Raw genomic sequence first — 230,686 nt, forward strand, 5'->3', positions numbered from 1 at the left:
GCAGATCGCCTTTATCACGGCCAGGAATCTGAGCTGGCGCATCGCTGAAGGAAGTAATCGGGACGAAATCGCCGATCTGGCCACCAATTTCAACCAGATGCTCCGGCGGCTCGAGCAGGCCTTCCGGCAGCAGAAACAATTCGTATCGCACGCGTCGCACGAACTGCGTACGCCCCTGTCGGCCATGAAAACCGAAATCCAGGTAGGCCTTGAACAACCCCATTCCCTTGAGGAACACCGGCAGATTCTGGCTAACTTACAAAACGATACCGAACGGCTCATCGACTTGTCAAACGGACTGCTTCAACTGGCGCGGCTAACCGATAATACAGTCGAGGCATTGGCGTTCGAGCCGCTCCATCTGGAAGAAGTCCTGCTGGACGCCCGGCAGGAAGTAAAGCAGTCCAATGCATCATGTCGGATTACGTTTGACTATGCGCAATTGCCGGAAGACAACAGCAGCACCCTGGTTCAGGGGAACGCAACATTGCTGAAAAACGCCGTTGTCAACCTGCTGTCCAACGCCTGCAAATACAGCCCCGACCGGCAGGCTGAATTGCTGCTGGGCTTTGATGCCACCCATTGCATCGTTACAGTCAGAGACAAGGGTATTGGCATTGCCGCAGAGGACCTGCCCCACATCTTCGAGCTATTTTACCGCGCCCAGCACACACCGGTCCAGTCCGGAGGTTTCGGCGCTGGCCTCTCAGTGACCCATCGGATCGTCGAACTGCACAAGGGTACGATCGACGTCAAAAGTACCCTGCACCAGGGCTCTGAGTTCACCATCCGCCTGCCCCGGAGCTGATTTTTAAGTCTGGCCGCCACTTTCTTAAAAGCGCTCTAAGTTTCCATTAAGCTACCCTTAAGATTCATATGTTATATTGATAGTGTTAAAGTTATGTTTCACACTTAAATAATTATAGATATGAGTTACAGTCAAGCAAAAACAGCCACGATCTGGCTATCCATATTATCCTTATTCTTATTAGGCAGCAGCCTTTACTACTGGAACAGAAGTGGTAACCTGAACCGCCTGAACCATAAAACCGAGCTTAAGGCCGATTCGCTGCTTTCGGTCAAACTGGACCTGGAGCGCAATATCAGGCAAATCAGCGATGAACTAAACGGCCAGCTTAGCGAAGTCAAAACCCTGAACCTCAAACTGGAGTACCGGGTGGAGTCGACGCAGAATAAGCTTCAGGCAAAAAACAACCTGCTCAACAAACTTCGTCAGCGGAACGCCACGACGGTTTCTCAACTGAACAAACAGGTTGCCGACTTGACCGGCATGCGCAACAACCTGCAGGGTGAGTTAACGCAGGTCAAATCACGGTATCAGCAATCACTGACCGACAACACCAGTCTGAAAGACAATTCGGCCACGCTGGCCGAGCAGAACAAGACGCTCAGCCGTGAACTGACGGAACTGAAAACGTTGATTACAGCCGACAACTTCCGGGTCGATGTTCGGAAGCCGAACCACAAGCTGACGGCCAAAGCCAGAAAAGCCGACGAAGTACACGTGACCTGTATGCTTCCGTCTGTACTGCAACAGAACGGTGGTCAAACCCTGTATATGAGCATTACCGACATGAAGAATAACCCGATGGACGGTTTGGCGCGAACCAAAACGATCAAAACAAAGGAAACATCGTTCCAGATTCCGGTGCACGCAACGCAGCAGGTTGACATGGCCGAAACCCCACAGAAAGTTTCCCTAAACTATGAACCCTTGCATCGGGTAGCGTCGGGTACGTACAAAGTCAGCCTGTACACCGATACGGCTTATCTGGGTTCGACCGAGTTTAGCCTTCGCTAACCGGCGTTCGGTTGCACTACGATGCTGACCCGCAGGCAGATGCCTGGCTATAAGTAAATTCTAAGATCTGCTTAAGCTGCCCCTAAGCAAACCAGGCGACTTTTCGGACATCCCCAGAACCCCGCCCGTTGGAATCGCCACGGGGTCCTGGATGGCTGAAATAGCTGTGCTCACCTAAACCCACCAACAACCATGACCACTACAATCCGCCCCTTAACGATTTTTGATTACGATCGGCTTAAAATAGCCATGATGGAATCATACAGCACCATCGGCAGTCCCTACTGGCGTAAAGAACGGTTGCTGCGGCTGCTTCAGCTTTTTCCGGAAGGCCAGCTTTGCGCCGATATTGGCGGGCAGGTAGTTGGCTGCGCTCTGTCGATTATCGTCAACAGCGAGCAGGTGTACCGGCCGCATACGTACGAAGCGGTAACCGACAAGTATACCTTTAACACACACGACCCGGCCGGCGACGTCCTGTACGGCATCGAGGTTTTCGTCGACCCTGCGTACCGGGGCATCGGGCTGGGGCGACGCCTTTACAACGCCCGAAAAGACTGCTGCAAACGCCTGAACCTGCGCTCAATGGTAGCCGGTGGCCGGATTCCCAACTACCATTTGTACGCCGACCAGATGACTCCGCAGGAATACGTCGATCAGGTTACCCGGAACGCCCTATATGACCCAACCCTTAGCTTTCAGCTGGCCAATGGCTTTCGCGTGGAGCGCATCCTGCCACATTACCTGAAAGGCGACCATGAATCGTGCGAGTTTGCTACTCTGCTTACCTGGGAAGCGCAGTCCGAAGATCCAGTCCTTCCGTTTACCAAAACCAGCTTACCACTATGAAGACGTCAATCATTCATAAAATTCTTGTTCCCATCGATTACAGCGAGGCTTCGACCAACGCCCTCCGCCTGGCTATAGCCATGTGTCAGCGGCATAAGGCCCAACTTCGGCTGCTGCACATCATCAACTCCTCCCGCTATTCCGTCAATTCCATCGCCTTTGGTGCGGATTCGTGGGTATCCATTCCGCTGGAAGAAGCCGTTGACGCCGACGTCCGGCAACTGCGCCAATGGGCCGAAGAAAAGCTGCACGATCAATCCATCCAGTATTCGGTGGAATGCCGGGCCGGCGCAACTACCGATTGCCTGGTCGAAGCCGCCGAAGAGTTCGGCACCGACCTCATTGTGATGCACGCCCAAACGACGTCCGGGTTTCTTCAATACGTACTTGGTTCAACTACGTACCATGTCATCAAACAGGCTCCGTGTCCGGTACTAACTGTACCCGAACACGCCCAGATCAACGCGTTTCACGAGATTCTGTTTCCTGTGCGACCCGTTCCCGGTGCGATAACTAAATATAATTTAGCCCGGACAATCGCTCAGCGAAACCGCGCTCATTTAACGGTGTTGGGGTTATTTAATCAGGAAAGCTCCGAGATAATCAAAAGGCTCGGAACGGTCGTCTTATCCCTCAATAAGCTACTCGCAAAGGACGCCATTGATGCGCAGGTGCTGTTGTCGCAATCGGATTCGGCGGTTAAAACCGTTCTGGAACAGGCTGAAGAACGCCAGGCCGACTTGATTATCATCACTGCCGACAACGCGACTAGTGAGCACAGGCTGTTCAGGGGGCCTTTCTTTAAACAGTTAATCAACCGGGCACCGGTACCGGTCTTATCGATCAAACCCCGCTTACCGGTGACGAAAGCCAATGCTCAGGACAAGCCGCTCCCCATTCTACCTACGTTCAGGCAGTTTTTACCTGCTCTGCCTGGTTAATCTAACCATTGCCTTTATGAATACCCTGCATGAATTTTTAAATGTTGAATTAATCAAGCTTAAAGCCTATACCCTGACGGTGGCTGATGTTTGTTCAGCCCTGCTTATCATACTTATCGCGTGGACGTTTCTGTACGTACTGAAACGGTTCGTCCTGCGTGTTTTTTTTGCGCGACGCCAGGTAACGGTTGGTCACCAGTACGCCATCACCCAACTAATCAAATACATTATATACCCGGTTACCATCCTGCTCTCCTTACAGGCCCTGGGTATCCAGTTATCGGTCCTCCTGGCGGGGGCCGCTGCGTTGCTGGTCGGCATTGGGCTGGGGTTACAGCAAACGTTCAAGGACCTGCTTTCGGGCATAGTATTGCTGGTTGAGGGTACCGTTCGGGTCGGCGATATGGTGGTGATCAACGACACGATCGTTTTGGTGAAAGACATCGGTCTGCGCACTTCGACGGTCGAAACCCGCGACGACATTGTGAAGATCGTGCCAAATTCAAAACTGGTTGAAGATACGGTCATTAACTGGTCGCACAACAACCGCCCGACCCGGTTTCATGTCGATGTGGGTGTTGCTTACGGCAGTGACATAACGCTGGTTAAAAACCTGCTGCTTAAAGCGGCCGGCGAACATCCAAAAATTCTGCAGACTCCTGAAATGACCGTTCAGTTTCGGGAGTTTGGCTCTTCCTCGCTGGATTTCAAACTCTTTTTTTACAGTTACGAATTCCAGCGCATTGAGATGGTGAAAAGCGACCTTCGCTTTCGAATTGACGGTCTATTCCGCCAACATGGTATCTCCATTCCCTTCCCCCAGCAGGAAGTCTGGTTTCGGAACGAACTCGCTACTGCCCTTCCGAAAAGCCATGAGAATGTGTAACTAATGCGGGCGTGAGCGGACTGGTTAAACGCATGGCCTCGGACCAATTTTGTCAGCAGGTACTGCTTTACACAAACCGCCGACACGCTTCCTACAACATGCTGACCTTATGAATACAAGCAAAAAGAAAGCCATAAAAACAACAGGCTATCGGTCATATGCACTCCTGGCCGGTCTGTCGCTTATCGTCATGGCCATAGCTGCCGGTTATGCTTACGGTTATGTGTACGGTTCCCTGGTTGTCCAGGACAGTCCGGAAGCAACCCTGGATAATATCAGGTCATCCTTACGTATGTTTATTGGCGGCATTATCGGCTGGGTCGCCATTTTCGTTCTCGATATCCTGGCTGCCTGGGGGTTATACCGGTTTCTCAAAGAAGTCAATCCGCGTCTTTCACTCGCCACGGCCGTGGTTCGGATTGTTTATGCTTTCGTGTTAGGAGCAGCCATCTTACACCTCTTTACGGTGGTGGACCTGGCGGAAAACACCCCGTCGGCGGCTCCGCTAATGAATGAATTGAAGGCGTTTGAATCCATATGGTCGAAGGGGTTAATTATTTTCGGAGTCCATCTGTTCGGGTTGGGCGTCCTGACCATACAAGCCAGGCACATTCCCACCATTTTTGGCGGTTTGCTGATCTTTGCCGGCCTATGCTATTCCGGAATTCATCTGGCCAGGGAGGTAGCAACTTCCTACCAGGATCAACTTGTGAAGATCGAGATGGTCCTTAGCCTGCCAATGGCCCTGGCGGAAGTTGGCTTTGCTTTCTGGCTGATCCTTAAAGGCGGGAAAAGGGATGTAGTAACCTCAGCACACAGCTAGTATGAAAATCATGAAAAGAATAGTCCTGGTTATGGCCATTCTCATCCTGGTCATGGTTGTGGCGGTGGCAGGTATCATCCTCATCGACAGAAGCCAAACGGCTTACCTGGATGTCGACAGTAACCCGGAGTTTGCCCCGAACGCCTATCTGATCAGGCATGTCAATGTTGTGCCCATGACGTCGGATACCGTGCTTATGGATCAAATGGTGCTTATTCGGGAGGGAGTGATTGCCGGGATAGCCGATACGATCACGGAGGCCAAAGCGGAGGTGATCGATGCCAACGGGGGGTACTTATCGCCGGGCCTCATTGATATGCATGTGCATGTGTGGGACAAATACGAACTGGGTTTGTACCTGGCCAATGGAATAACGACGGTGCGAAACCTGTGGGGGCACCCGATGCACCTCCGGATGAAGGAAGCCATTAACCAGGAAGCGGTGATTGGACCCCTGTTTTACACCTCCGGCCCCAAGCTCACCGGTCCGGAGTATATCGGCGATGATAACCGCCAACTGTTCACACCCGAAGAAGCGGGCTCCAAAGTCGTTGAATACAAAGAACGAGGCTATGATTTTATCAAAACCTACAACGGACTGACCCGTGAACTTTTCGATGCGATCATTGCCAAAGCCAACGCGCTGGATGTTGACATTGTCGCCCACCCCAGCGCCAACGTACCGTATCGCTACCATTTCAGACCCGAAATCGTTACCATTGAGCACACCGAAGATATCGTACAGCAACCGCTGGAATACCAGCTGGACACGGCTAAATTAAGTGAGGTGGTCGATTGGTACGCGGCTCACCCTACTACCGCCCACTGCCCGACCCTGGTGGTGTATCACAATATTTACCGACTTCTGACCGAAGCCGACATACTAAACGCCGAAGAACTTAATTACATGAACCCCCTGATTCGGGCAGTGGACAGCAAAGCCCAGTATGATCGCTGGATCGGAACAAAAGCCAATGACTCAACCCTCGTGGGCAGAATAAAAAATCAACACGATTTTCATTTGTATTCGATTAAAAAGCTCCATGAGCGCGGAGTACCGATCGTGGCCGGCACCGATGCAGGCATTAGTATAACACCGGCGGGCTACTCCCTGCACCAGGAACTGAATTTCTATACCCAGGCCGGCATGAGCAACTACGAGGCCTTGCAAACCGCGACGATTAACCCGTCCAGAACCCACGATTTCCTGACTAACCAGGGAAGTATCGAAGTAGGGAAAGTGGCCAATCTGATCCTGACAGAGAATAATCCTCTGGAGGATCTGGACGTGCTTAAAAACCCTGAACTTATCCTGGTCAGGGGGCGTCGGATCAAAAGGGAAACGCTCGATACTTTTAAGCAAAAGGCCCGGAACCGGAATAACCTCCTGGTTTCAGCGCTGAGGTATGCCGAGAACCTGGTAATCGAAAAATAAGTCTACCGTAAAGGAAACGATATGAAACAAAAACGAAGCGTGATCCGAATAATGTTGCTTGTCGGGACCGTCATTTCTCTGTTTTTCGTGCCGTGGCCCCTGGTGAAAGCATGGTTAACCCCCTTGCCCGACACCGTGCAGGAACAGGTAAACGAAGCCATCGGGTACGGCTTCGACGGGGTGATTGTGTACGTAAACCAGACCGGAAAAGCACCGGCCTTGTACGCGGCCGGCTGGAAAAACAGAGAAAACAAAATACCGGCCGATCCGCATTCCCTGTTCAAGATTGCCAGTGTCGGCAAGTTATACGATGCGGTGGCGATCACCAAACTGGTACATGCCAACCGCTTGTCGCTGGATAAAACCCTCGCCGATTACTTTCCGGAGCTGGTGGGTAGAATTGACAATGCCGACCGCATCACCCTGCGGATGATGGTGAAGCATCGGAGTGGAATTCCTAACCTGACGGATACCCCCAACTATTGGACTAATCCACCGAAAAGCAGTAAAGAAGCCCTGGAACGGGTACTGGATTTACCGGCCACCTTTGAACCGGATGCCAACTACCAATATTCCAACACCAACTATTTGCTGATCTCCGAACTCATACAGAAAGTAACGGGTCGTCATAAGTTTCACTACATCAGGGAGGAAATACTAACCCCGCTCGGACTAAAAAATACCTTCGGTTCCATTCATGACGTGAATATGGACGACGTAATGAGTGGGTATTACGCAGGCATAAAGGAGGATATCAAGGCGGCTGATTATGGCTCCATGCTCGCTACAGCGGAAGACGTAGGAATATTTCTGCGGGCCTTAAATGACGGGTCCGTGTTTAAGCCGGGAGAGCAGGAAATCTATTCGTCCATCTACGTATATGAGCACACGGGGCTGGTGGCGGGCTATCAGACCATCGCCAAATACCACAAAGACATCGACACCGTAGTGATTCAATTTGTGAATACAACCGATTTTGATGGATACACCTGGAACCTGGGCGAAATTGCCTATAGTCGCATTGTAAAAATTGTGCGAAGCGAAAGAGAGGCATAATAATGGATAAACACAGTGCGAATTGAACTCCATTGCCTAACCATTCACTACGTATCGGAACAGACGTTGGAAATCCCCGTCTACGCTACCCCAAACGCCGTTGCCTAGTGAAAGCTTTAACCTTTATCCTTACTTGCAGCTTGGGACCGGATAGGCAATGATATCCACAACGGCATCGATCAAGTTTTTTACCAATCACCAGGAAAATACCCTGCTGTCGAAAATTGAAGGCATTTTCCGGTACCGAAACATTTACTTCTTTGACGCATTGGTTGGGTATTTCTATGCGTCGGGCTACTTCCGGGTAAGGCCATATACGCAGAACTCGAGCAGTTTGTATACCGATTAGGCAACATGACCCTGATGCAGGCCGGCCAGAACCGGAATTTGGGTAATGCTCCCTACGCACAGAAGCGACAAACATTTGCCCTCAGTGAGTTTGCCATCACCCGAAAAGTTGCTGAAACCTATGAAGACTGGGGCATAGCCCAGATTATCGCCCGCCAGCGTCAGATGGCCCAGACCACCACCGGGATTTGGCGGGTGGGGCAGTTGAGTTGAGGGGGTAAAACTATTACAGGATTAATGTTGATAAGGTGGGTGTGCCATAAAAGCATAGCTTATTACTGAATTGCGGAACAAATACCATTAGAAAACGTATTTGAGGTAGGGATACTAATATCAATTTTTAATAACTTTATCCGGTTGTGATAAGACAATCCCGACAGGGTAGGAGTATACATGTAAACTCTGGAAATTATAGCTAAGAAAAACGGACTAAGCGTAGAGATGGTCCAACCACGGCTAAAGCCTCCAAACCTGTTAATATAGAATCAATACCAATTAAAGGAGACACTGGGAAGGTCCGCATGGCAGGTGAACAGGATGTGGTTATAGAGATTCAGGCCAGGAACCCTACTACGGGCCATTACATCAAGCGAAACCTGCAAACCGGCCGTATTGAGGTTAAAACTGATGGCAAACCCTTTAAGGGGGTGCCGATGAATAGAATAGTATTGGCCCCGGCCAATTCGGCTATTGACCCTGAAACCGCCCAGCGTGGTGAAGAAGCGGTCATCGAATATCTTAATAAAAAGGCCCGGCAAAAGTGACCACCCCTGCTACCTACGAACAGAACGTATTCATCAATTGTCCCTTTGACGAAAAGTATAAACCCCTTTTTCAGGCTATTGTCTTCACTGTTCAGGTGTGCCGCTTTATTCCCCGGTGCGCCCTGGAGACGATGGATGCCAGCCATATCAGGCTTGAAAAGATTATGGCAATCATTGAAGAGTGCAAATACGGCATCCACGATATTTCGGTGAAGGCTGCTCGCCACAATATGCCGCTTGAACTAGGCATATTTGTTGGTTGCCGGCAGTACGGTAAAGCCCACCACCGACTAAAACAGTATATGGTTTTAGAGGGCAAAAAGCATAGTTCCAAAGTATATCTATCGGATCTGAGTGGGCAGGATTACATGGCTTACAACAACAAAGTACCTGAGGTTATCGGCTGTGTACGAAACTGGTTAGCCGACAAAGTGTCTGAGACCGTATTTATTCCACATGCTCCTTTCCTGTGTACAGAATACGAGGCATTCAGGCGAGATTTGCCGGGGCTCTGTGCAATCCGGAAGTGGTCGGCAGAATCACTTTCGTTTAAAGAGCTCTTATCACTGTCTACACCCTGGATAAACGCAAGAACTGAACTTAGCCGCATTGACCCCAGCCAGGACTAACGTAAGGGATATACTGTTCAGGCAACGTAAGCAGGTTCTCTGCCCATTAACAAAAAAACCGATTTCGGTTGGAAATCGGTTTTCTGAGGTAACGTAAGTGCTTCAGCAGAGGGAGAGGGATTCGAACCCCCGGACCTGTTACAGTCAACAGTTTTCAAGACTGCCGCGATCGACCACTCCGCCATCCCTCTAGGGTCATTTATTGTGCTGCAAAGGTAGTATAAATTTTGACATTTGTCAACCTGCTCCTGTCAACTTTCCGGGCAAAAAAACGTACTTTTGCGGCAGAAACGCCGAAAATCCCTGATTCTCAACCGCGTCGGCCCGTGCCGTCCGACGCACAGGGATTGGCCGACTGTCCTGATTTTTTAGCTTCAATCCTCTCATACATGTCCGTGGAAGTAACCGAACACGCGCCCACTGAGCCGATCCCAACCGTCGAAACCGCCCGCAAGCTTGGCCTGCTACCCGAAGAATACGACCGCATCTGCGAAATCCTGGGCCGCAAACCCAATTTCACCGAGCTGAGTATCTTCGCGGTGATGTGGTCGGAGCATTGCTCGTATAAAAACTCCATTATCTGGCTGAAAACCCTCCCCCGCGACTCCGAGCGCATGTTGGCCAAGGCGGGTGAAGAAAACGCCGGCCTGGTCGATATCGGCGATGGCCTGGCGTGCAGCTTTAAAATTGAATCCCATAATCACCCCTCGGCCATTGAACCCTACCAGGGAGCGGCTACGGGGGTAGGCGGTATCAACCGCGATATCTTTACGATGGGGGCCCGGCCCATTGCCCAGCTTAACTCGCTCCGCTTCGGCAACCTGGAGCTGCCCAAGACGCGTCGCCTGCTGAAAGGCGTCGTTAAAGGCATCGGCGATTACGGCAATGCGTTCGGTATTCCAACCGTCGGCGGAGAGGTGTACTTTGATGATTCCTATAACGTGAACCCGCTGGTCAACGCCTTCTCGGCCGGTATTGTGGAGGTGGGCAAGGTCGCCAAAGCCACGTCGTACGGGGTCGGCAATCCGGTGTTTATTGTCGGCTCGGCCACGGGTAAAGACGGTATCCACGGCGCTACGTTTGCGTCGGAAGACATCAGTGACAAATCCACCGAAAAGCTTCCGGCGGTGCAGGTGGGCGACCCGTTCATGGAGAAGCTGCTGCTGGAGGCCACGCTGGAGGTCATTGCCACCGGCTACGTCATCGGTATTCAGGATATGGGCGCGGCCGGTATCATCTGCTCTACCTCCGAGATGAGCGCCAAAGGTGAACACGGCATGGACATCGACCTCGACCGCGTACCCACGCGCCAGCCGAACATGGAGCCGTTTGAGATTCTCTTGTCGGAGTCGCAGGAGCGGATGCTGATCGTGGTTGAGAAAGGCAACGAAGCTGCCGTGAAAGCCATTTTCGATAAGTGGGACCTCAACTGCGAGCAGATCGGCACCGTTACGGATACCGGTCGTCTGCATTTCCACCGCTACGGCAAACGAGTCGCCGACGTACCCGCCGATGACCTGGTGCTGGGCGGGGGCGCTCCGCAGTACAAGCGCGAGTACCGCGAACCAGCCTACTACAAAGAGTTTCAGAAGTTTCAGGTTTCAGAGGTTTCAGATGTTAGTGGGGAGGAGGTTAGTAAAGTTGCGCGGCATCTGCTGACGCACCCGAACATCTGCTCGCGTAAGTGGGTGTATGAGCAGTACGACTCCATGGTCGGTACCGCCAACCGCTCCACCAACGCCCCCTCCGATGCCGCCGTGGTGCAGGTAAAAAACACCGATAAATCCATTGTGATTACCGTGGATTGCAACAGCCGCTACGTCAACGCCGATCCCGAACAGGGCTGCGCCATTGCCGTGGCCGAAGCCGCCCGCAACATTGTCTGCTCGGGCGGAGAGCCGCTGGCTATAACCAACTGCCTCAACTTCGGAAACCCCTACGTGCCGGAAGTCTACTGGCAATTTGTGGGGGCCATCAAAGGCATGAAGAAATCCTGCGAGAAATTCAGGACGCCCGTTACCGGCGGCAACGTCAGCTTCTATAACCAAAGCTCCGACGAAGGACCGGTATTCCCCACGCCAACTATCGGTATGCTGGGGCTGATGGAGTCGTCGGACAACCGCATGACGCTGAATTTTCGGCAGGTGGGCGATGTGATTTACCTCGTCGGCCAGTCGAAAGACGACCTGGCCTCATCGGAGTACCTGTACTCATACCGGGGCATCAAAGGCTCACCGGCCCCGGCGTTCGATCTGGACGAGGAGTATGCCTTGCAGGCAGCCGTAAAGCAGCTCATCACCGACAAACACATTGCCTCTGCCCACGACGTATCCGACGGTGGTTTATTTATCGCCCTGGCTGAGTCGGCAATGGCCGGTAACCTGGGCTTCTCGGTTACGACTGATAAATCGTTTCGGACCGATGCCTTCCTCTTTGGCGAGAGCCAGAGCCGGGTAGCGGTATCGGTATCGGCCGACAAGCAGGCTGGTTTTGAAGCTGCCCTGCAACAGTCGGGTGTCGCCTTCAGCCGGTTAGGAGAGGTAACGGAAAGCAATTTCGTCATCGACGGACAAACGCTGCTCACCGTCAGCGAAGCCAAAGATTTGTACGACAACGCCCTCGGCAACCTGCTGGAAAAATAGAGGGATTTGGGATTTATGATTGGGGATTTGGGATTTGCTAACGCGGTTCAGATTTGCTGACGCCGGAGGCAAATCCCAAATCATAAATCCCCAATCCCAAATCCCTCTATTTTCCCCAAGCCGGCACGGGGGTATTTTCGTTGAAGAGTTCGTCGACGTAATACGTCCGGCGGCCCGTAAGGTTGCAGGGGGTGTTGCCGATGGGGTACAGGCAGGGCGAATACACCCCCATGTATTCACCGTTCATCAGGCTGGCATAATCGCTACTCGGAAGGAGGGCAGTTTTGTGCCCCCGCCCCAGTATACAATGGCCCAGGTGGTGAAAAATCAGGGCTTCCTGGTTTTGCGAATACGCTCTGGTCCAGCAGGGCCATTCCCTGACCAGCGTAATCCGGGGTGTTTTGTTGGAGGCTATCTGCGAAACGCCACAAATATCCTGGCCCGACGTTTCGCCGAACTCGACGATCAGATCGTCTATCTTCAGCGTTTTACCCCGTTTGGCCGCTTCGTCGCGAAACGCCTGCACATATGGTTCTACTTCGGCCGGAACCTGGTACACGGGGTTATGGGGCGGTTCATCGGGCTTGCAGTCGAGCAGGAGCAGTCCCAGGAGGCAAAGTGATGTCAGACGCATAGGGTCAACGGCTTAGGTACCTAAAGCTACAAAGTGGAGGAGACATATCAAAGGGAGTAAAACCAATGCGCTACTTCATCCAACTATCCTATAAAGGCACGGAATTCAGCGGCTGGCAGAACCAGCCGAACGGCATCAGCATTCAGGAGTCGCTCGAAAAAGCCCTGAGTTCTATTCTGCGGAGAGAATTAAAAATCGTCGGCAGCGGCCGGACCGATGCGGGCGTCCATGCCGAACAGCAGTTTGCCCATTTTGAGGTAGACGAGCCGCTGACCGTCACCGCCCAGCTCGTGTACGCCCTCAACTGTATCCTGCCTGCCGGTATTGCTGTGCAGGCCATGTTTCCGGTGGCCGATGATAGGCATGCCCGGTACTCCGCCGAGTACCGGTATTACCAGTACCGCATCAGCCGCCACAAAAATCCGTTTTTGCAGAAGCTGATTTACGTCTTTCGGCCGGAGCTGGACGTGGCCCGGATGAACGAAGCCGCCGGGCTGCTGCTGCAACACACCAACTTTCAGAGTTTCAGTAAAGTGCGCACCAGCGTCAACCATTTTCACTGCACTATCACCCGCGCCGAATGGCTCCGGGAGGGCGACCAACTGGTGTTTCACGTCAAAGCCAACCGCTTTTTGTACGGCATGGTGCGGACGCTGGTCGGGACGTTGCTGGAAGTAGGGCAGGGGCGGATGACCGTCGACCATTTTGAGCAGATTATCCTGGCCAAAGACCGTACCGTGGCCGGGCGCTCCGTGCCACCCGATGGCTTATTCCTGGTAGAGGTGGGCTACCCAGCCGAAGTCCTGCAAAATCGGGTTATCTTTGATTGACGGAGATCGTTAGATATTGGACGTTAGACATTAGATTCAAATTAGCGCAATGGAATTGTCTAATGTCCAATGTCTAGCGTCTAAAATCTTGAAAAATCCATGACCATAGGCATTGTCATACTAGCCGCCGGGGCCTCTACCCGCCTGGGGTCGCCCAAGCAACTCATCGAGTGGCAGGGGCAGACGCTCGTCCGGCGCATTACTGAAGTAGCCCTGGCAACGCAGCACCGGCCGGTTGTGGTTGTGCTGGGGGCCAACAAAACTTCCATAGCTGCTGAACTGGAAGGCCTGCCCGTTACCCTGATTGAGAACTCGCACTGGGAGCAGGGGCTGTCGTCGTCCGTTAAGATGGGACTAGCCGGCGTGTATATGACCAAAAAAGAGTTTGACGCCGTGCTGTTCCTGCTGGTCGATCAGCCCAAAGTCGACCAGGCGCTGGTGGAGCATATCATTGCTACGTACCAGGAGAACGACAAAGGTATTGTGTCCTGCCGCTACGCCGGTAAACCGGGTGTGCCCGCCCTGTTCGACCGCAAATACGTGGAAGAACTGCTCAGCCTCGACGGCGATAAGGGGGCCAAATGGGTCATGATGCAGCACCGCGACGACTGCCTCGAAATACCCTTCGAAGACGGGGCCATCGACCTCGACACCCGCCAGGATGTCGATAAATTCCTTTCCTGAATCGTCGGACGTTTACACCGCTACGGGCGCTTTGATAGCCGGCCATGGATTGTAGTTCTCCAGGGTGAAGTCCTCGTACACGAAGTCGAAAATGGATTTTACATTCGGGTTGAGCCGCATGGTTGGCAGGGGCCGGAGTTCGCGGGAGAGCTGGAGTTCGACCTGCTCCAGGTGGTTCAGGTACAGGTGCGTGTCGCCCCCCGTCCAGATAAATTCGTGCGCTTCATAGCCGCACTCCTGCGCCACCATCATCGTCAGCAAGGCATAGGACGCAATATTGAACGGTACCCCCAGAAACACATCGGCGCTGCGCTGGTACAACTGGCAGGATAGCTTACCGTCAGCCACGTAGAACTGGAAAAGGGCATGACATGGTGGTAAAGCCATATTGGGTACGTCGGCGGGGTTCCAGGCCGAGACCAGTATCCGGCGTGAGTCCGGTCGGTTTTTCAACTGATTCAGGACATCCTGCAACTGATCGATGATGCGGCCGTCGGGAGCCTGCCAGCTTCGCCACTGGCGACCGTATACCGGACCCAGGTCGCCGTTGGCGTCGGCCCACTCGTCCCATATGCTGACACCGTTGTCCTTCAGGTATTTAATATTGGTATCCCCTTTGATAAACCACAGCAGCTCGTGAATGATCGATTTGGTATGCACCTTTTTGGTGGTCACCAGCGGAAAACCGTCCTGGAGGTTAAAGCGCATCTGGTAGCCGAAGACGCTGATGGTACCGGTGCCGGTGCGGTCGGTTTTGCGGGTGCCGGTAGTCAGAATATGGCGGAGCAGGTCGTGGTATTGCTGCATTAGTAGTCTATAGTCAGTAGTCGTTAGGGGAGCCCTCAGCAAAGGCGTGGGTAAAAATAAGAAAAGCCCACCTGGCTTTTGCGGGTGGGCTCGATAAAATTTGGTGCCGGTTGACTACTCGATTGTAAATGAGTAATCAATGTGCGCGGTGGGGCGGAGCTGGGCCGTGGCGGAGCAGTATTTGTCCATGGACAGATCAATGGCCCGGCGGACCTTTTCGGGGTCGAGGTTGCCCTTCAGAAAATAATGCAGGTGGATTTTACGAAAAGGGGCGGGCGTTGCGTTCTTTTCCCGGAGGCCTTCCACCGAAATCCGGAAGTCTTCGATCACCTGTCGTTGTTTTTGCAGCACCAGCACGACATCAATGGCGCTGCAGCCGGCCAGCCCCATCAGCAGCATTTCCATGGGGCGGGCACCCGCGTTGTGGCCGCCAATATCGGTCGAACCGTCAATGTCGAGCTTTACTCCGGCTACGCCGGTAGCTTCAAAATGGAAGGCATCATCAACGCGAACCAGTTCCACTTTCATGGTGTTCATGAGCGGAGCCGACTCAACTGTTTGGGAATCAAGCATGGTCTATTTTGTAATTGTAGTTAAATAGGTTTACATTCACCGTTTAAAACCGGATTCGTATGTCTGAGAAATTTTCCGACAGCCTGTTCGATATAAAAAATGACCGACGGCTGAGTGTTTATCTGTACCGGACCGGATTCGGATTCTGGCTGCTGTACATTGTATCCGGTGCCAAGTTTATGCACTCGTTTACCGCCTACCGTACTGATTTTGGCATCTTCTCCTTCTTTCTGATGGTCATGGGCCTGTCAGCAGCGATGGTATATGACTACCACCACCATCCGGCCGAGTTTGAGCAGAAAAAAAAGTGGCTGATCGTCAGCTACATGGTACTGGCTGGCCTTATTTACTTTTTTATTCTCCGCACCCAACCGTTGTCTCTTGAACAATTTATCGGGGCCAATCCGTTCTGAAACCTCCCGGCAAATTCTGACTTGAAGGTCGGTTATAACTAGCTTATCAGGCAAGGTGCTGATTACAAGCGCCTAACCTGTCCCGAAAATCCAAATCTTATTTCAGTACTTTCGTAATCTCGTTCAGCCGTTCCAGCTTCTCCTGAAAATCGCCTTTTAATTTGTTACGGATGGCGGTCAGGTTATCCAGGGTCTCCTGTAGGCTATCGGGCAGCATTTCTTCCAGCACTTCGCGGAACCGCTTGGCAAAGGTGGGCGACTTGCCGTTGGTCGAGATCGCTATCTTCAGATCTCCCTTCTTTACAACAGAACTCAGGTAAAAATCGCACAGGTCCGGCGTATCGGCTACGTTCACCAGAATCTTCAGGCTCTTGCAGTCCTGCTGCACCTGTCGGTTTACGGCCTTATCGTTGGTTCCGACAATTACCAGGTCTTTATCGGTCAAATGGTTGGGCTGGTAGATTTCCCGGAGCAGGGTAAGACCGGGGTACCGATGGGTCAACTCCTCAATTTCTGTCCGGATCTCGGGCGCGACCAGGGTAATGCGGGCGGCAGGGCTGTTACCGAGCAGAGCCGTGACTTTCTCCAGCCCAACGTATCCACCGCCAACAACCAGGGTGTGAAGATTCTCTATTTTGACAAAAATGGGGAAAAGCGTGTTCATAGCAGCTCCTGACAGACTGACAAAAGTAGGGATTATTGGCCTAAAAGACGAAAGGCCACCTCCGGAGAGGTAGCCTTTGCTGTTGATGAAGATTGTTTATCAGTAGCCGGCCGGCTTAGAAACGCAGACCAACGTTGAAACCAAACATCCGGCGCTTCAGGTCAGAACCCCGGTCGAAGATACGGGCCAGACCATGGTTATAGAAAGCATCCAGCGTAATGGGACCCAGGTTGATACCGGCACCCAGCAAACCGTTCAGTTGTGTACGGTTTACATCGTCCCAGCCTAAAGCGGCATTCCCTTTACCCTGGCCAATCAGGGCTGATAATTCGGCACCGGCCTGCAAACGCAGCCCGGCCAGACTGCCTACCCGAACACCCACCCAGGCCGGAATAGCCAGGAATTGCTGATCCAGATTGGCACGTACTTCAGAAGAACTTACCGTACCGGCCCGATATACCTGCGAGGTAGTTGTCCGGAATTCAGCACCTAACTGACCAAAGATCGTACCACCGGTGCGGCCGTACAAACCAATCTGGTAACCATACTTAGCTTCGTAGGTCAGGTTAGCACCAGAGCCAACAAAGTTTGACCGGTTGATACCAGCGTACACACCAAACCGGCCCGGATTATCCAGTGCACGCGTCGCATACGGATCGGCCGACGTAGCTGTCGTGGTAGTCGTTGTGCTATAGGTACTATTGTTCATCGAGCCGGCATCTGTTCCGGTTGAATACGTCCCCGTGTTGGTGTTCGTCGGTGATGTCGAATACGTGCCGGTCTGATTCTGATAGGTTCCCGTGCCGGAAGGCGTGGTCGAATACGTACCAGTACCCGTGCTTGAGTTTGTGTTCATGTTCGTACCCGACTGATTCTGATAGGTTCCTGTACCAGAATTATACGTACCCGTATTTGTGTTCGGATTTGACTGGTTCTGGTATGTACCGGTAGTCGTGTTCGTCGTAGTCGTAGAACTGTTTGTAGTCTGCGCATTCGCGAAGCCGGTGCCCACCAGGCACAAGGCTAAAAAGGTACTTTGAACTTTCATTTTCATAACGTTTTCAGTTGGACAATAAATAATGCGTAAACGAGTTACACACCAATAACTCTACTTTTTTCATTTTGTTTGGTGTTGCTTCATTTGTTTGTAGTAATTGATTAATCCGTTGGTCGAACTATCGTGACTGGTAACAGGCTCATCGGTTTGCAGTTCCGGCAGGATCTGGTTGGCCAGTTGTTTTCCTAATTCAACGCCCCACTGGTCAAAACTAAAGATGTTCCAGATTACGCCCTGCGTAAAGATCTTGTGTTCGTACAGGGCAATCAGGCTGCCCAGCGTTCGGGGGGTTATCCGGTTTACCAGAATGGAGTTGGTGGGCCGATTGCCCGAAAAAACCTTGAAGGGCGTCAGAAAACGAATTTCTTCCTCGCTTTTTCCTGCTTTGCGCAGTTCAGCCTGGGCTTCTTCGTAGGTCTTGCCGTTCATCAGCGCTTCGGTCTGCGCAAAGAAGTTGGACAGCAGCAACTGGTGGTGATTACCGATAGGCCGCTGGCTGTTGGCAGGAGCGATAAAGTCGCAGGGGATCAGCTTGGTACCCTGGTGGATGAGCTGGTAAAAAGCATGCTGTCCGTTGGTGCCCGGTTCACCCCAGACGATAGGTCCCGTTTGATAGATAACGGGTTCGCCGTTGCGGTCTGTCGATTTGCCGTTGCTCTCCATATCGCCCTGCTGGAAGTAGGCGGCAAAGCGGTGCAGGTACTGGTCGTAGGGCAGAATAGCCTGGGTTTCGGCACCAAAGAAGTTGTTGTACCAGATGCCCAGCACCGCCAGAATCACCGGTAGGTTCTGCTCCAGCGGGGTGTTCCGGAAATGCTGATCCATGTCGTGCCCGCCGGCCAGCAACTCTTCAAAATTCTCGAAGCCAATATAGCAGGCAATTGACAGCCCGATAGCCGACCAGAGCGAATACCGGCCACCGACCCAGTCCCAGAACCCAAACATATTGGCCGGGTCAATGCCGAACGTCTCTACGGCCGCCCGGTTTGTCGAAATAGCCACGAAATGCTTCGCCACGGCCGATTCGTCGCCGGCCTGGTCCAGAAACCACTGCCTGGCCGTATGAGCGTTGGCCATTGTTTCCTGGGTGGTAAAGGTCTTGGAGGCAATCATGAACAGCGTAGTCTCGGGATTTATCCGCTGCAGCGTTTCGTAGATGTGTACGCCGTCGACATTGGAGACATAATGCACCCGAAGGTTGGGCTTGCCGTAAGGTTTTAGCGCTTCGGTCACCATGACCGGTCCCAAATCCGACCCGCCGATCCCGATATTGACCAGATCGGTGATCGATTTGCCTGTATACCCTTTCCAGTCGCCCGAACCGATGCGGTTGCAGAAGGTTTTCATTTGATCCAGTACTGCGTTTACATCCGGCATTACGTCCTTGCCATCAACTACAATAGGGGTATTGGACCGGTTGCGGAGAGCTATGTGCAGCACCGCCCGGTCTTCGGTGGCGTTGATGCGGTTGCCGCAAAACATATTGTCGATGGCTTCGGGTAATTTAGCCTGCCCGGCGAGTTGGCAGAGGAGCGACAGCGTCTCGGCGGTGATGCGGTTTTTGGAAAAGTCGACCAGCATATCGTTAAACCGAATAGAGAACCGGCTGAAGCGCTCGGGATCATCGGCGAACAGGTCGCGCATGTGCCGGTCTTTGATGGTGTCGGCATGTTGGCGGAGCTGTTCATAGGCGGGGAGGTCGGTAAATCGGAGGTTCGATAGCATGAGGGTAACGGGTTGGTTATAAACAGAGATGGTTCAGTTTGCCGGGCTCGGGTATAAACACGTTGAAATCGACAAAACCCTGAATACCGTTGACATAGCCGTTTTTGTTATGCTGCCAGAAAACGAGTTTTTCAGTATCGTACCGGCTTAGTTGGGTGTTGGAGTAGTCGGCAATCCAGAGCGGATACTTGTCGAAATTTCCGGCAATATAGCGTTTGTAAAAATTTGCGTTGACGTAAATAATGGGCCGGAGGCCGTAATGCGCTTCCACCTGCGTGAGCCAGATGCGTAATCCATCGATCAGTTCTTCCGCCGGCACACCCCGGTCGATCTCAAAATCCAGTACCGGAGCCAGGTCACCCGGCTGTAGTTTTACCTGGCGGATAAAGTTGTCGGCCTGTTTCTTGGGGTCGCGCCGGGGGTGGTAAAAATGGTAGGCGCCCCGCAGCAGGCCGGCGGCTTTAGCCTCGCGCCAGTTACGGGCAAACTGGCGATCGATGTGAGTGGCGCCTTCCGTGGCTTTCATGAAGGCGAACTGAAGCCGGACCCCACCCGCCTGCATCTGACTGACCCGTTTCCAATCAATTTTCCGGTTGTGGTGCGATACATCAATGCCGTGAATACCGTATTTCAGCGGCAACCGGATACCATAGGGTTTAATGTACTGCCACTGCTTATCGTCGCGTCGGCAGCCCCGCCAGACCAGCACCAGCAGGAGCAGCCCCACCCCGAGCCAGATCCAGATTTTATAACGTTGGTAGTATGTACGAAGTAATGCAGATTGATTCATTCAGGCAAGCCGGCCGGACAACGTTTGTCGATTTGTGGATGCCGGTGCCCCAAAATTAGTAAAGCAAAAGAAAACCCTCGTTTAATGCGAGGGTTTTCTAGGGTATCCTTTAAGAACGGGACGCGGCCTAGTCGCTGCCTTCCAGTTTCACCAGTTTGTTATACAGACCCAGGATCAGCAGCGGAGCAGCCCATTGGCCAACCAGCAGACCCTCGGTGCGTTTGCCCTGGGTAAACAGGGTGGCGGCTGTTGCCAGCGTACCCAGTGCCGACCACAGGAAGATGTCGGACGGAAACTTCGCGGTGATGTGTTCAATAGCTTCCGCAACTTTGCCCTCGTCATGCGTAGGGTTCATGTTTTTAACTGCCATAACGTCGATTGTTTTGGTTTTGCATGACTTAACCGTTGAAAAGGGTTTAAGGTTTAACGTTGCTTCGCCGGTTTAACTTCAAACGTTAAACCTCAAACCTCAAACGACTATTTATTCGGCTGCGGAGTGGTGCGCAGGTACGGTTTGATCACGTTGACGCCTTTCGGAAACTTCTGAATAGCATCTTCGGTGCTTACGGCCGGTACCACAATGCAATCGTCGCCTTCCTGCCAGTCGGCCGGGGTGGCTACCTGATAGTTGGCGGTTAGTTGCAGGGAGTCGATCACGCGCAGAATTTCGTAAAAATTGCGGCCGGTCGAGGCCGGATATGTTAGTGTGAGCTTAATTTTTTTGTCCGGCCCGATGATAAATACTGAGCGAACGGTCGCTTTTTCGCTGGCGTTCGGGTGAATCATATCGTACAATTCCGCCACGTTGCGGTCTTGGTCGGCAATGAGCGGGAAGTTAACGGTTGTCTGCTGCGTCTCGTTAATGTCTTTGACCCACTCGGTATGTGAATCGAGTGGATCGACACTCACCGCTATAACCTTAACGCCCCGCTTTTCGAATTCATCTTTCAATTGGGCCGTCCGGCCCAGCTCGGTGGTACAAACCGGCGTAAAATCGGCCGGGTGCGAAAAGATCATGCCCCACGAGTTGCCCAGCCACTCGTGAAAATGAATGGTACCCTCCGTGGTATCGGCCGTAAAATCCGGCGCAATGTCTCCTAAGCGTAACGACATGGTGTTTGGTTGTTTATAAATGGTTAAATCAATTTTTCCTCCACGGCCATCCGCACCAGTTCGGCCGCGTTGCGCACCTGTAGCCGGCGCATCATATTAGCGCGGTGGTTATCAACTGTCCGGACGCTGAGTTGCAGGCGCTCGGCAATTTCACGGCTGCTCATGCCGTCGACCAGGTACTGGAGGATCTCTTTCTCTTTCTTGGAGAGCTTCGATCGCCGGTTACGGTCGGCCCGGTCGCCTTTTTTCAACTGCTGCATGTAGCCGTTGAGAATAATGTTGGCTACCGGCGAGCTGAAATACTTTTCGCCGGCGGCAATAGTGCGGATGGCCTTCACCATTTCCTCGCTTGACGAATCTTTCAGAATGTACCCAAATGCCCCGGCCTCCACTGAACGAAGGATATAATCTTCGTTGTTGTGCATCGACAAAATCAGGACCCGCGTGTTTTTGTACAGGCGGCTGATAACCTGGGTTGTCTGAATGCCGGACATACCGGGCAGGGAAATGTCCATCAGGACCAGGTCGGGTCTGACGGTTTTCAGCTTTTCAAGGGCTTCTTCGCCGTCATTGGCCTCTTCTATTATTTCCAGTCCTTCTGTTTGCCCTAACAGAAGGCGTATACCATCCCGAACAATGGAGTGGTCATCTACGAGCATCAGCTTGATCATACTCATGGTGTGATTGAGGTGAGTGGTTGGGTAAACTTACCTGAACTTTAGTGCCTTTGCCCGGCACGGACACGATTTTAAACTTACCATCCAGTATTTTAACCCGTTCATTCATGTTATGAATGCCCTGTCCGTGGGGTTGTCGGAGCCGCTGGGGTCTAAAGCCGTGCCCGTTGTCACTGATAATCAAATGCAGGTAATTATCTTTTGCAAATAACTCGATAACGATGCGGGTCGGTTTTGCGTGCCGGACCGCATTGCTGAGCGCTTCCTGCGTTACACGGTACAGCATAATCTCCAGGTTTTTTTCGAGCCGTACGGTACTGAAGTTTGTGCAAAAGGCCACTTCAATAGCCGGATTAGCGTCGTGCGTATCCGCCAGCATCTTTAACGCCGGAACAATACCGAAATCGCTGAGAACACTCGGCATCAGGTTGTTGGAGATATGCCGCGCTTCCTGGATCGTCTGGGTAATCAGATTTTTCAGGGTATTGATGTTGTTGACCGGGATGGACTGGCTGTGCAGACTGGCTTCAAGGCCTTCCACCTGCAGTTTGATCGCGGTCAGCATCTGGCCGAGGCCATCGTGCAACTCCCGCGACAACCGTTTCCGTTCTTCTTCCTGACCGGCAATCAGGTAGGACGTTCGGCTTTTTTGTTCGTCAATCTGCTGCTGGTATTGCTGTTTGGTCGCTTCAAACAATTTTTGCCGGGTATCTTTCAGGGATTTGTTCAGGCTCAGCAATTTCCTGTTGGCGGCTGCGGTATTTGTTTCCGCTTCAATAAGCTGCTGAAGGGTCTGGTACAGTTGCTGAACAGCCGGCCGGAAAATAAAGGCTCCAATGCCGGCCAGCACCATCATCGTGAGCATAAAAATATAAAATTCGAAATGCTGAAGGTTCTCCAGTTTATTTCGCAATTCATGGGTGTATTGCTGCACGATGCCGTCCATTTCCTGAAGAAAGGGTTTTTCGTTGGCCAGCAGGATTTCAACATGCCTGAGCGCTTCAGGTGAACTGCCCTCGTTGGGCTCCGTGCGTTTCAGCAAGGCCCGGGTGCTGCTCTGAAAGGCTTCAAAATTCGGACGGATCAGTTCGTACAGCCGCTGTACGGTATCACTGTTCGGCACATAGATGTTGCGGTCCTGGATTTTACCTTCCCGCCCCTCCAGGTGGCAACGCTCAAAAAGGACAAAAATGCTGCGTAGCTCAGACAGGTTAGCTTTGTATTCGTCTTTTTTAGCCGGATCGGTCAGTTGGAGCGCTTTATTAACAATTTGCTGGCTCTGGTGACGCTGCAGCGAAGAATACCGGATAATCCACAGTTCGTCCTGGGCACCACCGATCCGCCACTGTGTCAGCACCTGACCAATAGTGAGGAGAATAGCCAGGACAACCAACGTAGAAATATACAGGCGTTGGAACCGAAAGGGAATGTCCTGGCTATTTTTTTTGTTATCGTTTAGGTTGTCTGTCACAATGATTCGACAAGCTGAGCCTGCTACAGTTCAGTAAAATTAACAATTTTTATAAATTTACGTACTTTTACCCTAAGCGAACGAAACAACCATGAAGCGTTTACTCCTTATAGCCGTTTTGTTAGGATTTATCACAACGGGTTTTCGCCCGAATTCTCCGGTCTCTGTAGTGGCGGCCGATCCGGTAAAGTTGTCGTGGGAAATGCTGCGCGACGTAACATTTAAGAAAAAATGGTATCCTGAAGAATCGGTGTATATGCTGTATCCGACGTTTGGTCCGGGTATACAGAAGCTGAATGGGAAGCCGGTGGAACTGACCGGGTACGTGCTGCCGGTCGATCTGGAGTCGAATTTATACGTATTGTCGGCTTTTCCGTATAGCGCCTGCTTTTTCTGCGGTGGGGCCGGTCCGGAATCGGTGGTGGCGCTGAAGTTCAAAAAAAGCGGCCGCAAATTTAAAACCGATGAGCGGCATACGTTCCGTGGCACGCTGAAACTGAACGCCGATAACATCTACGAGCTGAATTATATCTTGGCTGATGCTGAGGTGGCTGAGTAAGCCAGCGCCGAAGATGTAAAAGTTTTTTGGAGCCAGGCTTGTCAAAAATCAACATTTTTACAATCTTTGCACCCGGTTTTGGTTCATTGGTTAAATGGTTTACGAGTTAACCAGTCAGCTAATAAACTATTTAACCAAAAGGGGGTATAGCTCAGTTGGCTAGAGCGCTACAATGGCATTGTAGAGGCCGTCGGTTCGAATCCGACTATCTCCACTCACGAAAGTGGGCTGTCACCAGGCAACTCACTTTTTTTATTTAAATTCTCCGCTTTTATATAGTATTACGCGTATATTGGTCATTTATTTGACACCTCTTAGTACTCGTAATGCATACCGTTTACATCATTTTTAGTCCATCCACAGACCAGTATTATATTGGTCAGGCCCGCGACATGAAAATTGCCATCTGGCAGCACAACGCCAAAGCCAATAAGGTTACCGCCGAGGGTAAACCCTGGGAAGTTCGGTTCACCAAATCCTTTGACACCCGCAACGAAGCGCTAAGCCTGGAAATGCGGCTGAAGGCCAAGAACCGAGAACAACTGGAAGAAATAATTAAAACCAGCTGAATAGACAGCCGCCCCACCCGGCGGCTTTTTTGTTTTTAAATTATGGAACAGCTACTGGAGGTATTTGATGCGGGTAACCAGCCCCTGGGCTACACAAAACCTAAGGCACAAATCGAACAGGATGGCGACTGGCACCGGACCGCGCAGGTATTTGTGGTCAGCGGGCATAACGAACTGCTGGTCAGCCTGCGCCATCCAACAAAAAAAGTGCTGCCTAACTATTGGGATGTATGCGTTGGCGGTCATACTGATCCCGGCGAGATGTATGAGGAAGCCGCGCTACGCGAAACGCAGGAGGAACTCGGCGTTAGGCCCGGAGCCGGTGAACTCCAGTTTGTGGGATATTTCAGGGTAGAAGTGACGGAGAACCAGCTTCTCGACCGCGAACATGCGGCTGTTTACGTCTGGAAAACCTCTTGTGGGCTTAACGATTTTACCATGCAGCCCGACGAAATAGCAGAACTCCGCTATATGTCGATTGAAACGGTTAAACGCGATTTGGCGCGCGACCAGCCTTCTCTGGCGTATACACCGCCCCGGCCAACGTATTATGAAATGCTCTGCAGGGTAGAGAAATTGTTGTCTTAGCAGGCCGGGACGTCAGAACGGCCGGACTGCCTTCACAAACCGACCTTTAAAATAATTGCTGAACAGGTTATCTTCCCGCACACCCCGCGACGAAGACGCATGGATAAACCGGATTTCCAGCTTTCCCTTTACCTCCGTTACAATGCCGGCATGCGATACATAGCCGGCTTTGCTGTGTTCGGGGACAAAGAAAAGCAGATCGCCCGGCCGGATCTGATTGACGTCTACTTCGTACCCAACCTCCGACTGTTGCCACGAGATCCGGGGCATTTCTAAGCCTACCGTCGTAAAGACGCTGCAAAGCAAGCCGGAGCAGTCGATACCATCGCGGGTGTTGCCTCCACTGCGGTACGGCGTGCCGGTGTAGGTGCGGGCTATCCGAATGATTTCGCCGGCATATTGCCGCTGGTAGGTCTGGGTGTCGACCGTTTTATATTTTGAGCGGCCAGCAGTAGTTGGCCGGCCGGTAGTCGTAGAGGTAGTTGGGGTAGTGCGGAAGATTTCGCAGGAGGTCAGCAACAAACTGAATAGAAGCAGGAAAAGTGATACGGGACGGCAGGAGCTTGTGACGAAAAAAACAGTCATATACAGTTGAGTTTGGGTTACGGCACGGGCTACAGCCGTTACCAACGGCTGTAGCCCGAATGCAACCTATCAAATTTTCATGGTTAAGGCAATGCGTTTGCGCTGCAAATCAACCTCAAGCACCTTTACTTTTACTTTCTGGTGTACGCTCACCACCTGACGCGGGTCCGATACGTATTGGTGCGACAACTGCGAGACATGCACCAGGCCATCCTGCTTCACCCCAATGTCCACAAAAGCCCCGAAGGCGGTGATATTGGTCACCACGCCCGGCAGCATCATACCCTCGTGCAGGTCGTCGATGCTACGGACGCGCTCGTCGTACTCGAAGACCGATAGCTGCTCACGCGGATCGCGGCCGGGTTTTTCAAGTTCGGCCAGAATGTCGCGCAGGGTAGGTAAGCCTACCGTATCGGTAACGTACTTTTCGGGCTTAATCTGTTTGCGCAGCTCCGGTTTTTTTATCAGGTCGATTACCGTACTGCCGGCGTCTTTGGCCATCCTTTCGACTATGCCATAGCTTTCAGGGTGAACGGCGCTGTTATCCAGCGGATTTCTGGCCCCGTCGATGCGCAGAAAACCAGCCGACTGCTCAAAGGCTTTCGGACCAAGACGGGGCACTTTCTTCAACTGCTCCCGCGAGATAAACGCCCCATTAGCGGCCCGATACTCCACAATGTTTTTGGCCAGTTGCGGGCCCAGGCCCGATACATACTGCAGCAAGTGGGCACTGGCCGTATTGAGCGATACGCCCACCTGGTTTACGCAGCTTTCGACCACCCCATCTAAACTGTGTTTAAGGGCATTCTGATCTACATCATGCTGGTACTGCCCAACGCCGATGGATTTTGGGTCGATCTTGACCAGTTCGGCCAGCGGGTCCATCAGCCGGCGACCGATAGAAACGGCCCCGCGCACGGTTACATCCTGCTTCGGGAATTCCTGCCGGGCTACGTCGGAGGCCGAATAAACGGATGCGCCCTGCTCACTAACCATAAACACCGGAATGGTCGTGCCAAAATTTAGACTTTTTATAAAATCTTCGGTTTCGCGCCCGGCCGTGCCGTTGCCGATGGCAATCGCTTCAATCTTGTGCTGCTGCACCAGTTTTTTTACCGTTTCGGTTGCCTGCTGCTTCTGCCCTTCCGACATAAACAGGTGAATGACGGTATCGGCCAGCAGATTGCCCTGAGCGTCGAGGCAGACTACCTTGCAGCCGGTGCGGTAACCGGGGTCGATAGCCAACACGCGCTTCTGACCCATCGGTGGCGACAACAGCAACTGGCGCAGGTTATCGGCAAAGATCCGGATCGCTTCCTGATCGGCTTTCTCTTTCGACAAATTATCAAATTCCGTTTCGATAGACGGCTTCATCAGCCGTTTGTAGCTGTCGCGAATCGCCAGCGCCATCTGTTCTTTGCAGCCGGAGGCTCCGCGCAGAAACTGCCGCTCCAGCCGCTCAATGGCCGCTTCTTCGTCGGGGCTGATGCCGACAGACAGAAAGCCTTCGGTCTCTCCGCGCCGGATGGCCAGCAGCCGGTGGGAGGGAACCCGGCGCAGCGGCTCGGCAAAATCGTAATAATCCTTGAATTTGATGCCTTCCGTTTCCTTCCCTTTTTTGACCACCGACCGGATGATGGCTTCCCGCTCGAACAGCAGCCGGATGCGCTGCCGGGCGTCGGCGTCTTCGTTAATGCGCTCGGCAATAATGTCGCGGGCACCCTGTAGTGCATCGGCAACGGAGGGAACCTGCTCGTTCAGATAACGTTCGGCGGCTCGCTCCGGACTGGCTTCACGCTGGAGGTAGATTAGGTTGGCGAGAGGTTCCAGTCCGCGTTCGATAGCGATGGTGGCGCGGGTTTTGCGCTTCGGTTTGTAGGGCAGATACAGGTCTTCGAGGTCGGTCATGGAGCCGGCAGCCTCGATTTTCTGACGCAGTTCCGGGCTTAGTTTGCCCTGCTCATCAATGGATTTCAGGATAGCCTCCCGGCGTTTGTCGAGTTCCTGTAGTTTCTGGTAGGTGTCTTTAATGGCCGCAATCTGCACCTCATCGAGGTGGGCGCGGTCCGCCGATGCGGTAGCTTCTTTCCGATAGCGGGCAATAAAGGGAACGGTAGCCCCGCCGTCGAGCAGGGCAATGGTGTTGGCGACCTGCCGGCTGTTGAGGCCGAGCGCAGTCGCTACGCGTTGTTCAATGGGTTGAATCATGCAATCGGTTCATGGATTGAAACCGCAAAAAAAGACGCCAGCGGTATCGGTCACAAGCAGGAAGGCAGATTTATATTGAGGTGGTCCACCCGGCCCTAACCTGTCCGGCTGACTTACAGGGGTATAGCTTCTTCCCGGTTTGTTGGCTGGGGGCTATACCGGGCAATGATATTGAGCGCCGGTCCGGTTATAAGCGTGGTGATCAGCGCCATAAGTACCATCATGGCAAAGAGCGTAGGCGATATGATACCGAGGTCGTAGCCAATGTTGAGGACCACTAACTCCATAAAGCCACGGGCATTCATCAGCACACCGAGCTGGAGGGAAAATGGCCAGCCATAGCGGGAGTACCGGGCTGCCAGGGCACAGCCGCCCAGTTTGCCGGCTATTGCCACCAGAATAATCAGCGCCGTAACGAGCCAAAGCTGCGGAGTATCCAGCAGGTTGATCTTTGTTTTCAGACCGGTCAGCACAAAGAAGAGTGGCAGCAGGATAAGCCGGCTTATATCGTTGATCCGTTCGGCAATATTGGTCCGGAGGTGCGTATTCGGAGGCATAATGACGCCTGCCACAAAGGCACCGAAAAGGGCGTGAACCCCAATGATTTCGGTGGCGTAGCAGGAAAGCAGCAGCAGCAAAAACGTAACGACCAGGGAAACGCTTTGGGGGCTATGATCGTCGGCATACTGCCTAAACACCCACCGCAACAGGGGGCGACCACCCAGAAACATAGCCAGCAAATACAGCACCAGCAGGAGTAAGGAAACCAGCAGCCCTGCCAGGGCTTTGGCTTTCGCAATGGCGACTACCGCCCCCAGGACACACCAGGCTGTGAGATCATTGAAAGCGGCACAGAGGAGAGCCAGGCTACCGATAACCGTGCGGGTGAGTTGCCGCTCGTGCAGGATTTTGGCCAGTACCGGGAAGGCCGTTATGCTCATGGCCGTTCCCATAAACAAGGCAAAGGTAGTGGCGGTGGTACCGGAAGGGGCATAGGTGCCATAGAGAGGATACGCCAGCAGCATACCGAAGCCGAAGGGAACAAGTATGCTCGCGTAGCTGATGACCAGGGCCGGATAAGCCATTTTTCGGATCTGGTTTACATCCAGCTCCAGGCCGATGATAAACATAAACAGAATGAGTCCGATCTGGCTGAGCGACTGCAGGCCAGGCAGCGAAGAGGCCGGGAACAGAAATCGGGAAATGCCCGGTGCTACCAGGCCCAGCACCGACGGCCCCAGCAGGATACCGGCAATGATTTCGCCAATGACAAGTGGCTGCCGGATTTTTTTAAGGAGAAGACCGACCAGTTGGGCCAGAGCCATAATAACGGCAATCTGGAGAAACAACTTCGCCGAAGGATTCTCCAGATTGTTCAGTAGTTCATTGAACACCATAGTCAGGGAGCAGCTTTTGCGCACGAAAAGATACCGGAAAAGCGCGAAAAAGCAGGCCACCTGCCTGCTTTTTTCCTTTTATCCGTTTCTCAGCACTGCTCACCCCCAACTCCCAAACTTCCCGGTCTGGTAGTCCCGGTAGGCTTCCCGGATTTCGGCTTCGGTATTCATCACAAATGGCCCCTGAGCCACCACCGGCTCATTGAACGGCCGCGCATGACCCAGTAGCAACACACTATCAATCGGAGATTCGATAAACAGCGCTTCGCCATCATTGTTGAACTCGACCAACTGCCGGGCTTTGGCCGACTGACCGTTGACGCTCAGTTCGCCCCGGATGACATAAAAAAATACGTTATGCTCATCGGGCGGCTGCACTGTAAGCGTGCTTTCGGGTGTGAAGTAGATCGTGCTCAGGAAGACGTCTGTTTTAGTATCAAACGCTCCTTTTTGCCCGTTCCACTCGCCGGCAACGAGGTTAATGGTAACCCGGCCTTCATCTTCAGAGAGGCTGGGGATATCTTTCTGCTGTAAACCCAGGTAATAGGGTTCGGTCATTTTAAGCCGGGCTGGCAGGTTCAGCCAGAGTTGCAGGATTTCCAGCGGACCGCCGTTCTTTTTGAACTCCGACGACGATACTTCGGCATGAATCAGGCCCCGGCCGGCGGTCATGTACTGCGCTCCGCCCGCATTGATCACACTTTCGTGGCCGCCGGAGTCTTTGTGCATGATGTCGCCTTCCAGTATAAACGTCATCGTCTCCATTCCCCGGTGTGGGTGCGGACCAAAGGGCAGGCCGTTGTTGTTGGGCTTATAGATCTGCGGCCCGTGATGGTTCAGGAACAGAAACGGGTCGATCTGGCGCAGCGAACGGGAAGGCAGAGGTGAGTAAGTAATCAGGTCGGCAATGGGGGCGTATTCCGCATCGTGAATGCGTTTGATGGTTCTCATTTGTGCAGGTTTGACTGGTTTCTCTACAATGCAACTGAAGACCACCGGTGATTGTTGCCATCGCTGACACGAAGCTATCTGTTTCCGGTAAGCCGCACGCCCTGGGGCGTTTGGGACCGAGATACGGCAAGCTGCTCCAGTTCTGTAAGCATAGCCTCTTGCTGGCCCGCCATCGCCTTGATTTCTTGTTGAAAGCGAGCTGCGTTTTGCCGGAAGCGGATGGCACCCAGAATCTGCCCAACGGCCTGCCTGATTTGCAAAGCGGTAGCGGTTCGGTTCAGCTTGATACCACAGCCATGATGCACCACCAAAGCGGCATTGTCGTTCTGGTCGCGTCCCATCGGCATACAGACCAAAGGAACCCCATTGGCGAGCGCCCGCATGAGGGTTCCGTGGCCCGCGTGGGTAATTACCAGGTCTGCTACCGGAAAAACCTGCTCGTGCGGAGCTGATTTGACGACCACAACATGGTCAGGAGCATCGAACGTTTCGTGCGCTAAAGCCAGGCCAAGGGTCACCAGTCCTCGTACATCCAGTCCCCGTAAGGCATCAATCGCCCGCTGAATGGCACTCCGCTGGTTCTGGAATGTGGTGGAGAACGATACGACAACTAACGGACGGGGATCATCCTGCGGCCAGGGATTAGACCATGGCTCTGTCCAGTCGGGTCCCGTGAGCATCGGTCCGGTATACCGGACATTGGCCGGACCCGGCTCAAGCGGAACATCAAAACTCCGCAAGGTTTGAATCAGGCGTAAATCGGCCTGGTGCATCATATCCGATACGTTCTCCAGCTTTTCCAGTGCATAGTGGGTCCGGACTTCGTTGATTAATGGACGATATTTGTTCAGCACCCGCTGAAAAACGGCCCCCAAAAACTGGTCCCTGGTAGTTCCCAGCCATCCTTTACCCGGTAGTAAGCCCATACCACCCGGTGGTCGGTTCGTTCCCGGCAGGTATTCGGGCATGTGAAACACCAGTACACCGGGAATTTGTGCCGCCTGAGCCGCAATGAGTGCCGGAACCAGCAGAAGGTCTACCAGCACCAGGTTTGTCGGATACTGCCGGATGGCTTCTGCCGTTTGGCGAACTACTGTTTTCGCCGGTCCCAGAATAACGTTTTCGAAAACCGGGTTGGTAAAGGGCGAGGTATTCCAGTCTTTAATGATGTCCTCTTTCCGGTCGGTGCGGGTGAAATGGTCTTGAAACGAAGTGAACGCAAAGCCATTAGCCAGCACAGTCGTTTTCAGGCAGGGCTCGGTGAGAACCCGGATATGATGGCCGCGCTGGGATAACTGCTGAGCCAGACCAAACATGGGCGGAACATTGCCACCACCGTCAATGGTAACCATCAGGATGTTCAGGGGCGCTTTCATGGAGCAGGCGTTTACGGGTGTGAGTTTGGAATAATACCATCAACCAGCAGGCGAAATACCTGAAGCGTTTGCGAATAGCTCCTCTGTAAATCCTTGCGGAGGAGTTTCCACAGGTATATCTCCGTGGCGGCAATTAGCGCTGCCAGTTTTATCTCGTACTCATCTGAACCCGGTGCGGGCAGATAGGGGCCAAACACACGGGCGCACCACTCCCGGTGATAGGCCCGCCCCCGATCCAGAAGTTTTTTGGCACCGGATAGCTCATTCTCCAGGGCAATGGTCCGGATTACGGCATCGCCCATTTCCTCATACTCAGCGAGCAGGAGGTCCAGGGCTTCCGCAATATTGCCGATATTGGCCTGGTTGCGTTTTTTCTCAATGTTACTGGCATCTTTCTGTAAACAAGCATCAAATAAGCCGTCACGGGATCCGAATTTTCTGAGTATAGTCCGGACGGTGACGCCGGCCCGTTCGGCTACTTTTTCCAGGGTGATCTGGTTTAAGGGCAGTTCCATCCATAAGGCCACCGTCGCATTCATTATCTTTTGCTCGGTTTGGGTTGCCGCTTCGGCTCGGGTAACCATTGAATATGCCCGCAACTCCTTTTTCATGTCACTAAGATAGACATTAATATTTTAATGTCAATATAAATGACATTAAATTTCGTACATGGTGTTTGCTTGTTTTTGCTTTTACCGCTGGCGGCCAGCAAAGGCCTACGGGTAGGGGAAACAAATGGTTTATAGAGACTCCAGATGGGTTCTCGTCAATTCGCTGGTCGCATCGCCGGTATTCAGCGTGGCTGCCGGTTCAAAAAGCATTACAGAAACTTCGGTTTCGGCGACCGGTCGGTGTTCGACACCTTTGGGCACAATCAGGAATTCGTTCTTCTTAAGCTCGACTACGCTGTCGCGAAATTCCATTCTAAACTGCCCCTGTACCACAAAAAACAGTTCGTCTTCCTGGTCATGTTTGTGCCAGACAAACTCGCCCTGAAACTTGACCAGCTTTACGTGCTGGCCGTTGAGTTCACCCACAATCCTGGGGTTCCAATGGTCTCCGAATAAAGAAAGTTTCTCCTGAATATCGACTTTGTTCATGCGCTATACTGCTTTTATTGTTTCGTGACTACCGGCGGCAAACATATGCATATACGCCCCGTTTATCTAGATGAGTGTGCAGCCAGGACTTCCCGTACCGTTGTCCATCGGATGTTTGGGTAGCGCTCATTGTCGAGCGGTTCCAGTTTGGGGCGTCCGGTAAACATATTGTGCAGGTACTGCATGCCCTGCCAGGGCGGAAAAACCTCTTTTCTGGCCGGAAATAAGGTGCGTGTTATTTTGATCAGGGCACTCAGCGTTCCCAGTCCCCCAGCCCGAAACAGCCGAAAATGGTTGCCGGTTGCCGTACTGGAAACTTCTTTTAGCTCCCGGATGCTGACCACGTCACCGGCAATGCGCAGGAACCGTGGCGTGGTGGAGTCGAGAGCCGCCATAGCCGTAAACGTGGCGGTATTATCAATAGTGGTAAAGTCCAGCGGCTGATCGGCGTCACCCCAGTAAATAACCCGTTTGGGCCCAAAAAGAACAACCGGGGCCTGTCCGGTCAGTAAATCCGTAAACATGCCGTTGAGAATGGAAGTGGCGGCAATGGGAGCCTGGTCGAGCCGTTCGGAAAACTCCCGGCGGAAGTCGAGGTTGCGGTTCGTTCCGTAGGCAAGTTTTGTAAAATCGATGCAGTAGTCGGATGGAATAAAGCGGGGAACACCAGCGTCTACGGCCGCCCGGAGTAGTCTGGTCTGCACATCCACAATCACCTCCCGAAGGCCCGACAGGACGGAAACAACGCAGGACCCGCCGGCGCAGGCTTCTGTCAGGGCGCTTAACCGGTTGAAATCTACTTCAACAACAGATACCCCCAGTTTGTGCATAGCCGTGACCGTCGGGCCGGAGCTACCCGGACGAACCAGGGCTTTTACCGTGGCGCCCTGTTGAAGAAGGCTTCGGGCAATGCGCCCGCCGAGGTCACCGGTGGCACCCGCCAGAATAATTGGGTTACTTTCGGTTTTATGGCTTGCTGAAGGAACGTTTGTGTGCTCGTTTGTCATGGAAGTTTTCGAATTTTCCGGAGGCAGGTATGGGCGCTACCCTTGTGTCTGTGTCAACCGTAGGTGAAAGAAGTTTGTTATTGCCTCTGTTTCCAGATTTTTACCAGTATTACCTGCTTAAGATCACTTAACCGGGTTAAGCCCATTTACGATAACCTCCACAGATGGATTGCCATTAACCGGAGCCTATTTTACACCCGATGGGGAACCCAAAGGCGTAATCGCTTTCATCCATAGCCTGGGCGCAAACCTGGCTGCCAAAGATTTTTATGAAAAAGCCCCTTCCACGTTGGAAGGGGCTTTTAATTTTTATAGCAGCAGGCTACAAACGGCCCACTGTAAACTGCCTACTGAAGACTGATTACCGCGCAACCTCAATACTCACCCGGCGACCTTTGATAGTGTTGCCTTCCATTGCATCCAGCACGCGGTTGACATGTTCGCGGGGTACGTCGACGTAGGTGAACTTGTCGTAAATATCGATGTGACCAATGCTGCCGCCCGGAATGTCGGCTTCGCCGGCGATGGCCCCTACAATGTCGCCTGGCCGGACGTAGTCCCGACGGCCGATGCTCACAAACAGGCGGGTCATGTTGGCGTCGCGCTCACGGGGAGCCCGATCCCCCCGCGGCCCACTGTCACGGTCGCCGAAGCGTGGGCCGTCATTACGGCTACCCCGACGATCATCACGGTCGCCGAACCGGCCGGTTCCCCGGCGGTCGCCAAAACGCGATCCATCATTGCGGCTACCCCGGCGGTCGTCGAAGCGCTCTCCCCGACGGTCGTTCCGGCGGTCCTCTTCCAGACCCAGCGACATATCAGAGAATTCGTTCTTTTCAATACCCATGCTGCGCTTTACCAGGGCAGCTACAATCTGCTCGGTGGTAAAGCCGGCATGATGCAGGGTGGTCAGCATGTCTTCGTACAGGTTCAGGTCTTCGCTGCCTGCGATCATCTCGCGCAGCTGCTCGATAAACCGGGCTTTGCGCAGCCCTACAATGTCTTCAAACGACGGAATAACGCCTTTTTCGACCTTAACCTTCGTATAGTTCTGGATCTCGCGGAAGCGGTACTTTTCGTCGCGGCTCACGAGCGAGAACGCCCGGCCCGACTTACCGGCCCGGCCAGTCCGGCCAATTCGGTGTACATAATATTCTTCGTCGAGCGGAATATCAAAGTTGATCACTGCATCTACATCTTCTACGTCGATACCGCGGGCCGCTACGTCGGTGGCCACCAGAATACTGGTGACACCAGAGCGGAACTTCGACATCACGTTGTTGCGCTGCGCCTGCCGCAGATCGCCATGTAGCCCCTCGGCCTGGTAGCCGCGCAGTTGCAGATCTTCAACAATCTCGTCTACTTTCTTTTTGGTGTTACAGAACACCAGCAGCAGTTTCAGGTCGTACATGTCGATCAGACGCGACATGACTTCAACTTTCGCTTTCGGCTTCACCTCAAAATAAACCTGCTCAATGTTCTGGTTGGTCAGCTCTTTCTTAACCACCTTCACCAGCACCGGGTCGTTCTGGAACCGCTGCGTGATGGTCATGATCGGCTTCGACATGGTAGCCGAGAACAGAATCGTCTGCCGCTCGTCGGGCATATCTTCCAGAATGCTTTCGATGTCTTCGCGGAAGCCCATATCCAGCATTTCGTCGGCCTCGTCCAGAATCATCATCTTCACGTGATCCAGTTTCAGCGTGTTTCGTTCCATATGGTCCATTACGCGGCCGGGCGTACCGATTACGATATGGACACCACTTTTGAGCGCCCGGATCTGGCGTTCGATGGAGTCACCGCCGTAGATTGATTCTACTTTGATGCCCCGCTTGTATTTGGCGAGTTTCTTTACTTCATCGGCTACCTGCAGCGCCAGTTCACGCGTGGGGCAGAGGACCAGGACCTGCACGCGCTTGTCGGTCGGGTCGATCAGTTCCAGGGCCGGAATACCAAAGGCGGCTGTTTTACCCGTACCCGTCTGTGCCTGACCAATCACATCGCGACCTTCCAGAATAGGCGGAATGGCTTCGGCCTGGATGGGAGAGGGGCTCACAAAGCCCATATCGGTAACCGCCCGCAGAATATCTTCCGAGATGTTCAGATCGGCAAAGGTCAATTGGTTAGAAACCGGCGCGGTCGCTGCTTGTGTGGTGTCAGTCGGTTGCTCCTGACCTTCCATGAGTGTTACTTCAGAATTCATAAAAATGAAATATATGGTTGAATAACCAAGCGAAGACGATGACTGTTGAAGAAACTGCTTAAAATGAGCACATTTCGGAAGAGCACACTAACCCCTGACTCGCGCCCGCACCCCGGCGGGAAACATGACAAACAGATGAAATTCGATTAGCCCTCGCAAAGCCCCAGAAAGGACGCCCCACACAGATACCGTCGGTACATCCGTGCTGGCTCTGGCAGACTAGTTACAGAAGTGAAAAGAGAAGAAACTCTTTATCCAGAGACGAAACGGATGTCGCTTGAAAACTGACGCAAAAGTAGATAAAAGAAATTAGACTGCCAAATAGATTTGCAAACAAATTGTACTTTCCTGAGTAGCGTCCCTTTTTTTCGGATGTTTTCCTTATTTTCGGTTAAACAATACCAGTAAGTACCTCCCGAAGCGCCTGCGCTTTCAGCTGGCATTCCTGGTATTCCTGTTCCGGATCGGCATCGTAGGTAATGGCGCTGCCTACCGAAAAGGAAGCATAACGGCTGCCGGCATTATACAACAAGCTCCGAATAACCACGTTGAAGTCGAAATCGCCTTCGGGGCTGATATACCCGACTGCGCCTGAATACAAACCCCGGCGGCTGGCTTCGTACTGATCGATCAGCTCCATCGCCCGGATTTTTGGCGCACCGGTCATGCTGCCCATCGGAAAGGCATGGCGGATGGCATCGGCAAAGGTAAGGTCGGGGTGCAGCCTGGCCGATACCGTCGAAATCATCTGATGCACCTGCCGGAACGTATAAATACCGAACAGTTCGTCGACGCGGACGGTACCGGTGCGGGCACTGCGGGCGAGGTCGTTGCGGACCAGATCGACAATCATCAGGTTTTCGGCCTGTTCCTTTTCGTTGTGGCGTAAGGCCTGACGAAGCTGCTCATCGACTTCGGTCGACTTCCCGCGCCGGATGGTGCCTTTGATGGGTTGTGAGACAAGCAGGTCGCCCGTTTTGCGGAGGAACCGTTCCGGCGAAGCGCACAGCAGGTACTTGTCGTGCAGCTTCATAAACACCGAAAACGGCATGGGTGAGCGCTCGTTCAGGGCCAGGTAGATAGCAGTCGGGTCGAGATGGACGGCTTCGGCAAAGAACTCCTGGCAGTAGTTTAGCTCGTACACATCACCGGCTACGATATGCTCCTGAATCTGCTTTACCGTTGCCAGATACGTTTCCGGGGCTACCCGGTTGCGGATGGTAACCGGCTTGGGTGGCCGGCCGGCGGCCGGTATAGGAAACTGGCTGATCTGCTGATACAACTGGTCGGCGTCATCGCCGTAGATGTATACGCCGGCTTCGGTAAAATCCAGCAGGTATTGGGGCTCATAAAAGAAAATCGGCGGAAAGCCTACAGTATCATGGTGGCGGCTGCTTACTGCTTCAAGCTGATTTTTGAGATCGTAACTCAAATAGCCAATCAGCCAGCCGGGCTGCTCCCGGTGAGCCTGATACAGCGTCTGTAAATCGTCAAAGCCAGAGAATTGAATAATGCGCCGGGCCCCCATGGCCAGCCGGTTGGGGAATGGTCCGTGGGGGTAGCCGATGCCATTATTGTTAAACAGGGTAATGGTATCAACGTGCTCGGCAGACCAGGCGAGTGCCTGCCGCCACCAGGTCTTACTTGCCTTGAACAGATACTGTTGTGCGTTGAGGTCATTCATTTTTTACTAAACACTATACCAAATCTGGTAACAGCCTATTACTGTCTGGTTTTCATAACGTAGCCAGAACCCCTTCTGTTAGCAACTGCGGAGTTCTTGAAAAAAATAAACGATCTTCCGGACATTAGGGCTGGTCGCGCTATTCATGGGTGGTGGTTTACTTGTCAAACATTTTAATCAAACCCGACAAAGCTTACGAGGCTACCGACCGGCAGCTTTCAATTACCACGACAACTGGTTACCGGGAAAACTGGCAAATTGTGAAAATCAATGCCACCAGTATGGAACTGAAGAGCTTAGACGGCCGCGGCACGGTAGTGTGGTACAACTGCAAAGAACCTGGCTGGCCTGACCTGGTTCTGCGCTCTATGCGAGGCTGCCGATAATTGTATTTTTACTTTCAGGCCCCAGCCTGTCTTCTGAAACAAGTTAGCCTTACGGCACTGCCGAAAAGCAGCAGTGCCGTAAGGCTACATAATTAGAGGTCTGCTATCGGTTAGTCCTCAATAAGCCGCACATCTACGGCAATGTCTTTTCCTTCGGCGTTTTTGTCGATCCGGAACTCTACCTGATCGTCAATCTGTAGTTCATTAAAATCAATATCCAGCAGACTGGTGTGGTGAAAGAACAGGTTATTGGGCGGGAAATTGATAAAGCCATATCCTGTTTTCAGGCTGCGGATGGTGCTGGTCTTCCGCTCGTTCGGATCGTAGATAATATTGCTGTCGTAGGGAAGGCCGTTGCCCAGACTATTACCGGGCTCATAGTCATAGCCATTTGCATTTACCGGACTCGGTACGAGTACGCGGGTCTGCTGCTTTACAAACAGGTTCTGAATGAGCGCATCGTTTTTGCGGAGCCGACTTTCAATGACATCGTGCATCGGTACCGGATACGACACTTCTTCGAGCAGATCCTGCGAAGTGCGTGTAACTACTTTCTCGCCTTCGTCGTTGTAGTATTCAAAGTCCCAGCTCAGGACCATCACCCGGGTACCGAGGGTGTTTAATTTACGAACAAGCGGCACATAATCGCCGTCGGAGGTAATCAGCACCAGGACACTGAATTTTTTGTAGAGTGCCAGTTCGTAGGCTTCCAGAGCCATCCAGACATCAATACCTTTCTCCTGCCGGTAGCCCTGGTAGGTTTTCACCGGTAAATAGTGGGTCACTACGCCTTCCGACATTAGAATATCATCAAACAGCCGATCATAAAAAAGCTGGTTTCCGCGCTGATTGGCTTCGTGGGCGCTCAGGCGGCCCCGGAAATAGTGAGCGTCGACAATCTGACACAGCCGGACATCCATATTTTCTTCGGTGGCTACCTGCTGCCGGATAAATTCGTGTAGCCCCGATATACTGATGCGGCTGCGACGTTCATGCGAGTAGTTATAATAGTTGCTTACGTGTAAAAAGTAGTTTCCGTCATAAAAAACTCCGATACGAGTTAATCCTGTTTGGTTAGGCATCATTTAAAGCAATTAAAGTAATGTATTTTGTAAGTAACGTTATTTCGCAGTTGGCTTATATAAGCGGCATTTTTATTAACAAGGGAGCTTCTGACAATTAGTCCTGGACTTATCAGGGACAGTTTTAACGCGTAGCAGCCATAAAAAGCGGCCTCAAAATTAGCACTATTTTCCCGGTATATAAAAGCTGAACGGTATCTTTGCTGTTCTCACCGAATAACCACGCTGACATGCGAAAAGTTTTGTTTATTGACCGCGACGGTACGTTAATTATTGAACCCCAACCCGATCAGCAGGTCGATTCTCTTGAAAAGCTGGACTACATCCCCAACGTATTTTCGTCTCTGCGCAAAATTGCCGAAGAAACCGAATATGAGCTCGTTATGGTCACCAATCAGGACGGCCTCGGTACCGAATTTTTTCCTGAGCACACCTTTTGGCCGGCGCACGAGAAAATGATGAAAGCCTTCGCCGGAGAGAATATTCATTTTTCCGCCGTTCATATCGACCGCCACTTTCCGCACGAAAATTCGCTTACCCGTAAGCCGGGCATCGGCATGCTGACTCAATACTTCGACGGTCGCTACGACCTGGCCGGCAGCTACGTAATCGGCGACCGCCTGACGGATGTGCAACTGGCCATTAACCTGGGGGCCAGGGCCATTTTGTTCCTGCCACCGAATGGGCTCGCCACCGTTCAGACTGCTGATGTATCAGGCATGACCGATGCCATGCGCGATGCTATTGTACTTACCACCGGTAACTGGGACGACATTTATGCGTTTCTCCGCCTGCCTGCCCGGACGGCCACCGTGGAGCGTAACACCAAAGAAACCCAGATCAAAATTGACCTGAATCTCGACGGCCGCGGGCATTCGGACATCCAAACCGGTCTCGGTTTTTTCGATCACATGCTCGATCAGGTAGCCCGGCATTCGGGGGCCGATCTGACCATCCGCGTCAATGGTGATCTGCATATCGACGAACACCACACCATTGAAGATACCGCCCTTGCTTTGGGCGAGGCTTACCGGCGGGCATTGGGCGACAAACGCGGTATCAGCCGGTACGGTTTTCTGCTGCCGATGGACGAAGCGCTGGCGCAGGTAGCCCTTGATTTTTCCGGCCGGCCGTGGCTGGTGTGGGATGCGGTGTTCAGGCGCGAGAAAATTGGCGAAATGCCAACCGAAATGTTTTACCATTTCTTTAAATCATTCGCTGATACTGCCCTCTGCAACCTGAACATCAAAGTCGAAGGCGACAACGAACACCACAAAATTGAAGCTATTTTCAAAGCCTTCGCCAAAGCCATTAAAATGGCTGTCCGGCGCGACATCAACGAGCTCGACACCCTGCCGAGCACGAAAGGAGTTTTGTAGCGTTTAAAGTTTCAAGTTTCACGTCTCATGTTTCATGTTGATAGTACACCCAAAACTTGGAACTGCCGGGCGGCCCCACTGAAACATGAAACCTGAAACCTGAAACTTGAAACTTCAGACTTGAATGCCTTATTTTGCAGGCTGAAACACAAACTGAAACTGACATGGATTTTTCAACCATAGGTACACTGCTTTTTTACGTCGTATTATTGGCGTCTGCGTTTGTTGCCGGCCGCTGGCTGGAGCGTAAGGAACGGAACTATTAATTTTAGTGGATAGTCGATAGTGGTTAGTAGCGTCCGTTAGCACCAACCACTATCGACTATCCACTAATGACTAACCCTTATGTACTCGATTCTTGCGAGATGGTTTTTTAAACTGGCGGGCTGGCGGCTCACGGGCTGGAAGCCCAGTCTGGCCCAGGCTCCCAAAGGTATTTGGGTTGTAGTTCCGCATACGTCCAACCTGGATTTTCCGGTTGGCTTGGGGGCGCGGGCGGCAACCCGGATCTGGATTCGCTATCTCGCTAAAAAAGAATTATTTACCTGGTATGCCGGCTGGCTCTTCAGGGCCCTGGGCGGTATGCCTGTAGACCGGAGCCGGGCTACCAATCTGGTAGATGCCATGGCCGACATTCTGAAGAGCCATGAGCAGCTTCATATCTGCATTGCGCCCGAAGGTACCCGAAGCGATGTGGCCAAACTAAAGACCGGATTTTACTACATCGCCCTGAAATCCGGCGCTCCGCTGATCCTGACCGGTTTTGATTATCCCCGCAAACAAGTGGTGCTGAGTGCCCCCTTCTACGTGACCGGCGACTACCAGCGGGATATGACCTACGTGTACGAATTCTTCAGCCAGATTCAGGGTAAACACAAAAGCTGGCTGCGGCAGTACGAAGAGACAGGGCAGGTTGGGTGATGGGTTTAACAGTTCACTGGTTCATTCGTTCGTTAATCAGGTACCAGCCAACTAAGCAACCAATTAACTAATCAACCAAATACCGAACCATAAGCGAGCCGGCCCGATCGGAGGCTCCGGGCGTTCCCATTTTCCGGCGCAGGGCTTCGTAATCGGCTAATTGGCCGGCGCGTTTATGACCTCCCTGGGTTAACTGACGCAGTTCACTGCTTAGTTCTTCAGGATTCAGATTGTCCTGAATCAATTCTTTCACCACTTCCTTCTCCATAATCAAGTTTACCAGCGAAATGTACGGAACCGCAATAAGACGTCTGGCAATCTGGTACGATAGCCAGGTGGTTTGGTAGCAGACGACCTGCGGCACGTTGAACAGAGCCGTTTCGAGGGTGGCGGTGCCGGAGGTAACCAGCGCAGCTTCGGCTATATGGAGCAGATCGTAGGCGGCATCGGTCACTACCTTTACCTGTGGATAGCGGCTTATCGCTTCGGCGTATAGGGTGTCCGGTAAATTGCTCACCCGGCCGATCACAAACTGGTGTTGCGGGAATTGCGGCACGGTCGTCAGCATCACCGACAGCATAGCGCTGACTTCCTGTTGCCGGCTGCCGGGGAGCAGCGCAATGATGGGCTTACTGCCTACCCCGTGCTCCTGACGAAAAGCCGGGTTCGGCTGAAACGCTGCGATGGCATCGAGCAGGGGGTTCCCGACATAGTCAACTTTATAGTCGTAGTTTCCGAAGAAATCGACCTCAAATGGAAAGATCACGAAGAGCCGGTCGACAGTTGCTTTGATTTTCAGCGCCCGGCGCTGGTTCCAGGCCCAGACTTTAGGCGAGATATAGTAAAATACCCGGATGCCCTGCTGCTTGGCGAAGCGGGCCATGCGGAGATTAAAGCCCGCGTAATCGATTAGGATCAGCACATCGGGCCGGTGGGTCAGCAGGTCTCGTTCACATTCGCGGAGGTACCGGCGGATGGTGCGCAGGTTTTGCAGCACCTCCCAGAAGCCCATAAACGCCATATCGCGGTAGTGGCGGACCAGCGTGGCACCGGCCTCTTCCATCTGTTCACCACCATAAGCCCGGCAGTAAGCTTCCGGATCATGCCGGCGAATGGCCCGGATCAGGTTGGCTCCGTGCAGATCGCCCGAGCGCTCACCGGCAATCAGGTAGTATTTCATGTAATCATTCCCCGTAATAATCCACGAAGTTCTTGGGGGTCTCGTAAAGGCGTATCTGGTGGAGACGGGCTTCGGTGACCGGTTCGAGGGCACGGTCAAGGATTTTCCAGATTTCCATCACGAAGATTTCGCAACTGGCCATTTTGCCGCGCATGAAGTCAACATCGAGGTTGAGGTTCTTATGATCTACCTTCTCGATAATTTCCTTCTTGATTATATCGCCCAGTACTTTCAGGTCAATGACAAAGCCGGTATCGGGGTCGGGTTCGCCTTTAACGGTAACGATCAGTTCAAAATTATGCCCGTGCCAATTCACATTGGCGCAGGGTCCGAATACCTCTTTATTTTTTTCGTCGGACCAGGCCGGGTTATAAAGCCGGTGGGCCGCGTTGAAATGTTCAGTTCTGCTAATGTATACCATATCAGGTAAGGCCGGGCTGATGCCGGCCAGCCAATTCAATCAGGTTACAAAATTACGGCTCGTTTCGTTCTCAAAAAAATACAGCCTGAAAACGAATGGGATATGCCGTTCGTTGGCATCAATTTGAGAGGATAACTGGATTAATTTTTATAATATTGAAAAAGTTATATTCTTTCCTAAAATCGGCAACAAAAGGCAATGCATAAAAAATTTACCTTTACAACCAATTTTGGTATTTGGCTTACCTTTCTATTACAGAATCTGCCATAAACACGTTTACAGATTACGTCTATGATTATTGTTACGGGGGCTGCGGGCTTTATTGGAAGCTGTTTGATTAGCAAATTGAATCAGGAAAATTTCAATTTCATAATTGCCGTCGACGATTTTTCGTCTCCCGAAAAAGAACGTAATCTGACTGGTAAACGCATTCAGGAGCGGGTACACCGGGAGGAGTTTTTTGCCTGGCTGGACCAGAACTACCAGGAGGTTGAGTTTCTCTTTCACATTGGTGCCCGTACCGATACCACCGAGTTCGACTGGCAGGTGTTTGAACACCTGAACCTGAATTACTCCAAAACCATCTGGCAGAAGTGTATCGATTATCAGATCCCGCTGGTGTATGCCTCATCGGCGGCTACCTACGGCCTGGGCGAACTGGGCTACGATGACAACGAATCCCTGATTCCGCAACTCAAACCGCTGAACCCCTACGGCGAATCAAAGAACGAGTTCGACATCTGGGCGCTGGAGCAGGAGCGCAAGCCTTTTTTCTGGGCCGGCCTTAAGTTTTTCAACGTATACGGACCCAATGAATACCACAAAGAGCGCATGGCATCCGTTATTTTCCACGCCTATAACCAGATTTGCCAGACGGGAGAGATGCGGCTCTTCCGCTCACACCACCCCGATTTCCGCGATGGCGAGCAGATGCGCGACTTCGTATACGTGAAAGATGTGGTAGATGTTTGCTCGTTTCTGATGCACCACCGGCGCAACTCCGGTATTTACAACCTCGGCAGCGGCAAAGCCCGGACTTTCCTGGACCTGGCCAACAACACCTTCCGGGCTATGGGCCGCGAATCACAAATCAATTTTGTAGATACGCCTGCCGATATACGCGACAAGTATCAATACTATACCCAGGCCAATATGGGCAAGCTGCGCTCCATTGGCTACACTAAACATTTCTGTACGCTGGAAGAAGGTATTACCGACTATGTGCAGAATTACCTGCTGCCGGGGAAAACATTGTAAGCCACTACGGAGTATCTTTTCTGATTTCGTCCACCTGAATCCAGAAAAGCTGCTGACCGCCCATCATGGGTTTAGGCAGGTCTTTTGATGTAGAAATTGTTCCGCTAAAAATAACCTTGGTTCCCTCTTTCTGCAAGGCGGCAGGCAAGGTATTTTTTACGATACACGTATACTGGGTATCGTAGCTGTTTGCGGGAGAATACAGAATCGTATACCGATTCAGGTCAATCCAATAACCAACGATTCCTTTCTGATTACTGATGTATCTGACTGTACTATCGGTGTTCATTTTATGTTTTGATTCTTTTTGCCATGATGTACACCTGAAAAAAAGGCTAAACAGCATGGCCAAAACAGGAAGGCAGGCATATGGGCTGACCACAATTCAGGTTACTTTTGTACTGTTCATAGAACGACTTTGCAACGCATTCTGGTATATCATTCGCTTTGCCCCTGAGAGCGCAGAAAGCCCTCCGGGGCAAAGCGAGCCACGTTAAAACGTCATGGTGTTAAGCGAACGGGCATTGTCTGTACCCGTCCAGGCAATAACGGGCGTAGCATTGAATCCGCCTACTGTAGGGCCAAAAAACGAATTGTCGCCGAAGGTCTGCTTACCGAAAAAGTTGATACCGTTAGTGCTGAAAAGCACATTCAGGCGTCGCTGGCTATCTGTGCCGGTCCAGCCGAGCACAATGCGCCCGTTAATGTTCTCAATGCTGGGTGCCGTAAAGCTGTTTTCTCCTAAGGTAACCTTATTGAAGAAGTTGGTACCGTTAAACGTCATTACATTCAGGCGTCGCTGCGTGTCGGTGCCGGTCCAGGTCAACAGCAGATTACTGCCTAAGGTACACAATTCAGGGCCATCAACAGACGTATCGCCCAGGGTGATTTTATTGGTCCAGGCAGTGCCGTTTGTCGATTGAATGATGTTGAGCCGGCGTTGGGCATCTGTACCCGTCCAGGCGATTACAAGTCGGTTGTTAAATACGCCCAGGGCCGGCCTGAAAAAGGTAGTCTCTCCTAAAGTGACCTTGTTACTCCATGTAATACCATCTCCGGAAGACATAACATTGATCTGGTTATTGCTGACGCCCCGCCAGGCAATAACCAGGCGGTTTTTGAATACGCATATGGATGGGCCGGAGAGCGAAGTTTCGCCCAGAATGACTTTGCTATGCCACACCCGCAGGTTGCTGGTGGCCATGACATTCAGATTGCGTTGCTGATTTGTGCCGGTCCAGCTAATGAAGCCCTGATTGTTGAACGAGCAGAAGCCGGGGGTGGCTACCGACGTGTCAGACAACGTGGCTTTAGCGGTTCGGGCACCGTAAATGGAAGAAATCCCGGCAATATCGTCGCTGTGCAGATTCTGTTTGGGCCCTCCGTAAAAGGCAAACATGATCGCACCGGTTACCGCAGAATGGTCGAGACCCAGTGAGTGCCCTATCTCGTGGATGGCCACCGTCAGGAAGTCGGTGCCGCCGGCCGGGGGCGGGATCGCCGTGGTCCATGTTTCGGCATCATCGAAGTGTAAATCACCGGCTAAACTGCCACCACCCGGAGGAGGATAAAATGCGTGGGCAAGTACATTGCCCGGTCCGTCGAATGGAAAGCCGTCGCCGTGGTTTCCTGTTGCGAAAGAAATGATGATATCCCCATTGGCGCCTGTTTCTGTAAAGGTGAGATTGCAGACATTGCTCCACCGGAAGAAAGCTTCGCGGATATTGGCTATAATAACCCCCTGGGTCAGGTCGCCGGTAAAATTTTGGAAGCTATACGTAACGTTTACTTTAGACCAGCGATTGCCGCTGGCTACAAATTCAGCGAGTTGCGGAGACGATTCTACGCTGAACAGGCGGTCGGGGTTATCGGGCGTTCCGCAGCGCGGCATCTGTATCAGATTCAGGGTATCGGGGTCTACCCGACCGGTCGGGGGCAGGCCATAAAAGGCCTGAAATTTCTTTAACGCATTCTCGGTGATTTCGTCAAACTGACCATCGTTGGCGGTTTCGAGTCCGATGGCACGCATGGCACCCAGGGAATCTTCCGCTGGATTATCTACCTGCAAATAGCCAAATGCTTTCAGATAGTTCTGTAGCGTAGTTACGGCAGAACCCTGCGTGCCGATTGTGAGACCTTCAGGCAGCGTAAACGACTGTTTTTTTTTCTTTGCCATGATGGATGCGTGATTAATTATTTTTGGTGAGCGTGTTTTATATGACTGAATAAAAGTCTAAAATTGATTTGTCGAATAATAGAGGGAATATACGGTTTCCGTCAGCGTATTTCTCCGTCATTTTAGTCGATCGTTAAGAACAAATCAGTGAATGTATTATGACCCTAACCCGAAGAGATTTTCTCCACAAAAGCAGCGCCGGCGCCCTCGGTCTGGCCCTGTTTCCCGGCCTGGTCCGGAAGGTAGCCCCCAGCGATCGTCTGCGCATTGCCCACATTGGTGTCGGCGGTATGGGTAACAACCACATGAGATGGTTTGCTGCCCTGCCCGATGTCGACATTGTGGCGCTGTGCGACGTAGACGATGACCACCTGAACAGCACGCAGGCAAAGCTGAAAGAACTGCGTCCAGACTCCAACGCGGCCCTGTACAAAGATTTTCGGCGCGTGCTGGACCGCAAGGATATTGACGCCATCACCTGTGCCACGCCCGACCACTGGCACGCGCAGGTGGCCATTCTGGCGTTTCAGGCCGGTAAGGATGTGTACGGCGAAAAGCCGCTGTCGTTTAATGTGCGGGAGGGGCAGCAGATGCTGAAAGCGCTGAACCGGCACAATCGGGTATTTCAATTGGGTACGCAGATTCACGCCGGCGATAATTACCACCGCGTCGTAGAACTTATCCGCGCTGGTACCATCGGTACAGTGCATACCGTTCGGCTCTGGAAAACCGGCCTGCCGCCCGAGCTGGGTCCGGCACAGTACCAGACCCCTCCGCCTACACTCGACTGGGATATGTGGCTTGGCCCGGCACCGCAGTCGCTCTACACTCCGCAGCGCTGCCATTTTACGTACCGCTATTTCCTGGATTATTCCGGTGGTGTATTCCAGGATTTCTGGAGTCATATTGCCGATATAGTCTGGTGGTCTATCGAGCCGAAGAACCTGAAGAGCGTCAGCGCCAGGGGAGAAGCCGGCGACGGTATTGCCGACGCTCCAAAGCGAATTGACATTGATTACGAATTTGAGAACCTGAAGCTGTACTGGACCTCCGAACCGCCCAATGTGCCGGGTGCGGCCAAACGTGGCATCGGTGCTTACTTTGAGGGCGACAAAGGAACGCTGCTCTGCGACTATGGCAGCCGGGAAATCACCATCAACGGGGAAACCGTTACCGACCTTGCCGAAGTGCCCAAAACGATACCCCGCTCACCGGGCCATCAGCAGAATTTTGTAGATGCTGTTAAGAGCCGGACACAGCCTGAATCGAACCTGGAGTATGCCCGCCGGATGACCATGCCTATGCACCTGGGTCTGATCTCGTACCGGCTCGGCCGCAAACTGGACTGGAACAGCAAAAAGGAAAAGTTTAAAAAAGACCAGGAGGCTAATGCCTATCTGGGTCGGGAATACCGGCCGAAATGGGATTTGGTGTAATTATTAGTCGATAGTCGAGTCGATAGTCGTTAGTCGCCAGTAAATTTCTCCAACAACCTATCGACTGATGACTAACGACTAACGACTATCGACTCTACTCCCACACCACTTCAATCACTTCCTTCTTCAAATCCACCGTTGTGAATTTCTCGTCACCGGAGCGTTTCAGGGTAATTTTGCCGTTGACCGGCTTAAGGGTTTCCTGACTGATAACGCAGATGGCGTCTTTTTTGCGATAAACCGATATGACCGACTCTGTGTGCTGAACCGGCAGCGTAAACGTTTTGCCCTGGGCTTTTACGGTGCGGGCAGTCTCCGGCAGCGGCTGACCTTTGGCCAGGGACAGCGCCCGTGACGCCTGTGGTACGCCATAGCCCACAAAGTTGTTGCCGTAGGGGTAGAGGTGCGATGACTTCTGGATAATATCGATCAGTTGCCGGTTGGTGAGCCTAGGGTTGGCCTGCATCAGGCAGGCCGCAAAGCCGGTAATGACCGGAGCCGACAATGACGTACCATACAGCGAAAAGCAAGAGACATTGGGCTTCAGGTACGGCAGAAATTCCGGGCCGATGCTGCTGTAGCCGATGCGGTTCCAGAGCCGGGCATTGGTAGCTCCTACGGCCAGTACGCCTTCGGCATCGGCGGGGGTAGAGATGATGCGCCAGGTTTTATCGTCGCCCTCGTTACCGGCCGAGACGATTATGAGAATGCCTTTTTTATCGGCGGCCATCTGTGCGGCCCGGCTAATCAGGCTTGTCTGGCCGTCCATCTGCTTTGGCTCGTAATTTTCTTTGGGGTCGCTGAAGCCTTTGGCGTAGCCCAGCGAGGTGTTGATAAGCCGTACACCGAGGCTGTCCATCCATTCCATAGCCGCTATCCAGTTGTCTTCTTCTCCCCGGTACTCGCGGTTGCCCTGATCGGTGCGGGCCAGGTAAAAGGTGGCATCGGTTGCCAGGCCATACTGCACGTTTTCATTGGGGTCATGACCGGCAATGGCCGCCAGCACCTCGGTGCCGTGAAAGTCCGACATTGTTTCCAGTGTCCGGAACAGCTTATTCTGGGTCCGCTGCGGGTTCACGTAATCGCGCACCACCCGCACGCCGTTCCGCTCGAAAATATGCCTGAGGGCCGAGGCCGAATCGGCTCCGAAAAAACCGGCATCGATCACGCCGATCTGCACCAGCCTACCTGTCAGGCCTGCGCGGCTAAACTCCGGAGCCTGGATCTGCGTCATCACCGGGGCCAGCATCGGCCGGGCAAGGTCAAAGCGGGTACTCTGGATGACTATATTCCGGTCGATAGGAATAATTTCTTTCACAAACGGCAGTCCGCCGACTTGCTTCTGCTGCTCCGGGCTCAGCGCGGCCGAAACGGCATTCAGCCAGCGCGACTGGCAAATCGGAGCAACGCCGGCCTGCTGCAACTGGTGAAGATAGGTTGTCGACAGGGGCAGATCCGTATCATCAACGGGCAGTCCCTGAACGGCCCGGCGTTCGAGCGTGGTGGGGGAGAGGGATGGTCTTTGTGACGGATCTTTGTCTTTCAGCACAATCCAGTATTTCGGCTGGGCCTGAGCCAGCAGGGAAAGGAGGCAGAGCGCCAGAAGGTGAAGGATTCTCATTCGCAGTTGGTGCAGTTTTGGCCGGGGTTAAGAAACCGGTTGATAAAATTACAATTTTTTGCGGAATCCTTTCAATAAGGTCACCGGCCAGTCAAAAGGTTTTTGCCAAATACCACTTGCTTTGCCTTTCTTTGCACCCGGATTTTCTGTCTACGTAACTTGTTTTTCTATGCGCTATCTGCCCATTGATAACCAACTTTTTGTGCAGAACCGCCGGCGACTGGCCCAGCAACTGAAGCCAACGTCGATGGTGGTTCTGCACGCCAATGACATTATGCCCACCAATGCCGACGGCACCATGGGCTTTCGGCAAAATAATGATCTGTTTTACCTCTCCGGCATCGATCAGGAAGAAACGATGCTGGTGCTGTTTCCCGACCATCCCGACGAAAAATTCCGGGAGGCTCTGTTCCTTCGAGAAACCAGCGAACTGATCGAAATCTGGGAGGGCCACAAACTCACCAAAGCTGAAGCGGAGCAGGTGTCGGGCATTTCGCAGAAGCAGATCTATTGGACCCACGAGTTCGACTTTATTTTCACCCAGATGGTGTTTGAAGCCGGGCAGGTGTACCTGAACACCAACGAGCACACCCGCGCTACGGTAGAGGTAGAAACCCGCGATGCCCGCTTCATCCGGCAGTTTAAGGAACGCTACCCGCTGCACCGGCTCGAACGGCTGGCTCCGCTGATGCACTACCTGCGGGCTACCAAACTTCCCCAGGAGGTCGAGCTTATCGGCACCGCTATTGCCATTACCGACAAGATGTTCCGGCGGCTGCTATCCTTCATCAAACCGGGGGTATGGGAATATGAGATTGAAGCGGAGATGTACCACGAATTTATCCGCAACCGCTCGAAAGGGCCGGCCTACACGCCCATCATTGCCTCAGGAGCCAGCGCCTGTGTGCTGCACTACATCGAAAACAGTAAGCAATGCAAAGACGGCGATATGCTGCTGCTGGACATCGGGGCGGAATACGCTAACTACAATGCCGATATGACCCGGAGTGTACCGGTCAACGGCCGGTTTACGGAGCGGCAGCGGGCGGTATACGATGCCGTGCTGCGGGTGATGAAAGCAGCCCGCCAGATGCTGGTGCCCGGCAACCTCTGGGACGAATACCACAAAGAGGTCGGCAAGATCATGGAGTCGGAGCTGATTGGGCTGGGGTTGCTCGATAAAGATGAAGTGGCAAAGCAGGACCCCGATGCGCCACTCTACAAAAAATACTTTATGCACGGCACCTCGCACTTTCTGGGACTCGACGTACACGATGTGGGCAATAAATACCGGAAGTTTGAGCCGGGCATGGTCTTTACCTGCGAACCGGGTATCTATATACGGGAAGAGGGACTTGGTATCCGGCTGGAGAATAACATCCTGATCACCGAATCGGGCAATATTGACCTGATGGAGCAGATTCCGGTGGAAGCGGAGGAAATTGAGGAGCTGATGAACAGCCGGTAGAACAAAAATCAGCGGGCGAAGCAGGCCTCACCCGCTGATGGCTGCAGGTCAGGACTCGGCCTGTTGCGGCTGGGCCACTTCTGGCCGAGCCACTTCTGGCCGAGCCTGTTCTTCGTGCTTTTTTTGGTTCTCGACCTCCATGGCGAGATTCAAACCGCTGTAGATGCGTTTAATGGCTTTTTCGATGCGTTGCCAGCCTTCTTCCGATTTCAGGTTGATGTCCATAATCTGATCGCGCTGTTCGCTGGCCAGCACCAGCAGGGTAATGGCCGAAATCATCAGCGTAGCAATGGCTACCGGGTCATATTCCGGGTACGGTGCCAGTTTATTAACCAGCTTCCGGTACGATTCTTCCCGGAAAGCGGCTAGTCGCTGGGCTAACTCACTGTCGGCATGGGCCATTTCCCAGCGGATGAGTTCCTGCGAGGGTTTCCGGGTTTTAAACTCCCGCATCAACTGGATTACGTAATCCGACCAGACTTTGCCCCGTACGTCCGGGCTCAGGTTATCGGGTACCGATTCCATGAATTTTTCGTTGAACATCGACAGGAAGAAGCCGCGCTGCACATAGGCTTCCAGCAGTCCTTCCCAGCCACCAAAGTACCGATAAATCAGGACTTTGTTGACACCGGCGCGTTCGGCTACGGCATTGATGCCGGCTTTTTGGGTACCTCGCTCGGCCATTACTTCGCCCATGGCCCGCAGAATACGCTCCATGGTCAGGTTTCGATTTCTACGCTTAATTGGTCTCATATCTTTTTTAAGACAGGTTAGGTGTAAAGGAGATTTGTAACACAGAAGGCAGGGTCGAGCGCATTTCTGCTCACAGGATAACCTTTCTCCTGTGATGCAAATAATGGAAAAATCTATCATGTTACCAAAGGGTAACTTTACGGCCGGACCGGAAAAATCTCTGCCTGTTGTTTTAATTGGTCAATGGCCTCGGAGATCTGCGTTGCGGTAACCACCACCGGCAGCCAGAACGGTTGGTAGGGATTGTGGTGCCAGTCGGGGGTAGCTTCCTGGGCAAGTTGAACCTGGAGTAGAAATTCATTGGCGCTGGCCGAGAGGCATTCAAAAGCCAGACAGGGTTCGTTAAAGGCGAGTCGGGGAGCCATACGGCCGGTATTGCGAAGATGCAGGAGCCAGTCGATAAGTGAGTTAATTTCCCAGGTAAACAGCAGCGGGGCAATTTTGGCCGTCTGGTTTTTGTGCCAGCCGGCCCGAAACCCAATTAACAGCAGATTGCGTTCGGTACGCTGTGACGTACCGGCCGGGTACTCATAATCAAGTACATTCAACTCAAAGAAACTTCGCGAACCCGCCAGACGCATATTGGTAAAGACAATGATGACATATAGAGTCCGACAAATGTATTAGTTTGGCTGACATTTGGTTGCGCTCTACGCATTATTCAAACTTCATAGCCTACTCATAGGTTTTGAAATGAAATGATTTTCTAGAGCAGTATCAGGCCGAAGGGCTATCTTTGCGGCCAATTAATCAACAACACCTCAACCAAACAAAGAACTTATGGCGAAAGTGCTTATCATCGGGGCCGGGGGAGTCGGCAGTGTCGTGGCGCATAAGTGCGCGATGAACAGCGACGTTTTTACAGACATTATGCTGGCCAGCCGGACCAAAGCCAAGTGTGATAAAATTGCGGCTGACATTCAGGCGATGCATGGTGTCAGTATTCGAACGGCGCAGGTGGATGCCGACGTGGTGGCCGAGATGGTGATGCTCATCAAGCAGTTCGGGCCGGAGCTGGTCATCAACGTGGCCCTGCCGTACCAGGATCTGCCCATTATGGATGCCTGCCTCGAAACCGGCGTTCACTACCTGGATACGGCCAATTACGAACCCAAAGATGTAGCCAAATTTGAGTATAGCTGGCAGTGGGCCTATAAAGAGCGGTTTGAAAAAGCCGGTATTATGGCCCTGCTTGGCTGCGGCTTCGACCCCGGTGCCACCCAGGTATTTACGGCCTATGCCGCCAAACATCATTTCGATGAGATGCACTACCTGGATATCATCGACTGCAATGCCGGCAACCACGGCAAAGCCTTTGCTACCAACTTCAACCCCGAAATCAACATCCGGGAAATTACCCAGCCCGGTCGGTACTGGGAGAATGGCGAATGGGTAGAGATCCCACCGATGTCAATCCATAAACCTATTGATTACCCGGAAATTGGCCCCAAGGAGTCGTATGTGCTGTACCACGAAGAACTGGAGTCGCTGGTGAAGAACTTCCCGACCCTGAAGCGGGCACGGTTCTGGATGACCTTCGGGCAGGAGTACCTGACCCACCTGCGAGTGCTGGAGAACGTGGGCATGACCCGCATCGACCCCGTTAAGTTCAACGGCATGGACATTGTCCCGCTGGAGTTCCTGAAAGCCGTTTTGCCGGCCCCCGACACGCTGGGCGAAAACTACACCGGCCAGACCTCCATCGGCTGCCAGATCAAAGGGATCAAAGACGGTCAGGACCAGACCTATTACATCTGGAACAACTGCGACCATGCCGAAACCTACAAAGAAGTACGTGGCCAGGCGGTGAGCTACACCACCGGCGTACCGGCCATGATCGGTGCCATGCTGATGCTGCAAGGCATCTGGATGAAACCCGGCGTGTGGAACTGCGAAGAAATGGACCCCGACCCCTTCATCGAGCAGATGAACCGGCAGGGGCTACCCGTGCAGGAGCAGGTAAACATACCGCTACCGCACGAATACTGATAAACAATGAGTCATCCCGGATTTTGGGATGACTCAGGTTTGTTGATCGTTTTAAGGTTTAACGTTGCTTCGCCTGCTTAACGTCTTTGGTCTTGATTAATGTCAACTATCAGTCCTACTTCCCCATCCACCGTTTAAAGTCGCCGGCGCGTTCACGGCTGACGATGACTTCTTCGTCGGAAGCGGGTTTAACGGTGATTTTCAATTTATTGTTGAAATACGGGTGTATTTGTTGTACGGAATGAATGTCGAGAATGAACTGCCGGTTGGCGCGGAAAAACTGCGCCGGGTCGAGCATTTTCTCCAGCTCGTCGAGGGTATAATCGACCGGAAATTTCTGGTTGCTGCGGGTTTTGAACAGGCTAACGCCTTCTTCAGAGTAGAAGTACGCAATGTCTGATACCTCAACCGGTACCCACTGCTGCACGTGTTTGACCAGAAAGCGCTTGCGGTATTCGGTCGGCTGCACCTGCTGGCGGAGTTGCTGCACCAGCGCGTCAATGGCCATCCGGTCCAGGCTGGGCTCGGCGGGTTCGGCCGGACCGCTGTCGGGCTGGCTTTGCAGCCGGCGATGTTTGGCCAGGCTGGCCTCCAGTTCGTTGCGCTTGATCGGCTTGAGCAGGTAATCGATGCTGTTGACCTTAAACGCCCGCAGGGCATACTCATCGTACGAGGTGGTGAAGATAACCGGTGATTCTACGGTAGTTTGTTCAAATATCTCGAAGCTTTGTCCGTCTGCCAGTTCAATATCCATCAGGATCAAATCGGGTGTGGGGTTGGCCTGTAACCACGCTACCGACGCCCGGACGCTGGCCGCCGTTCCCACGATCTGAATACTGTCGTCCACCTCCTGCAAGAGCTTACTCAGTTTCCGGACGGCCAGTTCTTCATCTTCTATCAGCAATACATTCATGACAACACATACACTTAAATGTTGCTACAATATCGCAACGGCAGGGGTATTGGCCAAAGGGTTATGCCGGTGAATTGACAAAAAACGGGTCTGAACCGGCAGATTGGCCGTTGAACCGGTAAAAACTGCCCCAAAATCTACGACACGGAAGTCCTGAACGAACTACACCCTGCTACTCGGCAAACACCTTTTTCTGACGAAATCCATTTCAGGATTTTAGCCGCCCAGCCGGCCAATGCGAAAGCTGCTTCGAGAAATAGTTATTTAAGTAGCTGATAATCAGTAGGTATATTGTTTGGCATGGGGATTGGCGTTTGGTGAGCGAAATCAACTTCCAAAATAAACCAAAGCAATCCCATGCATAACATCGACCGCACGTTGCAGGAATTTGGAACCCCCGGCCACGAGATGGAGGGCGGTTACCAACAGGAGAACTACGGGCAACAGGAATTAGGACAGGAGAGGGGCCACGAGTTTGGTCAGGAATTTGCGTTTGGGCAGGATACCAGTCAGGAAACCCAGCAGGAGCAACAGGAACTGGAGATGGCTTAATCGGTAGCAACCTGTGAGTCCTGGGCTGGCGGGTACTCATCCGACTGTTCCGCTATCGGATGAGCGGAGTGTCGTGCGTGCTAATCAGGGGCAGCGTTACCGAAAAATAATTGCCGGCCTCTTCTATCGTCGGATTGGGCTGCGACAACAGCCGGTATTTCGACGCGATGTTCGACAGCCCGACCTTATTGGATTCAACGCGAACAGCCCGACGCTGTAGATTGTTACGCACCACCAGTCGTCCGTCATTCGTAGATTCGATCGAGATGTGCAACGGCTGTTCCGTTAGAATAACGTTGTGCTTCACGGCATTTTCGATCAGCATCTGCAATGTCAGCGGAGGCAGCAGGGTATCCTGGTGCTCGTCGGGCACGGCTACGTTCAGGGCCAGGCCGGTACCGTAGCGGGTTTTCAGCAGATGAAAGTAGGAATGAATAAAGGCTAGTTCGGTCCGCAGGGTAGTCAGTTCGCGGTCGTTGGTTTGGAGGAGGTAGCGGTATACCGTACTCATTTCTTCGACAAAGGCTTCGGCACGTTTGGGGTTTTCGGCAATCAGGGCTGAGAGGGTATTCAGGCTGTTGAAGAGAAAATGCGGATTTACCTGGCTTTTCAGGGTGTCGAAGCGGGCCTGCCACTGTGTTTTCAGGAGGTGTTCTTTTTCTTCGTACGTATGCCGCCATTGCTGAAACAGATAAATACCCTCATAAATGGCGATATACACGCAGCAATAAAAAATCTGAATACCGGCCGAATAGGTATAATCGAGTAAATCTGGCCAGAACGGTTTGTCCCGCAGCAGGGTGTGCAGGCTGTGCCGGAGAAAAACGCAGACATTGACCATAACCGGAAAGAGCAGCAGCAGGATTAGCAGCCTGGTCTGGGTGCGCTGCAAACCCGGAAACCGTTTTTGAACGGTCCTGACCAGCCAGCGGCCTATCTGCCAGCAGGAAAACCCGGCCACCAGGGCTATGGTATTGAACCCGATTATTTCCGGTAAGGGCCACTCAAAATAGATATTGATCCTGAAAAAAATCGTCCCAAACAGAAAAAGGACCACCGGTCCGATTAGCCGAAGTTTTACATCTGTTGACATGTTCATACCTGCCGCCTGACTGCCATTCCCTAAAAATACTACATAGTACCGGATTTTTGCAATAAGGGTAGCTGAACGGTAAACGATTGTCCATCGTCCATAATAGTCGGCTGGGGCAGTTGGAGCAGCCGGAAACGGGTGGTGATATTGGTTAACCCTGCCTGAAGGTTGTTTGCCCTCAGGGTTTTACGCTGAATATTGTTGCCTACGACAAGGTGCCCCTCGGGGGTAACACAGATCGAAAGAAGCAGGGGCTGATCGGCCAGAATACTATTGTGCCGGATCGCGTTCTCCACCAGAATATGGAGGGTAAGGGGAGGGAGCCGGGCCTCCAGGTGACAAGCGTTTACATCGATCAGAACGTCGATGCCATTGCCGTAGCGGGTTTTCAGCAGCGAGAAGTAAGCCTGGATAAAGGCTAGTTCGGTCCGCAGGGGAATCAGGTCACAGGCATGCGATTGCAGCATGTACCGGTATACCGTCGATAGTTCGTCCAGGAAGTTCCCGGCCCTGACCTTGTCTTCGGCGATCAGCACCGACAGGGAGTTGAAACTGTTGAACAGAAAGTGTGGGTTGATATGGGTTTTGAGGCAGTCGAACTGAGTCTGCAGACTTACATTTTTGAGTGCTTCATCGGCCCGGATACGTGCTCCATAGCTGTGCAGGTAACGCATGGCGATCATCACAGACAGGATAATTATTGCCGTGGCGATCAGGCTGGTTGCCGCGTATACGCCCCAGTTGTGTTGGTATACCGGGAGGCACAGCAGATTTAGCAGCCATACCGAGACCGGTATTCCAGCGTAGCGTAGCCATGCGTTGTGTACTGTTTTCAAGGTAGTCAATAACTGCGTTTTCTGAACCAGATAGCTAGTTGGAGCCGTGAGCCGGGAAGAGCCGGCGCGGCAAAGCGCTGGTTGTTACTAGTCCTGTTGCTACTGCCGGGCTGTGATTTCCGGTGTAAAGATGGTTGAGCCATGGCTGCCGGCAAGTGGTATTGAAGGTAAAGCCGCAACTTCGTTTGGTGAAGTGTAAAAACCGCCCGTTGAACGTCGGAGCATGCCGACGGTCTTTTTACCGGGATTTTTATTGAATTAAGACAAAATCACGTTATTTACCGGGAGCATTTTAATACACAATGAAACAACTACTGCTTACGGCTTCGTTGCTGCTCATGCTGTTGCCGGTACGGGCACAAAGTACCGCCACCGGGAAGGATGAAAAGACAAAAGAGACAAACCCCGCACCGGTTGAGAGCGCCGAAGCCTTTCGGGTCCGGAACATGATGCTGCTTTCCGGCGACAATAACCTCATGCCAACCGTAGATACCCGCTACGAGGGATTACAGGGAACGCCTTATTTTATCCCGAATTGGTCGAAAGGGCAGGTTGACCTAACTAACGGAAAGCAGTACACCAATGTGCCGCTTAAGTTTGACGCGTACCGGCAGAGCCTGATTATGCTTCGGGAGAAAATGCGGGATTCTATCATCGTGAGCCCAAACCAGATCCGGGCTTTTACCATCATGGATGCCGACGGCAACGGCTACCTCTTCAAACGATACACGGGTCTCACCGGTGACAAACAACTTAGCGAAGGCTATTTTATGGTGCTCTACGAGGGCAAAAATGCCATGCTGAAGCGGATTAACAAGCTCTTTAAAAAAGCTGATTTCAAAGGAGGCTACTCGGCCGATATCCGCTACGACTCCTACGCCGACGATGTATCTTTCTACCTGCTCCGGCCCGACAAGAGTCTGGTGAAGCTTAAAAAAAGCAAAAAAGCCATTGTGGATGCGTTCAGCGACAAAAAAGCTGAGATCACCCGCTTTATTGATGAGAAGAAGCTCGATTTCAGATCGGAGTACGATCTGGCCCAGGTTGTGCAGTATTACGATAGCCTGTAAACTATCCTGGGTACGTCCATCCGTACGTTTTCGTACCTTTGCCCCGAAATTGACGAAAACCATTGATGGATTATACAAAGATACCTTCTCCCTGCTTTGTGCTGGAGGAAGCCAAACTACGCCGAAACCTGGAACTCATCAGCGCCGTGCAGGACCAGGCCGGTGTGCAGATCATCCTGGCACTGAAGGCATTTTCGATGTTCAGCGTATTTCCGCTGGTCAACGAATACCTGTCGGGTGCTACGGCCAGCTCGCTCAACGAAATCAAACTGGTTAACGACTACATGAAGGTCAAAGCTCATACTTACATCCCGGCCTACCGGGACGATGAGTTTGACGAAGTACTCCGGCGCAGCAGCCACATTACATTCAACTCCTTTCGCCAGTGGGAGCGGTTCAGCAGCCGGGTGAAAGCGTATAATGAGCAAAGCGCGGACGTCGCCGGGCAGAAGGCTGGTGAGGCTGTTCACCCCACGCGTATCTCCTGCGGTATCCGCGTCAATCCACAGTATTCTGAAGTGGCTACGGATATGTATAATCCATGTGTGCCGGGGTCGCGGCTGGGCGTGACGCGGGATCAGTTGCCCGACCAACTGCCGGAGGGGCTGGAGGGTATTCATTTTCACACCCTCTGCGAGAATGACTCGTATACGCTGGAGCGGACACTCGAGGCTCTGGAAACGCATTTCGGCGATCTGCTGCACCAGGTAAAATGGGTAAACATGGGGGGCGGCCACCTGATGACCCGGCAAGGGTATAATACCGACCACCTGATTGGCCTGCTGAAAGCCTTCCGGGAAAAGTATAATGTCGAGGTGATTCTGGAACCCGGCTCGGCTATCGCCTGGCAAACGGGCGTGCTGGTGTCTACGGTGCTGGATGTACTCGACAGTCAGGGTATCCAGGTAGTTATTCTCGACACCTCGTTTGCCGCTCACATGCCCGATACCCTCGAAATGCCCTACAAGCCCCGTGTTCTGAATGCTTACCAGGAGCCGGTGGCCGACAAGCATACCTACCGGCTGGGGGGAATGACCTGCCTGGCCGGCGACTTCATGGGCGACTACTCCTTTGATGAGCCGCTCCAGGTGGGTGATCTGGTCGTTTTTGACGACATGATCCACTACACAATGGTGAAAACAACCACGTTTAACGGTGTTAACCTGCCGTCGATCGGCATCTGGCAGGCCGACGATACGTTCCGGCTGGTGCGCAGCTATGGCTACGACAGTTATAAAGACCGCTTGAGCTAATTCAACAAACTATGCACTCTATCCTCCCGTTACCCGTACAACCCGTAAAGCCCGGAACCAGTACCGGGCAGCACTTCTGGCATTCGACCGAGCGGACGCTGGATTCGTACTCGCCCGTTGATGGTCAGCTGATTGCCCGCGTGTACCTCTCCACCCGCGCCGATTACGACAAGGTAGTGGACACGGCGCAGGAAGCCTTTCATCAGTGGCGGCTGCTACCCGCGCCGAAGCGGGGCGACATTATCCGCCAGATGGGCGATCAGTTCCGGCAGTACAAGCGCGAGCTGGGTACGCTGGTCAGCTACGAAATGGGTAAGTCGCTGCAGGAAGGCCTCGGCGAAGTGCAGGAAATGATCGACATCTGCGATTTTGCGCTGGGATTATCCCGGCAGCTTTACGGCCTTACCATGCACTCCGAGCGGCCGGGTCACCGCATGTACGAGCAGTGGCATCCGCTGGGCGTGGTGGGCGTCATTTCCGCTTTTAACTTCCCGGTGGCGGTATGGTCCTGGAACGCCATGATCGCCTGGGTCTGCGGCAACGTCTGCGTCTGGAAACCCTCCGAAAAAACACCCCTGACGGCCCTGGCCTGTCAACAGATCATTTCTGAGGTTTTGCGCAACAACGACGTGCCGGAAGGCGTCTCGTGCCTGGTAACGGGCGCGCGCGATGTGGGCGAATGGCTGAGCCGTGACCCCCGCGTAGCGCTGGTGTCGGCCACCGGGTCGACGCGCATGGGCCGGGCCGTAGCCGCCAACGTGGCCGAGCGGCTGGGGCGTTCGCTGCTCGAACTGGGCGGCAACAACGCCATCATTGTGACCGAACATGCCGATCTGGACCTGGCCATTCCGGCCATAGTTTTCGGGGCTGTGGGCACGGCCGGGCAGCGCTGCACTACCACCCGCCGGCTGATTGTGCAGGAGAATATATACGAAGACGTGAAAAACCGGCTGGCAAAGGCCTACGCCCAGATCCGGATTGGCAACCCGCTGGAAGAGTCAATTCACGTGGGGCCGCTGATCGATAAGCAGGCGGTAGCGGGATATAAGGCCGCAGTAGACGAAATCCGGCGGATGGGCGGTACTTTTGTGGTAGAGCCGGGCGTACTGTCCGGCGATGCGTATACGTCCGGCTGTTATGTGAAGCCCTGCGTGGTGGAGGGCGATAATGCCTGGGACATTGTACAAAGGGAAACGTTCGCGCCCATTCTGTACGTGATGAAATACAGCACCCTCGACGAAGCCATTGCCATCCAGAACGGCGTGCCGCAGGGTTTGTCTTCGGCCATATTCACCCTCAACCTTCGCGAAGCTGAGCATTTTCTGTCGGTCGCCGGTTCCGACTGCGGCATTGCCAATGTCAATATCGGAACCTCCGGTGCCGAGATCGGGGGCGCTTTCGGGGGCGAGAAAGAAACCGGCGGAGGCCGCGAATCCGGCTCCGACGCCTGGCGGGCCTACATGCGCCGACAGACCAACACCATCAACTACGGCACCCAGCTACCGCTGGCGCAGGGGATTACGTTTGACCTATAAATGCATGGAGCAGTGGGCAATAGGGCATGGGGTAAAAAGGTACGCGGTATCCTTTTACCCCATGCCCTACTGCCCACTGCTCAGGACAGCCATACCTTAATGGTCCCCTCCGCCACCTCATTGGGGGCCAGTACAATGAGGCCCTCCTGGTTGTTAAAAGCATTGACATTGCCCGTCAGCGGTTCTATGGCAATGCGGTTGCGTGCGGGGGGCGTAAACACCACCAGGTAATTGAATTTGCCGGGACCGGTCTCCTGCCAGACGTGCAGACTGGCCTTATGCCGCGCCGACGACAATACCGTTTCCACCGAACCCGCAGCCGGGTCTACAACGAACACATTATCCAGTTCCCGGTCATGCAGCCGGATCGCCGGGATTGTGACTCCACCGGTAGAGCCGGACAGGTTAAAGGGTTCGATACCGTCGGGAAGCATGTTCTCGTCCAGGCTCACTGCCGTTTGAGAGGGGATGTGAATGGTCAGGTCATCAACGGGTTCATCGTTGAAGGTGAAATACGGGTGCCAGCCGAACGCCACCGGGCACGACCGGCTTAAGCTGAGGTTCTGTACCTGGTAACGTACATAGAAGACGGAGGGTGAGCCGGGGGCACTTTCGAGCGTATATGTAACCCGTAGTTCAAACGGAAATGGGTAGCCGGTATACAGGTCTTCGGCCGGGCCATGATGCAGGTAGCGTAACGTCAGCGAAGCGGCATGGCCGGTAACCTGCTGGTCGAACAGTTCAAAAGGCTTGCCGGCCACAAAGCCGTGGATGGCATTGTCCCGGCTGGCTTCATTCATCGGGAGCGTATAGGATTCCCCCTCAAAGAAATAGATGCCGTGCCGGATGCGGCTGGGGAACGGAAAGAGCAGGGCGCTGGCATACGTTTCATCGGCGACCAGCGCCTGTTCAGAAGCCGGCGCATCAATCAGGCTGATCAGCTCCTTCTCTTTGCGCAGCACCAGGCCGCGCACCATAGCGCCATGAGCCGGAACAATTACGGCATATTCACCGGTCTGGGTGTTGTGTAGTACATACTCGACCATCAGGCCGAACTGGCGGTGGAAAATTTCGAAAGGCATAGTTTTCTAGTAGGCAGTTGGCCGTGTGCAGTTGGCAGATAATGTTGTCAGTGTTAAACAACTGCTCAGCGGTAGAGGATGTTTGGGGGATAGCTGCCGTTGGGTAAAATTGCCTTCTATTACCACTTGCGAAAAAGATAGGGATTAAATAACCATTCTTTGTATTTTACGGCTTTCCTTACGTTTTTGCTATCCATGTCTATATTTACGACTGCTCAATCGGTTAGCCTGATTCGTGATAATCGCAAAAACGGTCCTTACGGTTCCGTGGGTGGGTACCTTCTGAAGACAATTGAACCAGAGGCCGAACTGTCGTTTGTATCCGCGTATTTTACCATTTACGCCTATCACCACCTCAAAAACCAGCTTGATCAGATCAGCCATCTGCGGTTTCTATTTGGGGAACCCAACTTTGTCATTGACCGGGATAAAGAACCAAAAATTTTTCGGATTGAGTCAGACGCACTCGGCATACAAAATAAGCTCAATCAGAAAGCCATTGCCCGCGATTGCTACAACTGGATTCAGGCTAAGGTTAGCATCCGCTCCATGGTGAAGCCCAACTTCCTGCACGGGAAGATGTACCATATTCAGAATTCGCGGGGTATCCCATACGCTATTTCGGGCAGTTCCAATTTCACGGCCAGTGGGCTGGGATTTGGTAACCGTCCGAATATTGAATTGAATATGGTGGTGGATGGAGACCGCGACAAACGAGACCTCAAAGCGTGGTTTGATGAGCTGTGGAATGACAACACAGGTTTGGTAGAGGATGTTAAAGACCAGGTGCTGAAATACCTTCAGCAACTTTATCAGGATACCCCACCGGAGTTCGTGTACCTAAAAACGCTCTACCACGTTTTTGAAAACTACCTGAATGAACAGGACAAAGGGGGGCTGTTGAACGAACGGACGGGCTTCTTTCAAACTGGAATCTGGAGTAAGCTGTATTCTTTTCAGCAGGATGGGGTAAAAGGTGTCATTAACAAAATTCTGCGGCATGGCGGCTGTGTGCTGGCCGATAGCGTCGGTCTGGGTAAAACGTTTGAAGCGTTGGCCGTTATTAAATACTTTGAATTGCTGAATGACCGGGTATTGGTGCTGTGCCCCAAAAAGCTCAGCGAAAACTGGACAATTTACCAGGCTCACAAAAATTCGGAGCTTAACCCGCTGGCAAAAGACCGTTTTGGGTACACTGTGCTGTATCATACCGACCTGGGCCGTAAAGGGGGCGTGTCCGGAGCGGATGGGATAGACTTGAATAATTTCAACTGGGGCGCTTACGACCTCGTTGTCATTGATGAGTCGCATAACTTCCGCAACAATACCGTCGGTAAATACGACGAGCAGGGCAATCTGGTCAAAAGTCGCTACCAGCGGCTGATGGAGGACATTATTAACTCAGGAGTGAAAACGAAGGTGCTACTGCTATCGGCGACACCCGTAAACAACACGCTGAAAGACCTGCGCAACCAGATTTACTTCCTGACGGGCGGCAGTGATACCGCGCTGGCAGAATCGACCGGGGTGAAAAACATCAGCAGTACCGTGGCGGCTGCGCAGAAGCAGTTCAATGATTGGGCCGACCCGAAGAAAAACCCCAACCGGACGGTACAAAACCTGCTCGAAAAACTGGATAGCGGCTTTTTTAAACTACTCGATGAACTGACTATTGCCCGCTCGCGCCGGCATATCGAAAAGTTTTACGACATGAACAGCATCGGGAAGTTTCCGGAGCGCCGGAAGCCGATTCCGGTGTATCCAGACATCGACGTGAACAACCGGTTCCGGTCATACGATGCCATCAACCGCGAAATTTCGGGTTATAAGCTGAGTCTGTTTAATCCCTCGGCGTATTTACTGGAGAAGTACAAAGAGCAGTACGGCGAACGGATTGAAACGCAGAAAACAGCCAACTTCTCGCAGGAGGTACGCGAACACTTCCTCATCGGCATGATGAAGGTAGGTTTCCTGAAACGGCTGGAAAGTTCTGTTCAATCGTTTGGCTTATCAATGGGCCGGACAATTGATAAAATAGAGAAGCTGGAAAACAAGATAAAAACCTACCTGGATAATCCGGTCCGGACGGTGCTGGATACGGACGAACTGGTCATAGCTGAGGAAGACGACGATATGGCGGCTGTGGAGGAAGCGTATCTGGTCGGGGGCAAAAAGAAGTTTGAACTGGCGCACCTTGATTTAAACAAATGGCTGAAAGACCTGCGCGAAGACAAAGACAAACTGATTTCGCTATACGATTCGGCCGCAGCCATTACACCCGCACGGGATGCGAAGTTGCAGGCACTTAAAAAACTTATTAGCGGAAAAGTAGCCAATCCTATCAACCCCAACAACCGCAAAGTCATTGTCTTTACAGCATTTGCCGATACGGCCTCTTACCTCTATGACTGCCTGCACGAATGGGCCAAAAACGAGTTGGGTATTGAATCGGCGCTGGTCTCCGGCGGCAACGGCAGTAACCGAAGCACGTTTCAGCCGAAAGGATTTAAAAACCAGACGGATTTTAACGCCATTCTGACCAACTTTTCGCCCCGCGCCAAAAAGCGGGAGTTGTTGAAATCCATGCCGCAGGAGGGCGAAATTGATTTACTGATTGCTACCGACTGTATCTCGGAAGGACAAAACCTGCAGGATTGCGACTACCTGATTAACTACGACATCCACTGGAACCCGGTGCGTATTATTCAGCGCTTCGGCCGTATAGACCGGCTCGGCAGCCGGAACGAAACCATTCAGCTTGTCAATTTCTGGCCAACCCGCGACCTCGACCAGTACATTAACCTGCAAACCCGCGTAGAGGCCCGCATGGCGCTGGTCGATATTACTGCCACGGGCGAAGATAACCTGCTGAACAACGACCAGATTGAAGACCTGGTGACGCAGGATTTGAAATTCCGCGACAAACAACTTAAGCGCCTGCAGGAAGAAGTACTCGACCTCGAAGATATGAATGAAGGGGGTGTATCGCTGACCGACTTCACGCTGGATGACTTCCGGATTGAACTCATGCGGTTTATTGAATCGCGCAAGAAGGAACTCGAACGGGCCTCACTTGGGCTGTATGCTATAGTGCCAGCTCCCGCCGGTAAATACGCGTACATGACCGATTACGGCCAGTTGAAAATTGGGGAAAACGAACTCATCAGACCAGGGGCCATTTACTGTTTGCGGCAGCGGGAGCCGGATGCTGGGCAAAAAGCTGGTGGTACATCTGATAACGAACGCGTAAACCCCCTGCACCCGTATTACCTCTGCTACGTTTACGATGACGGTCAGGTAAAGTATAGCTACGTCAGCGCCAAACAAGTGCTGGAAGTGTTCCGGCTGCTGTGCCAGGGGCGGAAAGAGGCTTATGAAGAGCTTTGCGAAATTTTTGACCGAGAGACTGATAATGGCGGTGACATGAGAGCCTACTCGGCTTTGTTGAAGAGTGCTATGGAGTCCGCTGCCAGACAATATCAGAAGAAAATAGCCGTAGCTGCCAAAACGGGTGGACGCGGTTTTATAATTCCGGAAGCCTCGGAACAGTTGGGCACGGATACCGATTCGCCAATCACTGCTGATACATTTGAATTGATTACCTGGTTGATTATCAAATAACAAATTGCATGCCTGCTAACCTTCCCGCCATTGAACAAGCTTTAACCAGCTTTGTTGCTAAACCACTACGCTCAGGTGCCACCGACCTGCTGAATTCTCTGGGATATAATAGTCAGCGAACTATTACGCTTAACGACCCTACCGCTCAGGGATTTATTGACCAGTTTGAATTAACACCCGAAGAGTTTGACTCTAAAAAAGCACTAGCCGACCAGTGGGAGCGATTCGAGTTTTTGTTTCAACTTACCGAACATGAAGTTCGGCGGACATTGTCATTGTTTAACCAGATTGACCGGGGGAACAAGGACAGTTTCTTTTTTCACGCAGTAAAGTTAAAACCACGTGAGAAGGCTTATACCCGTACCGAACTGGCGGAGATAACCCGGCAGCTAAATCGGCCGTTTGGGATACCAACCGTAGTATTTATTCACTACAACGAGAACCTGACTGTTGGAGTTATTGCCCGGCGCACCAACAAACGTAAGGCTGACCGGGATGTGCTTCAGAAAGTTTCGCTGATTAAGGATATTCGCCTGCTGCGTCCTCACCCGGCGCATATCCGTATTCTGGGGCAGTTGTCGCTCGATAACCTGCCGGCCTGGAATTTTGACGATGTGCTGAAATGCTGGCAGAACACGCTGAGTATTCGCGAACTAAACAATCGCTTCTATAAAGAGCTGTCGACCTGGTATAATATTGCTGTCTCCACCATAAAACTTCCTGTTAAAGCTTCTTACCACGCCAGCGATGCCGAAAACGTGCAGCACTTTACGGTCCGGCTTATCTGTCGCACCCTGTTTTGCTGGTTCCTGAAAGAAAAAGGGCTGATTGACCGCCGGTTGCTTGAACTCTACGACCTGCGTGATGTGCCTGCTGACCTGCTGCCGGGTACACAATCGGCTGATTTTGCTAACCAGAATTCGTACTATCGGGGTATCCTGCAAAATATCTTTTTTGCCTGTCTGAACCAGCCAATGGGTGCAGGCCGCGCTGGTCACTACCTAGGCAAGCGCTATCTTCCTGCCAATTTCGACTTTAGCCTGTTCAATCGGGTACCTTACCTGAATGGGGGGCTTTTTGACAAACTGGAAGAAGATAACGCCAACGATAGAATTGACGACGGGCCACTGCAAGTTCCGAACAAATTGTTTTATGCTAAAGAACTGACCTTTGGAACCGGGCGCAGGGAAACCCTTACGCAGGGCCTTAACCGAATCCTGAGCAGCTATAAATTTACCGTCACCGAAAATACCGCGCTGGAGGAAGAGGTGGCCCTGGACCCCGAACTGCTCGGTATGGTTTTTGAAAACCTGCTGGCTGAAACCGACCCGGACGAAAACATATCGAAAACTGCCCGTAAGGCGTCCGGCTCGTTTTATACACCCCGTCGCGTTATCGACTACATGGTTAATGAGTCGCTGGTACTTTACCTCAACACCTTCGCCGAACGCAATGGCCGCGCTTCTGTTTCAATCCAACAGGCTGTTAAAGACCTGATTTATCATGACCTGGTACCGAATGACCCGGCTTTTGCGGAACTCGTCATCGATGCTTTCGATGACTTGAAGATTCTTGACCCGGCTTGTGGCTCCGGTGCTTTCCCGATGGGAATGCTCAACCGGATTGTCTACCTGCTCCGGCTGGTAGACCCCGGCAACCGGCTCTGGATTGCTAAGCAACTAATGCGCCTGCCCACTGAAATCCGCGACCAGGCCCGGCGCGATTTTGAACGGCATGATTTCAATTATGCCCGTAAGTTAGGTCTCATCCGTAATGCTATTTACGGGCTGGATATTTTGCCGATGGCTTCGGTAATTACCAAGCTCCGGTTCTTTATCAGTTTGCTTATTGAGCAAGATGTAGATTTGACGGCTGTAGCCAATAACTACAATATATCGGCGCTACCCAATCTGGAAACCAAAATCATCTGTGCCAACTCGCTGAAAGATATTAGTCCGTCGGTATTCACTGAAGACCTGATTAATAAACTCGAAGCCGCCAGGGAGCAGTATTACGACCGTAACCGTACAGCCGCCGAAAAAAGCCAGATTGCCGACCAACTGGCCGAATACCTCGACGCGCTTTATCCGTACGAACTGTTTGGGTTCGCCATCCGTAAACAGAAGATAGATGATGCACCCACCAAGCGAATCGCCAACCGCCAACTGCTGCGGGAGTGGTTTCAGCATGGTAACCTCACGGCACCGTTTTTTAATCTGCCGGCCTTTTTTCCGGAACTGCGTGGGCACGGATTTGATATTGTCATTGGTAACCCACCTTACGGAGGTACACCTATCACCGATGATGTAAAAACAAACCTGGGTCTCGGCTCCAAAGACCCTTACGGTGCATTTATCAGCCGGTTTTTGGGCGATGGCGTTCGGGCTACACCGCTGCGCGATGGGGGTGTGCTGGCCTTCATCGTATCGGATACCTTTATGACGATTAAGACTCACCTGCCCCTCCGAAAGCAGATGATAAACCACTACCTGCACAAAATGGTGCGTGTACATTCGGACACCTTCCAGGCTACCGTCAACACGGCTATTGTGTTTGCCCAGAAGCACGACCGGAAAGACCCGCGCCAAACACCTGCTCCGTTGCGCCAGCACACCACCGGGCCTGCTTTGCAAACGCATGTACCGGGTCAGCAACTAGCGCTCGATGGCCGCGCCCAGGCTGTGCAGACGAGTTTAATACCTATGGGTTACGAACAAAATACGGCAACGCCCATCCACGAAGTGCTGATGGCTGACTTGACCAATGTGTCTATACACGACAGCTACGAACGCTTTCTGGAATTGCTGCACCAAACGGCGGCTGATGCTACTGGGGCATTGCCCAGGCCAACTGCCGAATATGCTATTTACCAATACCCGCAACACTTGATTACCACCAATAGTAATTTGCCGTTTTTTGTAGCCTCGTCAAAGTTGTTTGGGTTGATGAATGATTCCAATATATCTAGTTACAGCAAACATGACTTCCCAAAGCAGTGCGTAAGGCTTAAATTAAACGGCATAGAATTGACGCTATTTAGATTAGGAGATGATTATATTGGTCACGGTATTAGTAAACGATGGAAAGAAATTGGGTTGACGAAAATTATTTCTGGGGTAAAAACAGGTAATAATGATAAATATGTTTTTCAACTGCCTGAGGCTCGGGGGAATTATAAAGCATTGCCTTTTAAAAATCTCCTTGAAGTGGATACTATAACCCTTAATACTGATGAAGTACTGAATGGTGTAGTACCTCAGAACTATAGTGGAAGGTTTATAGTGCCATTGGACAAAGGAGGGGAATCAGACTCAGAAGGTGGTTGGATGCCTAGTTATTATGTTCCAACTTCTTATTTTTTGGATTGGTCAGAAAAAGCCGTTTCAGGGATGAATTCTGAACCCCATGCTGATATGACCAATGTAGAGTTTAGATTCAAAAGAGGTGTTACATTTTCAAGAACTGGTATTTATGCTCCTACTTTTCGTCTAAGTTCTGGTGGAATTTTGGAGTCAAAAGGCTGTGGTATTTTTACTGATACTTATGAAGCAGAAGTGCTATTAGGAGTTTTAAATTCTAAACTACTAAAATACATTATTAAGTCCTACGTAATGCATACGGTTGAAAGCAGCGTAGGATCTCTTCCAATTACTCCAATAGTAAAATTAAGTGATAAAATACAAAGTTCCCTAAAGATTCTTGTTAAGCAAATCATCACAAAGCAGAAAGAGAATCTTCGCTACGATTATGCCAGTCAAGAGCAGGTAGAAATAGATAAGTTGGTGTATGAAGCCTATGGGTTGAATCAGGAAGATATTGACGAGGTAGAGACCTGGTATAAGCGCCGATACCCTAAGCTGTCCGAAGCTCAGGGACGTAATCGAGATACTAGCAGAAATGGCTTTAATCAGACTGGGTCTAACTAGCCGCTGAAACAGACGTATAATGGCACTACCCGTCAACATTGAGAATCTGGTTAACGGTGAGTCAGTTGAGTGGGAGCGCTTAGAGTTTAAAGCAGGCTGGAATCCGGAGGAGATTGTACATACGCTTTGCGCGTTTGCCAACGACATCAATAATTGGGGTGGAGGGTACATCATCATTGGGGTTGAAGAACAGGACGGCCGTCCTGTGTTGCCCCCGGTGGGCCTGCAACCTGACCAACTTGATGCTATTCAGAAAAAGATTGTCGAACTGAGCCATCAGCTTCAGCCCGGCTACCTGCCGGTCGTACAACCGTATGTGCTGATGCGAAAGCACATTCTGGTTATCTGGGTTCCCGCCGGTGATTTGCGGCCCTATTCGGCCCCGTCTACGCAGGGTGGTAAAGCGCAACGTCATTATTACATCCGGTCAGGTACTAAAAGTATCATAGCCAAAGGCCCCCATGAGCAGCGGCTCCTCGACCTGACCGCCCGAATTCCATTCGACGACCGCATAAATCATCAGGCCGCCGTCAATGATTTACAACTAGGTCTGATTCGTGATTACCTGCAGGAAGTAAAAAGTGATTTGTTTGCCGAAAGCGACCAGGCTCCTCTGCCCGTGTTGGGCCAGCAGATGCAAATTGCACGGGGGCCTGATGAATTTATACGGCCGCTTAATGTTGGCTTGCTTTTTTTCAACCCGGAACCGCATACGTTTTTCGGTCGGGCCTGGATTGAAGTGGTGATTCACCAGGATGATACCGGTCGGAACTTTACCGAAAAGACTTTCAAAGGACCGCTGCACAAACAACTCCGCGACTGCCTGGCGTACCTGCAAGCCGTGGTGGTGCAGGAGCGTACCACAAAAGTAAGCGGTCAGGCCGAAGCTCTACGTTATGTAAACTTTCCGTATGATGCCATTGAGGAAGCCGTGGCAAACGCCGTATACCACAAGTCGTACGAGGAAGCCAAGCCAGTCGAGATTCAGGTCTTTCCTGATTCAGTTCAGATTTTGAGCTTTCCCGGCCCTGTAGCTCCTGTCGATAATGCAATGCTTCAACAGAAGCGTATTGTCGCCCGTGACTACCGCAACCGGCGCATTGGCGATTTTCTGAAAGAACTGCGATTGGCCGAAGGACGTGGCACCGGTATTCCGCTCATTCGCCGACGGATGCGGGAAAACGGCTCACCAGAACCCACGTTCGAGACCGACCCGGACCGCACGTATTTTCTGTCCGTGCTACCCCTACATCCCGCTTGGCTGTCTGGGAGTAATCAAGATAGTAACCAAGTCGGTAATCAAGTTAGTAACCAAGGGGATTCGTCTATTGGGCCGGTAACCGGTAGTAATTACTGGGAACTGCTCAACCGGTTTGTCCACGATTTTACGGAAGGTGGCAAACCGCTCGACTTAACTAAACCGGACAAATACCGGCCTTTGGTTGAGTTTCTGGAGCCGGATTTTGCGGCCGTTCTGCGCGCTTGTACGTCGCCAAAAAGCCGGAAAGTTATTCTGGAAGATACGCTGAAACGCACAAATCAGGTCAAGAACTATAACCGGTATATGAAGCCGTTGCTGAGTGCAAAGCTATTGGCTCGTACCGTTCCAGACCGGCCAAACAGTTCTCAACAGAAGTACTTCACCACCGATCGAGGGCACTTCGTGTTGAAGTTGCTGGAAAAAACAGCGAGCTAACCATGGCATATTGGCTAATCAAATCGCCGTTTCGGACCCGCACGTGGGCACGGGTGGTAGCCGCCGGCCGGTTCCACCTGTACGGCATACGCAATGCTCAGGCCCGGCAGTACATTAGCCAGATGCAGACGGGCGATCAGGCCGTCTTTTATTTTCAACAGAAGGTTTGGGGTATCATGCGTGTTGCGTTAGACCCCAAAGCAGACCCAACCAGTGACAATAGCTCATGGCTGGCCGTTGATTTTGAACCAATTCAAACACTAGAGCCACCGGTAGAGTATCAGACTATTAAAAGCTTTGTCGCGTTTGCAGATAGTCCGTTGGTCAAACAGCCTCGCTTGAGCGTAGTACCTTTGAATAAAGAGCAGTGGCGGAGTATCAGCGCCGGCAGTGGTTTGTCATGATACACAGACAACAGAAATCACAGAAATGAGCTAAGCGTACAAAACAGCATATTTTAAAACGACTTAGCTCTTTTTTTCCTTAATTTATCACAAATAGAACTTAACGCTATTAAGTCTGTTGCCGTCAATGCTGCCAATCCACAATCCATCACAGAACAGGCTACCGAAGCTGTTCGGTCGGCTTGTGAAGAATCGCTGCTAAAGGGCCTAACCGTAACGGTTGTCGAAGACGATACCATAGTTGATATTCGTTTGGATGGCAGCAGACGAGCGGGAAAACAACTAGCTCCTCTTCAGAAGCCTGCTCAACGTTCTATCCGCATCCGTTGAAAACACTCACCGTATTTGCCGGACCAAACGGCTCGGGCAAGACAACAATTACCAATCGTTTTCTGGAAGAGTCGTCCGTCGAACTAGGCCATTATCTCAATCCGGACGACATTGAGCAACAACTCACCTTTCATGGTCTGGCTTATATAGGCATTTATGAAATCCACCCTTCACAGGCTGATTGGTTAGATTTTTTACAATCTTCTACGTTAGCCGCAAAAATCAGCCGCGACAGTGGACTCCTTCAAGAACAATTAGTCCACGCTATTCGGTTGAATGAGGTGGAGGGTGTTATCGAACCGGTTAGTTCTGCTGTATCAGATGACTACATGCGGCTCTTATTACTGACTTTGTTCGCCAGATGCTTATTCTTAGCGAGCTGTCATTCACGTTTGAAACCGTAATGTCGTCGGCAGACAAAATTGAGACGATTCGCCGGGTGAAAGAAGCTGGCTATTTCATTCGACTGTTTTATATCACTACGCGTGACTCGGAGATTAATGTATCGCGAGTCTCAAATCGGATGCAGAAAGGTGGGCACTTTGTTCCGGTTGACAAAATCCGCGACCGGTATTGGCGTTCTTTGAACAACTTAGCCAATGTACTACGTCTAGCTGATGAGGCTTACCTATACGATAACTCTACAGATGGTAGTAAATCCGTCGAAGTAGCACGATTACAGGATAAAGAACTTATCGTAACGGCAAACTTAGTCCCCGACTGGTATGTCCGGTTTGTTGAACAAAAACTATTATTGTAAAATCGCTTAATACCCAATTCCTGTTAAATCCTCACTCTTAACACCCTCTCACGATCTCTCCCCTCAACGACCAGCCCAAACAAGGCAAAATCGTATTTAACGGGGTCGGTGGGATCAAACTGTCTGAGGGTGTCGGTGAGGGCGACGGCGGCTGTCCAGTCGGTCTGGTCGCGGGTGAGCAGACCCAGTTTGCGGGCAACGCGGCCGACGTGCACATCAATGGGCATGACCAGTTGCGACGGCCTGATACGCTGCCAGATGCCGAAGTCGACACTCCTGGCGTCGTGCCGGACCATCCAGCGCAGAAACATATTGAGCCGCATTCGATCTACAGCACCTTCCACTTTCGGTTGAAAAGTGAGTTCCCTCACGGGGGAGTGGCTGCTTGGGCGGGGTTGCGGTATTCCCCTGAAAAAGCTCAAGGATGGTGTCCGCCCCTTGCTCAGTCTGTTCCGTCATGGCTTAAATGAGTTACAGGACCGGGCACTGAATCAGCGTTCTTTAGAATGCCTTATTCCTGTTTTGTCCTGTACTTAGCTACTTTCACCTAACAACTATATCAAATAAAAAGAAATAAAAACAAACAAAAACAAAATAAATGTCATTCCATAAATCGTAATTCTTGCGAAAACCTACTTGAACGGCTTCTGTAGATAATTTAATTTATGATGAGATTATTTATATAAAATCGCAATTAGACAACATTTTTACCCTGATTCGCCCTCTTTACTGCAATTTTAACCAACAATCATTAAATTTTTCTTTTGACACTTGTTTGTTAACATTTAACTTCTAAAATTTGCTATTATTTTCTTTTTGTATGATATGGCCTGGTGTTCTATGCTATCCATGGACATAGCCAGGGCCAAAAGGGTGTTGGTTAGTCTGGTCTATATTATAGCGCGTAAGAAGGCCGGAACAGCTAGGCCACTGGCATAAATTCTAATCCTAACGGGGTCTTCGTAATACTATAAGTAAGATTAATCCTTATGAATCAAGTGCATATCATACCTGGCCTTGCCTTGTCGGTACTAATCAGCCTGTCTGCAGCGGCTCAACCCACCCCCGTCTATAGTTGGACTAACTTGCCGGTCATAGCACAGCCCACGTTTCGAAAGGATACCGTAACGATCACAAGCTTCGGGGCTAAAGCGGATGGAACCACGCTGAATACCAGCGCTATCAATACCGCCATCCTGCAGTGCAGCCAGAAAGGTGGTGGCGTGGTACTAATACCGGGCGGCCTGTGGCTCACCGGCCCGGTTGAGCTGAAAAGCAACGTGAACCTGCACCTGAGGAAGGGAGCCACTCTCCTGTTTACGGAAGACAAAAGCCAATACGTGTTGGTAGAGGGTACATACGAAGGGAAGAAAGCCGCCCGTAATCAGTCGCCCATATCAGGAATGAACCTGGAGAATGTAGCCATTACCGGTCAGGGTATTTTGGATGGAAACGGCGATGTCTGGCGGGCGGTACACAAACGACAACTTAACAGCGATCAATGGAAGGCAAAAGTAGCCTCGGGCGGGGTGCTCAAAGACGATGGCCAGACGTGGTACCCCAGCGAACAGTTTAAAAAGGCCAGCGTCGGGAATATGAGCATGCTCTTGTCGCCGGAAAAGCCGCTGACCAGCTTTGCCAATATGAAAGACTTCCTGCGGCCTAACCTGGTTGTGCTCAACAATTGCAAAAAAGTGCTGCTGGAAGGGGTAACCTTTCAGAACTCGGCGGCCTGGTGCCTGCACCCGCTGATGTGCCAGGACCTGACCATCCGGAACGTGACGACCAAAAACCCGGAATACGCCCACAACGGCGACGGAATGGACATTGAATCCTGCAAAAACTTCCTGATTGAGGGCTGCACCCTGGATGTTGGCGACGACGCAATCTGCATCAAGTCGGGAAAAGACGAGGAGGGCCGTAAGCGGGGTATGCCTACTGAGAACGGTATTATTCGCAATAACACGGTATACAACGGACACGGCGGCTTTGTTATCGGCAGCGAAATGAGCGGAGGAGCCCGCTATCTGTTTGTATCCAACTGCACATTCTTGGGTACTGATAAAGGACTGCGTTTCAAGTCGGTACGGGGCCGGGGTGGTGTTGTTGAGCACATCTACGCCAAAGATATTTTCATGAAAGACATTGTGGGTGAAGCTATCTTCTTCGACATGTACTACTTCGTGAAGTTTGCTACGGACGGCGAACGGGATGAGCGTCCTGTGGTGAACGAAGGTACCCCGGTTTTCCGGAATATGACGTTTGAGAATATCATTTGCCGCGGTGCGCAAACCGGCATTTTTGTGCGGGGCTTACCCGAAATGGCTATCCAGCATATCGTTATGAAAAATATGGTGCTCCAGGCCAGCAAAGGGGTTGAGCTAATTGATGCCAGCAAAATTAAACTGGATCATGTTCAGCTGATTACCAAAGAAACGAAGCCCGTCATTGCCATTCAGAACAGCCACGACTTGACTTTCAACAGTATTCAGTATCCGGCCAATACAGAGCTGCTCTTTGCCGTGGATGGCCAATACAGTCAGGCTATACAGGTGACGAATACCGAGCTGTCCAACGCGCATACCAAAGCTGAATTCAACAAAGGCGCGGTGGAGAAAAGTCTGACTATTTTGAAGTGAGGTGCTTACTGAACATACTGATAGTTAAACCCATACATCCATGAGTCGCTCCAGTTAAAACCCTTTCGTTTTCTGATAAAACGCTGGCCATGCGATCAACCTGAACAGCGTCTGGTGATATCACCCGCATCTGGCAGACCGCAAATCAGGCCTGGCAGGAAAGAATTATTATGTCGATTGCCCATCAAACCAAACAAGTAAAATTATGAAAATAAACGGACCTCTACCAACCCGGACTGCCCCCTCCTATGCTGAGTTGCTTCGACAAAGTATAGTCCTATCGGTGTATATCGTATTTCTGATGATTTCGTGCGTCGGTTTTTCGCACGCTTCCCATGTGCTTCCTGGAACTGAATCGGCTGATCATTCAATAACGGGTACCGTTACCGACGAGAAAAAAGCTCCGCTACCAGGGGTTAGCGTGGTGGTGAAAGGCTCTGCCCGTGGTTCCACAACGGATGCCGAAGGTCAGTTTAAACTGACCATACCAGATGGCAATGACGTAGTACTCACTTTTTCCTTTGTGGGCTACCAGAGTCAGGACATAAAAGTAGGCAATCAGAAAAAGATTAGTGTGTCCATGGTTCCCGACATCGGCGTACTGGACGAAGTGGTGGTTATTGGCTATGGAGCCGTTCGTAAAAAGGACCTGACCGGCTCGGTTTCTCAACTCAAGGGCGAAGAACTGAAAGAGATACCGACCGCCAACGTGCTTGAAGCAGCACAAGGTAAAATTGCCGGGGCCGACATTACCCGAAGCAGCGGTCAGGCTGGGGCTAAAGTAAACATTACGATCCGTGGAAACCGCTCTATAGGGGGAAATAACTCACCGCTGATCATTGTGGATGGTATTCAGTACAACAATCTGGAGGATATCAACTCCAATGATATCGAAACGATGGACGTACTGAAAGATGCGTCGTCCACGGCTATCTATGGGTCGCGGGGGGCCAATGGCGTTATTCTGATTACAACCAAAAAAGGAAAGTTAGGGAAGCCAGACATCTCCTTTAATGCGTACTCGGGTGTTTCGCAGGTAACCATGTACCCCAAAGCCATGGATATAAATGGTTTCCGGGACTTAAAACGGGAAGCCTGGCGGGCGGCTGGTGTATGGAATAGTCCGGCCGACGATGCGAAAATCTTCACCAATGTAAATGAGTATAATGCCCTGCAAAACGGGCAATGGACCGATTTTCAGGATGCGCTTATCCACAACGGTCTGCAGCAGGATTACCAGGTTGGTATCCGGGCCGGCACCGACCGTTTGAGATCGTACGTATCCGTCGATTATTTCAATGAAAAAGGGATTCTGAAACTGGACGAACTGAAGCGCTACACGGGACGGCTCAATGTCGATTTTGCCGTTAACGACTGGATGAAAATAGGTATGCAAAGTCAGCTTACGTATTATAACCAGAGTCTACGGAGAGACCCGCTGAACCAGGCCAATAAGATCAGCCCTCTCGGCAATCTTTATGACGACAATGGCAATTTCAATTACATTCTGGTCGATGGCCAGTCGGCCAACCCGCTATCGGACGAACAACCCAACGTATACAATAACACGGTATTGACCACCCGCGTGCTAACAAACGGCTACCTGGAATTAACTCCACTCAATGGCCTGTTAATTCGCAGTACGCTGGGTGTAAACCTGTCTTCGTCACGAGAAGGGTATTATGCATCGCCCAGGTCGATTGACCGCTTCAACTCAGCTAAGTCCCAGGCATACTACAACACCGGCAACGGCCGTAGTCTCAACTGGGAGAACGTAGTCACCTACCAGCGTAGTTTTGGTCAGCACGCCTTCACCCTGACGGGTATCGCCAGCCTTCTGAATAATTCGTCGGATAATGTGTCTGCTTCGGGTGTCAATCAGTTATTGCCCACGCAGTTGTATTATTCACTGGGTAGTGCTACCGAAGAGATAAAAATCAATTCGGGGTATTCCAAAAACACCCTGGCCTCGTTTGCCGGTCGGTTAAATTATTCCTTCCGCGATCGGTATCTGCTCACCCTGACGGCTCGGCAGGATGGTTCATCCAAACTGGCCGTGGGCAACAAATGGACGTTCTTCCCCTCAGCAGCCTTCGCCTGGCGGGTTATTGATGAGCCCTTTATGCGTAGCATTAAAGGCTTAAGCGATTTGAAACTGCGGGCGAGCTACGGCGTGGCCGGTAATGACCCATCAGGCCCTTACGCTACCCAAACTACCCTCACCCGGATTGCCTTTGGCTATGATGAAGTGGCTTATCCAGCCTATACTTTTTCCCGGAATGTGGGCAATGCCGCCCTGGGCTGGGAATTGTCGTACACAAAAAACCTCGGTCTCGATTTCGGGCTGTTCAACGGCCGGATGAATGCCTCTGTCGATTATTACGATACCCGTACCAAAGACCTGCTGCTGGACCGTGGATTGCCGCCAACAACGGGGGTAACGACGGTAAAGCAGAACATTGGCAAAACACGGAATCGGGGAATAGAAGTCTCGCTGGGTAGTACCAACATCCGCACGGCAAACCTAACCTGGACCAGCAATGTCACCTTCACTAAAAACAAGGAAGAAATTACTGAACTGGTAACGGGTGGCAATGACATTGGCAACGGCTGGTTTATTGGTCAACCTATCAGGGTATTTTATGATTACGAGAAGCTGGGTATCTGGCAAACAGCCGAGGCCGACCTGGCCGCCAAGATGTCGCCGGCCCAGTTGCCGGGTGAAATCAAGGTAAAAGACCAGAATGGCGATGGAAAGATCGATGCCGTCAATGATCGTATTATTCTGGGAAATCCGCGTCCCAAGTGGAGTGGGGGTCTTGACAACACGTTCAAATACAAAGGGTTCGACCTGAATTTCTTCATCTACGCCCGAATTGGCCAGATGATCAGCTCGGATCGATCGGCGCGCTACGACCCTCAGGGCATTGGTAATAGTACACTTGGACTGGATTACTGGACCCCCGAAAACCCAACCAATGCCTATCCCCGGCCCAATAAAAACGGTGGCTTAAAATACCTGTCTACGCTGCCTTATCAGGATGGGTCTTTCGCCCGGATTCGGAATATTACGCTTGCCTACAACATTCCCGGCCAGGTGTTGCCCAAAGCCATACGGGGCGTTCGGGTCTACGTGACGGGCAAGAACCTGTTCACCTTCACCAAGTTGAACTACGACCCTGAGCGGGGCGGAGGAGAAAGCTTCCCCATGACAAAACTCTACGTATTTGGCTTGAACGTCAATCTATAACCCAAAAACATCGTACCAATCATGAACGCATTTCTTTTAAAATCGGGGTTATTGACACTAACTTTACTAACCCTATTCTCGTGTAAAGATGTCCTGGAAGAATATAATCCCAGCGGACTGACTGCCGAAACCGTTTATACCACGCCCGAGGGTTTTGAAACCCTGGTCAATGCCGCCTACTCCTATCAGCGCTGGTGGTATGGTAAGGAAGAAGCACACAACATCGCTGAAACCGGTACCGATATCTGGACCAGTGCCGCCGGAGATACCGACCGCGGACTAACCCAATACCTGAATCTTCAGGGGAGTAACACGTACCTGTCCAACGAGTGGCGGGAATTCTATGCCGCCATCAATCTGTGCAACGGCGGTATCAATAGAATCGACAAAGCCGGGTTATCGGCTGCACTCCGACCTATCCGGGAAGGCGAACTCCGATTTTTACGCGCCTTCTACTATTGGCATATCGTTGAAACCTGGGGTGGGGTTCACTTCACCACGGAGGAAACTAACGGGATTGTGTCAACCGCCAATCGTACACCCGTAGAAACCTTCTACAACCTGATTTTCGAGGATTTGAAGGTGGCCGTTGCCAAGCTGCCCGTTACCCAGCCGCAGTACGGCAAAGTGACCAAAGGAGCCGCTCAGGCGTTTCTGGCCCGCATGTACCTGACAAGAGGGATGAATAAGGAAGCCCTGGAAATGGCACAGGCCGTACTGGCTAACACGAGTTACAAGCTTGAGGCCAATTACGCCGACCTGTGGAAGATGAGCAATCTGAAAACCAGAGAGGCTATTTACGTGGTGGATTATTCCGCCAATCTGGCCCTCAATGACTTAGCTAATTCTACCTTCAACCCTTACGGTCACAGCCGGGGGGGCAACAACGCGCACCTGCTGTATCTGATGAAGTACGACGACCGGCCCGGCATGACCCGAGACATCCTGAATGGGCGTCCGTTTAACCGCTATATGCCAACCCGGTTCCTGCTCGACCTCTATAGCGACAATGATGCCCGCTACGAAGGCTCGTTCAATGAAGTATGGTATGCCAATGCAACTACCCGTCCGGCCGGGATGGCCCTGGGCGATACGGCGGTGTACTGCACCCGGAAAGAAATTCCCCTTGCCTTTCAGGCAACCCGAAAATACCAGGTCGTTGACCGCGTCAAAATCTATAATGCCAACGGAACCGTGAAAGACGGACTACGCTACCCAAGCCTGTCGAAGTTTATGGACCCCACCCGGCCCAGCTTCAACGAAGCCCAGAGTGCCCGCGACGTATTTGTGATTCGCCTGGCCGAGGTGTACCTGATTGCCGCCGAAGCCCAGATGAAGCTGGGCAATCTACAGGCTGCTGCCGACTATATCAACGTACTGCGTACCCGGGCGGCCAAGCCTGGCAAAGTAGCTGCCATGCAGATTTTGCCCGCTCAGGTGACAATTGATTTCATTCTGGACGAGCGTGCCCGCGAACTGGCCGGGGAGCAGCTTCGCTGGTTTGACCTGAAGCGTACCGGTAAACTGCTGGAGCGCATCCGGGCCTATGCGCCGGATAATGCCGTCAATCTTCAGGATTACCATGTACTTAGGCCCATTCCGCAAACGCAGCTGGATGCGGTGACCAACAAAGCAGAGTTCACCCAAAATCAGGGCTACCAATAGTCTACCCATAGGCAGCGCGGCTATAATTGGTTCGTAAATTTAACCGTAGAAAGGACTCCGCGCTGATCACCCCAACCCCGCCAAAACTGGCGGGGTTGAGATGGGGATAATCTGGCGGCAACGGGTATCACGTTGACAAAAAGCCAAGACCAACATGAAATATTCGTTGACAATCCTTCTATTATTTTCCCTGCTTTCTCCGGTTGGGCAAGCCTTTTCGCAGGCAATAAAGTCCTCCCAGAAGACCCGGGTTATCGTTACCAGCGATGGCGAGATTGATGACGAATGCTCGCTGGTGCGCTTCCTGCTCTACGCCAATGAGTGGGATATCGAAGGCATCATCACCTCCAGCTCCCAGTACCACTGGCATGGCCACAAATGGGCGGGCGACGACTGGGCTGAACCCTATCTGAATGCTTATGAGCAGGTCTATCCCAACCTGCTCAAACACGACCAAAACTACCCCAGCCCGGCCTACCTGCGAGCCCACACCTTCCTGGGCAACGTGGAGGCCGAAGGGGAGATGGATTCGATTACGGCAGGATCGGAGCATATCGTACAGGTGCTGCTGGACGAGTCGGACCCCAGGCCCATCTGGCTACAGGCCTGGGGAGGCACCAACACCATTGCCCGCGCCCTGAAGACCATCGAGGAAAAGCACCCCGACAAGATGGCGGGAGTAGCTAAAAAGCTGCGGTTCTTTTTCATCTGGGAGCAGGACAATACGTATCAGAGCTATATCCGCCCGCACTGGGGTAAGTACAACATCCTGACCATCATCTCCGACCAGTTTATCGCCCTGTTTTATCACTGGAAAAAATACCTCCCCCAGCAACAGCAGACTTATCTGGCCGGTCCGTGGATGAACGAGAACATTCTCCACAACCACGGCCCGTTATGTGCCTCCTACAAAGCGCACGGCAGCGGAGACAAAGGCTTCGTGGCCGGGGATTTCCGCTCCGAAGGTGACTCGCCGGCGTTCATGCACACCATTGTGACAGGTCTACGCAGTCTGGAATCGCCCGATTGGGGTGGCTGGGGTGGTCGCTACGTCAAAATCCGTGAAAACACCTGGCTCGATCCGGTATCTGAACCAGGCTATACTTATCCCGAAGGGCGTTGGTACGGAAATTCAGCCTGGGGTCGGGAGCGGCTGAAAAAAGACATTCCGAACGATCAGGAGCTAACAAACTATCTTAAACCTCTGTGGCGGTGGACAGATGTGCTGCAAAACGACTTTGCCGCCCGCGCCGACTGGTGCGTCAAATCCTATAATCAGGCCAACCACCCGCCCCTGGTCAAACTCGCCCACGCCCTGGATCTGACAGCCCGGCCCGGCACCACCGTCAGGCTCAGCGCCAAAGGCACCACCGACCCCGACGGCAACAAACTCACCTACCGCTGGTGGCAATACGCCGAAGCCGACACCTACCCCGGTACTGTAGCAATACAGAACGGGACGAAACAAAATGCGTCGGTCAGCGTACCCGCCGATGCCCGGAAAGGCCAGACCATCCACCTGATTTGTGAAGTGACCGACAACGGCACCCCCCAACTTACCCGCTATCAGCGTGTAGTGATCGAAGTGAACTAAGGAATAGAAAACGTTAATACCATGAAATACCCGTTGATGTTAGTACTGCTGTTTGGCCTGCTTATTCCGATTGGACATGCCTATGCACAGTCGATAAAGCCTGCCGAGAAGACCCGGGTCATCGTTACCAGCGATGGCGAGATTGATGACGAATGCTCGCTGGTGCGCTTCCTGCTCTACGCCAACGAGTGGGATATCGAAGGCATCATCACCTCCAGCTCCCAGTACCACTGGCATGGCCACCATTGGGCGGGCGACGACTGGATTGACCCCAGTCTGAATGCTTATGAGCAGGTCTATCCCAACCTGCTCAAACACGACCAAAACTACCCCAGCCCGGCCTACCTGCGAGCCCACACCTTTCTGGGCAACGTGGAGGCCGAAGGGGAGATGGATTCGATTACGGCGGGGTCGGAGCATATCGTACAGGTGCTGCTGGACGAGTCGGACCCCAGGCCCATCTGGCTACAGGCCTGGGGAGGCACCAACACCATTGCCCGCGCCCTGAAGACCATCGAGGAAAAGCACCCCGACAAGATGGCGGGAGTAGCTAAAAAGCTGCGGTTCTTTTTCATCTGGGAGCAGGACAATACGTATCAGAGCTACATCCGCCCGCACTGGGGTAAGTACAACATCCTGACCATCATCTCCGACCAGTTTGAGGCCATCGCCTACCGTTGGAAACAGGTGCAGCCCCCCGGCATGCAGACCTACTACGCTGGTCCGTGGATGAACGAGCATATCCTGAACAACCACGGCCCGTTATGTGCCTCCTACAAAGCGCACGGCAGCGAAGACAAAGGCTTCGTGGCCGGGGACTTCCGCTCCGAAGGCGACTCGCCGGCGTTCATGCACACCATTGTGACAGGTCTGCGCAGTCTGGAATCGCCCGATTGGGGTGGCTGGGGTGGTCGCTACGTCAAAATCCGTGAAAACACCTGGCTTGACCCAGTACCGGTAGCGGGTTACACCTATCCCGAAGGGCGTTGGTACGGCAGCAACGGCTGGGGGCGTAGCAGCCTGCGCGAAGGCTCAAAAACTACGGCAGAACAACGCAGTGCCTACTTCAAACCCATTTGGCAGTGGACGGATGTGCTGCAAAACGACTTTGCCGCCCGCGCCGACTGGTGCGTCAAACCCTATAATCAGGCCAACCACCCGCCCCTGGTCAAACTCGCCCATGCTCTTGATCTGACAGCCCGGCCCGGCACCACCGTCAGGCTCAGCGCCAAAGGCACCACCGACCCCGACGGCAACAAACTCACCTACCGCTGGTGGCAATACGCCGAAGCCGACACCTACCCCGGTACTGTAGCAATACAGAACGGGACGAAACAAAATGCGTCGGTCAGCGTACCCGCCGATGCCCGGAAAGGCCAGACCATCCACCTGATTTGTGAAGTGACCGACAACGGCACCCCCCAACTTACCCGCTATCAGCGTGTAGTGGTCCAAGTAAACTAACCATTTGTACCAAGCCATTAGGCGTATGTATTCAACTAAACTATTGGCTCTGCTGCTGTTCCTGGGAACGGCGACTGGGTTTGCCCAGAGGCCCCTTGCCTTTCCGGGTGCCGAAGGGTACGGAAAATATACCGTAGGAGGACGGGGAGGAAAAGTATACCAGGTAACGAACCTCAACGATGCCGGTGAGGGTAGCCTCCGGGCGGCTGTGGAAGCCACCGGACCCAGAACAGTTGTGTTCCGGGTGTCAGGAACCATCGTGCTCGACACGCCCCTTACCATTGCCAATCCCTACATCACCATTGCCGGTCAAACTGCTCCCGGCGATGGGATCTGCATCCGGAAGTCGCCCATCATCATTGACGCCAGCCAGGTTATCATCCGGTATCTGCGGCTAAGAATAGGCGGTGAATCGGGCGAGGATATAGATGCCCTGTCCGGCCGGTTCAACAAAAACATCATCATCGATCATGTATCGGCGAGCTGGAGTGTGGATGAAACGATGTCTATCTACCATTGCGATAGCCTGACGGTACAATGGTGTCTGATTGCCGAAAGTATGTACAACTCCAATCACATCAAGGGCATTCATGGGTTTGGTGGTATCTGGGGCAGCAATTACGGAACGTACCACCACAACCTGATCGCGCATCATTCGAGTCGTAATCCCCGGTTCGCATCCGGTAGCGGCTACACCGATTACCGCAACAATGTACTCTACAACTGGGGGTATCAAAGCTGTTACGGGGGAGAAAATGCCCAGCAGGGTGATAAGCGGTATAATTTCTCCCAGTTCAACATGGTAGCCAACTACTACAAACCGGGACCTGCCACCAAACCCGGCGATGTATCGTATCGGCTGGCCGCACCATCCACACGCGATGGTGCCGACGACTACGGCAAATGGTTTATCGCCGAAAATGTGGTGGAAGGCAATGCCCTGGTTACGGCCGATAACTGGAACGGGGGCGTACAGCCGCAGGGTGGCAGTGCGGTTCTGGCCAGTATAAAACTTCCCCAACCGTGGCCGGCTATGGCTATCCATCAGCAGTCAGCAGCAGACGCGTATCGGTTCGTGCTTGAAAAAGCAGGGGCTACATTGCCCAAACGCGACCCGGTCGATACCCGTATTATCGACGAGACCTGGAAAGGCTTTGCTACGTTTGAGGGCTCGACCTACAAACAAAAGCAATCCGTACCCGATAAATCCCGGAAGACAGGTATTATCGATTCGCCGGCAGACGTTGGCGGCTGGCCTGAGTTGAAAAGCACTGCCGCTCCCGTCGATACCGACCAGGATGGCATGCCCGACGACTGGGAAAAGGAGCAGGGCCTGGACCCTAAAAATGCAGCCGACGGACGTACAACCAGCGCTGACGGGTACACCATGCTGGAAAAATACCTGAACAGTATCCGGTAGCCACCGATGAAATTGATTCGCTCAGTTAAAACCATTGTCTAACGCATGAATACAACCAGATCAATCCTGTTTTTCCTGACGCTTCTCTGCGCCGGTACCCGGCTGATGGCGCAGGAAGATGTCGCCGGCCGCGTACCTTTTTATCCGATCCCCTACGAATTTCCGAATGTCGACAGCATCAAAACCGTCATGGACCGGGTGCGGGTATATTACGAATCGACCAGCCCGCAGAAACTAGTGGATGCCACAACAGGAAAGGAAATTACGGACTTTTCGAAACCGAACAAAAACGCCACGGTATCCCCTGGCTTTTCCAGTGAATGGACCTACACCCACGGGGTCGTACTGTCGGCTTTCAGCTATCTGTCTGACGTGACCGGCGACAAGCGATTTTTTGCCGACAACACCAGGTTTTACGGCTTTGTGGAAAAAAGTCTGCCGTATCTCCGCCAGAACGAGGCCCAGTTTGGGCGGCAGCCCGGCGTATGGTCGCTGCTCCACATCGGCGCCCTGGACGACTGCGGGTCCATTGGGGCTGCGTTGATAAAAACCTACCTGAAAGACAAAAACCAAGACCACCTGGCTGTGATCAACATCATCAATGAGTATATCTCCAACAAACAGTTTCGTCTGGACGATGGCACCCTGGCCCGGCACCGCCCCCAGTACAAATCGGTTTGGGTGGATGATATGTACATGAGCGTACCCTTTCTGACCAACATGGGCGTTCTCACCGGCGAAAAAAAATTTTACGACGATGCCGTGAAGCAGGTGCTGCAAATGGCCGACCGGTTGTACGTTCCCCAGACGGAACTGTTTGATCACGGCTGGAACGTAAACTCGGGTGATTACGACCCCCGCTTTTACTGGGGTAGAGCCAACGGCTGGGCACTGATGTCGATGGCCGAACTGCTGGGTGTACTGCCAAAAGACCATCCGGGACGCAACAAGATCCTTCACCTTTACCGGTCCATGATCCGCAGTCTGGCTAATTTACAGGACGGCACCGGTTTCTGGCATAACCTGCTGGACCGTAACGATACCTATACCGAAACGTCCTGCACCGCGATATTCACCTATGCCATTGCGAAAGGCATCAACGAAGGCTGGATCAGTCATGTGTACGGCCCCGTAGCCATCACCGGCTGGAACGCCACCAACTCCAGGGTGCTGGCCAACGGTGCCGTAGACGGGACCTGCGAAGGCACTACTTTTGCACATGACAACACGTACTATTACTACCGGGGCAAAAGCGTTGATGCCACGCATGGCTACGGTCCGGTGCTGTATGCCGGTGCCGAGATGATCAAACTGCTGCAGAATCCTAAATTCGACATCGTAAAGCCTAAACCAAATTCGATCAACAGCACCTTCCACTTTCGGTTGAAAAGTGAGTTTCCCCAGGAAGCGAAGTGAGGTCGTTTAAGCACAGAACAGATTCAAAAAAAGAGTCTATGAAGTATATAAATCGGGTACCCCGTTCCTGGCTTATCTGCCTGATAGCCATCATTGCCCTGATGCAGTGCATGAGTACCGTGCAGGCCAAACCCAAACCCCGCATCGTAATCAGTACCGATATCGGCGGAACCGATCCGGACGATTTCCAATCCATGATCCATCTGCTGATGTACGCCGATTGTTTTCAGATCGAAGGGCTAATCGCATCGCCCTACGGAAATGGTCGAAAAAAAGATATTCTGGCTACGATTGATCTGTATGAAAAAGACCTCAGCCAGTTGAAAAAACACGCATCCGGTTTTCCTGCTCCCAATTCTCTGCGAAAAATCTGTAAACAGGGGGCCATCCCGGCGGCATCTTACCGGGGATTCAGTACGCCTACCGAAGGCTCAGAATGGATTATCGCCTGCGCCAGAAAAAAGAGCGATCAGCCGCTCTGGGTACTGGTCTGGGGTGGCCTGGAAGACCTGGCGCAGGCCTTGCACGATGCCCCCGAAATCAAAAAGCATATAAAGGTGTACTGGATAGGTGGTCCCAATAAAAAATGGAGTGTCAACACCTACGTCTATATCGCTCAAAACCATCCCGACCTCTGGATGATTGAGGCCAATGGTACCTACCGGGGGTTGATTATTGATTCAGAATCGCCGGACACCTTGAAAAGTAAGGCGTACTATGGCAACTACATTCAGGGACGTGGCGCGATGGGTAAAGATTTTGCCCATTATTATAAAGGCGATATAAAGATGGGTGATACCCCTTCACTCGCCTACGTTATGAATGGCAATCCCGATGACCCGGCCGGCGAAAGCTGGGGCGGCAGTTTCATCCGAACCAATCGTAGTGCCCGAACGCTTTTCAGGCGTAACTCCACAGTCGCCGATACGGTGGCTACCTACGCCGTACTGGAGTGGATATTCAAGGGCCCGGAAACGGCTATTTCGCCAGACTCCAGCTGTTTTACCCTAACCATAGGGGGGCAGGAATGGCCGGGCTATTACCTGGGCGGTGGAAACTATGGCGTTCGGTACTCCCCCAAGCAGGCTGAGGTCGGTACGTATACTACAGCCAGTATAATTCCGGCCCTTAATGGCCAAACCGGCAGCTACGTGAGTGTGGCGCCCTGGCCCGGTAAGACGGGCCCGGATGATTATACACTCGGCCCCAACTGGTACGGCGACCGCCCGGAACCTGCGTTTTTTCTGAGTGGACAACAGGGGGCAAAAACGGTCTCGAAACACCGGGATGCGTTTCTGCTGGACTGGGCAAAACGATGGAAATGGCTGGCCCCCACCGGACCGCTCAACGACTGAGAATAGGCTGTTCTGAACGTACAGTCAATACGGGTTTATCGCTACTTTTAAGCTGAATGTTATGCGTTTCAGTGGTAGGTTCGTTCCGTTTTTGAAGCGGCAGATATAGAACCAGCTCCGGTCTTTTTGAAAGCTGTATTCTGGGAGAAAATCAAAAACGCATTACGTAAAGCCGTACGAGAGACCTTTCCCTGACGCTTTACATCTCTCCCTCGACGCCCAGGCCAAACAAGGCGAAGTCGTACTTCACGGGGTCGGTGGGATCAAACTGTTTGAGGGTGTCGGTGAGGGCGACGGCGGCTGTCCAGTCGGTCTGGTCGCGGGTGAGCAGACCCAGTTTGCGGGCGACGCGGCCGACGTGGACATCGATCGGCATGACCAGTTGCGACGGCTGAATGCGCTGCCAAAGGCCGAAGTCGACTCCTCGGTCATCCCGGCGGACCATCCAGCGCAGAAACATGTTGAGTCGCTTGCAGGAGGAGTTGCGGGCCGGGGTGGCTATGTGTTTGCGGGTTCTTGGCGGAAAATAATTGCCGCAGCAGAAGCGGTCGTGGAAGGTTTCGAGGCTCCGGCGAGTGGTTTCGGCCGGACTGAAGTCCGGGGGGACGAAGGCTTCTTCGAGCGAATTTTGGGTCTGATAGTATTCGCGGAAGAAGTGGAGGAAATACAGTGTATCGGTGGCGTTGAAGGTGCGGTGTTTGAAAGACAGGAACCGCTTCAGGTCGTTGTCTTCGTGGTGGCGGATGAAGTCGTACGGCGCACCATCCATCAGGTCGATCAGTTCATTGGCTTTGCGGATGATCACCGGCCGTTGCCCCCAGGCCAGAATAGCCGCCCAGAGCCCCATAATTTCAATATCCTGCTTCTGCGTAAACCGGTGAGGGATACTAATCGGGTCATGCGCAATAAACCCCGGCCGGTTGTACTGCTCAACCTTTTCGTCAAGCAGGCTTTTTAATGATGAATGCATAATGATGAACGATTAACGATGAATGGGAGCGGTCACTTGCCCGATTTACCTGTTTTCCATTCATCATTTATCATTAAGCATTCCGCCCGGCGGCCCGGATCATTAATACGACTTTCCTCCGCTGATGACCCAGGCGAAGGCGCGGGAAACGGCCGAGAAAGCCGCCAGAATGCCGGAGAAAATAAACGTGAAGACGGCGATGAACGGGTAAAAAATAGTGAAGATTACGCTCCAGACCTTATAGCCGGTCGTGGCTTTCATTTTCTCGTCACGCTCTCTCCGCCGACGGGCAATCCGTTCTGCTTTGGTTTCGGGTTTATTCACTAATTCGCTCATTCGCTCCACGTTGGTTACTGTGCCAGATAATTGACCTCAGCCCGAAAACGACGGTCGTGCGGAGAAAGTTTCTCAAACGCCCGTGCCGACAGTTTAATGATGATTCGGTCGTTGACACCGGTATCGGGTAACTTACCAATAATTTTGACCCAGACTACCTGATTATTTACATCGTTGCGCACCTGCACCAGCGAGCCAACGGGAGCTGTGCGGTGCAGCGCCAGGTATTTGTTGGAAGAATCATCGTCGATGAGTTCCGCCAGGCCGATTTCGCTGACGCGTTTACGGCTGGTTGTGGTCGTGGGAATGGGGGCAGAGTCGCCGGCGCGAATAGGCCGGGGTTCCGGGGCGGGCCGAATGGCTTCTGCCGGCGGAATTACAAGGCGGTCTATCCGGGTCGACTCTGTTTTAACGGTTGTGGGGCTGTCGGTTTCTGCTTTAGCGATATCCGCTTTTGGGGCCGGCATTTGCGTGGGCTCAGGGCGAGCGGGTTCAGACTCAACTTTAGCCGGCTCCGGTTTAGTTGGCAGCGCTGCTACGGGTTGAGAAACAGGCGCCGGTTTGGGGGCTGCCGCCAAACTGGCTTTATACGCTGTTTCGCTGATAATGAGCTGCTGACCGGGCTCCAACTGATCTGAGGTGAGTTTGTTCCAGCGCCGGATGTCGGACATTAGCACTTTATGAACGGTAGCGATCATATACAGTGTTTCCAGGGGCTCAACCGTATGGACGCCCGCGTTTTTGGACAGTTCCGGATTACCGGCCTTTGTTGCAGCAGCCGCTGTGGATGCAGCCGCTGTGGATGCAGCCGCTGTGGATGCAGCCGCTTGAACAGGTTGCTGAACCGGCTGTTGAGACGGCGGCTGAACTGGCTGAGGCTTTGGGTCAGCTGCCACAGCCGCTGTGGCAACAGCGGCTGGCGGCATACTGGCTTTGTAGGCTTTTTCGCTGACGATAAGCTGTTGACCAGGCTCCAGCTGATCTGAGGTGAGTTTGTTCCAGCGCCGGATGTCGGCCATCAATACCTTATAGTTCGAAGCCACCGCGTATAAGGTTTCGGAGGGGCCGACTGTATGGATGCCTGTATTTTTCGCCGGCTGCGGAGTTCCGGTTTTGGCTACGGCGTTCGTTTGTGCCGGTTGGGCGGCTTTGGGCTCCTGGCCGGCTACCGATGGGCCGGTATACGGAATCCGCAGGATCTGATCGGTGCGGACGTTGTCGGCCATGGCGGGGTTGGCCGCTTTAATGGCATCAGGAGTGGTATTGTACCGGCGGGCAATGGCGTACAGCGTCTGGCCGGCCGTAACCTTATGTTTTACAAAAAGCCTGTTGTTCACTCGCTCAATGCCGATGGAGTCCAGCACCACCGGTACCGTCGGTAAGTCACGGGCCTGCAACGCGTCGGCAACGGGAAGGCAGGCAAGCAGCAGTCCAAAAGTAACGTGAGTGATTTGCTTTTTCATGGGTTAATCGGTAGGTGACCTGACTGATTTTCGTAAAAATAAGGAGAAAATGATGGCCTTTTCTGTAAGTAAACGGAATTTTACTCACTTTATGCATTTGATTTATCGTATGAGCATACTTGGTTTAATTCCGGCCCGCTACGCATCTACCCGCTTCCCGGCGAAAGCGCTGGCTGATATTCAGGGGAAAAGCATGATCCGGCGGGTGGTCGAACAGGCCCGGCAGGCAGCCTCGCTTAGCCGCGTGGTGGTCGCTACCGACGACGAACGTATTTACCGACACGTGGCCGATTTTGGCGGGGCGGTGGTCATGACCGGAACCCATCACCAGAGCGGCACCGACCGCTGCCAGGAAGCCCTTGGTCTGGTTGAGGGTACGTTTGACTACGTCGTTAATATCCAGGGCGACGAACCCTTTATCCGGCCGGAACAGATCGACCTGCTCACCTCAGTGCTCGACGGCACCACCGAACTGGCTACGCTGGTGAAGCGCATCGACGATCCGCAGATCCTGCTGAACCCCAGTTCGCCGAAAGTTGTGCTTAACAACCGGCAGGAGGCCTTATACTTCAGCCGCCAGCCCATTCCGTACCTGCGTGCCTACGCCCAGGACCCGGCTGTCTGGTTGCAGCACCACACCTACTACAAGCATATCGGTCTGTACGCCTACCGCACCGATGTGCTGGCTAGGATCACCCAACTGCCCCCTTCAGCTCTTGAAGTAGCCGAAGCCCTCGAACAACTCCGCTGGCTGGAAAACAGCTACCGCATCCGCGCCGTCATCACCGATATTGACAGCTACGGGATTGACACGCCGGAGGATTTGGCGAGAGCCCCGTACCCCGGAATGTAATTCCGGCTGTCTGTAAACCGGAATTACATTCCGGGAGAGTAGACAAGGTTGCCCGGAATATAATCGCACCGGCGAACCGGTCCAGGCTACACACTTGTTAAAAACTGTTAATTCTGAACCGGACAAACACTACCGGTCGTTAGCAGGTTACACAAAGGATGACCACACAAAGTCAGTTTAACCCAACAGAAGCGGCATGAGCCCTTCAAAATTAATCAGTTATCATGCAGAATTACACGATACTCTGGGCCGACGATGAGATTGATCTGCTCAAACCCCATATTCTGTTCCTCAAAAACAAAGGCTATCAGGTGACACCTGTCAACAGCGGAGCCGATGCGCTGGAGAAAGTGGAGCAGGAACAGTTTGACCTGGTGTTTCTGGACGAAATGATGCCCGGTATGACGGGCCTTGAAACGCTCCAGCAAATTAAGCAGATGCGCCCTAACCTGCCGGTGGTAATGATCACCAAGAGCGAAGAGGAGCATATTATGGAAGAAGCCATCGGTTCCAAAATTGCCGATTACCTCATCAAGCCCCTCAATCCGAACCAGATCCTGCTGTCGGTGAAGAAAATTCTCGACAATAAGCGGCTGGTATCGGAGCGGACCAATATTGGCTACCAGCAGGATTTCCGCAACCTCAGCATGCAGTACAACGACCGCATCGGCTACGAGGAGTGGGTGGATATTTACAAAAAGCTGATTTTCTGGGAGCTGGAGCTCGACGGCGCGCAGGACCGCAGCATGTCGGAGGTGCTGAACATGCAGAAAAGCGAGGCTAACTCCAACTTCTGCAAGTTTGTGATGGAGAGCTACGAAGACTGGCTCAACGACCCCAAAGCTGAAAAGCCGGTTCTGTCGCATCAACTTATGCGTAAGAAGGTGTTCCCGTTAATTGACCAGAATAATCCCCTGTTCTTTATCCTGATTGATAACCTGCGTTACGATCAGTGGAAAGTGATCGAGCCAATCCTGGCCGAATTTTTTGTCGTAGAGGAAGAATCATCGTACTATTCCATTCTGCCCACGACCACCGGCTTTGCCCGCAACGCCATCTTCTCAGGTATGATGCCGAGCGAGATGGAAAAAACCTACCCGAACCTGTGGGTCAACGACGAAAACGATGAGGAGGGACTGAACAACAACGAGGACGAGTTCCTGCGCCGGCAGATTGACAAGAGCCGCCTGAACATCAAACACACGTACAACAAGATTCTGAACACCAATCAGGGGAAATCGCTGGTCGACAACTTCAATAACCTGATGCAGAATCAGTTGAACGTGGTTGTCTATAACTTCGTCGATATGCTGTCGCACGCCCGGACGGATATGGCCATGATCAAGGAACTGGCCCCCGACGAGCGGGCCTACCGGTCCATTACCCGGTCGTGGTTTTTGCACTCACCCCTGCTGGAACTGGTGCGGAAAATTGCCGACAAAGGTGCCCAACTCGTCATTACGACCGACCACGGTATGATTCGGGTGCAGAAACCGGCCAAGATTGTGGGTTATCGCGAAACCAACACGAACCTGCGCTACAAGCAGGGCAAGAACCTGGGTTTTGATGAAGACCATGTATTTGTCTGCCGCAAACCGGAAAATTTCTTCCTGCCCCGCCTGAACGTGTCGACGGCCTACGTCTTTACGCTGGAAGATTATTTCTTCGCCTACCCGAATAACTACAACTATTACGTCAACTACTACCGAGATACCTTCCAGCACGGGGGTGTGTCGCTGGAGGAGATGATTATCCCGTTCGTGCACCTGCGGGCGCGGTAACGTATTACGCTTGCGGGCCAAACAAAGCCACTGCTGGTTGCGGCAGTGGCTTTGTTTGTGGGGACTGGCAGGGGGGGCAGGGATGGCAGGGGATGGCAGGGGGTGGCAGGGGGCAGAGAGTAATATAGAAAGGTCCGCTGCTTTTGTGAGTAACACAACTACAATCTGTAACTGAACCCGCTCACGTATGGCATCACGACGTTTATTTCTGAAGAACACCGGAGGGTTAATGGCCCTGACCACGCTGGCCCCGGCCACAGCCGCTATGGCGAACGCTAATCCCAGGGGCAAGGCCAATGGGGAAGATTTGTTCAAGCTGGGGATGGCGGGCTTCACCTTTGTCAATTTCAAGCTGGACCAGGCGCTGGAGATGATGCGGAAGGTCGATGTGCATTACCTGTGCATTAAGGATTTTCATCTCCCGCTGGACAGCACGCCGGAACAGATTGCCGCTTTTCACGAGAAGCTCAAACAGTCAAATGTAACGGGCTATGCGGTCGGGCCGATTTACATGAAAACCGAAGCTGAGGTAGACCGGGCGTTCGAGTATGCGAAACGGGTAGGGGTGAACCTGATCATTGGCGTACCCAACGTGCCTTTGTTGCCATACGTGGACAAGAAGGTAAAAGAGTATGATATGCGTTTCGCCATCCACAACCACGGACCGGATATCGAATTGTACCCAAACGCCATTTCGATCCACCAGGCTATCAAAGACCTGGATCCCCGAATTGGCTTCTGTTTCGATATGGGGCACGACCGGCGCAATGGAGATGATCCGGTAAAAGACCTGCAAACCTACGCCAAACGCATTTTCGACATTCACCTGAAAAACGTAACGGCCGCTTCCAAAGAAGGTAAAACGTGTGAGCTGGGACGGGGGGTGATTGATATTCCTGCCTTTGTGCAGATGCTCCGGAAAGTAGGCTATTCCGGTTCGTGCAGTCTGGAATACGAAAAAGACATGAAAGACCCGCTGGCGGGCATTGCCGAATCGGTCGGGTATTTCCGGGGTGTTTGCGATGCAACCCGCTCCGACAAACGCCGGTCGTAATCACTCTGCCTTTATTTTCGCTCACAAAACCCGAATCTAATCAGATTCTAAGCTGTATTTAAGGAAAGCTTTAGTTCTCCTCCCTAGCTTGCCGATCAAAGCTGGTTTTCAGGATTGATCGAGAAAGAGGTGGTAAGTCACCAGAGGGGTAGTAAACAAAGCCGATTATGCGTTTGTTATTGAACGAGTTGCGTTTTATATTGGCATTCATGCTGTTGCTAACGGGTAGCGTAGTTTATGGGCAGGGAGTACAGGACCGTCCGTCCACCGGCGTAACGCGCCGTCAGCTATCGGCGAGTGGGTTTGAAACGGGTACCAACCTGGCGGCCAGTTTAGATCAGGCACCGGACCATAAAACATTTCAGCAGTTGCTGCACGCAGCGGGGCTCGACAAAAAGGCCCGCCGGAAGGGTCAGTACACGGTTTTTGCACCAACCGATGCCGCCTTTTCGACCCTGTCTACGGATTTTCTGTCGGAACTCCTGCTGCCCGCGAGCAAACAACGGCTGATCGACTTTATCGCTTTTCATGTGGTGAAAGGGCGTATCACGTCGGATCTGCTGCAGGATGGGGAGCAACTGACCAACCTGACCGGTGATATTCTGGTGGTTCACAAGAAAGACAATACAATCACCATCCGGGACGGGCGCGGTAATGTTGCGGATGTTATTCAGCCGGATATTCGGGCGACGAACGGGGTCGTGTACACCATTAATAAAGTTCTGCGACGGGCCGGCAATACCGTTAATTAAGCAATAAACGCTAATTTTTCATAACGTTGAGTTGAGTGAGACTGACTGATTTTGGTGGCGCTGGTTAGCGTTGAGTGCCCAGAAGCGCCACCAGATCAGCCAGTTATTTTTTGGTTAGCCTGCCTCGTAGGCCCGACATTCCCTCTTCACCGTTTCCAGACTGAACTTTCAGGGCGTGTTGCGCTCCGCAGAATGTACTACAGGCACCTTCGCAAAAGCCCGGTTCGCAGATGGTTAGCCAAAGGTAGTAGCCTGTTGCTTTATCCGGGTACATAACCTTTTATTGTCAATGGCCTCTATTAACTCTCCATCCGCTGTTTCAACCGACGATCCGCCCGGCTGGACCTACAACCCATCGGCCTGGAGTGAACGCATACCAATTGCCGCTGCGGCCGTAATCGGTTTAGGCATTGCGGTGTACCTGTCGCTTTTTCAGTTGAACGTTGTTGGATCCGTCTGGGATCCATTTTTCGGGTCGGCCTCCAGCGAGAAAATTCTGACGTCGTCTCTGTCGAGGGTTTTACCGATTCCGGACGCTGCGCTGGGCGCCATCAGCTATTTACTGGACGCCGTGAGTGGCGTTATCGGTAAAACCCGGCGTTGGAAAACCATGCCCTGGATTGTGCTGGTGTTCGGATTTGCCGTTGGGCCGCTGGGGGTCACCAGCCTGTTTCTGGTGATTGCGCAGCCCGTGTTTTTCCAGGCCTGGTGTAGCTTGTGTCTGGCGTCGGCGGTTATTTCAACCGTAATGATTGGTCCGGCAATGGACGAAGTGCTGGCCAGTTTGCAGTATCTGCAGCGGGTGAAGCGCAGCGGGTTTTCGGTCTGGAAGGCCTTGTGGGGAGATGCAGAAATTAATCGACAGGTGGCATAACTATGTGGGCACGGTTCATCAATATCGGAATAGGCCTCTGGCTGATGGTTTCACCGGCGGTGCTGCCGCTTTCCGAAAAAGCAGCGGAGCATCAGTATCTGGTAGGACCGGTTATGGTGGCCTTTGCCATCATTGCCATCAGCGAAGCGACACGAAACGTGCGTTATGTAAATACGCTGATCGGCGTTTGGCTGCTGGTGGCTCCGTGGGTGCTGGGCGACCATAGTACGTTAGAAACCCTGAACGTCATGGCTGCGGGTGTGCTGATCACGGGCCTGTCGCTGGTGAAAGGGAAAATTGAAAACCGCTTTGGGGGTGGATGGCGCTCGCTGCTGGAGGAGACCCCCGAGCATATGCAGTAGACGTTGGAGGCTGGATAGTAGACGTTGGATAGCTGCCGTCTATCATCCAACGTCTACTGTCTGCTATTCTGACGGATTACAGCTTAGGGCCGATGGAGTCGTAGATGACGACTTTCTCCCACAATGATGCGTAGTTATTGCGGAATTCGTCGTGGATTGGGTGCTTCTGATAGGCTTCTTCGTCGGCCGGACTGTCGAACAGGCACAGCCACGAATAGGTGTACGTCCGCTCGATAACGTCCCGGTTGGTAGCGGCCGGGGTGCCGATGTGAACCATCCGGATGGTTGGTATTTTGGCCATTTTGTTCAGTCCTTCCAGCAACTTCGCCCTGTCGGCCTCGCTTTGGGGGTTTTTGAGGTAGAACATAACATGGTGAACAAATAACTGACCGGGTGCAGGGGTTGATAGTGTTTCCATACGTGTGCTTAAGCCGGCAGCGACGCTGCCTTTGATAAAATCTCTCCGTGATTGTTGATCCATGTTTACGCGGATTGTTTGCCTATTGCGGGACAAATGTAAGCGAGATTTGCCGGTTGGTTTTGATATAAATCGGTTTTTTAGCGGTAAAACAAATGCTCTTTTTGTACATTCACGGCATGAAGCGGTATATTTAGCACGAGCCGTTCAATAGTTACCCCGTTACGGGAGGCCGGTGGCCGCATCCGGTTCACTAGCTTAGCTACTTCAAATTGAACTATACTACGGTGTGCCGCCCCGCGTTTTTCGAAAGACACTGTTGAATGAATAGCTTGCTAAATACAGGATTATTGGTGTTTCCGGTTAGCCGGAAAATGTTCAGATTCATGAAGAACAACTGGTTCTGTGTGTGGTGCTTACTGCTCCTGATCGCCGGCTGCCGGTCTAAAGATCCCGAACCGGAACCGCAGCGCGAAATCCGGCTATACGATCAGGTATGGGTAAGCTACGAACTGCTGGATATGAGTGGCCGGCCCAGTAGCCGGTTCCGGGAGGGCGAGAATTTTATGTTTTCGCTGCGTATTCGCAACCTGAGTGCCGATACGCTGATCAGTACACGCTATCCATCTCCCTTGTATCAGTTTTTTGTGCTGGTCAATCCACAGGTTTTCTCCGTGGTGAAGCGGGCGGCCGATGGTCAGGCCGATCGGGTGATGGGGCGGCCGCTTACCGGCGGGAAAGAACTTCCTTTCACCGCGTCGAGCCTCATTGTGATGCCGAAAACCACCGTAACGTATCAGGTACCCTGGCAGACCAAAACCGGCGAGTTGTATCCAATGCCGGCGTATGATCCGGTGCCTGATCCGGTTTTACAGGCTGACGGACTCTCTGGCTATTTTCGCGGGAATTATTTGTATACCGGCTCGGAGTCGAAGGTGGACCGGCTGACCCAGGGGGCCTACTATTCGGCGTTTACGCTGGATATGTTTGGGCGTCGTGTTTACTTTCGTACTGATTTTACCGTCTATTGAGTGGCATTCGCCGGGAACGTGCGTTACATTCGTTATGAAAACATTCTACTATTGCTGTATCGTATGGGCATTGGCCGGTCTGGTGGCCTGTAAGCGTACGCAGGTTGGGCCTTCGCTGAATGCGGAACATGTTGTGCAGATCACCACTCCACTGAGCGGAACCCTGGCGGTGCAGGATGCCGGCGGGCGCGCGCGAACCAGCCTGCGGAGCAGCGAAAACTTTACGCTTGTTTTTCGGCTGTACAATGCGGGCGATACCGCCGTACGCGTTGGCCGGCTGCTGGCGAGTGGAGAGTACCTGGACAATGTGTTTGGCTATCCCGAGTTTTTGTCGTTGTCGCGTATCGTAGAGGGAGAGCCGGTGGGTGATATTTTACCGAAGCCCGTGCTGTCGATAGCCGTTTCGCCCGAGAGCTACCGCATTGATATTCCACCGCGTACGGTTGCTGAGTGGCGGCTGCCCTGGCGCGATCCGCATCTGACGAGGTATACGCTCCCCATGTATACACCCGCTACTTCACTGGGCAATTCGATTATCTATACGCGGTATAACCCCGATCCGGAGCCCGGCCCGCTGGCCCCCGGACTGTACCGCTCGGCCTTTGCACTGGATGTTGGCAATCGCCGGGCACCGTTTTCTGTCATATTCCAGATTGAATGATTTCTAGGTAGCCTGCGCTTTCGGAGGCATTTGGCTGTGCTGGTGGCTGCTACAATAAACAGCCTTGGGTAAACTCAAAACGTTTCAATTTTAATTGTTGACTTTACTTGACTTTGATTTGCTAAATGATCAGTATTGTAGTGTAATAGATATGTAGTACACTAAGACGCAAATATAATGATCGACCTGACTGATCTGTCGTTTGGATATAGCCGGAAAAAACGGCTGTTTCAGCACCTGAATCTGACCTTGCAACCGGGCACCGTTTATGGCTTACTAGGTAAAAATGGAGCGGGTAAATCCAGCCTGCTGCGGCTGATGGGCGGACTGCTTTTTCCAATCAGCGGACAGGTTCATGTTTCTGGTTATGAGCCTCGCCGGCGTCAGCCGGCTTTTTTGCAGGAGGTGTATTTTGTTCCGGAAGAAATTTATCTGCCTTCTGTAACACTCCAGCGGTACATTGATACAATGGGGCCGTTTTACCCAAGATTCAGCGAGTCCGCGTTTCGTCGGTATCTGACGGAGTTTGATGTACCGCAGGACCATAAACTGACGGCTATGTCGTACGGTCAGAAGAAGAAGGTAATCATCAGTTTTGGGCTGGCCGCCAACACTCGTATTCTCATCATGGACGAGCCCACGAACGGGCTGGATATTCCATCGAAAAGCCAATTTCGCAGGATTGTGTCCTCCGTTCTTGATCCCGACCGGCTCGTGATCATTTCTACCCATCAGGTGCGTGATCTCGACAACCTGATCGACTCGGTCATTATTCTGGACGAGAGCGAGGTGTTGCTTAATCATTCGCTGGCGGATATAGGTGATCGCCTTCTGTTCGATACCGTTCCGACGATTACCCAAACCGACCGGGTACTCTATGCCGAACCGACCTTGCGCGGACAAGCTGTAGTCATGGAAAACCCAACGCAGGAAGACAGCCGGGTTGATCTGGAGCGGTTATTCAATACAGCCATGACGAATCGGGAGCGCATCAAAACCATTTTCCATTGACCACGCTCAAAGAAGCCCCAACACCTGTAAGCTTCTTCCATCATCTCTTTTTATCTGAACGATATGAATCAAAATTTTGATCTCCGCCGTTTTGGCTTGCTGGTCCTATTACACCTGTCTGAGCACCTGAAAACGTACCTGATGGGCATTGCCGTTCTGTTTGGGGTCTGGATCGTTATGCTCGCTCCCAGCACCGCCCGCGCCACTCATTTTACTGAAGGTCTGTATCGCTACCACGGCATTGTGTTCAGCTTCCTGTTCGGGGGGGGCGGTGCCTGGTTTGCCAGTGAAGCATTTCGCACGGTCAGTACGCCCGTTCGGGGCATTCCGCATCTGATGCTGCCGGCCTCTCACCTGGAGAAGTATTTACTGGGCTTTCTGATGCTGCTCCTGTTTGTGCCTGTATTCATCGGTGTTTTCTACACGGTAGAGGGCATTTGCTTTGCCATCATCAACAGCCGGTTACCCGTGGCGGAACCCCACTATCAGCTACTGAACCTGGCGGGGCCTGCCATTCCGTTCGATCTGCGCTATCTATCCTGGAGTGCACCAAGTCTCTTCCTGCTGGGGTCCATCTATTTCGCCAAGGTGCCGTTTGTCAAAACCAGTGTTGTGGCGTTTCTGATTTACTTTTTCCTGGTCTTCCTGAACGAGTTCCTCATCCTTGAGGTATTCCCGACTCGGGAGCACTACGGCACTACGCCGTTTGCCGAGGTATATTTTCTGCAAAGCGGGCGTCGGTATGACCTGGAACTGACGGGACTCTCCAGACAGCTTATTTATGCGGTTCTGCTGCTGACCGTGCCGGCCTTGTGGTTTACGGCCTATATCCGGTTTAAAGAAAAAGAATTGTAGTATGGACTTCAGAGACAAACAGGCTATTTACCTGCAAATCGCCGATTATGTGTGCGAGAAGATTCTGCTGGAGCAGTGGCCACCGGGCGAGCGTATTCCGTCGGTCCGGGATTTGGGCATGGAACTGGAGGTAAATCCCAATACGGTGGTGCGGACGTATGACTTCCTGCAGCAGAAGAACATCATTTTCAACAAGCGAGGTATCGGCTACTTTGCCGCTGAGGATGCGCGTGACCGCATTCTGGCGTACCGGCGCGACCAGTTTCTGGAGACGGAGTTACCCGTTTTCTTCCGAACGCTTTACCTGCTCGACATCGACCTGAAAGAGATTGAGCAGCGCTATGAAGCTTTTATCAAAGTTGAGTTTAACGAAACAACTCCGTGAAAAACAACCATCAGGCATTATGAAACGTAGTGATAAAATATTGATAGGGATACTGGCTGCAGGGGTGCTAACGCTGGTTGGTTCCGTCATGTCATTGAAGGCCGAACATGATAAAATAGATTTCAATGACCCGTTTTATGGCTTCTCATCAACGGCGGTAAAACCGTTCAGCGTCCTGAAAATAGAAGGGGGTAAGCCGGATGCTACGGGTAATCAGCCCGGAGGTGTATCTGGCCATTACAACAGCTTCACCACAATGGGGGTGCAGGCCGGCAAAAGGTTTGAAGTTCGGGTTCTGAAAAACAGTCACGTGCCGTTTACATACCGGTCCGCCGGCGACACTCTAATCGTCCGGTATGAGCCAGCGTTTTATCCCGGGCGGATTGCTCCCGACGAAGCATTTACCAGTGTGCCGTTTGCCTACATCATTGCTCCGGGTATCCAGACCATTCTGGTAACCGGAGCTATCTGTGAATTAGCCGGGCTAACTACTGATAAGTTAACCATTACGGCCACAAACGCACGAGTGCTTATCAGCCAGAGCACAATAGGCAATCTAACAACAACAGGAACGAGTGGGAGTCTGCTTCAGACAGCATCCGCCAATCAGATCCGCACCGCTACAATTACATCGTATGATAGCACTGCTTTCGTAGCCGAGCAGGATGTATTTGGCTCAGTCGTTTTACAGCACGATAGTACAGCGACGATAAAGGTGCCGGCAGTGTTGCTGAAAAAGATTTCTAATTAGGGCATTTTTAAAGACTGTCGTAGATGTCCCGCCGATTGCCAATCAGTACAACGATAATCAACAACTCACCGTCAAAAATCTGGTATACGATGCGGTAGTCACCCACCCGAAAGCGGAAGAGCCCTTCACGACCTTTCAGCTTTTTAACGCCTGGGGGCCGGGGATCAATGGCCAAATGCTCAAGTGCTTCCACAATCAGCACCTGCGTTTCACTATTCAGTTTCTTTAGACTCCGTCGTGCTGCCGGCTTTAGCGTTACGGTGTGCCTTAGGGTTGGTCTTTATTCCAAGTTCGGCTTTTATATCGTCCAGGGAATACTGACCGGGCTCCTTCAATGCTTCACGTGCTTCAAGTACGTCTAACCTATCCTCTAGTTCTTCAAGACGCTTCAACAAACGGTGCGGAACAATAGCTGCCAACGGTCGCCCCCGACGGGTAACAACAATGGATTTCCCCGCATAGTGGACCTCGTTTAAGAGTTCCGCTAACTGGCTTCTGACCTCAGCTACGGGGAGTTCTTTCGTAGCTTTCATAAATCTCAAGTTGATAAGTAAGACCGTAAAAGGCAAAAAATAGAATCAAATAAATCAGGAAGGTACGTCCGTGAACGGAAAATAATTGGCAAATATAGCGACTGTACAAAACGTACGAACTGTACAAGTTGTTTTTGTGTTTTTACTACATGCTACTGCGATAGCGATGTGGCAAATAAGAAAGTTATTATTGACTCGGTGCCCGCTCGTCCTTGACCATGTCGAGAGACGGGTGAGGGTTGCCGGCCCGCCACGCGATACAATCGCGGGCGAGCCGTTACTTACCCCTGCGGGAACTGCGTACTGTAATACCCAATGGCTTTCCAGACTTCCCGTACTTCTTCGGCGGGGACGATGCGGGGTTTGTAACGCTCGTTGGTGGAGACCAGCAGCAGGCATTCCTGGTCGCGCAGGTAATTGAAAATCTTCTTGAACAGCAGCCCGTCGTTGGCCGTCGTCACCAGACAAAGCGTGCCGTCTTTCAGCGACCGCCAGTCCTCCACAAACTCCACAAACACAATGGTGCCTTCCTTCAGCGGCAGCATCGAATCCCCTTCAATCTCGTAACTCCGGTAGGTGCGGTCATGGGGCAGAAACGGCAGGTGAAACGTCTCCAGCCGGTTAATAAACTCGGGGTCGCCGTAGCCTTTGGCGTATCCGGCCGAGGCTTTCAATGGGATGTGCACCACCTGCTCCTGATCGTTGCTGTCCACGGCCGTCACCAGCACCCGGAACGAATCCGGGGCGGTGATGGTCTGGAATGTTTTCTTGCCCGAACCGATCGGCGCGGTTGCCGGTGGACTTGCTGGTTCGTCGGCCCGGCTCAGGTCGCGCAGCAGCAGGTCATCTACGCTGACGCCGTAGTAGTCGGCCAGCCGGACTAAGTCCCGGTATTTGGGCTCCGACCGACCCGCTTCGTACGTCCACAGCGTAGACTTCTTGATGCCGACATCGGCCGCTACCTGATCCTGCGTAGCCCCTTTCTGGTGCTGCCGCAGGTAGACTAAATTTTGTTTAAAAAAAATAGACACGGGCTTGACAAAGGTTTCAACTTTTGTCTACATTTGGTCGATTAATCTAACATTTGTAGATGAAAGTTGGTTTAAACATCATTACTATTCAAGGTTGTTTACTGTTTGCGAACAGGTGACTGTCGACTAACTGTCGACAAATTTACAAAAAGTTATGAATCTGCAACCCAACCGATCCATTCTTCATCTCGATCTCGATAGTTTTTATGTATCGGTCGAACGGCTGCGCGACAGTCGGTTAATGAATAAACCCGTTTTAGTCGGCGGTGTTGGCGAACGGTCGGTGGTAGCGGCCTGTAGTTATGAGGCCCGGCGCTACGGCGTACGGTCGGCGATGCCCATGCGGCAGGCCCGGCAACTTTGTCCGGAAGCGGTCGTAATTAAAGGCGACTGGGAAGCTTATTCGCAGCACTCGCAGATGGTAACCGAACTGATTCGCGAGCAGGCCCCGGTGGTTGAGAAAGCCTCCATCGACGAATTCTACCTCGACCTGACCGGCATGGACCGCTACGTGGGCTGCTACCGCTGGTCGGGCGAGTTGCGCCGGCGCATTGTCCGACAAACCGGCCTGAGCGTGTCGCTGGGCTTATCGAGCAATAAAACGGTGGCTAAAGTCGCTACGGGCGAGGCTAAACCAGCAGGCGAGCGGTATGTGCCGACGGGCGAGGAGCAGTCGTTTCTGTCGCCCCTGCCGATTAGCCGCCTGCCGATGATCGGTCCTGTTACGGCGCAGACGCTACGCAGGCTGGGTATTACAAAGCTGGGTACGCTGGGCCAGATGCCGCTCCGGATACTGGAAAAAGCGTTCGGGTCGACCGGTCGCCTGCTGTGGGACCGCGCCAACGGCCGCGACGAGACACCGGTAGTACCGTATCACGAACCAAAATCGGTATCGAAGGAAACCACGCTGGACGACGATACCGCCGACCGGGATTACCTCCGGGCGGTGCTGATCCGGCTGACGGAAGAGGCTACGTGGGAACTTCGGCGCGGGGGGCATAGCACGGGGCAGGTGACCGTCAAAATCCGCTACGCCAATTTTGATACGCATACGCAGCAGCGGCGGTTGTCGCTGACCACCGCCGACCATATCCTGATTCCGCAGGCGCTGGATCTGCTGGATAAACTCTGGCAGCGCCGGCTACGCATCCGGCTGGTGGGCGTACGGCTGGGACAACTGGCGCGGGGCACGGAGCAACTGGGTTTGTTTGACGAGAGCAGCCGGCTGTTGCCCCTGTACAGCGCGATGGACCGGCTGCGGACTAAATACGGACGATATAGCATAAACTGGGCGTCGGGCCGGCAAGTATAGGAGGGAAGCAATGTACTGGAACGTTCACAGCCATTATAGTTTTCGCTACGGAACTTTGTCGCCGGCCGAGCTGGTACAGGCGGCAGTCCGGCTGGGTATATCCCGGCTGGCGCTGACCGATATCAACAACACAACGGGGCTGTATGAGTTTGTGAGCGAATGCCGCACCGCCGGTATTGAACCCGTGGCGGGCGTGGAGTTCCGGAACGGCAATCACCTATGCTATGTCTGCCTGGCGCGTAATGCCGAGGGACTGGCTGAGATTCATGTTTTCCTGACCGATTACCTGGCGCAGCACCGGCCGTTCCCGACGCTGGCACCGGTGTTTATCCACGTCTGGACCATCTATCCCTGGACCATTGTGGTCAGCGGACAGGGTGGGCTCAATGCGCGTTCCGGCTGGCCCGACTACGAATGGGTTGGCGTACGGGCGCGGGACCTGAACCGCATCTGGCGGTACCGCAACCGGCTACCCGCCGACCGGCTGGTGCTGTGGCAGCCCGTTACGTTTCTGAACCGGGCCGGCTACGACCTGCACCGGATGCTGCGGGCCGTTCAACATAATTGCCTGCTGGCTCATTTGCCTGAAGACGCCGTAGCCTCTGAGCAGGACTGGCTGGTCGATCCCGACCGCCTGCGTCTGCGCTTTGCCGCCTATCCGGAACTGATTAAACGAGCCAATTTCCTGCTCGACTCCTGCGCGTTCGTCTTTGACTTTCATACACCCAAAAACCGTCAGGTCTACACCACCTCGAAGGCTGATGACCTGGACCTGCTCCGTAAACTGGCCATGGATGGGCTACAGTATCGGTATGGTGACCGCCGTAGCGACGGCCGCCTGTACCGCAGCCGCCAGAAAGACCTAAGCCAACGGGTGGAACGGGAACTGGCCACTATCCATGAGTGTGCGTTCAGTGCTTACTTTCTGATGACGTGGGACCTGATTCGTTACGCCCGCTCCCGGGGTTTCTTCCACGTCGGGCGGGGCTCGGGGGCCAATTCGCTGGTGGCGTATTGCCTGGGGATTACGGATGTGGACCCGGTGGAGCTGAACCTGTACTTTGAGCGATTCATAAACCCCCACCGCAGCAGCCCGCCCGACTTCGACATTGATTTTAGCTGGGATAACCGGGACGAACTGCTGGAGTACCTTTTTAAGCGCTACGGAAATGGCCGGGTTTGTCTGCTGGCAACCGTCGTCACCTTTCAGCAGCGGGCGGCTATGCGTGAGTTTGGCCGGGTGCTGGGCCTGCCCAAGGCGGAACTGGACGAACTGGTAGACGATCCCCACAAAGCGGAGTACCACCAGGCCGGGCGCACCCTATTGGCCCTGAGCAAGCGGCTGGATGGTATGCCCAACTACCTGTCCATTCATGCCGGGGGCGTCCTCATCAGCGAAGAACGGCTCACCCGCTACACGGCCCTCCAGCCCATGCCGAAGGGCTTTCCAGTGTGCCAGTTCGATATGTACACCGCCGAGGATATTGGTTTTGCCAAGCTGGATGTTTTGTCGCAGCGCGGGCTGGGGCATATCAAAGAAGCCGTCGACTGGATTCGGAAGAACCGCAGGGTCGTGGTCGATATTCACGCTATTCAGGCGTTCAAGCAGGATGCGGGTATTCGGGAGCAGTTGCGCCGGCACGAGACGCTGGGCTGCTTTTACATCGAATCGCCGGCTATGCGGCAGCTCATTCAGAAGCTGGGTTGTCAGGATTACCCCACGCTGGTCGCGGCCAGTTCGGTGATTCGGCCGGGTGTGGCGGGTAGCGGCATGATGCGGTCCTACATCGAACGGCACCACCAGCCGGATACCTACCGGCCGCTGCACCCGAAGCTGGGCGAGTTGCTGGCGGAAACCTACGGCATTATGGTCTACCAGGAAGATGTCATCAAGGTAGCCCATCAGTTTGCGGGCATGAATCCGGCCGAAGCCGATTTACTGCGCCGGGCGATGTCGGGCAAGTACCGCTCCCGCGACTTGTTCAAACGGCTCGTCGATCGGTTCTGGGAAAGCTGCCGGGCACAGGGCTACAGCGAAACGGTCATTGGGGAGATATGGCGGCAGATGGAGAGCTTTGCCGGGTATAGCTTCAGCAAGGCACACTCAGCTTCCTTTGCCGTCGAGAGCTACCAGAGTTTGTATCTGAAAACCTATTATCCCCTCGAATTTATTGTGGCGGTCATCAACAACGGGGGCGGTTTTTACAGCCCCGAATTCTACGTACACGAAGCCCGGCGGGCAGGTGCCGGCATTGAAGCGCCCGACATCAACCGCAGTGAGTGGCGGACCATCATCGACGGCAACACCATCTGGCTGGGCTGGGGGCTGGTGAAAGGGCTGGAGCGCAGCCTGATGGAAGCCCTGCTGATGGAACGGGACGAACGGCCCTTCGACAGCGTCGAGGATTTTTGCCTGCGGGTGCCGGTGAACCGGACACAGCTACTGCTGCTGGTGCGTGTGGGCGGCTTCCGCCGGTTAGGGCTGTCCAAAAAAGAAGTTCTCTGGCGGGCGCACTACCTCACAGGGAACCGCCCGGCCTCACGCCCGTATACCGGACGGTCTTTGTTCGACCAGGATATGGAGTCAGCCCTGGCGGCTACAGCGCCGGAATTGCCCATCCTTACCGAACATCCGCTGGAAGAAGCTTTTGATCAGTGGGATCTGCTTGGTTTTCCACTTGTCTCCCCCTTTCAACTCTTAGCCGAAGAGGGCCTGTCACCAACGACGCTACCCTGCATTAAGGCTAGTGCCATGCTCGAGTACGTTGGCCGGCGGGTGATGATGCGGGGCTATCAGGTTACCACCAAAGAGATTTACGCTAAGAATAACGGACGCATGGGCTTTGGTACCTGGCTCGACGTAGACGGCGAGTATTTCGACACGGTCCATTTTCCCAAAGCCTGGACCGAATACCCCATGCGGGGCCGGGGCATTTACCGGCTGGAAGGTCTGGTAACCGAAGAGTGGGGCTGCCCCGCCCTGACGGTAAGCACGCTTCACCGGCTGCCCTGGCAACCTGATCCGCGTACGGTGGAGGATTAAAAACAACTAAACAACAAACACGATGAATAACCAACACAACCCCCAAACATTCTTCGCTCTCGTCCGGCTGGCGCAGGACGGCAAGTATTACTACCACCTCTACGATGGCGATGAGGTCATCCTGCGCGGAGGAGGCTACAGCCGCAAACCGACCTGCGAGGATCTGGTGAGTCAGGTCCGGTTCTGGTGCCTGTTCGATTTTCAGTACAACCGGGCCATTTACAAAGATCAGCACCTGTTTACGCTGTTCAATCAGGATGGGATGATTATCGGCCGGAGCCGGCCCGTCGACAGCCGGGCAGAGCTGGAAGAGATGGTGCGCCGGATCAAATCCGCTGCCTGGCAGGCCCCGTACTGGGATCTGACGGTGGTGAATAATTAGTGGGCAGTTCTCAGTAGGCAGTAGACACAGAGATGAGTCAGCAGGTTGCTCACTCAAGTCTGCCAACTGCCTACTGCGAACTGCCTACTAAATTTTATACTCTTCCACCTTCCCCTCCTCACAGCGCAGCACACGGGCGGGGTATTTGCGGAGCAGGTCGTAGTTGTGGGTCGCCATCAGAATGGCGGTACCGGCATTGTTGATGTTCTGGAAGACCTGCATGATTTGGTCGGATACGGCCGGGTCGAGGTTTCCGGTGGGTTCGTCGGCGATCAGCAGCAGGGGTTCGTTGAGCATGGCGCGGGCAATAACGACGCGCTGCTGCTCACCGCCGGACAACTGATGCGGCATTTTCTTGTGCGAGTTGCTCAGACCCACCTGCATTAACACCTCCGTAATGCGGTTTTTCATCTTGGTTTTGTCGCCCCAGCCGGTCGCTTTCAGCACAAACTTCAGGTTTTCTTCAACGTTGCGGTCGAAGAACAGTTGAAAATCCTGGAAGACGATACCAATTTTCCGACGCAGGTAAGGTACATCTTTTGTTCTCAGTTTTTCCAGCGCAAAATCAGCCACCTGGCCCTGACCGTTGGGCAGAAACAGATCGGCATACAGCGTCTTCAGCAGCGAGCTTTTGCCGCTGCCCGTCCGCCCGATCAGGTAGACAAATTCGCCTTTATGAATCTCGAAGCTTACATCGCCCAGCACCAGCTTGGTGCCCTGGTAGATGTCTGCATTCGTCAGCGACAAAACAGGTTCGGTGGAAAACATGAAACTCGTTTGAGGTTTGAGGTTTAAGGTTTGAAGTTAAAAAGGTATGCCCCTAATTCTAACTTCAAACCTCAAACTTCAAACGTTAAACCCTTTTATTTCGCTCCCGCTTTCTTGTGGTCGGCCAGGAATTTGGCGAGGCCGCTGTCGGTGAGCGGATGATTCAGCAGGGCCATAATGGCGCTCAGCGGACCAGTCATGACGTCGGCACCGACCTCGGCGCACTGAATAATGTGCATCGGGTGACGGATGGAAGCCGCCAATACCTCCGTGGTAAAGCCGTAGTTGGTATAGATATTGACAATCTGCTCGATCAGGGCTACGCCATCCGTCGAAATATCGTCCAGCCGACCCACGAACGGAGACACGTAGGATGCACCGGCCTTGGCGGCCAGCAACGCCTGACCCGCCGAGAAAATCAGCGTACAATTGGTCCGGATGCCTTTTTCGGAGAAGTACTTCAGCGCCTTCACGCCGTCTTTGATCATCGGGATTTTGACGACTATGTTATCGTCGAGGTCGGCCAGTTCTTCGCCCTCCCGCACCATTTCGTCGAAGGTCGTGCCGATTACCTCGGCGCTTACGTCGCCTTCTACCAGGTCGCAGATGGCTTTGTAGTGCGCCATGATGTTATCTTTTCCGGTGATGCCTTCTTTGGCCATCAGGGACGGGTTAGTGGTAACGCCGTCGAGCACGCCCAGTTCCTGCGCTTCGCGGATGTCGTCTAAGTTAGCGGTATCGATGAAAAACTTCATGAGTTGTGTTGCAGTTCTTGATTAGTTCGGTGAAAAAAGATGCGGATGAGGTGTTATCTGCAAAATTAGCCAAGCCCGGCGGGAAACCAAATCCGGTATTAATCAGGATTCACAGATTTACCCGGTGGGTGCCGGCTTCCAGCGTACAAACGTAAATAAACGGCTCTTTACCCGTTTTGGCCTGATATTGTTCGGTAATCGTCTGCTGAAAATGCGCGAGCTCATTTTCCTGCACCAGGTTAATGGTACAGCCGCCGAAGCCGCCCCCCATCATCCGGGCACCCAGCACACCGGGGTGTGGCCGGGCAATATCGACCAGGATATCCAGTTCGGGGCAGCTTACCTCATACCAGTTACTGAGCCCTTTGTGCGAGCCGTACATCCGCTGCCCAAAGGCGGCTATATCGCCCCGTTCCAGATCGGCGTAGCCGTCGAGCAGCCGCTGGTTTTCCTGCACCACGTAAGCGCAGCGCCGGTACAACAGGGGTTCGGTATCTTTCAGGTGTTTGTCGAGCATTTCCATCGTCACATCGCGCAGGCTGCGGATGTCTTCGCCGTAGAAGGCCTGTAGCATCCGGACGCCGGCTTCGCATTCGGCCCGGCGGGTGTTGTATTCAGAAGAGGCCAGCGAGTGGGAAACGCGGGTGTCGCAGAGCACAATGCGGATACCTTCCATCCGGAGAGGAGCATACGCATAGTCCAGGGAGCGGCAATCGAGTTTGATCACGTGACCGGCTTTGCCCATCATACTGGCAAACATATCCATAATGCCGACCTTCACGCCCACAAACTTGTGCTCGGCCGCCTGCGACATCTTTATCAACGTCATCTTGTCGATACCGAGGTTGAACAGATCGTTCAGCGCAAAGCCGGTGGCATTTTCCAGCGCGGCCGACGATGACATGCCGGAGCCGATGGGTATGGTACCGCCAAAGATACAGTTAAAGCCGCCTACGCTATAGCCTGCCTGCTGCAACTGGTCGAGAACCCCCAGCAGGTAATTGGGCCATCCCTGGTCAGAACGGGTGAAGGAATCTACCGTGCTTTCGTAGGTTTCGTTGAGGTCGTGGGAGATGAAGTGGAGTTTATTGTCGGTTCGTGCGCCGACAGCCGCGTAGATGGCTTTGTCAATAGCAGCCGGGAGTACGAAGCCTTCGTTGTAGTCGGTATGCTCACCAATGAGGTTGACGCGGCCAGGTGAGCAGATGAGAATAGGGGTGTTCTGGAAACGTTCCTGATACAGGGAAGAAAGCTGGTTGAGTAACTCCATAAACGGGTGCCGGGATTATGGAAATAAAAAAAGGCAAACCGAGTGTCTCACCGCTACAACCGCCTACCCTTGCTTCGGTCAAGACCTGGGGGATTCAGCAGGAGCTGGTAGCACCGATTTGCCGATGCAAAACTAAGCGAATTTTCAGGATAATAAAAGCCGGAAGCCTACTTTTGTGAAAATTGAGTTGAAAACCGCTATTATGCCTATCCGTTCATTAACCATCATTTATTGTACAGTACTCATTCTCAGCGCCTGTACGTCGTCGGACCAGTACGTGAATCAGGCCCGGACCCTGCTACAGCAGGGGAAACCCCGCGAGGCCATCCAGATACTGAACAAAGCCATTGAAGCCGATGACGACAATGTTGAGGCCTTCAACATGCGTGGAGTGGCGTATTTTGACCTGAAAGAGTATGCAAATGCCCAGCTTGACTACGAGCAGGCTATTAAGCTGAAGCCAAATTTTTACCGGCCGTATTACAACCGGGCGTTGTTAAGAACCGCCCAAAGCGATAACGATGCCGCGCTGAAAGACTACTCGGAAGCTATACGGCTGGCCCCGGATACGAGCCGGTCGGTAAGCGCAGAGATCTATCTGAACCGGGGGCAGTTGTTTGCGGCCCAACAGCAGACCCTGGCGGCTTTGAATGATTTCACCAAAGCCATTGAGCTGAATCCCCGCAACGCCCTGGCTTTATATAATCGTGGAAACCTGTTGTTTCAGCAGAAGCAACTGGAGCCGGCCGTCGCCGATTTTCAACGGGCGGTTGAGGCTGATCCTAAATTTGGCAAAGCCTTTTACGGCCTGGGTATCGCTCAGGTGCTGCTAAACCAGCGCGAAAGTGGCTGCCTCAGCCTGAAGCAGGCACGGCAACTCGGCTATAACGATGCCGATGCGGCTGTTGGGGAGTTTTGTGAATAATACCGTTTGAGGTTTAAGGTTTAACGTTTAACGTTGAAAAAAAACCTTAAACCTCAAACCGCCGGGCGGCCCCGGTTAAACCTTAAACGATCACGAATGCGTAAGACCCTTTCCATTAGCTTCGGCTTACTATTTGTCCTGTTTGCCGCGTTTCAATACAATGACCCTGATCCGGAGGTCTGGATGCCTATTTACGGCTTTGCCGCCGTGGCCTGTCTGATGGCTTATACGCGGGTGGGACGTCCCTGGTTTTTTATCCTGATGGCGGTGATCTATGCCGTTGCGGCTTTTTACCAGTGGCCCCCGGTATTTGAAGGTTTCCTGCTCGACGAAATGGGCATGAAGACCCACAATATTGAGCTGGCCCGCGAAGCCGGGGGGCTGGGCGTCTGTGCTGCCGCCATGCTGATCCTGGCCTTTTTCAGCCGCGAAGCTCGCAATGCAGGACCTATTCGGCGGGCGCACTAAAGAGTGAATGAGCGAAAGAGTGGAATGGGACATAGCAAACAAATGGCGAAGCCGCTCTTTCGCTCATTCACTCTTTCACTCTTTCATTCTTTACATCGCTATGTGGTTCGATCATCTTTCTGTCCTGTTCGATATGGGCGGGACCGTTTCGTTTGCGGTCTCCGGGGCTCTGGCGGCTATTAACCGGCGGCTTGACCCGTTCGGTGTTATCGTGATTGCGTTTGTCACGGCCGTGGGCGGAGGAACCCTGCGCGATGTGCTGCTGGGCGATACGCCCGTAGGCTGGATGCGCTACGAGGGCATAACCCTGCTGATTGTGTTAACGGCTACGGTGACCATGTTTATGAAGCGGTATGTAGAGCGCCTGCGCATTACGTTGCTGCTGTTTGATTCTCTCGGGCTTGGCTTTTTTACGACCATAGGCATTGAAAAAGGCATGGCTTACGGACTTCACCCCGGCATTTGCATTGCCTTGGGCACCATGACGGGCTGTTTCGGTGGGGTGATCCGGGATGTTCTCCTGAACGATGTACCCGTAATCTTTCAACGAGAACTTTACGCGTCGGTCTGTATCATGGGTGGGCTGTTGTATTATCTGCTGAAATCAGTTGCTGTACTGGCTCCTGTTGCCGGGATACTCACCATTGTTTTCATCCTGACGGTGCGACTGCTGGCGGTGCGCTACAAGCTGGCCTTGCCAAAATGGTACGTATAACGCTCCAGCCCCATACAAAAAAAGCCCTTCCAGGTTGGAAGGGCTTTTTTTGTATGGGGCTGGATTAATCCGAACTGCGACGGCGGACCGTTCCGCAATCCCAAATCGTATTACATCGCCTGTGGCTGGAACTGAATCCAGTCGACGGAGAAGAGCGGTTTATTGTTGTTGTTCGGATTGACAAATACGAAGTAGAGCTTACGCGGGCCGTTGGAGCCTGAATTCTGCAGCGGAATCTCAACCGGATTGGTGGTGTTCTGCGGAACGTCGGCTTCGCCTACCAGCGTACCGGTCGGTGAATCCAGCCGAACCTGCAGCTTGCCACCCATCGTGAACCTGTCAGACGAGAATACGCCCGCCGTTATACCCCGAATGTTAGTCAGGTCGATGTCGTTGAAGGCGATATAGCTGTTGTTCTGACTGGCGATTACCACATCACTGCCGGTGTTCGGCGACTTAAACGTGGCTGCATCTTTCTTTTCATCGAAAGTACTGGCTTTCAGTTTGGGATTGCGCAGCACAACCGTCGATGTACCCGTTTGCGGCCCGATGCCGTTGCTACCCTGGTCGGTGTAGCTGGCCATGATGATGTAGGAGCCATCTTTGGCCTGTGACTTGGTCACGTATGGGCCTTTCAGTGGCTGCTTCTCTACTTTCTTCTTATCGGCCAGCGACAGAATATAGCTCACCATTTCCTTGGCTTCGTCTTCCTTCAGTTGCGGGTGGGCGCTCATGGCCTGCTCACCCCATACACCCGAACCGCCGGCGATTACTTTCTTGGCCAACTGGTTCACCGCAGCCGCCCGGCGCTCTTTTGAATAACGCTCGGCTACGGCCACATATGCCGGTCCGATCGACTTCTGGTCGATGCTGTGGCAGGCTTTGCAGTCGGAGAGTTCGATCAGGCGACGGCCGGTTGCGTTGCCGGTGTTTGCCTGGTGACCCTGCGCCAGCACGGCCTTGTCGAAGCCTTCCATGTAGTTGATTGTCACCATTACGTCTTCCGGCTTGATTTTGCCGTTGGTCAGGCTGCCGTCTTCCTTATCGGCTACTTTCACTTCGTAATCAACCGGCTTGTCGTTGAAGTAGAAGGTGCGGTTGCCTTTCACGGCCACCTCTACTTTCGGCACTTCGTTACCGACTTTAATCTCCATTGTCCGGGTAGCTACGCTGCCTTTGGCATCCGTCACCTTCAGTACTGCCTCGTACACGCCGGGCTTGGTGTAGGTGAATGACGGATTGGCCTGGGTGCTCTTTGGTAAGCCCTTGCCGAAGGTCCACTCGTATTTCAAGGCGTCATTGTCATAATCAACCGTGCCTTTGCTGTCGAAAGCTACCGTCAGCGGAGCCGCGCCGACGGCCTTGCTGGCGTTGATGAACGCTACCGGCGGGCGGTTGCCGGCATTGTAAATAATATGTACCAGTCGGGCGTCGTCGTTCTGCGCAAACCAGTTGCTGCCGTATTCGAGCATGTACAGCGAACCGTCTTTGGCAAACTGCATGTCCATCGGGTGGCTAAATGTGGTGTTCGGCATAAATCGCTCCATGCTCACAAAATCACCTTCCGGGGTCATCGTCACCGGGTTGATCCAGCCGCGCATCCACTCGTAGGCAAACAGCTTACCGTCGTAGTAACGGGGGAACTTCACCGGGCTGTCGGCATAATCGTCGTAGTAATACACCTGACCGGCCATAGCGTTACGGCCCCCTTTGCCCACGATCTCGCCAAACTCCGGCGACTCGACATAGGGGTAGTAGATAAACGCTTTCTGCGCCGGCGGCAACTGCTTCAGACCGGTATTATGTACCGAGTAGTTGATCGGCTTCAGCGGGTCATTATACGGGCCGGAGGTGCTGTCGGCGAAATTAAACTGCCGGTACGGCCGGTTGTCGGCCACAAACAGCGGCCAGCCAAAGTAACCGGCTTTGCGGGCCTGGTTGATCTCGTCGTGACCCCGCGGACCGCGCTTGTCGTTGTTTTCACCCGCATCCGGGCCTACTTCACCCCAGTAGAGGAAACCCGTCCGCTGGTCCACCGAAATCCGGTAGGGGTTGCGGTTACCCATGACGTAAATCTCCGGGCGGGCACCGGGTGTGCCTTTCGGGAACAGGTTGCCTTCCGGAATGTCGTAACCGCCTTCCGGCCGCGGCTTAATGCGCAGGATCTTACCCCGCAGGTCGTTGGTGTTGCTCGACGACACCAGGGCGTTGTACTTCTTGCGGCCCGGACGGTCGTCGCTGGGTGAGAAACCATTCGAGAAGAACGGGTTGGTATTGTCACCCGTCGACAGGTACAGGTTGCCCTGACGATCCCAGGCAATGGAGCCACCGGTATGGCAGCAGTCGTCTCTGTCGTACGTCCGGTGCTCGGTAACGGTCAGCAGAATTTGCTCGGTGTTCAGCAGCAGTTCATCTTTGGCATCGTCCCACTTCATGCGCACCAGCCGGTTGTTGGAATCCGGTTTCACGGCCGAGTAGTACAGGTACACCCACTTGTTCTCGTTAAACTTCGGGTCGATGTTCAGGCCCATCAGCCCGTATTCGCGGTCGAAGTGAACGGGCAGGTTGGTCACCAGCTTACTGGTTTTCTTCTTCGTATCGTACAGCTTAACGGCACCTTTCCGTTCGGTGAACAGGATCTTGCCGTTATCCAGTACCACCAGTTCGGTCGGCTCATCCAGTTTCTCCATCAGCACGATCTTGGTAAACCGGTTTTCTTCCGGCGGCATGATCGAATGGGCTTTGCCGAAATCCAGTTTCTCGGCCATTACCGACTGGATACCCCCCAGCAGGTGCTTCACAAACACCGGCTCGCTGAACGTGGCATTTTCATGGCCAAAGTTGGTGTAGAACGCCTTGCCGCCGTCGAAGTTGTGGTACCACGCCATCGGGTGATCGTCACCCATCTTGCCATCCTTATAGGTCTTCTCGTCGATCTTGGCCAGTACCTTAATGGCGGGGTTGATCTTCTTGAAGTCGTAAAACTCATCCTTGATCTTCCAGCGGTCGGGGAAACCGAACATGGACGGGTGATTTTTGTCGACCGGAAATACCTCACCATTCTGCACGTTGGGGTTACCGGGGTGACTGGCAAAATAAGCGCCGGCCAGTTTGTTGTACCACGGCCAGTCGTATTCGGTATCGGTGGCCGCGTGGATACCTACATAGCCACCGCCCGCCTGAATGTAGCGCTCAAACGCTACCTGCTGCTCCTGGTTCAGCACGTCGCCGGTAGTGCTCAGGAAAATCACGGCGTTGTAGCGTTTCAGGTTGGCTTCAGTAAACTTGCCGGCGTCTTCGGTAGTATCTACCGCGAAGCCATTTTCCTGGCCCATCTTCATGATGGCCAGCTTACCGGTTGGAATCGACGCATGCCGGAAGCCTTTGGTTTTGGAGAACACCAAAACCCGTTTGGCCGCAGTCTGCGCCCAGGAATAGGACGAAAGCAGTACGCAGCCGGCCAGTACCAGGGCCGCCCAGCGGATGCGTTCCGAAAAAACAACTGATGGTTTTCTCATCATGGGTTAAAGTTGAAAAAATCTAAGTTAGGGAGATAGCTGTAACAGACCGAAAATTGACCTGTTACAACTTACAAAAGTACAAAGAACGGGTTTTCTACCGGTTGGCGATAGTAAAAAAGGTTGACGATTCCTGATAATACCGACCAGAATCAGATGCCCTGTTACGTGACACCCGGCCAGTCACTGCGCTCAGGCAATGAATGACCGGGTGTCACGTAACAGGGCATCCGGTTAATAAGGAAAAGTCAGTCCTTGCGACTCAGCTTGTCGTATTCCTTCTCCACCATCGACCGCTCGCTATCGCCGTGGTAAACGCGGAAGTAGTGCATGGCCAGGCCGATGCCCCAGCCGAGTGTAGCCCAGATCGGCCACGGAAACCGATAGCCGGACCAGGTATTGTCGCTATAGACAAACGTGCTTACCAGCCAGATCAGCCACAGAAAGGCGTTTACGATCAGGTAGTTGCGCAGGTGGAATTTGAACCCGACGCGGGCTTTGGCTTGTCTCCAGAGAAATTCATCACGGTTTTCCATTGTTAACGGGAAGTTTACAGGTTTTTGTTGGTTGAATAGGTCAAAGATGGCTCTTCAGCAAGCTGATCTCAAGTCGGAACCGACAAACCACGAAATCCCGCTGACAGATCAGGGTTATTGCGGAGTAAAAGCAGGAGCCGGCTATCGGTTTTGATTTATGCCGGAATGTTGCCTATTTGCTTTGAGTCTTTGCTACCTAACCATCTCCTGCTATGTTCGCAAAACACTGCTTACTCTTGTTTTTGCTGAGCTTTGCTGTCGTGCTCTCCGCAGCAGCTCAGACAAGTCTGTCTACAACAGGTGATAACCCGGCCGCTTTTGTCGGAAAATGGGCCGGTACGTATACCGGGGCATCGACCGGTAAATGCGAAATGGAAATCACCCGCAACGCCGACGGTAAATATGATGGCACCATAACGGTTATTCCGGTTGATGAAAGCCGCTACAACATCAAATTCAAAACGCTGACGCTGGAAGGCAACAAGCTCAAAGCAACATACAATGAGCCGGGCGAAGGCACACCTATCTCGCTGGAAGGAACGCTGACAGACACCACCGTCAAGGGCACTTACGAGGCCGACGGTGGTAATGCAACCGGCACCTGGACCATGACGCGGCAGCCTAAATAAGGCTAAGGCTACTCGTCTGTTGCCAGCCAGACTACTTTCTGCTCCGAATGGTGCGGCTGGCTGATAATAGCGCCGTACAGCTCAGGCCGGCGGGCTTGCCGGTAGCGGTAGCCGCCGGCCTGCTGTAGCTTTTCGGGGGTGCAGAGTGCGGTCACCACATCGTCGCCCAGGGTACGGCATTCGGCCAGGATGTCGCCGAAGGGGTCCAGAATCATGGAACAACCGTTCTTTAGCTGGTCATCGTCCATGCCGATGGGGTTGGAGAAGACCACGTACACGGCATTGTCGTAGGCGCGGGCGGGGATCCACTTCATCAGCCACGCCCGGCCTTTCATGCCGTCGAACTCCAGCCGCAGCGAGGTTGGGTCGCTTTCGCGGTTTTCCCAGAGCGTCGGGTCCACAAAACCGGCACCGGGGCGGGTAGAAGGCGTACACATCGTGACGTGCGGCATAAATATGATGTCGGCTCCCAGCAGCGTCACCGCCCGGACGTTCTCGATGATGTTGTTGTCGTAGCAGATCAGGATGCTGCAGGTCCAGCCGTAGAGGTCGAAAATGACGTATTCGTTGCCGGGTGTCAGGTGGGGGTTAATAAACGGGTGCAGCTTGCGGTATTTGGCGACCAGCCCGTTCTTATCTACACAGACATAGCCTTTGTACAGCTTGTCGTCTTTATCTTTCTCGAACAAACCGGCCAGCACGGCAATATTGTGTTTCCGGGCAATCTTGGTGAGTTGCTGTACGCTGTCACCCTCCGGAATGTATTCCGCGAGGTCCAGCATTTGGTCGCGGGAGAGATGCCGGGCAAAGGTGTAGCCGGTAATGGAGCATTCGTGAAAGGTAACAACCCGGGCACCCTGCGCGGCTGCCTGACCGGCCAGGTTGTCGATAACGCTAAGATTATACGCTTTATCGCCACTCCGGTTTTCAAACTGGGCGGTGGCGATTTTTAGGGTTTCCATAAGGGTGAAAGAGTAAAAGAACGAAAGAGTGGGGTGCGTAGCCTTTTCTAGTGGCTTTCCAGGGTACTGACGGGTACCGGGGGAGAGGCCGCCGGCTGGTGGTAATTGGCCAGCGAGCGGGCGGCCAGCAAGACGCTGGTCAGGATCAGCACCGCACTCATGATGTACGGGGCTCCCGGAAAGTAGGCCGGTGCTTTGGGGCTGGTGAAGTACGCAAACAGGTTGGTCATCAGCAGCGGCCCCATAATGGAGGTGGCACTCATGAGGCTGGTCAACGCACCTTGTAATTCCCCCTGCTCGTTGGGCGGCACTTGTGTCGAGATAATGCCCTGAAGAGCCGGTCCAGAAATGCCGCCGAGGCAATACGGCACCAGAATGGCAAACATCATCCAGCCGGCCGTAGCAAACCCGAACAGGATCATGCCGAGGGTGTACAGCGACAGGCCCACGTACACGGCATTTTTCTGCCCCAGCTTCGGAATGGCCACCCGGATCAGTCCCCCCTGCACCAGCGCCGACATCAGTCCGATAAAACCCAGCGAGTACCCCACCCAGGCTTCGTTCCAGTTAAACTTAAGCATGGTGTAGAACGTCCAGGTCGACTGCACCGAATGCGCAGCAATATACACCAGCACCAGCGACACAATCAGGCCGGAGATGACCGGATACTTGCGCAGTTGAATCAGCGAACCGACCGGATTGGCCCGTTTCCAGTTAAATGGCCGACGGTTCTCGGGCAGCAGCGATTCCGGGAGAATGAAATAGCCGTACAGGAAATTCAGCAGCGTTAGCCCGGCGGCCGCCAGAAACGGCACCCGTGGCCCAAACTGCCCCAATACTCCGCCGATAACGGGGCCGATGATGAAGCCCATGCCAAAGGCTGCTCCTACCAGGCCGAAGTTCTGCGCCCGTTTTTCGGGGGTACTTACATCGGCAATGTAGGCCGTTGCCGTGGTGAAACTGGCTCCGGTGATTCCTGCCAGCACCCGCCCGACAAACAGCCAGGCGATGGTGGGCGCAAAAGCCTGAAAAATGTAGTCGATGCCAAAGCCGAACAGGGAAAACAGCAGCACCGACCGCCGGCCGTATTTGTCGCTCAGGCCGCCCAGCACCGGCGAAAATACGAATTGCATACTGGCATAGGCAAAGGTGAGCCAGCCACCGTACCGCGAAGCCTCACTAAGGCCACCGTGGATTAGGTTTTCGATAAGTTTTGGAAAAACGGGGATGACAATGCCAAACCCAATGACGTCGACCAGGATGGTGACAAAGATAAAGCCAAGCGCAGCGTTGCGTTTTACGGTCATGAAGCCTGTTGATTTGCCGGCAAAGGTCGGGCGCTGCCGCCTGTAAACCAAAGATTACACGTAGAAAGGTACCATTTTTTGCCATTGGGCCGGATGGTGCGCCCGGCCATCCCAGATATAAAAGTTGTGCTGAATACCTTTGCTGCTCAACACGTTGCACAAAGCCCGGTTGTTGTTCAGAAAAGGGTCTTCGGCCCCGATGGCGATCGTGATTTCCATCCGGCGAAGCAGGTTGAGCAGGCCTTCATTATCCAGGTTAGGCAGGAAGTGATTGGGCGTGTGGAAGTAGATGTCTTCGTTGTAATAATCGTCGAACAAACTCCGGAACTCCGCCACGGGCACCGACAGATCGTACCGGCCACTCAGCGCCACCACCTTACCGAACCACTGCGGATGCCGCATGGCAATGTTCATGGCGTGAAAAGCCCCCAGGCTGCATCCGTGCGCGATCATGAACGGCTGCGGATTCTGCAACCGCGAAAACGGCAGCACTTCGTGAATGATGTACTGCTCGTACTGGTTGTGCCGCCGAATCCGGTCGTGGGGATGGCTGTAGCGGTTATATAAGCTTTCACCGTCAATACTATCCACGCAGAAGAGTTGCAGCAGACCCTTCTCCAGCGGCTCCGCCAGGGCGTTTACCAGACCAAAGTCCTCGTATTCGTGAAAGCGGCCGTAGCGGGTAGGAAATACCAGCACGCGGGCACCGGCATGACCAAAGACAAGCAGCTCCATAGGCCGGTGCAGGTTCGGGCTGAACCATCTGTGGTATTCGCGATGCATCTGACGTTGGATAAAGCAGACAAAAGTTCTCAATTTTTATCGGCATCGCGTTACCGGTCTGTAAAGAAATCGTTAAAAAATCTGGGGGTGTTGGGTCAGTACGTCACGCCAGAGCTGATAACCCTTCGGGTTGAGGTGCAGGCCGTCTGCTTCGAATAGCTCCCGGCGGGGCAGGCCGGCATCGTTCAGCATAGGCGTAAACATATCCACGTAACGGTAATTGGAAAACGCTGCTGTCTTTTCCCGAATGAGGTCGTTGGTGCGCCGAATGTTATTGGCAATGTTCCACCGGGCCGGGCTGGCTTTTACGGCAATGTAGGTAAACGGAATAGTCGGGAAGTACTGTTGTACCTTGTCGGAGAAGGCACAGAAGAACAAAAAGACTTCTTCGGGATGGCGGCCGTCGCCCAGATCGTTGTCACCCGCGTACAGGATTAGGGAGGAGGGGTTTGCCGGCACCACTACCCGTTCGAAAAACCAGGCACAGGCGGCCAGCGTTGAGCCACCAAAACCCAGGTTGAGCGGTTTGTAGGGCGGAAAATCGTCGGCGAGCGTAGTCCAGAGCCGAATGGTTGAGCTGCCGTAAAAAACGACCTGTCGGGCGGGGGGGGGTTGGAGTTGAGTCTTCTTTTCGAGTAGGCGTATTTCGTCTTCGTACCAAATCATGTTTCAGGATAATAGCGTTGCACAAAAATAACCGCCTGCCGTCGATGATAACCTGCGTTGCGACGTTGAACAGGGGCCGTTGGTTAAGGTTCCGGCGGAAAAGCCTAAGCTTAACGTAAAATGAACCGTCTTGGTTAAACAAGAATAACAACCGGTATGCCGTATAACCCAAACATACGGTAGAAAGATCATCTGTTCTGCTTATTTTTGGGTAAATACAAACCGTCAAATGAACAATAAACTTTTTTTCTGCCTTTCATCGGCCGTGCTGGTTACCGGGGCCTTCTCCCCGGGCGTTTGCCAGAACAATGCCGGCGGCCCCGGTAAACCCATTTCGCAGCCGCTGGTCACCAATATCTATACGGCTGACCCCTCGGCGCACGTGTTCAACGGCCGGATTTACATCTACCCCTCGCACGACATCGAAGCGGGCATCCCCCAGAACGATAACGGCGACCATTTCGACATGCGCGATTACCACGTGCTGTCTATGGACCGGATCGGCGGCAAAGTGACCGATCATGGCGTGGCCCTCGACAAAAAGGATGTGCCCTGGGTAGGCCGGCAGATGTGGGCGCCCGATGCGGCCTACAAAAACGGTAAATACTACCTGTATTTCCCGGCCAAAGATAAAAACGATGTGTTCCGGATCGGCGTAGCCACTAGTTCATCACCCACCGGTCCGTTCAAAGCTGAACCAAAGCCCATTGAAGGCAGCTACAGCATCGATCCGGCTGTGTTTACCGATACCGACGGCAATTCGTACATGTATTTCGGTGGTATCTGGGGCGGTCAGCTTCAGCGCTGGCAAACGGGCAAATACAACCCGAAAGACGAATACCCGAAGAACGAGCAGCCCGCCATCAGCCCGAAGGTGGTGCGCCTGAGCAAAGACATGCTGAGCTTTGCCGAGCCGGTCCGGGATGTGAAGATCCTGGATAAAGACGGGAAGCCCCTGCTGGCGGGTGATAACAAACGGCGTTTCTTTGAAGCCGCCTGGCTGCACAAGTACAACGGCAAGTACTACTTCTCGTACTCGACCGGCGATACCCATTTCATCGCCTATGCTACGGGCAACTCACCGTACGGCCCTTTTACCTATCAGGGCGTTATACTGAACCCGGTTGTCGGCTGGACCAACCACCATTCCATTGTGGAGGTAAACGGCAAATGGTATCTGTTCTACCACGACAGCACCCAGTCCGGCGGTAAAACGCACCTGCGCAGCGTCAAAGTAACCGAGCTGAAGTACCGCCCGGACGGCTCCATTGAGACGATAACGGCGTATCAGAAGTAGCTCTGTATTGGATAAAATTAAAAAAGGTGTCAGACTTGATAGTCCGACACCTTTTTTTTGATACATCCTCAAACTACGACAAGCCCAGCACGCGCTTGTTGAAGTCCTCATCGGCACCCGTACCGGCGAAGTCGTCGAAGGCCCGCTCGGTCACGCGGATGAGGTGGCTCTCGATGAACGGTGCCCCTTCGGCCGCACCCTGCTCGGGATGCTTAATGGCACATTCCCACTCCAGCACGGCCCAGCCGTCGTAGTCATACTGCGACAGTTTACTGAAGATGCTGCTGAAGTCAACCTGACCATCGCCTAATGAACGGAACCGGCCGGCCCGCTCAACCCAGCCCTGGTAGCCGCCATACACGCCCTGCTTGCCGGTTGGGTTGAACTCGGCGTCTTTGACGTGGAAGGCAAAGATCCGGTCGTGGTAGAAGTCGATAAATTGCAGGTAATCCAACTGCTGCAGCACAAAGTGGCTGGGATCGTAGTTGATACCGGCGCGGGGGTGACCATTCAGGTAATTCACGAACATTTCGAAGGTAACGCCGTCGTGCAAATCTTCGCCGGGGTGCAGCTCGTAAGCTACGTTTACGTCCGCTTCGTCGAACGCGTCGAGAATCGGTTTCCAGCGGTTGGCCAGTTCCTGGAAGCCCGTGGTGACCAGCCCGTTCGGTCGTTGCGGCCACGGGTACATAAACGGCCACAGCAGAGCCCCCGAAAAGGTCGGGTGCGACTTCAGGCCCAGGTTCTGGCTGGCTTTGGCGCACCACATGAGCTGTTGCGTGGCCCATTCTTGCTGCGCTTTCGGGTCATTCGCCACTTCGGCCGGACCAAAGCCGGCAAACATGGACGCGTAGGCCGGATGAACGGCCACCAGCTGCCCCTGCAGGTGGGAGGCCAGTTCGGTAATTTCCAGGCCTGCCTCCGCCACTCTGCCTTTCAGGTCATCGCAGTAGGTTTGACTCTCGGCCGCTTGCTTCAGGTCGATTACGCGGGGGTCCCAGGTGGGTAACTGAATACCCTTATAGCCGAGGTCGGCCATGTATCTGGCAATGGATTCCAGTGAATTAAACGGCGCTTCATCGCCCATAAATTGCGCTAAGAATACACCTGGACCTTTGATTGTTTTCATAATAGTTAAAGGTGAAAGAGCGAAAGAGTGAAAGAGCGGATTGGCTGCGCTTTCACTCTCCGCTGGAGGTTTTACGGGATTTTGCTAAAATTTTCAGTAACTGGTAGCCTTCGTCTATTAAGTCGCTCATTCACTCTTTATACCTCCACCCACGCCTGCTTCCGGTTGCTTTCCAGAATCTTCTCGCAGATCAGCAGTTCGCGGTAGCCATCGGCGAAGGTCGGGTAGGTCGGATTCTCGGGCTGCCTGCCGGCGGCAATGGCCTCGTACACTTCCTTAAACATTTGCTTTGACGTATCCGGAAAGCCTTCATTATGGCCGCCGGGGAAACTGATCACCGACCGGGCTTCGGCGTATACCAGCGACGGATCGTCCGTCAGCGTCTGGTTGTAGCCGTCGCGGTTACCGACCCACATTTCGTTCGGCGCTTCCGAATTCCAGGCAAATGTCTTCTTCGAACCGGCAATTTCCAGTTTCATCTGGTTCTTGCGGCCCGCCGATACCTGCGATACGGTAATAACCCCCCGGTTGCCGTTGTCGAACCGCAGCAGCACATTGGCATGGTCTTCGGTATTAATGGGCACATCGGCGTAGTCTTCCGGCTGCAGCATCTTGCCGGAGTAGGTTTCTACCGGCTTCAGCGGCTTCTTGCGGGTTTTGTGGATGGTGTTGAAGTCGGCCATCACGGCAACGGTCTTCAGGCCGGTGATGTACTCGATGATGTCCATCAGGTGCGAGCCAATATCGGCAATGGCCCGCGAGTCGCCCGATTTATCGGGTTCCAGACGCCAGTTGTAATCCGTGTTGTAGAAAAGCCAGTCCTGCAGGTACGAGCCGATAATGGAGTACACCTCTCCGAGGTCGCCTTTCTCCCGCATAACGCGCATCTGACGTGCGAGTGGGTAGTAGCGCAGGTTGAAGTGAACCGCGTTGACCAGGCCGGTTTTAGCGGCCAGTTCAACCAGTTCTTCGGCTTCGGCCAGGTCTTTGGCCAGCGGTTTTTCGCAGATGACGTGCTTACCGGCCTCCAGGGCGGCCTTCGACTGACTGTAGTGCAGGAAGTTTGGCGTACAGATGTGTACCGCCTGAATATCCTCCTGTTTCAGCAATTCTTCGAAGGTATAAGCCCGTTCGATACCGAGCTGAGCGGCTTTCGATTCGGCCAGTTCCTGGCTTACTTCACACAGGGCAACTACTTCGACGTTTGGAAGCCGACGCAGGGCTTCGATATGGGCCGGCCCGATAAAGCCCGTCCCGACAACTCCAACTTTAATTTTTGGCATGAGGGTTTTTTAATTATCATTCAATCATTCAAAATTTCTACTCGACAAACTTCGTCCACTTTTCGGTAGACTGGTTGGATTTAATGACCGTGTCGATAAAGGCGAGACCGCGGACACCATCCTGAACCGTAGGGAAGTCGTAGAGCGAATCGTACGGCTGTCCGGTCATATAGGCACGCAGGGCAAAGGCGAAATTGCGGTACAGGTTGGCAAATGCTTCAAAAAAGCCTTCGGGGTGGCCCGACGGCATCCGGATATGCGCCTTGGCGGCTGCCGATAACTCACCTACCGACGGGCGGATGATCCGCTGGCCTTCGTTGGTTTTGTAGATCAGCGTGTTCGGCTCCATCTGATGCCACTCCAGGCCGCCCAGTTCGCCGTAGACCCGGATGTTCAGGGCGTTTTCTTCGCCGTTGGCAATCTGACTGGCGTGCAGTACGCCTTTCACGCCGTCTTCGAAGTGCAGCAGCACGTTACCATCGTCGTCCAGTTTGCGGCCTTCAACAAAGGTGGTCAGGTCGGCGCAGAGTTCGGTGATTTTCAGGCCGGTGATGTATTCGGCCAGGTTTTCGGCGTGGGTGCCGATGTCGCCCATACAGCCGGCAGCTCCGGACTTGGTCGGGTCGGTCCGCCAGATGGCCTGTTTATAGTCGGTGGCTTCTTCCAGTTTAGAGAGCCAGCCCTGCGGGTATTCAACCACAATCTTGCGCAGTTTGCCCAGTTTGCCGTTGCGCACCATATCGCGGGCTTCCTTCACCATCGGGTAGCCGGTGTAGTTGTGGGTCAGACCGAAGATCAGGCCGCTTTGCTCGACAATAGCCGCCAGTTCTTTGGCTTCTTCCAGGTTAAGGGTCATGGGCTTATCACACATGACGTGAAAACCGTTTTCCAGCGCCATTTTGGCCGGGGGAAAGTGCATGTGGTTGGGCGTAACGATAGAGATGAAATCCATACGCTCGCCCTCAGGGAGTTCTTTCTCCCGCATTATCATTTCCTCGTAACTGGTATACACCCGATTTTCGGGCAGATAAAGGGCATGGCCGGTTTGCTTTGATTTTTCCGGATTTGAACTGAATACCCCGCAAACGAGTTCAATTTCGCCGTCGAAAACAGCGGCCCGGCGGTGTACGGCGCCGATAAAGGCCTCCAGGCTGCCGCCCACCATACCCATGCGCATTTTACGATGTGCCATATAAAAAGGGAAAAGGTAAATGATCGTGTACTTATAAACAGACAAAGACCGCTACAGCGGTTGCGCGGCAAAAATAGGATAAGTTCGAAGCGACACAAACAGTATCGGTCTTAAAAACAAAAACGCTCCCCTGAGGAGAGCGTTTTTGTTGATAAACCTGCACCGGATGGTTTACTTGAGCCGCGTCCAGGTCTGTGTCTTTCCAATCAGGGAAATACCGACATACCCGCGTACATCCAGGGTGTGCGGGTCTTTCAGTGTCATTTTGCAGCTATATTCTTTTCCGTCTTCCGGATTATAAATCTTCCCGTCGATCCAACTATTATCAGCATCGTACTTGAAGCCGTGCATGATGTTCAGGCCCAGTATCGGCCGTTCGCGCAAGGAGGCATTGGTGTTTTTGCTGTCGGTCTTGGGTTTTCCGGTAACAGGATCGTTGGGTTCAGTCAGATGGATTAGCTTACCGTAATACCGGTCACCTTGCTTGTAAATCTGCACATGCCCTTTCTTAGTGCCGTTGAGCCAAATGCCCACTACAGAATCAGCATTGTTTTTAGGGGTAACAAACGAGAAAAAAAGAAGTGTTACCACTAGTACAGCCAAAGGCCCCATTAAACGAGTCATTCTCATCATATGTTGATTAAAGGACTTTATAAAAATATGAATATTAATTGATGCAATATAAACAGATAAATCAAAAAAAGAATTCACCGTATTTTTTAGAAACTTTACAGCCACGTACTATTGTCGCCCCGGTCAGCGTAACCATTCATTCAAATGTTCAAACGAGACCCGAATAAAGTTTACCCAACCGAAACGGAATCCAGGGTGATTGTCCGTTTCCAGGACTGCGATCCGCTGCAGCACCTGAATAATGCCAAGTATCTGGATTACTACTTCAACGCCCGTGAGGATCAGGTGGCCAAGCATTACGGATTTGATCCGGGGCAGTTGTTCCGCGAACTGAAGACCAGTTGGGTAGTGTACCAGCACCAGATCGCGTACATCCGGCCGGCGCTGGTCAGCGAGTGGGTTCGGATTATGTCCCGGATCATCTATGTCAACGAGGATACGCTCATTACGGAGTTTTACATGACCGATGATAAACGAACGCAGTTAAAGAATGTACTCTGGATGACCTCTAAATATGTTAGCGTGCTGACCGGCAAGCGCATTCCACACGACCCGATTGTGCTAGAGTACCTGGAGACCATTCGGATGCCGGATGTGGATTTCCATAATCTGAACTTTAACGAGCGTATCCGGGAGATCAAAAGTCAGTTGGTGCCGGTTGGCAGTGTGCAGTAGGCAGAAAAATGCCACGGCTTCACTCAAATTGCGTTTTATTGACAAATCATCTGCAACAATTGCTATATTGCCTGCTGCAAACGGCCCATTAAAAAGCTGCCCACTATTTTGAAACTGCTGAACAACTTAACCTTTCGCGTGCTGGTGGCCATTACCCTGGGTGTCCTGATCGGCCACTTCTTTCCCGAAACAGCCGCGAAACTTAAACCGCTCGGTGACCTTTTTATCAACCTGATAAAAATGGTTATCGCCCCCATTATCTTCCTGACTATTGTATTGGGTATCAGCAACATGGGTGACCTGAAAAAGGTGGGTAGGGTAGGTGGGAAGGCTCTGCTTTATTTTGAAGTGGTTACTACCATTGCCCTGATTATTGGGTTGGTGGTAGCCAATTGGCTGCGGCCGGGTGAGGGGGTGCAGACCACAGCCGTAGCGGGTGGGGCCGCTGAGACGGTGTCAAAATACGCCGAGCAGGGGAAAGGCATGGATTGGCTGGAGTTTTTCCTGCACATTGTACCGAGCAACGCCGTGAAGGCATTTGCCGAGGGCGAGATCCTCCAGGTTCTGGTGTTTTCTCTGCTGTTTGGTGTTGGCCTTACCCGAATGGGTGAGCGCGGATATCCGCTGATTCAAACGTTTGAACGGCTCTCAAAAGTATTCTTCAATATTCTGGGCGTGGTTATGGTGCTGGCTCCGTTGGGCGCTTTTGGGGGTATGGCATTCACCATCGGTAAATATGGCCTGACAACGCTGGTGCCGCTGGCTAAACTCATGGGTACGGTTTACCTGACTATGTTCCTGTTTATTTTTGTGGTATTAAACCTCATTTTGCGTTATTATAAAATCAGTCTGTGGGCTGTGCTTAAGTATATCAAAGAAGAAATCCTGATTGTTCTGGGTACCTCATCATCGGAGTCGGTATTGCCGCTGATTATGGATAAACTGGAGTCGCTGGGCTGTTCCCGCTCAGTGGTCGGGCTGGTAGTTCCGGCCGGCTATTCGTTCAACCTCGATGGAACCACTATTTATCTCTCCATGGCTACCATCTTTCTGGCGCAGGTCTTCCATGTTGATCTGACGCTGGGGCAGGAGCTGACCATTATCGGCATTCTGATGGTTACCTCTAAAGGAGCTGCCGGCGTAACCGGTAGCGGGTTTATTGTGCTGGCCTCAACTCTTACGGCCATTCGGGTTATTCCGGTTGAGGGGCTGGCATTGCTGCTGGGTGTCGATCGCTTTATGTCAGAAGCCCGCTCTATTACCAACCTCATCGGCAATACGGCGGCTACGCTTTTTGTTGCCAACAACGAACGGGAGTTTGACCGCCGGCGTTACAACCGGGCAATCGGTAAACTGGAGCAGGACGAATTGGCAAATTATGAATATTGAGCCAATGCTATCGAAGGACCTCCTCATTACCGGAAATGCCTATGCCGACGGCGCTCCGCATGGCGGCTGGTTTGTTGCCCGGTTTATTGATCCGCAGCATGGCCTTCGCTGCCGTTTGGGTCGACAAGACATCTTTCAGCAGGGGCAGGGTGATTTTGAACTCAAGCTTTTCTCGCATCCTGCCGGGCATTGCGAGGCTAAAACCTTTCCGTATAATCAGACGGCCACCACTATGTCTATGCTGGTTGGCTCAGGGCTGTTTGCAATTTATTTCTGTGCCGATGGACAGTGGCAGCATGTGGTGCTCCAAAATGAGGGCGATTATGCCATCTGGGCTCCTGGTGTAGGACACCGCTGGCATGCACAGCAGGCATCGTCTATTTTTACAGTTCGTTGCCCTGCCGTGGATAGGACCGATCAGGCGGAAACCCCAATCAAACTAATTCCGGATGAACTTCAAACACTTTGGCAGACGAACCTATTACTTTAAAAAAGCGAAAAATGGACTATAGAAAATTAGGAGAATCTGACCTGACTGTTTCAGTAATCACGTTTGGTGCCTGGGCCGCCGGCGGCTGGATGTGGGGGGGCACCGAACGGCAGGAAGCTGTTGACGCCATCAGGGCTTCTTACGATTTAGGGGTTACCTCCATCGATACGGCTCCCATTTATGGGCAGGGCACCAGTGAAGAAATCGTCGGCGAAGCCATTAAAGATTTCCCGAGGGATAAGGTGCAGATCCTGACCAAATACGGAATGCGCTGGGATTTGACTAAAGGGGAACTGGCCTTCAAAAGCAAAAACAACGCAGGAAAGGACATTGATGTTCACCGCTATGCCGGAAAGGAGAGCATTATTTACGAATGTGAGCAGAGCCTGAAGCGGCTCGGTACCGATTATATAGACCTGTACCAGATTCACTGGCCCGATAAAACCACGCCCATCAGCGAGAGCATGGAAGCCGTGCAGCGGCTGATTGAGCAGGGAAAGGTACGCTATGCCGGCGTGTGTAACTACAATGCCGATCAGATGCGTGAAGCGGAGCAGACCCTGACGCTGGTTTCCAACCAGGTGCCGTACAGTATGGTCCGGCGGGAGATTGAGCAGGATGTAGTGCCCTATTGCCTGGAGCATAACAAGGCTATTCTGGCCTACAGTCCTCTGGAGCGTGGTTTGCTGACGGGCAAGATCAAGCCCGGTCATATCTTTGCCGAAGGCGACCACCGGGCCGCTTACCGCTACTTTAAAGAAGAAAATATTGTTCGTACCAACGCCATCCTGGACAAGATCAAACCGCTGGCCGACGATAAAGGGGTAACCTTAAGCCAGTTGGTACTGCGCTGGACTATAGAGCGGCCGGGCATCACCATTGCGCTGGTAGGAGCCCGCAACGCCGAACAGGCCATCCAGAACGCCGAAGCCATTCGGGTACACCTTTCGCCAGACGAGCTGGAATTTATCACCTCGCAACTTGATGAACTGGTGTTGGTTGGTTAATTAGTTAAGTGGTTCATTGGTTGACCGGTCAACCAATGAACCACTTAACTAATCAACTACTTCGTTCCCTTAAAGCTGGCAACCATTGCATTATGCAACGTTTTGGGGCTCCAGTAACCGCTGGCAATAATCCGGCGAACAGTGTACAGGGGCTCCTGCGGATCCCGCTTTTCGGCCAGTTGGAACGCAGCCAGGTAGTTACGCTTCTTTAACTCCTGCGTAGCCGGGTAGTTCCACAGGCCAAAGGGATAGGCAAAGTAGCGAACTGGTTTGCCGGTAATTTCTTCCAGTTTTTTGGTAGGCTCCTCAATTTGTGTCACCCAGTCTTTGCCTTCGTATTTCTTTACATTGTGGTGATCCCAGGTATGGCAGCCAATCGTATGACCAGCATCCGATAACGCTTTAATCTGCGACTTGTCCATATACGGTTGTTTCCCCCGGCGACCGATAGCCACCGTCATAATGAAGAACGTACCCTTAAAGCCGTGTTTGTTCATGATGGGAACTGCATCCGTATATTGATCGAGGTCGCCATCGTCAAACGTCAGCATCACCGGTTTGGAGGGTAGGGCTGCGCCTGTTGTCAGGTACGCATATAGTTGGTCAGGGGAGATCGTATGGTAGCCGCTATCGGCCAGCATCTTCATCTGCTGCCGGAACAAATCTAACGGTACTATATAATCGCGGGCTGTTTTAGAATCTTTTTCACGCCAGTCGCGAACCTGGTGGTAGCACAGAATGGGTACCTGCTGCCGGGCCAGAATCGTAGCGGCATCAGCTTTTTTGCCGGGCGGTATCGCTGTTGGATCAACCGCTGCGGTTGTGGCCGTTGCCGGTTTGGTGTCATTGTCGGTTGCGCTGACTGTTTTTACGTCGGCCGACTCGCTAGTGGTTGGGCCGGCATCCTGACTGACTGCTTTACTGCCCGTTGAACACGAAAAGGTTGTTGCCGAAAAAATAGAAAGCAGGGTAATCAGGAATAAATTCCGGCGGTTAACATGAGCCATTTTTATAGAATTAATAGTTTTGTTTTCTGAACACAATTGGTACCAAAAGACCCCTCAGGCTTTTTTACAGAAACGGGTGAAGTCGAACTTCAGTTGGAAAAATCGACGGAAAGGCTTTCTTCGCTTATCAAACGTAGCCGTTCTGATGGCGGAATGTTTATTCATAAATCTCCATAGAGCAAAAATAGTAATTGCCCCTAATTGTAGAACGGTTAAGTCTGATAATATTTTCTGCTGAAAACGTAGGTCTATTCGCCTGATGTCAATCCTGCTCTTGTTGCCTCGACCGCAAACATATACTGTTTAAAATAATTTATGTTACCTTATTTAGTAGTAAGTAAATTTTTGTTAGATTCGCCCTTGTAAAACCCACAAATACATGCTCTTATGAAAAAATTCTACAACCGAAAATCACTCTGCGCTTACCTGCTTGTGTTTGCGCTGGGTATGGGAGCGTCATTGCCTTCTTTTGCGCAAAAAGGCGTAGCCCGGTGGCTGAATGACATACGCAGTAACCGCTTTTTTCCTCAGGAAGATTTGTTTACGGGCAGTAATCCGCACCGGAGCAATCCGCAAGTGTTAAAAAATGGCACCACCCTTCAACTCAACCGGGGAGCCATAAACCGCCTGTTAAATAGTCCGCATCCGGCCCTAACGCTTACGATTCCCGTTGCCGGCCAGCCGCCCATGCAACTGGAACTGGCCAGGGTGGACATCGCAACCTCCGATTTTGCCGTTGGTACACGGGGAAATACGCCCCGGGAGAATGTCAATGTTGACGCGGGCGTGCATTATCGGGGTATAATTAAAGGGAATCAGAACTCACTGGCCGCAATCAGTGTCTTCCGCAACGAAGTGTCTGGTTTTGTTGCCGATGAATCCGGGAACTGGGTCATTGGCCGGATGGACAACGGCAGCGAAGACCACATTCTTTACCAGGAGAAAGACTTGATCGTACCCCACAGCTTCACCTGTTTTGCCGAGGACAAATCACCCGTAAGTGAGAAGGGCGGACGCGTTGGGGCTACCAGCGGTATTGCCTGCAAAACGGTTACCGTTTATTTCGAAGCCGATTTTAAACTTTATCAGGACAAGGGGTCCAATGTTACCAACGTAACCGACTACGTTACCGGATTGTTCAACCAGGTTGCCACGTTGTACCAGAACGAGAACATTGATATTCAGATCTCTCAACTTTATATCTGGACGTCAACCGACCCCTATGCCACAACAACTACCACCAGCGACGCACTGAATGCATTTCGCGGGCGTATCGGCAGTAACTTCAATGGTAATCTGGCACACCTGCTGACTACGCGTAATCTGGGGGGGGGTATTGCTTACCTGGATGTACTTTGTAATAAATCATATGCCCACGGCGTCAGCATGATTTACAACAGCTACTCAGCATACCCTACCTATTCATGGACGGTTGAGGTGGTAACGCACGAACTGGGCCACAACGTTGGCTCCAACCATACCCAATGGTGCGGTTGGGTAAAACCTGATGGTACGACGGGCGCGCTGGATAACTGCTATACCACCGAGGGCGGTTGTGCGGCAGGGCCGGCTCCAACCAACGGGGGAACCATTATGAGTTACTGCCACCTGACCAGTTACGGTATCAACTTCCTGAACGGATTCGGGGCTGTGCCAGGTGCCAAAATCCGGGATCGGGTTCAGAATGCTTCCTGCATTATCTCGGGCGGGAATACGGCTGCTCCCACGGGCCTTGCTACGGCCAATATTACGCAGAACTCGGCTGGGGTATCCTGGAATGCAGTGCCGGGCGCAGTCAATTATGCCGTAGAATATAAGCTGAGTTCGGCCTCCACCTGGACCAGCGCGGGAACAACCACATCAACCAGCACTACCCTGAACGGACTCTCTCCCGGCCTGACCTATAACTGGCGCGTGAAATCAGACTGCTCGGGTTTCTCAACGGCGGCCACGTTTACTACCGAGGGTACGGCAGCCTGTGCGGCTCCCATCAGCCTGGCAACCAATAACCTGACCAGCAGCTCGGCAACATTATCGTGGGGAGCTGTGTCGGGCGCAACTGATTATACCGTGCAATATAAAGTAAGCACGGCCAGCAGTTGGTTGGTTTTACCGCCGGTCACTAATACCAGTCTGGCCCTGTCCGGCTTGTCGGCTTCTACAACCTATACCTGGCAGGTGAAAGCCAATTGCTCAGGCTATTCGGCTCAGAGCACGTTTACCACCACAGCGCCCCCACAGGCCAATTGTGCGGCACCTACCGGACTGGTGGCGACACCGGCCGGGGCCGGCGTAATGAATCTGAGCTGGAGTGCCGTTGCCGAGGCTCAGAACTATACGGTACAGTATAAAATGTCTAACGAAAAAAACTGGACCACGACTAACCCAGTTAGTACGAATACCTTGGTATTGAGCGGATTGTCTACCAGAAAGACATATACCTGGCAAGTAAAAGCCAATTGTTCCGGCTACTCGTCGCCGTCAACCTTTACGCCCTCGGCTGTTCCGGCAGGCAGCCTGATGCTCTCGGGCTCCGACGGTTTTATGGTGTATCCAAACCCGGCACAGGGAGTTGTTCAGATTCGACTCACCAACGCCGAAGAAGCCGGGGGAAATGCGGTGTACCGGATTCTGGACCTGATGGGGAATGTTAAACAGGTGCTCAGTATCGCTAACTTCGAAGAGAAAGCGAACGTATCGGCGCTGCCGACAGGTGTCTACATTATTCAGATGGTAGGGAAATCAGGGCGGATCACCTCTCAGACGTTTGTTAAAGAGTAAGGTCTCCCAATTACAACCAAAAAGGGGCTCTTTGCCCCTTTTTGGTTGTAAATAAGGATTAATGCTCGTTATCGATCAGCTCCACCAGATCCCGGTCTATCGTGCAGGACATATAGACGCCGATACGCTGCAGGTAATGCAGAACGGCGTCGGCGTTGAAACTGATTGCATTATCACCTTCTTTATCGGGCTTGCCGTTGAAGGCAAACATTTTGCCGTGGTCCCACATGGCGAGAACATAACCGGTCTTATCCAGGTCACGCAGACTGATGTTACCCAGATTCCGGTTCACTACAATCTCCAGATTACCCGGTTCTTTGGCAAACGCCAGTTGAAACAGTTTTACGCACTCATCATAGGTCAGGCTGCTGAACTTGCGCAGCAGCAGTTTAAAATGCTGAATGCGCTCCGGCCCCAGCAGGTGCAGGTCGTCCAGTACAATAGTGTCTACTTTTCGCTCAACCCAGTCGCTGTCGATCAGATTCAGCTTTTCATAACGGCATTTGGCACCCCAGTAAGCAGCTATATCGCCTATCTGAAGGCGGGTTTGTATAGTTTGTAAGTTGTTCATAAAACGTCAGAGTTAAATTGTTCAGACTGTGACGTTCAGGTTTACCCGTTCGGGCATCTTAGGTTAGCGTATAAACAAAGGATAACGCAATAATGTTTGCACGCAGCGGAATCAAGTCTGGTAACCTAAACTGACCTGGCATGTGGTACGACTCAAATTTGACCCAGCGGCCGTTTTATTTACGAATTTTATATTTTGGTAAATAAAATGTTTAAAAATATTTGACTTTATCGAATTGGGGCGTATATTTGTCATACTGAAACAGCAGCATAAACGACTAAAAAATTAACCTGCTTATCAGTGTCCTGCTTAAGCAGGGGCAGTTCTGTTCAGCGTATCTGCCTAACGGTTATTCCGGGAGGTGCAGCAACCATAAATGATTAACTAAGTTCATATGAGCTATTCTATTCCAGCTATAAAAAATTAGGTGATAAGTTTTAGAGACGTAATCAAATACCCCGGAGGCTCTGCCACCGGGGTATTTTTTTATGTTTGTACGATTCAGGTTTTTATGGGATAATCTTCCATGAGAATTTGAGCGAATCTGAGTTTTTTTGGCAAAAGCATGTATATTCAGGCTTTCCTTAACATCCTTAATCATTATGAACCGTTTTTTCTGTGCTGCCGCCATGCTGTGGTTAATGGGGCAGACTGCTCCATCGTGGGGGCAGCAGATTTCCAAAGAAGAACTTATCTTCCTGACCCCTGAGTGGAAAGGCGAACGCTTCCCCGACGGTCGTCCCAAAGTGTCCGATTCAATTTTGAAGCGCATGAAGCTGGTTACGCATGAAGAGGCCTGGGCCGTTATGAAAGGCGAGGGTTACCGCTATCAATATGCCGAAGGCTGGCAATGTTTGATTAATCCGGATAGTGTGCTGGTAGGTCGGGCAGTAACGGCGACGTTCATGCCTGGCCGTCCGGATATTCATAATGCGATTGATGTCCGCGGTAAAAAAGCCGGTAAACGAGGCCAGAACTCCTGGCCGGTCGATTTACTGGTAAAAGGCGATGTATACGTGGTGGATCAGTTTGGCGCCCATATCGATGGCCCCACCATTGGCGATAATGTGGGTAACGCTATTTTTGCCAAGTCGGGGAATGGTATTGTGTACGATGGGGCTGTCCGCGATATCAGTGGATTAAAAGAGCTAAAATCTTTTACTTCGTTTATTACCAGCTACCATCCGTCGCACCATAATCCGCAGGGGGATTTGAATACGATGTTAATTGGGATCAACCATCCAACCCGCATCAGGCAGGCCACCGTTATGGCCGGCGATGTGGTGCTGGGGCGCGATGGGGCCGTGGCTTTTATTCCGGCTCACTTAGCCGAAAAAGTAGTAAAAACCTCAGAGATTGTGCGGTTGCGCGATATGTTCGGCCACGAGCGGTTGCGCGAAGGCAAGTATACCGCCGGCCAGATTGATGCCCGTTGGTCGGACGAGATCGAAAAGGATTTTTCGCAATGGCTCAACGCCCATATCAATGAGCTGCCTGTTCCGAAAGAGCAAATTCAGGACCTGCTGAAAACCCGTACCTGGTAATCACAAATACGTTACCCTAAACCCTACAAAAAATAATGTCAACAATATCATCACGACGCTCTTTTCTAACTAAAAGTGCTATTGCCGGCGTATTCAGTGCGGCCTCGCTATCCAGTTTCGGCGAAGGGCTGGAGCAGGCCGTTGAGCGTACACCCTTATCGTCCAGCCCGTCTGACCTGAGGATAACGGATATCAAATGCGGCTACATCCGGGGCGGCCATAGTTTGTTTGTCAAAGTACATACCAACCAGGGTATCTGGGGGTGCGGGGAAGCCGTAGATGCCACGCCCGGAACCTATCATCTGGTGAAAATGATGGCGGAACGGATCAAGAACAAAAGCCCCCTGAACGTCAACCGCCTGTTCGAGGATATTCGTAAATCCGGTTTTTTTGAAGGTGCCCAGGCGGGTATGTACGTGGCGGTGTTATCGGCCGTGGAGGCTGCTTTGTGGGATCTGGTCGGCAAGGCGCTGGGCCTGCCGGTATACCAGTTGCTGGGCGGCAAGTACCGCGATAAAATTCGGGTGTATTGCGATACCGGAGCGTATCGGGAGAAAAATACCGGGCCGGATCGCTTTGCCGATAGCGCCCGCAATGCTGTGAAAATGGGCTTTACTGCCGTTAAATACGATATTGACGAACGCAATGACCCCAGTAAATACGACCTCTACAACTGGACGGCCAGCCCCGGTGAACTGGAGCGGATGTACAATCAGATTGCCGCCGTCCGGAAGGCCGTAGGGCCCAAGGTTGACATATGCGTGGATATGCATGGCCGCTACGATATGACTACCGGCAAACGGGTAGCCAAAATGATGGAGCCGCTGAACCTCATGTTTCTGGAGGAACCTATCCCGGCCGAGAACGTGGAGGCCTACAAGATTATCTCCGAGTCGACCAGTACGCCCATCTGTGCCGGCGAAAACCACTACCTGGCCCACGGCTTCCGCCGGATGCTGGAAATTGGCGCTGTCGACATCATCATGCCCGATTTACAGAAAGCCGGTGGCCTGGGCGAAGGCCAGCGCATTGCGAACCTGGCTAATCTGTACTATGTGCCGTTTGCTCCGCACATGGTAGCTTCCTATCTGGGTGCGATGGCCTCCAGCCACGTCTGTGCCTCGGTACCCAATTTCATGATTCTGGAGTGGCAGATCTATTTCCATGAGGAACCGATGTTCAAAGAGATTGTCACTTTCGACGGCCCGATGGTTAAGGATGGCTTTATCCCTTTATCCGAAAAGCCCGGTATTGGTGTTGAGATCAACGAAGAAGGCATGCGCAAGTACGCACCTAAGGATGTGCCATTCTTTGTTTAACAGAAGCAACTAAAAAAGCTGACCTCGTATGAGGTCAGCTTTTTTAGTTGCTTCTATTTTGAATATTAACCAACAGAACCCTCCAGGCTGATTTCCAGGAGTTTCTGGGCCTCTACGGCAAACTCCATCGGAAGCTGGTTTAGCACTTCTTTGGCGTATCCGTTGATAATCAAGGCCACCGCCTGCTCGGTCGGGATACCGCGCTGGTTGCAGTAGAATAACTGGTCTTCGCCGATTTTAGAAGTAGTCGCTTCGTGCTCTACCGTAGCGCTCTGGTTGTTTACCTCAATGTAGGGAAACGTGTGGGCTCCGCATTTGTCGCCAAGCAAAAGAGAGTCACACTGTGAGAAGTTACGCGCATTGTCGGCCCGCTTGAACACCTGCACCAGCCCCCGGTAGGAGTTCTGGCTCTTGCCGGCCGAAATACCTTTTGATACAATCCGGCTTTTGGTGTTCTTGCCGATATGAATCATTTTAGTGCCCGTATCGGCCTGCTGCATGTTGTTGGTCACGGCCACCGAGTAAAACTCGCCAATGGAGTTGTCGCCTTTCAGAATCACCGACGGATATTTCCAGGTAATGGACGAGCCGGTCTCAACCTGTGTCCACGAAATCTTGGCATTCGGGCCGTCACAGATTCCCCGCTTGGTTACGAAGTTATAGATACCACCGCGACCTTCTTTATCGCCGGGGTACCAGTTCTGCACCGTCGAGTATTTGATCTCAGCGTCGGCCATGGCAACCAGTTCCACCACGGCTGCGTGCAGCTGATTTTCGTCGCGCATAGGGGCGGTGCAGCCTTCCAGGTAGCTCACGTAACTGCCGGCATCGGCCACGATCAGCGTCCGCTCAAACTGTCCCGTACCGGCCGCGTTGATCCGGAAATAGGTCGAGAGTTCCATGGGGCAGCGTACGCCTTTGGGAATGTAGCAGAACGAGCCGTCGGAGAAGACCGCCGAGTTCAGGGCAGCAAAATAGTTGTCTTTGGGCGGAACCACCGAACCGAGGTATTTTTTTACCAGTTCCGGGTGTTCCTGAATGGCTTCGGTCATGGAGCAGAAAATAATGCCCAGGTCCATCAGCTTATCCTTAAAGGTTGTCGCAATAGATACCGAGTCAATCACGGCATCAACGGCCACGCCGGCCAGCCGCTCCTGCTCTTTCAGGGAGATACCCAGCCGCTCAAACGTGTCGCGCAGTTCGGGGTCAATATCATCCAGGGATTTTACTTCTTTTTTCTGTTTGGGTGCCGAATAGTAGATAATATCCTGGTAGTCGATCTTAGGATAAGTCACATTCGGCCAGTGCGGTTCGGTCATCTCCTGCCACATACGGAACGACTTCAGACGCCATTCCAGCATCCAGTCGGGTTCGTTTTTCTTCGCCGAGATGAAGCGAACCGTATCTTCGTTCAATCCTTTCGGAGCTTCATCCGCTTCGATGAGCGTTTCGAACCCGTACTTATATTCCGAATTGGTGATGCTCTCTAAGATTTCAACGTCTTTGCTCATAAATTAGGTCGGATGGTTTTTTTACCACGCTATCGTATAAGGTTAACAAGTTATAAAGTGGCTGCGTTCCGGTCTGGGGGGCAAATATCGGAAAAAAGGCAATGCCGCGACCTGCTCGTGTCTTTTCCGGTCGGTCGATAGTGATTCAGGCTACGTGCCGGCCGCTGCCTAAAAAACTAAAACAATTGTAAAGTGTTTGTGATGGAATGTAATTCCTGATGCTCAGGAGGATACTGCTCTGTACTGTCAATCGCCATTGCCGAAGGGAATGGGCCGGGTAATGCGTTCTTCGAGGGAGATAAAGGTTTCTGTGCGCTGAATACCGCCAACTTTCTGGATTTTATCGTGCAGAACCTCACGCAGGTGTTCGGTATCGCGGCAAACAATTTTGGCGAATATACTATAAATACCGGTGGTGTAATGGATATTGACCACCTCCGGAATTTTCTCCAGTTCAGAGGCTACTTCATCGTACAACGAGCTTTTGTCCAGATAAATGCCCAGGAAGGCGCTGATGTCCCAGCCCAGTTTGGTATGGTCTATCACCAACTGGGAGCCCCGGACAATACCCATCTGCTCCATTTTCTTCATCCGCACGTGAACGGTGCCGCCTGAAACAAAAATGCGCTTGCCAATCTCGGTATACGCCATGTTGGCATCCTGCATCAGCAGATTCAGAATCTTCAGGTCGACATTGTCAATTTCTAAATTTTTATCCATTTTTTTGGTGCTAGTTTCGATGAGTGTTAACAAAAGTAGTGAAATTTTGAATGGAGTATAAATTTTCAGAATTTTTTATGAAAAATTTGCAAAGAACTGCCATAACGTTTTAACTTTGCAATGTCAAGTTGATCGAACGGGTCAGCAGTGAGGTCAGCTTGATGCCGGTTCGCCGGCCGCCGGTTCGCCGGCCCAAAAGTTTTCACACTGTAGGGTGTCGAAATTGGCAGACGTGCCCTCCTGTCTCGGGGGTGGTGAGTTCGGGATAAACACAGCATAATGCCCCCGTTAATTCGGGGACTGGGGTTGACCACCAGGATTTTGTGCTGCGGCTAACCGCACCGTGGGTGGTTCGAGTCCCCCTCCTACAGCAATTTGGTTTTTAGTTTGTTGATGAAGTGTAATTATAAACACGCCGGTCCGAGTTGAGGTCGGCGTTTGTTTTTTTATGTCCGATCCTGTCACCCTTGGTGTCCTCTTTATTATCCTGGCGGCTGTTTTTGTTACGGCGCAGAGCGCCCGGCCCTTCTGGCAGCGCTTCTATAACTACGTACCGACTACGCTTCTTTGTTACTTCATTCCCTCTTTGCTAAATACCTTTGGGCTGGTCGATGGCGACAATACAGGGCTGTACCCGGTTGTTTCCCGGATTCTGCTGCCGGCCAGCCTGGTGCTGTTTACGCTCAGCGTTGACCTGAAGGCGTTCCGGCGTTTGGGCCGTAAATCGGTGCTGATGTTTGCCGCCGGGGCCATTAGCGTCATGCTGGGTGGCCCGCTGGCTGTGTGGCTGGTATCCCTCTTTGCGCCGGAACTGGTAGGTGGGCAGGGACCGGATGCCGTCTGGCGCGGCCTGGCTACCCTGGCCGGCACCTGGATCGGCGGTGGGGCCAATCAGACGGCCCTGAAGGAAGTGTTTCAGCCCAGCAATGCCTTGTTTTCGGCTATCGTTACGGTTGATGTCATGGTTGGTAATCTGTGGCTGGCTTTTCTGCTGTACGGTGCCAATCAGTCGGCGGTAGTAGACAAATGGCTCAGGGCTGATGCCGGTGCCGTCGAAGAGGTAAAAGAACGGGTGCAGCAGGAAGCTGAAGCGATCCGGCGCATTCCGACCACCACCGACTTTATGGTCATTATGGCCGTAGCCTTTGGCGCTACGGCGCTGGCGCATGCCCTGGGCAACCAGATTGGTCCCTGGATTGGCGTCAACTATCCCGCTCTGAACCAGTTCAGCCTCAATGCGCCCTTTTTCTGGATTGTCGGGCTGGCAACCGCCGTCGGCATCGGGTTATCGTTCACCCGCTTGCGAAGACTGGAGGGGGCCGGTGCTTCCAAGATAGCTAATGTGTTTCTGTACTTGTTGATTGCCACCATTGGCTTGAAGATGAATATCCTGTCGATTGCCGAACATCCGGGGTTAATGCTGGTGGGGGCGATCTGGATGCTGTTTCACGCCCTGCTGATGATTGGGTTCGGCCGGCTGATCCGCGCCCCCTTTTTCTTTCTGGCTGTCGGTAGTCAGTCGTGCATCGGCGGACCAGCCTCGGCCCCCATTGTGGCGGCTGCGTTTCACCCCGTGCTGGCCCCCGTGGGCGTACTCATGGCCATTCTGGGGTATGCCGTCGGTACCTATATGGGTTATTTATGCGGCATTATGATGCAATTGGTATCTCCGTAAAGGCGGACAGCCCGGCGTGAAAAGTTACGGTAATCCGCACTTTTTGAGTAATTTTGTGCTTTATATGTAAACGATACAACCGTTATCCAAACGTGAAGCATATCCGCAATTTTTGCATTATTGCCCATATCGACCATGGCAAAAGTACCTTAGCCGACCGCCTGCTGGAGTTTACCAAAACGGTTTCTGACCGGGACATGCAGGCTCAGTTGCTGGACGATATGGATCTGGAGCGGGAGCGAGGCATTACCATTAAGAGCCACGCCATCCAGATGAATTATACGTATAAGGGCGAAACCTACACGCTGAACCTGATTGATACCCCCGGTCACGTCGATTTTTCTTACGAAGTATCCCGATCCATTGCCGCCTGCGAAGGGGCGCTGCTGCTGGTGGATGCGTCGCAGGGAACCGAGGCCCAGACGATCTCGAACCTGTACCTGGCCATGAACAACGACCTGGTCATCATTCCGGTGCTGAACAAAATTGACCTGCCCGGTGCCATGCCGGAGGAGGTTAAAGACGAGATGGTGGACCTGATCGGCTGCGAGCGCGACGAGATCATCCCGGCGAGCGGCAAAGAAGGTATTGGTATTGAAGAAATCCTGAACGCCATTGTGGAGCGCATACCGCCCCCGACCGGCGACCCCGACGGCAAACTGCAGGCGCTGATCTTCGACTCGGTGTTTAATTCCTACCGGGGTATTGAAGTAATCTTCCGGGTGGTAAACGGCCGTATCCGGAAAGGCGACCGCGTTAAGTTCATGGCCGCCGGTACCGAGTACAACGCCGACGAAATTGGTACGCTTCGGCTCGGTAAAGAGCCCAAAGAGGTAATCGAGTGTGGGGATGTAGGGTATCTGATTTCCGGGATCAAGGTAGCGAAAGAAGTAAAGGTAGGGGATACCATAACTCATACGTTGAACCCGGCCGATAAGCCTATTCAGGGCTTTGAAGACGTTAAGCCGATGGTATTTGCCGGTATTTACCCGGTGGAGACCAGCGAGTTTGAAGACCTGCGTGAAGCGATGGAAAAACTCCAGCTCAACGATGCGGCCCTGGTTTGGGAGCCCGAAACGTCGGCGGCTCTCGGCTTTGGTTTCCGGTGCGGCTTCCTGGGTATGCTGCACATGGAAATTGTGCAGGAGCGGCTGGAGCGTGAGTTCGACATGACGGTGATTACCACCGTGCCCTCGGTGCGGTTTGAAGTAGTGACCACCAAAGGCGAGACGCTTCAGGTATCGGCCCCGGCCGATATGCCCGACCCCAGCGCCATTGACTGGATTGAGGAACCGTTTATCAAAGCCCAGATTATTTCCAAAGCTGAATACGTAGGGGCCATTATGGGCCTATGTATGGATAAACGCAGTATTCTGAAAAACCAGATATACCTGACCTCCGATCGCGTGGAGCTCCAGTTTGAAATGCCGCTGGCCGAGGTGGTATTCGACTTTTTCGACAAGCTCAAGACCATTTCCCGTGGTTATGCCTCCCTCGATTATGAGTTCCTGGGCAACCGGGAGTCGACCATGGTGAAGCTGGACATCATGCTCAACGGCGACCGGGTAGATGCGCTCTCGGCGATCGTTCACCGCGACAAGGCATATGAGTGGGGTAAGAAGCTCTGCGAAAAGCTCCGCGAGTTGTTACCACGCCAACAGTTCGAGATTGCCATTCAGGCGGCCATCGGGCAGAAAATCATCGCCCGCGAAACGGTGAAGGCCCTGCGCAAAGACGTATTGGCCAAATGTTACGGAGGTGATATTTCGCGGAAGCGGAAGCTGCTGGAGAAGCAGAAAAAAGGAAAGAAGCGGATGCGGCAGGTCGGCAACGTCGAGATTCCGCAGGAGGCCTTTATGGCGGTGTTGAAGATTAGCTGATTCGTTGGTAAAGGCTCAATTATTGTTATAACTTAATGGCCCCGTCCGGATCAGGATGGGGCTTTCTGTTTCCAAACCAAAACAGCCCATATTCCCATGTCAGAGAAAAAGATCATTACTGTCTTCGGCGCTACCGGTGCCCAGGGTGGTGGCCTGACCCGAGCCATCCTCACTGATAAAAACAGTGAATTTGCCGTTCGCGCCATTACGCGGGACATTAACTCCGAAAAGGCGAAAGAACTCGCCCAAATGGGAGCCGAGGTAGTGGCGGCTGATATCGATGATGCCGAAAGCCTGCGCCGGGCCTTAGATGGTGCCTACGGCGCTTTTTTTGTAACGTTTTTCTGGGCGCATTTTTCGCCGGAGCGGGAGTATAACGAAGCCCGCGACATGGCCCATGCGGCTAAAGAAGCCGGGCTGAAGCACGTAATCTGGTCGACGCTGGAGGATACCCGCCAGTGGGTTCCGCTGGACGACGACCGGATGCCAACTCTTCAGGGGAAATACAAAGTGCCGCACTTCGACGCCAAAGGCGAAGCCGATCAGGTATTTACAGAATTGGGCGTACCCACCACCTTTATGCGAGCTTCTTTCTATTGGGAAAATTTCATCTATTTTGGAGCCGGCCCCAAAAAGGGCGAAGACGGAAAGCTGTACCTGACCCTGCCGATTGCCGATAAAAAGATGGCCGGCGTGGCCTCGGAAGATATCGGTAAATGCGCCTACGCCATTTTTCAGAAAGGACCGGACCTGATCGGCAAAACCATTGGTGTGGCCGGCGATCAGCTAACCGGTGAGGAAATGGCGGCAAAGCTGTCGAAGGCGATGGGGCAGGAGGTTATTTACAACTATGTTACGCCGGAAGTGTACCGGAGCTTCGGCTTTCCGGGGGCCGATGATATGGGCAATATGTTCCAGTTTTACCGGGATTTCGACGAGGTGTGCAATAGCGTTCGGGATGTGGCCTACTCCCGGGAGCTGAACCCCGAGTTGCAGTCGTTTGATACCTGGCTGGAAGAGAATGCCGGCCGTATTCCGGTGGAATAGAGGACGTAGTTTAGTGACAATATTGATCAGTTGGAAGACGAAATCAAATTACAGTTTGCCAGTCTGCGGTATGATGGATGGCTAAGACAACCGACCAGACGCAGCTCTGCAACAAAATTGCCGGCTTGCTCGAACAGGCCCGGAAGCAGGTGGTTACGGCCGTTAACCTGACCATGGTGCATACCTATTTTGAGATTGGGCGGACGATTGTTGAAGACGAGCAGCAGGGCAGCGCACGGGCTGAATACGGGAAAGCGGTACTCAAAGAACTATTGCAGAACCTTACAGCTCAGTTTGGGAAAGGCTTTTCGGCTCGCAACCTTGAGCAGATGCGGCAGTTTTACCTGACTTACTCAATTCCGCAGACAGTGTCTGCGGAATTGAGTAAGCCTGATTTTCAACTTTCCTGGTCACACTACCTCGTGCTGATGCGCATCGAGAATCCCGAAGAGCGGAGCTTTTACGAAATTGAATGCCGGGCTAATCATTGGAGCCTGCGCGAACTGCAACGGCAGATGAACGCAGCCCTGTACGAACGGCTGGCCTTGAGCCGCTACAAGCAGCAGGTTCGGCAGTTGACCGAAAAAGGGCAGCTTGTGGAACGCCCACAGGATGTGCTGAAAGACCCGTATGTGCTGGAGTTTCTGGGACTGAACGAAGACGCGGCTTATTTGGAATCGCAGTTGGAAACGCGCATCATCAACCACTTGCAGCAATTTTTGCTGGAAATGGGCAAGGGCTTTACGTTTGTGGGCCGGCAGGTGGTTTGCGTTCGACAAAAGCTATTTCAAGGTCGATTTGGTGCTGTATAACTGCCTGTTGCAGTGTTTTGTGCTGGTTGACCTGAAATTGGGTAAACTGACGCATCAGGATTTGGGCCAGATGCATATATACGTCAACTAATACAACCGTTACGAAAAGCAGGCCTACGAGAAACCCACGATTGGCATTCTGCTCTGCCAGCAGAAAAACGACGCACTCGTGGAACTGACCTTACCGCCGGACACCAACATTTACGCATCGGCCTTCCGCCTGTATCTGACCGATCAGCAGGTACTTCAGCAGAAGTTAATAGAATGGACGAAAGAGTTTGATAATGGATAGAAGGGTAAACAAATGAGCAAACTAAAGAAATATAAGTTCTCCATACTTTACTTATTTCTTATTGTGCAGTGACACCCAAACAAATTGAACGGCTGCAAAAGAAAATCTCCGAGATTCGGCAGGCGCTTGCTGCCGAAAAACGAAAGTATGGCGGCTACGATGACAGTCGGGGATTACGCTACCTGCCAACCCGTTCCTTCATTCAATTGAGCGATTATAAAGGCGGCCTGACGTACCTCCGTTGGTTCAGCAAAAACTTTCCGGATGATGCCGGCTTCCCAGACTTTTTGTTTGAGTGGACCATTATTCTGTTCAAGAACGGTAAACCGAACGAAGCTGCGAAAAAAGCGTTTGAGACGTTTTGCGCCAATACCTATCTGTTTGATAAATTCTTTGCTCGCCCCATCGTACCCATCGACAAATACGAATGGTCTAACCTGGCGGCACCCGGCTTTACGGAACATTTTACCTATTCGGGCAAGCAACCCGAACTGGCCGACTTCAGCGAATGGCTCGCTAACCTGATAGCCTCTCCAGAATTCGAAAGCCGCAGCAAACAGTATATCGAGATTTACAAACGGCTGAAGACGGAGCAGGACCGGGAGACACGGCATTACTTGCTAATGCAAGCCAGACAACTGGAGGAAGGGACGTAAACGGATTCATCTATGTATATTGCTGGCTACTTCCACTTACGTATCTTTTCGCTTCAAACTTACCCTCATGCACGCCGGTAGAAAATACACCTTTCTTGAATTCATTATCTGGACCCGTCGGGATATTTACAACCTGCTTATTTTGTCGATTATCCCGACGGTACTCTACCATGTCGCTGGTTTTACGTTTCTGGCCCTCACCTGGGTGCCCATTGCGCTGCTGGGTACGGCCGTGGCCTTTATCGTGGGTTTCAAAAACAACGCCAGCTACAACCGGCTTTGGGAAGCGCGGCAGATTTACGGTGGTATCATCAACAACAGCCGGGCTTTTGGGGTGATGGTGCGCGATTTTCTGCCGGCCGGTCAGGCGGAGGAAGTCCGGCCGCTTTTCTACCGCCATTTTGCCTGGCTCACGGCCCTGCGGTTTCAGTTGCGTGAGCCGCGCACCTGGGAGAATGTCGATCAGGCCAATAATCGGGAATACCAGCGGGTATACATCATTCCTGAGCGGGAGAGCACCCTCGCCCAGGAACTGCTGCCCTACCTGTCGGAGGAAGAATACAACTATGTGCTCACCAAAAAGAATCGGGCTACGCAACTGATGGCTCTCCAGTCGAAGCATATCAATGCGCTGGGTAGCGTACTAAACGATTTTCAGTTGATGCAGTTGCAGACGGCCATAACGCAGTTCTATGATTTGCAGGGCCGGGTCGAGCGGATCAAAAACTTTCCGTACCCGCGTAACTTTTCGTCGGTTGCCACCATTCTGCTGTACCTGTTTGTGGTGCTGGTGCCATTCGGTTTGCTAAAAGAGTTCAACGCGATGGGGCAGGGAACGTTTCTGGAGGGCTACACGGTCTGGTTCAACGTGCCGTTTGCCACCCTGCTCAACTGGGTATTTCTTTCACTAGACCGTGTGGGCGAAAGCAGCGCCAATCCCTTTGAAGGCGGGGCCAACGATGTGCCCATCACCAACATATCCCGCACTATTGAAATAGATATGCGGGATATGCTGGACGAAAAAGACCTGCCGCCACCCATTGTGGCCATCCATAATATTCTGATGTAACTAACTGGCTGATGCTACTCACGGGTAGTGCGAACGAACTCTTTACTGTAAAGCAGCTTCGCCCACAGCCTTCTTCACGGCCGGTGCCACCACCGTGCCCAGCAACTCAATGGCGTGCATCACCTTCGCGTGCGGAAGCGTACCCACGCTGATGTGCAGCAGGAAACGGGTGTTGCCGAACAATTCGTACTCGTATAGAATCTTGTCGATCACCTGCTGCGGACTGCCCACCAGCAGCGAACCCTCCGGCGAGCGCATCCACTCGTACTGCGGCCTGGTCATGGGCGACCAGCCCCGCTCGCGCCCGATCTTGCTCATGACGTAGGCATATGGGCCGTAAAACTCATCGGCCGCTTTCTGCGAATCATCGGCAAGGTAACCGTGAGAGTTAATGCCCAGTTGAAACCGGGCGGGGTCGTGGCCGGCTTTATGCCAGGTGTCTTTGTACAGATTGGTAAATGGCACAAACCGATCTGGTGAACCACCAATAATGGCCAGCGCCATCGGCAATCCTTTCGTGGCCGCCCTAACTACCGATTCGGGGGTACCGCCCACGGCTACCCAGATGGGCAGCTCGGACTGATACGGCCGGGGATATACGCCCCGATTGTCGATAGAGGGCCGGTGATGACCCTGCCAGGTGATTTTCTCACTCTTGTTCAGTTGAATAAGCAGTTCCAGTTTCTCGGCAAAGAGCGAGTTGTAATCGTTCAGATCATTGCCAAACAGTGGAAAGGATTCGATAAAGGAGCCGCGCCCGGCCATAATCTCCGCCCGGCCCTGCGACAGCAGATCCACATGGGCAAAATCCTGGAACACCCGCACGGGATCATCCGAGCTAAGCACCGTAACGGCGCTCGACAGCCGGATGGTTCTGGTCTTCACGGCTGCAGCCGCCAGCACCACGGCCGGAGAGGAGACGATAAAATCCGGCCGGTGGTGCTCACCGACGGAGAAGACGTCCAGCCCAAGCTGATCGGCCAGCTCGATTTCTTCCATCAGGTTCATCATCCGCTCATGCGGACTCAGGAGTTTCCCCGTAGCCGGATCGGGGGTATTCTCAACAAAGGTGGTGATGCCTATTTCCATAAGTCATTGTATTATATCGGACCAGATTTCTCTGTTTATTGTATCTACACGTTTTTTGTGATAACCGTATTTTTGGCGAAGGAGTTGCATTAGACCCGGCGGAGCCGTTTGGAGACTCCTGCTTTTTATCCTAACTTTCTTGCTTTGAGTAACCGAACACAACCTGTTAGATGAGACTCCTGCTGCTTTCCGTTGCCGTTTTTTATTCTTTGCTCTGTGCTGCGCAGCCCTTTCGGGGCGATGAAATTGCCCGCTGGCGGGAGCAGGCGGCCCGTATTACCATCACCCGCGATACCTGGGGGGTGCCACATATCTACGGCAGGACCGATGCCGATGCCGTTTTCGGCGTGCTTTATACCCAGTGCGAAGACGATTTCGACCGGGTAGAAATGAACTATATCGACGCCATCGGCCGCCTGGCCGAAGTGGAAGGCGAAGCGGCTTTGTACCACGACCTGCGCGCGCGGATGTTTCTGGACAGTGCTCAGGCGGTTGCCCTGTACCAGCAGAGTCCGTCGTGGATGAAAAAGCTGCTGGATGCCTTTGCCGACGGTGCCAATTACTACCTCTATACCCATCCGGGCGTAAAGCCTAAGCTGATTAAACGATTTAAGCCCTGGATGCCGCTGATGTTCAGTGAAGGCAGTATCGGCGGCAATATCAGTTCGGTATCGACGGAACGAATTAAGGCTTTCTACATCAGCCAGCCGTTTACCTCGCAGGTCGAAGAACGCAACAAATGGGAGCGGGAGCCGGTCGGGTCTAACGGCTTTGCCATTGCGCCGGCCAAAAGCGCTACCAAAAACGCGCTGCTGCTAATCAACCCGCATACTTCCTTTTATTTCCGGTCGGAGGTGCAGATGGTGAGCAAGGCCGGCCTGAACGCCTATGGGGCCGTAACCTGGGGACAGTTTTTTATTTACCAGGGTTTCAACGAAAACTGCGGCTGGATGCACACCTCCAGCTATGCCGATGTGATGGATGAATACCTGGAGACCATCGAAAAGAAAGACAATGCCCTGTACTACCAGCACGGGGGTACGCTCCGCCCGGTGCAGGTTTCGACCGTCTCGCTGCCTTACCGGCAGGGTACCAAACTGCTGCGCAAAAACTTTACCATCTACAAAACGCACCACGGCCCCATTGTGGGTGAGCAGGACGGCAAATGGATTGCGCTCAGCATGATGAACGACCCGATAAATGCCCTGGCGCAGTCGTACCTGCGGACCAAGGCCAAAGACTATGCGAGCTATAAGAAGGTGATGAAACTCAACGGCAATGCCTCCAATAACACCGTGTTTGCCGACCGGAAAGGAAACATTGCCTACTGGCATGGCAATTTTATGCCCCGGCGCAATTCGGCCTTCGACTGGAGCAAGCCCGTCGACGGCAGCAATCCGGAAACCGATTGGCAGGGGCTGCACGGCATCGACGATATTGTGCAGGTGCTGAACCCCGCCAATGGCTGGATTCAAAACTGCAACTCGACTCCGTTTACGGTAGCCGGCCAAAACAGTCCGGCCCGGCGTTCCTACCCGGCGTATATGGCGCCCGATGCCGAAAATTACCGGGGCATCAATGCGGTGCGGGTGCTGAGCCGGCGGTCAACCTTTACGCTGGATACCCTGATTGCGGCCGCCTATGACCCATACCTCGCCGGGTTTGAAGACCTGATTCCCGCCTTGCTGAAAGCCTCCGAAGCGAATGCCGACAATCCGGAAGATCATCCCCGCGAGCTGCCGGAGGCCATTGAAACGCTGCGGGCCTGGAATAAATGCTACGGCACCAGCTCGGTGGCAACCACGCTGGCGGTGCTGTGGGGCGAAAAAATTCAGCGGCTGGCCCGCACGCGGGTACCGGCCAACGAGCGCCCGGACCCGTTTCTGGGCTTTACTGCTTTTACTATCAGCAACACCAGTGCGCACGAAAAGGTAAATGCCCTGGCCGAGGTATTGGGCGAACTGACCCGCGACTTTGGCACCTGGAAAGTGCCCTGGGGTGACATGAACCGGTTTCAGCGGCTGACCGGCAAAATTCAGGAAACCTACGACGACAGCAAGTCCAGCCTTCCGGTCGGCTTTACCTCCTCGGCCTGGGGCTCACTGGCGGCTTTCGGGGCTCGTACCTATCCCGGCACGGTTAAACGCTACGGGAACGTAGGCAACAGTTTTGTGGCCGTGGTGGAGTTTGGCAAACGGGTAAAAGCCCGCTCCGTGGTTACCGGCGGCTCCAGCAGTGATCCCAAATCCCCCCACTTCAACGACCAGTCGCCGTTGTACTGCAACGGCCAGTTCAAAGAGGTATGGTTCTACCCGGAAGATGTGCTGAAGCACGTTGAGCGCACCTACCGGCCAGGGCAGCGGTAGTTGAATGGTTAATTAATTCACTGGTTAATTAACCAACCATTCAACCAATCAACTAATTAACCAATTCATCCGCGCTGGGGCCGTAGCTGCCGGGGATCGGTATGTTGAGCAGGCGAAGGTACACGCCGAGCTGGGCGCGGTGGTGAACAATCTGGCAGTAGGTCATGCGTAAAAATTCTCCCTTGCTTGAGCGTATGTACACTTCGTCGCCGTTGCGGAGGGTCCAGGTTTGGGATAACTGGTCTTCGGTAGCACTGGTCAGGTGTGTTTTTCCATCGACCAGGCACCGTTCAAAGTAATTGAGTAAGTCGGTGGTGGTATTGATGGACACCGGCGTATAGGGACTTGTCGCAAAGTCAAGTTCTTCGGTGGTCAGCGTCATGGAAATCCAGGTGGGCAACTCGGCAATATGGGTCGCCAACCGCTGAATGGTCATGCTTTTCGGGTGTGGCTGCCAGTTGTACTGGTCGTCGGGAACGCGTCCCAGCATTTTTCGGGTAGTCTGCGCTTCCTGTTCTAATTCCTTGACGAGCATCTGAATCATGGACATAGTCTTGTGTTTTGGTTTGCTTTACAAAGAAAGCAGCCACTAGTGACAGCCCTATGTCAGTAAGGTTGGTTGACTGGTTAATTGGTTCATTGGTTGATTCGGAACCAGGTAACCAATGAACCAATTAACCAGTCAACCAATCAACTATAAACTGCCAAGCCAAAAGTGAGCGGGTACGCCCTGCACCCCCGGTTTTACCGCAAAGATTCCTCCGCTGCCCGGAAACTCAGCTAATTGCTCCTTACTGAGTCCTTCGCGGGCAGTAGTGATATACAGCGTGTCGAGGTTTTCTCCACCGAACGCGCAGGAGGTGGTATTGGGCACCGGCACCGTTACTTTCTGGAGTTGCTCGCCGGTAACGGGGTTCCAGCGGGTGACACAGCCGCCCCCGTAATGAGCAATCCAGAGTTTGTCGTCGGCATCAATGGTCATGCCGTCCGGGTACCCTTCCGACTCATGAATGCCGATGGCGGGACGTGGGTTGCTGATGTCGCCCGTCTGCTCGTTGTAATCAAATGCCTGTACCGTTCCCGTGGGCGTATCGATGTAGTACATGGTTTTCCGGTCCGAAGTCCAGACAATACCGTTGGAGATCGTAACGTCGGTGAGCATAACCTGAACGTCTTTATCCGTATCCAAGCGGTACAGGGAAGCTGCGCCCTCGATCTGCTCCAGGTGCATGGAGCCGACCCAGAACCGACCGGCTGGGTCGCACTTGCCGTCGTTGAAGCGGATGTTTGGGTCAGTGAGGGGCTGGGTAATCAGGTTTAGCTCGCCAGTGTCGGTACTCAGGTGATAAATGCCCGACCGCAATGCAACCAGCACTCCGCCGGATAGCACCGGAACCACCGTGCCAATGCGCTCGCCGACCAGGAAGGACATGTCGTGCCGGGTGGCCGGGTCGAAGATGTGCAGGGCCTTGCCTTCAATATCGACCCAGTAAAGTTTCTGTTCAAGCGGATGCCACAGGCTGCCTTCGCCCAGCGTGGCTTTGGCATCCAGTACTAACTCAGGTTGTAAGGTCATGAACTGGGGAGTCTTGTTTTCCGAATCGGTTGGCAAAATAAACAACGGCTGATTACGGCAAGGTATCTTATTATTTTTTGTACGCAGAACGGGTTGGGGTTAATCGAGCCGGTCCTGATAAAATTCCTATTGAGCGACTTCCTAGCAGACACAGCAGCCAGGTAATATATACGTACCTGATTATGAGTATTTTGCTACTTTTTTATTTGCATAGTTATATTTTTTAATGAAAAAATTTTATTAAAGTATTGACATGCTTTTTACAGTATACTATAATTGGTCAAGTTTAACTTCTAATAAACTTCATCATGAATCTGACCCAATTTTGCCGGCTGGCTACAGTGGGAGTACTGTGCCTTAGCCTGGGGGCTTCCTGCCACAAAGAACCGCCAAAACCAACCTCCTGCCGCGATGGAACCTGCTGCATGAAAGATTCAAGGCCCTACGATTTTGTAGAAATGATTGAAAATGCACCGGCCGATATTGGTCCTCGTAGGGGACTTATTTTTAAAGACCCATTGCCTAGGTTACAAGATCCATCTTTTGTGGCTTCCACTGGAATGAAACTACAGGCGACGGCCGTCGGGGTTTGTGAATTGAGTTCAGCAAAACTCATGAATTTGCCTTCTACTTACCCTGCTGATGGAGAACCCTATAGTTACCGGGTATGGGGTAAACTTTATCACGATCGTGACGCGCAACCGTTCGGAATGATTCCTATTCTGTACGTCTACGTCGATCGGATCGAGAAAGTAAAGTAAATCCATTTGTAAAGCCATTCATACAAGATCATGAAAAAATCCCTTTTACTCTATTTGTTAAGTTGGATATTGGGGGGGTGATTTTCCCTCACTATACATGGGCACAGGAAAAATTTAAGCCCAAATACCTCCGGGAGGATGACAAAGCCTTTCGTGAATTAACCACCAACGCATCCGATAACGGATGGCTTCATTTCCGTCGGGATATTGCTCCTATTGACCCCGACACGTACTTCGACAAATTTGCCAGGAACATTGGCATGGGTGAAGGCTACAGGATGCAACTGGTTCAGGACGAAACTGACTTCAAGGAAATTCGCCATCAGAAGTATCTACTCTACTACAAAAACGTCCCAGTCGAAGGCGTTGAATATTCTCTCCACTCAAAGGCAAAACGGCTTGAAGTAGCACATGGCCGCATGGTCGAAAATCTAAATTTAGACCTGAGTAGGCCGATGCCGGAGAACAGGGCACTCGATTTAGCGCTAGCCAATTTAAAACTTAACGCTGATAATTTAGGTACAAAAGATAGGTTCCCCAAAGGGCAATTGGTTATCGCACGCGTACAGGGGGAGGAGTTAAACCAAAATTATAAACTTTGTTATGCGTTTGATATTCGCCCGCAGAGCAGCAAAGATTTTGTTGCTGAACCTTATCGGGTTTATGTAGATGCTACCTCAGGCGAAATCGTTCGGCGAGACCCACTCGTACATAAATGCTTCAGCCTCACTCCCCAAGTTCATGTACATTCAGCCAGTACCAAATCGAGCAGTATGACTTTGTTGAAGCCTTTAGTTGCACCGAAAGTAGCCTCAACATTTGCTCCCCGTTGGAACCGATACTTAGATGGCCAAAGTCAGCTCACGTTCGAGACCGAATTAATCGGTGCTAATCAGTACAGATTAAGTCATCAAAACGGAGCATTGATAACGCGTAGAGATGTAAATCAGACAGGGAATTGGGTATCGAACCCCGATGTAACCAATGCGGGTACTAATTGGGGGACAAACGTACAGAACGCTACTACGGCACATTGGCTTGCACAACGTATGCACACGTTTGTACAGCAGTTTGCTCCTGACCAGAACGGATATAATCGACAAGGGGCTTATCCAAGAGTTTTGGTTGATCTTTCGTTTGGTGAGCAGGTCAACGCTTTTTGGAATCGTGTTGACCAACTAGTGTTCGGCTTCGCCCCCTTAGGTCCTTTTAACGCTAATCCTGATTTGGGAAGGACATTGGTCACGGCAGATGTGTTAGGACACGAATATGCTCATGCTCTGACACAATTCAATGCTAACCTCGAATATATAGGAGAGTCAGGTGCCTTGAATGAATCTATTTCCGACATATTCGGCACCGCATTTGAGCGATATTTATTCCCCAATAACTGGAATTGGGATTTAGCCGAAGATACGTATCAATTTCGGGACATGGCTAATCCAACACGGGCATTTCCCCCTGTCCAAGCTGCCCAGCCTCAAATCTACTTAGGACCAAATTGGTTACCAGTTACACAAAGTTGTAATCAATTTAATGACTTCTGTGGTGTACACATTAACAGTGGTGTTATGAACAAATGGTTTCATACGCTTTGTACTGGGCAGGGCCCCAATGGGAATAATATAACACCCACCCAATGGGAATAATATAACACCCATTGGTTTTAATGATGCAATTAACATAGTTTATAGAGCATTACGCTATTATTTGCAACAGACATCAAGATACACCGATGCCCGCGATGCAACGCTTATAGCGGCTGAAACTCTGTTTGGCGGCTGCTCTCCTCAGCAAAAAGCGGTTGCCGATGCCTGGACAGTCGCCGGTCTTGCTCCCACGTACCGCTGTAATCCTGACTGTGATTTTGATGTAATCCTGCAGGTGGTCAACAACTCCCCTTCAACCTGTAATCAGCTTATTACGCTGAACAGCTATTGCATGGGCCAGTCAGGAGCTTGTGACGGGGTGAGCTATTCCTATACGGGGCCAAACTTAGCCACTTATTCGGGACCATCATCAGTGAATATCACCACACCCAATAGCTCTGGTACCTATCAATATTCGGTAAGGGCAACCAAGTTTGGGTGTTATGCACCGGTTAAAACTTATAACTTTAACATAAGCTGTCCGCCCTCCAACTCCTGTGATTTCAGCAGCGGTCCAAGGTATGTGGGAACGTGGTATGGGCTAACGGTACAAATCCGGCAGATTTCCGGTAAAAACGTATTGGTGACGGCTATCACCGGGTCCTCGGTAGACAAGTATTTTCCGCGTGGCGACAATTTTTGGGATCGGAGCGATTTCAATAAAGACCCGAATGCCATTAATCTACAAAGTTGTTTAAATGCTGGAACTACCGGCTACGACGGACTCGGCCTGCCGGCGGGCCTCACCCCACCACCTGGCTATATACAAGGGCAGGAAGCCGATGGCGCTATCTACTTCAGTAATGGTAACGTGGCTAATCCCTGTGATTTTAGTACGCCCCGACGTGTAGGCACCTGGAACGGCCTGGTTGTGCAGATACGGCAGTTTCCAAATAATATAAGTGGGTTAGTCACGGCTTTTGAAGGTTCGTCCAACGATAAATATTTACCGCGTGGGGATAATTTCTGGGACAACTTTACTAAAGACGCCAATGTAGAGCAGTATAGAGCCTGTCTGAATGCGGGGGAGTCGAGTTGGTACGGGCTGTCGAAACCGGGTTCGGTGACGCCACCGCCCGGTTACCTACAGGGTTACGAGCCTGATGGTGCCATTTTCTTCTCGACCAACGGAGCCCGCAAGGCCGCACCGGTGCCCGAAGTACCTGCCGAACTGCCTATGTTGATTCGGGTGCGACCAAACCCGGCTCACTATGAACTAACGGTAACTTTTGACTTGCTGAAAGCGCAATCGGTGCCTGTGCGGTTACTGGATATGCAGGGCAAAGTAGTACAGCAGCAAACCTATCCGGGCGAGGCCGGACGGAATGAGCGGGTGCTGAACGTGGCACCTTTGCCGGTGGGAATGTATATGCTGGAAGTGAAAATGGATGGGCAACGGATTATACAAAAAGTGCTTAAGGAATAAAGTTTCTGTTGTTTTCGTTTGCAACGAGCCTGCTCCAATACCGGAGCAGGCTCGTTGTTTTATTCATGATTTCGTAAAATCTTATATTCGGAATCGCTTGTTAAAGGGACAACGTATAACCTCAAACCATCAATAAACTTCAGACTACAAACCAATCCCATGAACTCAACCGATACCCGTGAAGTATGGCTGCGCGGACCGCTGCCCGATATGCCCACGCTGCTGCAACCGGTAGCCCATGCTTTGCTCCAGGCCCGCGAAGAACTGAATGCCCTTATGGCGGATTTTCCGGCCGAATTGTTGTACGAAAAACCATCCGGACTGGCCTCGCCGGGCTTTCACCTGCAACACCTGACCGGCGTGCTGGACCGGCTCTTTACCTACGCCCGTGGGGAAATGCTCACCGACGAGCAGCTAAAAGCCCTGAAAGCCGAAGGCCACCCAACCGAAACCACTCTGGGCGTTCCGGAACTGGTCGGGTTGTTCAATGCGCAGGTTGATAAAGCGCTGGCGCAGTTGCGGACTACCGACGAGCAGACACTGACGGCGGTGCGGGGCGTAGGACGGGCGCAGATTCCCTCCACGGTACTGGGGCTGCTGTTTCATTCGGCCGAACATACTATGCGGCATTTGGGGCAGTTGCTGGTCACGGTGCGGGTGCTAACCCGCACACCCTTGTCGTAGTGGTTGTTTTATGGCCTGAACGTCGTTTCCTGCGCCAGTTGAACGTCGCGCACAACCTGCGGCCGAAGCGATTCCCACGAGAAGTGGGTATACTCTTTTCCGTAGTTCTGGGTGGTGACGTGGGGCGTCGGTACATAGCGGTCTTTGGTCAGCGCCACCACCTGATCCCAGTGCATTAAGCCCGCTTCCAGTTGGCGAATGGCCGCTGCCTTTTGCGCCGGATCGCCGGTTGTGCGGTATAGTTCAAGCGCCACCCCTGCCCGCAACTTATCGGCCAGGTACAGGCCCAGGTAACTCCAGACGGCGGCATCGTCCAGTTCAGAAACCAGCGCTCCGGAACGGGAATTCACTCGCTTACGCAACGAGGCCACTAAGGTCAACGCCTGCTGACTATCTTTTTCTGACGCGTCGGCCAGATCCAGCGGGGTTAACTTGCCGGCAGGAGCCGGTTTTTTCTGATTGACCAGTGCGACATACGCGGGAATCGAAAGGAGTTGCGGGTCAAGTGTCTCGTGGTGAATAAACTCGTTGATGGAGATAAATGGCGACGACCGGTCAAATACCCCTTTGGAATCTGAGGGCTCTGCCTCGATAAACCCTTCGGAATAGAGCGTATAATCCCAGGTAGACCGGTGAAAAGATGCCAGCCGCAGGGGCATATTACTGGCCAGTTTATATACTTGCAGGAGGGAGGGACCTATACCTTTACCGTAGCGCTGGTCGAACGCCGAAGCAAACATGGAATCGGGGGTGGCTGGATTGTACAGAAGCCTGCCCCACAGGGCGTAAAACAGCCACTGCTTTTCGAATGCATACTGCCAGGTTTTTACCGCAGACGGTTTGTGCGAGTAGTCTGCCGCCGGAATGTAGCCTTCTGAACCGATAAAATACCCGTTTACATAGTCATGGGTATTGGTGGTAATATGCTGCCGGATAAAGTCCGGCTGGCCCCAGCGCAGGATGAAGAAGTCTTCGTTGCGGATCATCCATTGAATCTGGTAGTTGCTGGGTTTAGGGGTCCAGAACCGTTCGTCCAGCTTGCCGGAATGATAATCATGGGTGATGGCCAGGGTTGGGGTAGAGTGACCATGCGACCAGTTAAACTTGATCTCGACCAGCGCCGGCTCTGTCAGCCCGGCCCGATCAATTACGCCCCGCATCGCCATAGGATCACCCGCCAACACCGACCGATGCAAAAATTTAACGGGGCGTTTGGCAGCTTTCATACCGGCCACTACCGTTTCTTCAATCCAGTCTTCGCGCTCCTGGGGCGACATTTTTCCGTCGAACGTACCCATCCAGTCGGCGAGGGTGACGCCGATGCCGGTGAGATCGTCGTACTCGTTTATCAGTTGAGTGACCGACTCGCGGGTGTAGCGTTTTACCTGTTCGGAGCGGTCGTTGTATTCCTGCGTGTGGTAGGCTTTGGCAAACTCCGGCGATACCACAATGTTCCAGTTTACCACAAACGTCTGGATACCCCGCTGCTTCGCCATCCGGAACAGGCTTTTCCAGAACTGCTGCCAGTCTTTCATCTCCTGTTCTGTAAATGGCGTTGCCGCCGGAAAATTAGTGGCCCGGATCATGTACGGGAACGGATGGTTATTCCAGAGCGACAGCACGTTCAGGCGGTTCGCGGCCATCATATCGAGAAAAGCTTCCCAGAAACGAAGGTCCCGGCAGGTTTCGGTGTGCAGCGTAGTGGCCGGACTATTGCGATAGGGCGACCACGGCAGGTTAAATTTAACGATGCGGTAAGTCAGGTGCGGATTCTCGGTTTTGGCAGCGAGCGTCTTGTACGTTCCGTTGGTTTGCAGGTGTTCGGCCAGTTCCAGAATGCCATACTGCGCGCCCACGGCATCACGCGCCAGGATGACCAGCGTTTTGCGGCCATCCAGCCATCGAAAGGCAAAGCCTTCCGGCTGTAGCGCGTCCAGTTCTTTTTGGGCGAGATATGGGCGCAGCGCGACTGGAAGAGCTGTATCGGCAACTATCCAGACTGAGGGCAGGTTCGTGGACGCGCCTGTTGAAGCAGGGACAAGCTTTTCGCCTTTTTCGGCGAATGCCTTCCGGAGCTTGCCAACGGCATAAACGACTGGTTCCTGTCCTGCATCGTGCCGGATACTTACCTGGGAATAAGCAACACTACTGAGCAGCAACAGGAACCAAAACGCTCTCATAAAGCAGTTATTTATCGTCTTTCAGGGTAGCCAGGAAACTCACTACATCGCGGATTTCCCGCTTCGACAGCAGGTACTTCATATCCGGCATACTCGATGGCGCGTTGGTCCGTTTGGCAATCTGGTCTTTTTTAACGGCCATATCCGGCTGGTCGCCTACTTTTACCAGCACTTCCGTCGCGTTTTCGCCCTGTAAGATGCCGCTCACCGTTTTACCGTCTTTGAGCTGCAGCGTGACCGTACCAAAGCCGGGGGCCAGGCGGGCGCTGGGGTTAATCACCGCTTCCAGCAACTGCTCATGGCTTAGTCGGCTGGCTACGCCGTTCAGGCGCGGACCGGCATTGCCGCCCAGGTCATCGTAGGAGTGACACCGGATACACTGCGCGGTCTGGTGCCGGAAGAAAATACGCCGGCCCAGGTTCGGGTCACCGCCCGATAAAGCGCCTTTGTAGGAGGCCAGTACCGCATCCGGCGACAGTTTGGACATAAAGGCCTTGTGCCGGGCAATTAGGGGCGACGATTTGGTGCTTGTAATGGCCTCTTCCAGTTCCAGACTAATATCGGCCGGCAGCGTACCGGCAGCCAGTTGTCCTAATAACTGATCAAACTCCTTCTGCGAGTATTGCACCGGTATCTTACCAAGCGTCAGCAAAGCCGCCTGTTTCTCTTCGGTGGTACGAGTTTTAATAACGTCCGACAGCAGCGTTACCATTCGGTCTTTGGCCATACTCGTTTTGGTGACCAGATCCAGGCCGGCTACCCGAACGCTTTTCTCCGGATCGGCCAGTGCCTGCTCAATGGCTTTACTGACTTCCTTATCGTTCAGCGCGACCAGCGCCCGCAGGGCTTCAATACGTACGCCCGCTTCCTTATCGTTTTTCAGGCTGGCGAACAATTGCGGAGCTGCCTGCGTCATGCCCAACCGGCTGATGCCTTTTACGGCGCTAAGCCGCAACGGGAGTTCCGGGCTGGACAACAGCGCGATGTAGGTGTCGGCAGCTTTGCTTTTCACCATTGTCGGGTCGCGGGTGATGGGGCCACGGTAGCGGCCGTCTACCCGGTCGAGTACCGACGGTTTCGCCCAGGTGCTGAGGGCATCCAGCGCTTCGGCCCGCATGGCAACGGGAGCGCTTTCCTTGGCGGCATAGCTGATCAGGTTCTGCATGGCTTCGGGCGTACCCGCCCGAAGGTTGGCGTTGATGGCCCGGCGAATCAGCGGTTCATTCGTGAAGCGGGTAGTGGCTAATACATTGCCCAGCGCGGGCAGGGCGTCCTTGATAGAAAGATCGTCGTTGATACCCCGTGCCGCTTCGGTCATCACAAACTCGTCGGCATCGCTCAGAAAGTTGGCAATGCCCGGATGGCTCATGCGCCGGAGCGCAACCACGGCGGCAATGCGTAACGCCCGCGATGGGCTCTTGGCCAGCGCAACGACCGGCTCCGCTTTACCAATGCGGGCCAGGGCCAGACTCCCAGCATGGCGGATGTACGCATCTTCGTCGTTGTTGGCTTCCAGCAGTTGGATAATGGGCATAACGGCCGGCTCGTAGGCGATGCGGCCCAGAGCTTCGGCGGCAAAGAAACGGGCGCGGGCATTAGCGTCTTTCAGCAACGGCATAAGTGCCTGACCGGCTTCCTTGTAGCGTACATCGCCCAGCCACTTAGCGGCCTGCGCCCGGATTTCCGGGTCGTTGTCTTTGAGTAACGGCAGCAGCAGTTGTGCATACTTCTTGTCTTGCCGGGCCAACTGGCTGATGCCCCAGATACCGTGTACTCTGGCCAGTTGATGCGTTGTCTGTTGGATATTGGCCGCAAATACATCGGCTCCTTTGGCTCCCCGCTTCGCCAGTTCGAACTGCGCTTTCTGCCGGACCCGCATATCCGGGTTTTTCAGCAGGTCGCCCAGGTACGCTTCCGATTGTTTGGTGAAGTCCTCGGCCAGGAGTTTTTTGGTGAGCAGGCGTTCGGGCGACGCGGCAGCGTTCTTATCATCCAGTTTCCAGATGCGGCCGTAATCTTTGGTGTCCCAGCCGTTGATCCAGTCGGCTACGTACATGGCACCGTCCGGACCGAAGTCGATGCCCGTTGCCAATACATTGCCCAGAATTTTCTTTTGCTCACCCAGTTCAAACGTAGCGCCCTTGGGCTTCAGCTTGAAGGCATGCACCGCCGAGCGGGCGGGGTTACCCACAAATTCAGCCACAAAGAAGGTGTTCTTGTACTGAGGGCTCAGGGCCGTACCGGGATTGTAGAGAAAGCCGGCCGGACCGCTCACAAAGTTGGCAATGGTCGGCGTAATGTAAGCCGCCTGTCCTTCAAACCGGGGCTTATACATCTGCTCGTCCATCCAAACTTTGTAGGTATTGTTGAGCGGGTCGCGGTATTTACCGTACTGCCAGTTGCTGCGCCAGCCGGTGTCGGAGCCATTCACAATGTACACTAACCGCTCTTTTTCGCCGGGATGGTCGCCGTCATTGTCTTCGCTGATGATATTGCCATATTCGTCAAAGGCAAATTCGTGAGTGTTGCGCACTCCATAGGCAAACACTTCAAAATCGCTGCCGTCGGGATTCGAGCGCACCACCACGCCACAGTTCGGGTATTCCCATTTCTGACCGTCGGGGCCTTTGCCGTTGAAGCCGATGTCGCCGATCTGCCAGTAGATCTTGCCGTCCGGTCCCATCTTCACGCCCGACATGCCGTGGCCACTAAAGCCCACGTGAATACCGTAGCCGTGCGAAATGGACTTTTTCTGGTCAGGAATACCGTCGCCGTTGGTATCCGTCATGCGCCACAGGTCAGGCCCGACGGCTACGTACAGGTCTTTGCCGTTGGCCAGTACGCCCCCGGCTACATCGGTGACTTCATCGTTGAAATCTTCGACGGCCAGGAACGACTCATCGGCAACGCCGTCGCCGTCGGTATCCCGGAGCCGGAAAACCTGCTCTTTTTCCACGGTCATGTCGCGCCAGTCGTGCGAGCCGTCGCCGTTCACGTCTTTGAGCCATTCGTTCTTTTTGCTGTTGGCTGGAGAGAGCACGTTGCGCAGAAAGGCCCGCTTGTCTTCGATGGTCTGCAGCCGGTTGGATTCAATCTCCCAATCCTGATGCCCCCGGATGTCGAATTCCGAGTTTTTCTGGCGGTTGGTTCGGGTGTAGAATAGCCGGCCCAGATCGTCCATATTGATGGCGATAGGATCGGCCACGAGGGAGTCGACGCCCCATAAGTTCAGAGAGAGGCCCTGGGCCAGTTCGGGCGTCACCAGCGCTTCGATATTTTTGGCCAGTTGGGCGGCCTCAGCCGGAACCATGCGTTTGATCCGGTTTTTGATCGGATCGTCTTTAAACGCAACCAGCATAACGGCGGGTACGGCCAACAGGGCCGACGACCAGGCTATTCGTTTGACGATGGGTTTGGTGGCACTAAATTTTTTCATGGTATCCAGTTAAATAGGGCGGTCAGTGCTACACGCCGTTGGGCGCTACGCAAGTTACAAAAAAGTGGGTGTAGCGACGGCTAAAACTCGCCTTCACTGTTCTCCCGAACTTTTTTCTTGGCTTGCCGCAGGCGGTAGTTGAATGTCAGGTTAATTTGCCGCAACCGGCCCTGTGAGTTGGTTTCGGTGTAGAAATTACCGCCTTCGGTGATAGACCGGAACCGGCGCGAGTTGAACACGTCCAGGACGTTGAGGGTAATGGTGGCATTGTTGTTCAGCACATCTTTGCTGAAGGCCAGATCGAGCGTGGCAATGGCTTTGGCAAAACCCTGGGGTGTTTGCCGGGGCGCTTCGTAGTTGCCCCGCAACTGAAAATCGGCGTTTTTCCAGACCGTAAACCGCGACGTCATGCGGGTAAACCAACTGTAGGTATCACTTTGAAAGCGCGCATCCAGGTTACCGCCGTTGGTAACGGCCCGGAAAAAGTTGAAGCTGCCGTCCAGCTTCCACCATTTGTACGGAGCCAGCGAACCGGTAAATTCGGCACCGTAGGAGTCTTCCGTTGCCAGGTTCTCCGGCCGGGTATTGGCATTGCCCTGGTCGTCGACGCGCCGGATGCGGATGATTTTGCCGTTGGTATGGCGGTAATACAACGAGGAGCTAATCGACCCTTTTTCAACGTATTTAATGTGGCCGACTTCGAAGGCGTTGGTAAATTCCGGATTCAGGTCGGGGTTACCGCTGAAAAAGTTGCGGCTGTCGCTGAAGGTCATAAACGGGCTCAGGTCATTGTATTGCGGCCGGCGAATCCGGCGGCTGTAGCTTAGTTGCAGGGCATGTTGCCGGGGCAGATTGTAGGTGACGTGCGCGCTCGGAAACAAGTTGGCGTAGCTGCGGGGGTTCACCTCCTTGGTTTGCCGGAGGGTGGTGGTTACCCCTGTCCACTCGGCCCGCAGACCAGCCTGGTAGGAGAGTTTGTGCGTTTTGTTGCCGATGATGCCGTACAGGGCGTGGATATTCTCCTCGTACAGAAAATCGTTGGTCAGGCCGGGCAGGGGCCGCCAGCCGCCGTCCTGGGTTTGCTCCCGAACAGTATAATCGTTCGTCATGTCGCGGGAACTGCTGCGCAGGCCGGCCTCGAACTTACCGTCTTTGGCAAACGGCTGCACATAGTCCACCTGGAACAGGAATTGCTTTTCGGTTTCGTCGTTGAGCGAACGTTGCAGGAGAGCGGGGATTTTCGAGGGGCTACCATCGGGGTTCAGCGTCTTCTGCGTAAAGTACTGATCTGAGCTTTCCCAGTTGTCGAGGTAACGAACGTCGGCGGTGAGTTCGTGACCCTGACGGGTAAAGGTTCGTTTGTAGCTGACGACGTATTCGGAGTTGGGTTCCGTTTCAGTCTCGTCCTGGGTACGCAGGGTAATACCGACCAGATTGTTGGTGTTGGACACATAGTCCCGGTAGCGGATATCCGAATACCGCTTACCCTTGCTGATACGCCAGGTATAAGAACCCGTCAGGACGTTTTTCGGATTGATATAATAATCGATACCCGCCCGGGCGTTGTTGTTCTGGCCGGTCAGGCGGCTAGTCGAGTTCTGGCGGGTGATAAAGGTCGAATCATTGCGGTAGAGCTCCTGATAGAGGTCGCTCCGGCCGGGTGTATTACGATACGAGGCCGTGTAGTTGACAAAGAAATTCAGGTTCCTGCGACGGTAGTTGACGTTGGCAGCTGCCCCGAAATTGGCCGGGTTGCCGGTAATGATGTCGAAGGAGCCGTTGAATCCCTGCTTCTGGTCTTTTTTCAGAATGATGTTGATGATGCCGCCCATGCCTTCGGCTTCGTAGCGGGCCGAGGGGTTGGTGATGACTTCGATCCGCTCAATCATGCTGCCCTGCAACTGCTGAAGCCCACTGCCGCCTTTAAGGCTGACCAGGCCCGAAGGCCGCCCATCGATCAGGATGCGCACACTATTGCTGCCACGCAGGCTGACATTACCCTCCACATCGACGGCCACGGAAGGCACGTTCCGCAGAATATCAGCCGCCGTGCCGCCCGCGTTGGACAGGTCTTTGCCCACGTTGAAGATTCGTTTGTCCAGCGCTAGTTCCATTGAACTTTTTTCGGCCTGCACCACCACTTCTTCCAGCGTGTTCGCGGTCGAGGTGAGTTTAACCGTACCCAGGTTGAAGGGAGCGCTGCCCCGCGCCAGCGTGATGGCCTCTGTTTTGTGCGCTTTGTAGCCCATAAAATCCAGCAGGGCGTAATAGCTGCCCGCTGGAGCATCGAGGGCGAATTCGCCCGTTTCGCTGGTGATGCCTCCCGTCACCAGCTTGTTATCGGCACTGGTAAACAGCCGGATATTGGCGTAGGCGAGTGGCGCATTGGTCTGGGCATCCAGTACCTTGCCGATCAGTTTGAATTTATTGCCGGGTTGGGCGTATAGGGTGGAGCCCGTAAGCAATGCACAAATCAGGAGAAAGACAAAGGCAAATGAGACGCGGGTTGAGGTAGTCGTTTTCAAAGACATTACAGGAATAAAGCGTTACTTTCTTTAATCAGAAAGCACCGCCTACCGCTGATTTTACTCAGTTTAGATGCGCCCAACGTTATAATTTGAACCATTCTCGTACGCTGCCCGGGCGTTTGGCCAGCCAGCTATAAGCTAGCCCCAGAATCCCATTGACCAGTATACCTGTTAAGAGTATAGCGGCCCTTCCCTTAAAACTCATTGCATTGATACCGATTGCCAACGTTATGAGCCAGATGATTACCATCAGCAGCGTTATTAATGCTTTTTTGACTCTTAACATCGTTACATTACGTAATGCGCTTATTTTTGAGCAGCAAAACCCAGCTCCGGAAGAATTCAATTCCTGTATCGAATGTACGTTAAATCCTTAATCATGAAAAACTATTGCAGAGCAAGTCTCGTTGCTACAACGATTCTCACCGCTTCTATAACAGCCTTCAGCCAGCAAACCAGTGGGCCTATTCCCGATTCTGTCCGGGTGGTGGCCCCCGGCGCTACGGTGCAGCGGGTCTCCAGCCAGTTTTCGTTTACCGAAGGGCCGGCAGCCGATAAAAGAGGCAATATCTACTTCACCGATCAGCCCAACGACAAAATCTGGAAGTACGACACCGACGGTAATTTGTCGCTGTTCATGGATAAAACCGGCCGTTCCAACGGCATGTACTTCGACAAAAAAGGCAACCTGATTGCCTGCGCCGACGAGAAGAATGAACTATGGTCCATCAGCCCGAAAAAGGAAGTGACCGTTTTGATGAGCGACTATCAGGGAAAAAAGGTGAACGGCCCCAACGACCTGTGGATTGACCCCAAAGGCAATATTTACTTCACCGATCCTTATTACCAGCGGGACTGGTGGGAGCGGAAAAAGCCGGATCTGGAAGGAAAGCACGTGTACTTCTTACCCAAAGGCCGGAAAGAGCCGCTGCCGGTGGCTACCGATCTGAAACAGCCCAACGGCATTATTGGTACGCCCGACGGCAAATACCTGTACGTGGCTGATATTGGCGACCGCAAGACCTACAAATACGAAATCAGCAAAGACGGTACGCTGACCAACCGCCAACTGTTTGCCCCGATGGGTTCCGACGGCATGACGCTCGACAGCCAGGGAAATGTGTATGTAACCGGGCAAGGGGTGACCATCTTCGACCCGAACGGCAAAAAAATTGGGAACATACCGGTTCCGTCGCGGTGGACCGCCAACGTGACCTTTGGCGGCAAAGACCGTAAAACCTTGTTCATCACCGCAACAGAGTCGGTGTACACCGTGCCAATGCAGGTGAGGGGGGTGAAATAGCCAATAAAAAGCCCCCGGTGCCTGGCAGAAGGCAGGCACCGGGGGCTTACATACCAGTTCGCTTACGACAAATACTTCCGCAGCATCCAGGCCATAGCCTCGTGGGCTTCCATCAGGCCGGTCAGGAAATCGGCGGTGCCGGCATCGTTCAGCTCCTCGTCGCAGGTCTGTACATCCTGGCGCAGTTCCCGCACCACCTGTTCGTGGTCGTTCAGCAGGTTTCTGAACATCTCGGCGGTGTCTTTTGGTGAACCTTCATCTTCCTGAAGGCTCGTTGCCTGCAGGAACTGGTGCATGGTCGACACCGGCTTACCGCCCAACTGCCGGATGCGTTCGGCTACCTGGTCGATTTCTGCTTCAAGGGCATTATACTGCTTCTCGAAAAATTCGTGGTATTCCATAAAATTCGGACCCGCTACATTCCAGTGGTATTTGCGGGTTTTGATGTAGAGCACGTGCAGGTCGGCCAGAAAGGCGTTCAGTAACTCATTGTCCTGTTTAAGGACGTCAGATTCAAGACCAATATTCGGTTGCATACCCGTGTTGTTATGTTGAGCTATGCTGTTTCAACTGCTTGTGTGCGTATATTGTTTGTCAAGGGCAGGGTACCTTACATTTACAAAAAAGCCATGGGTTACCCAATTATTAGTGAGTATATTGTCATTATTTAAATATCTTCTTATGTTACAGCCTGATTTAAAAACCAACTATATCCTATGGCCCGAAAAATCAACATACGCCTGACCGGAAAAGCAGAAATGTTTTTAAAACGAATGGAACAGGACGGGTACGACGAGGCCGGCATCCTTGCTATGGCCCTGGGCATTCTGGAGGAAGTAGTCGAGACAAAACGGGTTGCCAGGATTGTGAAGGGCACTGAAAAAAGTAAACGACCGGTTGTGGAGTATTTTTACACCCTGACTGATGAAGAAGAAATACCGCTTCTGGATGAGGATTACGAAGAAGATGAAGCTCCTGATGGTCTTTCCCTGGCCAGTTAATACCGGCTTTCACGTGTAATGCCGGTTTACTCCTTTAACACACATAAACACTTGTTCAGGTATGCGTACAGGAAGAATTCCCGCCATTTCAGGTGTCCAGCAGGGCAGAGTTTCCTCCCTGCGCAAATATGTCGCCCTGCTGGCGCTGATCGCTTATTTTAGTTTGCTCGCCTTTATCGTGTATATGGCCTACAACAGTGCCAACCGGGAAGAGTTTGACCGGACTATGCAGTTGTTTACTACCACAGCGGGTATACTGGGTGGGGTGGTAGGAGCCATTGTCGGTTTTTACTTCCGGGAAGAGAAGTTCTCCTGATTGTTTGTTTACCTACTTCCCGCCTTTCCGGTTGCTGCGATTCACAGGCAGAAACCAGAAAGCATAACTGACCATTGGAGATTTGGTGACTGATTACAAAATATAAAAGGCTGACGGTTGAGCGGCTTCCGGCACTTTCTGCTCGCCGAGCAATTGCCGGATGTTAATATCGATGGTAATGGCAATGGCCGTAACCGAGACATCGCTGGGACGGTTGCGGAATGGGTCCTGCAGATGATACGCGCTCTTCTCGATCATAAAAAACGCCAGGGCTATAACCAGCAGCAGTGGTATTTTGAAGTATGGCTCCACGTCCTGCAGCGATATGGACAGCGTTACAACAAACAGGTAGATAATAAAATGTAGAAACTGGCGGTAGGTTGAGGGAAAGATCGTACCGTTGATACGCTCGGCTTTTCCCATAGAATCGCATAACCGCACCAGTGTTTTATCCAGATGCACGTGGGTGAATACGTCGATTTCGTCGCGCTGCCGCAGGGCTCTTATCTCCAGTGCGTTGAGCTGCAGCATGGCCAGCGGTTTGTTGAGGTGCCGACCGACTTCCTGCTGATCTTCTTCTGACAGCAGATGGCCGATGCCTTCCTGCGGATTCAACCCCCGGAGCGACCGGCCAAGCGAATAGCACCAGGCAATTTGCCGGTAGGCGATCCGCCGGATTACCTCCCGCTCATCCTGCCCAAAAAAAGACTGCATCTGAATGACCAGGCTCCGGGAGTCGTTGACAATGGCTCCCCACACTTTCCGGGCTTCCCACCACCGGTCATACGATTGATTCATCTTAAACGACAGCAGGATAGAAATGGCAGTTCCCAGAAAAACCGGGATTGACAACGGCATCTCGGGTAGGTACCGGTGCGATTTCTCGGTGAGGTAGTACGTGAGCAGGCTGACCAGCAAAACAATGAGGAGGTCATATTTTACACTAGTCAGGATATACCTGATGGGTATGTTCTTGTCGAGGAGCATCCGATCAAAACGTTGTTTTTATCATAACTATGTAATACTGGTTGTGTTACATCGTTGATGAGCCGGGGTCGCTTGTTGACCGGCGATAACTTAGAATTTACTTTTAATGTATGGTGCTCGCTGGCTTACCGGATACATGCCGGGCTGCGCTTCCAGGCTTCTCTGTCCGGGCGGAAAACGGCACAGCGATCTTCGCTAAATGGCTGTTCTTCGACAAACCGGTACCCCAGCCGCTCAGAGAACCGATGGGCGCTAACATTGGTCACTAAGGGATCGATTAGAAGAGCGGTATCCAGCTTACCTGAAAGCAGCGGTCAATAGCTAAGGTCGTCATCTGAGTGCCGTAGCCTCTGCCCAGGTCCTGTGCTTTTGGGGCTGCTCATCCCAATGTTGGAGCAGGGCCAGATCCTATACCGTGGCGGGGTGGAGGGATATACAATGGAGTAGCATGAGGCCTGTTGCAGGTTCAGTTCAGCAAAAACTTTTCTCAGATTTTAACGGCACTGAAATTGCGCTCAATAAGGAGGATTCTTCGGCTGCCTCACAGACGACAGGCGCAGTGGGAAAATTCTGCCGGTAAGCTTTAACCATAGTGGGTGATGCATCGAGGCCGTAGACGGTCATGCCTTCCTCCATCAACATGCTGGAAATAGGTATGCCCGTTCCACAACCGAGGTCCAGCACTGTAGCCGGTTGGGGTATTGTCCGGACCCAGGCACGTACGGTAGACGTGCCGATGCCATTAACAGCTTGTCCGCGACACTTGCTGAAATGGGTCGCTACAGCTTCATACCCATTTGATCTGTCTTTGGCCATAGATAAAGAGCGGCTACAATTTTGGGATTACGTGAAAGTATTGTTTAGGTGGGGATTTACTAATGCCCAATCCGAACTAAAAATCAGGTACCTGATTAGCCGTTCTGCCCTTATTTCTTCTGTCCCAGTGAGAACCAGTTGCCGGAGTCATCGACGAACAAGGCTTCATAGCCGTAGAACTCCCTAGTCGGTGGCTTTTTGAAAACGACACCTTTGGCTTTCAATTCTTCATAGGTGGCGTTCAAATCATTGCACTCAAAAACGCCGAAACCAAAGGTACCCTGTTTTACCAACTCCCGCATCTGGGCAGCCGCGTCGCCTTTGAAGATGATGCCTTCTTCAATGGGCATTAAGGTAATTTCCAGTTCAGGCTGGTCGGGCGGGCAGACGGTCAGCCAGCGCATGCCGGGACCCATAGGCGCATCGGTATGAACGGTGAAACCGAGTTTATTTACGTAAAAATCGTAGGCGCTGTCCTGGTTGAGCACATAAATGCTGACGTGACTTAATTTTCGGATCATTGTTTTTTTCGTTTGGTTGTGGGGCAAAAGTCTGCAATGATGCCTTGAATCACTTCTTGAAAATTGCTTTTTTAGGTCAGTCCTTCTGTTCAACAAAACAGTTCGGAATAAACCGTAAGGGCTGCTGTTTGATGAGTTTTTGCCTTTCGTGGTATTGTTGCTGGTAAACAGATGGCGATACGTTCAGGTATCGCCGAAAGAGTCCGGTAAAGGAGCTAAGGCTGTCAAAACCAACCAGAAAGCAGGTTTCGGTCACTGACGTTCCCTGTTGTAAATGCAGTTTAGCCTTTTCGATCCGCACGCTGGTCAGATACTGGTGCGGGGTTTTACCGTAAATGGTTTTGAAGAGCCGGATGAAATGGAACTTGGAAAAGTAAGCTTCGTCGGCTATGTTGTTGAGGTCAAGGGCTTCGCCAAAATGACTGTCGATAAACAGCTTCGCCTGAACGATTCGCTTGTACAGGTAGATTTTAGGATATGTATCGTTCATGAACTGTTGGGCCGGTATTACTCGTACCCAATCTCCGTCAGATAGGGCAGGTATGGCTCCAGTTTATCGGTGGAGCGGAAGGCCGTTACCTGCCGGAGCTTGTTGGTGTAGGCATCGTGGCGCAGTTCGACAAAGAATTCGTCGAGGCTGTAGAGCAGGTAGATAAATTCGTCTTCGTACCGGTTGGCCAGCAGGTCACCCTCAAAGTAGAGGATGTCCAGCTGGCGCTCGGTCGATAGTTCAGTGAAGTCGGCGGGTAGCATGGCGTTTGGTTTGATAGGCCGAAACTAAGCAATCCTTACAGAATAACCCGCTTGCCGGAGTCGGCAGCTTTGTAGATCGCTTCCACAATCCGGATGTCGCGCAGCCCTTCTTCGCCCGGTGCCCGCATGGGCTTGTTCTGCATAATGCTCATGGCATCGTTGTCCATCTGGTTCGCCTGTTGCCAGGGCACCTGATATTGGTGGTGAAATTCGCCCAGCGGACTGCTGCCTTTCTGACCGGCATAGCCCTGATACGGCTCTACCTTGATGTCGCCTTTTTCGCAGTTAATATGCAGGAAGTTAACGCTTCGGCCAAACGTGGTTTCAATATCGGCCAGCACCCCGCCCGGAAACTCCAGCGTGGCTACGCAGGTCTCGGCCAGTCCGTTCCTGTAAATCTCCGGCCGGGTGGTTGAGGTCTTGGCCGAGACAATGGCAATCGGCTCCATGCCGGTACCCAGCCGGGCGCTCTGGATGGAGTAGACACCCATATCGTGCATAACCCCGCCGCCCATTTCTTTGCTTTGTTTCCAGTGGTTGGTGCGGTTCTCGCGGTAGCCGGCAGCCGAGTTCAGCTTTTGTACCTTACCCAGCAGTTTCTGATTCACAATCCGGCGAAACTCCTGCGTATTGGGTTCGTGCTGCAGCCGGTAGCCAATCGCCAGCGACCGTTTGTTTTTCCGACAGGCATCAATCATATCCTGGCACTCTCTGGCATACACCGCCATCGGCTTTTCGCACCAGACATGCTTGCCCGCGTTGGCCGCCCGAATTACAAATTCCCGGTGCATTGAGGGCGGCAGCACCACGTACACCACATCGATATCCGGGTTATTGGCAATCTGATCGAAATTCTGGTAAGTATAAATGTTCTTGTCCGGGATGTTATATTTCTGTTTCCAGGCCTCGGCTTTCGCCGGCGTACCCGTCACGATTCCGGCGAGGTAGCAGTTTTTGGTCTGTTGCAGGGCCGGGGCCAGCAGATCGGTGCTGTAGTAGCCTAGACCCACCAGTGCTACGCCCAGACGCTCTTTCTGCCGGCTGGTGGCCGAAAGCAAGACATGGGGCGAAAACAGGGTAGCGGCACCGCCTAAAGTCAGGGATTTGAGGACGTCTCTGCGGGAAATAAAGGTCATCTGTTGAGAGGTTTGGGTTGACAAGAGCTAAGTAACACGAAAAGTTGGGAAAAGGCAAGGAATGTACGGACCAGCGGGACGCGGGTCCGTACATTCCGGCATCAATACCACACCAACACCTCGTCCTTCTCCTTGCGCTTAATATCCGGTACGGTCGCATCGGGGGCGGGGTAGCCGACGGGGATCAGCAGGAACGGCTTTTCGTTGGCGGGGCGGTTGAGCAGCTTGGTCAGGAAATCCATCGGGCTGGGTGTGTGGGTAAGGGCCACCAGGCCGGCGTCGTGAATGGCCGCCAGCAGAAAGCCGCAGGCCAGCCCGACCGATTCCGTGACGTAATAGTTGTTGCGCTTTTGCTCGCCTTTCAGCTCGTAAATACGGCGGAAGACGATGATGAGCCAGGGGGCGGTTTCCAGGAAAGGCTTTCGCCAGTCGGTGCCGAGGGGGGCCAGGTCTTCCAGCCATTCGGGCGACATACGGCCGTGGTAGCTGCGGTATTCTTCGGCCTCGGCGGCTTCCCGAATTTGTCGTTTCAGATCCGGGGTGCCCACCACACAGAAGGTCCACGGCTGCTTGTTGGCGCCCGAGGGCGCGGTGGATGCCGTCATAATCAGGTTTTCGATGACGGCACGGGGAACGGGCTGGTCGGTAAAATCGCGAACGGTGCGCCGGGTATCCATAAAGGCGTAATAGTCGGCGCTGCGCTGGTACAGGTCGGCTTCGGTGGGGAGTTGAGCGGGTTGGTAGGGTAACATAGGTGGCAGGGTGTCAGCTGAACGTCAATATTAGGAATACTTCCCCGGCCTTAAAATCGGACTGCTCGGCTGGTAGTTCCAGAAAACCATCGGCGTCGATGAGGTTGGCGTAGTCTCCGGAGCCGCTGCCGGGTAGCGGCTGGGCGAGCTGGCTTCCGTCGGGCTGACTGATTAGCTTAACAGGGAGAAAATACGTCAGCGCCGGCTTAAAAGTCACCGGTTCGGCTAATGTGGCAAAACGGGTATACTCCGACTGGCAGCCCATTGATGCGTGCAGAAACGGCAGCAGGTAGCGGTAGAGGCACATGGTGGTGGAAACCGGATTGCCGGGAAGGCCAAAAACCACCTTGCCGGCATCGGTGGTGCCGAACCAGAGCGGCTTGCCGGGGCGCTGGGCAATCTTATGGAAGCGCTCCCGAACGCCGAGGTCCATCATGACCCCCGGCACAAAATCGGCCATGCCCGCCGATACGCCCCCACTCAGAATCAGGAGGTCGTTTTTCTGCAAAATGGTTGCCAGCCCGGCCGTCATTTTCGCCTGATCGTCGGGCAGGTGGTTCAGCGAGGCTTCGATGCCCAGGGTTTGCAGGGCGGCATACAGCATATAGGTGTTGGAGCCACGAATCTGGTGGAGCAGTGGGGTTTCATCGACGCCCACCAGTTCGTCGCCGGTCGAGATCAGCGCGATACGGGGCAGGGCGCTTACCGCAACCGTCGGTTTTCCCACCGAGGCCAGCACGGCAATTTCGGTCGGTCGGAGTCGGGTACCGGCCGGTAACAGCAATTCACCTGCCTGTCGGTCGGTCGCCTGGCGGTGAACATTCTGGCCCGCCTGAATTTCGTCGATGGCGATGGTAGCCACGCCATTGGCGACTGTGATGTCTTCGTAGCGTATAACGGTATCCGTGCCATCGGGCAGTACGGCTCCGGTCATCACTTCCAGGCATTCATCCGGTGTGGTGAGGGTAAACAGCGGCTGACCGGCAAATTGGGTGCCGATAATGGGGAAGGTACGCTGCCCACCGGCAAAGGCTTCGTAGCGAATGGCGATGCCGTCCATCGTTACCCGGTCGAAGGGCGGAAAATCGCGGTCGGCGCGGATGTCTTCACGCAGGACGCGGCCGACGGCCTGGGTCAGCGGGACAGTTTCGGTGGGTAAGGGAAGTGTATAGGTCAGAATCCGGGAGAGGGCTTCGGCAACGGATAGCATGGTGGCTGGTTGATTGAGTAATTGGTTGAACGGGTATAGTCCGCTTTGGCAATGGGTGGTCAAATTACAATTTCCCGGTGATTTGTGGTAAAGAATGTCCGGTGATTTGGCTGCAACGGATTTTCTTCTAATTTTATCCTGCATATTCCTAACTCCGATCAGATTTATTCCCATGTACTTCTTTCGTTTGGTACGTATTCCTGTTTTGCTGACGCTTCTGTATACTACACAAGTTTTTAGCCAGAACCAGCCGGCTAAACCGGCGTCCTCTCCGGCAGTCGAGCGCTTTGACCGGGATTATGAACTGGAGGCCACCATGCTGGGGTATTTTGGCAAAGACGGTGCCCGCAATCCTACGCTGAAAGCGAACAAAGGGGATAAGGTGCGGATTACCATCAGAAATGGTGAGCAGATGACGCACGACATTGCCCTGGAAAAACTCGGCCTGAAAAGTAAGACGATTTTGGATAAGGGTGCCCGCACCAGCATCACGTTTACCGCCGGCCAGAGCGATACGTATTATTGCACGGTACCCGGCCACCGAACCGCCGGCATGGTCGGCAGTTTTGAGGTAGTAGAGGGCGTAATCTCTGATATTACGATAGCTGGACAGGTACCCTTGAAGAACAATCTGCCCCTCAACCTGAGTTTCGAAAGCGGGAGCCTGAAAGACTGGACCGCTACCGGCGATGCGTTTACAAGCCCATTGTACGACCAGGATCCGTCACCGGTGCATGAAAAAGAGATGCATATCGGCTACGAGGGTAAGTATTTTCTAAGCAGTGGCGGCAACACTAATTATAAACTGACGGGCACGTTAACATCGGTGCCGTTTACGGTCACCCAGCCGTTTGCCGCGTTTCGGGTGTCGGGTGGAGCCTTGCAGGATACCCGCGTTGAACTGGTTGAGGCAAGCACCAACAAGGTTATTTTCCAGATAACCGGGCAGGGCCGGGCCACGCTGCAGCCGGTAGTGGTTGATATGCAGTCGTACCTGAACAAAGAGATTTTTATCCGGATCATCGACAACGAAACTGGCATCTCGCAGATACCCTACATCCCCAACGATAAGTGGGCGCACATCAATTTCGACGATTTTCGGTTCTACGCCAGCCGCCCCAGCTTCCCCAACGAACTGAAACCAAAAGACATCATCATACTGCCACCGCTCGATCCGGTGCTGAACGCCGGGCTTTCCGGCACCGAAGCGGCCAAAGCCATGACCTTGCCCCGGGGCTTTAAACTAACACTAGGGGCTGCCGAGCCGACTATCATCCGCCCAATCGCTTTCACTATCGACTGGCGGGGCCGGTTGTGGGTGGTCGAAGGACACACTTATCCCGTTCCGGCTCCGGAAGGTCAGGGCCGCGACCGTATTCTGATCTTTGAGGATACAAATGGTGATGGTACGCTTGACAAACGGAAGGTCTTTATGGAAGGGCTGAACCTGGTCAGTGGTATCGAAGTCGGCATGGGTGGGGTGTGGCTGGGCGCGGCTCCCTACCTGTTGTTCATCCCGGCCGATTTTAAAACCGACAAGCCGACCGGGCCGGTCCAGAAACTTCTCGACGGCTGGGGTACGCAGGATACCCACGAAACCCTGAACAGCCTGCGCTGGGGACCCGACGGCTGGCTGTACGGCAATCATGGCGTATTTACCCACTCCAATGTCGGCAGGCCGGGCGCACCGGATTCGGAGCGGACGAAGATCAACGCCGGAGTCTGGCGGTATCACCCAACCCGGCACCAGTTTGAAGTGTTTGCCGAAGGAACGAGCAACCCCTGGGGTATTGACTTCAACGACTACGGCCATGCGTTTATCACTGCCTGCGTCATTCCGCATATGTACCACATGATTCAGGGCGGACGCTACCAGCGGCAGGCCGGCAAGCATTTTAACCCCTACACCTACGACGATATAAAAACCCACGCCGATCATGTACACTGGGTAGGGGAACGCGGACCCCATGCCGGGAACTTCCGGTCGGCCTCGGCGGGTGGGGGGCATGCCCATGCCGGGGCAATGGTGTATCTGGGTGGTAGCTGGCCGCAAGAGTACCGGAACACCATTTTCATGAACAACATCAACGGTGCCCGGCTGAACAACGACCAACCCAGCCGCTCGGGTTCAGGGTATTTGGTTACCCATAAACCGGATTTTCTGGCCATGAACGACTCCTGGTCCCAGTGGCTGAACATGAAATACGACCCCAGCGGCTCGGTCTGGGCTATCGACTGGTACGATAAAAACCAGTGCCACAGTGCCAACCCGGATGTACACGACAAGACGCTGGGCCGGATTTTCAAGATTACCCACGAAAACGATAAATGGGTACAGGCCGATTTGTCGAAGGCATCGGATATGGAATTGGTCAACTACCAGCTGCACACGAACGAATGGTATGTACGGCAGGCCCGAACGCTTTTGCAGGAGCGCGGCCCGAACAAAAAAGTGCATAAGGCACTGAAGGAGATTCTCGCCAAAAATCCGGATGTGACCCGTAAGCTGCGGGCGCTCTGGACCTTGCACGTGACAAAGGGTATTACTGAAAAAGAGCTAACCGATCTGTTAACGCATGAGAATGAATACGTTCGTAGCTGGGCCATTCAGCTTCTGGCGGAGGACAAAGCCGTTACCCCCGAAACGCTGAAACGCCTGGCCGCCTTAGCCCAAACGGATAAATCGGCCCTGGTCCGGCTCTATCTGTCTTCGGCTATGCTCCGGCTGGAGCCCGCCCAGCGGTGGGAGGTACTGGAGGCCCTGGCGCAGCGGGCGGAAGACAAAGACGATCACAATCAGCCCCTGATGGTCTGGTATGCGGTCGAACCACTCGCTGCGGTCGATGCGAAACGGGCGCTTCAACTGGCAGAGAAAGCCAAATTGCCAAAGATCCTGCCGTTTATGATTCAGCGCATCGGAGCCATTGGTTCAGAGGATTCAAAAAAGCTTTTACGCGAATACAACGACCGGCTGGGGAAGCTGTAAGTATTTGTAAAACGGAGTTATACTCCGTTCGTTTGTGTACAATGGAGTTTAACTCCGTTCTTCTCACAGGCATAAACCGTTAAGCTACCAAATATGATGGACTTACTAGAAAAAACGACCAAGGGCAGTACAACGGAGTGCAACTCCGTTGTACTGGCGCTGCTCCTGCTTGCCGGCTGTTTTACCCAGACATACGGTCAGGAGAAAACCATGTTTGATGTTCGCAAACAACAGGCCGTTAATCAGGCTGACCGGGCTCCGGCCAAACCGGTTGTTCCGGAGGGCAACTTTAAGAAAACAACCCTCACCCGGGATTTTATCTCCGAAGGGGTGGCGGTCGCCGACCTGAACAAAGACGGGAAAATGGACATCGTGGCCGGTTATTACTGGTTTGAAGCCCCCCACTGGACCCGGCACGAACTGGCTCCTTCCCGCGTGTTCGATCCGCGCAAGGAGTACAGCAACTCATTCCTGAATATAGGCATGGACGTAAACCAGGACGGCTGGGACGATGTAGTCATCATTGACTTCCCCGGTAAAGCCGGCTTCTGGTTCGAGAATCCAAAGAGCAAATCCGGCGTCGCTACGCCCGGCGTGGCGACAACCGGCGGATGGAAAAAGCACATCCTGGCTGACTCAGTCGGTATCGCGAATGAGTCGCCGGCCTTTGTGGATATAGACGGTGATGGGCGGCTGGATATTCTGTGCGGAGATCCGGCTAAAAAGCAGATTATCTGGCTGAAATCCCCCTCTAAGCCCGGCGAAACCGAATGGAAGCGGTTTGCCTTGAGTCAGGAAAAGGTACCCGGCACTGAGCCGTTTTCCCACGGCATCGGCTACGGCGATGTCAACAAAGACGGCATTAATGATGTGGTGGTGCGGGAAGGTTGGTTTCAGGGCACCAGGGATAACAAAGCCGGTAATTGGGTGTTTCACCCGGCCAGCCTGGGCGAACCCTGCTCGCACATGCAGGTGCTGGACGTGAACGGCGATGGGAAGAACGATGTCGTCAGCGCGTCGGCGCACGCCCTGGGCGTCTGGTGGTACGAGCAGGTGAACGACGAGCAGGGCAATATCAATTTCCGGACCCACCTGATGAGCAACACCACCGCCCAGACGCACTCCTCGATCATGGCCGACCTGAACGGCGATGGCCGCAAGGACTATATCACCGGCAAGCGCTTTCTGGCGCACCACGGCCGCGACCCCGGCGACAGCGATCCGGCCATTCTGCTGTGGTTTGAGTTCACCCCCGGTAAAGCACCGTATTACAAAGAGCACATCATCGACAACGATTCCGGGGCCGGCCTCAACATCACGGTCCACGACATGAACGGCGACGGCCGGTTAGACATCATTGTGGCTAATAAGAATGGCGTTTTCCTGTTCGAAAATCAGATCAGGAAGTGAGGAAGGATGGACGTTGGAGATTAGACGTTGAACGTTTCTACCGTATTGAAGCTCCATAGCATTGGACCTCCGTTGCGGTTGATTCTGTCTATCGTCTAAAATCTAATGTCCAACGCCAGAGTACAATCGCTCGTCAGCGCGTTGGTTTTATCCGCTTCTTCTGAATGAAAACCTCGGCGTAGCGCCGACCCAGCGTTCTGGCCGAGGGCGTATCAAAGTGGGTGGTATCTCCCTTGTGCGTCAGGCCCGATGCCTCTACGCAGTAGGTGTTTGCTACCTGGCGGGGTAACTGCCGGAGCGTTTCGTTGATTAGCCCGGCACTTGGGTTCCGGTTGACAATAAAGTCGCCCAATGTCCCTACCACAATAGGCACGTCGGGGGCGTTCAGGTCTATACGCAGCCGGGCGATCAGGTCCGCCAGCCGGGTACCGTACGCGCCGGTATTGGCGGGGTTGGAGTCCGACTCACCCTGGTGCCAGAGAATCCCCGCCAACTGTCCACGTTCAAGCGCTTTTTGGGTCCGCCGAATGGCATCATCGTAGGGGTACGACTGGGTGGGTTCATAAAAGGCTCCCGGCTGCCAGGCATTGATGCCGGACCCACCCACAGCCGCCGGTATCAGGCCAATGTTCAGCGTCGGATACTTGTCAGCGATGGCCCTGGCAAAGGGCAGCCCCGGCCCAACACCCACAACGGCCGGTTTATCAAAATGCAACGGAGCGCGGGCCGGTACCCAGGTTTGCTCTTTAGTGAGCATCCAGATGCGCGGGTGAGGTTGCTGATCTTCCGCTTCGGGAATTCCTCGCCCGGCCATGTTCGATTGTCCAATGAGCAGAAACAGATGCAGGCGGGCGGGAACGTCCTGCCGGAAGGCTACAGTCATTCCCAGGGTGAGCAGGCCCAGCAACAGGTGGGCCAATCGGGTACGGTTCATGGCGGTTATTTCCACTATAAAGGGGCTGGGCCTCCGGTTTTACTTTCAAAAGTGGAGCCTGTCGGCTTCCAACAGATTCGATTCGGCAGCGCTTCGTAAAGCTTTAGCCCACACTTTTCACAATTCAGCCGCCCGATTCAACAGTACGGTTTCTATTTTTTTCGCGAGCCCCGCCCATCCATGACCTTTGAGCAACAAATACGCACAAAGGCGCATGAAAAACTGGATACTGGTTGTCGGTCTTCTTTTTACATTACCCGCTTTTGGGCAGGTAAAAATTTCCGGCACCGTTACCGACAGCAGAGGTGGCGCGTTACCCGGTGCGAGCATTTTCCTGAAAGATACCTACTGCGGAGCCAGCACAAATGAACAAGGAGAATTCAGCTTCACGACTACCGAAAAGGGGTCCCAAATATTGGTCATTTCCATGCTGGGGTATAAGGAAGTGCAGCGGCCGGTAACGCTGAATCAGAATGCCATTGTCGTTACGGTAAAGCTGGAAGAAGCTATCAACAAACTGGCTGGTGTTACCATTACCGCCGGCAGCTTTGAGGCCGGCGACGAAAAGAAGGGGGTTATGCTGAAGCCGCTCGACATTGTCACCACCGCCAGCGCAGTGGGCGACCTGGCGGGGGCCATCAATACCCTGCCCGGTACCCAGAAAAACGGTGAATCCGGGCGGCTGTTTGTGCGCGGAGGAGCCGGCAACGAAGCCCGGCTGTTCATCGACGGCCTGTATGCGCAGAATCCGTTTCAGTCTTCGGCCCCCAACCTGCCCACCCGTACCCGCTTTTCCCCGTTTATTTTTAAAGGTACCAACTTCAGCACCGGCGGTTATTCGGCCGAATACGGGCAGGCGCTCAGCTCTACCCTGGTGCTGAACACCATTGATTACCCCGCCCGGACCCAAACAGACTTCTCGCTGCTGTCGGTGGGCGGGAGCCTGTCGCATACGCAACATAGCCCAAAGACATCCGTAACCGCCGAGGCATCTTACTTTAACCTGGCCCTGTATTTCGGCCTGATTAGCCAGAACGTGCGGTGGACCAAAGCCCCGGTGTCGGCAGACGGTTCGCTGCACATCCGGCAGAAAGTCGGCAAACAGGGGCTGCTGAAGGTATACGCCCTGGGTAACACCGCCAAATCGGCCCTGTTCCAGCCGGACCCGGCAAACATTGAGCGCGAGCGGAGCGTGGCGCTGAACAACCGGTACATGCATCTGAACAGCACCTACCGGGATGCCCTGGGCGAGAAATGGTGGCTGAAAGCCGGACTGGCGTATTCCATTCTGGATGACCAGATTCAGCCGGAGCCGGCCCAGATCAATCGTAAAGAGCGGAGCCTGCACGGCAAGGTAACCCTGGTACACGACCTAAACCAGAATGTCTCGCTAAACATGGGGGCCGAACTCATCTACAGCGGCTACCGCCAAACACACCAGGACAGTGCGCTTCATCAGACTCAAACCAGCTTCTTCGCCGAGAACCTGGCCGGTGCCTTTGTGGAGGCAGATGTTTACCTCACCAGCAAGCTGGTGGCCCGCATCGGCGGCCGGGCCGAATACTCCGGCCTGTTGCAGCGGGGCAACTGGTCACCCCGCATCAATCTGGCGTACAAAACCGGGCTTTACAGTCAGGTGTCGGCGGCTTATGGCTCCTTTTATCAAACGCCGGAGAACGATCTGCTGCGTTATACCAATAACCTGACCTTTGAGCGGGCCGATCACTACATCCTCAACTTCCAGCGGGTTCGTCAGAAGCAGGTATTCCGGGTCGAAACTTACTACAAGCAGTATCGGCAGCTGGTGACGTTCGACCGGGCCGAGGCTGGTTCCTACACCAACAACGGCTACGGTTATGCGCGGGGTGTTGATGTGTTCTGGCGGGATAACAAGTCCTGGCCGGGCACGGATTACTGGGTCTCCTATTCGTTTACCGATACCAAACGCAACTACCGCGACTTCTCGTACCTGCAAGCCCCGTCGTTTGCGTCGGCGCATAACCTGTCGGTGGTTTTCAAGCGCTTTATTGCTCCGCTGAAGTCGCAGGTTGGTTTTACCAACTCCATCACCAGCGGCCGGCCGTATGCCGATCCGAACGCAACGGAAGGGGAGGTGCGCCGAACACCGGTTTACCACGACCTGAGCTTCAACTGGAGTTACCTGCACCGGTCCAGCATCATCCTGTATGCATCGGTGAGTAACGTCACCGGCCGCCGGAATACCTTCGGCTATCTCTACAACCCGACTCCCGACGAAAACGGCATCTACCGCCGGAAAGAAATCGGGCAGGGGGCAACCCGGTTCGTATTCGTGGGCCTGCTGATTACCCTTTCCAAAGACAAATCCGCTAATCAATTAAATAACCTGTAAAACACACACGTATGAAATCGATCACACACGTAATTGCCCTGTTCGCCATTACCCTCTGCACCAGCATCACCGTTTTTGCCAAAGACGGAGCTTACGAAAAAGCCATGACTCAGGCCATTGACGCCCTGTACAACACCAAAAAGGCAGAAGACCTCATTCCGATAGCCAATCAGTTCAACCTGATCGCCCGGAAAGAGACGAAGGAGTGGCTGCCGCTTTATTACGAAGCCTTATCGTACCTTTGGCTGGCGGGCCGTTCGCGCGACGCAGCTAAGCTGAACGGGTATCTGGAGCAGGCCCAGGCGGTGCTGGACAAAGCGCAGGCTCTGAAACCGGAAGAGTCGGAACTGGTGGCCTTGCAGGGTTACCTCTACATGATCAAAGTGGCGAGTGACCCGGCTTCGTACGGACCGACGCTGGCGGGCCAGGCTATTGGTACGTTGCAGAAAGCACACCAGCTTAACCCCGAGAACCCGCGGGCGATGCTGCTGCTGGGGCAGATGCAGGTCGGTACGGCGCAGTACATGGGCGGCTCCACTGCCGAACCTTGCGAATTAGTGGCAAAATCGCGTTCTTATTTCGAAAAAGAACAAGGGCAGGCCGATCTGATGCCCAGATGGGGACTGTCTATGGTAGGGAAGGTGATGGAGATGTGTGGGAAGTGAGTTCGCCCTACCGAAAAGCAGCCAATTCTATGCCTAGTCAAACCACCAACCGCATTCATCCCATTCTTTTCTTCATCCTGCTGTGGCTGATGGGCATTCCGACAGGCTACCTGAATTGCCGGGACTGTTATTCGTCGTGGCAGGGGGCCATTACCATGTCTGTTTTTACCGGCTCGTTCTGGGCGTTTCTCTGGACGGGCAACGGACTGTTGACCGATTATCTGAATACGAGAATCAATTGGGTGCGGGAGCCCGGTAAGCGGTTTATTGCCGGTATTTTGGGTACAATTATTCTGTCGACAATCATTATTCTGGCTATCAATGCGGCTCTCCATTTGCTCTGGCTCGGCAAACCTATTGCCGGCTTCTTTACCGATAGGTCGGTAAAAGGGTCGTTTATCAGTTCTTTTCTAATCACTACCCTGGTATCGTTGTTCCTGCACGGACGGATGTTTCTGTTCTCCTGGCGGCAATCGGCCATCAACGAAGAGCGGCTGAGTGCCGAAGTGCTCTCGTCGCGGTACGAGTCCTTAAAAAGTCAGGTCAATCCGCATTTTCTGTTCAACAGCCTCAATGCCCTTACCAGTCTGGTGTATAAAGACCAGGATCAGGCCGTGCTGTTTATCCGAAAACTGGCCGATGTGTACCGCTATGTGCTGGACACGCGCGATACCGAACTGGTACCGCTGCGGGATGAACTGGGGTTTGTGAAGGATTACCTGTTTCTCCAGAAAATCCGCTACGACGAAAGCCTGCACATCGATATTCGGATTGATACCGGGCAGGACAGCCAGATTCCTCCGCTGGCGTTGCAGATGCTGCTGGAGAACGCCGTAAAGCACAACATCATCTCCGAAGATGATCCGTTACGGATTGAGGTGTTCATCGAGCAGGATTATCTGGTCGTACGGAATAACCTGCAGCTCAAAGCGACGATGGAACCGAAAACCGGGCTGGGTCTGAAGAATATTGCGGCCCGGTACACGTTTCTGTCTAACCGGAACGTTGTAATTGATCCGTCTCCTAACTATTTTATTGTAAAGTTGCCCATCCTGCACAGCCAACCGGCCGCCGAAATTACCGTAGCTAAATCATGAATGTACTGATCATCGAAGACGAAAAACTGGCTGCCGAACGATTGCAGCAACTGGTGGAGCGGCTGGATGAGGCTATTACCGTACTGGCCCGCGTGGATTCGGTCAAAAAGGCCGTGCAGTACCTGTCGGCGACCCCCCCGCTGGATCTGATTTTTATGGACATCCAACTGGCCGATGGGCTGAGCTTCGATATTTTCGAACGGGTAGAGGTGACCAGTCCGGTTATCTTTACAACGGCCTACAACGAGTACGCCATTAAAGCCTTTAAGGTCAACAGCATCGATTATCTGCTCAAGCCGATTCAGGAGTCAGATCTACAGCAGGCGTACGCCAAGTTCCGGAAGCTAAGCCCGCAGGAGAGCCTGTCGCGACAGCAGGAGAGTATTGTCAAACTGGACGAAGCCTTTCAGCGTCTGACCAAACAGTACAAGAGCCGGTTTGTGGTGAAGGTGGGTGAGCACCTGCATTTTGTGCCCGTTGAACAGATCGACTGCTTCTTTAGCCGGGACAAAGGCACGTTTATCCAACGGAGCGATAAGCGGAATCTGGTGATTGATTACCCGCTGGAGGTGGTGGAGGAACTGGTCAATCCGGCCCTGTTTTTTCGGGTCAGCCGGAAGTTTATTGTCAACCTCAACGCCATTCGGGATGTGGTAGCGTATTCCAACAGTCGATTGCGGCTTTTTCTGAAGAGTGGAGAACCGGAGGAAATTATCGTGAGCCGGGAAAAGGTGCAGGTATTTCGGGATTGGCTGGACAGTTGAAAAAGGGGTAATAACCCCTAACTTTGCCCCCAAAGAACCGCTATGAAAGAGTTTTCGCACCTGGACCCCAAAGGCAACCCGTCTATCGTTGACATCAGCGAGAAAAAAGTGACCAAACGTTCAGCCCGCGCCCGTAGTGTTGTGGTGCTGGGCGGTGAGGTGATGAAGCTGCTGGAAGGAAACGATATTGTCACCCGCAAAGGCCCCGTTTTTCAGACGGCCATCATCGCCGGCACGATGGCGGCTAAGCGCACCGACGATCTGATTCCGCTCTGCCATTCGCTGGGTCTGGAAAACTGCCAGATCACCATCGTGACGCGGGGCCACGACGCCATTATCGACTGCCACGTAGTTACCGAAGGCAAAACAGGCGTGGAAATGGAAGCCCTGGTGGGAGCCTCGGTGGCAGCCCTGACGATCTACGATATGTGCAAGGCCATTTCGCACGATATAGTGATATCTGAAACAAAGTTGATGGAAAAAACCGGTGGCAAACATGACTTCCGACGCGACGACTAAACCGCACACCAAGCACGAAAAGATGGCCCGCCCATCGCTGGGTACCTTTGCCCGCACGGAACTGGCCATACTGGGTACGCCCTGCGGCAATATCAAAAAACTGGCGTACGAATTAACCCAGCGGCTCAGTGAGGAGGCTACCATCGCCTACGTTGATGCCGACCATAAGGGAGAAGATACCATTGAAACTATTCCGGCTTTGTCGGCGGGAGCGTCACTGGTGTTTACCGACAAAATCACCTTTAAGCGCTTCGACCTGAACCGGCCGCTGAACGACTACCAGTGGAAACCCCTGTTTAATGATTACGACCTGGTGCTGGTCAATGGCAACCATTTCACCGCCAGTGTCCAGATTGCCGTCATCGACCCGAAGAAGCCGCTGGAGAAAAAGCTGGACCGGCTGACCAACGTTCAACTCCTGCTGTTGAAGGATACCGACACCGTACCTGACTACCTGCAAACCCATCTGGGTGAGAAACTGTCAGGGATGCCGGTGTATCGCTTTGACGAAACGGAAAAGATTGCCGATTGGGTGCAGCAATTCCTGAAGCAGCAAACGGCACCCTTGCTGGGATTGGTGCTGACCGGGGGAAAAAGCACCCGCATGGGTCGCGATAAGGCCGTTCTGGACTACCACGGTAAGCCGCAGCGGGAGTATGCTTCCGATTTGCTGGCGAAGTACTGCCAGGACGTATTCTGGTCCGTCAACGCCGAACAGGCTACTGCACTAAACGGCCAGTCGCAGCTCTATATCTCCGACTCCTTTCTGGGTTTGGGTCCGTTGGGTGGTATTTTATCGGCGTTTCGGCAGCGTCCGGATGCGGCCTGGCTGGTGGTAGCTTGCGATTTGCCGTTACTGTCAGAAAAGAGTCTGGATGCGCTGGTGGCAGGCCGGAACCGGTCTAAAATGGCCACGGCGTTTCTGGACTCCGACAATCGGTTTCCGGAGCCGCTGGTCAGTATTTGGGAGCCCCGTGCCTACCCGGTGCTGCTACAGTTTCTGGCGATGGGCCATTCCTGCCCCCGCAAGGCACTCATCAACAGTGATATTGCGCTGCTAAACGCTCCTGATGTGCAGGAGTTCACCAACGTAAACGACCCCGCCACCCTACAGGTGGTATCAGCCCAACTCAGGGGATAACATAATCCGTAAACGGGCAGTTGTATGTCTCAGCCGGCAACCATCGGCTGAGACCTATGAAAAACACCATTACATTCCTGCTGACAAGCGCATCGGCTCTTTTGTCGAGTCTTAGCCAGGCGCAACCATCCGTTACCGACTTGCGCGAGTTCAGCCGGCAGCGATACCAGCATCAGAAGGCGCTGAGCCTCACCCTGGGCAGCTATGCCGTGGCCAACATCGCCGTGAGTGGCATTGCCGCTGCGCAAACCACCGGCGAAACCAGGTACTTCCACCGCATGAATGCCTACTGGAATGCGGTAAACCTCGGCATAGCCGGCATCGGATTGCTGGGTCTGCGCAACCGGCCGGAGAATGAATCACTGAGTCAGGCGGTGCGGCAGCATGAGAACATGAAACAGTTTCTGCTGCTGAACGCCGGGCTGGATGTTGCCTACATGGCCGGGGGACTCTGGCTGATGGAGCGGGGCAACAACCGGCCCGATCAGCGGGAACGACTGAGGGGATTTGGCAAGGCGGTGCTGGTCAACGGCGGCTTTCTGCTGGCGTTTGATGTTGTCAACTACTTCATCTTTAAAGGCCGCGACAAGCGCCAGCAGCCGTTGCTGGAGATTTCACCCATTGGCGGCCGCATCGTACTGCCGATAAAGTAAGTTATATTTGCGGGTGAAAGTTATGAATCAGGATGAACAATTTCTACGGGAAGCCATCCGGCTGGCCCGCGAAGGCATGAACAGCGGACAAGGTGGGCCATTCGGAGCCGTTGTTGTGAAAGACGGTGAAATCATCGGCAGCGGTCCTAACCGGGTAACCTCAACCAACGACCCCACCGCCCACGCCGAAGTGGTGGCGATCCGCGATGCCTGCGAGCGCTTAGGGACGTTTCAGTTAGAAGGCTGCACCCTGTACGCTTCCTGCGAACCCTGCCCCATGTGCCTGGGGGCCATTTACTGGGCGCGGCCGAGCCGGGTGGTGTATGCCGCCCGCCATTCCGATGCCGCCGAAGCCGGTTTCGACGATTCTTTCATCTACCAGGAAATTGCCAAACCCCACGAAGACCGGCGTATTCCGATGCAGCAACTCCTTGCCGACGAAGCCAAAACTGTCTTTCAGGAATGGGTAGTCAAGGGCAGTAAAACACCCTATTAGCCTTGTCGTCTCACCATATCGTACGCGACAAACAGGAGCCGGCGTTGCTAATTGCCAACGGCGAGGGCTGCGATCCGGAACTGCTGGGGCAGTTGCTGGAATGGAGCCCGTTTGTGGTAGTGCTCGATCACGCTATCTGGCGGGTGTTCGCACTGGACATCAAAGTGGATGTGCTGCTGGGCGATTTCGACCGGGAAGTGGACCTGGATGCGGTTCGGGCGCGGCAGTACCCGATTGAAATTGTGCATGCCCCCGATCAGGACAAAACCGATCTGGAAAAAGGCATTGAACTGCTGATCGAGCGCGGTTTTCCGGCGGTCAACATTGTCTGGGCCACCGGCCGCCGGGCCGATCATTCTATCACCAACATGACGAACATCGTGCGGTACAAAGACCAGATCCGTATCGTGATGTACGACGACTACTCCAAAATCTTTCCGTTGCACCAGACCTTCGAGAAGTGGTACGCCAAAGGCACTCCCATCTCCCTGATTCCGGTTGGAACCGTGGAGGGGATAGTCACCGAAGGTCTGAAATATAACTTGTACGACGAAGCGCTGGTTATGGGCTACCGGACCGGCAACAGCAACGAAGCGGCAGAAGACGGCTTTGTGCGTATCTCCGCTCGCCACGGCGACCTCTTGATTATGGAATGCTGGGACTGAAAAACTGCTGCTGCACCTGCCGGAGCTTTCGGCTAACGTCTACCTGGGGAAAGAGTTGCAGCCACGAACACACCAGCAACACGATCCAGAACGGCCGAAACGTCTTTTCCCACAGTTGCCGTCCCGGCTCCGTCAGCCATAACATAGCCGCAAACAGCATACAAAAGGTAAAGGGAGCCATCAGGCGGGCCGTAGGACCCGCAAATGGGCTGAATATCCGTAGCGCGAACAATATGATCAGGTATAGTCCTCCAAAGCTGACCAACAACTTTTGCAGACGTTGAGTGTCCCGGCTGCCAGCTGCGGGAGGTATTCTTTTAAACACGTTTATCAGAGCAAGCAGCCAGGTAACCTGAATACCTACACCAATCCAGGCAAGGGTGTTTGACTCATCACTGATAAAGTCCCGGATCAATAGTACTTCGTTAACCAACGCCAGCAGAAAAAGCGGCAGCAGAGACCCGCCCGTTTCAGCTTCGTGAAACCGTTCTCCCCCATAAGGAGAGTCAGTGAACCGGCTATTTAGCCAGAAGTAAAAGCCCATTCCCACCAGACCTGAAATCGTAACCAGCGTCAACCGGTTGCCGGCTGTCTGCGGTAAAGAGCCTCCCAGCCATGAAAAGACTTTTTGCGGCCAGAGCTGATGCCCTAGGGCAATTGCTCCCAACAGACCAAAGATATACCCACCGACATACCGCACGCCAAAAAGCAACAGACCAAGAACGAGCAGGATTAATGTGTGCCTGATAGAGGGATGAGCAAGCTGCTGGTGAAAGGCCCAGACGACTTCCGCCAGGAGCACCAGAAACACTGTTTCCGACCAGGTATAAGTGGCAATGCGGAGAAAACTTCCCAGCAACCAAATAGACAGCAGCCAGCCAGTTCGCACAGCGCCAAGGCGTTTATACCACAACCAGGTTGAAATGCCGATGGCAAGCCAGTTAATTACCTTGGAGCTTAGCAGCACCGGCAGCGATGTGATAAACGAGAAAAGGGCAATTAATCCGGAGTAGCCTATTGGAAACACCCCATTCCAGGTATAATGACCATCTTCCAGGACAACATACCCCCGGCCGTCCAGCAGGTTTTCTGCCGATTGTAGATAGTATCCTGAATCGATACTGGTGAAGTGCGTAGGGTTAACCGCCACCAAAACCGCCATCAGTAGACCAACTCCTATCCAGCCGACAACCAGCCACCTGCCGGCGCTACGCGGTGCCGCTCTTTTCATCGGGCAATGATAACTTTTCCTGTTAAGGACAAATCCGGCTCAACCGGCAACGGAGAAGCTCCGACCTCTATGGCTATCTGGTATAGATAGAGGCCATTTGGCAGGCGGTTACCGGTTTCGGAGGTTCCATCCCAGAAAATTTCGTTGGTGCCTACCCGTCCCACCATGCGCAGGACGCGGACCAATCGGCCTGTAGGGTCGGTGATGCGTATCGTGATCGCTCCGGGTGATTGTTCGCCGGTGGCCGTTAGCAGAAAACGGGTTTGCCAGGCAAAGGGATTAGGGTAGGCCCCGGCTGCTAATATCTTCGGCTCATTCACTACCCGGAACTGAATCCGGTACGGGGCTGCCCGGTTACCGCTCAGGTCCCGGGCATGGACTTCAAACTGATATTGACCATCGGCCAGCGCCGTTTGTAGCCGGTAGGTAAGGGTAAACAGATTGTCGGCTCCGGCCGGTGTCCAGGTAGTCTGTGGTGACCGTAAGCTCAGTCGCTTGTAGGGGCATGGTGCCTTAGCACAGGGGGCCTGTACATACAGGTCGATGCCGGTGGTATCCGACCGAAGCAGACGGCGGTTCTCGTCTTGCAGCCAGACATCAATGGTCGGCCGGGCCGAAACTATATCGTTGTTCCGGATGCGGACGCCGTCGAAAGCAACCTCCAGGACGGGGGGAATCACATCGGCCGGAAAGGGCAGTTCCGTAACGGCTCCGCTCGTACTGATCTGTGCCCGGTTGTTGTGCCGGTTCATTTCGGAGAAATGCTGATCGGGATCAAGTTCGACCTCATAGTACAGGGAGCGGATTGCGTTTTTTTGATTCGGTAAAACAAACTGAACGGTATCTGCGTAATAGGTGGCCGGTATGCTGACAGACTGTTCGTGCAGCAGTAGACCCTGCTCTGAAAACTGACGTACCCGAATCACCAGCGGCCCATTGGCTACCCGGCCGTAGTTGGTAATAATTCCCGTAAGTTTAACAGAATCCGTTTGGCTGGAAACCGGGCCACCTTTGCTGCCGGTAAGTGTCAGCCCGCCGGCGTCAATGCCAAAATCCGGCCGGGGAAACGGAAAAACGCTGACCGCCGGATCGCCCTGTAACGTAATCTGCTGGGCGTTGGTAATATCGTAGATGGTGTTGTTGCCGGCCAGGTACCGCCTGATAGTTTCCTGCTGAAGCTGCCCAATCGGACGGGCCAGATACGCACTGTCTGAGAGCAGCGCGTATAACTGGTCCGAATACGTTTTCAGGAAATAGGGAAAGCCGTTATACGTGTGAGCCAGAAATAAAACAGCCCCCCGGTCGGGAGTGAGAATCCAGTCGGTGCCGATGGTGGGCCGGCCAAAGTAGAAGTTACCGGCCGCGCAGCCGTTGACCAGCAGAAACGGATAGCGGCCTTTGTTTCGGTAACCCAGCCGGTCATTGCTCACAAAACCAATATCGATATCGGTAATATCCAGACTGGAGTGGCCAAACATGGAGATCATGCCCACACCCCGGTTGACAGGATCGGCGATGGGAATAGTTTCGACCGGCTCGTCGGTCTGTTTAGAAACCGTAGTAACCCGGCCACCGATGTAAGGCTTCTCCACCAATTGTTTAAACTCGTCAACGTACCGGCGAAACTCCGATAACTCATAAGACGAGCGTCCTCCGCTCAGGTGCAGTATATCTTTTCGCCACAGAGCCGGAACGCCGGTATTCTCGTGTTCCTTTACTTTGTTGAGGTAATCAATAACCTGCTGCGGGCGCCCGGCGTTAAGACGACCGATTGGAATAGCTGGTACATTCTGCGGGAATCCGTTCAGGCCTTCAACCAGGCCGAGGTCAGAGCCAGGCCAGCCGGCATTAGGGACCATATCCAGCGTCGCGATGGCCGGATTCTTCCGGACACCCTGCGGGTCACGCGACTGGCCGATCAGAAACAGAAACTGAGGATTACCCTTCGCAAGCATATAATCGGCAAAGCGCCGGATGGCGAGGGGTGTTCGCTCGCCGTAACTGAACTGGTCGAAAAGCTGGTTGATAGTTACCGTTAGCGTATCATAGCCTCCACCTGCAGCCGAAGCCCGATACATTGCATAAGCCTGTACGGGATCGGCTATGCCACCGGCCGGTTGGCGCAGGAGAGGGTGGGTTACCATCAGATAATTATGTTTTTTCGGGTCAACAGACCGGAGCGTTACGGGTTGAATGGGAGGGATGGGCAGAATCTGACTGGTGACCAGCAGGGTTCGTTCCGTTTGCGTCTGACGAATTACCCCCTGCCAGCGCCCGGCCGTAAGTTGCCCCTCAAGTATGCCAACGGCATTCGGATCGGTCAGATCAAATACCCGGCTGCCGGCGGCTACATTCGTGAGCACAAGTTGGGATCGGCCAGCCGGATTGGTACGCAGGCGGAGCAGTTTAGCTGATGTCCCGGCCAGATCGGTGCGTTGCGGGTACCGGACCTGAATAACCGATACCGACACTTCTTCACCTTCTTCCTGCGGGGAAACGTCCAGCACAACATGTCCGGCAGGCGACAGGTCGCTCAGATTCAATTCAGCATTAAACCGCTGATGGGTATAATTGGTGAATGGCACAGCGGCCAACCGCCGGAGACTGCCGCTGGCTGGACCTACAGAAAAGGCAACAGTATGGTTAAAAGCCGTCCGGCCAACGACCAGCACCCGGACCAGGGGCTTACTGAGTTCTGAGGCAAAATAATTCGTCAGGGTAAACGTCTGGGAGTAGGAGGTATTGCTTTTTATGACCGGGCCAGACCATCCTTCTCCCACGTCATACCCGGAAAGTATGGAGCCATCGCTATACCCTGCCCCCATCGGATAGATATTGCCGGCCGGATAGGTATCCGTAAATACCCGCAGCTCTTCAGCCCAATGGTAGGGTTCCGGGGTCAGGCCGGTGAAATCGGTATCGGCGGAAACGGCCATCCGCTTGCCGGGTTTGCCGGGCTGATACGTTAAGAAATAAGCTGTGGTGTCGGAGAAGAGGCTGTAGTATTTGTGGGGCTGTGCGCCGGCCGGCCGGTAGAGCAGCGAGTCCTGGGCGCCATCATTACCCCGGCCGTAAAACTCGATATAGTCGGAGGGATCAAATCTTTTATCCGCTTCACCAGCAACGGTAATGGCCTGTTCGAGGCCCCGGTGGAAAAGCTGAAGGATGGTAGGGTCAATGGTGGTTACCGGAAAGCCTGCTTTCTGGAGGTCGGTGTAGGTGATGCGGTACAGGCCCGGCTGAGCAATCGGAATTTTGTAGTATTGCTGATCATAGTTGATCCACTCGTTGCCGAAGCGGGCCGTCTGGGCGGGTAACCGCGTGGATAATAGGAGTAGACATACTGACAGGGTAAACAATCGCATCATATACCGTAAGCAAAACACGGCTTTAAAGGTACATTTTTTTTCGCTCCCATCTGTGTAGCTTCCCTGTCGTTCAACCCGGCTTTCTTCCGCTAATCCATAAATGATAATCTTTTTAATAAAGTACCTTGCATAACAAAGTACCTTACACTACCTTTGTGGTATCAATGGTACAAATAGCTAATACGCGCCATGAATATAGAAAATGCTCAGGTGCAGATGCGGAAAGGGATTCTGGAATTCTGCATCCTGCACATCATCTCCAGAGGGGAAGTATATGCCTCCGACATGCTCGACGAGCTGACCTCAGCCCGCATCATGGTTGTAGAAGGTACGCTGTACCCCCTGCTGACCCGGCTCAAAAATGCCGGCCTGCTCGATTACAAATGGGTAGAATCTACATCGGGGCCCCCGCGTAAGTACTACATCCTGACCGCACTCGGCCGAACCTCGCTAAATGCCCTGGATGAAACCTGGAAAGAGTTGGCCGAATCGGTTAACTTAATTGTCAGTAAGACCGACCAGCACCGGGCCGCCGTCAACGGGAAGCACGAAACGCTCGACATGAACAGGCCGGGCAGCCATCGGGACGAGTCCGGTCTATCCCCAACCGAACAGTAAACCACCGCTTAACCTACTCACATAGTCAGTCTTAAAAGGATTTGTCAATCATGAAAAAGACGATCAGTATCAATATCAGCGGGGTCATCTTCCACATCGAAGAAGATGGCTACGATAAACTGAAAAGCTACCTGTCATCGATTCAGCAATACTTCTCCAGCTACGAAGACAGTCAGGAAATAGTAACCGACATTGAAAACCGGATTGCCGAGAAACTACTGGCCAAACTGAAGTTGGCCGAGAAACAGGCGATCTCCATCGAGGATGTCAATGAACTCATCAGCGCGATGGGGACAGTGGCCGACTTTGAAGCGGTGGAAGAAGAGGAAGTGCTGGTGGGTACCAGCAGCCGGCAATATGCCGCCGATAGCGGCTATTCCGCAACGGGGGGTGCGCAATCCGGGGCTTCGGCCCAGCAGTCAACGGCGGGTAGCCGTTCGGCCGGCGCATCGGCGGCTCCTCCGCGCAAGCTGTACCGCGACCTGCGCCGGAAAACCATCGCCGGGGTGGCATCGGGTATTGCGCACTATTTTAACATCGATCCGGTCTGGGTACGCCTGCTGTTCCTGACCCTGGTACTGGGCCTGCCGCCATTCAGTGAGGCAGTTTTTAACGACGGAGGTGGATTTTTCGGGGGACTGGCCGGCTTTACCGTCCTGTTCTACATCGCCATGTGGATTGCCTTTCCGGGCTCCAGCCAACTGGAAGAAGATAAATCCGTCAAGAAGTTCTACCGTAACCCCGATGACAAGGTGCTGGGGGGCGTTGCCTCGGGTATAGCGGCTTATTTCGGTACCGATTCGGGAGTAGTCCGCCTGCTGTTTGTGCTTGGTATCGTATTCTTCGGGGTGGGTTTCCTGGCCTACATTATCCTCTGGATCATATCGCCGATAGCCCAGACCCTCACCGAAAAAATGGAGATGAAAGGCCAGCCGATTACGCTGACCAATATCGAGCACAATATCAAGCGCAGCCTGAACATCAACGAGGGTGCGGAGGAAAGCCCCATTACAAAAGTGTTGCTGTTTCCCTTTCGGCTGATCGCTGTCATTGTCAATGGTCTTGGCCGGGCGTTAGGGCCCCTTCTGGGTGGACTGGTGGCGGTAATCCGGGTGTTTGTGGGTGTGCTCATACTGATTATTGCTTTTGCCCTGATGGTGGCCGCGCTGGCCGTGACGGGCGTCGGGCTGGGTATCAGCAGCGGAGCTACTTTTGGCGACAGCGATCTGCCCCTGCATCTGCTCCGGGAGGATATTGGTGCTCCTATGATCATGGCGGCCTTTGTAGCCGCGTTTCTGCCGCTTCTGGGCCTGGCCGTTCTGGGGCTGATGCTGATCACCCGCCGGTCGATGGTCAGCAGCCGGACCGCCCTGACATTGGTGGGTGTCTGGCTGGTGAGTGTAATCATCCTGTCGGCCACCGTACCCAATGTGGTGGCAAACTTCCGGAGAACGGCAACTATTGAAGAAACCAGGGTACTGTCGGTTGCCGGTACGCCCACCTTTGAGTTGAACCAGATCGATTCCGATTACCTGGATAAACCCAGTATTCGGCTCGAAGGTTACGAGGGCCCTGATTTTAAACTCGAGCAGCGGTTTGAGGCTAAAGGCCGTAACCGGGCCGAAGCAGAGACCAACGCCCGCACCATTACGTATAACGTTGCCCAGCGAGATTCGGTCATCCGGTTCGACGATGGGGTCGAACTGGCTCCTAGCGCCCGCTTCCGGGCGCAGGAACTGAACATGACGCTGTTTATTCCGTACGACCGGCCGTTCCGGATGACCGAGCGTTTTGCCCGCTACATCCGCAATGAGTTTGGTGGTAAGGAACTGGACCGGATGACCCAAACCCTTTGGCGCTTCACCCGTGCCGATGGCCTGGTGAGCATCAATTTCCCCCGTGAACTGAACCGCCGGTATGAGTCGGACAACGATGGCGACCTGGATGACCTGAGTGATGGCGTCGAGAACATTATTGACGAAGAACTGGGTGATGATTTCTCGACCCAGGGTGAGTATACCCGCCAGTTTGATGTTTCTCAATTTAAGCGTATCAACGCGTCGGGGGCCTTTTCGATCCGGATCGTCAAAGGCGAAACCGTTAAGGTAGTCGCCGACGGCCGGGAGCGGGACATTAACGATCTGCGGGTAAACGTCGATGGCGACGAGCTGGAGGTATCGCTTAACCGCCGGGGGCTTTTCAACTGGAAAGATACCAAGCGTATTGGGCTGACCGTTACCATGCCGTTGGTGAGCGAGTTAAAACTGTCTGGTGCCTCCCGCTCCAATCTGGCCGGATTTGGCCGGATCGATAATCTGGCAGTGGGGTTATCAGGTGCCTGCCGGTCGGTCGTAGACGGGGATATTCAGCGACTGTCGGTCGATCTCTCCGGGGCCTCCAAGGTGATTCTGAAAGGGCAGGCCGATGCGCTGAATGCCGACATCTCGGGTGCCAGCAAGCTTGATGCCACCCAGATGACCGTTCGCCGGGCAACGGTAGAAGCCAGCGGGGCCAGCAGTGCGGCTATGGGTCAGGTTGGCACGCTGGAGTCCAAAACATCCGGAGCCAGTAAGATCCGCCGGCAGGAAGGCGATAGGCAATAAAATGCCCGGTGGATTTGCAACTATTCCTGGAGATTTCCATCTTTATCGAAACCTTTACCGACACGAGTATGTATACTTCCGCCTTTGTCAAACGCTTTCTGTGGCTAGCAGGCGCGTTATTTACCGTCTTTTCGTTTCTCTCGTTTACCGCCTGTCATACCTCAACCTCCTCTGGTCAGGACGATACGCGTACGTTTTCGGTGCGCGATTTCGACCGGGTCGATGTGGGGAGTGCCATGGAAATTAATATTCGTCAGGGCGGCAATTTCAGTGTAATGGCCAGCGGTCGCAAAAGTGACCTCGATGATTTGGAGGCTTCTGTCTCCGGCGGCAAACTTCGGGTGCGTTACCGCGAAAGCCGCTGGAATTCCAACCGCAAGCGGGTAACACTCGACATTGTGATGCCGCAGTTACGCGGAGCCGATTTCTCCGGGGCCTCCCGCTCCACCATAAGCGGCTTCCGCAACCAGGGAACCTTCGACCTGGAAATCTCCGGCGCTTCGACCTCAACCGTCGGCGTAGATGCTACGCGACTGAACCTGGATGTATCAGGAGCGTCTAACGTCACCCTGACCGGAAAAGCGGAAACGCTGGCCGGCGAGGTCTCCGGCGCTTCGTCGGTAAAAGCCTATGAGCTGAGTCTGAAAGATGCCAGCCTGGAGGTATCGGGGGCGAGTTCGGCGCGGATTAACGTAACGGGCAAGCTGAACGTATCGGCCAGTGGGGCCAGCAGTGTCCGGTACCGGGGGGGCGCAGCGGTGCGCTCCAATACATCAGGAGCCAGCTCGGTACACACCGAGAGCTAACAGGCTTTGCCAACCATATAAAGCAAGAGGCAACCCCAGCGGGCTGCCTCTTGCCGTTCAGGGGGATGAAAACCGACTGATTTACGGCATAACTGCCAGTTCTAAGGGTTTTCTAATAAACAACGTGTATATTTCGGTTGGCAGATACGCTACCTTAAGCCGGAGCCGATCGGCTATATACAATGGACAACAAACGAATATTGATAATTGAAGATGACCGGCGGATTGCCCAGAACATCAGCCGGGGCCTGCAACAGGAAGGGTTCCACACCGAGATTGCCTACGAAGGGTACAACGGCCGGAACCTGGCGCTGAGTCAGGAATTTGATCTTATTATTCTGGACATCAGCCTGCCCGGCCTGAACGGCTACGAAATCTGCCGCAACCTTCGGGAGCAGAAACCGTACCTGCCAATTATTATGCTGACCGCGCTCGGCGAAATGGAAGATAAGGTCGAAGGATTTAAACTGGGAGCCGACGACTACCTGGTAAAACCCTTTGATTTCAGGGAACTGACCGCCCGCATCAACGCCTGCCTGCGCCGTTCCGACATGCTGAATATACACAAGCATGAGGAAGTGCTGCAGGTAGCCGATCTGGTAGTCAACGTCACCACCAAAACGGTACAGCGCGGTACCAAATACATTGAACTGACGGCGCGGGAGTTTGCCCTGCTCGAATACCTGATCCGGAATAAGGGCCGCGTGGTTTCGAAGATGGACCTTGGCGAGCAGGTCTGGAACCTGAACTTCGACCCCGGAACCAACGTGGTGGAGGTATATATTAACTACCTGCGTAAGAAAATTGACAAGGATTTCCAGCAAAAACTAATTCATACCCGTTCGGGTATGGGGTATGTACTCAAAGAAGAGTAACGGCCATGCAGATTAAGACCCGCATTGCGCTCCAGTTTTCCTGTATAGTCGTTACCATTCTGGTGACGTTCTCGCTGGTCATTTATTTTACATCGGCTACCTACCGGCAGGAGGAATTTTACGACCGCCTGAAAAGCAAGGCACTGACTACGGTGCGGTACCTGCTGGAGGTAAACGAGATTGATGAAGATCTGCTCCGCATCATTGACGAAAACAGCCTGACTGCCCTGATCAACGAAAAGGTCCTGATTTTTGACGAGCAGAACCGGCTGATTTATTCCAGTGCCGGTGATGAGGTGGTTACATATCCAAAAGGTATACTGAACGAAGTCCGGGAAGAGAAAGACATTGAAACGGTCTATAACGATATGGAGCTGGCTGGGTTTCTGTATGAGGAGCAGCACCGCAGCGTGGTGGTGCTGGCGATGGCGTATGACCGCTTCGGCAAAAGCAAACTGCGTAATCTCCGTAACACGCTGGGTTGGGGTTTGCTGGTTGGTCTGAGTGTTACAGTGGGGTTGGGCATCTTCTTCGCCGGGCAGTCGCTGCGCCCCATCAGCAAAATCAACGAGCAGATTTCTACCATTACAGCCCGGAACCTCCGCAACCGGCTCGACGAAGGGAACCGGCAGGACGAAATTGCGCAGTTGGCTATTAATTTTAACCAGGTGCTACAGCGCCTGGAGCAGGCCTTTGAGCAGCAGCACAGCTTTGTATCTCATGCTTCGCACGAACTGCGAACACCCCTGGCCGCCCTGAAATCGGAAATTCAAATCGGCCTGCGGCAGCAGTACAGCGCCGATGAGTACCGGGAAATTCTGGATAACCTGATGAGCGATACCGACCGGCTCATCAGCCTGACCAATAACCTGTTGTTTCTGGCCCGTACCCTGGAAAATATTAGCCAGATGCCTTTGGAAAACGTCCGCGTCGAAGACGTGCTGTTTTTGGCCAAAGAAGAACTTACCAGCGCCAAACCGAATTTCCAGATCGATATCGACTACGAAAACCTGCCTGAAGCTGAGACCGAAACGATGGTGCGGGGCAACGAAGAACTGCTGAAGCGAGTGGTACTGAACCTGTTCGACAATGCGTGTAAATACTCAAAGGATCACCGGGCTGAGGTGCGCATCCGGACCGATGAGCGGATGTGTACCGTCACGGTAAAAGACACCGGCATCGGTATTTCAAAAAAGGATCAGGAGAGTATCTTTCAACCCTTTTACCGGGCGTCTAATGCGGTGGGGTATGAAGGCTTTGGCGTAGGGCTGTCTATCTGCCGGAAAATCGTTGAATTGCACCAGGGCATGATTTCTGTAAGCAGCCGGCTCCACCAGGGCAGTTGTTTTACCATCCGCATTCCCCATTTGTAAATTAATTTTTTTCTAAGGTTGCACTAACTCCCCTTTAAGATTGGTTATATACCTTGCGACCGTTAAGTACATTTATGCAAGGTATATTTCTGGTTATTTTTTTTGTATTCAGTTCATTAAGTGTTTTCGCTCAGGATTCTCTCCGGCTTACCCTTCGGCAGGCTGATAGCCTTTTTGTCCGGAACAATCTCTTTCTGCTGGCGGAGCGCTTCCGCATCGATGCGAGTCAGGCCCAGATCTTACAGGCCAGTTTATACGATAACCCCACCGTAACGGTCGAACTAAGTGCCTACAACACCGAAAACAGGCGGGTGCTGGATGCCGGTCGGAACGGGCAGAAAATCTTTACCGTGCAGCAACTGCTTTACACGGCGGGTAAGCGGAATAAACGCATTGCCCTGGCTACCGAAGCCGCCCGGCTCACGGAATTTGAATTTCTGGACCTGCTGCGGGGCCTGCGGTTTGAACTGCGTACTCGTTTCTTCAACGTATTCTTCCAGGAGCAGACGCTCCGGCGCTACGATATTCAGATCAACACCCTCGTCGGCACCGTCGATGCGTTTGAACGGGAGTACCAGCGCAATAATGTGTCGTTGCGCGAACTGCTCCGGCTGAAAGCGCTGCTGTTTCAACTGCACAACGACCGGACCGAAATCCTGTTTCAGATGGCCGAGGACCAGCAGGCCATGCGCACGCTGATGGCCGTGGAACTGCCCATCCGGCCCCTGGTCAACGAAGACCGGCTGAGCCGCTACCAGATTGGCTCCCTATCGGAAGAAAACCTTCGGGAGCGGGCGTTCCGCAACCGCGCCGACATCCGCGCCAGTGAGTCGCTGACCCGTCAGGCGGAACTCAATTTCAACCTCCAGAAGGCCCTGGCCTCGCCCGACATTCGCGTGGGGGGCACCTACGACCAGGCGGGAAGCTACATCCAGAATTATCTGGGTCTGTCGGCATCCATGGATCTGCCGGTGTTTAACCGCAATCAGGGAAATATCCGGGTAGCTCGTAACCAGATCGACTATCAGAAGCGTCTTCAGGAGCAGAAGTATATGCAGGTAACCAACGAAGTGGCTAGTACACTGAGTAAGGTGCGGGATGTGGAGCAGATGTACCGGCGGGTCGATACGCGGTTTACCGACCAGTTCGACCAGTTGAACCGGGGGGTCATCGAGAATTTCCAGCGCCGGAACATTTCGCTGCTGGAGTTCATCGATCTGTTTGAAACGTATAATGAGCATATCCGGGAACTGAACCGCCTGAAAGCGGACCGGATCAGAGTTTACGAAGAATTAACGTACGTAATTGGAGAAGACCTGTTCAATTAAAACTATGAAAGAACTACTTGTTGGAAGCATCCTGTTGGGTTGTGCCCTGATGGCCGCTTCCTGCCAGCATGAATCAGTAGCCGACGACGCTAAAGTGTTTATGCTGTCGGATACGATGATGAAGCGTATCCGGCTCGATGTAGTGACGACTCAGCCGGTGCGTAGTGAACTGACCCTGGTGGGCAAGGTCGTTGCCAACGAAAACCAGGTAATCAAGGTGTATCCGCTCGTCGGCGGAAGTGTGGAGGAGGTAGGCGTCGAGTTAGGAGACTATGTGCGGAAAGGGCAGAAACTGGCTACCATCCGCTCGGGTGAAGTGGCGGATTTTGAACGGCAGATGATTCAGGCGGAGTCGGACCTGCTGCTGGCGCAGAAAAACCTGAAAGTGGCCGAAGAGATGTACGAGAGCAAGCTCAGCTCGCAGCGTGAGGTGGTTACGGCCCAGAAAGAACTGGAAAAAGCGCAGGCTGAAATGACCCGGATCAAAGAAGTTTTCAAGATTTATGGCCTGGGCAAATCGTCTACATATATCGTAAAAGCCCCCATCGACGGTTTTGTCATTGAGAAAAACGTCAACCGCGATATGCAACTGCGTTCCGACAATGCCGATAACCTCTTTACCATCGGTCAGATTAACGATGTGTGGGTAATGGCGAACGTCAACGAAGGCGACATTGGCCGGGTAAAATCCGGGATGGAGGCTTCAGTACAGACGCTGAGCTACCCGGATGAAGCTTTCAAGGGTAAGGTAGACAAAATTTTCAGTGTACTCGACCCCAGCACCAAGGCCATGCCGGTGCGGATACGCCTGAAGAATGAAGGCCTGAAGCTGAAGCCGGAGATGCACGCAACCGTGACGCTGCACTACGGCGATGGCGTGCAGATGCCGGCCATTCCGGCGCAGGCGGTGATTTTTGACCGCTCCAAGCATTACGTCATGGTGTTCCGGAACCGTACCGATATTGAAACCCGCGAGGTAAGTGTGTTCAAAACGCTGAGCAATACCGCCTACATCAAAGAAGGTTTAAAGCCCGGCGAAAAAATAATCTCCAAAAACCAGTTGCTGGTGTATAACGCGCTCAACGAATAAGCATGAATAAATTCATTCGGGGAATTGTCGGTTTTTCGTTGAAGAATCGCTTCTTCATCTTTTTCATGACGGCGGTGCTGGTTGTGGCAGGTATTACGAGTTATCTCAATACACCCCTGGAAGCCTTCCCCGACGTTACCAATACCCAGATTATCATTGTTACGGAATGGAATGGCCGCAGTGCTGAGGAGGTAGAACGGTTTGTAACTGTACCGATTGAGGTGGCCATGAACTCGGTACAGCGCAAAACCAACGTCCGGTCGGTGACTATGTTTGGTTTGTCGGTCATCAAAATCATTTTTGAGGACGATGTCGAAGACTTTTTTGCCCGGCAGCAGGTCAACAATCAGCTCCGGAACGTATCCCTGCCGGAAAACGTGGATCCGGAAGTTCAGCCGCCCTACGGCCCAACCGGCGAGATTTTCCGGTACACCCTTGAAAGTGCTAAACTGGATAGCCGCGAGCTACTGACCCTCCAGAACTGGGTTATCGATCGCCAGCTTCGCAGCGTATCCGGCGTGGCCGATGTGGTGGCGTTTGGCGGCCGGGAAAAGATCTACGAGATTCAGGTGAATCCGACCCAACTGGCTAAATACGATATTTCTCCGCTGGAGGTATATCAGGCGGTTACCCGTAGTAATATCAACGTGGGGGGCGATGTAATCGAGCGCAACGGCCAGGCTTATGTGGTCCGGGGTATTGGTCTGCTGACCTCTATTGCCGACATTGAGAACATTATCATCGAAGAACTGAACGGAAACCCGGTGCTGGTTAAAAACGTGGCCCGCGTTGCCGAATCCCAACTGCCCCGCGTGGGTCAGGTGGGCTTAAACGATGAAGATGATGTAGTCGAAGGTATTGTAGTGATGCGGAAGGGTGAGAACCCAAGTGAGGTGCTAACCCGGGTTAAAGACAAGATCGATGAACTGAATACCCGCGTGCTGCCGACCGGTGTCCGGATGGTGACCTTTTACGACCGGGATAACCTGATCGCGTTCTGCACCCGCACGGTGATGCACAACCTCACGGAAGGGATCATTCTGGTGACGGTCTTTGTGTTTCTGTTTATGGCCGACTGGCGCACTACCGTTATTGTTTCCATTATTATTCCGCTGGCGCTGCTGTTTGCGTTTATGTGTCTCCGTTTGCGAGGCATGTCGGCCAACCTGCTGTCGATGGGAGCTATCGACTTTGGGATCATCATCGACGGGGCAGTGGTGATGGTTGAAGGCATATTCGTGTCGCTCGATCATCTGGCGCACCGCGTCGGTATGGAGCGGTTTAATAAAATGGCCAAAATGGGCCTGATCAAGAAAACCGGAGGGGAACTGGGGAAAGCGGTGTTCTTTTCGAAGCTCATCATCATTACCGCCCTTATCCCTATCTTCTCGTTCCAGAAGGTAGAAGGTAAAATGTTCTCTCCACTGGCCTGGACGCTTGGTTTTGCCTTGTTGGGTGCTCTGATATTTACCCTCACGCTGGTGCCGGTGCTGTGCTCTATGCTGCTGAACCATAATGTTCGGGAAAAGAACAATCCGGTGGTCAATTTTTTCAACCGGATTGTCATGGCCGGTTTCCGGTGGTGCTACGCCCGCAAGCCGACAAGTTTTATTGCGGCTCTGCTGTTTATGGGCCTGACGTTCTTCTCGTCTTCTTTCCTTGGAACAGAGTTTTTGCCCCAATTAAACGAAGGTGCCCTATGGGTAACGGCCGAACTACCGATGAGTATGTCGCTGCCGGAGAGCGTCGACATGTCAAAAACAATTCGGCAGGAGCTACAGCGTTTTCCGGAGGTGAAACAGGTGCTGTCGCAGGTAGGCCGCTCCAACGACGGAACGGATCCCAACGGCTTTTACTTTTGTCAGTTCCAGGTTGATCTGCTGCCTAAAGAAGAATGGAAGCGGAAAATTAGCGTAGAGGACCTGACCGATGAGATGGACAAAAAGCTCCGGAACTACTCAGGCATTCTGTATAATTACTCCCAGCCAATCATCGACAACGTAGCCGAAGCCGTAGCCGGGTACAAGGCCAGCAACGGAATCAAGATTTTTGGTCCGGATATTTACGAACTGGAGAAATACTCGAAGCAAGTGCAGAAGGCGGTTCAGAATGTGGGAGGCATCCGGGATTTAGGCATTATCCGCAATGTAGGCCAACCGGAGGTGAGTGTCTTGTTCGACGACCGAAAAATGGCGCTTTACGGCGTCACCACGGCCGATGCCCAGGCGGTTATTGAGATGGCGATCGGCGGGAAGACGGCTTCGGTACTGTACGAAGGCGAGCGCCGGTTCGACATCCGGCTGCGGTATTCGCCCGAGTATCGTCAGAACGAAGATGATATTACGAAGCTGATGGTGCCCACCATGAAAGGCTCCAAAATACCGCTGAAAGAGATTGCGCACATTCAGAAAATAACTGGTCCGGCCTTTATTTACCGCGATTTGAACAAACGCTTTATTGGAGTGAAATTTTCGGTGCGCGGGCGTGACCTGGGGAGTACCATCGCAGAAGCCCAAAAGCGGGTAGCCCAACACATTAAATTACCCAAAGGCTATTCTATTGAATGGGTGGGTGAATTTGAAAATCAGGTGCGAGCCACCAAACGGCTGGGTCAGGTGGTGCCCATCAGTCTGGCAGCCATCTTTGTAATCTTGTTCATCACCTTCGGCAACACCAAAGATGCCGGTCTGGTACTTATCAACGTGCCGTTTGCTCTGATTGGTGGTATTCTGGCCCTGCATATTACGGGCATGAACTTCGGTATTTCGGCCGGCGTAGGCTTTATTGCCCTGTTTGGCATTTGTGTGCAGAATGGTGTTATTCTGATTTCAGTATTCAACAAAAATAGGGGCGCTAAACTGCCGCTTGACGATGCTATTCGGGAGGGAGTGCAGTCGCGCATCCGGCCGGTAGTCATGACCGCGCTGATGGCGGCTATTGGTCTGCTGCCGGCGGCTGTTTCGACCGGGATCGGCTCGGAAACGCAGAAACCACTGGCTATCGTAGTAATTGGTGGGCTGGTCACAGCTACCGTGCTGACGCTGCTGATTTTCCCGATAATCTACCGGTTCTTTTACCGGAGAGAAGCTGCCAAAGTGTATGAAAAACCGGAGTTGGTATAGGGGGCAGAAATACCACCTGGTAATCTAATTTTATTCTAATTTTATTCTAAGCTTATTCCAAGTATAATCACGTACCTTTCGGCAACAGTTAGGCGTACAAAATTTAAGTGAGCGTTTAATAACAGTAACACATCGCCGGACTTCCATTTCGGCGGTACTACTCGAAAAGGGTTGAGTTTAGGTTACGTTAATCCAGGATTATCGAATAGCCATCCCCACTAGTGGATGGCTATTTTTTTGCCCCTGAATGCCGTAGTTTTGCAACAACTAAGCACTTCATTCGAATGCCACAACCCAAACATGCCCATGAATCCCTGACGGTGATGACCGAAATGGTTCTGCCGAACGATACCAACACCTTAAATAACCTGATGGGCGGCCGCCTGTTGCACTGGATGGATATTGCGGCTGCCATTGCCGCCCAGAAACACTCCAACCGGACCGTTGTTACGGCTTCCGTCGATAATGTCTCTTTCTCCGAACCCATCAAACTGGGTAATATCGTGACCATGAAGGCGCAGGTCACGCGGGCCTTCAACTCCTCAATGGAGGTATTTATCGAGGTCTGGGCCGAAGATATTCCGGCCGGTGTGCGAGTCAGTACCAACCGTGCCTACTATACGTTTGTAGCCGTCGACCAGAGCGGCCGGCCCATTGAAGTGCCGCAGGTAATTCCCGACAACGACGAAGAACACGCCCGCTTTGCCAGTGCCCTGCGTCGGCGTCAGCTCCGTCTGATACTCGCCGGCCGCATGAAACCCCAGGAAGCTACCGAACTCCGGGCCCTTCTGGAAAATTAAGAGTTATGAGTGATGAGTTAAGAGGATTCGGTCGCCCGATAGCGAAGGCTTTTTAAGTCGTCACTTATCACTGATTCACCCGAAGTGACTGCCAGGCTACCAGTTTCCAGTCGTTACCCCGTTTGAGATATACATCCGTGTAGCGGAGGTTCATAGTCCGGGTTTCGTTGTTGCTGGTGACCTTTACGGCTGCCAGCCCGTTGATTATAGCTGTATTGCCGTAGACGCGTACCGTTTGCTCCTGTACATCGATGGCCTCGTATTTGGTTTTGCCGTCTTTTAGCGACTGAATGAAAGTTTGCTTGCTGTCGGTGTTGCCGCTGGAGTGGGTATAGGTCAGGTCGTTGTCCAGAACCTGCTCCAAAACAGCAAAGTTATTGGTAACCTGGGCGGAGAACCGCTTCTGTTCGGCATCCCGGACGGCTTGCTCCGCCGATTGTGCCCGAACAACCTGTACAAAAAAGGGTAAAACTAAGAGTAGTAAATAGCGCATGGGATTGGTTTTGGGGTTTAATGAATATAGCAAATCAGTGTTTCCTGTAATGTTTGTTATTTCCTCCAAACTGAGTCAACTTTCCGGATGGTTACTGACCGCAGGCAGTTGCCGAAGAACTCGATGCCCTGGCTGGTCTGCTTCGGGAAAATCAGGTTGGTCATGGTAACTTTTCCATCGTTGGCAAAGATTTCTACCGACGAGCGGTCTACCCAGATCTGAAGCTGAATGCGCCCGGGCGCACTGGGCACGTTTGCCTGTGGCTCGGGTTGCAGGGGCGCGGTAAAGCGGCCGGTAAATTCTTTTTTAAAGTTGACCTGTCCGGAGTTTGTGCGATCTACGTAAAGCTGTTTACCGCCGGTTTTATACCCGATTACCGTTTCTTCGCCATCGCCTTTCCGGACTTTTACGCCAAAATCTTCGGTCACGTCGGCGATCAGGGTGAGCACATAACTGTCGCCGGTAATTCTGTTTTTACGGATACTTTCGTTGAGCTGACTCAGCTCGATACCCCGCCACTGAAACGCATCTGAAGCCAGTTGGTTCAGTTCGGCTACGGGGCGCTGACGGAGTTCGTAACGGTTTCCAACGTTTACCAGCCGGAGTTCGCGGGGCAGCGTCATTGCACCCCGGAAGGGGGTGGTCGGGATGTCGTTGGCGTACTGCCAGTTATTCATCCAGCCGATGCTCACCCGACGCGGGGTATTGTTGTAAGTAATGGCTGCGTAATAATCTTTGCCGTAATCCAGGAAACGCACATCGCTATGCCGGCTGGTAAAGGTCTTGCCGTCGAAATCACCGATGAAATACTGCATACCGGAGCCGCCGGCCGGAGCACCGCCACCCATCGACATCAGCAGAACCCATTTTTTTTCGGTTGTACCGTCAACGGGGAGCTCAAGCAGGTCGGGGCATTCCCAGATCGTGGCCGGCGTAGTGGCGGAGGTAAACTCGCTCAGCCGCTCCCAGTTCTTCAGGTTGCGGGAGCCGTAGATCAGCAGTTTGTTTTCTTTGGGCAGCACCACGGCCATGATCCAGCGTTTGGTGGGCTCGTGCCAGAACACTTTCGGGTCACGAAAATCTTTTTGCTTCAGGTCAATGACCGGGTTGCCGGCGTATTTGGTCCAGGTGCGGCCTTTGTCGAGGCTGAAAGCCAGGTGCTGGCTCTGGTTGAGGCCTTCCTGATGGCCGGTATAAATGGCCACCATCGGCACCAGGCCATTCTTGCCGAAACCGCTGGTGTTGTTCTGATCCACTACGCAACTGCCCGAAAAGATCATGGTGCCGTTTTCTTCCGCAATAGCCGGGGGTAACTCAGTCCAATGCACCAGATCCCGGCTCACCGCATGGCCCCATGTCATATGCCCCCACCGGATACCGAACGGATTGTGCTGGTAAAACAGGTGGTACTCGCCATCGTGGTACACCAGCCCGTTAGGGTCGTTGATCCAGTTCGCTTTGGGCGAAAAATGGTATTGCGGCCGCAGGGCCTGGGCATAGGTGGTGTCGGTCCGCTGCGCCATCAGCGATGATGCCGTCAAAATAAACACCAGCAGGCAAAGCAGTCGTGCGATATACATAGGGTCAGGAATAGAGGGCTCAGAACAATTCGCGGGCAATCTTCACAATATTGTCCGATTTGCCCATCGTGTAAAAGTGGAGCACCGGCACCCCGGCGGCCATCAGCTCCCGGCTCTGCTGGATAGACCAATCGATGCCCACCTGCCGGGCCTGTTCGTCGTTCTCGCAGGCCTCCACCGCCTTTACCAGCTCCTCCGGCATCTCCAGATAAAAAATCTTCGGCAGCACCGTTAGTTGCCTGCGGGTGCTCAGCGGTTTCAGACCCGGAATAATGGGTACGTTGATGCCCGCCTGCCGGCATTTATCGACAAAGTCGAAGAACTTCCGGTTGTCGAAAAACATTTGCGTCACAATGTAATCGGCACCTTTATCAACCTTCTGTTTCAGGTAGTTGAAATCAGTAGTATGATCGGCCGCTTCGAAGTGTTTCTCCGGGTATCCGGCCACACCGATACAGAAGTTACTGCACGACAGGGCGGTATCGCCTTCGTGCAGGTAAATGCCTTTGTTCATGTTGCAAACCTGCTCCACCAGTTCACTGGCGTAGGAGTAGCCGTTTTCTTTGGGCTTAAAGGTGTTGAACGGCTTGGCCGGATCGCCACGCAGCACCAGCACATTATCAATGCCCAGGTAGTGCAGGTCGATCAGGAAGTCTTCCGTTTCTTCGCGGGAGAAGCCCCCGCAAAGCACGTGCGGTACCGGATCGACGTTGAAGCGGTGCATAATAGCCGAGCAGATACCCACCGTACCGGGGCGCTTGCGGGTAACAATCTTTTTGATGGTGCCGTCGGGCATTGGCCTTTCTATGTACTCTTCACGGTGATAGGTTACATCAATAAACGGCGGTTTGAACTCCATCAAGGGCTCAATGTTGTCCAGCAGATTTTTCAAATTATCTCCCTTAATTGGGGGGATAACTTCAATAGAAAAAATCGGTTTGCCGGTAGCGTTACGGATATGGTCGGTAATCTTGGTCATTTTTGGTTTGGTATGGCAATGGTTTTCTGGTATCCGGGTTCCGGCAGCCGGATAGGCTGCCGGCCTGTAAAATTAACAGAATTAAGATTGATGCTTACATAGAGGCCGCTGGCAGTGCCGTTGGTCCAGGGCTCAACTGTCAGTCGACGGAACACTTCCGAGCGGTTCTTCACCTGATGCAGTTTAGGAATACCCCAGCCTATGAGGGAGCCGAACGCGGCACCGGCCAGCAGATCGGTGGGGTAGTGGCGGCCGGCTGCGTACCGCAGGTAGGCCGTAGCGGTTGCCAGCGTGAGTGTTCCGGTCCAGACGACCGGCTTCAGCCGCGAGTCCGGAAAATAATGCCGGAAAACCTCGGAGGCAAACACCGCAGACGCAAAGGCATTGGCCGTATGCCCGGAGAAAAAAGACCGGCGGGCATCTTTTATTTCTTTTTCGGCCAGCGGCACATCCGGGTTGTACAGAAATGGCCGGTTGCGTCGCACCCCGTTCTTAATTGACCGCTGAATGCCGTTGTTCAGGGCCAGCGTTTCGATGAACATCAGAGGCACCACCGTCCAGTCGTCGCGTTTGATAGTGGGCAGCCACACCAGACCGACTGAGCCAAGACTGCCCAATAAGGTTAAATCACTCGCTAATTTGGCACTGGGCGACCAGTTGTAGGTGGCACTCCGGTCAAATGGTTTGATATTCAGTCGGTTCAGGTTAATAATTTCGTCTTCCTGAAGGGGGAGCAGGCTCAGGCCCAGACCGTAGGATGTACCTATTGTAACCGCACTCGCTCCCAGCAGAATGGCTTCTTTTTTCCAGGCAAGCCGGTAAGGCGACTGGCTCCAGCCGGTGAGGGCCCATAAGGTGAAAACAAGGGAGACAATGAATCTGGGCGTGGTTGTTTGTTGCATTACGTTGATTTAGTGGACACGAATAACCTGGATTGGCCGGCTCAGCCGGACCAGGCGACCTTCTACCTCCGGATAACCCATTTCCCGGTACAAAGTATTGAAATAACGGAGCGAACTTACCGACGGCGGTGCGTTACCATCCGGGGCACTGTCATACTGTACAAGTACCAGGCGGCCGTCGGGCTGATGAACCACCCGGTGGGGCGCCTGCTGGGGCCGTTGCCGGCTCAGAATACTCCGGTCCGTATCAATCCGCAGCTGGGGGTTGAACAGGTCGCGCAGATCGGGGTGGCGGATAAGCTGGACCAGGTTCTGGCGTAAGTCTTCACACTCGGCGATGCGGACCACCCCTTCGCTCACCAGTCGGCGCAGGGTCTTGTCGATACAGTCCGGCCCTTTGATCAGGCTGAGAGCCGCGCAAAGTTTACGGTCCCATTCCCGGTTTTTTTCGAACGTCTGCACATCGAACACCCGATCGGCCTGCCGCCGGAGCTGAAGTTCCTGGTGGCGTTCTCCGCTAATAATCGTTTCCAGCTTAATTTCCTCGTCGGTCGTTTGCTTTCGGGCTTTGGGGTAGGCCTGCCTACAGTCAGAGAGCACGTAGGCCGACTGCCCCTCATGCCAGCCGCAGCCGCACGCCAGCGCGGTTTCGCTGTTCAGGTAGCCATATAGCCAATGGGCAATTGAGTGTTTGCCATCGTTGAAATTCTTACGTTCACTGATGATGTACATTCGGTCGGTTGCCCGCGTAAAGGCCACGTAGAGCATATTCATGTTCTCGACGAACGTACGGGTTTTTTCGTCTTCCAATTGCCGGGCCACTACCGCAGGCATATTCTTCAACTCTTTTCTGGTGGTTACCGGGGCTGTATCCATGCGTATCCGCCGGCCTTGAGCGTCCTCTACTTCCAGTGCCGAAGCCGTCACCTGCTCCAGATTCAGCCAGATGGTCTGATCATGGTTAAGCGTAACCTGCCAGTTGGCAAAGGGAATAATGACCACCGGATATTCCAGTCCTTTGGCTTTGTGGATGGTCTGGATGCTGACGGCGTCCTGCGATTCGCTTTCCCCAACCGAGACTTTCTCCTGGGCAGCCTCCCAGTAGGTCAGAAAGTCGGCGAGGTGGCCACTTTGCTTGTTGCAGAAGGTTAGCACCTCGTCCAGGAAACGGAACAGGAACGGACTGTACTCGGCTTTGTCGAACAACCGAAACTGCCGGGTCAGCTTTTCGGCCAGTTCGTAGACGTTCAACTGCCGCAGCGCAATGTCATCGACGGGGTAGCCGTTGTTGGTCAGGTACTCGTAAACGGCCGAGACGTCGGTATCCGCAATACGGCGTAGCTCCTCGGTTTGTTTATCGTCAGGAAAAACGCCCTGAATCACGCGGCAGAACAGGTACAGCACCTCGTAGCGGAAGAGCTTCTGGTCGGGGCGGTTCAAGAGGTGCATCACCGTCACCAGCCATTTTACAGGGTCCGAAAACTGGAGTGATAGCGAATCGGCGGATACCAGCGGAATGCCGTGGGCGTTCAGCTCGTTGGCAATGGCTTTGGCATTTTTTTTATAGCGGCACAAAATGGCTATATCGCCGTAGCGGTAGCCATCCTGGCGGGCAGTTTTGATATGCTCCATTGTTTTTTGCAGCATCACCGCCGTCAGGTCAGTCTCCTCCGTTTTCGCCACAAAGTCGAGCTGAATATGACCGTCGGGCCGGGCCCTGGGCGAGGGTTCCTGATGAAACTGCTGTTCGGCATCGAATACCTCCGCGATTTTGCCGTAATCACCTTCATAGCGCCGGGCGACAAACTCAAAAAACTGATTGTTGAACTCGACAATGGGCCGGGCGCTGCGCCAGTTGGTGCCCAGCACCTGACTGTTTAACTGCCCATCGAGGCTGCCGATGCGTTCGGCGGTCCAGCCGGAGCCGTGGGCCAGCCGGAGCTGTTCCAGGTCTTGCCGGTGCAGGGCCACAATCTGGTCTATATCGCCCCCCCGGAAGCGGTAGATTGCCTGTTTGCCATCGCCCACGGCCAGGTTGAAATATTGAAAACCCAGCGCATTGTCGATCAGCGGCAGCAAGTTGGCAAACTGGAGCTTGGAGGTATCCTGAAACTCATCGATCAGGATGTGAAAATATTTGTTGCCCAGCCGCTCAAACAGGAACGGCACCGGCTCCGAGGCTACGATCGATTGGATTTTCTTGTTGAACTCCGAGATATGCACCCGGCCATCCTGCCGCAGCAGCGCATCAAACTCCAGGCGTATCTGCTTCAGCAGGGCCAGCTTCTGCAAGTGCGGCAGCAGGCATTGATACAGGTAATACTGCCCCTGCTGCTCCTCGCGCAGCTTTTGAATCTGGTAAAAATAGTTACGCAGTTGCTCTTTAATGCTATCAATAGCGGATTGGATCGGCAGCTTCGTTTTCTTTCCGTACCATTCGTCGTTCTCCACCGCGTTTCGGTGGTAAGAGTTCACTTCTTTGTGATGTTCACCGGCGGCCACCTGCTGGAAATAGCCGCCAATACCTCGGTTCCCTTGAGTAAATTGCTCGGCAGATAAATCTGCATTAGTAATTAACGCCCACCCTTCTTTACCCAGGTGAATAATATCCTCCTCAAACTGCTGATTGAACAACTGCATCTGCTGCCGGATCTTCCGGATATCGGCGGGCGATAATTCCTGTACCCGGTTCACGGCTTCGTAGTACTGGTCGGAGGTCAGGTTCTTGCCGAATTCCTTTAGCTTTTCGGGGAGTTGGTTCCAGTTGTCACCTTCGGTAGCTGTGTCGGTGAAATACTCGCTGAGGATGTCGGTGATTTCCTCCATCTCTTCCGTACCGGCTTTTTCGATCAGGTTGTCAATGGCCAGCTCAAACACTTCATCCGTCTCCATTTCTACCTCAAACGAGTAGGGCAGGCCCAGTTCGTCGGTGAAGGCCGTGACCAGCCGCTGCATGAAGCTGTCAATGGTAGTGACCGAAAAATCGGAGTAGTTGTGCAGAATAGCCCGGAATACCTGCCCGGCCCTGGTACACACCTCCCGCCGGGCAGCCTCAGCTGCTTCACTACCGACGGCATGGCCATATAGTTCATCAATCAGGTCGTTCAGCAGGGGAGAGTCAGTGCCGTCGGCAAAGTTCCGGAGTTCTTTCAGTATCCGTTCTTTCATCTCGTTGGCGGCCGCGTTGGTAAACGTAATCGCCAGGATATGCCGGAAATACTTGTCGTCCTGCTTTGGGTCCAGCGCCAGTTTCAGGTACTCCTTTGTGAGCGTGTACGTTTTACCCGAACCGGCCGAAGAACTGTATATTTTAAACATGGGGAGGTGCCGCAAATCTGTAGTTACCGGTAAAGATAATCGGCAGACGGCTAAAAGCGAAACGGCGGGGGCGTATCAGGCAGGGCCATGCCCCGGTGGCTGAAGGGTCTGCCAGGCCTTGCGGGCTTCGGCAAACGTCGGGTGGCCGAGCAGGCATTGCAGCTCGGCATCGGCCCGGATCGGCTGGTTGGGAATCTCGTTCTGGGTCCAGAGCTCGCCGAACTTCTTCACCAATAGGATGTCCTGCGGGTCTGTGGTGTCCAGTTCCAGCTCGACGAGTTTGCTGAATTCTTCATCAGTTAAGTTTAGTGTCGGTAAAACCCATTCCTGGCGGGTGCCGCTTTTCCGGAGCTTTGGCTGGATTAGCGGATTCATACGGACAAGGCGGAGGTTTTCAGGCCGTACCGGAAACTGCTGGTGCAGCAGGGTATAGGCCGTAAAGGAGGCTGCGTCGGGCGGGTCGTTCAGGATACTGGTCGATATTTTCTCAATGTCGTTAATTGGACCGGGGATTTCTGATTTCTTACAGTACGGAGAGGGAGGTCCCGGCGCAGTGGGGTCGGCAAGGGGCAGAAATTCGTTGCCGGTACCGATGGACAATACCCGCATATCGCTCAGCGGTACGCCGTTGCAGAGGGCTTCTACCAGTCCCGCCATAACCGGGTTGTTGTATGCGCCCACGGCACCATCCCAGTAGCGATGTTCCCGCACGGCCGATGACTTCTCATGCTTTACGGAAACGATAGCTGGTTTATCAAAGTATTTGATCGGGGCATTGCTGGAAGCATGAACCGCTTCCGGAATGCTCACTATATCCTGTTTACTTTGGGTCGATTTGCTCACCAGATCGGCAATCACATGCGTTTGCGCTGCGCTATCGGTGGCCGACCGGAAAAAGGTAGCCCGGTCGCGGTCGTAGTCATAGGTGGTGATCAGAAAGTGCGGCTTACGGGTGGCGGGGCCGGCAACCGGAAATAAGCGATGGAGGTCGTTGAGGGTAACCGGGAGTTCGTCGGCAGTGGCGGGTTGTCCGGCAAACCAGTGTTTTGCCAGATCCTCCTGCCACAAGGCCCGGAGGCCCTCCAGTTTTCTGGCCGCTACATACTGGGGTGTTGCCCCGGAGACTTTGTGAAGCAGCCGTCGGAAGGGATCTACCCGGACAAAGACTTTCCGGAGCTTTTCCGGCGTAACGAACCAGTTGAGAATTTCGGAAAGCGGCATGTTTTTGGCCAGGGCCATAGCGGTGATGCTGCCGCCGGAATTGGCCACCACCAGATCGAATTGACGTAGCACGGCATGGCCGCGGACCTGGGGACCAAATAGCTGCTGCAGGGCCAGAATCTGATTAAGCGCCCAGCTTCCACCACCGTCGAGCGACAGGATAAAATATGGGGTACCGGGTGAGTGGGGTTTCATGAGTGGAGAGGGTTTGGGTTTTCAGTCCAGCAATTTATGCTTTAAAACGAACCTGACCAATGCAGCGGTGTTTTTACAGTTTAACTTGGCCATCGCATTTTTTCGGTGGGTATTTACCGTCAGCGGACTCAGGTACAGCCGCTCGGCAATCTGTTCGTTGGTCAGTCCTTCCACGATCAGCCCGACAATTTCGCGCTCCCGTTGGGTCAGGGGCTCCATCAGGGGGGGCGCGGGTGCTTTCCGGCCGGCAACGCCTTCGAGCAGAATCGGTGATAGTTCGGCACTGATGTAAATTTCGCCCCGGCTCACCCGGTCAAGAGCGGTGCGCAGTTCGGCGATACCGGTGTTTTTAACCAGGTAGCCATCGGCCCCGGCCTGGAGCATCTTCCGGATGGTCGTATAGTCGCCCATCATACTCACGGCCAGTACTATTGTAGCCGGATAAATTTTCTTCAGTCGCCGGGTAGTTTCTATGCCGTTCAGTTCCGGCATTTCAATGTCCATCAGCACACAGTCTACCTGATTATCCTCCAGGAAGGCTAACACCTGGAAGCCGTTTCTGGCCTCACCGACTACCTCCCAGCCGTCGATACGATCCAGTAACAGGCGCATTCCATCAATAAACAACTGGTGGTCATCGGCAAGGAGCAGGGGGCGGGGCATAATTAAGAGTTAAGAGTTAAGAGTTAAGAGTTATAAGTAGGTAGGGTAATCTGGTGGACCATGCCCCGGTCAGGTTTTGCCAGAATGGTAAACGTGCCATTCAGCCGGGCTACGCTGTTCCGAATCGACCGAAGGCCAATACCTTCCGTTACGCCCAAATCCTCAGGGTTATAGCCTTGTCCATTATCAGCTACGGCTAGTTGTACCGCACCGTTTTCCTGGTACAACTCCACATCAATCAGCGACGCACCGGCGTGTTTGATGGAGTTGTTCAACAATTCTTTGGCCACCTGAAAAAGGAATTGCTCGGTTGTCTCGGAGAGCGGCCTGGGAACGTCGTGTACAAAGTTAATCTCCGGGGCATTCGGTAACAACGACAGCCGGTTAACAAACTGCTCCAGCGTACGTACCAGTCCCTGCTCTTTCAGATCGACCGGCATCAGCGCGTGCGATACCTGCCGGAGATCGAACATAATCCGGTTGAGGCTGCTGATGTATGACTGAACCAGCGATTGGATATCGACCCGGTCGTTCCGCTGGTCAATTTCCATCTGGAGTCTCAGCACAGCCAGGTCCGGACCGATATGATCGTGCAATTCCTGGGCCAGCCGTTGTCGTTCCTGCTGTTGCGACAGAAACGTGTGTTCCAGGATCTGTTGTTTCCAGCGTAGCTTTCGCCGGGAAAACGAATAGATCCACCAGAAGCTACCACCCAGTAACAGGGCTACGGCCAGCACTCTGAACCATAGTGTTTCCCAGAGCCTGGGTTCTACTACTATTGTCAGCCGCCTGGGTTTATCGGTCCAGTGTCCTTCGGCGTCGGCGGCCCGTACCTCAAAGGTATACGTATCCGGTGGCAGTTTAGCGTACCGGACGTAAGTACGGTCGCTGTTGTTGACCCAGGCTCGATCCCAGCCGGTTAACCGGTACTGATACCGGTTGGCTCCTTCGCTAAAGTAATCGATAGCGCTGTAGTTGATAGAAATCGTGTTTTCTTCCGGACGCAGGATCAGCCGGTGCAGTTCAGTCAGGTTAGTGTCTGGTTTAACAGGGCTGTCGTTGATCTGAAGGCCCGTTAGGGTTACAGCCAGTGAATGCCGAACCGGTTTCAGCCGGGCGGGGTCGAACCGGTACAGCCCGCTGTTACCGCCGAAATACATATCGCCGGTACTACTTTTCAGAAACGCATTATTGAACTCCACCGTCTCGATGGCCTGTACTTTCCGGATGGCTCCCGTATGCGGGTTAAAAACGCCGATACCGGCATTACTGCTCATCCATAAGTTGCCTTCCTGGTCGGGCAGTACGCTGTATATAACCCGGTGTGGCAGGCCGTCGCGTTCGCGGTACTGTTTTTCCAGGGTTTGGGTGTCGGGGTTAAACAAATACAGGCCGAGGCCGGTGGCCAGCCAGATCCGGTTCCGGACGGTATCCGGGTGATAGGCCAGCACGTTGGCCCCGGACAAGACGGTATACAACAGGCGAAAATCCTGCCCGTCTGGCTGGTAACAGTCGAGTCCTTCCAGCCACCGGCCAACGTAAAGCCGGTTGGTTTTGACATCCAGGTACGAGGTACCCATAAATCGCTGATCGGGTCTGGCCAGCAGCCGGAACGTAGCCGTGGATGGAGTAAAGGCGTACAAGCCCTGGTAAGTCGACAGAATCAGACGGCCGTCGGGCAATTGGGTGATGCCGCGTATGTTGTCGGCTCCCGGCAGGTCGGGGCGGCTGGTATTATAAAAAGAGGTGAACGTTTCGGTTTTTTCGTTGAAGCGGCATAAGCCGTTGCGGGTACCAACCCATATCTGTCCCTGCCGGTCACAAAAGACCTTATTTACAGCATCAGACGGCAAGCCACCAACGCTGCTTTGTTTGTGGCTGCGGTACGTTTTTATCTGGCCGGTTTTTGGGTTGAGTACGTTTATGCCGCCCTGCAGTGTGCCGATCCAGATCTGTCCTCTGCGGTCTTCGGCCAGGGAGAACACGGCCTGATCGCTTAGCGAGTTTTTTTGGAACGGGTTAGCATCATACTGCTGAATGCCGTAAATGTCAGGAATAATTTTGTCGATGCCAACCGGATCGCAGTTGGCCCAGATGATTCCCTCCGGATCGAGGTATAGGGAGGCTACTTCATCATTGGCGAGGCTGTTGGGGTTATACCGATCGTGCCGGAGGTGCGTTGTCCAGCGATTCTGCCGGGTATCGAATACCCAGATACCCGACCCACCCGTGGCGAGCCAGAGATTTTTCTGCTGGTCGGCCACCAGATCATACACCGGCACCCGGCCAAATTCGGGCGGAGCCGGGAAGAAGGTTGATTGTAGCGTTTGCGGTTCAAGGCGCATCAGGCCATTGGCCGAGGTAAGCCAGAGGATACCATCATCGGCTAACGCAATGGACGAAAAAGCGATAGGATTGCCGATCACATTATCGGGCCGGCGTGTAAAGAAGTAGCGCTTCTGCCGGCTGCGGTAGTTGTACCGCAGCAACCCTTCGGGCAGCAATACCCACAGATCGGCCGTTGCCCGCTGCCGGATGATATAATCATTCTCCAAAGCCGTGGAGTAGCGTATGCTGGACGAGCGGATGGTTTTCTGCCGGGTATGGTAGTTGTACGAAACAATACCTTCCAGGGTGTTAATGTACCAGACCTCTGCCGAATCGGCATCGATGACGTGCGTTTGCGATTTCCGGGCCTTACCCTGCTGGTCGTGGGCTTCAATATGCGAAAAGCGGTCGGTGGTGCGATGGTAATGGTTCAGGCCGTACTCGGTGCCAAACCAGAGGTCGCCGTTGGGGCTTTCAACCAGTCCGCTACCCATATACCCGTACATACTTTGCGGATCATCTTCGGATGGTTTATAGACCCGGATGTTCTGGCCGTCGTAACGATTCAGGCTTCCCTGCGCCAGAAACCAAAGGAAACGCCGGGAGTCTTTCAGCAGAAAATAAGCCGCTCCCTGAGTGAGGCCGTCTTTTGTGCCAATGTGGTGGTACAGGTATTGTGCCTGACCGGGAAGCGGAATAAACGAACTAACCAGCAATATCCAGACGAGCAGACGCATAATCCAAAATTGATTATGTCAAAAATACGCCGGACCCATTCCTTAATAAATACCCTTTTTCCGGTATTTGTCAGGGGGAAATCCCCCTGGTAGTCTCCGGATATTTACCCACTTCCGCAGGGGCTGCTGTTACCAGCGGAATCTTAATCAGGTGTACACTACCGCCACCCGGTCGCCGGATTACCTCGAACCGGCCCGCCATTAGCCCAACACTCGCCTGGATGTTACCAATTGTACTACTTCCGGACAACCGCTGTACAAATAGTTGGTCAGTACCGCTTACTAAAAAGAGGTTAAATACGAAGAAAATACACCAAAAAGGGTAATTGCAGAATTACCCCTTTTTGGTCATGTTTCTCAAGCAGGAAGCGATGACCTTTGTTGGTAGGCGGGACTTACCTGGTCCGGATGCTGACCGACGGCCTGAAGAGTCCCGCGAAACTGCTGCTCAAACAGTAACCATACACAACTAAGCTAACCACCATACCGTATGAAATCTTCCATCCGCAGCTATCTGGTCATCAGTCTCATTGCCTTAGTCTGGAGTTGTAACAAGCAGAAAGATGATCCAGTTAAGCCGGTTACTCCCTCCGCCGACCATACAAAAGGGTTAATTTTTACGCCGGATAACATGATGGTGCAAACCCCGCTGGCAGCTCCGCTGACCGCTCCGGGTTCGCTGCCAAAATCTTATATGCTCGAAATGCCACCCGTGGGTAATCAGGGGGCGCAGGGGTCCTGTGTGGGCTGGGCAGTAGCCTATGCCGCTATGAGCTACGTCAATAATGGTACTTACTTCAATACCAATGGCGGGGTTAATTATAGCAATATCATGAGTCCGTCCTTTGTGTATAATCAGATTAAAATCAGTGATTGCCGGCAAGGGTCCTATTTTGTGAGTAACGCCAGTTACAAAGGAGCATTGGACCTCTTAAAAGAGCAAGGGGTATGTAGCTGGTCCGATATGCCGTATTCGGCCGATGACTGTTCTGTACGCCCAACCAGCCAACAGGTCAGTCGCGCCAATGCAAACCGTATTGAAACGTATAACCGGCTCAATCCGGCTGACCAGACGGCACTTAAGTTAAATCTAATCAACAAACGACCCATTATCATAGCAGTTTCCGTTGATCAGGGGTTCGAACTGGCCGGGCGCAACTTTATCTGGAAACAGCGGAACGGTACCGATCAGGGTGGACATGCGCTGGTGGTAATGGGATATGATGACAACAAAAATGCGTTTCGGATCATCAACTCCTGGGGTACCCAGTGGGGCGACGAGGGCTACGGCTGGATCGACTATGCGTATTTCCCTACGGTGGTCCGGGAAGCATATGTCATTCTGGGCAAGAAGACTCCTCCCCCAACCGGTCAGCCGGTAGCGGCTTTCCAGCCATCGGTGACGCGGGGCAATGCCCCTTTGCAGGTGGCATTCACCGATCAGTCGTCAGGGACAATTCTCAGTTACGAGTGGGATTTTGGCAATGGGAACACCTCCACCGTACGGAACCCCACGTATACATATACGGATGCCGGCACCTATATGGTGAAACTGACCGTTCGCGGCCCCGTAGGTAGTTCGTCGGCACAGACAAGCATTCAGGTAGACAATGTCGTTACCGGAACTTCGGGCCAAATTCCGGGACGGGTACTTTGGAGTAATGTCCCCAATCCTGTTCATCAGGTATTGACAACTATGAAGAACAACGGCCGGGGTACGGGTATCCGGCTGGTCGACGTATCGACCGCTGATGGGTACGCGATTGTCGACGGTGATAATGGGTATATGACCGCCGGCCTGCCTACCTTTATCAGTGATGCCCTAAAAACAGTGAATACCAACCGGAAAGTTATCAAAGACATTGCCATGACTACCGACGCGGCCGTGCTGATGTATGACTACAATGGCTGGTATGCTTCCGGCGTAACTGCCGAGACTTTGCAGAAGCTGAAAGAGTTTGCCGACCAGAATGGGTACAGCTACAATAGTTTTACGTTCGGTTCCGATAAATCCTCCTGGACGGCTTTTTACGGCAATGGTGGGTGGTACAGCTATGGTACTCAGCAATACTTTGACGATATCAAGGCGGCTTCTTTTACTGTATACCGGACCGAGCTTACTCTCGACAATAAAGGGTGGGTACTAATTAATCAGTCGGGTAGTCAGTTATCCTGGCGAAACATTCCTGCCACTTGCGCAAATGCCATCAAATCATTGATCGAAACGCAGGGAAAGCGAATCCTGGATATAGCCTTTACTACGAACAACGGCTATATTATTGTATACCAATAATCAAAGAGCAATTACTTTTGCCAACTTTCTAACCCTACTAATTGTATGCCGCAAACTATTTTGCTAGCTGATGATCACCAGCTTTTTCTGGACGGGCTCCGCCTGCTGTTTGACCGTATTGATGGCTGGGAGGTTGTCGGAGAGGCTAGTAACGGCATTGAAGTCCTTGCTTTTCTGGAAACGCATACCGTTGATTGCGTGGTGCTGGACATTCAGATGCCGATGGTCGACGGCATTGAAGCCACCCGACGCATTAAAAAAGGGTTTCCTCAGGTGAAAGTTTTGGGGGTGAGCATGGTAGGCGATTACGGAACCATCCGCAAAATGCTGCAGGCAGGAGCCGATGGGTACCTGGTGAAAGATACAGGAATTGCCGAGCTCAGGTATGCGCTGGACATGGTTACAAAAGGTCAGATTTTTGTAAGTCACCAACTGGCACCTGTTCTGCTCGAAGGCGTTGCCGGCCGAAAGGCTAAACCAGCATCGGCCAGGCCAGGGTTAACCAAACGGGAACAGGAAATTATACAGTTGATTGTAAACGGACAGACCAATGAGCAAATCGCTACCGCGCTTTTTCTTAGTCCTTTAACCATTACTACCCACCGCAAACGTATTCTGACCAAACTAGGCTGTAAAAACACGGCAATGCTGGTCAGATACGTTCTGGAAAATAAACTGGTAGAAAAGTAACTGCCTGCGCAAAACGTGATTGTATCGGATGGCCACTTATCAAGCAACATTGCTATAGGTTCAGCCGCAGGCCGAGGCCCGACTGGACATTAAAGAACAGGGGTGAGGGGAGGGCTTCGGCATACAGACCGGCTTCGAGGAACACGGAAAGGGGGCGGTTGGGCAGAAAATATTCTGCACCGGCTACCCCGGAGGCACCCAACGAAAGCCGGGTTTCGTATTCATTCACGTAGGCTAGCCGGTCGGGATAGTACCGGCGACTGTTGATCTGTCCGCCAAACCCGTAGTAACCGTGCATGCTGTCTTTCCCGAACAGCCGGTTATGAAACAGATAATGACCCTGCAGGGTGATACCTACACTCCGGTAAGCTCCTCGCAAATAATCGCGGTTGTTGCCGTAGAGGCCCCCAAACGTGCCGATGTTTACGTCGATAGCGCGATTTTCGGCAAAGTATTTACGGACGTTTATACCCGCCGGTTCACCTAACCGGAATCCCACCGCCCAGTTGGTGTATTGTGCGCTGGCTTTGGTGGTTATGCCCAGGCTAACCAGGAGAAGTGTAATCGCAAACAGGTACTTTTTTTTCATAAGGCAATACGTCTGGCGAACCGGTGCGTTCGCTTTTTTAACTAACGAATAACGCGTACAGTTTGGTAAACAATTTACCTGGTTAGGAGTAGGACTGAACCGGCACCATCATCTGATGCAACACGTCCAGCAACTGACTGTTCTCGTGGGGAGTACCTACCGTAATCCGTAAACAGCCTTCGCATAGCTTTACCTTCGAGCGGTCGCGTACAATAACCTGCCGGCTAATCAGGTAGTCGAACACGGTTTTGGCATCCGGGCCACCCGGCCGATCGAATCGGACCAGCAGGAAATTCGCGTCCGACGGGTACACCTGTTGTACCAGGGGCAACGAACGAAGATGTTCGGTGAGGATCGCCCGTTCGGCCAAAAGCTTAGCCACCATTTCCTCTTTTTGGGTAACGTGGCTGAGGGCTTCCAGGGCGAGTTCCTGCGTAGGGGCACTGATGTTGTACGGGGGCTTGATTTTGTTCAGCACCCGGATGAGCGCTGCCGACGCAAAACACATGCCCAGCCGTAGCGCAGCCAGCCCCCAGGCTTTGGAAAAGGTTTGCAGCACCACCAGGTTCGAATACCGATCGAGCAGGGCCGTCATGGACCCGGCATCGGCAAAGTCAATATAGGCTTCATCTACCACAACCAGGCCAGTAAATTTCTCCAGGAGCGTAAGCATTGATTGCCGGTCGATCAGGTTGCCGGTCGGGTTGTTGGGCGAACACACGAACAGCAGCTTCGTGTCAGGCTGAATGGCCGCCAGCACTTCAGGCAGGTCAATCTGGAAGTCGGGTGTCAGGGGTACCTTAATCAGGGGGACATTGTTGATGTTGGCGCTGACTTCGTACATGCCGTAGGTGGGCGGCATAATCAGCACGCTGTCTTTTTCGGGCGTGCAGGTGGCCCGAATCAGCAGGTCAATGGGTTCGTCGCTGCCGTTGCCCAGAAAAATCTGCTCCGGCCGTACCCCCTTCAGCGGAGCCAGCCGTTCTTTAATGGCCCATTGGTAGGGATCAGGGTAGCGGTTGTAATTGGTCGAAGTGGTCGAGCCTAATGCATTTTCGTTGGCGTCCAGAAAGATACCTTCTTTGCCTGTATACTCGTCTCGGGCCGATGAGTACGGCGTCAGCGAAAGAATATGCGGACGGAGAATTGTCTCAAGCGTAAACATTTGATTATTGGTTGGATCGAGGTAAAATTTCTTTTTTCATGATAACCATTCCGTGGTATTCCGGCTTCATCTGCGGAAAACTAAGCTGGTGGGTGCCGCATAGCTCAAAACCGCTCTGCCGGTAAAAGGCAATGGCCAGGGTACTGCTGTCCATAGCTTTCAGCCAGATGAGTTCTTTGCCGTACTGCCGGGCTATGTCAGTTACCTGCTCCATAACGGTCCGGCCAACACCCTGCCCGGTGGCCGCCCGTTCGATATAGATCCGCTCCAGTTCGAGGGCATTGAATGACTCAAAACCGGGTAATGGCTGATCTATTTTCAATTTGACAAATCCCACCGGCTGCTGATCAACCAATATCAGGTAGTAGCGGTGGTTAGGATGACTGATGTCCTCCCGCAGTACCACCGGCGTAAAGCATTTGGTGACGTACCAGGTACCCTCATCAAACCAAAGATGGGTGTAATGGTCATTGTACGCCCGAACCGCCACATCCGCTACCAGCGGAGCGTCATCGGCTGTGACTGGTTCAAGCACAATGGGACTTGCGGCTGGTTGCTCCCGGCAGGGTGAGGTAGGTTCGTTAGTCACAATACTCTTCTTTAAACGCCAGGGCCTCATCCTTCACCGATTTGTTGACCGCCGGCTGGTAGGTGATGCTGGTGCGGGTACTCACGGTTGGCGACTGATAATCTTCATCGATCCGGCGGATCAGGTACGTTTGCTGATCGATCCAGAGCTGGGCCTTCTTCTTGCCCCACACTACGGCTTCCAACTGGTAGCAGGGCTGACCGTCCTGCGTAGCCTTGCCGATCAGCTTCACCGATTGCAGTTTCTTTGGGTCCCAACTGGCTTTGATGGGCTCGCTGAGGAGCATGCCGGGAATTTTGCGGGCTGCCGTACCGGAGCCTTCCGAAATTGCGGTCAGAGCCGCTCCCAGCGACGGTTCGTGGGTAGCACTCCGGTCTTTGTGCTGCGACTTCAGCATCCGTGTACTTTTACCGTCCGACACCACCAGATAGCAGGTCTTGCGGTTGGTAAACATCACCGATTTGGATTGTTCGTACCGGAATTTAAACCGATTGGCTGAGCGGACAAACGCCGTTTCAAAGTTCAGTGATGTGGTATGGTTGGGTTCTTTATCCCCTTTATCGGTGTACCAGGTCGTAACGGTTCCGGCATCCTGATAAGTCTGCGCCGTAGTGTAGGCTTTCCGCATCCGGTCGTAGATCTGTTCGGCGGTGGGCTGCTGGCGATTGGCCGAAATGCCGGCCAACAAAACCAGAGAAATAAGAATTCCTTTGTTCATACCAGTCGGTTTGGGTTAAATAAATTACGACCCCAATTTACTCAATTGATGCTAATCGGATGCTGACCGCGTGCTTGTGGGCCTGCAACGATTCAGCATCGGCCATTGCTTCTATTGTCTTTCCTAAACGCTGCAAGCCGTCTGGGGTGATGGATTGAATCGTAATTTTCTTCACAAAGCTATCCAGCGATACGCCACTGTATGCGCGGGCGAAGCCGTTGGTGGGTAGCGTATGATTTGTGCCGGAGGCATAATCACCGGCCGATTCGGGGGTGTAGTTGCCCAGAAAGATGGAACCGGCATTCACAATACGCTCCGCTACCGCTTCGGCGTTCTCTACACTCAGGATCAGGTGTTCGGCGGCATACTGATTCAACAGGTCGATGGCTTCGTCTTCGCTCTCAACCAGAATTGCCTTGCTGTTAGCAATGGCCCTGACAGCTATATCCCGGCGCGGCAGGTTCTCCGTCTGCGTAGTCAGCACCAGGTTTGTGTTCATTATCAGTTTCTTGCTGGTGGAAACCAGTAGCACCTGACTATCAATGCCGTGTTCAGCCTGCGAGAGCAGATCGGCGGCTACAAAAGCGGGAATGGCCGTATCGTCGGCATAAACGGCTACCTCCGACGGCCCGGCCGGCATATCAATGGCAATGCCTTCTTTGGCCACCAGCATTTTAGCCGCCGTCACGTACTGATTTCCCGGTCCGAAGATCTTGTACACCTGCGGCACGGTTTCGGTACCGTAGGCCATTGCCGCAATGGCCTGCGCTCCCCCCACCCGGAACACCCGGCGGATACCAACCAGATGGGCCGCAAACAAGATGGCGGGGTGGTTGCTCGGCGTACACAGAATCACCTCGCGGCAACCGGCCAGTTGGGCTGGTATACCCAGCATCAGGACCGTCGAGAACAGTGGAGCCGTGCCGCCGGGTATGTATAACCCCACTTTTTCGATACCGACACTTTTGCGCCAGCAGGTCACGCCCGGCATGGTTTCGATCTTTTCGACCGGCTGCCGCTGGGCTTCGTGAAACGTCCGTATATTTTCGGAGGCCTGCCGGATGGCGGCTTTCAGGTCTTCGCTGAGGTGAGCCTGGGCATTGGCCAGATCGGCTTCTTCCAGCACTAAACCCTGCTCCGACAAATCCACATGATCAAATTTCAGGGACAGTTCCTGCAGAGCACGGTCACCGTTACGCCGTACCTGCTCCAGAATGGGAGCCACTACCTGTTCAATCTGGTCGGACCGTTGCACCGGCCGCGCCAGCAGCGCCGGCCACTCCAGGCGGGCGGGGAAGGGGATAATGTTCATAATGATGCATGATGAATGATAAATGATGAATGCGTGGTGCGCGTTTATCATTTATCGTTCATCGTTATTCAGTTTATCATTTTCTCAATTGGAATGACCAGAATGCCCTGGGCACCGGCGGCCCGGATGGCCTCGATGTTTTCCCAGAAATCGTTTTCGTTGATGACGGAATGGACAGAGCTCCAGCCTGACATAGCCAGGGGAACTACCGTTGGGCTCTTCATGCCGGGTATCAGTCGAATGATGTTCGGGATGGCGTCGTTGGGGGCATTCAGCAGGATATACTTATTGTTTTTGGCGGCCTGCACGGCTTTGATGCGGAACAGGAGCTTCTCCAGAATGATCTGGTGCTCCTTGTTCAGCCGGCTGCCGGCAATCAGTATGGCTTCGGAGCGGAAGATGGTTTCGACCTCCTTTAGCCCGTTACTGAGCAGGGTACTGCCCGAGCTGACAATATCGCAGACGGCTTCGGCCAGCCCAATACTCGGCGCAATTTCCACCGAACCACTAATCTCGTGGATAGTGGCCGTTACCCCCTGCTCCGACAGGTAATTGCCCAGCAGGCGGGGGTAGGAGGTCGCAATATTTTTGCCGTTCAGGTCGGCAATACTGTTCCAGCTCTCGCTTCTGGGTATAGCAATGGACAGGCGGCATTTGGAAAAGCCCAGCCGGTGGACCGTCTGCACGTTCCGGGCCGATTCTACCGCTACGTTCTCGCCCACAATGCCCAGGTCGGCTACGCCGTCTTCTACATAGCCCGGAATATCGTCGTCGCGTAGAAAGAGGAACTCCGCCGGGAAATTAGACGAAACAGATTTGAGCTTGCCGGTACCGTAATCGAACCGGATGCCACATTCTTTAAAAAGCTGGTACGAATCTTCGCTGAGCCTGCCGGATTTTTGCAAGGCAATACGAATCAGGGTAGTCATATGCGGTTTGGCGTTTGAAAAAGTACCGGATGCCCGTAGGGCAGGCGGTAAAGCGAAAGAAAACAGGCGGGTGCCGGCAGTTAGCCGTGCAGAAAACCATACAGATGGCAATGTCGGAAGGGGAGAAGCAGCGCCTGAAAAATCATGCTGCAAAGGTAGGCGTACCGGCGGTTATATGCAATACTCCGGTTAATATGCCCGCTGGGAGTGGTTTTGTCTCTTAAACAAAGAACGGGTGCAGACCACTTCCGTCTGCCTGAACAACCGGGTCACGGGCTGACCCATTGCGAACCTGGAAACCTGGTGAATAGATTGTTTGTAAACGGATGGTGCCGGGTCAGGGGGCAATGGGACGGGCCTCCAGCCATTCCCGGCGGAACCGCATGACCAGTTCGTTGAGCTCATCAATGGCCGACGGCTTGGTGATGTACATATCGGCCCGCAGGTGTCTGGCCGTAGACTTATCCATCTCGTCGTCAGACGTGCTGTAGATCACAATGGGAATATCCTGGTACGCGATATTGCCCCGCATGGTTTTCAAGACTTCCCAGCCGTCCATTCGGGGCATATTAATATCCAGCAAAACCAGATTGGGCCGGGCCGCTTTTCGGCTGAGCGTGTCGAGGAATTCTACCCCATCACTGGCAAACTCCACCCGGCAGCCCGGAAAGCTCTCCCGGAAAGCAAGCTGGAGAAAAAAGCGGTCGTCCTCATCATCATCGGCAACCATGACAAGCGGATTCTTATTCTCCATGGTTATGGGCGGTTTAAAAGTTAAATCTAAAACATAATTCTGTCTTCTGCAAACAAATCAGGAAATGGTACGAGCAGCCGTTCTGATGGACCGCTTCATCATTTAGTTGTATTTAAGTCAACCCTTACGAACATAGGTTGTTGACTACACATTTGGCATTTTTTTGTCTTAACACCAATGACAGTTCCAAAAGGTAAATTAATTCCCATTGGCGGGAGTGAGGCCCGGGAGCCTGGCGAAGAGGCTACCAACAGTGAGTTGCGGCAGCCTGACTTTTTTCGATCCGGTGTGCTGAAAAGCTTCCTGAATGAGATACATAAAAAAAATCCCCGAATTGAAGTAATACCGGCCGCTTCCGAAATTCCGGCCGAAATGGGCGCTCAATATAAGAACGCATTTGCTAAACTGGGCGTAAAAAATGTCCATGTCATGCAGCTAACCAGTGCGGAAGATGCCAATAAACCCGGCAATCTCGAACGCCTGAATAAGGCCGATGCGGTGCTGTTTACCGGGGGAGATCAAACCACCCTGATTGAAAAGCTGCTGGATACCGAATTAATCAGACACCTCCAGAAACAGTACGAGGAACGGGATTTTACCATTGCGGGTACCAGTGCCGGAGCAGCCGCCATGTCCAGGTTTGCCATTAAAGACGGAAAAAGCGCAGAATCCCTGATTAAAGGCGTGGTGGAGACCGAAAAAGGCTTGTCTTTGCTGCCGGGTGTTATTCTGGATACTCATTTTATGGAACGGGGGCGATTGCCCCGGTTAACCGAAGCCCTCCTTCGCAATCCGGGACTGGTTGGCGTTGGACTCTGTGCCGATACGGGGCTGGTCATTACTGAAGGGAACAAACTCCGGGCGATTGGCTCAGGCGGTGCGTTTGTGGTGCTGACCGATGAGTCTAAATACACCAACTACCACAAGGTACCGGAAATGGAATCGATCTATCTCGACAACCTGAAGGTGCATATTCTGGCCAACGGTGCCGGTTTTCTCCTGAAGGAGCGCCGATTCATCCCCAGCGACCCGGTCAGCGAAACAAAATAAACCAAACGGCCGGTTCTAAAAAGAAACGGGCCAGTCGCATGGTCTGGCCTGTATTTTTATAAACAGAACTGCCGGCAGAGCCGCTGTTTGCCCAGAACCTGGGTCTGCGCTTAAAGGTGTCAGAAACTGACGGTTGTTTTCGTTTAAGCGGTAGCAGCCCAGGATTCGTTACGCAGGCGTTTGCCCAACACGGAATCCGGGGCATTTTTGCAAATGGTGGCAGGGTGACCCCTGATTGTGTTTCAATGATTTGCGTCGAATTATTTATTTTTCAGAACCTGATTAGTAAACGCAACGGGACCAATCTTCGACCATTCTGCCTGTTTAAAGTAAGGGAACGGTCCCTAGGGGGAGTCCTCTTTTCGGTAAGGCTTTCTGTTCAGACCTGATGCTCTTGCTGTTGCGGAGCGGAACCTTGCGTATCCAGACCCCGCCGGTGCTGTTACCAATGCCCGTGACGGCTGCTTCATTGCCGCCATCGGTAAGACAATCTGCTTGTCTGATCCGTTTGCTTTCTTCAGGGAATGGTAAATCCGGGACCCGGCACTTTTCTGCGGTCTGCCAGGCCATCCGATGCCTGTTTTACTGGTTGTTGAGTAATTTTAATCCGCCCAAAAGCGTACACTCATTGTCCTCGATATACCGGCCTGTCTATACTGTTTACTTAAATGGTCAAGTTGCAACAGTCAACAGATTTTCCAACGTTCGGTTTTTCCTGATTCGGCGGGAAGGCGACAACAACGGTACGACGTATGATTTTACTCAACGATTATTTACGGTACCCAGCCTTAATTTCGCATCTGACCGGGGCCGATACCTACACCTGGCTCTCATTACGCAACGGAAAAAAAGTGTGGCTCTCCAAACCAATCTGTTTTTTTGAGAAACGAGCACCGGTTGCCGGTCCGCCTGATAGCTTAAGTTGTTTTTTTTTCACTACCTGCAGGTGGGCTTTCAGGTCTACCGTACGAAATGCACCAAAATCTGCCGGTAGCCATACACCTTTCTTAGAATTATTGTGGTTCGAGGTAAACTGTTCAGGCGCTCTATTGAATAGGGTGCCTGATTTTATATGATAACGTATACACATTAAGGTTAGAAAAAGTCAATTAAAAATAGCTTAAAGTCTAGTAAACGATTAACTGTAGTTGCGTAAAAATTGGTTGGAAAAAAAAAAGTCCGTACAGGAACAAAAATTCTATAGTTATTGTAGGGTTTGCATTGGAAGTTTCTGGATTATTTCCAATATTTGTCAGGGGAACTGGATTTATTCAGGATTTCTGCCTACCGTAACCGCCAGAGCTAGTGATAGCCTCTCCAGATTCAGCAAAGCTTAAGGGCTCACCTGACTCTTTTCGTAAAGCAGCCGGTGTTCTATGATGGCCGGTCAAATCGAACATAAATTGCTCGGATCATCGTAAATCTGTCTGTCAGACAGACTGGATCGGAACTGTATACGCCATCTATTCTAAGGGGATAATGGAATAGGACAGCTCCGGATTATTGGTCATTCAAAAGAAGGAGAACAGCGTATAAACACTTATAACTAATGCGTAACGGTTATCTTGCCCTCGTTGCAGAACAGACTGATGAGAATTCAGTCCACATTCCCGGCTTCGATTTCAGTGAGCCTTCTTCTTACCCCATCGTGGTATATCCGTCCGGTATGAAACTGCTGGAATTCCTGTCTAAACAGACCAAAGCTTCGTTTCCGGAGTATATCGTACTGGATCTCGGGCAAGTCGCCGACGAGGACCTGGAAGCGATCCGGATTCTGAAAGCCGACGAGCGGTTCCGGGCCATTCCGGTACTGACCCGCCGGTTGACCAGCTCCCGCCGGTCTATATACCATGTAGAGGCTTCAAGTCAGAAGTCCTTACCGTTCGTACCCTACCAGTAGCCCTCTGTTCGCTACATGCTGCTGGATTAGATAACCCCAGCTTCATACGTTCGAAATCCTATCATAGGTTGTTGTAGTAACGAACCAGTTTTGCCAGGTCGGCCGCCGACCGGTAGTCGGGGTTAGCAGTCTTCAGATAGGCTTCTATCTGCGGGCGTTTGTCGGCCATTACCTCCAGCACGGCTCTTCGGCCGGGCGAAAGCTTTTGTACCTCCTGACCGGTTGCCAAATACCACTCCGTCCGTTTAACCAATTCGTCATCCTTCGTTCCTACATTCAGGGCCGGATTATAGTTTGCTTTTTTGACAAAGATGGAATGATGGGCCAGCAGGCTCAGCTTGCCGTCGACCAGTTTTTCAAAGAAGCCCCGGACTGGAACGGCCTTCCCGGCATACTCCCTGACATTTACAAACCGGCGGTTGCCGGCATCCGGATAACGTACCGAAAACTCTTTTACCTGATCGGCTTTTACCGCCCGCACGTCTTTGTAGCCGGCCAGGAACTCTACTTCGCCGGCCAGCAAGTCTAGTCGCACCGCTACCTGATCGAGCGAGTCGAGTGGCGGAGCGCCCGGGGCCTGAATGGTTCGGTAGAACGTCACCTGACCGCTATGCCAGGCGGTGTCCAGGTAATTGGTACCCAGGCGCTTTCCGGGTTCGCCCTTAAAACCAAACACCGTGTTGTTTTGCTGAATCCGGAAACCTTCCCGGTTAATCTGGTCGCGGGTAGTCTCCAGCATCGGCGATTGCTGAGCCCAAAGTTTAGTAGCCAGGAATAGCAGTACGAATAGTGCCCTGTTTTTTATATGCATAGTCCAAATTTAACAGACTTTGCGTTGGGTAATTCGCAATTTCAGTACTATTTTATTTGGTATACTGCGGTTATTGGCGGACATTCATGTATTTTTGGTCTGATCACTACCCAAAAAATGCCTGATTATTTATGAGAAAACGCTTTTTGACGCTCCTGCTGGCTGCCGGTCTTGCCCTGCCCGCCTGGGCGCAGGTGACGTTTCCGCGCAACGGGGTCTACGACGAACGCCCCGGCCTCTATGCCTTCACCAACGCTACCATTGTGGTTGATCCACAAACTACCCTCGACAACGCTACCCTGCTGATCCGCAACGGCATCATCGAAGCCGTAGGCAAGGATGTTAAGTTGCCCGCCGGTACGGTGGTCACCAATCTCCAGGGCAAACGCATCTACCCGGCACTGATCGACCTGGAATCAACTTACGGCATGCCGGAGATCAAACGGACGGCCGGGCAGAGCTTCCGCACGCCCCAGCAGCACGAGTCCACCAAAAAAGGGGCGTACTACTGGAACCAGGCCATCCAGCCGGAAACCGATGCCGGCGCTTTGTTCAAGGTAACCGAACAAAGCGCCGACGAATTGCGCAAGCTGGGTTTCGGTGCCGTGCTGACCCACCACCACGACGGTATTGCAAGAGGCAACGGTGCCCTGGTGTCGCTGGCCGACGACCGCGAAAACATGGTGATGCTACGGGCGGGCGTTTCGGCGCATTACTCGTTTAGCAAAGGAACCTCCACGCAGGCTTATCCCAACTCGCCGATGGGTTCGGTGGCGTTGCTGCGGCAGGCTTTTTACGATGCCGACTGGTACAAACGGGGCGGCTATAAAGAGCAGGCCAACCTCTCGCTCGATGCATTAAGCAAACAAAAAACGCTCCCCCAGATTTTTGAAGCGCCTGATAAATTCGGCATTCTGCGGGCCGATAAGATCGGTGATGAGTTTGGCATTCAATTTATTATCAAAGGTTCCGGCGATGAATACCAGCGGCTGGACGAAGTGAGAGCCACCGGGGCTTCGCTGATTCTGCCCCTCGTGTTCCCGCAGGCCTACGATGTAGAAGATGCCTGGGATGCCGATAATGTGTCGCTGGCCGAACTCAAGCACTGGGAGATGGCCCCCGC

Annotated in this window: 201 protein-coding genes, 2 tRNA genes and 1 pseudogene (2 of these 204 only partly in view); 111 read left to right on the top strand and 93 right to left on the bottom strand. The window is 53.1% G+C overall.

What is annotated here, in order from left to right; all coding sequences use genetic code 11:
* The 12 genes from ABD931_RS02720 to ABD931_RS02775 form a co-directional block, all read left to right on the top strand.
* On the top strand, window positions 1–808 hold the 3' portion of the coding sequence (locus ABD931_RS02720) for a sensor histidine kinase (RefSeq protein ID WP_345263689.1). 566 nt of this gene lie to the left of the window's left edge; the window shows 808 of its 1,374 coding nt (coding positions 567–1,374); the start codon falls outside the window, past its left edge; the stop codon is at window positions 806–808.
* 120 nt (window positions 809–928) lie between these two features.
* Window positions 929–1,822: a DUF8428 domain-containing protein gene (locus ABD931_RS02725; protein ID WP_345263691.1), complete on the top strand. Its 894-nt coding sequence runs from the start codon at window positions 929–931 to the stop codon at window positions 1,820–1,822.
* 192 nt (window positions 1,823–2,014) lie between these two features.
* Window positions 2,015–2,671: a GNAT family N-acetyltransferase gene (locus ABD931_RS02730; protein WP_345263693.1), complete on the top strand. Its 657-nt coding sequence runs from the start codon at window positions 2,015–2,017 to the stop codon at window positions 2,669–2,671.
* The gene (locus ABD931_RS02735) at window positions 2,668–3,612 is read left to right on the top strand and encodes a universal stress protein (RefSeq protein ID WP_345263695.1); all 945 of its coding nucleotides are present in this window, start codon (window positions 2,668–2,670) and stop codon (window positions 3,610–3,612) included. Before ABD931_RS02730 ends, ABD931_RS02735 begins: the two co-directional genes overlap by 4 nt.
* 16 nt (window positions 3,613–3,628) lie before the next feature.
* Window positions 3,629–4,498: a mechanosensitive ion channel family protein gene (locus tag ABD931_RS02740; RefSeq protein WP_345263697.1), complete on the top strand. Its 870-nt coding sequence runs from the start codon at window positions 3,629–3,631 to the stop codon at window positions 4,496–4,498.
* Between the two features lie 109 nt (window positions 4,499–4,607).
* Window positions 4,608–5,321, top strand: a complete 714-nt coding sequence (locus ABD931_RS02745; protein WP_345263699.1) for a DUF4386 domain-containing protein — start codon at window positions 4,608–4,610, stop codon at window positions 5,319–5,321.
* A gap of 10 nt (window positions 5,322–5,331) precedes the next feature.
* On the top strand, window positions 5,332–6,756 hold the full coding sequence (locus tag ABD931_RS02750; protein ID WP_345263701.1) for an amidohydrolase family protein: 1,425 nt from the start codon (window positions 5,332–5,334) through the stop codon (window positions 6,754–6,756).
* Between the two features lie 21 nt (window positions 6,757–6,777).
* Window positions 6,778–7,812 carry a serine hydrolase domain-containing protein gene (locus tag ABD931_RS02755; RefSeq protein WP_345263703.1) on the top strand — a complete coding sequence of 345 codons (1,035 nt, stop codon included), beginning with the start codon at window positions 6,778–6,780 and terminating at the stop codon, window positions 7,810–7,812.
* A 157-nt stretch (window positions 7,813–7,969) separates the two neighbouring features.
* Entirely contained in the window at window positions 7,970–8,161 is a 192-nt protein-coding gene (locus ABD931_RS02760) for a phospholipase D-like domain-containing protein (RefSeq protein WP_345263705.1), read from the top strand.
* A gap of 5 nt (window positions 8,162–8,166) precedes the next feature.
* Entirely contained in the window at window positions 8,167–8,373 is a 207-nt protein-coding gene (locus ABD931_RS02765; protein WP_345263707.1) for an HNH endonuclease family protein, read from the top strand.
* A gap of 308 nt (window positions 8,374–8,681) precedes the next feature.
* Window positions 8,682–8,924 (top strand): hypothetical protein, encoded by a 243-nt coding sequence (locus tag ABD931_RS02770; protein WP_345263709.1) that lies wholly within the window; start codon window positions 8,682–8,684, stop codon window positions 8,922–8,924.
* Complete coding sequence (locus ABD931_RS02775; protein WP_345263711.1) at window positions 8,921–9,553, top strand: hypothetical protein; 633 nt, start codon at window positions 8,921–8,923, stop codon at window positions 9,551–9,553. The genes ABD931_RS02770 and ABD931_RS02775 overlap by 4 nt, the downstream gene beginning before the upstream one ends.
* A gap of 106 nt (window positions 9,554–9,659) precedes the next feature.
* Here the strand turns inward: ABD931_RS02775 and ABD931_RS02780 are convergent.
* Window positions 9,660–9,744: transfer RNA gene (locus tag ABD931_RS02780), tRNA-Ser, on the bottom strand.
* Window positions 9,745–9,942: 198 nt separating this feature from the next.
* Between ABD931_RS02780 and purL the strand changes: the two genes are divergently transcribed.
* Complete coding sequence (gene purL, locus ABD931_RS02785; protein ID WP_345263713.1) at window positions 9,943–12,195, top strand: phosphoribosylformylglycinamidine synthase subunit PurL; 2,253 nt, start codon at window positions 9,943–9,945, stop codon at window positions 12,193–12,195.
* Window positions 12,196–12,301: 106 nt separating this feature from the next.
* On the opposite strand, the gene ABD931_RS02790 is transcribed toward purL, so the two are convergent.
* A complete protein-coding gene (locus ABD931_RS02790; RefSeq protein ID WP_345263715.1) occupies window positions 12,302–12,829 on the bottom strand; it encodes a hypothetical protein in 528 nt (175 codons plus the stop codon).
* A 65-nt stretch (window positions 12,830–12,894) separates the two neighbouring features.
* Here ABD931_RS02790 and truA point away from each other — a divergent pair, with 65 nt between their 5' ends.
* Window positions 12,895–13,659: a tRNA pseudouridine(38-40) synthase TruA gene (gene truA, locus ABD931_RS02795; RefSeq protein WP_345263717.1), complete on the top strand. Its 765-nt coding sequence runs from the start codon at window positions 12,895–12,897 to the stop codon at window positions 13,657–13,659.
* Between the two features lie 99 nt (window positions 13,660–13,758).
* Entirely contained in the window at window positions 13,759–14,343 is a 585-nt protein-coding gene (locus ABD931_RS02800) for a nucleotidyltransferase family protein (protein WP_345263719.1), read from the top strand.
* A gap of 12 nt (window positions 14,344–14,355) precedes the next feature.
* Here ABD931_RS02800 and ABD931_RS02805 read toward each other — a convergent pair whose 3' ends face one another.
* Entirely contained in the window at window positions 14,356–15,150 is a 795-nt protein-coding gene (locus tag ABD931_RS02805) for a thymidylate synthase (RefSeq protein ID WP_345263721.1), read from the bottom strand.
* 114 nt (window positions 15,151–15,264) lie between these two features.
* A complete protein-coding gene (locus tag ABD931_RS02810; protein WP_345263723.1) occupies window positions 15,265–15,723 on the bottom strand; it encodes an OsmC family protein in 459 nt (152 codons plus the stop codon).
* Window positions 15,724–15,782: 59 nt separating this feature from the next.
* Between ABD931_RS02810 and ABD931_RS02815 the strand changes: the two genes are divergently transcribed.
* Complete coding sequence (locus ABD931_RS02815) at window positions 15,783–16,136, top strand: hypothetical protein (protein ID WP_345263725.1); 354 nt, start codon at window positions 15,783–15,785, stop codon at window positions 16,134–16,136.
* A 97-nt stretch (window positions 16,137–16,233) separates the two neighbouring features.
* Here the strand turns inward: ABD931_RS02815 and ABD931_RS02820 are convergent, their stop codons facing one another.
* The 8 genes from ABD931_RS02820 to ABD931_RS02855 form a co-directional block, all read right to left on the bottom strand.
* On the bottom strand, window positions 16,234–16,800 hold the full coding sequence (locus tag ABD931_RS02820; protein ID WP_345263727.1) for a precorrin-2 dehydrogenase/sirohydrochlorin ferrochelatase family protein: 567 nt from the start codon (window positions 16,798–16,800) through the stop codon (window positions 16,234–16,236).
* Between the two features lie 115 nt (window positions 16,801–16,915).
* Window positions 16,916–17,854: a porin family protein gene (locus ABD931_RS02825; RefSeq protein WP_345263729.1), complete on the bottom strand. Its 939-nt coding sequence runs from the start codon at window positions 17,852–17,854 to the stop codon at window positions 16,916–16,918.
* 63 nt (window positions 17,855–17,917) lie between these two features.
* Window positions 17,918–19,582, bottom strand: coding sequence for a glucose-6-phosphate isomerase (gene pgi, locus ABD931_RS02830; protein ID WP_345263731.1), 1,665 nt, complete (start codon window positions 19,580–19,582; stop codon window positions 17,918–17,920).
* 16 nt (window positions 19,583–19,598) lie between these two features.
* The gene (locus ABD931_RS02835; RefSeq protein ID WP_345263733.1) at window positions 19,599–20,372 is read right to left on the bottom strand and encodes a glycoside hydrolase family 25 protein; all 774 of its coding nucleotides are present in this window, start codon (window positions 20,370–20,372) and stop codon (window positions 19,599–19,601) included.
* 127 nt (window positions 20,373–20,499) lie between these two features.
* Window positions 20,500–20,742, bottom strand: coding sequence for a hypothetical protein (locus ABD931_RS02840; protein WP_345263735.1), 243 nt, complete (start codon window positions 20,740–20,742; stop codon window positions 20,500–20,502).
* Window positions 20,743–20,849: 107 nt separating this feature from the next.
* On the bottom strand, window positions 20,850–21,485 hold the full coding sequence (locus ABD931_RS02845; protein ID WP_345263737.1) for a peroxiredoxin: 636 nt from the start codon (window positions 21,483–21,485) through the stop codon (window positions 20,850–20,852).
* A 23-nt stretch (window positions 21,486–21,508) separates the two neighbouring features.
* Window positions 21,509–22,162: a response regulator transcription factor gene (locus tag ABD931_RS02850; protein WP_502258369.1), complete on the bottom strand. Its 654-nt coding sequence runs from the start codon at window positions 22,160–22,162 to the stop codon at window positions 21,509–21,511.
* A complete protein-coding gene (locus tag ABD931_RS02855) occupies window positions 22,131–23,633 on the bottom strand; it encodes a sensor histidine kinase (protein ID WP_345263739.1) in 1,503 nt (500 codons plus the stop codon). The genes ABD931_RS02850 and ABD931_RS02855 overlap by 32 nt, the downstream gene beginning before the upstream one ends.
* A gap of 91 nt (window positions 23,634–23,724) precedes the next feature.
* On the opposite strand from ABD931_RS02855, the gene ABD931_RS02860 reads away from it, so the two are divergent.
* The 4 genes from ABD931_RS02860 (at window position 23,725) to ABD931_RS02875 (ending at window position 25,349) form a co-directional block, all read left to right on the top strand.
* Window positions 23,725–24,192, top strand: a complete 468-nt coding sequence (locus tag ABD931_RS02860; RefSeq protein ID WP_345263741.1) for a DUF3299 domain-containing protein — start codon at window positions 23,725–23,727, stop codon at window positions 24,190–24,192.
* 140 nt (window positions 24,193–24,332) lie between these two features.
* Window positions 24,333–24,406, top strand: a tRNA-Ala gene (locus ABD931_RS02865).
* Between the two features lie 112 nt (window positions 24,407–24,518).
* Window positions 24,519–24,761, top strand: a complete 243-nt coding sequence (locus tag ABD931_RS02870; protein WP_345263743.1) for a GIY-YIG nuclease family protein — start codon at window positions 24,519–24,521, stop codon at window positions 24,759–24,761.
* Between the two features lie 42 nt (window positions 24,762–24,803).
* Window positions 24,804–25,349 carry an NUDIX hydrolase gene (locus ABD931_RS02875; RefSeq protein ID WP_345263745.1) on the top strand — a complete coding sequence of 182 codons (546 nt, stop codon included), beginning with the start codon at window positions 24,804–24,806 and terminating at the stop codon, window positions 25,347–25,349.
* Between the two features lie 12 nt (window positions 25,350–25,361).
* On the opposite strand, the gene ABD931_RS02880 is transcribed toward ABD931_RS02875, so the two are convergent.
* From ABD931_RS02880 to ABD931_RS02930, 11 genes are all read right to left on the bottom strand, one after another.
* Window positions 25,362–25,934 (bottom strand): C40 family peptidase, encoded by a 573-nt coding sequence (locus tag ABD931_RS02880; RefSeq protein ID WP_345263747.1) that lies wholly within the window; start codon window positions 25,932–25,934, stop codon window positions 25,362–25,364.
* Between the two features lie 69 nt (window positions 25,935–26,003).
* Window positions 26,004–28,142: a Tex family protein gene (locus ABD931_RS02885; RefSeq protein WP_345263749.1), complete on the bottom strand. Its 2,139-nt coding sequence runs from the start codon at window positions 28,140–28,142 to the stop codon at window positions 26,004–26,006.
* A gap of 113 nt (window positions 28,143–28,255) precedes the next feature.
* Window positions 28,256–29,599, bottom strand: a complete 1,344-nt coding sequence (locus tag ABD931_RS02890) for a cation:proton antiporter (protein WP_345263751.1) — start codon at window positions 29,597–29,599, stop codon at window positions 28,256–28,258.
* A gap of 39 nt (window positions 29,600–29,638) precedes the next feature.
* Window positions 29,639–30,490 carry a pirin family protein gene (locus ABD931_RS02895; protein WP_345263753.1) on the bottom strand — a complete coding sequence of 284 codons (852 nt, stop codon included), beginning with the start codon at window positions 30,488–30,490 and terminating at the stop codon, window positions 29,639–29,641.
* A 74-nt stretch (window positions 30,491–30,564) separates the two neighbouring features.
* Window positions 30,565–31,866, bottom strand: coding sequence for a nucleotide disphospho-sugar-binding domain-containing protein (locus tag ABD931_RS02900; RefSeq protein WP_345263755.1), 1,302 nt, complete (start codon window positions 31,864–31,866; stop codon window positions 30,565–30,567).
* 11 nt (window positions 31,867–31,877) lie between these two features.
* Window positions 31,878–32,477 carry a TetR/AcrR family transcriptional regulator gene (locus tag ABD931_RS02905; RefSeq protein ID WP_345263757.1) on the bottom strand — a complete coding sequence of 200 codons (600 nt, stop codon included), beginning with the start codon at window positions 32,475–32,477 and terminating at the stop codon, window positions 31,878–31,880.
* A 129-nt stretch (window positions 32,478–32,606) separates the two neighbouring features.
* Window positions 32,607–32,966: a cupin domain-containing protein gene (locus ABD931_RS02910; protein WP_345263761.1), complete on the bottom strand. Its 360-nt coding sequence runs from the start codon at window positions 32,964–32,966 to the stop codon at window positions 32,607–32,609.
* Window positions 32,967–33,028: 62 nt separating this feature from the next.
* Window positions 33,029–33,973, bottom strand: a complete 945-nt coding sequence (locus ABD931_RS02915; protein ID WP_345263763.1) for an NmrA family NAD(P)-binding protein — start codon at window positions 33,971–33,973, stop codon at window positions 33,029–33,031.
* A 361-nt stretch (window positions 33,974–34,334) separates the two neighbouring features.
* Window positions 34,335–36,155, bottom strand: a complete 1,821-nt coding sequence (locus ABD931_RS02920) for a DEAD/DEAH box helicase (RefSeq protein WP_345264465.1) — start codon at window positions 36,153–36,155, stop codon at window positions 34,335–34,337.
* A gap of 412 nt (window positions 36,156–36,567) precedes the next feature.
* Complete coding sequence (locus ABD931_RS02925) at window positions 36,568–37,860, bottom strand: anthranilate synthase component I family protein (protein WP_345263765.1); 1,293 nt, start codon at window positions 37,858–37,860, stop codon at window positions 36,568–36,570.
* Between the two features lie 496 nt (window positions 37,861–38,356).
* Window positions 38,357–39,328 (bottom strand): NYN domain-containing protein, encoded by a 972-nt coding sequence (locus ABD931_RS02930; RefSeq protein WP_345263767.1) that lies wholly within the window; start codon window positions 39,326–39,328, stop codon window positions 38,357–38,359.
* A gap of 230 nt (window positions 39,329–39,558) precedes the next feature.
* Between ABD931_RS02930 and hisB the strand changes: the two genes are divergently transcribed.
* Together hisB and ABD931_RS02940 are read left to right on the top strand one after the other, a co-directional pair.
* Window positions 39,559–40,707, top strand: coding sequence for a bifunctional histidinol-phosphatase/imidazoleglycerol-phosphate dehydratase HisB (gene hisB / locus ABD931_RS02935; RefSeq protein WP_345263769.1), 1,149 nt, complete (start codon window positions 39,559–39,561; stop codon window positions 40,705–40,707).
* 345 nt (window positions 40,708–41,052) lie between these two features.
* A complete protein-coding gene (locus ABD931_RS02940) occupies window positions 41,053–41,628 on the top strand; it encodes a 1-acyl-sn-glycerol-3-phosphate acyltransferase (protein ID WP_345263771.1) in 576 nt (191 codons plus the stop codon).
* A gap of 67 nt (window positions 41,629–41,695) precedes the next feature.
* Here the strand turns inward: ABD931_RS02940 and lpxB are convergent, their stop codons facing one another.
* Together lpxB and ABD931_RS02950 are read right to left on the bottom strand one after the other, a co-directional pair.
* Complete coding sequence (gene lpxB, locus ABD931_RS02945; RefSeq protein WP_345263773.1) at window positions 41,696–42,808, bottom strand: lipid-A-disaccharide synthase; 1,113 nt, start codon at window positions 42,806–42,808, stop codon at window positions 41,696–41,698.
* Window positions 42,809–42,812: 4 nt separating this feature from the next.
* On the bottom strand, window positions 42,813–43,229 hold the full coding sequence (locus ABD931_RS02950; RefSeq protein WP_345263775.1) for a 6-pyruvoyl trahydropterin synthase family protein: 417 nt from the start codon (window positions 43,227–43,229) through the stop codon (window positions 42,813–42,815).
* 291 nt (window positions 43,230–43,520) lie between these two features.
* On the opposite strand from ABD931_RS02950, the gene rfaD reads away from it, so the two are divergent.
* Window positions 43,521–44,486, top strand: a complete 966-nt coding sequence (gene rfaD, locus ABD931_RS02955) for an ADP-glyceromanno-heptose 6-epimerase (protein WP_345263777.1) — start codon at window positions 43,521–43,523, stop codon at window positions 44,484–44,486.
* Window positions 44,487–44,490: 4 nt separating this feature from the next.
* On the opposite strand, the gene ABD931_RS02960 is transcribed toward rfaD, so the two are convergent.
* Both ABD931_RS02960 and ABD931_RS02965 read right to left on the bottom strand, forming a co-directional pair.
* Window positions 44,491–44,775: a hypothetical protein gene (locus ABD931_RS02960; protein ID WP_345263779.1), complete on the bottom strand. Its 285-nt coding sequence runs from the start codon at window positions 44,773–44,775 to the stop codon at window positions 44,491–44,493.
* Between the two features lie 204 nt (window positions 44,776–44,979).
* Complete coding sequence (locus ABD931_RS02965; protein ID WP_345263781.1) at window positions 44,980–46,662, bottom strand: matrixin family metalloprotease; 1,683 nt, start codon at window positions 46,660–46,662, stop codon at window positions 44,980–44,982.
* A gap of 158 nt (window positions 46,663–46,820) precedes the next feature.
* Between ABD931_RS02965 and ABD931_RS02970 the strand changes: the two genes are divergently transcribed.
* Window positions 46,821–48,098: a Gfo/Idh/MocA family protein gene (locus tag ABD931_RS02970; protein WP_345263783.1), complete on the top strand. Its 1,278-nt coding sequence runs from the start codon at window positions 46,821–46,823 to the stop codon at window positions 48,096–48,098.
* A 94-nt stretch (window positions 48,099–48,192) separates the two neighbouring features.
* Here ABD931_RS02970 and ABD931_RS02975 read toward each other — a convergent pair whose 3' ends face one another.
* A complete protein-coding gene (locus ABD931_RS02975) occupies window positions 48,193–49,719 on the bottom strand; it encodes a S8 family serine peptidase (protein WP_345263785.1) in 1,527 nt (508 codons plus the stop codon).
* A 169-nt stretch (window positions 49,720–49,888) separates the two neighbouring features.
* On the opposite strand from ABD931_RS02975, the gene ABD931_RS02980 reads away from it, so the two are divergent.
* Window positions 49,889–51,187: an aminopeptidase P family protein gene (locus ABD931_RS02980; RefSeq protein WP_345263787.1), complete on the top strand. Its 1,299-nt coding sequence runs from the start codon at window positions 49,889–49,891 to the stop codon at window positions 51,185–51,187.
* Between the two features lie 48 nt (window positions 51,188–51,235).
* On the opposite strand, the gene ABD931_RS02985 is transcribed toward ABD931_RS02980, so the two are convergent.
* Window positions 51,236–51,940 carry a TetR/AcrR family transcriptional regulator gene (locus tag ABD931_RS02985; RefSeq protein ID WP_345263789.1) on the bottom strand — a complete coding sequence of 235 codons (705 nt, stop codon included), beginning with the start codon at window positions 51,938–51,940 and terminating at the stop codon, window positions 51,236–51,238.
* A 137-nt stretch (window positions 51,941–52,077) separates the two neighbouring features.
* Window positions 52,078–52,521: a WapI family immunity protein gene (locus ABD931_RS02990; RefSeq protein WP_345263791.1), complete on the bottom strand. Its 444-nt coding sequence runs from the start codon at window positions 52,519–52,521 to the stop codon at window positions 52,078–52,080.
* A 199-nt stretch (window positions 52,522–52,720) separates the two neighbouring features.
* Here ABD931_RS02990 and ABD931_RS02995 point away from each other — a divergent pair, with 199 nt between their 5' ends.
* Window positions 52,721–53,929, top strand: coding sequence for a saccharopine dehydrogenase family protein (locus ABD931_RS02995; protein WP_345263793.1), 1,209 nt, complete (start codon window positions 52,721–52,723; stop codon window positions 53,927–53,929).
* 115 nt (window positions 53,930–54,044) lie between these two features.
* On the opposite strand, the gene ABD931_RS03000 is transcribed toward ABD931_RS02995, so the two are convergent.
* Window positions 54,045–54,842 carry a LytR/AlgR family response regulator transcription factor gene (locus tag ABD931_RS03000; RefSeq protein ID WP_345263795.1) on the bottom strand — a complete coding sequence of 266 codons (798 nt, stop codon included), beginning with the start codon at window positions 54,840–54,842 and terminating at the stop codon, window positions 54,045–54,047.
* 357 nt (window positions 54,843–55,199) lie between these two features.
* On the opposite strand from ABD931_RS03000, the gene ABD931_RS03005 reads away from it, so the two are divergent.
* Window positions 55,200–55,394, top strand: coding sequence for a hypothetical protein (locus ABD931_RS03005; RefSeq protein ID WP_345263797.1), 195 nt, complete (start codon window positions 55,200–55,202; stop codon window positions 55,392–55,394).
* Window positions 55,395–55,446: 52 nt separating this feature from the next.
* Here the strand turns inward: ABD931_RS03005 and ABD931_RS03010 are convergent, their stop codons facing one another.
* Both ABD931_RS03010 and ABD931_RS03015 read right to left on the bottom strand, forming a co-directional pair.
* On the bottom strand, window positions 55,447–56,493 hold the full coding sequence (locus ABD931_RS03010; RefSeq protein WP_345263799.1) for a sensor histidine kinase: 1,047 nt from the start codon (window positions 56,491–56,493) through the stop codon (window positions 55,447–55,449).
* 32 nt (window positions 56,494–56,525) lie between these two features.
* On the bottom strand, window positions 56,526–57,323 hold the full coding sequence (locus tag ABD931_RS03015; protein WP_345263801.1) for a sensor histidine kinase: 798 nt from the start codon (window positions 57,321–57,323) through the stop codon (window positions 56,526–56,528).
* Between the two features lie 302 nt (window positions 57,324–57,625).
* Between ABD931_RS03015 and ABD931_RS03020 the strand changes: the two genes are divergently transcribed.
* The 3 genes from ABD931_RS03020 (at window position 57,626) to amaB (ending at window position 61,181) form a co-directional block, all read left to right on the top strand.
* Entirely contained in the window at window positions 57,626–58,393 is a 768-nt protein-coding gene (locus ABD931_RS03020; protein ID WP_345263803.1) for a hypothetical protein, read from the top strand.
* 65 nt (window positions 58,394–58,458) lie between these two features.
* On the top strand, window positions 58,459–59,646 hold the full coding sequence (gene nspC / locus ABD931_RS03025) for a carboxynorspermidine decarboxylase (RefSeq protein WP_345263805.1): 1,188 nt from the start codon (window positions 58,459–58,461) through the stop codon (window positions 59,644–59,646).
* Window positions 59,647–59,657: 11 nt separating this feature from the next.
* Window positions 59,658–61,181, top strand: coding sequence for an L-piperidine-6-carboxylate dehydrogenase (gene amaB / locus ABD931_RS03030; protein ID WP_345263807.1), 1,524 nt, complete (start codon window positions 59,658–59,660; stop codon window positions 61,179–61,181).
* Between the two features lie 80 nt (window positions 61,182–61,261).
* Here amaB and ABD931_RS03035 read toward each other — a convergent pair whose 3' ends face one another.
* Window positions 61,262–62,263 carry an aldose 1-epimerase gene (locus ABD931_RS03035; protein WP_345263809.1) on the bottom strand — a complete coding sequence of 334 codons (1,002 nt, stop codon included), beginning with the start codon at window positions 62,261–62,263 and terminating at the stop codon, window positions 61,262–61,264.
* Window positions 62,264–62,458: 195 nt separating this feature from the next.
* Between ABD931_RS03035 and ABD931_RS03040 the strand changes: the two genes are divergently transcribed.
* The 6 genes from ABD931_RS03040 to ABD931_RS29220 all read left to right on the top strand — a co-directional run bounded on the left by ABD931_RS03040 (window position 62,459) and on the right by ABD931_RS29220 (window position 73,000).
* Entirely contained in the window at window positions 62,459–65,884 is a 3,426-nt protein-coding gene (locus ABD931_RS03040; protein ID WP_345263811.1) for a helicase-related protein, read from the top strand.
* 8 nt (window positions 65,885–65,892) lie between these two features.
* Entirely contained in the window at window positions 65,893–69,810 is a 3,918-nt protein-coding gene (locus ABD931_RS03045; protein WP_345263813.1) for an Eco57I restriction-modification methylase domain-containing protein, read from the top strand.
* A gap of 19 nt (window positions 69,811–69,829) precedes the next feature.
* Entirely contained in the window at window positions 69,830–71,506 is a 1,677-nt protein-coding gene (locus ABD931_RS03050; protein WP_345263815.1) for an RNA/DNA-binding domain-containing protein, read from the top strand.
* 2 nt (window positions 71,507–71,508) lie between these two features.
* On the top strand, window positions 71,509–71,910 hold the full coding sequence (locus ABD931_RS03055; protein ID WP_345263817.1) for an EVE domain-containing protein: 402 nt from the start codon (window positions 71,509–71,511) through the stop codon (window positions 71,908–71,910).
* Window positions 71,911–72,236: 326 nt separating this feature from the next.
* The gene (locus tag ABD931_RS03060; RefSeq protein ID WP_345263819.1) at window positions 72,237–72,644 is read left to right on the top strand and encodes a hypothetical protein; all 408 of its coding nucleotides are present in this window, start codon (window positions 72,237–72,239) and stop codon (window positions 72,642–72,644) included.
* Complete coding sequence (locus tag ABD931_RS29220; protein ID WP_440590440.1) at window positions 72,644–73,000, top strand: hypothetical protein; 357 nt, start codon at window positions 72,644–72,646, stop codon at window positions 72,998–73,000. Before ABD931_RS03060 ends, ABD931_RS29220 begins: the two co-directional genes overlap by 1 nt.
* Window positions 73,001–73,023: 23 nt before the next feature.
* Here the strand turns inward: ABD931_RS29220 and ABD931_RS03065 are convergent, their stop codons facing one another.
* Window positions 73,024–73,371 carry a DUF2400 family protein gene (locus ABD931_RS03065; protein ID WP_502258370.1) on the bottom strand — a complete coding sequence of 116 codons (348 nt, stop codon included), beginning with the start codon at window positions 73,369–73,371 and terminating at the stop codon, window positions 73,024–73,026.
* 618 nt (window positions 73,372–73,989) lie between these two features.
* Here ABD931_RS03065 and ABD931_RS03070 point away from each other — a divergent pair.
* The 8 genes from ABD931_RS03070 (at window position 73,990) to ABD931_RS03105 (ending at window position 87,803) form a co-directional block, all read left to right on the top strand.
* A complete protein-coding gene (locus ABD931_RS03070; RefSeq protein WP_345263821.1) occupies window positions 73,990–75,639 on the top strand; it encodes a glycoside hydrolase family 28 protein in 1,650 nt (549 codons plus the stop codon).
* 205 nt (window positions 75,640–75,844) lie between these two features.
* Window positions 75,845–78,889, top strand: a complete 3,045-nt coding sequence (locus tag ABD931_RS03075; protein ID WP_345263823.1) for a SusC/RagA family TonB-linked outer membrane protein — start codon at window positions 75,845–75,847, stop codon at window positions 78,887–78,889.
* Between the two features lie 21 nt (window positions 78,890–78,910).
* On the top strand, window positions 78,911–80,554 hold the full coding sequence (locus tag ABD931_RS03080; RefSeq protein ID WP_345263825.1) for a RagB/SusD family nutrient uptake outer membrane protein: 1,644 nt from the start codon (window positions 78,911–78,913) through the stop codon (window positions 80,552–80,554).
* A 166-nt stretch (window positions 80,555–80,720) separates the two neighbouring features.
* On the top strand, window positions 80,721–82,148 hold the full coding sequence (locus ABD931_RS03085) for a DUF1593 domain-containing protein (protein ID WP_345263827.1): 1,428 nt from the start codon (window positions 80,721–80,723) through the stop codon (window positions 82,146–82,148).
* 21 nt (window positions 82,149–82,169) lie between these two features.
* Window positions 82,170–83,612, top strand: coding sequence for a DUF1593 domain-containing protein (locus tag ABD931_RS03090; protein WP_345263829.1), 1,443 nt, complete (start codon window positions 82,170–82,172; stop codon window positions 83,610–83,612).
* Between the two features lie 25 nt (window positions 83,613–83,637).
* Complete coding sequence (locus ABD931_RS03095; RefSeq protein WP_345263832.1) at window positions 83,638–85,032, top strand: pectate lyase family protein; 1,395 nt, start codon at window positions 83,638–83,640, stop codon at window positions 85,030–85,032.
* 45 nt (window positions 85,033–85,077) lie between these two features.
* Window positions 85,078–86,448, top strand: coding sequence for a glycoside hydrolase family 88/105 protein (locus ABD931_RS03100; protein ID WP_345263834.1), 1,371 nt, complete (start codon window positions 85,078–85,080; stop codon window positions 86,446–86,448).
* 38 nt (window positions 86,449–86,486) lie between these two features.
* Window positions 86,487–87,803 carry a DUF1593 domain-containing protein gene (locus tag ABD931_RS03105; protein WP_345263836.1) on the top strand — a complete coding sequence of 439 codons (1,317 nt, stop codon included), beginning with the start codon at window positions 86,487–86,489 and terminating at the stop codon, window positions 87,801–87,803.
* 199 nt (window positions 87,804–88,002) lie between these two features.
* On the opposite strand, the gene ABD931_RS03110 is transcribed toward ABD931_RS03105, so the two are convergent.
* The 3 genes from ABD931_RS03110 to ABD931_RS03120 all read right to left on the bottom strand — a co-directional run bounded on the left by ABD931_RS03110 (window position 88,003) and on the right by ABD931_RS03120 (window position 90,572).
* Window positions 88,003–88,773 carry a TIGR02757 family protein gene (locus ABD931_RS03110; RefSeq protein WP_345263838.1) on the bottom strand — a complete coding sequence of 257 codons (771 nt, stop codon included), beginning with the start codon at window positions 88,771–88,773 and terminating at the stop codon, window positions 88,003–88,005.
* 102 nt (window positions 88,774–88,875) lie between these two features.
* A complete protein-coding gene (locus ABD931_RS03115; protein WP_345263840.1) occupies window positions 88,876–89,109 on the bottom strand; it encodes a hypothetical protein in 234 nt (77 codons plus the stop codon).
* Window positions 89,110–89,123: 14 nt separating this feature from the next.
* Window positions 89,124–90,572 (bottom strand): LysM peptidoglycan-binding domain-containing protein, encoded by a 1,449-nt coding sequence (locus ABD931_RS03120; protein WP_345263842.1) that lies wholly within the window; start codon window positions 90,570–90,572, stop codon window positions 89,124–89,126.
* A 109-nt stretch (window positions 90,573–90,681) separates the two neighbouring features.
* Between ABD931_RS03120 and kdsB the strand changes: the two genes are divergently transcribed.
* From kdsB to ABD931_RS03150, 6 genes are all read left to right on the top strand, one after another.
* Window positions 90,682–91,425: a 3-deoxy-manno-octulosonate cytidylyltransferase gene (kdsB, locus tag ABD931_RS03125; RefSeq protein WP_345263844.1), complete on the top strand. Its 744-nt coding sequence runs from the start codon at window positions 90,682–90,684 to the stop codon at window positions 91,423–91,425.
* Between the two features lie 224 nt (window positions 91,426–91,649).
* Window positions 91,650–93,206, top strand: a complete 1,557-nt coding sequence (gene porX, locus ABD931_RS03130) for a T9SS response regulator signal transducer PorX (protein WP_345263846.1) — start codon at window positions 91,650–91,652, stop codon at window positions 93,204–93,206.
* Between the two features lie 187 nt (window positions 93,207–93,393).
* The gene (locus ABD931_RS03135) at window positions 93,394–94,260 is read left to right on the top strand and encodes a sugar phosphate isomerase/epimerase family protein (RefSeq protein WP_345263848.1); all 867 of its coding nucleotides are present in this window, start codon (window positions 93,394–93,396) and stop codon (window positions 94,258–94,260) included.
* A gap of 167 nt (window positions 94,261–94,427) precedes the next feature.
* The gene (locus ABD931_RS03140; protein ID WP_345263850.1) at window positions 94,428–95,012 is read left to right on the top strand and encodes a fasciclin domain-containing protein; all 585 of its coding nucleotides are present in this window, start codon (window positions 94,428–94,430) and stop codon (window positions 95,010–95,012) included.
* Between the two features lie 289 nt (window positions 95,013–95,301).
* Window positions 95,302–95,886 carry a vitamin K epoxide reductase family protein gene (locus ABD931_RS03145; RefSeq protein ID WP_345263852.1) on the top strand — a complete coding sequence of 195 codons (585 nt, stop codon included), beginning with the start codon at window positions 95,302–95,304 and terminating at the stop codon, window positions 95,884–95,886.
* Window positions 95,887–95,888: 2 nt separating this feature from the next.
* Window positions 95,889–96,248 (top strand): SPW repeat domain-containing protein, encoded by a 360-nt coding sequence (locus tag ABD931_RS03150; protein WP_345263853.1) that lies wholly within the window; start codon window positions 95,889–95,891, stop codon window positions 96,246–96,248.
* Between the two features lie 76 nt (window positions 96,249–96,324).
* Here the strand turns inward: ABD931_RS03150 and ABD931_RS03155 are convergent, their stop codons facing one another.
* Window positions 96,325–96,666 carry a Dabb family protein gene (locus ABD931_RS03155; RefSeq protein WP_345263855.1) on the bottom strand — a complete coding sequence of 114 codons (342 nt, stop codon included), beginning with the start codon at window positions 96,664–96,666 and terminating at the stop codon, window positions 96,325–96,327.
* Between the two features lie 386 nt (window positions 96,667–97,052).
* On the opposite strand from ABD931_RS03155, the gene ABD931_RS03160 reads away from it, so the two are divergent.
* The 6 genes from ABD931_RS03160 (at window position 97,053) to ABD931_RS03185 (ending at window position 101,360) form a co-directional block, all read left to right on the top strand.
* A complete protein-coding gene (locus ABD931_RS03160; protein ID WP_345263857.1) occupies window positions 97,053–97,697 on the top strand; it encodes a hypothetical protein in 645 nt (214 codons plus the stop codon).
* A 34-nt stretch (window positions 97,698–97,731) separates the two neighbouring features.
* Window positions 97,732–98,358, top strand: a complete 627-nt coding sequence (locus tag ABD931_RS03165) for a hypothetical protein (RefSeq protein ID WP_345263859.1) — start codon at window positions 97,732–97,734, stop codon at window positions 98,356–98,358.
* A 177-nt stretch (window positions 98,359–98,535) separates the two neighbouring features.
* Window positions 98,536–99,369 (top strand): ABC transporter ATP-binding protein, encoded by an 834-nt coding sequence (locus ABD931_RS03170; protein ID WP_345263861.1) that lies wholly within the window; start codon window positions 98,536–98,538, stop codon window positions 99,367–99,369.
* Between the two features lie 63 nt (window positions 99,370–99,432).
* Window positions 99,433–100,224 (top strand): hypothetical protein, encoded by a 792-nt coding sequence (locus ABD931_RS03175; RefSeq protein ID WP_345263863.1) that lies wholly within the window; start codon window positions 99,433–99,435, stop codon window positions 100,222–100,224.
* 1 nt (window position 100,225) lies between these two features.
* Window positions 100,226–100,609: a GntR family transcriptional regulator gene (locus ABD931_RS03180; protein ID WP_345263865.1), complete on the top strand. Its 384-nt coding sequence runs from the start codon at window positions 100,226–100,228 to the stop codon at window positions 100,607–100,609.
* A gap of 19 nt (window positions 100,610–100,628) precedes the next feature.
* On the top strand, window positions 100,629–101,360 hold the full coding sequence (locus tag ABD931_RS03185) for a hypothetical protein (RefSeq protein ID WP_345263867.1): 732 nt from the start codon (window positions 100,629–100,631) through the stop codon (window positions 101,358–101,360).
* 7 nt (window positions 101,361–101,367) lie between these two features.
* Here the strand turns inward: ABD931_RS03185 and ABD931_RS03190 are convergent, their stop codons facing one another.
* The 3 genes from ABD931_RS03190 to ABD931_RS03200 form a co-directional block, all read right to left on the bottom strand.
* Window positions 101,368–101,562, bottom strand: a complete 195-nt coding sequence (locus ABD931_RS03190; protein ID WP_345263869.1) for a type II toxin-antitoxin system RelE family toxin — start codon at window positions 101,560–101,562, stop codon at window positions 101,368–101,370.
* 10 nt (window positions 101,563–101,572) lie between these two features.
* Window positions 101,573–101,893 (bottom strand): type II toxin-antitoxin system Phd/YefM family antitoxin, encoded by a 321-nt coding sequence (locus tag ABD931_RS03195; protein WP_345263871.1) that lies wholly within the window; start codon window positions 101,891–101,893, stop codon window positions 101,573–101,575.
* A 281-nt stretch (window positions 101,894–102,174) separates the two neighbouring features.
* Window positions 102,175–102,924, bottom strand: a complete 750-nt coding sequence (locus tag ABD931_RS03200; protein ID WP_345263873.1) for an XRE family transcriptional regulator — start codon at window positions 102,922–102,924, stop codon at window positions 102,175–102,177.
* Between the two features lie 154 nt (window positions 102,925–103,078).
* On the opposite strand from ABD931_RS03200, the gene dinB reads away from it, so the two are divergent.
* From dinB to ABD931_RS03215, 3 genes are read left to right on the top strand one after another with little or no spacing between them, the layout of a single operon-like run.
* A complete protein-coding gene (gene dinB / locus ABD931_RS03205; RefSeq protein WP_345263875.1) occupies window positions 103,079–104,236 on the top strand; it encodes a DNA polymerase IV in 1,158 nt (385 codons plus the stop codon).
* Window positions 104,237–104,246: 10 nt separating this feature from the next.
* Window positions 104,247–107,279 carry a DNA polymerase III subunit alpha gene (locus ABD931_RS03210; RefSeq protein WP_345263877.1) on the top strand — a complete coding sequence of 1,011 codons (3,033 nt, stop codon included), beginning with the start codon at window positions 104,247–104,249 and terminating at the stop codon, window positions 107,277–107,279.
* A 22-nt stretch (window positions 107,280–107,301) separates the two neighbouring features.
* Window positions 107,302–107,661 (top strand): YegP family protein, encoded by a 360-nt coding sequence (locus ABD931_RS03215; protein WP_345263879.1) that lies wholly within the window; start codon window positions 107,302–107,304, stop codon window positions 107,659–107,661.
* Between the two features lie 87 nt (window positions 107,662–107,748).
* On the opposite strand, the gene ABD931_RS03220 is transcribed toward ABD931_RS03215, so the two are convergent.
* The 3 genes from ABD931_RS03220 to ABD931_RS03230 all read right to left on the bottom strand — a co-directional run bounded on the left by ABD931_RS03220 (window position 107,749) and on the right by ABD931_RS03230 (window position 110,454).
* Entirely contained in the window at window positions 107,749–108,429 is a 681-nt protein-coding gene (locus ABD931_RS03220; protein ID WP_345263881.1) for a cell division ATP-binding protein FtsE, read from the bottom strand.
* Between the two features lie 95 nt (window positions 108,430–108,524).
* Window positions 108,525–109,184, bottom strand: coding sequence for a fructose-6-phosphate aldolase (fsa, locus tag ABD931_RS03225; protein ID WP_345263883.1), 660 nt, complete (start codon window positions 109,182–109,184; stop codon window positions 108,525–108,527).
* Between the two features lie 109 nt (window positions 109,185–109,293).
* A complete protein-coding gene (locus tag ABD931_RS03230) occupies window positions 109,294–110,454 on the bottom strand; it encodes a galactokinase (RefSeq protein ID WP_345263885.1) in 1,161 nt (386 codons plus the stop codon).
* A gap of 202 nt (window positions 110,455–110,656) precedes the next feature.
* On the opposite strand from ABD931_RS03230, the gene ABD931_RS03235 reads away from it, so the two are divergent.
* From ABD931_RS03235 to ABD931_RS03245, 3 genes are all read left to right on the top strand, one after another.
* A complete protein-coding gene (locus tag ABD931_RS03235; RefSeq protein ID WP_345263887.1) occupies window positions 110,657–111,379 on the top strand; it encodes a tetratricopeptide repeat protein in 723 nt (240 codons plus the stop codon).
* 96 nt (window positions 111,380–111,475) lie between these two features.
* A complete protein-coding gene (locus ABD931_RS03240; protein ID WP_345263889.1) occupies window positions 111,476–111,847 on the top strand; it encodes a transmembrane 220 family protein in 372 nt (123 codons plus the stop codon).
* Between the two features lie 100 nt (window positions 111,848–111,947).
* Window positions 111,948–112,562, top strand: coding sequence for a trimeric intracellular cation channel family protein (locus ABD931_RS03245; protein ID WP_345263891.1), 615 nt, complete (start codon window positions 111,948–111,950; stop codon window positions 112,560–112,562).
* A gap of 110 nt (window positions 112,563–112,672) precedes the next feature.
* On the opposite strand, the gene ABD931_RS03250 is transcribed toward ABD931_RS03245, so the two are convergent.
* Window positions 112,673–116,083, bottom strand: a complete 3,411-nt coding sequence (locus tag ABD931_RS03250) for a ThuA domain-containing protein (RefSeq protein WP_345263893.1) — start codon at window positions 116,081–116,083, stop codon at window positions 112,673–112,675.
* Window positions 116,084–116,328: 245 nt separating this feature from the next.
* A complete protein-coding gene (locus ABD931_RS03255; RefSeq protein WP_345263895.1) occupies window positions 116,329–116,616 on the bottom strand; it encodes a 2TM domain-containing protein in 288 nt (95 codons plus the stop codon).
* 212 nt (window positions 116,617–116,828) lie between these two features.
* Here ABD931_RS03255 and ABD931_RS03260 point away from each other — a divergent pair, with 212 nt between their 5' ends.
* Window positions 116,829–117,245 carry a hypothetical protein gene (locus ABD931_RS03260; RefSeq protein ID WP_345263897.1) on the top strand — a complete coding sequence of 139 codons (417 nt, stop codon included), beginning with the start codon at window positions 116,829–116,831 and terminating at the stop codon, window positions 117,243–117,245.
* A gap of 8 nt (window positions 117,246–117,253) precedes the next feature.
* Here ABD931_RS03260 and ABD931_RS03265 read toward each other — a convergent pair whose 3' ends face one another.
* The 4 genes from ABD931_RS03265 to ABD931_RS03280 form a co-directional block, all read right to left on the bottom strand.
* Entirely contained in the window at window positions 117,254–118,207 is a 954-nt protein-coding gene (locus tag ABD931_RS03265) for a nitrilase family protein (RefSeq protein WP_345263899.1), read from the bottom strand.
* 47 nt (window positions 118,208–118,254) lie between these two features.
* On the bottom strand, window positions 118,255–119,514 hold the full coding sequence (locus ABD931_RS03270) for a TCR/Tet family MFS transporter (RefSeq protein ID WP_345263901.1): 1,260 nt from the start codon (window positions 119,512–119,514) through the stop codon (window positions 118,255–118,257).
* A gap of 54 nt (window positions 119,515–119,568) precedes the next feature.
* On the bottom strand, window positions 119,569–120,249 hold the full coding sequence (locus ABD931_RS03275) for an esterase family protein (RefSeq protein WP_345263903.1): 681 nt from the start codon (window positions 120,247–120,249) through the stop codon (window positions 119,569–119,571).
* Between the two features lie 120 nt (window positions 120,250–120,369).
* A complete protein-coding gene (locus ABD931_RS03280; protein ID WP_345263905.1) occupies window positions 120,370–120,963 on the bottom strand; it encodes an SGNH/GDSL hydrolase family protein in 594 nt (197 codons plus the stop codon).
* 229 nt (window positions 120,964–121,192) lie between these two features.
* On the opposite strand from ABD931_RS03280, the gene ABD931_RS03285 reads away from it, so the two are divergent.
* Complete coding sequence (locus ABD931_RS03285; protein ID WP_345263907.1) at window positions 121,193–122,260, top strand: glycoside hydrolase family 43 protein; 1,068 nt, start codon at window positions 121,193–121,195, stop codon at window positions 122,258–122,260.
* Window positions 122,261–122,333: 73 nt separating this feature from the next.
* Here the strand turns inward: ABD931_RS03285 and ABD931_RS03290 are convergent, their stop codons facing one another.
* The 4 genes from ABD931_RS03290 to ABD931_RS03305 form a co-directional block, all read right to left on the bottom strand.
* Window positions 122,334–123,389, bottom strand: coding sequence for a sugar phosphate isomerase/epimerase family protein (locus ABD931_RS03290; RefSeq protein WP_345263909.1), 1,056 nt, complete (start codon window positions 123,387–123,389; stop codon window positions 122,334–122,336).
* A 137-nt stretch (window positions 123,390–123,526) separates the two neighbouring features.
* Window positions 123,527–124,672 carry a Gfo/Idh/MocA family protein gene (locus ABD931_RS03295; protein WP_345263911.1) on the bottom strand — a complete coding sequence of 382 codons (1,146 nt, stop codon included), beginning with the start codon at window positions 124,670–124,672 and terminating at the stop codon, window positions 123,527–123,529.
* 37 nt (window positions 124,673–124,709) lie between these two features.
* Window positions 124,710–125,843: a Gfo/Idh/MocA family protein gene (locus ABD931_RS03300; protein ID WP_345264466.1), complete on the bottom strand. Its 1,134-nt coding sequence runs from the start codon at window positions 125,841–125,843 to the stop codon at window positions 124,710–124,712.
* A gap of 192 nt (window positions 125,844–126,035) precedes the next feature.
* Window positions 126,036–126,455 carry a DUF2147 domain-containing protein gene (locus tag ABD931_RS03305; protein WP_345263913.1) on the bottom strand — a complete coding sequence of 140 codons (420 nt, stop codon included), beginning with the start codon at window positions 126,453–126,455 and terminating at the stop codon, window positions 126,036–126,038.
* A 186-nt stretch (window positions 126,456–126,641) separates the two neighbouring features.
* Between ABD931_RS03305 and ABD931_RS03310 the strand changes: the two genes are divergently transcribed.
* The 4 genes from ABD931_RS03310 (at window position 126,642) to ABD931_RS03325 (ending at window position 130,058) form a co-directional block, all read left to right on the top strand.
* The gene (locus ABD931_RS03310; RefSeq protein ID WP_345263915.1) at window positions 126,642–127,172 is read left to right on the top strand and encodes an acyl-CoA thioesterase; all 531 of its coding nucleotides are present in this window, start codon (window positions 126,642–126,644) and stop codon (window positions 127,170–127,172) included.
* Between the two features lie 108 nt (window positions 127,173–127,280).
* Window positions 127,281–128,561 (top strand): dicarboxylate/amino acid:cation symporter, encoded by a 1,281-nt coding sequence (locus ABD931_RS03315; protein WP_345263917.1) that lies wholly within the window; start codon window positions 127,281–127,283, stop codon window positions 128,559–128,561.
* A 4-nt stretch (window positions 128,562–128,565) separates the two neighbouring features.
* The gene (locus tag ABD931_RS03320) at window positions 128,566–129,051 is read left to right on the top strand and encodes a hypothetical protein (protein WP_345263919.1); all 486 of its coding nucleotides are present in this window, start codon (window positions 128,566–128,568) and stop codon (window positions 129,049–129,051) included.
* A gap of 11 nt (window positions 129,052–129,062) precedes the next feature.
* Window positions 129,063–130,058 (top strand): aldo/keto reductase, encoded by a 996-nt coding sequence (locus ABD931_RS03325; RefSeq protein WP_345263921.1) that lies wholly within the window; start codon window positions 129,063–129,065, stop codon window positions 130,056–130,058.
* A gap of 56 nt (window positions 130,059–130,114) precedes the next feature.
* Here ABD931_RS03325 and ABD931_RS03330 read toward each other — a convergent pair whose 3' ends face one another.
* Window positions 130,115–131,065 (bottom strand): polysaccharide deacetylase family protein, encoded by a 951-nt coding sequence (locus ABD931_RS03330; RefSeq protein ID WP_345263923.1) that lies wholly within the window; start codon window positions 131,063–131,065, stop codon window positions 130,115–130,117.
* A gap of 387 nt (window positions 131,066–131,452) precedes the next feature.
* On the opposite strand from ABD931_RS03330, the gene ABD931_RS03335 reads away from it, so the two are divergent.
* Entirely contained in the window at window positions 131,453–133,846 is a 2,394-nt protein-coding gene (locus tag ABD931_RS03335) for a M12 family metallo-peptidase (RefSeq protein ID WP_345263925.1), read from the top strand.
* 58 nt (window positions 133,847–133,904) lie between these two features.
* On the opposite strand, the gene ABD931_RS03340 is transcribed toward ABD931_RS03335, so the two are convergent.
* Entirely contained in the window at window positions 133,905–134,417 is a 513-nt protein-coding gene (locus ABD931_RS03340) for a hypothetical protein (RefSeq protein ID WP_345263927.1), read from the bottom strand.
* A gap of 602 nt (window positions 134,418–135,019) precedes the next feature.
* Here ABD931_RS03340 and ABD931_RS03345 point away from each other — a divergent pair.
* Together ABD931_RS03345 and ABD931_RS03350 are read left to right on the top strand one after the other, a co-directional pair.
* The gene (locus tag ABD931_RS03345; RefSeq protein WP_502258371.1) at window positions 135,020–135,961 is read left to right on the top strand and encodes an RraA family protein; all 942 of its coding nucleotides are present in this window, start codon (window positions 135,020–135,022) and stop codon (window positions 135,959–135,961) included.
* Window positions 135,962–135,996: 35 nt separating this feature from the next.
* Window positions 135,997–137,280 carry a mandelate racemase/muconate lactonizing enzyme family protein gene (locus ABD931_RS03350; RefSeq protein ID WP_345263929.1) on the top strand — a complete coding sequence of 428 codons (1,284 nt, stop codon included), beginning with the start codon at window positions 135,997–135,999 and terminating at the stop codon, window positions 137,278–137,280.
* A 65-nt stretch (window positions 137,281–137,345) separates the two neighbouring features.
* Here the strand turns inward: ABD931_RS03350 and sufB are convergent, their stop codons facing one another.
* Both sufB and ABD931_RS03360 read right to left on the bottom strand, forming a co-directional pair.
* Entirely contained in the window at window positions 137,346–138,791 is a 1,446-nt protein-coding gene (gene sufB / locus ABD931_RS03355) for a Fe-S cluster assembly protein SufB (RefSeq protein WP_345263931.1), read from the bottom strand.
* Window positions 138,792–139,037: 246 nt separating this feature from the next.
* Window positions 139,038–139,511, bottom strand: coding sequence for an Lrp/AsnC ligand binding domain-containing protein (locus ABD931_RS03360; protein WP_345263933.1), 474 nt, complete (start codon window positions 139,509–139,511; stop codon window positions 139,038–139,040).
* 448 nt (window positions 139,512–139,959) lie between these two features.
* On the opposite strand from ABD931_RS03360, the gene ABD931_RS03365 reads away from it, so the two are divergent.
* From ABD931_RS03365 to ABD931_RS03400, 7 genes and pseudogenes are all read left to right on the top strand, one after another.
* The gene (locus tag ABD931_RS03365; protein ID WP_345263935.1) at window positions 139,960–141,186 is read left to right on the top strand and encodes a DUF819 family protein; all 1,227 of its coding nucleotides are present in this window, start codon (window positions 139,960–139,962) and stop codon (window positions 141,184–141,186) included.
* A 92-nt stretch (window positions 141,187–141,278) separates the two neighbouring features.
* Window positions 141,279–143,066: a translation elongation factor 4 gene (gene lepA, locus ABD931_RS03370; RefSeq protein ID WP_345263937.1), complete on the top strand. Its 1,788-nt coding sequence runs from the start codon at window positions 141,279–141,281 to the stop codon at window positions 143,064–143,066.
* A 96-nt stretch (window positions 143,067–143,162) separates the two neighbouring features.
* Window positions 143,163–144,113, top strand: a complete 951-nt coding sequence (locus ABD931_RS03375; RefSeq protein ID WP_345263939.1) for an NmrA/HSCARG family protein — start codon at window positions 143,163–143,165, stop codon at window positions 144,111–144,113.
* Window positions 144,114–144,190: 77 nt separating this feature from the next.
* Window positions 144,191–144,925 (top strand): PDDEXK nuclease domain-containing protein, encoded by a 735-nt coding sequence (locus ABD931_RS03380; protein WP_345263941.1) that lies wholly within the window; start codon window positions 144,191–144,193, stop codon window positions 144,923–144,925.
* A 19-nt stretch (window positions 144,926–144,944) separates the two neighbouring features.
* A pseudogene (locus tag ABD931_RS29360) lies at window positions 144,945–145,217 on the top strand (PDDEXK nuclease domain-containing protein).
* Between the two features lie 68 nt (window positions 145,218–145,285).
* Window positions 145,286–145,873 (top strand): hypothetical protein, encoded by a 588-nt coding sequence (locus tag ABD931_RS03395; protein WP_345263947.1) that lies wholly within the window; start codon window positions 145,286–145,288, stop codon window positions 145,871–145,873.
* A gap of 67 nt (window positions 145,874–145,940) precedes the next feature.
* Window positions 145,941–146,942, top strand: coding sequence for a bestrophin family protein (locus ABD931_RS03400; protein WP_345263949.1), 1,002 nt, complete (start codon window positions 145,941–145,943; stop codon window positions 146,940–146,942).
* Window positions 146,943–146,984: 42 nt separating this feature from the next.
* Here the strand turns inward: ABD931_RS03400 and ABD931_RS03405 are convergent, their stop codons facing one another.
* Window positions 146,985–148,031, bottom strand: coding sequence for an LLM class flavin-dependent oxidoreductase (locus tag ABD931_RS03405; RefSeq protein WP_345263951.1), 1,047 nt, complete (start codon window positions 148,029–148,031; stop codon window positions 146,985–146,987).
* Window positions 148,032–148,201: 170 nt separating this feature from the next.
* Here ABD931_RS03405 and ABD931_RS03410 point away from each other — a divergent pair, with 170 nt between their 5' ends.
* A complete protein-coding gene (locus tag ABD931_RS03410) occupies window positions 148,202–150,397 on the top strand; it encodes a penicillin acylase family protein (RefSeq protein WP_345263953.1) in 2,196 nt (731 codons plus the stop codon).
* A gap of 52 nt (window positions 150,398–150,449) precedes the next feature.
* On the opposite strand, the gene ABD931_RS03415 is transcribed toward ABD931_RS03410, so the two are convergent.
* Window positions 150,450–150,947 carry a DinB family protein gene (locus ABD931_RS03415; protein ID WP_345263955.1) on the bottom strand — a complete coding sequence of 166 codons (498 nt, stop codon included), beginning with the start codon at window positions 150,945–150,947 and terminating at the stop codon, window positions 150,450–150,452.
* A 144-nt stretch (window positions 150,948–151,091) separates the two neighbouring features.
* Window positions 151,092–151,973 carry an SMP-30/gluconolactonase/LRE family protein gene (locus ABD931_RS03420; protein WP_345263957.1) on the bottom strand — a complete coding sequence of 294 codons (882 nt, stop codon included), beginning with the start codon at window positions 151,971–151,973 and terminating at the stop codon, window positions 151,092–151,094.
* Between the two features lie 308 nt (window positions 151,974–152,281).
* On the opposite strand from ABD931_RS03420, the gene ABD931_RS03425 reads away from it, so the two are divergent.
* The 4 genes from ABD931_RS03425 to ABD931_RS03440 all read left to right on the top strand — a co-directional run bounded on the left by ABD931_RS03425 (window position 152,282) and on the right by ABD931_RS03440 (window position 156,493).
* The gene (locus ABD931_RS03425; RefSeq protein WP_345263959.1) at window positions 152,282–152,734 is read left to right on the top strand and encodes a hypothetical protein; all 453 of its coding nucleotides are present in this window, start codon (window positions 152,282–152,284) and stop codon (window positions 152,732–152,734) included.
* A 62-nt stretch (window positions 152,735–152,796) separates the two neighbouring features.
* Window positions 152,797–154,383, top strand: coding sequence for a M4 family metallopeptidase (locus tag ABD931_RS03430; protein ID WP_345263961.1), 1,587 nt, complete (start codon window positions 152,797–152,799; stop codon window positions 154,381–154,383).
* A gap of 34 nt (window positions 154,384–154,417) precedes the next feature.
* Complete coding sequence (locus tag ABD931_RS29430; protein ID WP_502258372.1) at window positions 154,418–155,809, top strand: T9SS type A sorting domain-containing protein; 1,392 nt, start codon at window positions 154,418–154,420, stop codon at window positions 155,807–155,809.
* A gap of 159 nt (window positions 155,810–155,968) precedes the next feature.
* A complete protein-coding gene (locus ABD931_RS03440; protein ID WP_345263965.1) occupies window positions 155,969–156,493 on the top strand; it encodes a DinB family protein in 525 nt (174 codons plus the stop codon).
* Window positions 156,494–156,501: 8 nt separating this feature from the next.
* On the opposite strand, the gene ABD931_RS03445 is transcribed toward ABD931_RS03440, so the two are convergent.
* The 3 genes from ABD931_RS03445 to ABD931_RS03455 form a co-directional block, all read right to left on the bottom strand.
* Window positions 156,502–158,673, bottom strand: coding sequence for a hypothetical protein (locus ABD931_RS03445; RefSeq protein ID WP_345263967.1), 2,172 nt, complete (start codon window positions 158,671–158,673; stop codon window positions 156,502–156,504).
* Between the two features lie 7 nt (window positions 158,674–158,680).
* On the bottom strand, window positions 158,681–162,109 hold the full coding sequence (locus ABD931_RS03450) for a DUF7133 domain-containing protein (RefSeq protein WP_345263969.1): 3,429 nt from the start codon (window positions 162,107–162,109) through the stop codon (window positions 158,681–158,683).
* A gap of 80 nt (window positions 162,110–162,189) precedes the next feature.
* Window positions 162,190–164,640, bottom strand: coding sequence for a TonB-dependent receptor (locus ABD931_RS03455; RefSeq protein WP_345263971.1), 2,451 nt, complete (start codon window positions 164,638–164,640; stop codon window positions 162,190–162,192).
* Window positions 164,641–165,016: 376 nt separating this feature from the next.
* Here ABD931_RS03455 and ABD931_RS03460 point away from each other — a divergent pair, with 376 nt between their 5' ends.
* A complete protein-coding gene (locus ABD931_RS03460) occupies window positions 165,017–165,940 on the top strand; it encodes an SMP-30/gluconolactonase/LRE family protein (protein WP_345263973.1) in 924 nt (307 codons plus the stop codon).
* Window positions 165,941–166,002: 62 nt separating this feature from the next.
* On the opposite strand, the gene ABD931_RS03465 is transcribed toward ABD931_RS03460, so the two are convergent.
* Entirely contained in the window at window positions 166,003–166,476 is a 474-nt protein-coding gene (locus ABD931_RS03465; RefSeq protein ID WP_345263975.1) for a Dps family protein, read from the bottom strand.
* 180 nt (window positions 166,477–166,656) lie between these two features.
* Between ABD931_RS03465 and ABD931_RS03470 the strand changes: the two genes are divergently transcribed.
* On the top strand, window positions 166,657–166,941 hold the full coding sequence (locus ABD931_RS03470) for a hypothetical protein (RefSeq protein WP_345263977.1): 285 nt from the start codon (window positions 166,657–166,659) through the stop codon (window positions 166,939–166,941).
* Between the two features lie 61 nt (window positions 166,942–167,002).
* On the top strand, window positions 167,003–167,257 hold the full coding sequence (locus ABD931_RS03475) for a hypothetical protein (RefSeq protein ID WP_345263979.1): 255 nt from the start codon (window positions 167,003–167,005) through the stop codon (window positions 167,255–167,257).
* Window positions 167,258–167,350: 93 nt separating this feature from the next.
* Here the strand turns inward: ABD931_RS03475 and ABD931_RS03480 are convergent, their stop codons facing one another.
* The 8 genes from ABD931_RS03480 to ABD931_RS03510 all read right to left on the bottom strand — a co-directional run bounded on the left by ABD931_RS03480 (window position 167,351) and on the right by ABD931_RS03510 (window position 173,432).
* The gene (locus ABD931_RS03480) at window positions 167,351–168,244 is read right to left on the bottom strand and encodes a bestrophin family protein (RefSeq protein WP_345263981.1); all 894 of its coding nucleotides are present in this window, start codon (window positions 168,242–168,244) and stop codon (window positions 167,351–167,353) included.
* Window positions 168,245–168,715: 471 nt separating this feature from the next.
* Window positions 168,716–169,060 carry a class I SAM-dependent methyltransferase gene (locus tag ABD931_RS29230; RefSeq protein WP_370469302.1) on the bottom strand — a complete coding sequence of 115 codons (345 nt, stop codon included), beginning with the start codon at window positions 169,058–169,060 and terminating at the stop codon, window positions 168,716–168,718.
* A 110-nt stretch (window positions 169,061–169,170) separates the two neighbouring features.
* Window positions 169,171–169,581 (bottom strand): VOC family protein, encoded by a 411-nt coding sequence (locus ABD931_RS03485; protein WP_345263983.1) that lies wholly within the window; start codon window positions 169,579–169,581, stop codon window positions 169,171–169,173.
* 76 nt (window positions 169,582–169,657) lie between these two features.
* Entirely contained in the window at window positions 169,658–170,071 is a 414-nt protein-coding gene (locus tag ABD931_RS03490) for an AraC family transcriptional regulator (protein WP_345263985.1), read from the bottom strand.
* A 17-nt stretch (window positions 170,072–170,088) separates the two neighbouring features.
* Window positions 170,089–170,334 carry a hypothetical protein gene (locus tag ABD931_RS03495; protein ID WP_345263987.1) on the bottom strand — a complete coding sequence of 82 codons (246 nt, stop codon included), beginning with the start codon at window positions 170,332–170,334 and terminating at the stop codon, window positions 170,089–170,091.
* A 35-nt stretch (window positions 170,335–170,369) separates the two neighbouring features.
* Window positions 170,370–171,470, bottom strand: a complete 1,101-nt coding sequence (locus ABD931_RS03500) for a Gfo/Idh/MocA family protein (protein WP_345263989.1) — start codon at window positions 171,468–171,470, stop codon at window positions 170,370–170,372.
* A 101-nt stretch (window positions 171,471–171,571) separates the two neighbouring features.
* Window positions 171,572–172,222, bottom strand: a complete 651-nt coding sequence (locus ABD931_RS03505) for a nitroreductase family protein (RefSeq protein WP_345263992.1) — start codon at window positions 172,220–172,222, stop codon at window positions 171,572–171,574.
* Between the two features lie 13 nt (window positions 172,223–172,235).
* Complete coding sequence (locus tag ABD931_RS03510; RefSeq protein ID WP_345263993.1) at window positions 172,236–173,432, bottom strand: molybdopterin molybdotransferase MoeA; 1,197 nt, start codon at window positions 173,430–173,432, stop codon at window positions 172,236–172,238.
* A gap of 172 nt (window positions 173,433–173,604) precedes the next feature.
* Here ABD931_RS03510 and ABD931_RS03515 point away from each other — a divergent pair, with 172 nt between their 5' ends.
* Both ABD931_RS03515 and ABD931_RS03520 read left to right on the top strand, forming a co-directional pair.
* A complete protein-coding gene (locus ABD931_RS03515; protein WP_345263995.1) occupies window positions 173,605–176,418 on the top strand; it encodes a PVC-type heme-binding CxxCH protein in 2,814 nt (937 codons plus the stop codon).
* 93 nt (window positions 176,419–176,511) lie between these two features.
* Complete coding sequence (locus ABD931_RS03520) at window positions 176,512–177,828, top strand: FG-GAP repeat domain-containing protein (RefSeq protein ID WP_345263997.1); 1,317 nt, start codon at window positions 176,512–176,514, stop codon at window positions 177,826–177,828.
* Between the two features lie 133 nt (window positions 177,829–177,961).
* Here ABD931_RS03520 and ABD931_RS03525 read toward each other — a convergent pair whose 3' ends face one another.
* Entirely contained in the window at window positions 177,962–178,762 is an 801-nt protein-coding gene (locus ABD931_RS03525; RefSeq protein ID WP_345263999.1) for a sialate O-acetylesterase, read from the bottom strand.
* Between the two features lie 214 nt (window positions 178,763–178,976).
* On the opposite strand from ABD931_RS03525, the gene ABD931_RS03530 reads away from it, so the two are divergent.
* Genes ABD931_RS03530 through ABD931_RS03570 form a run of 9 tightly spaced genes read left to right on the top strand, consistent with a single transcriptional unit; the run spans window position 178,977 to window position 187,133 of the window.
* Window positions 178,977–181,133, top strand: coding sequence for a TonB-dependent receptor (locus ABD931_RS03530; RefSeq protein WP_345264001.1), 2,157 nt, complete (start codon window positions 178,977–178,979; stop codon window positions 181,131–181,133).
* Window positions 181,134–181,144: 11 nt separating this feature from the next.
* Window positions 181,145–181,798 (top strand): tetratricopeptide repeat protein, encoded by a 654-nt coding sequence (locus tag ABD931_RS03535; protein WP_345264003.1) that lies wholly within the window; start codon window positions 181,145–181,147, stop codon window positions 181,796–181,798.
* A 29-nt stretch (window positions 181,799–181,827) separates the two neighbouring features.
* Window positions 181,828–182,895, top strand: coding sequence for a sensor histidine kinase (locus tag ABD931_RS03540; protein WP_345264005.1), 1,068 nt, complete (start codon window positions 181,828–181,830; stop codon window positions 182,893–182,895).
* The gene (locus ABD931_RS03545; protein ID WP_345264007.1) at window positions 182,892–183,659 is read left to right on the top strand and encodes a LytR/AlgR family response regulator transcription factor; all 768 of its coding nucleotides are present in this window, start codon (window positions 182,892–182,894) and stop codon (window positions 183,657–183,659) included. Before ABD931_RS03540 ends, ABD931_RS03545 begins: the two co-directional genes overlap by 4 nt.
* 42 nt (window positions 183,660–183,701) lie before the next feature.
* Window positions 183,702–184,178 carry a cyclic pyranopterin monophosphate synthase MoaC gene (gene moaC, locus ABD931_RS03550; RefSeq protein ID WP_345264009.1) on the top strand — a complete coding sequence of 159 codons (477 nt, stop codon included), beginning with the start codon at window positions 183,702–183,704 and terminating at the stop codon, window positions 184,176–184,178.
* Window positions 184,156–185,319 carry an NTP transferase domain-containing protein gene (locus ABD931_RS03555; RefSeq protein WP_345264011.1) on the top strand — a complete coding sequence of 388 codons (1,164 nt, stop codon included), beginning with the start codon at window positions 184,156–184,158 and terminating at the stop codon, window positions 185,317–185,319. Before moaC ends, ABD931_RS03555 begins: the two co-directional genes overlap by 23 nt.
* Window positions 185,320–185,375: 56 nt before the next feature.
* The gene (locus ABD931_RS03560) at window positions 185,376–185,972 is read left to right on the top strand and encodes a DUF6992 family protein (RefSeq protein WP_345264013.1); all 597 of its coding nucleotides are present in this window, start codon (window positions 185,376–185,378) and stop codon (window positions 185,970–185,972) included.
* A gap of 22 nt (window positions 185,973–185,994) precedes the next feature.
* Window positions 185,995–186,468: a nucleoside deaminase gene (locus tag ABD931_RS03565; protein WP_345264015.1), complete on the top strand. Its 474-nt coding sequence runs from the start codon at window positions 185,995–185,997 to the stop codon at window positions 186,466–186,468.
* A gap of 2 nt (window positions 186,469–186,470) precedes the next feature.
* A complete protein-coding gene (locus ABD931_RS03570) occupies window positions 186,471–187,133 on the top strand; it encodes a thiamine diphosphokinase (protein ID WP_345264017.1) in 663 nt (220 codons plus the stop codon).
* Here the strand turns inward: ABD931_RS03570 and ABD931_RS03575 are convergent.
* Window positions 187,114–188,364 (bottom strand): hypothetical protein, encoded by a 1,251-nt coding sequence (locus ABD931_RS03575; protein ID WP_345264019.1) that lies wholly within the window; start codon window positions 188,362–188,364, stop codon window positions 187,114–187,116. The two genes, ABD931_RS03570 and ABD931_RS03575, sit on opposite strands and share 20 nt — an antisense overlap.
* Window positions 188,361–191,732: a putative type IX secretion system sortase PorU2 gene (porU2, locus tag ABD931_RS03580; protein ID WP_345264021.1), complete on the bottom strand. Its 3,372-nt coding sequence runs from the start codon at window positions 191,730–191,732 to the stop codon at window positions 188,361–188,363. Before porU2 ends, ABD931_RS03575 begins: the two co-directional genes overlap by 4 nt.
* 189 nt (window positions 191,733–191,921) lie before the next feature.
* Between porU2 and ABD931_RS03585 the strand changes: the two genes are divergently transcribed.
* The 9 genes from ABD931_RS03585 (at window position 191,922) to ABD931_RS03625 (ending at window position 204,347) form a co-directional block, all read left to right on the top strand.
* Window positions 191,922–192,350, top strand: coding sequence for a PadR family transcriptional regulator (locus ABD931_RS03585; RefSeq protein WP_345264023.1), 429 nt, complete (start codon window positions 191,922–191,924; stop codon window positions 192,348–192,350).
* A gap of 50 nt (window positions 192,351–192,400) precedes the next feature.
* A complete protein-coding gene (locus ABD931_RS03590) occupies window positions 192,401–194,953 on the top strand; it encodes a PspC domain-containing protein (protein WP_345264025.1) in 2,553 nt (850 codons plus the stop codon).
* A gap of 14 nt (window positions 194,954–194,967) precedes the next feature.
* Window positions 194,968–195,759, top strand: a complete 792-nt coding sequence (locus tag ABD931_RS03595) for a head GIN domain-containing protein (RefSeq protein ID WP_345264026.1) — start codon at window positions 194,968–194,970, stop codon at window positions 195,757–195,759.
* A gap of 182 nt (window positions 195,760–195,941) precedes the next feature.
* A complete protein-coding gene (locus ABD931_RS03600; protein WP_345264027.1) occupies window positions 195,942–196,634 on the top strand; it encodes a response regulator transcription factor in 693 nt (230 codons plus the stop codon).
* A gap of 5 nt (window positions 196,635–196,639) precedes the next feature.
* Window positions 196,640–198,007 carry an ATP-binding protein gene (locus tag ABD931_RS03605; protein ID WP_345264029.1) on the top strand — a complete coding sequence of 456 codons (1,368 nt, stop codon included), beginning with the start codon at window positions 196,640–196,642 and terminating at the stop codon, window positions 198,005–198,007.
* 74 nt (window positions 198,008–198,081) lie between these two features.
* Window positions 198,082–199,335, top strand: coding sequence for a TolC family protein (locus tag ABD931_RS03610; protein WP_345264031.1), 1,254 nt, complete (start codon window positions 198,082–198,084; stop codon window positions 199,333–199,335).
* Between the two features lie 4 nt (window positions 199,336–199,339).
* The gene (locus tag ABD931_RS03615) at window positions 199,340–200,425 is read left to right on the top strand and encodes an efflux RND transporter periplasmic adaptor subunit (RefSeq protein ID WP_370469303.1); all 1,086 of its coding nucleotides are present in this window, start codon (window positions 199,340–199,342) and stop codon (window positions 200,423–200,425) included.
* 2 nt (window positions 200,426–200,427) lie between these two features.
* Complete coding sequence (locus tag ABD931_RS03620) at window positions 200,428–203,547, top strand: efflux RND transporter permease subunit (protein WP_345264033.1); 3,120 nt, start codon at window positions 200,428–200,430, stop codon at window positions 203,545–203,547.
* Window positions 203,548–203,831: 284 nt separating this feature from the next.
* Window positions 203,832–204,347, top strand: coding sequence for an acyl-CoA thioesterase (locus ABD931_RS03625; RefSeq protein ID WP_345264035.1), 516 nt, complete (start codon window positions 203,832–203,834; stop codon window positions 204,345–204,347).
* Between the two features lie 67 nt (window positions 204,348–204,414).
* On the opposite strand, the gene ABD931_RS03630 is transcribed toward ABD931_RS03625, so the two are convergent.
* The 8 genes from ABD931_RS03630 to ABD931_RS03665 form a co-directional block, all read right to left on the bottom strand.
* Window positions 204,415–204,840, bottom strand: a complete 426-nt coding sequence (locus ABD931_RS03630; protein WP_345264037.1) for a nuclear transport factor 2 family protein — start codon at window positions 204,838–204,840, stop codon at window positions 204,415–204,417.
* 56 nt (window positions 204,841–204,896) lie between these two features.
* Entirely contained in the window at window positions 204,897–206,420 is a 1,524-nt protein-coding gene (locus tag ABD931_RS03635; protein ID WP_345264039.1) for a glycoside hydrolase family 32 protein, read from the bottom strand.
* A gap of 19 nt (window positions 206,421–206,439) precedes the next feature.
* Complete coding sequence (gene metF / locus ABD931_RS03640) at window positions 206,440–207,399, bottom strand: methylenetetrahydrofolate reductase [NAD(P)H] (RefSeq protein ID WP_345264041.1); 960 nt, start codon at window positions 207,397–207,399, stop codon at window positions 206,440–206,442.
* Window positions 207,396–208,301 (bottom strand): phosphatase PAP2 family protein, encoded by a 906-nt coding sequence (locus tag ABD931_RS03645; RefSeq protein WP_345264043.1) that lies wholly within the window; start codon window positions 208,299–208,301, stop codon window positions 207,396–207,398. The genes metF and ABD931_RS03645 overlap by 4 nt, the downstream gene beginning before the upstream one ends.
* 9 nt (window positions 208,302–208,310) lie before the next feature.
* On the bottom strand, window positions 208,311–211,619 hold the full coding sequence (locus tag ABD931_RS03650; protein ID WP_345264045.1) for a UvrD-helicase domain-containing protein: 3,309 nt from the start codon (window positions 211,617–211,619) through the stop codon (window positions 208,311–208,313).
* Between the two features lie 75 nt (window positions 211,620–211,694).
* Window positions 211,695–213,035: a patatin-like phospholipase family protein gene (locus ABD931_RS03655; protein WP_345264047.1), complete on the bottom strand. Its 1,341-nt coding sequence runs from the start codon at window positions 213,033–213,035 to the stop codon at window positions 211,695–211,697.
* Between the two features lie 21 nt (window positions 213,036–213,056).
* The gene (locus ABD931_RS03660) at window positions 213,057–213,698 is read right to left on the bottom strand and encodes a response regulator (RefSeq protein WP_345264049.1); all 642 of its coding nucleotides are present in this window, start codon (window positions 213,696–213,698) and stop codon (window positions 213,057–213,059) included.
* 23 nt (window positions 213,699–213,721) lie between these two features.
* A complete protein-coding gene (locus ABD931_RS03665) occupies window positions 213,722–216,763 on the bottom strand; it encodes a sensor histidine kinase (RefSeq protein WP_345264051.1) in 3,042 nt (1,013 codons plus the stop codon).
* Window positions 216,764–217,253: 490 nt separating this feature from the next.
* Here ABD931_RS03665 and ABD931_RS03670 point away from each other — a divergent pair, with 490 nt between their 5' ends.
* Together ABD931_RS03670 and ABD931_RS03675 are read left to right on the top strand one after the other, a co-directional pair.
* Window positions 217,254–219,056 (top strand): PKD domain-containing protein, encoded by a 1,803-nt coding sequence (locus ABD931_RS03670; protein ID WP_345264053.1) that lies wholly within the window; start codon window positions 217,254–217,256, stop codon window positions 219,054–219,056.
* Window positions 219,057–219,101: 45 nt separating this feature from the next.
* A complete protein-coding gene (locus ABD931_RS03675; protein WP_345264055.1) occupies window positions 219,102–219,746 on the top strand; it encodes a response regulator transcription factor in 645 nt (214 codons plus the stop codon).
* Between the two features lie 52 nt (window positions 219,747–219,798).
* Here the strand turns inward: ABD931_RS03675 and ABD931_RS03680 are convergent, their stop codons facing one another.
* The 7 genes from ABD931_RS03680 to ABD931_RS03710 form a co-directional block, all read right to left on the bottom strand.
* Entirely contained in the window at window positions 219,799–220,335 is a 537-nt protein-coding gene (locus ABD931_RS03680; protein WP_345264057.1) for a hypothetical protein, read from the bottom strand.
* A gap of 82 nt (window positions 220,336–220,417) precedes the next feature.
* Window positions 220,418–221,500, bottom strand: coding sequence for a histidinol-phosphate transaminase (gene hisC, locus ABD931_RS03685; protein WP_345264059.1), 1,083 nt, complete (start codon window positions 221,498–221,500; stop codon window positions 220,418–220,420).
* A 4-nt stretch (window positions 221,501–221,504) separates the two neighbouring features.
* Window positions 221,505–222,089, bottom strand: coding sequence for a GNAT family N-acetyltransferase (locus tag ABD931_RS03690; RefSeq protein ID WP_345264061.1), 585 nt, complete (start codon window positions 222,087–222,089; stop codon window positions 221,505–221,507).
* Window positions 222,082–222,807, bottom strand: coding sequence for a LolA family protein (locus tag ABD931_RS03695; RefSeq protein WP_345264063.1), 726 nt, complete (start codon window positions 222,805–222,807; stop codon window positions 222,082–222,084). The genes ABD931_RS03690 and ABD931_RS03695 overlap by 8 nt, the downstream gene beginning before the upstream one ends.
* A gap of 37 nt (window positions 222,808–222,844) precedes the next feature.
* On the bottom strand, window positions 222,845–224,119 hold the full coding sequence (gene hisD, locus ABD931_RS03700; RefSeq protein ID WP_345264066.1) for a histidinol dehydrogenase: 1,275 nt from the start codon (window positions 224,117–224,119) through the stop codon (window positions 222,845–222,847).
* A gap of 68 nt (window positions 224,120–224,187) precedes the next feature.
* Window positions 224,188–225,048: an ATP phosphoribosyltransferase gene (gene hisG / locus ABD931_RS03705; RefSeq protein ID WP_345264068.1), complete on the bottom strand. Its 861-nt coding sequence runs from the start codon at window positions 225,046–225,048 to the stop codon at window positions 224,188–224,190.
* 337 nt (window positions 225,049–225,385) lie between these two features.
* Entirely contained in the window at window positions 225,386–225,802 is a 417-nt protein-coding gene (locus ABD931_RS03710; RefSeq protein ID WP_345264070.1) for a response regulator, read from the bottom strand.
* Between the two features lie 177 nt (window positions 225,803–225,979).
* Between ABD931_RS03710 and ABD931_RS03715 the strand changes: the two genes are divergently transcribed.
* Together ABD931_RS03715 and ABD931_RS03720 are read left to right on the top strand one after the other, a co-directional pair.
* A complete protein-coding gene (locus tag ABD931_RS03715; protein WP_345264072.1) occupies window positions 225,980–226,852 on the top strand; it encodes a cyanophycinase in 873 nt (290 codons plus the stop codon).
* Window positions 226,853–228,401: 1,549 nt separating this feature from the next.
* Window positions 228,402–228,752 (top strand): response regulator, encoded by a 351-nt coding sequence (locus tag ABD931_RS03720; protein WP_345264074.1) that lies wholly within the window; start codon window positions 228,402–228,404, stop codon window positions 228,750–228,752.
* Between the two features lie 61 nt (window positions 228,753–228,813).
* Here ABD931_RS03720 and ABD931_RS03725 read toward each other — a convergent pair whose 3' ends face one another.
* Window positions 228,814–229,563, bottom strand: coding sequence for a hypothetical protein (locus ABD931_RS03725; RefSeq protein ID WP_345264076.1), 750 nt, complete (start codon window positions 229,561–229,563; stop codon window positions 228,814–228,816).
* 131 nt (window positions 229,564–229,694) lie between these two features.
* Here ABD931_RS03725 and ABD931_RS03730 point away from each other — a divergent pair, with 131 nt between their 5' ends.
* Window positions 229,695–230,686, top strand: the start of a protein-coding gene (locus ABD931_RS03730; protein ID WP_345264078.1) for an amidohydrolase family protein. Its footprint extends 2,059 nt past the window's final position; only the first 992 of its 3,051 coding nucleotides appear in the window; it begins with the start codon at window positions 229,695–229,697; its stop codon lies off the right edge, out of view.

Origin of the sequence: Nibrella viscosa (assembly GCF_039541875.1) — a bacterium.
Taxonomy (GTDB): Bacteria; Bacteroidota; Bacteroidia; order Cytophagales; family Spirosomataceae; genus Nibrella; species Nibrella viscosa.

Excerpts from the sequence above, each read along its gene's own strand:
- ABD931_RS02725 (WP_345263691.1), top strand. The coding sequence starts at position 929 with ATGAGTTACAGTCAAGCAAAAACAGCCACGATCTGGCTATCCATATTA.
- ABD931_RS02730 (WP_345263693.1), top strand. The coding sequence starts at position 2,015 with ATGACCACTACAATCCGCCCCTTAACGATTTTTGATTACGATCGGCTT.
- ABD931_RS02735 (WP_345263695.1), top strand. The coding sequence starts at position 2,668 with ATGAAGACGTCAATCATTCATAAAATTCTTGTTCCCATCGATTACAGC.
- ABD931_RS02740 (WP_345263697.1), top strand. The coding sequence starts at position 3,629 with ATGAATACCCTGCATGAATTTTTAAATGTTGAATTAATCAAGCTTAAA.
- ABD931_RS02745 (WP_345263699.1), top strand. The coding sequence starts at position 4,608 with ATGAATACAAGCAAAAAGAAAGCCATAAAAACAACAGGCTATCGGTCA.
- ABD931_RS02750 (WP_345263701.1), top strand. The coding sequence starts at position 5,332 with ATGAAAAGAATAGTCCTGGTTATGGCCATTCTCATCCTGGTCATGGTT.
- ABD931_RS02755 (WP_345263703.1), top strand. The coding sequence starts at position 6,778 with ATGAAACAAAAACGAAGCGTGATCCGAATAATGTTGCTTGTCGGGACC.
- ABD931_RS02760 (WP_345263705.1), top strand. The coding sequence starts at position 7,970 with ATGATATCCACAACGGCATCGATCAAGTTTTTTACCAATCACCAGGAA.
- ABD931_RS02765 (WP_345263707.1), top strand. The coding sequence starts at position 8,167 with ATGACCCTGATGCAGGCCGGCCAGAACCGGAATTTGGGTAATGCTCCC.
- ABD931_RS02770 (WP_345263709.1), top strand. The coding sequence starts at position 8,682 with ATGGCAGGTGAACAGGATGTGGTTATAGAGATTCAGGCCAGGAACCCT.
- purL (WP_345263713.1), top strand. The coding sequence starts at position 9,943 with ATGTCCGTGGAAGTAACCGAACACGCGCCCACTGAGCCGATCCCAACC.
- ABD931_RS02790 (WP_345263715.1), bottom strand. The coding sequence starts at position 12,829 with ATGCGTCTGACATCACTTTGCCTCCTGGGACTGCTCCTGCTCGACTGC.
- truA (WP_345263717.1), top strand. The coding sequence starts at position 12,895 with ATGCGCTACTTCATCCAACTATCCTATAAAGGCACGGAATTCAGCGGC.
- ABD931_RS02800 (WP_345263719.1), top strand. The coding sequence starts at position 13,759 with ATGACCATAGGCATTGTCATACTAGCCGCCGGGGCCTCTACCCGCCTG.
- ABD931_RS02805 (WP_345263721.1), bottom strand. The coding sequence starts at position 15,150 with ATGCAGCAATACCACGACCTGCTCCGCCATATTCTGACTACCGGCACC.
- ABD931_RS02810 (WP_345263723.1), bottom strand. The coding sequence starts at position 15,723 with ATGCTTGATTCCCAAACAGTTGAGTCGGCTCCGCTCATGAACACCATG.
- ABD931_RS02815 (WP_345263725.1), top strand. The coding sequence starts at position 15,783 with ATGTCTGAGAAATTTTCCGACAGCCTGTTCGATATAAAAAATGACCGA.
- ABD931_RS02820 (WP_345263727.1), bottom strand. The coding sequence starts at position 16,800 with ATGAACACGCTTTTCCCCATTTTTGTCAAAATAGAGAATCTTCACACC.
- ABD931_RS02825 (WP_345263729.1), bottom strand. The coding sequence starts at position 17,854 with ATGAAAATGAAAGTTCAAAGTACCTTTTTAGCCTTGTGCCTGGTGGGC.
- pgi (WP_345263731.1), bottom strand. The coding sequence starts at position 19,582 with ATGCTATCGAACCTCCGATTTACCGACCTCCCCGCCTATGAACAGCTC.
- ABD931_RS02835 (WP_345263733.1), bottom strand. The coding sequence starts at position 20,372 with ATGAATCAATCTGCATTACTTCGTACATACTACCAACGTTATAAAATC.
- ABD931_RS02840 (WP_345263735.1), bottom strand. The coding sequence starts at position 20,742 with ATGGCAGTTAAAAACATGAACCCTACGCATGACGAGGGCAAAGTTGCG.
- ABD931_RS02845 (WP_345263737.1), bottom strand. The coding sequence starts at position 21,485 with ATGTCGTTACGCTTAGGAGACATTGCGCCGGATTTTACGGCCGATACC.
- ABD931_RS02850 (WP_502258369.1), bottom strand. The coding sequence starts at position 22,162 with ATGAGTATGATCAAGCTGATGCTCGTAGATGACCACTCCATTGTTCGG.
- ABD931_RS02860 (WP_345263741.1), top strand. The coding sequence starts at position 23,725 with ATGAAGCGTTTACTCCTTATAGCCGTTTTGTTAGGATTTATCACAACG.
- ABD931_RS02870 (WP_345263743.1), top strand. The coding sequence starts at position 24,519 with ATGCATACCGTTTACATCATTTTTAGTCCATCCACAGACCAGTATTAT.
- ABD931_RS02875 (WP_345263745.1), top strand. The coding sequence starts at position 24,804 with ATGGAACAGCTACTGGAGGTATTTGATGCGGGTAACCAGCCCCTGGGC.
- ABD931_RS02880 (WP_345263747.1), bottom strand. The coding sequence starts at position 25,934 with ATGACTGTTTTTTTCGTCACAAGCTCCTGCCGTCCCGTATCACTTTTC.
- ABD931_RS02885 (WP_345263749.1), bottom strand. The coding sequence starts at position 28,142 with ATGATTCAACCCATTGAACAACGCGTAGCGACTGCGCTCGGCCTCAAC.
- ABD931_RS02895 (WP_345263753.1), bottom strand. The coding sequence starts at position 30,490 with ATGAGAACCATCAAACGCATTCACGATGCGGAATACGCCCCCATTGCC.
- ABD931_RS02900 (WP_345263755.1), bottom strand. The coding sequence starts at position 31,866 with ATGAAAGCGCCCCTGAACATCCTGATGGTTACCATTGACGGTGGTGGC.
- ABD931_RS02905 (WP_345263757.1), bottom strand. The coding sequence starts at position 32,477 with ATGAAAAAGGAGTTGCGGGCATATTCAATGGTTACCCGAGCCGAAGCG.
- ABD931_RS02910 (WP_345263761.1), bottom strand. The coding sequence starts at position 32,966 with ATGAACAAAGTCGATATTCAGGAGAAACTTTCTTTATTCGGAGACCAT.
- ABD931_RS02915 (WP_345263763.1), bottom strand. The coding sequence starts at position 33,973 with ATGACAAACGAGCACACAAACGTTCCTTCAGCAAGCCATAAAACCGAA.
- ABD931_RS02920 (WP_345264465.1), bottom strand. The coding sequence starts at position 36,155 with ATGGAAGGTCAGGAGCAACCGACTGACACCACACAAGCAGCGACCGCG.
- ABD931_RS02925 (WP_345263765.1), bottom strand. The coding sequence starts at position 37,860 with ATGAATGACCTCAACGCACAACAGTATCTGTTCAAGGCAAGTAAGACC.
- ABD931_RS02930 (WP_345263767.1), bottom strand. The coding sequence starts at position 39,328 with ATGCCTAACCAAACAGGATTAACTCGTATCGGAGTTTTTTATGACGGA.
- hisB (WP_345263769.1), top strand. The coding sequence starts at position 39,559 with ATGCGAAAAGTTTTGTTTATTGACCGCGACGGTACGTTAATTATTGAA.
- ABD931_RS02940 (WP_345263771.1), top strand. The coding sequence starts at position 41,053 with ATGTACTCGATTCTTGCGAGATGGTTTTTTAAACTGGCGGGCTGGCGG.
- lpxB (WP_345263773.1), bottom strand. The coding sequence starts at position 42,808 with ATGAAATACTACCTGATTGCCGGTGAGCGCTCGGGCGATCTGCACGGA.
- ABD931_RS02950 (WP_345263775.1), bottom strand. The coding sequence starts at position 43,229 with ATGGTATACATTAGCAGAACTGAACATTTCAACGCGGCCCACCGGCTT.
- rfaD (WP_345263777.1), top strand. The coding sequence starts at position 43,521 with ATGATTATTGTTACGGGGGCTGCGGGCTTTATTGGAAGCTGTTTGATT.
- ABD931_RS02960 (WP_345263779.1), bottom strand. The coding sequence starts at position 44,775 with ATGAACACCGATAGTACAGTCAGATACATCAGTAATCAGAAAGGAATC.
- ABD931_RS02965 (WP_345263781.1), bottom strand. The coding sequence starts at position 46,662 with ATGGCAAAGAAAAAAAAACAGTCGTTTACGCTGCCTGAAGGTCTCACA.
- ABD931_RS02970 (WP_345263783.1), top strand. The coding sequence starts at position 46,821 with ATGACCCTAACCCGAAGAGATTTTCTCCACAAAAGCAGCGCCGGCGCC.
- ABD931_RS02975 (WP_345263785.1), bottom strand. The coding sequence starts at position 49,719 with ATGAGAATCCTTCACCTTCTGGCGCTCTGCCTCCTTTCCCTGCTGGCT.
- ABD931_RS02980 (WP_345263787.1), top strand. The coding sequence starts at position 49,889 with ATGCGCTATCTGCCCATTGATAACCAACTTTTTGTGCAGAACCGCCGG.
- ABD931_RS02985 (WP_345263789.1), bottom strand. The coding sequence starts at position 51,940 with ATGAGACCAATTAAGCGTAGAAATCGAAACCTGACCATGGAGCGTATT.
- ABD931_RS02990 (WP_345263791.1), bottom strand. The coding sequence starts at position 52,521 with ATGCGTCTGGCGGGTTCGCGAAGTTTCTTTGAGTTGAATGTACTTGAT.
- ABD931_RS02995 (WP_345263793.1), top strand. The coding sequence starts at position 52,721 with ATGGCGAAAGTGCTTATCATCGGGGCCGGGGGAGTCGGCAGTGTCGTG.
- ABD931_RS03000 (WP_345263795.1), bottom strand. The coding sequence starts at position 54,842 with ATGAATGTATTGCTGATAGAAGATGAAGAACTGGCCGTCCGGAAACTG.
- ABD931_RS03005 (WP_345263797.1), top strand. The coding sequence starts at position 55,200 with ATGCATAACATCGACCGCACGTTGCAGGAATTTGGAACCCCCGGCCAC.
- ABD931_RS03010 (WP_345263799.1), bottom strand. The coding sequence starts at position 56,493 with ATGAACATGTCAACAGATGTAAAACTTCGGCTAATCGGACCGGTGGTC.
- ABD931_RS03020 (WP_345263803.1), top strand. The coding sequence starts at position 57,626 with ATGAAACAACTACTGCTTACGGCTTCGTTGCTGCTCATGCTGTTGCCG.
- nspC (WP_345263805.1), top strand. The coding sequence starts at position 58,459 with ATGGATTATACAAAGATACCTTCTCCCTGCTTTGTGCTGGAGGAAGCC.
- amaB (WP_345263807.1), top strand. The coding sequence starts at position 59,658 with ATGCACTCTATCCTCCCGTTACCCGTACAACCCGTAAAGCCCGGAACC.
- ABD931_RS03035 (WP_345263809.1), bottom strand. The coding sequence starts at position 62,263 with ATGCCTTTCGAAATTTTCCACCGCCAGTTCGGCCTGATGGTCGAGTAT.
- ABD931_RS03040 (WP_345263811.1), top strand. The coding sequence starts at position 62,459 with ATGTCTATATTTACGACTGCTCAATCGGTTAGCCTGATTCGTGATAAT.
- ABD931_RS03045 (WP_345263813.1), top strand. The coding sequence starts at position 65,893 with ATGCCTGCTAACCTTCCCGCCATTGAACAAGCTTTAACCAGCTTTGTT.
- ABD931_RS03050 (WP_345263815.1), top strand. The coding sequence starts at position 69,830 with ATGGCACTACCCGTCAACATTGAGAATCTGGTTAACGGTGAGTCAGTT.
- ABD931_RS03055 (WP_345263817.1), top strand. The coding sequence starts at position 71,509 with ATGGCATATTGGCTAATCAAATCGCCGTTTCGGACCCGCACGTGGGCA.
- ABD931_RS29220 (WP_440590440.1), top strand. The coding sequence starts at position 72,644 with ATGTCGTCGGCAGACAAAATTGAGACGATTCGCCGGGTGAAAGAAGCT.
- ABD931_RS03070 (WP_345263821.1), top strand. The coding sequence starts at position 73,990 with ATGAATCAAGTGCATATCATACCTGGCCTTGCCTTGTCGGTACTAATC.
- ABD931_RS03075 (WP_345263823.1), top strand. The coding sequence starts at position 75,845 with ATGAAAATAAACGGACCTCTACCAACCCGGACTGCCCCCTCCTATGCT.
- ABD931_RS03080 (WP_345263825.1), top strand. The coding sequence starts at position 78,911 with ATGAACGCATTTCTTTTAAAATCGGGGTTATTGACACTAACTTTACTA.
- ABD931_RS03090 (WP_345263829.1), top strand. The coding sequence starts at position 82,170 with ATGAAATACCCGTTGATGTTAGTACTGCTGTTTGGCCTGCTTATTCCG.
- ABD931_RS03095 (WP_345263832.1), top strand. The coding sequence starts at position 83,638 with ATGTATTCAACTAAACTATTGGCTCTGCTGCTGTTCCTGGGAACGGCG.
- ABD931_RS03100 (WP_345263834.1), top strand. The coding sequence starts at position 85,078 with ATGAATACAACCAGATCAATCCTGTTTTTCCTGACGCTTCTCTGCGCC.
- ABD931_RS03105 (WP_345263836.1), top strand. The coding sequence starts at position 86,487 with ATGAAGTATATAAATCGGGTACCCCGTTCCTGGCTTATCTGCCTGATA.
- ABD931_RS03110 (WP_345263838.1), bottom strand. The coding sequence starts at position 88,773 with ATGCATTCATCATTAAAAAGCCTGCTTGACGAAAAGGTTGAGCAGTAC.
- ABD931_RS03115 (WP_345263840.1), bottom strand. The coding sequence starts at position 89,109 with ATGAGCGAATTAGTGAATAAACCCGAAACCAAAGCAGAACGGATTGCC.
- ABD931_RS03120 (WP_345263842.1), bottom strand. The coding sequence starts at position 90,572 with ATGAAAAAGCAAATCACTCACGTTACTTTTGGACTGCTGCTTGCCTGC.
- kdsB (WP_345263844.1), top strand. The coding sequence starts at position 90,682 with ATGAGCATACTTGGTTTAATTCCGGCCCGCTACGCATCTACCCGCTTC.
- porX (WP_345263846.1), top strand. The coding sequence starts at position 91,650 with ATGCAGAATTACACGATACTCTGGGCCGACGATGAGATTGATCTGCTC.
- ABD931_RS03135 (WP_345263848.1), top strand. The coding sequence starts at position 93,394 with ATGGCATCACGACGTTTATTTCTGAAGAACACCGGAGGGTTAATGGCC.
- ABD931_RS03140 (WP_345263850.1), top strand. The coding sequence starts at position 94,428 with ATGCGTTTGTTATTGAACGAGTTGCGTTTTATATTGGCATTCATGCTG.
- ABD931_RS03145 (WP_345263852.1), top strand. The coding sequence starts at position 95,302 with ATGGCCTCTATTAACTCTCCATCCGCTGTTTCAACCGACGATCCGCCC.
- ABD931_RS03150 (WP_345263853.1), top strand. The coding sequence starts at position 95,889 with ATGTGGGCACGGTTCATCAATATCGGAATAGGCCTCTGGCTGATGGTT.
- ABD931_RS03155 (WP_345263855.1), bottom strand. The coding sequence starts at position 96,666 with ATGGAAACACTATCAACCCCTGCACCCGGTCAGTTATTTGTTCACCAT.
- ABD931_RS03160 (WP_345263857.1), top strand. The coding sequence starts at position 97,053 with ATGAAGAACAACTGGTTCTGTGTGTGGTGCTTACTGCTCCTGATCGCC.
- ABD931_RS03165 (WP_345263859.1), top strand. The coding sequence starts at position 97,732 with ATGAAAACATTCTACTATTGCTGTATCGTATGGGCATTGGCCGGTCTG.
- ABD931_RS03170 (WP_345263861.1), top strand. The coding sequence starts at position 98,536 with ATGATCGACCTGACTGATCTGTCGTTTGGATATAGCCGGAAAAAACGG.
- ABD931_RS03175 (WP_345263863.1), top strand. The coding sequence starts at position 99,433 with ATGAATCAAAATTTTGATCTCCGCCGTTTTGGCTTGCTGGTCCTATTA.
- ABD931_RS03180 (WP_345263865.1), top strand. The coding sequence starts at position 100,226 with ATGGACTTCAGAGACAAACAGGCTATTTACCTGCAAATCGCCGATTAT.
- ABD931_RS03185 (WP_345263867.1), top strand. The coding sequence starts at position 100,629 with ATGAAACGTAGTGATAAAATATTGATAGGGATACTGGCTGCAGGGGTG.
- ABD931_RS03195 (WP_345263871.1), bottom strand. The coding sequence starts at position 101,893 with ATGAAAGCTACGAAAGAACTCCCCGTAGCTGAGGTCAGAAGCCAGTTA.
- dinB (WP_345263875.1), top strand. The coding sequence starts at position 103,079 with ATGAATCTGCAACCCAACCGATCCATTCTTCATCTCGATCTCGATAGT.
- ABD931_RS03210 (WP_345263877.1), top strand. The coding sequence starts at position 104,247 with ATGTACTGGAACGTTCACAGCCATTATAGTTTTCGCTACGGAACTTTG.
- ABD931_RS03215 (WP_345263879.1), top strand. The coding sequence starts at position 107,302 with ATGAATAACCAACACAACCCCCAAACATTCTTCGCTCTCGTCCGGCTG.
- ABD931_RS03220 (WP_345263881.1), bottom strand. The coding sequence starts at position 108,429 with ATGTTTTCCACCGAACCTGTTTTGTCGCTGACGAATGCAGACATCTAC.
- fsa (WP_345263883.1), bottom strand. The coding sequence starts at position 109,184 with ATGAAGTTTTTCATCGATACCGCTAACTTAGACGACATCCGCGAAGCG.
- ABD931_RS03230 (WP_345263885.1), bottom strand. The coding sequence starts at position 110,454 with ATGGAGTTACTCAACCAGCTTTCTTCCCTGTATCAGGAACGTTTCCAG.
- ABD931_RS03235 (WP_345263887.1), top strand. The coding sequence starts at position 110,657 with ATGCCTATCCGTTCATTAACCATCATTTATTGTACAGTACTCATTCTC.
- ABD931_RS03240 (WP_345263889.1), top strand. The coding sequence starts at position 111,476 with ATGCGTAAGACCCTTTCCATTAGCTTCGGCTTACTATTTGTCCTGTTT.
- ABD931_RS03245 (WP_345263891.1), top strand. The coding sequence starts at position 111,948 with ATGTGGTTCGATCATCTTTCTGTCCTGTTCGATATGGGCGGGACCGTT.
- ABD931_RS03250 (WP_345263893.1), bottom strand. The coding sequence starts at position 116,083 with ATGATGAGAAAACCATCAGTTGTTTTTTCGGAACGCATCCGCTGGGCG.
- ABD931_RS03255 (WP_345263895.1), bottom strand. The coding sequence starts at position 116,616 with ATGGAAAACCGTGATGAATTTCTCTGGAGACAAGCCAAAGCCCGCGTC.
- ABD931_RS03260 (WP_345263897.1), top strand. The coding sequence starts at position 116,829 with ATGTTCGCAAAACACTGCTTACTCTTGTTTTTGCTGAGCTTTGCTGTC.
- ABD931_RS03265 (WP_345263899.1), bottom strand. The coding sequence starts at position 118,207 with ATGGAAACCCTAAAAATCGCCACCGCCCAGTTTGAAAACCGGAGTGGC.
- ABD931_RS03270 (WP_345263901.1), bottom strand. The coding sequence starts at position 119,514 with ATGACCGTAAAACGCAACGCTGCGCTTGGCTTTATCTTTGTCACCATC.
- ABD931_RS03275 (WP_345263903.1), bottom strand. The coding sequence starts at position 120,249 with ATGGAGCTGCTTGTCTTTGGTCATGCCGGTGCCCGCGTGCTGGTATTT.
- ABD931_RS03280 (WP_345263905.1), bottom strand. The coding sequence starts at position 120,963 with ATGATTTGGTACGAAGACGAAATACGCCTACTCGAAAAGAAGACTCAA.
- ABD931_RS03285 (WP_345263907.1), top strand. The coding sequence starts at position 121,193 with ATGAACAATAAACTTTTTTTCTGCCTTTCATCGGCCGTGCTGGTTACC.
- ABD931_RS03290 (WP_345263909.1), bottom strand. The coding sequence starts at position 123,389 with ATGAAAACAATCAAAGGTCCAGGTGTATTCTTAGCGCAATTTATGGGC.
- ABD931_RS03295 (WP_345263911.1), bottom strand. The coding sequence starts at position 124,672 with ATGCCAAAAATTAAAGTTGGAGTTGTCGGGACGGGCTTTATCGGGCCG.
- ABD931_RS03300 (WP_345264466.1), bottom strand. The coding sequence starts at position 125,843 with ATGGGTATGGTGGGCGGCAGCCTGGAGGCCTTTATCGGCGCCGTACAC.
- ABD931_RS03310 (WP_345263915.1), top strand. The coding sequence starts at position 126,642 with ATGTTCAAACGAGACCCGAATAAAGTTTACCCAACCGAAACGGAATCC.
- ABD931_RS03320 (WP_345263919.1), top strand. The coding sequence starts at position 128,566 with ATGCTATCGAAGGACCTCCTCATTACCGGAAATGCCTATGCCGACGGC.
- ABD931_RS03325 (WP_345263921.1), top strand. The coding sequence starts at position 129,063 with ATGGACTATAGAAAATTAGGAGAATCTGACCTGACTGTTTCAGTAATC.
- ABD931_RS03330 (WP_345263923.1), bottom strand. The coding sequence starts at position 131,065 with ATGGCTCATGTTAACCGCCGGAATTTATTCCTGATTACCCTGCTTTCT.
- ABD931_RS03335 (WP_345263925.1), top strand. The coding sequence starts at position 131,453 with ATGAAAAAATTCTACAACCGAAAATCACTCTGCGCTTACCTGCTTGTG.
- ABD931_RS03340 (WP_345263927.1), bottom strand. The coding sequence starts at position 134,417 with ATGAACAACTTACAAACTATACAAACCCGCCTTCAGATAGGCGATATA.
- ABD931_RS03345 (WP_502258371.1), top strand. The coding sequence starts at position 135,020 with ATGAACCGTTTTTTCTGTGCTGCCGCCATGCTGTGGTTAATGGGGCAG.
- ABD931_RS03350 (WP_345263929.1), top strand. The coding sequence starts at position 135,997 with ATGTCAACAATATCATCACGACGCTCTTTTCTAACTAAAAGTGCTATT.
- sufB (WP_345263931.1), bottom strand. The coding sequence starts at position 138,791 with ATGAGCAAAGACGTTGAAATCTTAGAGAGCATCACCAATTCGGAATAT.
- ABD931_RS03360 (WP_345263933.1), bottom strand. The coding sequence starts at position 139,511 with ATGGATAAAAATTTAGAAATTGACAATGTCGACCTGAAGATTCTGAAT.
- ABD931_RS03365 (WP_345263935.1), top strand. The coding sequence starts at position 139,960 with ATGTCCGATCCTGTCACCCTTGGTGTCCTCTTTATTATCCTGGCGGCT.
- ABD931_RS03375 (WP_345263939.1), top strand. The coding sequence starts at position 143,163 with ATGTCAGAGAAAAAGATCATTACTGTCTTCGGCGCTACCGGTGCCCAG.
- ABD931_RS03380 (WP_345263941.1), top strand. The coding sequence starts at position 144,191 with ATGGCTAAGACAACCGACCAGACGCAGCTCTGCAACAAAATTGCCGGC.
- ABD931_RS03400 (WP_345263949.1), top strand. The coding sequence starts at position 145,941 with ATGCACGCCGGTAGAAAATACACCTTTCTTGAATTCATTATCTGGACC.
- ABD931_RS03405 (WP_345263951.1), bottom strand. The coding sequence starts at position 148,031 with ATGGAAATAGGCATCACCACCTTTGTTGAGAATACCCCCGATCCGGCT.
- ABD931_RS03410 (WP_345263953.1), top strand. The coding sequence starts at position 148,202 with ATGAGACTCCTGCTGCTTTCCGTTGCCGTTTTTTATTCTTTGCTCTGT.
- ABD931_RS03415 (WP_345263955.1), bottom strand. The coding sequence starts at position 150,947 with ATGTCCATGATTCAGATGCTCGTCAAGGAATTAGAACAGGAAGCGCAG.
- ABD931_RS03420 (WP_345263957.1), bottom strand. The coding sequence starts at position 151,973 with ATGACCTTACAACCTGAGTTAGTACTGGATGCCAAAGCCACGCTGGGC.
- ABD931_RS03425 (WP_345263959.1), top strand. The coding sequence starts at position 152,282 with ATGAATCTGACCCAATTTTGCCGGCTGGCTACAGTGGGAGTACTGTGC.
- ABD931_RS03440 (WP_345263965.1), top strand. The coding sequence starts at position 155,969 with ATGAACTCAACCGATACCCGTGAAGTATGGCTGCGCGGACCGCTGCCC.
- ABD931_RS03445 (WP_345263967.1), bottom strand. The coding sequence starts at position 158,673 with ATGAGAGCGTTTTGGTTCCTGTTGCTGCTCAGTAGTGTTGCTTATTCC.
- ABD931_RS03450 (WP_345263969.1), bottom strand. The coding sequence starts at position 162,109 with ATGAAAAAATTTAGTGCCACCAAACCCATCGTCAAACGAATAGCCTGG.
- ABD931_RS03455 (WP_345263971.1), bottom strand. The coding sequence starts at position 164,640 with ATGTCTTTGAAAACGACTACCTCAACCCGCGTCTCATTTGCCTTTGTC.
- ABD931_RS03460 (WP_345263973.1), top strand. The coding sequence starts at position 165,017 with ATGAAAAACTATTGCAGAGCAAGTCTCGTTGCTACAACGATTCTCACC.
- ABD931_RS03465 (WP_345263975.1), bottom strand. The coding sequence starts at position 166,476 with ATGCAACCGAATATTGGTCTTGAATCTGACGTCCTTAAACAGGACAAT.
- ABD931_RS03470 (WP_345263977.1), top strand. The coding sequence starts at position 166,657 with ATGGCCCGAAAAATCAACATACGCCTGACCGGAAAAGCAGAAATGTTT.
- ABD931_RS03475 (WP_345263979.1), top strand. The coding sequence starts at position 167,003 with ATGCGTACAGGAAGAATTCCCGCCATTTCAGGTGTCCAGCAGGGCAGA.
- ABD931_RS03480 (WP_345263981.1), bottom strand. The coding sequence starts at position 168,244 with ATGCTCCTCGACAAGAACATACCCATCAGGTATATCCTGACTAGTGTA.
- ABD931_RS29230 (WP_370469302.1), bottom strand. The coding sequence starts at position 169,060 with ATGGCCAAAGACAGATCAAATGGGTATGAAGCTGTAGCGACCCATTTC.
- ABD931_RS03485 (WP_345263983.1), bottom strand. The coding sequence starts at position 169,581 with ATGATCCGAAAATTAAGTCACGTCAGCATTTATGTGCTCAACCAGGAC.
- ABD931_RS03490 (WP_345263985.1), bottom strand. The coding sequence starts at position 170,071 with ATGAACGATACATATCCTAAAATCTACCTGTACAAGCGAATCGTTCAG.
- ABD931_RS03495 (WP_345263987.1), bottom strand. The coding sequence starts at position 170,334 with ATGCTACCCGCCGACTTCACTGAACTATCGACCGAGCGCCAGCTGGAC.
- ABD931_RS03500 (WP_345263989.1), bottom strand. The coding sequence starts at position 171,470 with ATGACCTTTATTTCCCGCAGAGACGTCCTCAAATCCCTGACTTTAGGC.
- ABD931_RS03505 (WP_345263992.1), bottom strand. The coding sequence starts at position 172,222 with ATGTTACCCTACCAACCCGCTCAACTCCCCACCGAAGCCGACCTGTAC.
- ABD931_RS03510 (WP_345263993.1), bottom strand. The coding sequence starts at position 173,432 with ATGCTATCCGTTGCCGAAGCCCTCTCCCGGATTCTGACCTATACACTT.
- ABD931_RS03515 (WP_345263995.1), top strand. The coding sequence starts at position 173,605 with ATGTACTTCTTTCGTTTGGTACGTATTCCTGTTTTGCTGACGCTTCTG.
- ABD931_RS03520 (WP_345263997.1), top strand. The coding sequence starts at position 176,512 with ATGATGGACTTACTAGAAAAAACGACCAAGGGCAGTACAACGGAGTGC.
- ABD931_RS03525 (WP_345263999.1), bottom strand. The coding sequence starts at position 178,762 with ATGAACCGTACCCGATTGGCCCACCTGTTGCTGGGCCTGCTCACCCTG.
- ABD931_RS03530 (WP_345264001.1), top strand. The coding sequence starts at position 178,977 with ATGAAAAACTGGATACTGGTTGTCGGTCTTCTTTTTACATTACCCGCT.
- ABD931_RS03535 (WP_345264003.1), top strand. The coding sequence starts at position 181,145 with ATGAAATCGATCACACACGTAATTGCCCTGTTCGCCATTACCCTCTGC.
- ABD931_RS03540 (WP_345264005.1), top strand. The coding sequence starts at position 181,828 with ATGCCTAGTCAAACCACCAACCGCATTCATCCCATTCTTTTCTTCATC.
- ABD931_RS03545 (WP_345264007.1), top strand. The coding sequence starts at position 182,892 with ATGAATGTACTGATCATCGAAGACGAAAAACTGGCTGCCGAACGATTG.
- moaC (WP_345264009.1), top strand. The coding sequence starts at position 183,702 with ATGAAAGAGTTTTCGCACCTGGACCCCAAAGGCAACCCGTCTATCGTT.
- ABD931_RS03555 (WP_345264011.1), top strand. The coding sequence starts at position 184,156 with ATGACTTCCGACGCGACGACTAAACCGCACACCAAGCACGAAAAGATG.
- ABD931_RS03560 (WP_345264013.1), top strand. The coding sequence starts at position 185,376 with ATGAAAAACACCATTACATTCCTGCTGACAAGCGCATCGGCTCTTTTG.
- ABD931_RS03565 (WP_345264015.1), top strand. The coding sequence starts at position 185,995 with ATGAATCAGGATGAACAATTTCTACGGGAAGCCATCCGGCTGGCCCGC.
- ABD931_RS03575 (WP_345264019.1), bottom strand. The coding sequence starts at position 188,364 with ATGAAAAGAGCGGCACCGCGTAGCGCCGGCAGGTGGCTGGTTGTCGGC.
- porU2 (WP_345264021.1), bottom strand. The coding sequence starts at position 191,732 with ATGATGCGATTGTTTACCCTGTCAGTATGTCTACTCCTATTATCCACG.
- ABD931_RS03585 (WP_345264023.1), top strand. The coding sequence starts at position 191,922 with ATGAATATAGAAAATGCTCAGGTGCAGATGCGGAAAGGGATTCTGGAA.
- ABD931_RS03590 (WP_345264025.1), top strand. The coding sequence starts at position 192,401 with ATGAAAAAGACGATCAGTATCAATATCAGCGGGGTCATCTTCCACATC.
- ABD931_RS03600 (WP_345264027.1), top strand. The coding sequence starts at position 195,942 with ATGGACAACAAACGAATATTGATAATTGAAGATGACCGGCGGATTGCC.
- ABD931_RS03605 (WP_345264029.1), top strand. The coding sequence starts at position 196,640 with ATGCAGATTAAGACCCGCATTGCGCTCCAGTTTTCCTGTATAGTCGTT.
- ABD931_RS03610 (WP_345264031.1), top strand. The coding sequence starts at position 198,082 with ATGCAAGGTATATTTCTGGTTATTTTTTTTGTATTCAGTTCATTAAGT.
- ABD931_RS03615 (WP_370469303.1), top strand. The coding sequence starts at position 199,340 with ATGAAAGAACTACTTGTTGGAAGCATCCTGTTGGGTTGTGCCCTGATG.
- ABD931_RS03620 (WP_345264033.1), top strand. The coding sequence starts at position 200,428 with ATGAATAAATTCATTCGGGGAATTGTCGGTTTTTCGTTGAAGAATCGC.
- ABD931_RS03625 (WP_345264035.1), top strand. The coding sequence starts at position 203,832 with ATGCCACAACCCAAACATGCCCATGAATCCCTGACGGTGATGACCGAA.
- ABD931_RS03630 (WP_345264037.1), bottom strand. The coding sequence starts at position 204,840 with ATGCGCTATTTACTACTCTTAGTTTTACCCTTTTTTGTACAGGTTGTT.
- ABD931_RS03635 (WP_345264039.1), bottom strand. The coding sequence starts at position 206,420 with ATGTATATCGCACGACTGCTTTGCCTGCTGGTGTTTATTTTGACGGCA.
- metF (WP_345264041.1), bottom strand. The coding sequence starts at position 207,399 with ATGACCAAGATTACCGACCATATCCGTAACGCTACCGGCAAACCGATT.
- ABD931_RS03645 (WP_345264043.1), bottom strand. The coding sequence starts at position 208,301 with ATGCAACAAACAACCACGCCCAGATTCATTGTCTCCCTTGTTTTCACC.
- ABD931_RS03650 (WP_345264045.1), bottom strand. The coding sequence starts at position 211,619 with ATGTTTAAAATATACAGTTCTTCGGCCGGTTCGGGTAAAACGTACACG.
- ABD931_RS03655 (WP_345264047.1), bottom strand. The coding sequence starts at position 213,035 with ATGAAACCCCACTCACCCGGTACCCCATATTTTATCCTGTCGCTCGAC.
- ABD931_RS03660 (WP_345264049.1), bottom strand. The coding sequence starts at position 213,698 with ATGCCCCGCCCCCTGCTCCTTGCCGATGACCACCAGTTGTTTATTGAT.
- ABD931_RS03665 (WP_345264051.1), bottom strand. The coding sequence starts at position 216,763 with ATGCGTCTGCTCGTCTGGATATTGCTGGTTAGTTCGTTTATTCCGCTT.
- ABD931_RS03670 (WP_345264053.1), top strand. The coding sequence starts at position 217,254 with ATGAAATCTTCCATCCGCAGCTATCTGGTCATCAGTCTCATTGCCTTA.
- ABD931_RS03675 (WP_345264055.1), top strand. The coding sequence starts at position 219,102 with ATGCCGCAAACTATTTTGCTAGCTGATGATCACCAGCTTTTTCTGGAC.
- ABD931_RS03680 (WP_345264057.1), bottom strand. The coding sequence starts at position 220,335 with ATGAAAAAAAAGTACCTGTTTGCGATTACACTTCTCCTGGTTAGCCTG.
- hisC (WP_345264059.1), bottom strand. The coding sequence starts at position 221,500 with ATGTTTACGCTTGAGACAATTCTCCGTCCGCATATTCTTTCGCTGACG.
- ABD931_RS03695 (WP_345264063.1), bottom strand. The coding sequence starts at position 222,807 with ATGAACAAAGGAATTCTTATTTCTCTGGTTTTGTTGGCCGGCATTTCG.
- hisD (WP_345264066.1), bottom strand. The coding sequence starts at position 224,119 with ATGAACATTATCCCCTTCCCCGCCCGCCTGGAGTGGCCGGCGCTGCTG.
- hisG (WP_345264068.1), bottom strand. The coding sequence starts at position 225,048 with ATGACTACCCTGATTCGTATTGCCTTGCAAAAATCCGGCAGGCTCAGC.
- ABD931_RS03710 (WP_345264070.1), bottom strand. The coding sequence starts at position 225,802 with ATGGAGAATAAGAATCCGCTTGTCATGGTTGCCGATGATGATGAGGAC.
- ABD931_RS03715 (WP_345264072.1), top strand. The coding sequence starts at position 225,980 with ATGACAGTTCCAAAAGGTAAATTAATTCCCATTGGCGGGAGTGAGGCC.
- ABD931_RS03720 (WP_345264074.1), top strand. The coding sequence starts at position 228,402 with ATGCGTAACGGTTATCTTGCCCTCGTTGCAGAACAGACTGATGAGAAT.
- ABD931_RS03725 (WP_345264076.1), bottom strand. The coding sequence starts at position 229,563 with ATGCATATAAAAAACAGGGCACTATTCGTACTGCTATTCCTGGCTACT.